The organism is Paracidobacterium acidisoli (genome assembly GCF_003428625.2).
Classification (GTDB): domain Bacteria; phylum Acidobacteriota; class Terriglobia; order Terriglobales; family Acidobacteriaceae; genus Paracidobacterium; species Paracidobacterium acidisoli.
In genome coordinates this window covers 345,026-573,831 of record NZ_QVQT02000002.1, presented here as the reverse complement: position 1 = coordinate 573,831, position 228,806 = coordinate 345,026, and the positions used below count along the sequence as shown (strand labels likewise).

211 protein-coding genes, 2 tRNA genes and 1 riboswitch (1 of these 214 cut by a window edge) are annotated in these 228,806 nt (G+C 59.2%); of the genes, 97 read left to right on the top strand and 116 right to left on the bottom strand.

The genetic code is table 11. From position 1 onward, the window contains the following. Both D0Y96_RS06255 and D0Y96_RS20690 read left to right on the top strand, forming a co-directional pair. Positions 1-1,064 carry the 3' portion of a hypothetical protein gene (locus tag D0Y96_RS06255; protein WP_147324942.1) on the top strand. 739 nt of this gene lie to the left of the window's left edge, so 1,064 of the gene's 1,803 nt are visible here — the last part of the coding sequence; the start codon falls outside the window, past its left edge; the stop codon is at positions 1,062-1,064. A gap of 208 nt (positions 1,065-1,272) precedes the next feature. Beyond that, positions 1,273-1,581: a helix-turn-helix domain-containing protein gene (locus D0Y96_RS20690; RefSeq protein ID WP_199480191.1), complete on the top strand. Its 309-nt coding sequence runs from the start codon at positions 1,273-1,275 to the stop codon at positions 1,579-1,581. Between the two features lie 335 nt (positions 1,582-1,916). On the opposite strand, the gene D0Y96_RS06245 is transcribed toward D0Y96_RS20690, so the two are convergent. The 6 genes from D0Y96_RS06245 to D0Y96_RS06220 all read right to left on the bottom strand — a co-directional run bounded on the left by D0Y96_RS06245 (position 1,917) and on the right by D0Y96_RS06220 (position 8,072). Continuing rightward, entirely contained in the window at positions 1,917-2,264 is a 348-nt protein-coding gene (locus D0Y96_RS06245; protein WP_117298469.1) for a VOC family protein, read from the bottom strand. Positions 2,265-2,355: 91 nt separating this feature from the next. Next, positions 2,356-3,705, bottom strand: coding sequence for a hypothetical protein (locus D0Y96_RS06240; RefSeq protein ID WP_117298468.1), 1,350 nt, complete (start codon positions 3,703-3,705; stop codon positions 2,356-2,358). Between the two features lie 207 nt (positions 3,706-3,912). Further along, on the bottom strand, positions 3,913-4,452 hold the full coding sequence (gene mug / locus D0Y96_RS06235; RefSeq protein ID WP_117298467.1) for a G/U mismatch-specific DNA glycosylase: 540 nt from the start codon (positions 4,450-4,452) through the stop codon (positions 3,913-3,915). After that, entirely contained in the window at positions 4,442-5,359 is a 918-nt protein-coding gene (locus D0Y96_RS06230) for an alpha/beta fold hydrolase (RefSeq protein ID WP_252263518.1), read from the bottom strand. The genes mug and D0Y96_RS06230 overlap by 11 nt, the downstream gene beginning before the upstream one ends. 328 nt (positions 5,360-5,687) lie before the next feature. After that, positions 5,688-7,358 carry a GH35 family beta-galactosidase gene (locus tag D0Y96_RS06225; RefSeq protein ID WP_199480190.1) on the bottom strand — a complete coding sequence of 557 codons (1,671 nt, stop codon included), beginning with the start codon at positions 7,356-7,358 and terminating at the stop codon, positions 5,688-5,690. 138 nt (positions 7,359-7,496) lie between these two features. After that, entirely contained in the window at positions 7,497-8,072 is a 576-nt protein-coding gene (locus D0Y96_RS06220; RefSeq protein ID WP_117298465.1) for a TetR/AcrR family transcriptional regulator, read from the bottom strand. A gap of 110 nt (positions 8,073-8,182) precedes the next feature. On the opposite strand from D0Y96_RS06220, the gene D0Y96_RS06215 reads away from it, so the two are divergent. After that, on the top strand, positions 8,183-8,713 hold the full coding sequence (locus D0Y96_RS06215; protein WP_491562713.1) for a DUF8737 domain-containing protein: 531 nt from the start codon (positions 8,183-8,185) through the stop codon (positions 8,711-8,713). Between the two features lie 117 nt (positions 8,714-8,830). Here D0Y96_RS06215 and rbsK read toward each other — a convergent pair whose 3' ends face one another. From rbsK to D0Y96_RS06200, 3 genes are all read right to left on the bottom strand, one after another. Then, positions 8,831-9,772 carry a ribokinase gene (gene rbsK, locus D0Y96_RS06210; RefSeq protein ID WP_117298464.1) on the bottom strand — a complete coding sequence of 314 codons (942 nt, stop codon included), beginning with the start codon at positions 9,770-9,772 and terminating at the stop codon, positions 8,831-8,833. Between the two features lie 30 nt (positions 9,773-9,802). Next, positions 9,803-10,798, bottom strand: coding sequence for a GRP family sugar transporter (locus D0Y96_RS06205; protein ID WP_117298463.1), 996 nt, complete (start codon positions 10,796-10,798; stop codon positions 9,803-9,805). A gap of 181 nt (positions 10,799-10,979) precedes the next feature. Then, positions 10,980-11,675, bottom strand: a complete 696-nt coding sequence (locus D0Y96_RS06200; protein ID WP_158562250.1) for an acyloxyacyl hydrolase — start codon at positions 11,673-11,675, stop codon at positions 10,980-10,982. 487 nt (positions 11,676-12,162) lie between these two features. Here D0Y96_RS06200 and D0Y96_RS06195 point away from each other — a divergent pair, with 487 nt between their 5' ends. Beyond that, positions 12,163-14,220, top strand: a complete 2,058-nt coding sequence (locus tag D0Y96_RS06195) for a glycoside hydrolase family 31 protein (RefSeq protein ID WP_252263516.1) — start codon at positions 12,163-12,165, stop codon at positions 14,218-14,220. Between the two features lie 70 nt (positions 14,221-14,290). Here the strand turns inward: D0Y96_RS06195 and D0Y96_RS06190 are convergent, their stop codons facing one another. Then, on the bottom strand, positions 14,291-15,412 hold the full coding sequence (locus D0Y96_RS06190) for a phosphatidylinositol-specific phospholipase C1-like protein (protein WP_117298460.1): 1,122 nt from the start codon (positions 15,410-15,412) through the stop codon (positions 14,291-14,293). A 223-nt stretch (positions 15,413-15,635) separates the two neighbouring features. Next, positions 15,636-16,358: a hypothetical protein gene (locus tag D0Y96_RS06185; protein WP_147324940.1), complete on the bottom strand. Its 723-nt coding sequence runs from the start codon at positions 16,356-16,358 to the stop codon at positions 15,636-15,638. Here D0Y96_RS06185 and D0Y96_RS06180 point away from each other — a divergent pair. The 4 genes from D0Y96_RS06180 to D0Y96_RS06165 all read left to right on the top strand — a co-directional run bounded on the left by D0Y96_RS06180 (position 16,332) and on the right by D0Y96_RS06165 (position 23,618). Then, the gene (locus D0Y96_RS06180; protein WP_147324938.1) at positions 16,332-16,688 is read left to right on the top strand and encodes a hypothetical protein; all 357 of its coding nucleotides are present in this window, start codon (positions 16,332-16,334) and stop codon (positions 16,686-16,688) included. The genes D0Y96_RS06185 and D0Y96_RS06180 overlap by 27 nt on opposite strands. Positions 16,689-16,790: 102 nt before the next feature. After that, positions 16,791-17,165, top strand: a complete 375-nt coding sequence (locus tag D0Y96_RS06175; protein ID WP_147324937.1) for a hypothetical protein — start codon at positions 16,791-16,793, stop codon at positions 17,163-17,165. A 545-nt stretch (positions 17,166-17,710) separates the two neighbouring features. Continuing rightward, positions 17,711-21,217, top strand: a complete 3,507-nt coding sequence (locus D0Y96_RS06170; RefSeq protein WP_350448983.1) for an outer membrane beta-barrel protein — start codon at positions 17,711-17,713, stop codon at positions 21,215-21,217. Between the two features lie 85 nt (positions 21,218-21,302). After that, complete coding sequence (locus D0Y96_RS06165; RefSeq protein WP_252263515.1) at positions 21,303-23,618, top strand: GH92 family glycosyl hydrolase; 2,316 nt, start codon at positions 21,303-21,305, stop codon at positions 23,616-23,618. Positions 23,619-23,657: 39 nt separating this feature from the next. On the opposite strand, the gene D0Y96_RS06160 is transcribed toward D0Y96_RS06165, so the two are convergent. After that, complete coding sequence (locus D0Y96_RS06160) at positions 23,658-24,353, bottom strand: response regulator transcription factor (RefSeq protein WP_117298457.1); 696 nt, start codon at positions 24,351-24,353, stop codon at positions 23,658-23,660. Then, positions 24,350-25,798: a sensor histidine kinase gene (locus D0Y96_RS06155; RefSeq protein WP_158562248.1), complete on the bottom strand. Its 1,449-nt coding sequence runs from the start codon at positions 25,796-25,798 to the stop codon at positions 24,350-24,352. Before D0Y96_RS06155 ends, D0Y96_RS06160 begins: the two co-directional genes overlap by 4 nt. A gap of 165 nt (positions 25,799-25,963) precedes the next feature. Here D0Y96_RS06155 and D0Y96_RS06150 point away from each other — a divergent pair, with 165 nt between their 5' ends. Beyond that, on the top strand, positions 25,964-29,536 hold the full coding sequence (locus D0Y96_RS06150; RefSeq protein ID WP_252263514.1) for a TonB-dependent receptor: 3,573 nt from the start codon (positions 25,964-25,966) through the stop codon (positions 29,534-29,536). A 112-nt stretch (positions 29,537-29,648) separates the two neighbouring features. Here D0Y96_RS06150 and D0Y96_RS06145 read toward each other — a convergent pair whose 3' ends face one another. The 4 genes from D0Y96_RS06145 to D0Y96_RS06130 all read right to left on the bottom strand — a co-directional run bounded on the left by D0Y96_RS06145 (position 29,649) and on the right by D0Y96_RS06130 (position 36,318). Next, positions 29,649-30,647 carry a hypothetical protein gene (locus D0Y96_RS06145; RefSeq protein WP_147324935.1) on the bottom strand — a complete coding sequence of 333 codons (999 nt, stop codon included), beginning with the start codon at positions 30,645-30,647 and terminating at the stop codon, positions 29,649-29,651. Positions 30,648-30,743: 96 nt separating this feature from the next. Continuing rightward, on the bottom strand, positions 30,744-33,707 hold the full coding sequence (locus D0Y96_RS06140; RefSeq protein ID WP_117298454.1) for a TonB-dependent receptor: 2,964 nt from the start codon (positions 33,705-33,707) through the stop codon (positions 30,744-30,746). Between the two features lie 503 nt (positions 33,708-34,210). Continuing rightward, positions 34,211-35,647 carry an ATP-binding protein gene (locus D0Y96_RS06135; protein WP_117298453.1) on the bottom strand — a complete coding sequence of 479 codons (1,437 nt, stop codon included), beginning with the start codon at positions 35,645-35,647 and terminating at the stop codon, positions 34,211-34,213. Beyond that, positions 35,644-36,318: a response regulator transcription factor gene (locus tag D0Y96_RS06130; protein ID WP_117298452.1), complete on the bottom strand. Its 675-nt coding sequence runs from the start codon at positions 36,316-36,318 to the stop codon at positions 35,644-35,646. The genes D0Y96_RS06135 and D0Y96_RS06130 overlap by 4 nt, the downstream gene beginning before the upstream one ends. 298 nt (positions 36,319-36,616) lie before the next feature. Here D0Y96_RS06130 and D0Y96_RS06125 point away from each other — a divergent pair, with 298 nt between their 5' ends. The 6 genes from D0Y96_RS06125 to D0Y96_RS06100 all read left to right on the top strand — a co-directional run bounded on the left by D0Y96_RS06125 (position 36,617) and on the right by D0Y96_RS06100 (position 43,623). Then, positions 36,617-37,087, top strand: coding sequence for a hypothetical protein (locus D0Y96_RS06125; RefSeq protein WP_252263513.1), 471 nt, complete (start codon positions 36,617-36,619; stop codon positions 37,085-37,087). Positions 37,088-37,123: 36 nt separating this feature from the next. Beyond that, a complete protein-coding gene (locus D0Y96_RS06120; RefSeq protein WP_117298450.1) occupies positions 37,124-40,111 on the top strand; it encodes a TonB-dependent receptor in 2,988 nt (995 codons plus the stop codon). Positions 40,112-40,220: 109 nt separating this feature from the next. Then, a complete protein-coding gene (locus D0Y96_RS06115) occupies positions 40,221-41,231 on the top strand; it encodes a YncE family protein (RefSeq protein ID WP_117298449.1) in 1,011 nt (336 codons plus the stop codon). Between the two features lie 57 nt (positions 41,232-41,288). Further along, positions 41,289-41,741, top strand: a complete 453-nt coding sequence (locus D0Y96_RS06110) for a hypothetical protein (RefSeq protein WP_117298448.1) — start codon at positions 41,289-41,291, stop codon at positions 41,739-41,741. 48 nt (positions 41,742-41,789) lie between these two features. Continuing rightward, the gene (locus D0Y96_RS06105; RefSeq protein ID WP_117298447.1) at positions 41,790-42,809 is read left to right on the top strand and encodes a metallophosphoesterase family protein; all 1,020 of its coding nucleotides are present in this window, start codon (positions 41,790-41,792) and stop codon (positions 42,807-42,809) included. A 133-nt stretch (positions 42,810-42,942) separates the two neighbouring features. Then, positions 42,943-43,623 (top strand): response regulator transcription factor, encoded by a 681-nt coding sequence (locus D0Y96_RS06100; RefSeq protein ID WP_117298446.1) that lies wholly within the window; start codon positions 42,943-42,945, stop codon positions 43,621-43,623. Between the two features lie 131 nt (positions 43,624-43,754). Here D0Y96_RS06100 and D0Y96_RS20585 read toward each other — a convergent pair whose 3' ends face one another. After that, positions 43,755-43,889, bottom strand: a complete 135-nt coding sequence (locus D0Y96_RS20585) for a hypothetical protein (RefSeq protein ID WP_286676390.1) — start codon at positions 43,887-43,889, stop codon at positions 43,755-43,757. Between the two features lie 3 nt (positions 43,890-43,892). On the opposite strand from D0Y96_RS20585, the gene D0Y96_RS06095 reads away from it, so the two are divergent. The 4 genes from D0Y96_RS06095 to D0Y96_RS06080 all read left to right on the top strand — a co-directional run bounded on the left by D0Y96_RS06095 (position 43,893) and on the right by D0Y96_RS06080 (position 52,476). Beyond that, entirely contained in the window at positions 43,893-45,038 is a 1,146-nt protein-coding gene (locus D0Y96_RS06095; protein ID WP_350448982.1) for a sensor histidine kinase, read from the top strand. 55 nt (positions 45,039-45,093) lie between these two features. Then, positions 45,094-47,667: a TonB-dependent receptor gene (locus D0Y96_RS06090; protein WP_117298444.1), complete on the top strand. Its 2,574-nt coding sequence runs from the start codon at positions 45,094-45,096 to the stop codon at positions 47,665-47,667. A 160-nt stretch (positions 47,668-47,827) separates the two neighbouring features. Continuing rightward, a complete protein-coding gene (locus D0Y96_RS06085) occupies positions 47,828-49,321 on the top strand; it encodes a YncE family protein (RefSeq protein WP_215601610.1) in 1,494 nt (497 codons plus the stop codon). A 107-nt stretch (positions 49,322-49,428) separates the two neighbouring features. Next, a complete protein-coding gene (locus tag D0Y96_RS06080; RefSeq protein WP_117298442.1) occupies positions 49,429-52,476 on the top strand; it encodes a TonB-dependent receptor in 3,048 nt (1,015 codons plus the stop codon). An 80-nt stretch (positions 52,477-52,556) separates the two neighbouring features. Here the strand turns inward: D0Y96_RS06080 and D0Y96_RS06075 are convergent, their stop codons facing one another. Further along, the gene (locus D0Y96_RS06075) at positions 52,557-53,990 is read right to left on the bottom strand and encodes a galactokinase (protein WP_117298441.1); all 1,434 of its coding nucleotides are present in this window, start codon (positions 53,988-53,990) and stop codon (positions 52,557-52,559) included. A 48-nt stretch (positions 53,991-54,038) separates the two neighbouring features. Continuing rightward, positions 54,039-54,800: a DeoR/GlpR family DNA-binding transcription regulator gene (locus tag D0Y96_RS06070; RefSeq protein WP_117298440.1), complete on the bottom strand. Its 762-nt coding sequence runs from the start codon at positions 54,798-54,800 to the stop codon at positions 54,039-54,041. A gap of 359 nt (positions 54,801-55,159) precedes the next feature. Here D0Y96_RS06070 and D0Y96_RS06065 point away from each other — a divergent pair, with 359 nt between their 5' ends. From D0Y96_RS06065 to D0Y96_RS06050, 4 genes are all read left to right on the top strand, one after another. Next, positions 55,160-58,405: a TonB-dependent receptor gene (locus D0Y96_RS06065; RefSeq protein ID WP_350448981.1), complete on the top strand. Its 3,246-nt coding sequence runs from the start codon at positions 55,160-55,162 to the stop codon at positions 58,403-58,405. A gap of 46 nt (positions 58,406-58,451) precedes the next feature. Beyond that, positions 58,452-59,270, top strand: a complete 819-nt coding sequence (locus D0Y96_RS06060; protein ID WP_117298438.1) for a glycerophosphodiester phosphodiesterase — start codon at positions 58,452-58,454, stop codon at positions 59,268-59,270. Between the two features lie 210 nt (positions 59,271-59,480). Further along, positions 59,481-60,845, top strand: a complete 1,365-nt coding sequence (locus D0Y96_RS06055) for a hemolysin family protein (RefSeq protein WP_117298437.1) — start codon at positions 59,481-59,483, stop codon at positions 60,843-60,845. Then, on the top strand, positions 60,845-61,771 hold the full coding sequence (locus D0Y96_RS06050; RefSeq protein WP_117298436.1) for an ABC transporter permease: 927 nt from the start codon (positions 60,845-60,847) through the stop codon (positions 61,769-61,771). Before D0Y96_RS06055 ends, D0Y96_RS06050 begins: the two co-directional genes overlap by 1 nt. 22 nt (positions 61,772-61,793) lie before the next feature. Here D0Y96_RS06050 and D0Y96_RS06045 read toward each other — a convergent pair whose 3' ends face one another. The 7 genes from D0Y96_RS06045 to D0Y96_RS06015 all read right to left on the bottom strand — a co-directional run bounded on the left by D0Y96_RS06045 (position 61,794) and on the right by D0Y96_RS06015 (position 70,108). Then, entirely contained in the window at positions 61,794-61,952 is a 159-nt protein-coding gene (locus tag D0Y96_RS06045) for a hypothetical protein (RefSeq protein ID WP_158562245.1), read from the bottom strand. 50 nt (positions 61,953-62,002) lie between these two features. Further along, the gene (locus D0Y96_RS06040; protein WP_117298435.1) at positions 62,003-64,723 is read right to left on the bottom strand and encodes a TonB-dependent receptor; all 2,721 of its coding nucleotides are present in this window, start codon (positions 64,721-64,723) and stop codon (positions 62,003-62,005) included. Positions 64,724-64,770: 47 nt separating this feature from the next. Further along, on the bottom strand, positions 64,771-65,094 hold the full coding sequence (locus D0Y96_RS06035; RefSeq protein ID WP_117298434.1) for a DUF2607 family protein: 324 nt from the start codon (positions 65,092-65,094) through the stop codon (positions 64,771-64,773). A 182-nt stretch (positions 65,095-65,276) separates the two neighbouring features. After that, entirely contained in the window at positions 65,277-66,284 is a 1,008-nt protein-coding gene (locus tag D0Y96_RS06030) for a LacI family DNA-binding transcriptional regulator (RefSeq protein WP_117298433.1), read from the bottom strand. A gap of 137 nt (positions 66,285-66,421) precedes the next feature. Next, positions 66,422-67,816, bottom strand: coding sequence for a family 4 glycosyl hydrolase (locus tag D0Y96_RS06025; RefSeq protein WP_117298432.1), 1,395 nt, complete (start codon positions 67,814-67,816; stop codon positions 66,422-66,424). Then, on the bottom strand, positions 67,809-68,723 hold the full coding sequence (locus D0Y96_RS06020; RefSeq protein WP_117298431.1) for a carbohydrate kinase family protein: 915 nt from the start codon (positions 68,721-68,723) through the stop codon (positions 67,809-67,811). Before D0Y96_RS06020 ends, D0Y96_RS06025 begins: the two co-directional genes overlap by 8 nt. Further along, positions 68,720-70,108 (bottom strand): APC family permease, encoded by a 1,389-nt coding sequence (locus tag D0Y96_RS06015; protein WP_350448980.1) that lies wholly within the window; start codon positions 70,106-70,108, stop codon positions 68,720-68,722. Before D0Y96_RS06015 ends, D0Y96_RS06020 begins: the two co-directional genes overlap by 4 nt. A 559-nt stretch (positions 70,109-70,667) precedes the next feature. On the opposite strand from D0Y96_RS06015, the gene D0Y96_RS06010 reads away from it, so the two are divergent. The 3 genes from D0Y96_RS06010 (at position 70,668) to D0Y96_RS06000 (ending at position 80,065) form a co-directional block, all read left to right on the top strand. Further along, a complete protein-coding gene (locus D0Y96_RS06010; RefSeq protein WP_158562243.1) occupies positions 70,668-74,000 on the top strand; it encodes a TonB-dependent receptor in 3,333 nt (1,110 codons plus the stop codon). A 75-nt stretch (positions 74,001-74,075) separates the two neighbouring features. Continuing rightward, positions 74,076-76,895: a PIG-L family deacetylase gene (locus tag D0Y96_RS06005; protein ID WP_158562241.1), complete on the top strand. Its 2,820-nt coding sequence runs from the start codon at positions 74,076-74,078 to the stop codon at positions 76,893-76,895. Positions 76,896-77,002: 107 nt separating this feature from the next. Further along, positions 77,003-80,065 (top strand): glycosyl hydrolase family 28-related protein, encoded by a 3,063-nt coding sequence (locus tag D0Y96_RS06000; protein WP_117298428.1) that lies wholly within the window; start codon positions 77,003-77,005, stop codon positions 80,063-80,065. Positions 80,066-80,192: 127 nt separating this feature from the next. Here D0Y96_RS06000 and D0Y96_RS05995 read toward each other — a convergent pair. Further along, positions 80,193-80,280 (bottom strand) — tRNA-Ser (locus D0Y96_RS05995). 105 nt (positions 80,281-80,385) lie between these two features. Between D0Y96_RS05995 and D0Y96_RS05990 the strand changes: the two genes are divergently transcribed. Further along, a complete protein-coding gene (locus D0Y96_RS05990; protein ID WP_117298427.1) occupies positions 80,386-81,768 on the top strand; it encodes an MATE family efflux transporter in 1,383 nt (460 codons plus the stop codon). 43 nt (positions 81,769-81,811) lie between these two features. On the opposite strand, the gene D0Y96_RS05985 is transcribed toward D0Y96_RS05990, so the two are convergent. Next, a complete protein-coding gene (locus D0Y96_RS05985; protein WP_117298426.1) occupies positions 81,812-82,222 on the bottom strand; it encodes an Rrf2 family transcriptional regulator in 411 nt (136 codons plus the stop codon). A gap of 129 nt (positions 82,223-82,351) precedes the next feature. Here D0Y96_RS05985 and D0Y96_RS05980 point away from each other — a divergent pair, with 129 nt between their 5' ends. From D0Y96_RS05980 to D0Y96_RS05970, 3 genes are read left to right on the top strand one after another with little or no spacing between them, the layout of a single operon-like run. Then, positions 82,352-83,149, top strand: a complete 798-nt coding sequence (locus D0Y96_RS05980; protein WP_117298425.1) for a TIGR00282 family metallophosphoesterase — start codon at positions 82,352-82,354, stop codon at positions 83,147-83,149. Between the two features lie 43 nt (positions 83,150-83,192). Beyond that, positions 83,193-83,507 (top strand): BrnT family toxin, encoded by a 315-nt coding sequence (locus tag D0Y96_RS20685; RefSeq protein WP_117298424.1) that lies wholly within the window; start codon positions 83,193-83,195, stop codon positions 83,505-83,507. Further along, positions 83,470-83,787, top strand: a complete 318-nt coding sequence (locus D0Y96_RS05970) for a BrnA antitoxin family protein (RefSeq protein WP_117298423.1) — start codon at positions 83,470-83,472, stop codon at positions 83,785-83,787. Before D0Y96_RS20685 ends, D0Y96_RS05970 begins: the two co-directional genes overlap by 38 nt. Positions 83,788-83,923: 136 nt before the next feature. Here D0Y96_RS05970 and lysS read toward each other — a convergent pair whose 3' ends face one another. Next, a complete protein-coding gene (gene lysS / locus D0Y96_RS05965) occupies positions 83,924-85,531 on the bottom strand; it encodes a lysine--tRNA ligase (protein ID WP_117298422.1) in 1,608 nt (535 codons plus the stop codon). 152 nt (positions 85,532-85,683) lie between these two features. On the opposite strand from lysS, the gene D0Y96_RS05960 reads away from it, so the two are divergent. The 4 genes from D0Y96_RS05960 to D0Y96_RS05945 all read left to right on the top strand — a co-directional run bounded on the left by D0Y96_RS05960 (position 85,684) and on the right by D0Y96_RS05945 (position 87,541). Then, positions 85,684-85,944, top strand: a complete 261-nt coding sequence (locus D0Y96_RS05960; protein ID WP_117298421.1) for an AtpZ/AtpI family protein — start codon at positions 85,684-85,686, stop codon at positions 85,942-85,944. Beyond that, a complete protein-coding gene (locus tag D0Y96_RS05955; protein ID WP_252263510.1) occupies positions 85,941-86,354 on the top strand; it encodes a hypothetical protein in 414 nt (137 codons plus the stop codon). The genes D0Y96_RS05960 and D0Y96_RS05955 overlap by 4 nt, the downstream gene beginning before the upstream one ends. Before the next feature lie 19 nt (positions 86,355-86,373). Then, positions 86,374-87,111, top strand: a complete 738-nt coding sequence (gene atpB / locus D0Y96_RS05950; RefSeq protein ID WP_252263509.1) for a F0F1 ATP synthase subunit A — start codon at positions 86,374-86,376, stop codon at positions 87,109-87,111. A gap of 124 nt (positions 87,112-87,235) precedes the next feature. Next, positions 87,236-87,541: an ATP synthase F0 subunit C gene (locus D0Y96_RS05945; protein WP_117298420.1), complete on the top strand. Its 306-nt coding sequence runs from the start codon at positions 87,236-87,238 to the stop codon at positions 87,539-87,541. 64 nt (positions 87,542-87,605) lie between these two features. Here D0Y96_RS05945 and D0Y96_RS05940 read toward each other — a convergent pair whose 3' ends face one another. The 19 genes from D0Y96_RS05940 to D0Y96_RS05850 all read right to left on the bottom strand — a co-directional run bounded on the left by D0Y96_RS05940 (position 87,606) and on the right by D0Y96_RS05850 (position 109,473). Beyond that, positions 87,606-89,093, bottom strand: a complete 1,488-nt coding sequence (locus tag D0Y96_RS05940; protein ID WP_350448979.1) for an NADH-quinone oxidoreductase subunit N — start codon at positions 89,091-89,093, stop codon at positions 87,606-87,608. Then, the gene (locus D0Y96_RS05935) at positions 89,090-90,619 is read right to left on the bottom strand and encodes a complex I subunit 4 family protein (RefSeq protein ID WP_117298419.1); all 1,530 of its coding nucleotides are present in this window, start codon (positions 90,617-90,619) and stop codon (positions 89,090-89,092) included. Before D0Y96_RS05935 ends, D0Y96_RS05940 begins: the two co-directional genes overlap by 4 nt. A gap of 34 nt (positions 90,620-90,653) precedes the next feature. Continuing rightward, entirely contained in the window at positions 90,654-92,699 is a 2,046-nt protein-coding gene (gene nuoL, locus D0Y96_RS05930; RefSeq protein WP_117298418.1) for an NADH-quinone oxidoreductase subunit L, read from the bottom strand. Beyond that, complete coding sequence (nuoK, locus tag D0Y96_RS05925; protein ID WP_117298417.1) at positions 92,696-92,998, bottom strand: NADH-quinone oxidoreductase subunit NuoK; 303 nt, start codon at positions 92,996-92,998, stop codon at positions 92,696-92,698. The genes nuoL and nuoK overlap by 4 nt, the downstream gene beginning before the upstream one ends. A 2-nt stretch (positions 92,999-93,000) precedes the next feature. Next, positions 93,001-93,495 carry an NADH-quinone oxidoreductase subunit J family protein gene (locus tag D0Y96_RS05920; protein WP_117298416.1) on the bottom strand — a complete coding sequence of 165 codons (495 nt, stop codon included), beginning with the start codon at positions 93,493-93,495 and terminating at the stop codon, positions 93,001-93,003. Between the two features lie 97 nt (positions 93,496-93,592). Further along, a complete protein-coding gene (gene nuoH / locus D0Y96_RS05915) occupies positions 93,593-94,648 on the bottom strand; it encodes an NADH-quinone oxidoreductase subunit NuoH (protein ID WP_117298415.1) in 1,056 nt (351 codons plus the stop codon). Between the two features lie 112 nt (positions 94,649-94,760). Further along, positions 94,761-97,109 (bottom strand): NADH-quinone oxidoreductase subunit NuoG, encoded by a 2,349-nt coding sequence (gene nuoG, locus D0Y96_RS05910; RefSeq protein ID WP_117298414.1) that lies wholly within the window; start codon positions 97,107-97,109, stop codon positions 94,761-94,763. Continuing rightward, positions 97,109-98,419, bottom strand: coding sequence for an NADH-quinone oxidoreductase subunit NuoF (nuoF, locus tag D0Y96_RS05905; protein WP_117298413.1), 1,311 nt, complete (start codon positions 98,417-98,419; stop codon positions 97,109-97,111). Before nuoF ends, nuoG begins: the two co-directional genes overlap by 1 nt. Next, positions 98,419-98,928: an NADH-quinone oxidoreductase subunit NuoE family protein gene (locus D0Y96_RS05900; RefSeq protein WP_117298412.1), complete on the bottom strand. Its 510-nt coding sequence runs from the start codon at positions 98,926-98,928 to the stop codon at positions 98,419-98,421. The genes nuoF and D0Y96_RS05900 overlap by 1 nt, the downstream gene beginning before the upstream one ends. 7 nt (positions 98,929-98,935) lie before the next feature. Further along, positions 98,936-99,226: a hypothetical protein gene (locus D0Y96_RS05895; RefSeq protein ID WP_147324933.1), complete on the bottom strand. Its 291-nt coding sequence runs from the start codon at positions 99,224-99,226 to the stop codon at positions 98,936-98,938. 107 nt (positions 99,227-99,333) lie between these two features. Next, on the bottom strand, positions 99,334-100,566 hold the full coding sequence (gene nuoD / locus D0Y96_RS05890; protein WP_117298410.1) for an NADH dehydrogenase (quinone) subunit D: 1,233 nt from the start codon (positions 100,564-100,566) through the stop codon (positions 99,334-99,336). Then, positions 100,566-101,060, bottom strand: a complete 495-nt coding sequence (locus D0Y96_RS05885; protein ID WP_117298409.1) for an NADH-quinone oxidoreductase subunit C — start codon at positions 101,058-101,060, stop codon at positions 100,566-100,568. Before D0Y96_RS05885 ends, nuoD begins: the two co-directional genes overlap by 1 nt. A gap of 8 nt (positions 101,061-101,068) precedes the next feature. After that, complete coding sequence (locus D0Y96_RS05880) at positions 101,069-101,476, bottom strand: NADH-quinone oxidoreductase subunit A (protein ID WP_117298408.1); 408 nt, start codon at positions 101,474-101,476, stop codon at positions 101,069-101,071. A 320-nt stretch (positions 101,477-101,796) separates the two neighbouring features. After that, positions 101,797-102,864, bottom strand: a complete 1,068-nt coding sequence (locus tag D0Y96_RS05875) for a cobalamin-independent methionine synthase II family protein (protein WP_117298407.1) — start codon at positions 102,862-102,864, stop codon at positions 101,797-101,799. Between the two features lie 40 nt (positions 102,865-102,904). Continuing rightward, entirely contained in the window at positions 102,905-103,411 is a 507-nt protein-coding gene (locus D0Y96_RS05870) for a hypothetical protein (protein WP_117298406.1), read from the bottom strand. A gap of 54 nt (positions 103,412-103,465) precedes the next feature. Continuing rightward, the gene (gene htpX / locus D0Y96_RS05865; protein WP_117298405.1) at positions 103,466-104,341 is read right to left on the bottom strand and encodes a zinc metalloprotease HtpX; all 876 of its coding nucleotides are present in this window, start codon (positions 104,339-104,341) and stop codon (positions 103,466-103,468) included. Positions 104,342-104,443: 102 nt separating this feature from the next. Continuing rightward, positions 104,444-105,745, bottom strand: coding sequence for a 3-phosphoshikimate 1-carboxyvinyltransferase (gene aroA / locus D0Y96_RS05860; protein ID WP_117298404.1), 1,302 nt, complete (start codon positions 105,743-105,745; stop codon positions 104,444-104,446). 126 nt (positions 105,746-105,871) lie between these two features. Beyond that, entirely contained in the window at positions 105,872-107,668 is a 1,797-nt protein-coding gene (locus D0Y96_RS05855; RefSeq protein ID WP_117298403.1) for an amidase, read from the bottom strand. A gap of 278 nt (positions 107,669-107,946) precedes the next feature. Beyond that, complete coding sequence (locus D0Y96_RS05850) at positions 107,947-109,473, bottom strand: sensor domain-containing diguanylate cyclase (RefSeq protein ID WP_117298402.1); 1,527 nt, start codon at positions 109,471-109,473, stop codon at positions 107,947-107,949. Positions 109,474-109,861: 388 nt separating this feature from the next. Between D0Y96_RS05850 and D0Y96_RS05845 the strand changes: the two genes are divergently transcribed. Then, complete coding sequence (locus D0Y96_RS05845; RefSeq protein WP_117298401.1) at positions 109,862-110,086, top strand: DUF3311 domain-containing protein; 225 nt, start codon at positions 109,862-109,864, stop codon at positions 110,084-110,086. A gap of 91 nt (positions 110,087-110,177) precedes the next feature. Here the strand turns inward: D0Y96_RS05845 and D0Y96_RS05840 are convergent, their stop codons facing one another. Together D0Y96_RS05840 and D0Y96_RS05835 are read right to left on the bottom strand one after the other, a co-directional pair. After that, entirely contained in the window at positions 110,178-111,332 is a 1,155-nt protein-coding gene (locus tag D0Y96_RS05840) for a tetratricopeptide repeat protein (RefSeq protein WP_117298400.1), read from the bottom strand. A gap of 150 nt (positions 111,333-111,482) precedes the next feature. Beyond that, positions 111,483-112,505: a UDP-N-acetylmuramate dehydrogenase gene (locus D0Y96_RS05835; protein ID WP_117298399.1), complete on the bottom strand. Its 1,023-nt coding sequence runs from the start codon at positions 112,503-112,505 to the stop codon at positions 111,483-111,485. Between the two features lie 162 nt (positions 112,506-112,667). Between D0Y96_RS05835 and fdhF the strand changes: the two genes are divergently transcribed. From fdhF to D0Y96_RS05820, 3 genes are read left to right on the top strand one after another with little or no spacing between them, the layout of a single operon-like run. Next, positions 112,668-115,727, top strand: a complete 3,060-nt coding sequence (fdhF, locus tag D0Y96_RS05830) for a formate dehydrogenase subunit alpha (RefSeq protein ID WP_434090770.1) — start codon at positions 112,668-112,670, stop codon at positions 115,725-115,727. 9 nt (positions 115,728-115,736) lie between these two features. Then, the gene (locus D0Y96_RS05825; RefSeq protein ID WP_117298398.1) at positions 115,737-116,201 is read left to right on the top strand and encodes a helical membrane plugin domain-containing protein; all 465 of its coding nucleotides are present in this window, start codon (positions 115,737-115,739) and stop codon (positions 116,199-116,201) included. Further along, positions 116,198-116,350, top strand: coding sequence for a hypothetical protein (locus tag D0Y96_RS05820; RefSeq protein WP_158562238.1), 153 nt, complete (start codon positions 116,198-116,200; stop codon positions 116,348-116,350). Before D0Y96_RS05825 ends, D0Y96_RS05820 begins: the two co-directional genes overlap by 4 nt. A gap of 89 nt (positions 116,351-116,439) precedes the next feature. On the opposite strand, the gene D0Y96_RS05815 is transcribed toward D0Y96_RS05820, so the two are convergent. Next, positions 116,440-117,555 carry a LacI family DNA-binding transcriptional regulator gene (locus D0Y96_RS05815; protein WP_117298397.1) on the bottom strand — a complete coding sequence of 372 codons (1,116 nt, stop codon included), beginning with the start codon at positions 117,553-117,555 and terminating at the stop codon, positions 116,440-116,442. 199 nt (positions 117,556-117,754) lie between these two features. Then, positions 117,755-119,566, bottom strand: a complete 1,812-nt coding sequence (locus tag D0Y96_RS05810) for an acyl-CoA mutase large subunit family protein (protein WP_117298396.1) — start codon at positions 119,564-119,566, stop codon at positions 117,755-117,757. A gap of 263 nt (positions 119,567-119,829) precedes the next feature. On the opposite strand from D0Y96_RS05810, the gene D0Y96_RS05805 reads away from it, so the two are divergent. The 3 genes from D0Y96_RS05805 (at position 119,830) to D0Y96_RS05795 (ending at position 121,989) form a co-directional block, all read left to right on the top strand. Then, positions 119,830-120,378: a carboxymuconolactone decarboxylase family protein gene (locus tag D0Y96_RS05805; RefSeq protein ID WP_117298395.1), complete on the top strand. Its 549-nt coding sequence runs from the start codon at positions 119,830-119,832 to the stop codon at positions 120,376-120,378. Between the two features lie 78 nt (positions 120,379-120,456). Further along, positions 120,457-121,236, top strand: coding sequence for a helix-turn-helix domain-containing protein (locus D0Y96_RS05800; RefSeq protein WP_117298394.1), 780 nt, complete (start codon positions 120,457-120,459; stop codon positions 121,234-121,236). Positions 121,237-121,242: 6 nt separating this feature from the next. Then, positions 121,243-121,989, top strand: coding sequence for a DJ-1/PfpI family protein (locus D0Y96_RS05795; protein WP_117298393.1), 747 nt, complete (start codon positions 121,243-121,245; stop codon positions 121,987-121,989). A 40-nt stretch (positions 121,990-122,029) separates the two neighbouring features. Here the strand turns inward: D0Y96_RS05795 and D0Y96_RS05790 are convergent, their stop codons facing one another. Continuing rightward, on the bottom strand, positions 122,030-122,704 hold the full coding sequence (locus D0Y96_RS05790; protein WP_117298392.1) for a Rossmann-fold NAD(P)-binding domain-containing protein: 675 nt from the start codon (positions 122,702-122,704) through the stop codon (positions 122,030-122,032). A gap of 164 nt (positions 122,705-122,868) precedes the next feature. Between D0Y96_RS05790 and D0Y96_RS05785 the strand changes: the two genes are divergently transcribed. The 5 genes from D0Y96_RS05785 (at position 122,869) to D0Y96_RS05765 (ending at position 126,533) form a co-directional block, all read left to right on the top strand. Beyond that, complete coding sequence (locus tag D0Y96_RS05785) at positions 122,869-124,110, top strand: RNA polymerase sigma factor (protein WP_350448978.1); 1,242 nt, start codon at positions 122,869-122,871, stop codon at positions 124,108-124,110. Between the two features lie 155 nt (positions 124,111-124,265). After that, positions 124,266-124,814, top strand: a complete 549-nt coding sequence (locus D0Y96_RS05780; protein WP_117298390.1) for a hypothetical protein — start codon at positions 124,266-124,268, stop codon at positions 124,812-124,814. Positions 124,815-125,093: 279 nt separating this feature from the next. Further along, complete coding sequence (locus tag D0Y96_RS05775) at positions 125,094-125,453, top strand: YciI family protein (protein WP_117298389.1); 360 nt, start codon at positions 125,094-125,096, stop codon at positions 125,451-125,453. Positions 125,454-125,522: 69 nt separating this feature from the next. Next, a complete protein-coding gene (locus tag D0Y96_RS05770) occupies positions 125,523-126,077 on the top strand; it encodes a dihydrofolate reductase family protein (RefSeq protein WP_117298388.1) in 555 nt (184 codons plus the stop codon). Positions 126,078-126,134: 57 nt separating this feature from the next. Further along, complete coding sequence (locus tag D0Y96_RS05765) at positions 126,135-126,533, top strand: YciI family protein (RefSeq protein ID WP_117298387.1); 399 nt, start codon at positions 126,135-126,137, stop codon at positions 126,531-126,533. 93 nt (positions 126,534-126,626) lie between these two features. On the opposite strand, the gene D0Y96_RS05760 is transcribed toward D0Y96_RS05765, so the two are convergent. The 3 genes from D0Y96_RS05760 to cyaY all read right to left on the bottom strand — a co-directional run bounded on the left by D0Y96_RS05760 (position 126,627) and on the right by cyaY (position 128,530). Next, positions 126,627-127,199 carry a methyltransferase family protein gene (locus D0Y96_RS05760; protein ID WP_117298386.1) on the bottom strand — a complete coding sequence of 191 codons (573 nt, stop codon included), beginning with the start codon at positions 127,197-127,199 and terminating at the stop codon, positions 126,627-126,629. A 188-nt stretch (positions 127,200-127,387) separates the two neighbouring features. Continuing rightward, a complete protein-coding gene (locus D0Y96_RS05755) occupies positions 127,388-128,179 on the bottom strand; it encodes a glycosyltransferase family 2 protein (protein ID WP_117298385.1) in 792 nt (263 codons plus the stop codon). A 12-nt stretch (positions 128,180-128,191) separates the two neighbouring features. Next, entirely contained in the window at positions 128,192-128,530 is a 339-nt protein-coding gene (gene cyaY, locus D0Y96_RS05750) for an iron donor protein CyaY (protein WP_117298384.1), read from the bottom strand. A gap of 144 nt (positions 128,531-128,674) precedes the next feature. Here cyaY and D0Y96_RS05745 point away from each other — a divergent pair, with 144 nt between their 5' ends. Together D0Y96_RS05745 and D0Y96_RS05740 are read left to right on the top strand one after the other, a co-directional pair. Next, positions 128,675-129,541, top strand: coding sequence for a hypothetical protein (locus D0Y96_RS05745; RefSeq protein ID WP_147324931.1), 867 nt, complete (start codon positions 128,675-128,677; stop codon positions 129,539-129,541). A gap of 33 nt (positions 129,542-129,574) precedes the next feature. After that, entirely contained in the window at positions 129,575-130,498 is a 924-nt protein-coding gene (locus D0Y96_RS05740; protein WP_147324929.1) for a hypothetical protein, read from the top strand. A 36-nt stretch (positions 130,499-130,534) separates the two neighbouring features. On the opposite strand, the gene D0Y96_RS05735 is transcribed toward D0Y96_RS05740, so the two are convergent. The 3 genes from D0Y96_RS05735 to D0Y96_RS05725 form a co-directional block, all read right to left on the bottom strand. Then, positions 130,535-132,766 (bottom strand): alpha-galactosidase, encoded by a 2,232-nt coding sequence (locus tag D0Y96_RS05735; RefSeq protein ID WP_252263508.1) that lies wholly within the window; start codon positions 132,764-132,766, stop codon positions 130,535-130,537. 142 nt (positions 132,767-132,908) lie between these two features. Further along, positions 132,909-133,085 carry a hypothetical protein gene (locus D0Y96_RS05730; protein ID WP_158562236.1) on the bottom strand — a complete coding sequence of 59 codons (177 nt, stop codon included), beginning with the start codon at positions 133,083-133,085 and terminating at the stop codon, positions 132,909-132,911. Positions 133,086-133,166: 81 nt separating this feature from the next. Continuing rightward, complete coding sequence (locus D0Y96_RS05725; protein WP_117298380.1) at positions 133,167-133,637, bottom strand: single-stranded DNA-binding protein; 471 nt, start codon at positions 133,635-133,637, stop codon at positions 133,167-133,169. Between the two features lie 274 nt (positions 133,638-133,911). On the opposite strand from D0Y96_RS05725, the gene D0Y96_RS05720 reads away from it, so the two are divergent. Next, positions 133,912-134,262, top strand: coding sequence for a PadR family transcriptional regulator (locus tag D0Y96_RS05720; RefSeq protein WP_117298379.1), 351 nt, complete (start codon positions 133,912-133,914; stop codon positions 134,260-134,262). After that, on the top strand, positions 134,255-135,718 hold the full coding sequence (locus D0Y96_RS05715) for a S41 family peptidase (RefSeq protein ID WP_117298378.1): 1,464 nt from the start codon (positions 134,255-134,257) through the stop codon (positions 135,716-135,718). The genes D0Y96_RS05720 and D0Y96_RS05715 overlap by 8 nt, the downstream gene beginning before the upstream one ends. A gap of 120 nt (positions 135,719-135,838) precedes the next feature. Here D0Y96_RS05715 and D0Y96_RS05710 read toward each other — a convergent pair whose 3' ends face one another. From D0Y96_RS05710 to cyoE, 3 genes are read right to left on the bottom strand one after another with little or no spacing between them, the layout of a single operon-like run. Beyond that, a complete protein-coding gene (locus D0Y96_RS05710) occupies positions 135,839-136,168 on the bottom strand; it encodes a hypothetical protein (RefSeq protein ID WP_252263507.1) in 330 nt (109 codons plus the stop codon). Between the two features lie 11 nt (positions 136,169-136,179). After that, on the bottom strand, positions 136,180-136,743 hold the full coding sequence (locus D0Y96_RS05705; RefSeq protein WP_117298377.1) for a DUF420 domain-containing protein: 564 nt from the start codon (positions 136,741-136,743) through the stop codon (positions 136,180-136,182). An 11-nt stretch (positions 136,744-136,754) separates the two neighbouring features. Continuing rightward, positions 136,755-137,765, bottom strand: a complete 1,011-nt coding sequence (gene cyoE / locus D0Y96_RS05700) for a heme o synthase (protein ID WP_434090769.1) — start codon at positions 137,763-137,765, stop codon at positions 136,755-136,757. A 177-nt stretch (positions 137,766-137,942) separates the two neighbouring features. On the opposite strand from cyoE, the gene D0Y96_RS05695 reads away from it, so the two are divergent. Further along, positions 137,943-138,269 (top strand): hypothetical protein, encoded by a 327-nt coding sequence (locus D0Y96_RS05695; protein WP_147324927.1) that lies wholly within the window; start codon positions 137,943-137,945, stop codon positions 138,267-138,269. A gap of 3 nt (positions 138,270-138,272) precedes the next feature. Beyond that, positions 138,273-138,773 carry a hypothetical protein gene (locus tag D0Y96_RS05690; protein WP_147324925.1) on the top strand — a complete coding sequence of 167 codons (501 nt, stop codon included), beginning with the start codon at positions 138,273-138,275 and terminating at the stop codon, positions 138,771-138,773. Between the two features lie 54 nt (positions 138,774-138,827). Here the strand turns inward: D0Y96_RS05690 and D0Y96_RS05685 are convergent, their stop codons facing one another. The 14 genes from D0Y96_RS05685 to D0Y96_RS05620 all read right to left on the bottom strand — a co-directional run bounded on the left by D0Y96_RS05685 (position 138,828) and on the right by D0Y96_RS05620 (position 150,484). Beyond that, the gene (locus tag D0Y96_RS05685) at positions 138,828-139,916 is read right to left on the bottom strand and encodes an AI-2E family transporter (RefSeq protein WP_117298373.1); all 1,089 of its coding nucleotides are present in this window, start codon (positions 139,914-139,916) and stop codon (positions 138,828-138,830) included. Next, positions 139,913-140,524 (bottom strand): shikimate kinase, encoded by a 612-nt coding sequence (locus D0Y96_RS05680; protein ID WP_117298372.1) that lies wholly within the window; start codon positions 140,522-140,524, stop codon positions 139,913-139,915. Before D0Y96_RS05680 ends, D0Y96_RS05685 begins: the two co-directional genes overlap by 4 nt. 90 nt (positions 140,525-140,614) lie before the next feature. Further along, a complete protein-coding gene (locus tag D0Y96_RS05675; RefSeq protein WP_252263506.1) occupies positions 140,615-140,893 on the bottom strand; it encodes a hypothetical protein in 279 nt (92 codons plus the stop codon). Beyond that, a complete protein-coding gene (locus D0Y96_RS05670; protein WP_117298371.1) occupies positions 140,890-141,480 on the bottom strand; it encodes an RNA polymerase sigma factor in 591 nt (196 codons plus the stop codon). Before D0Y96_RS05670 ends, D0Y96_RS05675 begins: the two co-directional genes overlap by 4 nt. 353 nt (positions 141,481-141,833) lie before the next feature. Next, a complete protein-coding gene (locus D0Y96_RS05665; RefSeq protein ID WP_117298370.1) occupies positions 141,834-142,094 on the bottom strand; it encodes a 4Fe-4S dicluster domain-containing protein in 261 nt (86 codons plus the stop codon). A 127-nt stretch (positions 142,095-142,221) separates the two neighbouring features. Further along, a complete protein-coding gene (locus tag D0Y96_RS05660) occupies positions 142,222-143,118 on the bottom strand; it encodes an inositol monophosphatase family protein (RefSeq protein ID WP_252263505.1) in 897 nt (298 codons plus the stop codon). Further along, on the bottom strand, positions 143,115-143,432 hold the full coding sequence (locus D0Y96_RS20380; RefSeq protein WP_117298369.1) for an RNA chaperone Hfq: 318 nt from the start codon (positions 143,430-143,432) through the stop codon (positions 143,115-143,117). Before D0Y96_RS20380 ends, D0Y96_RS05660 begins: the two co-directional genes overlap by 4 nt. 27 nt (positions 143,433-143,459) lie before the next feature. Next, positions 143,460-144,380 (bottom strand): VWA domain-containing protein, encoded by a 921-nt coding sequence (locus D0Y96_RS05650; RefSeq protein ID WP_158562234.1) that lies wholly within the window; start codon positions 144,378-144,380, stop codon positions 143,460-143,462. After that, the gene (locus D0Y96_RS05645) at positions 144,377-145,126 is read right to left on the bottom strand and encodes a molybdenum cofactor biosynthesis protein (RefSeq protein ID WP_117298709.1); all 750 of its coding nucleotides are present in this window, start codon (positions 145,124-145,126) and stop codon (positions 144,377-144,379) included. The genes D0Y96_RS05650 and D0Y96_RS05645 overlap by 4 nt, the downstream gene beginning before the upstream one ends. A 109-nt stretch (positions 145,127-145,235) precedes the next feature. After that, positions 145,236-145,781, bottom strand: coding sequence for a DUF488 domain-containing protein (locus tag D0Y96_RS05640; protein WP_117298367.1), 546 nt, complete (start codon positions 145,779-145,781; stop codon positions 145,236-145,238). Positions 145,782-145,832: 51 nt separating this feature from the next. Beyond that, positions 145,833-147,161 carry a sugar porter family MFS transporter gene (locus D0Y96_RS05635; protein ID WP_117298366.1) on the bottom strand — a complete coding sequence of 443 codons (1,329 nt, stop codon included), beginning with the start codon at positions 147,159-147,161 and terminating at the stop codon, positions 145,833-145,835. Further along, complete coding sequence (locus tag D0Y96_RS05630) at positions 147,152-148,201, bottom strand: ROK family protein (protein WP_117298365.1); 1,050 nt, start codon at positions 148,199-148,201, stop codon at positions 147,152-147,154. Before D0Y96_RS05630 ends, D0Y96_RS05635 begins: the two co-directional genes overlap by 10 nt. Positions 148,202-148,373: 172 nt before the next feature. Then, positions 148,374-149,435, bottom strand: a complete 1,062-nt coding sequence (locus D0Y96_RS05625) for a LacI family DNA-binding transcriptional regulator (RefSeq protein WP_158562233.1) — start codon at positions 149,433-149,435, stop codon at positions 148,374-148,376. A gap of 92 nt (positions 149,436-149,527) precedes the next feature. Next, entirely contained in the window at positions 149,528-150,484 is a 957-nt protein-coding gene (locus tag D0Y96_RS05620) for an MBL fold metallo-hydrolase (RefSeq protein ID WP_117298363.1), read from the bottom strand. Positions 150,485-150,847: 363 nt separating this feature from the next. On the opposite strand from D0Y96_RS05620, the gene D0Y96_RS05615 reads away from it, so the two are divergent. The 4 genes from D0Y96_RS05615 (at position 150,848) to D0Y96_RS05600 (ending at position 154,262) form a co-directional block, all read left to right on the top strand. After that, entirely contained in the window at positions 150,848-151,207 is a 360-nt protein-coding gene (locus D0Y96_RS05615; RefSeq protein WP_252263504.1) for a helix-turn-helix domain-containing protein, read from the top strand. A gap of 139 nt (positions 151,208-151,346) precedes the next feature. Next, positions 151,347-151,955 (top strand): LbetaH domain-containing protein, encoded by a 609-nt coding sequence (locus D0Y96_RS05610; protein ID WP_252263503.1) that lies wholly within the window; start codon positions 151,347-151,349, stop codon positions 151,953-151,955. Between the two features lie 60 nt (positions 151,956-152,015). Next, positions 152,016-153,302: an alkaline phosphatase family protein gene (locus D0Y96_RS05605; RefSeq protein ID WP_117298362.1), complete on the top strand. Its 1,287-nt coding sequence runs from the start codon at positions 152,016-152,018 to the stop codon at positions 153,300-153,302. 24 nt (positions 153,303-153,326) lie between these two features. Continuing rightward, positions 153,327-154,262 (top strand): N-acetylglucosamine kinase, encoded by a 936-nt coding sequence (locus D0Y96_RS05600; protein WP_117298361.1) that lies wholly within the window; start codon positions 153,327-153,329, stop codon positions 154,260-154,262. Position 154,263: 1 nt separating this feature from the next. Here the strand turns inward: D0Y96_RS05600 and nagA are convergent, their stop codons facing one another. The 4 genes from nagA to D0Y96_RS05580 form a co-directional block, all read right to left on the bottom strand. Continuing rightward, positions 154,264-155,436, bottom strand: a complete 1,173-nt coding sequence (gene nagA / locus D0Y96_RS05595) for an N-acetylglucosamine-6-phosphate deacetylase (protein ID WP_117298360.1) — start codon at positions 155,434-155,436, stop codon at positions 154,264-154,266. 120 nt (positions 155,437-155,556) lie between these two features. Continuing rightward, positions 155,557-156,297, bottom strand: coding sequence for a sulfite exporter TauE/SafE family protein (locus D0Y96_RS05590; protein WP_117298359.1), 741 nt, complete (start codon positions 156,295-156,297; stop codon positions 155,557-155,559). A 300-nt stretch (positions 156,298-156,597) separates the two neighbouring features. Beyond that, complete coding sequence (locus tag D0Y96_RS05585; protein ID WP_117298358.1) at positions 156,598-156,816, bottom strand: hypothetical protein; 219 nt, start codon at positions 156,814-156,816, stop codon at positions 156,598-156,600. Further along, positions 156,816-157,247, bottom strand: a complete 432-nt coding sequence (locus tag D0Y96_RS05580) for a hypothetical protein (protein ID WP_117298357.1) — start codon at positions 157,245-157,247, stop codon at positions 156,816-156,818. The genes D0Y96_RS05585 and D0Y96_RS05580 overlap by 1 nt, the downstream gene beginning before the upstream one ends. Positions 157,248-157,472: 225 nt before the next feature. Between D0Y96_RS05580 and D0Y96_RS05575 the strand changes: the two genes are divergently transcribed. The 12 genes from D0Y96_RS05575 (at position 157,473) to D0Y96_RS05520 (ending at position 170,389) form a co-directional block, all read left to right on the top strand. Beyond that, complete coding sequence (locus D0Y96_RS05575) at positions 157,473-158,384, top strand: deoxyribonuclease IV (protein WP_117298356.1); 912 nt, start codon at positions 157,473-157,475, stop codon at positions 158,382-158,384. 70 nt (positions 158,385-158,454) lie between these two features. Next, a complete protein-coding gene (locus tag D0Y96_RS05570; protein WP_117298355.1) occupies positions 158,455-159,204 on the top strand; it encodes a hypothetical protein in 750 nt (249 codons plus the stop codon). Between the two features lie 80 nt (positions 159,205-159,284). Beyond that, on the top strand, positions 159,285-161,954 hold the full coding sequence (gene leuS / locus D0Y96_RS05565; protein ID WP_117298354.1) for a leucine--tRNA ligase: 2,670 nt from the start codon (positions 159,285-159,287) through the stop codon (positions 161,952-161,954). A 7-nt stretch (positions 161,955-161,961) separates the two neighbouring features. Then, the gene (locus tag D0Y96_RS05560; RefSeq protein ID WP_117298353.1) at positions 161,962-162,900 is read left to right on the top strand and encodes a hypothetical protein; all 939 of its coding nucleotides are present in this window, start codon (positions 161,962-161,964) and stop codon (positions 162,898-162,900) included. Positions 162,901-162,913: 13 nt separating this feature from the next. Continuing rightward, a complete protein-coding gene (gene guaA / locus D0Y96_RS05555) occupies positions 162,914-164,464 on the top strand; it encodes a glutamine-hydrolyzing GMP synthase (protein WP_117298352.1) in 1,551 nt (516 codons plus the stop codon). A gap of 196 nt (positions 164,465-164,660) precedes the next feature. Next, the gene (locus tag D0Y96_RS05550; protein WP_252263502.1) at positions 164,661-167,213 is read left to right on the top strand and encodes an alpha-glucuronidase family glycosyl hydrolase; all 2,553 of its coding nucleotides are present in this window, start codon (positions 164,661-164,663) and stop codon (positions 167,211-167,213) included. A gap of 155 nt (positions 167,214-167,368) precedes the next feature. Continuing rightward, entirely contained in the window at positions 167,369-167,641 is a 273-nt protein-coding gene (locus D0Y96_RS05545) for a hypothetical protein (RefSeq protein ID WP_117298350.1), read from the top strand. Beyond that, positions 167,632-167,835 carry a PIN domain-containing protein gene (locus D0Y96_RS05540; RefSeq protein ID WP_117298349.1) on the top strand — a complete coding sequence of 68 codons (204 nt, stop codon included), beginning with the start codon at positions 167,632-167,634 and terminating at the stop codon, positions 167,833-167,835. Before D0Y96_RS05545 ends, D0Y96_RS05540 begins: the two co-directional genes overlap by 10 nt. 19 nt (positions 167,836-167,854) lie before the next feature. Continuing rightward, positions 167,855-168,046 carry a type II toxin-antitoxin system VapC family toxin gene (locus D0Y96_RS05535; RefSeq protein ID WP_117298348.1) on the top strand — a complete coding sequence of 64 codons (192 nt, stop codon included), beginning with the start codon at positions 167,855-167,857 and terminating at the stop codon, positions 168,044-168,046. Between the two features lie 81 nt (positions 168,047-168,127). After that, positions 168,128-168,241: riboswitch (SAM riboswitch) on the top strand. Between the two features lie 147 nt (positions 168,242-168,388). Next, positions 168,389-169,660: a threonine synthase gene (thrC, locus tag D0Y96_RS05530; protein ID WP_117298347.1), complete on the top strand. Its 1,272-nt coding sequence runs from the start codon at positions 168,389-168,391 to the stop codon at positions 169,658-169,660. Continuing rightward, positions 169,650-169,991: a MoaD/ThiS family protein gene (locus D0Y96_RS05525; RefSeq protein WP_117298346.1), complete on the top strand. Its 342-nt coding sequence runs from the start codon at positions 169,650-169,652 to the stop codon at positions 169,989-169,991. Before thrC ends, D0Y96_RS05525 begins: the two co-directional genes overlap by 11 nt. A 137-nt stretch (positions 169,992-170,128) precedes the next feature. Continuing rightward, complete coding sequence (locus D0Y96_RS05520) at positions 170,129-170,389, top strand: GlsB/YeaQ/YmgE family stress response membrane protein (protein ID WP_117298345.1); 261 nt, start codon at positions 170,129-170,131, stop codon at positions 170,387-170,389. A 65-nt stretch (positions 170,390-170,454) separates the two neighbouring features. Here D0Y96_RS05520 and D0Y96_RS05515 read toward each other — a convergent pair whose 3' ends face one another. The 6 genes from D0Y96_RS05515 to D0Y96_RS05490 form a co-directional block, all read right to left on the bottom strand. After that, positions 170,455-171,270 carry a DUF1223 domain-containing protein gene (locus tag D0Y96_RS05515; protein WP_117298344.1) on the bottom strand — a complete coding sequence of 272 codons (816 nt, stop codon included), beginning with the start codon at positions 171,268-171,270 and terminating at the stop codon, positions 170,455-170,457. A 72-nt stretch (positions 171,271-171,342) separates the two neighbouring features. Then, positions 171,343-172,044, bottom strand: coding sequence for a TonB family protein (locus D0Y96_RS05510; RefSeq protein ID WP_117298343.1), 702 nt, complete (start codon positions 172,042-172,044; stop codon positions 171,343-171,345). A 62-nt stretch (positions 172,045-172,106) separates the two neighbouring features. Continuing rightward, positions 172,107-173,279, bottom strand: coding sequence for a pyridoxal phosphate-dependent aminotransferase (locus tag D0Y96_RS05505; protein WP_117298342.1), 1,173 nt, complete (start codon positions 173,277-173,279; stop codon positions 172,107-172,109). 144 nt (positions 173,280-173,423) lie between these two features. Further along, entirely contained in the window at positions 173,424-175,079 is a 1,656-nt protein-coding gene (locus tag D0Y96_RS05500; protein ID WP_117298706.1) for an alpha-N-arabinofuranosidase, read from the bottom strand. 152 nt (positions 175,080-175,231) lie between these two features. Further along, complete coding sequence (locus tag D0Y96_RS05495) at positions 175,232-175,942, bottom strand: lysophospholipid acyltransferase family protein (protein ID WP_158562231.1); 711 nt, start codon at positions 175,940-175,942, stop codon at positions 175,232-175,234. Between the two features lie 26 nt (positions 175,943-175,968). Continuing rightward, on the bottom strand, positions 175,969-176,865 hold the full coding sequence (locus tag D0Y96_RS05490; protein WP_350448977.1) for a GNAT family N-acetyltransferase: 897 nt from the start codon (positions 176,863-176,865) through the stop codon (positions 175,969-175,971). A 232-nt stretch (positions 176,866-177,097) separates the two neighbouring features. On the opposite strand from D0Y96_RS05490, the gene D0Y96_RS05485 reads away from it, so the two are divergent. Next, positions 177,098-177,319 carry a hypothetical protein gene (locus tag D0Y96_RS05485; RefSeq protein WP_117298340.1) on the top strand — a complete coding sequence of 74 codons (222 nt, stop codon included), beginning with the start codon at positions 177,098-177,100 and terminating at the stop codon, positions 177,317-177,319. 16 nt (positions 177,320-177,335) lie between these two features. Continuing rightward, positions 177,336-177,830 carry a dUTP diphosphatase gene (locus tag D0Y96_RS05480; RefSeq protein WP_117298339.1) on the top strand — a complete coding sequence of 165 codons (495 nt, stop codon included), beginning with the start codon at positions 177,336-177,338 and terminating at the stop codon, positions 177,828-177,830. Between the two features lie 127 nt (positions 177,831-177,957). On the opposite strand, the gene D0Y96_RS05475 is transcribed toward D0Y96_RS05480, so the two are convergent. After that, complete coding sequence (locus tag D0Y96_RS05475; protein ID WP_350448976.1) at positions 177,958-178,332, bottom strand: cupin domain-containing protein; 375 nt, start codon at positions 178,330-178,332, stop codon at positions 177,958-177,960. Between the two features lie 316 nt (positions 178,333-178,648). On the opposite strand from D0Y96_RS05475, the gene D0Y96_RS05470 reads away from it, so the two are divergent. Then, positions 178,649-179,011, top strand: coding sequence for a VOC family protein (locus tag D0Y96_RS05470; protein ID WP_117298338.1), 363 nt, complete (start codon positions 178,649-178,651; stop codon positions 179,009-179,011). 86 nt (positions 179,012-179,097) lie between these two features. Here the strand turns inward: D0Y96_RS05470 and D0Y96_RS05465 are convergent, their stop codons facing one another. Genes D0Y96_RS05465 through D0Y96_RS05455 form a run of 3 tightly spaced genes read right to left on the bottom strand, consistent with a single transcriptional unit; the run spans position 179,098 to position 184,396 of the window. After that, on the bottom strand, positions 179,098-181,176 hold the full coding sequence (locus D0Y96_RS05465) for a M1 family aminopeptidase (protein ID WP_117298337.1): 2,079 nt from the start codon (positions 181,174-181,176) through the stop codon (positions 179,098-179,100). Beyond that, positions 181,173-182,381, bottom strand: coding sequence for a lipid-A-disaccharide synthase (lpxB, locus tag D0Y96_RS05460; protein ID WP_117298336.1), 1,209 nt, complete (start codon positions 182,379-182,381; stop codon positions 181,173-181,175). The genes D0Y96_RS05465 and lpxB overlap by 4 nt, the downstream gene beginning before the upstream one ends. Next, entirely contained in the window at positions 182,381-184,396 is a 2,016-nt protein-coding gene (locus D0Y96_RS05455; RefSeq protein WP_117298335.1) for an ABC transporter ATP-binding protein, read from the bottom strand. Before D0Y96_RS05455 ends, lpxB begins: the two co-directional genes overlap by 1 nt. 234 nt (positions 184,397-184,630) lie before the next feature. On the opposite strand from D0Y96_RS05455, the gene D0Y96_RS05450 reads away from it, so the two are divergent. After that, positions 184,631-184,816 (top strand): hypothetical protein, encoded by a 186-nt coding sequence (locus D0Y96_RS05450; protein WP_117298334.1) that lies wholly within the window; start codon positions 184,631-184,633, stop codon positions 184,814-184,816. 174 nt (positions 184,817-184,990) lie between these two features. Further along, a complete protein-coding gene (thiS, locus tag D0Y96_RS05445; protein WP_117298333.1) occupies positions 184,991-185,209 on the top strand; it encodes a sulfur carrier protein ThiS in 219 nt (72 codons plus the stop codon). On the opposite strand, the gene D0Y96_RS05440 is transcribed toward thiS, so the two are convergent. Then, positions 185,179-185,457, bottom strand: a complete 279-nt coding sequence (locus D0Y96_RS05440) for a hypothetical protein (protein ID WP_117298332.1) — start codon at positions 185,455-185,457, stop codon at positions 185,179-185,181. The genes thiS and D0Y96_RS05440 overlap by 31 nt on opposite strands. A 144-nt stretch (positions 185,458-185,601) precedes the next feature. Between D0Y96_RS05440 and D0Y96_RS05435 the strand changes: the two genes are divergently transcribed. Beyond that, complete coding sequence (locus D0Y96_RS05435) at positions 185,602-186,279, top strand: hypothetical protein (protein ID WP_117298331.1); 678 nt, start codon at positions 185,602-185,604, stop codon at positions 186,277-186,279. Positions 186,280-186,293: 14 nt separating this feature from the next. Here D0Y96_RS05435 and D0Y96_RS05430 read toward each other — a convergent pair whose 3' ends face one another. From D0Y96_RS05430 to pdxS, 7 genes are all read right to left on the bottom strand, one after another. Beyond that, on the bottom strand, positions 186,294-187,055 hold the full coding sequence (locus D0Y96_RS05430) for a cytochrome c oxidase subunit 3 (RefSeq protein ID WP_117298330.1): 762 nt from the start codon (positions 187,053-187,055) through the stop codon (positions 186,294-186,296). A 24-nt stretch (positions 187,056-187,079) separates the two neighbouring features. Then, on the bottom strand, positions 187,080-188,783 hold the full coding sequence (locus D0Y96_RS05425; protein WP_117298329.1) for a cytochrome c oxidase subunit I: 1,704 nt from the start codon (positions 188,781-188,783) through the stop codon (positions 187,080-187,082). After that, the gene (locus tag D0Y96_RS05420) at positions 188,780-189,541 is read right to left on the bottom strand and encodes a cupredoxin domain-containing protein (protein ID WP_350448975.1); all 762 of its coding nucleotides are present in this window, start codon (positions 189,539-189,541) and stop codon (positions 188,780-188,782) included. Before D0Y96_RS05420 ends, D0Y96_RS05425 begins: the two co-directional genes overlap by 4 nt. A gap of 70 nt (positions 189,542-189,611) precedes the next feature. Further along, positions 189,612-190,214, bottom strand: a complete 603-nt coding sequence (gene pdxT, locus D0Y96_RS05415; protein WP_117298328.1) for a pyridoxal 5'-phosphate synthase glutaminase subunit PdxT — start codon at positions 190,212-190,214, stop codon at positions 189,612-189,614. A gap of 13 nt (positions 190,215-190,227) precedes the next feature. After that, positions 190,228-190,725 (bottom strand): PIN domain-containing protein, encoded by a 498-nt coding sequence (locus D0Y96_RS05410; RefSeq protein WP_117298327.1) that lies wholly within the window; start codon positions 190,723-190,725, stop codon positions 190,228-190,230. Next, positions 190,722-191,075, bottom strand: a complete 354-nt coding sequence (locus D0Y96_RS05405) for a UPF0175 family protein (RefSeq protein ID WP_350448974.1) — start codon at positions 191,073-191,075, stop codon at positions 190,722-190,724. Before D0Y96_RS05405 ends, D0Y96_RS05410 begins: the two co-directional genes overlap by 4 nt. After that, positions 191,072-192,058, bottom strand: coding sequence for a pyridoxal 5'-phosphate synthase lyase subunit PdxS (gene pdxS, locus D0Y96_RS05400; protein WP_117298325.1), 987 nt, complete (start codon positions 192,056-192,058; stop codon positions 191,072-191,074). The genes D0Y96_RS05405 and pdxS overlap by 4 nt, the downstream gene beginning before the upstream one ends. 163 nt (positions 192,059-192,221) lie before the next feature. Between pdxS and D0Y96_RS05395 the strand changes: the two genes are divergently transcribed. Beyond that, positions 192,222-192,569: a hypothetical protein gene (locus D0Y96_RS05395; RefSeq protein WP_117298324.1), complete on the top strand. Its 348-nt coding sequence runs from the start codon at positions 192,222-192,224 to the stop codon at positions 192,567-192,569. 23 nt (positions 192,570-192,592) lie between these two features. Here the strand turns inward: D0Y96_RS05395 and D0Y96_RS05390 are convergent, their stop codons facing one another. The 4 genes from D0Y96_RS05390 to D0Y96_RS05375 are packed head-to-tail and all read right to left on the bottom strand — an operon-like array spanning position 192,593 to position 195,449. After that, a complete protein-coding gene (locus D0Y96_RS05390; protein WP_117298323.1) occupies positions 192,593-193,045 on the bottom strand; it encodes a PaaI family thioesterase in 453 nt (150 codons plus the stop codon). Continuing rightward, a complete protein-coding gene (locus D0Y96_RS05385; protein WP_117298322.1) occupies positions 193,042-194,052 on the bottom strand; it encodes a threonine dehydratase in 1,011 nt (336 codons plus the stop codon). The genes D0Y96_RS05390 and D0Y96_RS05385 overlap by 4 nt, the downstream gene beginning before the upstream one ends. A gap of 33 nt (positions 194,053-194,085) precedes the next feature. Further along, complete coding sequence (locus D0Y96_RS05380) at positions 194,086-194,658, bottom strand: class I SAM-dependent methyltransferase (protein ID WP_158562229.1); 573 nt, start codon at positions 194,656-194,658, stop codon at positions 194,086-194,088. Positions 194,659-194,666: 8 nt separating this feature from the next. After that, a complete protein-coding gene (locus tag D0Y96_RS05375) occupies positions 194,667-195,449 on the bottom strand; it encodes a hypothetical protein (protein WP_117298320.1) in 783 nt (260 codons plus the stop codon). 186 nt (positions 195,450-195,635) lie between these two features. Here D0Y96_RS05375 and D0Y96_RS05370 point away from each other — a divergent pair, with 186 nt between their 5' ends. From D0Y96_RS05370 to D0Y96_RS05355, 4 genes are all read left to right on the top strand, one after another. Continuing rightward, positions 195,636-196,832, top strand: a complete 1,197-nt coding sequence (locus tag D0Y96_RS05370) for a GGDEF domain-containing protein (RefSeq protein WP_158562227.1) — start codon at positions 195,636-195,638, stop codon at positions 196,830-196,832. A 51-nt stretch (positions 196,833-196,883) separates the two neighbouring features. Beyond that, a complete protein-coding gene (miaB, locus tag D0Y96_RS05365; protein ID WP_117298318.1) occupies positions 196,884-198,230 on the top strand; it encodes a tRNA (N6-isopentenyl adenosine(37)-C2)-methylthiotransferase MiaB in 1,347 nt (448 codons plus the stop codon). A gap of 19 nt (positions 198,231-198,249) precedes the next feature. Beyond that, a complete protein-coding gene (locus D0Y96_RS05360) occupies positions 198,250-198,738 on the top strand; it encodes a bifunctional nuclease family protein (RefSeq protein WP_117298317.1) in 489 nt (162 codons plus the stop codon). Positions 198,739-198,888: 150 nt separating this feature from the next. Further along, on the top strand, positions 198,889-199,737 hold the full coding sequence (locus D0Y96_RS05355) for a glycoside hydrolase family 16 protein (protein ID WP_117298316.1): 849 nt from the start codon (positions 198,889-198,891) through the stop codon (positions 199,735-199,737). Between the two features lie 11 nt (positions 199,738-199,748). On the opposite strand, the gene D0Y96_RS05350 is transcribed toward D0Y96_RS05355, so the two are convergent. Beyond that, positions 199,749-201,026, bottom strand: a complete 1,278-nt coding sequence (locus D0Y96_RS05350) for an acyltransferase family protein (protein ID WP_117298315.1) — start codon at positions 201,024-201,026, stop codon at positions 199,749-199,751. Between the two features lie 304 nt (positions 201,027-201,330). On the opposite strand from D0Y96_RS05350, the gene D0Y96_RS05345 reads away from it, so the two are divergent. Together D0Y96_RS05345 and D0Y96_RS05340 are read left to right on the top strand one after the other, a co-directional pair. Continuing rightward, on the top strand, positions 201,331-202,893 hold the full coding sequence (locus tag D0Y96_RS05345; RefSeq protein ID WP_117298314.1) for a lipopolysaccharide biosynthesis protein: 1,563 nt from the start codon (positions 201,331-201,333) through the stop codon (positions 202,891-202,893). A gap of 15 nt (positions 202,894-202,908) precedes the next feature. Next, a complete protein-coding gene (locus tag D0Y96_RS05340; RefSeq protein ID WP_117298313.1) occupies positions 202,909-203,721 on the top strand; it encodes a glycosyltransferase family 2 protein in 813 nt (270 codons plus the stop codon). A 64-nt stretch (positions 203,722-203,785) separates the two neighbouring features. Here D0Y96_RS05340 and D0Y96_RS05335 read toward each other — a convergent pair whose 3' ends face one another. Continuing rightward, positions 203,786-204,952 carry a glycosyltransferase gene (locus tag D0Y96_RS05335; RefSeq protein ID WP_117298312.1) on the bottom strand — a complete coding sequence of 389 codons (1,167 nt, stop codon included), beginning with the start codon at positions 204,950-204,952 and terminating at the stop codon, positions 203,786-203,788. 536 nt (positions 204,953-205,488) lie between these two features. Here D0Y96_RS05335 and D0Y96_RS05330 point away from each other — a divergent pair. Then, positions 205,489-206,592, top strand: a complete 1,104-nt coding sequence (locus D0Y96_RS05330; RefSeq protein ID WP_117298311.1) for an acyltransferase family protein — start codon at positions 205,489-205,491, stop codon at positions 206,590-206,592. Between the two features lie 65 nt (positions 206,593-206,657). On the opposite strand, the gene D0Y96_RS05325 is transcribed toward D0Y96_RS05330, so the two are convergent. Further along, positions 206,658-206,885, bottom strand: a complete 228-nt coding sequence (locus D0Y96_RS05325) for a hypothetical protein (RefSeq protein WP_117298310.1) — start codon at positions 206,883-206,885, stop codon at positions 206,658-206,660. Positions 206,886-207,192: 307 nt separating this feature from the next. Here D0Y96_RS05325 and D0Y96_RS05320 point away from each other — a divergent pair, with 307 nt between their 5' ends. Beyond that, positions 207,193-207,633: a DoxX family protein gene (locus D0Y96_RS05320; protein WP_147324921.1), complete on the top strand. Its 441-nt coding sequence runs from the start codon at positions 207,193-207,195 to the stop codon at positions 207,631-207,633. Positions 207,634-207,716: 83 nt separating this feature from the next. On the opposite strand, the gene D0Y96_RS05315 is transcribed toward D0Y96_RS05320, so the two are convergent. Beyond that, positions 207,717-208,775, bottom strand: coding sequence for a hypothetical protein (locus D0Y96_RS05315; protein ID WP_117298308.1), 1,059 nt, complete (start codon positions 208,773-208,775; stop codon positions 207,717-207,719). 280 nt (positions 208,776-209,055) lie between these two features. Here D0Y96_RS05315 and D0Y96_RS05310 point away from each other — a divergent pair, with 280 nt between their 5' ends. Beyond that, positions 209,056-209,769 carry an HAD family hydrolase gene (locus D0Y96_RS05310; RefSeq protein WP_117298307.1) on the top strand — a complete coding sequence of 238 codons (714 nt, stop codon included), beginning with the start codon at positions 209,056-209,058 and terminating at the stop codon, positions 209,767-209,769. Between the two features lie 36 nt (positions 209,770-209,805). Here D0Y96_RS05310 and D0Y96_RS05305 read toward each other — a convergent pair whose 3' ends face one another. The 3 genes from D0Y96_RS05305 to D0Y96_RS05295 all read right to left on the bottom strand — a co-directional run bounded on the left by D0Y96_RS05305 (position 209,806) and on the right by D0Y96_RS05295 (position 213,281). Then, complete coding sequence (locus tag D0Y96_RS05305; protein WP_117298306.1) at positions 209,806-210,255, bottom strand: hypothetical protein; 450 nt, start codon at positions 210,253-210,255, stop codon at positions 209,806-209,808. A gap of 69 nt (positions 210,256-210,324) precedes the next feature. Further along, positions 210,325-212,724, bottom strand: a complete 2,400-nt coding sequence (locus D0Y96_RS05300) for a glycoside hydrolase family 31 protein (RefSeq protein WP_117298702.1) — start codon at positions 212,722-212,724, stop codon at positions 210,325-210,327. Between the two features lie 227 nt (positions 212,725-212,951). Continuing rightward, positions 212,952-213,281: a hypothetical protein gene (locus tag D0Y96_RS05295; protein ID WP_147324919.1), complete on the bottom strand. Its 330-nt coding sequence runs from the start codon at positions 213,279-213,281 to the stop codon at positions 212,952-212,954. A 118-nt stretch (positions 213,282-213,399) separates the two neighbouring features. Between D0Y96_RS05295 and D0Y96_RS05290 the strand changes: the two genes are divergently transcribed. Together D0Y96_RS05290 and secG are read left to right on the top strand one after the other, a co-directional pair. Beyond that, a tRNA-Leu gene (locus D0Y96_RS05290) sits at positions 213,400-213,483 on the top strand. Between the two features lie 76 nt (positions 213,484-213,559). Continuing rightward, entirely contained in the window at positions 213,560-213,856 is a 297-nt protein-coding gene (gene secG, locus D0Y96_RS05285; protein ID WP_117298304.1) for a preprotein translocase subunit SecG, read from the top strand. A 156-nt stretch (positions 213,857-214,012) separates the two neighbouring features. Here the strand turns inward: secG and D0Y96_RS05280 are convergent, their stop codons facing one another. Further along, a complete protein-coding gene (locus tag D0Y96_RS05280; protein ID WP_117298303.1) occupies positions 214,013-214,270 on the bottom strand; it encodes a hypothetical protein in 258 nt (85 codons plus the stop codon). 280 nt (positions 214,271-214,550) lie between these two features. Between D0Y96_RS05280 and D0Y96_RS05275 the strand changes: the two genes are divergently transcribed. From D0Y96_RS05275 to D0Y96_RS05265, 3 genes are all read left to right on the top strand, one after another. Then, positions 214,551-214,829, top strand: coding sequence for a ribbon-helix-helix domain-containing protein (locus D0Y96_RS05275; RefSeq protein WP_117298302.1), 279 nt, complete (start codon positions 214,551-214,553; stop codon positions 214,827-214,829). Beyond that, entirely contained in the window at positions 214,829-215,236 is a 408-nt protein-coding gene (locus tag D0Y96_RS05270; protein WP_117298301.1) for a type II toxin-antitoxin system VapC family toxin, read from the top strand. Before D0Y96_RS05275 ends, D0Y96_RS05270 begins: the two co-directional genes overlap by 1 nt. Before the next feature lie 66 nt (positions 215,237-215,302). After that, entirely contained in the window at positions 215,303-215,947 is a 645-nt protein-coding gene (locus D0Y96_RS05265) for an MBL fold metallo-hydrolase (protein ID WP_117298300.1), read from the top strand. 61 nt (positions 215,948-216,008) lie between these two features. Here the strand turns inward: D0Y96_RS05265 and D0Y96_RS05260 are convergent, their stop codons facing one another. Next, positions 216,009-216,512, bottom strand: coding sequence for a DUF6982 domain-containing protein (locus D0Y96_RS05260; protein ID WP_117298299.1), 504 nt, complete (start codon positions 216,510-216,512; stop codon positions 216,009-216,011). A gap of 318 nt (positions 216,513-216,830) precedes the next feature. Here D0Y96_RS05260 and D0Y96_RS05255 point away from each other — a divergent pair, with 318 nt between their 5' ends. From D0Y96_RS05255 to D0Y96_RS05240, 4 genes are all read left to right on the top strand, one after another. Then, the gene (locus D0Y96_RS05255) at positions 216,831-218,591 is read left to right on the top strand and encodes a tRNA nucleotidyltransferase/poly(A) polymerase family protein (protein ID WP_252263501.1); all 1,761 of its coding nucleotides are present in this window, start codon (positions 216,831-216,833) and stop codon (positions 218,589-218,591) included. A gap of 310 nt (positions 218,592-218,901) precedes the next feature. Next, positions 218,902-219,303: a response regulator gene (locus tag D0Y96_RS05250; RefSeq protein ID WP_117298297.1), complete on the top strand. Its 402-nt coding sequence runs from the start codon at positions 218,902-218,904 to the stop codon at positions 219,301-219,303. A gap of 125 nt (positions 219,304-219,428) precedes the next feature. Beyond that, complete coding sequence (locus D0Y96_RS05245; protein ID WP_117298296.1) at positions 219,429-220,868, top strand: C45 family autoproteolytic acyltransferase/hydrolase; 1,440 nt, start codon at positions 219,429-219,431, stop codon at positions 220,866-220,868. 165 nt (positions 220,869-221,033) lie between these two features. After that, a complete protein-coding gene (locus D0Y96_RS05240) occupies positions 221,034-221,237 on the top strand; it encodes a cold-shock protein (protein WP_117298295.1) in 204 nt (67 codons plus the stop codon). A gap of 93 nt (positions 221,238-221,330) precedes the next feature. Here D0Y96_RS05240 and D0Y96_RS05235 read toward each other — a convergent pair whose 3' ends face one another. Further along, positions 221,331-222,974 carry a DHA2 family efflux MFS transporter permease subunit gene (locus tag D0Y96_RS05235; RefSeq protein ID WP_252263500.1) on the bottom strand — a complete coding sequence of 548 codons (1,644 nt, stop codon included), beginning with the start codon at positions 222,972-222,974 and terminating at the stop codon, positions 221,331-221,333. Between the two features lie 66 nt (positions 222,975-223,040). Here D0Y96_RS05235 and D0Y96_RS05230 point away from each other — a divergent pair, with 66 nt between their 5' ends. Beyond that, entirely contained in the window at positions 223,041-223,697 is a 657-nt protein-coding gene (locus tag D0Y96_RS05230) for a TetR/AcrR family transcriptional regulator (protein WP_117298294.1), read from the top strand. A 41-nt stretch (positions 223,698-223,738) separates the two neighbouring features. Beyond that, on the top strand, positions 223,739-224,932 hold the full coding sequence (ribB, locus tag D0Y96_RS05225; RefSeq protein WP_117298700.1) for a 3,4-dihydroxy-2-butanone-4-phosphate synthase: 1,194 nt from the start codon (positions 223,739-223,741) through the stop codon (positions 224,930-224,932). A 207-nt stretch (positions 224,933-225,139) separates the two neighbouring features. On the opposite strand, the gene D0Y96_RS05220 is transcribed toward ribB, so the two are convergent. Both D0Y96_RS05220 and D0Y96_RS05215 read right to left on the bottom strand, forming a co-directional pair. After that, positions 225,140-225,739: a hypothetical protein gene (locus D0Y96_RS05220; protein ID WP_147324918.1), complete on the bottom strand. Its 600-nt coding sequence runs from the start codon at positions 225,737-225,739 to the stop codon at positions 225,140-225,142. A 130-nt stretch (positions 225,740-225,869) separates the two neighbouring features. After that, on the bottom strand, positions 225,870-226,529 hold the full coding sequence (locus D0Y96_RS05215) for an HAD family hydrolase (RefSeq protein ID WP_117298699.1): 660 nt from the start codon (positions 226,527-226,529) through the stop codon (positions 225,870-225,872). Between the two features lie 209 nt (positions 226,530-226,738). On the opposite strand from D0Y96_RS05215, the gene D0Y96_RS05210 reads away from it, so the two are divergent. Both D0Y96_RS05210 and D0Y96_RS05205 read left to right on the top strand, forming a co-directional pair. Beyond that, complete coding sequence (locus D0Y96_RS05210; RefSeq protein WP_199480187.1) at positions 226,739-227,911, top strand: pyridoxal phosphate-dependent aminotransferase; 1,173 nt, start codon at positions 226,739-226,741, stop codon at positions 227,909-227,911. Positions 227,912-228,106: 195 nt separating this feature from the next. Next, positions 228,107-228,748, top strand: coding sequence for a hypothetical protein (locus D0Y96_RS05205; protein WP_117298291.1), 642 nt, complete (start codon positions 228,107-228,109; stop codon positions 228,746-228,748). Positions 228,749-228,753: 5 nt separating this feature from the next. On the opposite strand, the gene D0Y96_RS20680 is transcribed toward D0Y96_RS05205, so the two are convergent. Further along, positions 228,754-228,806, bottom strand: a 53-nt coding sequence (locus D0Y96_RS20680) for a hypothetical protein (RefSeq protein WP_215601613.1), incomplete at its 5' end; no start/stop codon positions are given.

The window sequence follows — 228,806 nt, the reverse complement described above, 5'->3', positions numbered from 1 at the left end:
TCAACAATGGATGGGGCGTCGCAGGCGGGCAGATGTGGTCGCTCGCCACGGAAGATGCCAAGGGGCTCTCGAACCTCTCCGGCGATATCCTGACTCCGCAGACGATCGACCCGAACTATAACCCCGGCTTCGTCTGGACCCGTCAGTACGGATTTCGCGTCACCAGGAACATCGGGGACAAGGTTGTCGTTGGCGTCGCTTTGGAGAACCCACAGGTGCTCGGTCCTGGCGGAACCCTCGGCAACGTCAACCCCGGCATCACGTATATCTATGCGAACCCCGGCTCCAGCTCCGGCCTGACCAACACCGGTGGCACCGACACCACCGGCTCTCTCGGCCAGGCGACGCAGTACGCCATCAGCAAGACGCCGGACTTCATCGTCAAGGCCGCCTTCGATCCGGGCGTCGGCCACTACGAAATCTTCGGTATCGGCCGCTCCTTCCGCGACCGCGTGTACAACAGCACTACGTCCTCGGCCTTCACCAGCACCGTCTGGGGCGGCGGCATCGGCGCGAGCGCCCGTGTTCCGGTCGCCAAGAAGAAGCTCAGCCTCGGCCTCAAGGGAATGTACGGCTCCGGTACTGGCCGCTATGGCGATTCCACCATCGCGGACGTGACGGTCAAGCCCGATGGCACCTTCGAGCCGCTGAAGAGTCTGTCGGCTCTTGCCTCGCTCGACTGGGCCGCTACACCGCGCCTCTCGGTGTATGCCTACTACGGCGGCGACTACATCGGCAGGATGACCTATCAAAATACGGCGGGCAAGTACCAGGGCTACGGCGTTCCCGGAAGCGAAACCAACTCGGGATGCGGCTCAGAGAACCTGACACCGGGCGGGCCGACCTTCCCGTCGAGCGGCGCGAGCTGCACCGGCACCACCCGCGACGTACAGGAAGGCACCCTCGGTTACTGGTTCGACTTTTACCGCGGACCCAAGGGCCGTCTGCGTCAGGGCTTCCAGTACAGCTACACCACGCGCGGCATCTGGGCCACACTCCCCGGCTACGCTCCGAAGGCAATCGAGCAGGGCATCTGGACCTCGTTTCGGTACTACCTGCCGTAATCAACGCAACGTCAACGGGTGAAATCTCTTCATCCAGAAAGGAGGCAGCCTGTGTTTCTTCAGGGGTTCTTATTCGCGCTGGGCTTTGGAGCAGGCTGCCTCGTCTTTTCCCTATACTCTCTCGACACAGCCGCCTCCTGGAAGGAACTGAATGCCACCCATGCCGACCCTTATCAGGGATTAGGTCAGGCGTCACCACTCTTGAAGAGTGAAGAAAGAGAAGAAGCCGGAGACCCGCATATTGCGGAAGGGAAGAACGACGCCTCATCAGGCTCTCTACGATGGTTTCCTGAAAAGGCCCATCTCTGCCCACGAGGAAGCGGGGCTAACGCAGCGCGAGGTCTCCGCGATCATGGGCAGGTCGCATTCCTTCCTCTCAAAATGCGAGATGGGTGAGCGAAGCATCGAAGTCTTTGAACTCCTGCAAATTGCGCAGCTCTATGGAAAGCCAGCGCAATACTTCCTTAACCTTGACCGGCCACAACCACGGAAGGCTAGTGCGGCTGGCGGGAGCTAAGTGAACTCTGCAGACGCGCTACCCTATGTCGAACTGGTCTCAGAAAGTCCGATGAAGTGCGCGAAGAATCAGTGTGTGAATGTTAATTTTAGGCGAGGTACAGGTGGGGATGGTTGCGGTGAAAACTTGTATCTTATTTTTTCAACACTCGTGAATCCCTGGGGGCAACCAAACACGCGCGTCCTGCGCTGTCCGGCAAAAAGAGTGTGAGTCCATGGACCATGGAACGCTCTTCCTCGCGGCATCCGCAAAGTAGCCGGTTTTGCGAAAGCATTTCCTGGGAACGAATAGCTGCTCTTCAGATTTCGGTGTTTCTCAATTTGAAGGGTGTGTCACTACAGACCTGGTGCCTTAGGGTGCTTCGGCTGATAGAGACCTACGTTGCCTCCACTGGGAAGCGGAATTTTCGTAATCGAACCCCATCGCGCTTCATAAACCCCGGAACAATGGACTCCTCGTTGCGCGAGGGAATCTATCTCGGCCTCCAGATCGTCGCACATGAAGTAGAGCTCCTGTGTGACGTTGTCATCAGAGGGATGGATTGCGATCTCTGCTGGTGGCAGGGCAAAGATCAGCCAGCCGTGACCCGCATCCACGAATTTTAGTCCGAGGATGTCGCGGAGAAAGGCGCGGTCCGCCTCGGCATCCCTGCAGTAAATGACTACGTGGGCACCTGAAATCATGGTCGTCCTTCTTATTGCTCCGAATCCCGGAGTGGTCGAGTGATACCGTCGACGTTTAAGGAACCAGTTGCGATCAAATCCGGATACGCAGCTACTCAGCCGCTGTCTGAGTCATCGGATTATGCATCGGAACAAGGAAGTTGCTGGCGAGAACGTAATCGTAAAGATGGCTAAGCGGCGGCGCAGGACGAAGCTCGCTGGCAGAGACCCATTCGTCCGTATCGGTCCACCGCCAGCCTGTGGCGGAGATGCTTTGAATCGCCTGTTCGAGATCCGTCGAGCTCATCGGATAAGCGTATATGCGGACGTTTTGTGCGAGGAGGCGAGACAAAGCCTCCAGAAAGCCGCCGGGAAGAGCTTTGTACCGATACTCCCACACACGGATCAGAAGAGACAGGCCCACAACGAACCGCACTCGTTCCTTTGTGTAGCGGTTCACGAGGGCGGTCATGCTGTAAAGCTCCTGCTCACGAAACAGCAGCACGTCGCCACCTCGCGTTTGAAGAGCATTGATCCGTTTCAGCAAGTCAGAGATACCCGGCTGCGAATCACTTTCACGAAGCGGCATTGCAGAGAAGCAGAAAAACCCTGCCGGTGCAGGGGCATTTTGTCCTGACTCTTCGCGGAGCTGCCGGACCCCTGAGGCCAGTATCCTTTCATGGATTTCCGCATGGGCAAGATCTGAATGTTCGAACGATCCTGGCGCAAGTACGACGGCCTGCTTGTGCAAAACTTCGATGGGCGGAGCCGGCGGTCTGCCGGACAGGAAACATACAGCCTCAGCAAGTTCAGCGCGCACCAGTTGTATCAGGAGCTCGCGCTTGTCCCACCCTTCAAAAGCGGTCCCGCTTACTTCTATATAGTCAATCTCAATACGCTTTTCGATGTCCTCAGCAATGCTTCTGAGGAATGAGTCTATGGTGTGCAGTTGATAGAAAACTGCGTAGATAAGGTTTACACCCAGGATGCCGATTGCCTCCTGCTCAAGGGAGCTGGAAGGATCGCGCATGTTGATGTGGAGGACGACTTCGTTGGCCTGACCGCCGGGCTGCAGTTGAAAACGCAGGCTAACCCAGCCGTGAGGCTCATTTGTTCCGGCGTAATTGCGAGCAGAAATGGTATCGACAAAGGAAAAGAAGCAGGTGCTCGATCCACGGCTTTTATTCAACTGGTGGATAAGCTGAGTCCATTCGCTGTCCAGCATCGCTTCGAGCCGTTCTTTGGAAACGTAGCGGGCACCGGAACCGTACAGATCGTCACTCACTTCCTTGTCATACGCAGAGATCGATTTCGCAACTGTCCCGGAGGCTCCTCCGACAACCAGGAACCATCTTGCGACTTCCTGGCCCGCGCCAATTTCGGCGAAGGAGCCATAGCTGGTCGGGTCGAGATTGATTCTGAGCGCTTTTTGATGAGTATTGAATTTCTCCGTTGATGTCATTCCATCGCTCCTTCACGCCTGATTGTCCATTCCCTGTCACTTTGTCCAACCGTACATGCCGACGATGTGCTCATCAGCCGCATCAAGGCTGATGTGGTCATTAAATCAGAGGAGCAGAATGGCAACAATCGGGCAAAGCTATCGATCTGTACATGATTGACAGGTCATCATTATGCCGATCAGGAGCGCATCTGCAATGGTCTTCTCTTATTGATGGCCGAGGACCGCGGCCTCGAATAACTCTCTATAGGCGTTTGTCAGCATGCCGATGGTGAATGCGCGGTTCAGGCCGCTTGGATTGGGTAGTACCCAGGCCACAGATCCGCCGAGTGCAGCTCGCTGTAACCCCCACGAGAGGTCGCGCTGGTTTAAGAATACTGAACATGCCGGCTTGCCCAGGAACGCCAGGTATCTGGGTCTGTACTTCGCGATTTTGCGCTCAAAAAAAGGACGGGCGGCGATGTAGTCGGCTCGACAGAGATCGGTTGCGCTGACTGTCGGCCGATCCACTGCAGAGGTGATTCCACAACCGTAATCGAGCAGGAGCGGTGCTTCTTCCGGCTCCAGCTGTCTGGCGGTGAAGCCCGCGAGGTGAAGCACACGCCAAAAGCGATTGCTCCGATTCGCGAAGTGGAGTCCGACTGCGGCCGACCGCATTCCCGGATTGATCCCACAGAAGACCACGTTCAGGGATGTCGAAATGACGTCGGGCAGGCCTGTTGAATATAACTGCAGATCAGAAGACATTCCCTGAAAACACTATAACGCTGCGGCGCTGATGCCGAGACTTATTCAGCGTGCGCGGCCATAAATTTACGAGCCAGAGCTGCAATCTCATCTGCTTTCGTATCCAGTGCGAAGTGCCCGCATCCAGAACGTGCACCTCGGCATTTGGCACGTCTCTGCGATAGCGTTCCGGTTCGCCGGCATCGAACGAGAGATCATGTTTGCCCCAGATAACTAATAGTTCCGGTTGTGTCTTCTGCATCCAGGCCTGCCATTTGGGGTATGCTTCAACGTTTGTACGATAGTCGTAGAAGAGGTCGCTCTGGATCTGTGCCTGGCCTGGCGAGTTCAGAAAGGCAAATTCATCGCTCCACAAATCCGGATCGTACAATTCGACATCTGGATCGTCGCCGACATGCCGTGTCCTGGTAGCTGCAAGGGACAACAGATTATTGCGAAGCGCTTCTTCGTGTCCTGCCCTGTCAGCCCAGAAAGCCCGCCGTGTGGTCCAGTTCGCTCCCAGGCCTTCGTTGTGAGCGACTGCGTCCTGGACGATAAGTGCAACGACGCGCTCCGGGTGTGCGAGGGTCATGCGAAAGCCGACAGGGCCGCCGTAATCCTGCATGTAGAGCGTGTAACGAGACATCCCCAGGATCTCTGTGAAATTCTCAATCACCTGCGCGATGTGATCGAAGGTATAGGCAAAATCTTTCGGATCAGGCCAGTCGCTGTGTCCGAATCCTGGATAATCGGGCGCCACAAGGTGGTATTTGTCCGAGAGCCGCGCAAACAGAGACTCAAACATCCGTGACGATGAGGGCAGGCCATGCAGCAGCAGGAGGGTCGGAGCATTCTGCGGCCCGGCTTCTCGATAGAAGATGGAAACTCCATTGACCTTTACTGTGCGATAAAGCACCAAATGCTTCATGGCTTCCTGTCCCTTCCGGGCATACAGGCCCGCGGATGTGGCGAACATGACCATAAGCACTGTCAGAACGCGAACCATCCGTTGAGGCTGAGGCATAAACGCTTCGACCTGATCTGTGATTTCAAAGATGACTTCGAGTTCAACAGGCATGCCTGGTGGAAGACTCGCGACCCCAATTACACTTCGGACAGGTAATGTATCACTTCCGAAGATGTCGCGAAATAGATCCGAAGCCCATCCGCAGCCTTCGACTGGTCAAAGAAATCCTCGTGAGTGGCAATGAATACACTCAAGCGCACAACCGGAAAAGAGCGCATTCACTTCGGACTTAGCGGTACCGGTAAAGGCGCACCCTGTAGATTCGTCCCTGGGCTGCGTCGGTATCGTAGAGCCGTAATGCCTGCCCCTGAGAGCTTTCATCGCCATTCAGCCGCCTTCGGGGAACCCAGGTTCCGTTTTCGAAAAACTCTTCGTCGATGCTTTCAATTCCAACGAGAGGCGGACCTGGTTTATCCGTCGAAAAAATTATCTGGGCGTTGCCGCAGCATCCAACGACCAGGAATTCGTTCGGGCTGGTTTCAATGAACATAGCGCCGATTCGGCTTTGTGCGCCCGGCTCGCTTCCAGCCCTTGTGATCGTGGCGATGTAGTCGCCAACCGATACTCTTGCAGCGCGTTGCGCATCTCCTTCGATAAGCGCGGCCGTAAGCTCCCCGGTTTCCTGTTTCTTCAGGATCGTTGGAGCAAGCCGGGACAGGCTGGCATACACATGACTCAGAGCACTGCTGTCCACATGCACTGCCGGGTTTGTTATGCCGGCGAGATCGAGTGGAGCATTCCCCTGATCATCTATACCAAATGGAGAAAAGCCAATGGCGGACAGGCGGCCGAAAGCATAAAGCGCGTTCGCCGCGCCGGTCGGACCGGACTGCGTCTCAGGAATGAAGAGTGGATTATCAGGACGCGCATACCAGCCGGCCCACTGCCCAAATTCATTGAAGTAGATATCGGGAGAGAGAATATCCAGCGATGGCGCTGCAGCATGCCAGATATCGATCGAGTGTGGCAGAGGGCCGCCACTGTTGTATTGCCCGGGCTCATAATTCGGCCGTATCAATGCGGCGTTTACGAACATGGGAAGAGGGTATTCGGCCTTACCCGCCGCAGCTATGTGCCCGATGTAAGTGGCGTAATACCATGCCATAAAGAGGTCGTCGGTCAGAGAAGTGTTTCCGAAAACTTCCTGCCATGTTCCTTTTGCTTTTCCGCCGGCTGACTCCCAGGCAGCGCGCAGCTCCGGGTTCAGGACCGCTCGATGGCTTTGAAGAAAGCCGGTAAGTGCCGCAGGCACCTGGGCAGCGAAGGCAGAGTCAGCCACTGCAGAATGGTCCCGCGACTCCGGGATAACGCCCACTTCGTTTTCCACCTGCACCATCAGAACGGTGTGCTTCTCACCATCTGCCGTGCGCAGGTGCCGCATGAGCTGGGCGAAGGCGTGTGCATCGGCATCGCGAACGGTTGTGCTGAAAGGCGAAAGGCGTTCTGTATCACGGCCGTCGCTCGTCTGGACGCGAGGGAAGCGCTCTGTATTTGTTTTGACCCATGCCGGCACATAGCTGGAGTAGGTGTTCTTCCATGCGCCGAACCACAGAAAGATGATCCTGAGATTATTTGCGCGGGCCCCATCAAGGAGCCCATCCACAGAGGCGAAATCAAACTTTCCCTCTTCCGGCTCAATCGTCTCCCAGGCGACGGGCGTTAATACCGTATTGAGGTGCATTGCGGCGAGCCGCGGCCAGACGGCGTTCATGTACTCAACGCTGGAGGAGCTGGAATTATGCAGCTCTCCTCCAAGCACCAGGAATGGCTCGCCATCCACGATGAGCTGGCGCGCATTGCCACGCCTATCCAGGTGAGGAAGCTCCGCATGAGCATCGTGTGCCTGCCCGAATGCGGCGTTTTGTCCAAAAGCAAGGAAAGCAACCAGTACGAGCAACACCCTGTGTCTGTTCAATACCTGAACCCCCTCTCTGTCATATACCGTTTTGGTCCTGTCCATATAGAGGACAAATGGATCATTCGGCACTTTAGCGAAGCCTCAGAGTGAATTGATGCGGGGTTGGAAGCGCGGAGTAAATCAGAAGCTGCTCAGGAGAAAGTCTCTCGCGGCCGTCAGCACTTTTTCTCGCATGGCTGCTTCCGGCAGCAGGCGGGCGATTTCAATTGTTCCGATCATGGTTGAAAAGATTGCGAAGAAAGCGCGCTCTCTGTCAGCTATTCTTCGTCCGGGCATGAACGGGAGCATCTGTTCCCTGTATTTCGCCAACTCTATGAAGATCCGGCGCTTCATCGTCTTATCTGCCCGTGACAACTCAGGCGCAAGGGCCACCAAAGGGCACGCACACTCGATGTGGTCGCAGTGTTCCAGGCTGAGGTAGGTCTTTACGATTGCTTTCCACGCAGTTTCCGGGCGGGAGCTATTTCCGGCCTGGGTCAGGCGGTCCGCGATCTCCTGGAAGCCGTCACTCAGCGACTCTACGAGCAGCTCGTCCTTACTCCCGAAGTGTTTGTAAAAGCCTCCGTGTGTCAGTCCGGCATCGCGCATTACGGCCGATACGGAGGCTCCTGTTAAGCCTTCGGCGCGAACGCGCCGCGAGGCATCTTTCACAATCTTCTGGCGGACCTCGTCTTTATGTTCGGGCCGGTAGCGCATGGCACATTATAGGATGCTGGCGATCATCCTACGGACCAACCGGCCACCATGGCTCAAAAAAAACCTGAACCTATAGGATTATATGCATAATCCTATAGCCGGAGGTCTGTATGTCGATGTCGCCGGAAATACTCTTCCCAATGCAGCTTGTTCTGGGCTATGTCGTATGTCTGCTTTGCTTCTGTGCATACGTTTTGCCCAGGCTCAGATCGATGGACCGATTCGAAGCGCACCGCGCTATTGCCACTCTGCACAGCTTCCGATTCTTCGGACTCGTCTTTATCCTGCCGGGTGTCGTCGGTCCCAGTCTGCCTGCCGGCTTCGCCACGTTTGCCGCTTATGGGGATTTTGCAGCCGGAGTGCTGGCTATCCTGGCGCTTCTTACGGCAAGAATACGTCCGCTCTTCTGGACTTTCGTTGTTGCTTTTAATTTCGTGGGGGCAACAGACATCCTCGTCGATTACTACCACGCCATTCAGGCCGGCCTTCCGGCAGTGGCGGGGCAGCTCGGCGCTGCTTATGTAATTCCGGTCATTTATGTGCCTTTCCTGATGATCACGCACGTGGTCGCGCTCTACTGGCTGGTGCGTCCCCGGCCTGGGGCGGCTCAAGCCCTTACTGGCGATGTGGCGGCTGCTTAGAACGGGTCAATCACGCGACCCCTTTCATCGCCGGCGCGATTCCGCCGATTGTTTCGCCAGGAGCTCACGGCTTTCAGCCATTCCTGATGCGTGCTCTCGGCGCTGGTCAAAAGATTTCTATGAATCGCTGCTGCCGGTTGCACTGTGCAGCATCTGCTCTACCTCTGCGATCGACGGCATGGATGGCTGCGCTCCGGGCCTGGTAACGGAAACTGCAGCCGCGGCTGCTGCGAAACGCGCGCTCTCCACAGGAGTGAGATTCATCATCAGTCCGGTAGCGAATGCGCCGTTGAAGGCATCTCCGGCTGCGGTGGTGTCGACGGCCTTCACTGCAAATGGAGGTAGCTGCTCCGCTACGTGCGCACGCGTGGCGATATAGACGCCGCGCGATCCCAGCTTGAGCAGAACGCCTTTGATGCCCTTGCCCATCAGGAACTGCGCCATCGTGGATGAGCTTTCGGCATCGGCATTGCCGGTGAAGAAGGCGGCTTCTGTTTCGTTTGGGGTGAACCATTCGACGATTTCAAACAGCTCTGCAGGAAGCTCCTGCGCCGGCGCGGGATCGAGAATGAGCGGCACCTTTTCGCGTGCGCAGATGCGCGCCAGGTGCAGCACTGTAAGAATGGGGATCTCAAGCTGGGCGAGCACAACCCCTGCGGAGCGGATGAGCTCAAGGTTAGCGTCAATGTCCGTGGTGGAGACATGCGCATTCGCCCCGGGAGTGATGACAATGCTGTTCTCGCCATTGTCGGAAACCACGATCACGGCAACACCGGAGGTTCCAGGTGATACGGCTACGGCAGAAATATCCACGCCCGCACCTGCAAGATGCTCGCGGAGCTGCTCCCCGAACGCGTCGTCGCCGATGCGGCCGATCATGGCTACCGGATAGCCGAGGCGGCCCACGGCTACGGCCTGATTCGCGCCCTTTCCGCCAGGATGAATTTGAAAATCACGGCCCTGTACCGTCTCACCTTCCACCGGAATCCTTTCTGCACGGACGACGAGATCGATATTGATACTGCCAACCACCACGACTGGTTTTTTTCCAGCCTGCATAGCTTCTCCTTCAGATCTGAACGCGATCGCTTACCTGCCAACTATGGGAGCGAGAGCTACCGCTCCCAGACCACAAAGAAAGAAAACGAACATCCAGAATAAAAACTTTCGCGACCGCGCGGGAGCAGCCGCGAACTCGTGCCAGATAAAGACGCCCCAGGCCGCGGAGATCATCGTTGCTCCCTGACCAATCGAGTAGGAGACGGCTGGTCCCACGATATTGGCTCGTGACGCGACAAAGTTGAGTACCGCTCCCGTGCACCAGATCGCACCGCCCAGAATGCCCCACATGTGCCACGAGCCGCGTGCTCTCCGGAAGCCGCTCATCGCCACCTGGGCACTGCCATCGAGAGGGCGGCGCATCAACAGGTAATTGAACGGAAGGGCACAGAGAGCCACGCCGATGGAAAAAAACAGTGTGGCGGCGTAAGGCCCCGGAGCTCCTTCACCGGTCATGCCCTTTGAGACGATGGGATAGAAGGTTCCCATCAGAAGGCCGGCCACGAGGCTGATGACAACGCCGCGGGTGCTGAGCGTTCGCGGACCGGTCTCGCGCAGACGGTAAGCGATCGCATCAAAGATGATGGCGATGGTCACCAGCGCGATACCGCCGAAGAGCAACAGAGGATTGCCTGCAGGAGAGATGACATAGCTGCTGACCGCGCCGACGATCAGCGCGAGTCCGATGCCGACAGGGAAGGCCACTGCGAGTCCGGCAATGTCGATGGCTGCAACCAGCAGCAGATTGGCGATATTGAAATCAACGCCGCCGGCGACCGCGAAGAGAATGTGAGACGTGTCGGCATGAGCAATATCAGCAAAGAACGGCCTGCCGGATGCGCCCATACTGCCTAACGTGATTCCCCATGCGATGGAGCCAGCCAGCAGACCGATCACGTAATCCCAGTAGAAGAGCTGGAAGCGGTATCCCTGACATACCTTGATGGTGTTGGCCCATGATCCCCAGCAGAACATGGTAATTACCATGAAAGAGAACGCGATCGAATATGTCTGCGGTTGAAACAACTTCTGCTCCTTTGCCTTGCGCAGGCCTGAAAACTTACAAAGATATATAACAATCTGAACTGGCTAAGCATCGTTTGCAATGGCCATATATCGATGTTGTGCGCAGAAATGATACCGGTAATACAGCCTCGTGCTTATTCGGAAATGCGCCTGAAGCATGAAATGCCACTTCTGAGGGTGCTTATCTTGGTTTGCCGAGGCGCATGTTGATGCCAACGATGGGGCCGTAGACGTTGATCCCGAAATCTTCATACCGTGGTTCGGAGAGATAGAAATTTGAGACATGCATGTAAGTCATGCCGGCGGCGATGCTGTATTTCGGATTGAAGTTATAGCGTGCGCCGGAACCCATCATAAGGGTGAAGGTCAGATCCTGTCCCTGTGCGTAAAGAACGCCGTCAGGGCCTTTGGCATTGATGTTGCCTGCTCCGCCCCGTGCTTCAAAGTAAGGCACGATTCTCCACCGAGGCTGGACAAGATTTCGGCGTATGCCGAAGTCGAAGGCGAAGTAACGAGTCTCCGGACCACGTGGAATCGCAGTATAGGAGCCGCTGAAGGTGAGATCGGTGTTACCACGCAGTGGACCAGGGCCGTTGATGTTATCCACCTGCCAGCGAATGGAAGCGATATTCGGCACAAGGGTGTAGTGGAGTGGCCAGGTGGTATAGGGGCTATGAACGAGAAAATCGAAGACAAAGGGAATATTGTTCGGCAGCCATCCGTTTTCGAGCGAAAGCTCAATCTTGTTTCGATAGTAGATCTGCCGGTTGAAGTCAGGGTTTATGCTCTTCTGGAAGAGTGCGTCTGAGGGCGAGGCAGGAGACTGAGCAGGCACAGGAAGTGTATGGATCAGAAGAAGCACAGGGAGACAGAGCATCGGTCTCTTCATGGACACCTGAATCCAAAGAAAGTGCAGGGCCCGCTGGACTCCGCATCATACATGGCCTGGTAATAAACGAGTACACATTTTTGCAAAGAGGTACACGCCGGCAATTGGTGCGATAAAAGAGCTTCCTCCCGTTGCTTTATGCGCCTCCGGTATGGATCTCAGCGGCGCTGATTTGTCGTGATGATGCCGAGAGCGTGATAGCCTGCGGTTGCAGGGCATAATACAGACCTGCCAGCCGATCCTTCGTGCAAAACGGATACGTTTGTTTGTCGGTACCGGTAACTTTGTTTTGCAGTGAAAGTAAACGTTTGCTTCCGGGGAATGAAGAGCGATGAAAACGGAATTAACACGCAGATCCATGCTGGGCGGATTAGGCGCCGGTTTGGGTCATCTATTGTTCCAAAAGCAACTGAAGGCAGCCTCGCTGATTGCAGAAACAGGCAAACCGGGCAAACTGGATTTGAGCCTCACCGCGATGACCTCAGGAATACTCCGTATCAGCATTGCGCCTTCGGTTGCGACGCCTCCATCTCAGGAGCTGGGTGTGCTGGAAAGCCCTCATGAGGTCACGCTCCACACAGGAGATGCAGATGGCGCTGTGCGCTGGGGCAGGTACAGCATCCGCGTAGAAGAGGAACCGCTGCGAATCATCGTGATGGACGCGGAACAGAAGGTTCGCCAGGAGATTCAGTTCGACACGGATAGTACAGCGGTGCGATTCCGTCTGGGTGCCCGGCCGGTCTTCGGCCTGGGTGAAGGCCTGATCGGATATGACAGACGCGGGACGAAAGACGGGATGCATAATGGCCAGGATACGCCGGAACTGCGCACCGCCGGCTCGCGTGTGCCGATTCCATGGGTGATCAGCCCTGAAGGATGGGGTGTCTTTGTCGGAGAACCGATGGGAACATTCGATCTGACAGGTGAGACAGGTGTGGTGCGTTCGCCGGTCGCGACATCCACACGCAATGTGTATGTGGTTTTGGGCGAAACGCCGGCGGAGGTGTTACGCGGATATGCGGAGCTGACGGGATATCCTCACTTACCGCCGTTGTGGTCGCTGGGGTACATGCAGTCGCACCGCACCCTTGCGAGCCGTGACGAAGTGCTGGGGATTGCGAAGACATTCCGCGAAAAAAAGCTGCCATGCGATGCGCTGATCTATCTGGGAACAGGCTTTTGCCCTTCGGGATGGAATACAGGGCACGGCTCATTCACATTCAACGCCGATGTTTTCCCTGATCCGGCAGAGATGTTTCGGCAGTTCCATGAGGAGCACTTTAAAGTCGTGCTGCACGTGGTGCCGCCGTATGATCTGCACGGAAAGATCACGGATACGAACGCTGCAGCGCATGCTCCGGGCGATGCGGCTGCTTACTGGGCCGAACATATGCCGGTGGAAGAGGTTGGGGTCGATGGCTGGTGGCCTGACGAAGGCGACCTGCTTCCGCCAGATGCGCGACTGGAGCGTAACGAGATGTACTGGGAAGGGCAGATACAGGCACATCCCGAGCGCCGGCCATTTGCACTGCACCGAAACGGATATGCGGGATTGCAGCGATATGGATGGCTGTGGTCGGGCGACATCGATGCACGGTGGAAGACACTGGCTGCGCAGGTCACGGTCGGAATCAACATCGGGCTGTGCGGTATTCCATACTGGGGAACGGATACCGGAGGCTTTATACCAACGAAGGAGCTGACGCCGGAGTTATATCTTCGATGGTTTCAGTTCAGTGCGTTTTGTCCGCTCTTTCGCTCACATGGTGTTGCCTGGAAGATGCGTTTGCCGTGGGGTTGGGACATGGGCACTCCGGGACCGCTGGAGGGTGCCGGGGCGATAGGGAGCTGGCCTGCGCCTCAGGATCTGCATAATGCGCATGTAGAACAGATCTGCCGGAAATATCTGGAGCTACGCTATCAGCTGCTGCCTTATCTCTATTCGACTGCGGATCAGGCGCACGGAACAGGAATGCCGCTGATGAGAGCGCTGTGGCTCGCTTATCCGCAGGACCCAAAGGCTGAGACGATCGGTGACCAGTATCTTTGGGGAGATCATTTTCTTGTGGCTCCAGTAACTGAACAGAGCGCGACGCAGAGAACGGTATATCTTCCGGTGGGGACGTGGTGGGACTTCTGGAAGAATGAACGAACAGTGGGTGGCGCAATCGTGATGCGTGAGGTGGATATCGAGACGATCCCTCTGTATTTGCGAGCCGGATCCATTGTGCCGATGGGGCCGGTACGTCAATATGCCACGGACACAGATGAGGAACCGATTACGCTTAGGATTTATCCGGGCACGGATGGCCGGTTCAGTTTGTATGAGGATGATGGGATCAGCTTCCGTTATCTGCAGGGCGAGTTCATGCGGATTGAATGCATCTGGGAGGATGGCCCACGAAAGCTGACGCTCGAATGCGCCGAAGGAACCCGGCTATTCCCTGGAAAGAAGATGACCATCCGGGCGATGGACAAGGGGACGAACCAGGTTGTGACGCTGAATGACCGTGTCACTGTCATTCAGTTGTAGCGGAGGCGAATCGACATCGATAAAGGGCCAGTTCCTGGAACGGCAACTCGCCCTCGATCAATATCTATAGCTACTGTTTGCTCTCCAGTTGCCGATCAACGCAGCCTTGTGGTTTGAGAACAGTATTGCAGCGAGCCGCTTCGTTCCCGGGCAGAGTCACAACATAGCCGCTGGGAGCGGGCTCGGTGGAAGGGTAATCGGTACTCACCATCTGAGCGCCACTGGACAATGTCTCATCCCGGCGGGAGGTATCGTTGTCACGTGCCTGCCGTGTGTCAGCGTCTGCACGCGTGCGCACTAAATATCCCTGGCGCACAAGTGCGTCGATGGTCTCAACGCTGCCGTCATTTTCTTCTGTGAAGGCTGCATCCGGTGTGCCCGGTTCGGCGTTGGTGAACAGGACCCGTCCACGCAGCGCGACGTGACCCTCAGTATAAACACGGCTGACTTTTCTCTGATCCAGCAGAAAGACTACCTTGCCGCGCGATTTGCCCAGCGTTGGCCAGTTGCCGTGATGTACAGCTTCATCAAGCGTGTCATATTTGCCGCGTACCTGATCGGGGAGCACAATCTCCCGACGCGGAAATACGGAGAGAATCTCCTGATCGAGCGCGTCGAACACAGACGGAGTGAACGGCTCGGGCTGCACGGCATTGAATCCTGCTCTGCTGCCGAGCGGCGTTTCCTTGGTTTCCACGAGAATAAAGATCGGCACATGTCCTGGATGAGCCCGAGACCAGGCGCGAACCTCAGCGAGGCAGGCGGTGAAGGGCTGGCAGGTGCTGCGCTCGTCGATATCCTGGACGTGCATCACTTTGAAGCCAGGTTTGTCCATCAGGTGCTGCGGGTCGAAGTCGGGATCGGGAGGCAGACCGGCCTGCTTTACAAATGTGTCAATCGCAGGATGCGCATAGCGTCCACCGTGGCTGTCTGCGTAAACGTCCAGCTCTATCTGACGAACGCCACCGTTGAGCTGATCGGTCAGCGGCGCATGATGGTAATCGAGTGCGAGCATTGCCTGCGGATTCTTTTCCTGTAGCCATTTGTGCTCACTGGGCGCGAGTCCCGCATGATAGCTGTTATGCGTCCCAATCACCTGAATCTCGTTGATTCTGACTGCGTCATCGTTCTGGCTATGGGCGACAGCTGCGCTGCAAAGCAACAACAGCAAAGGTAAATACCTGGGTGACATTCGCGCTCCTGATATTTCTCACCGGCTATTTTGCGAAGAGATAAGCGAATCCGTATTCGTGCGCAGCGAGATCCTGGTTATTGTGCAGGAGCAGTGACCCGGGAAAAAAGTGGAAGCAGACGTGGCAATCAGTTTATACACCGTGTATCAGGCGCGAATGCTCGGCTTATTATCAGGTAGTTGCGAGGCTTGCCAGGAAAGCGGGTTCACCGAAAATTTACCTTCAGGATGGCCCGATGCGCTCACTTAATACATGCGGCTGGGAAGCATTCGCAGCAATATTGTCAGTCGAGAGCAGAATTTCAAATGGCCGAATGACCCCATTCGGGCTCATCGCATGCTCCAGAACAGGCTGCATCAGTGATGCGTTGAGAAGGAATTCACCGGCAGCCTGCGTTCCAGCCATATTGACCCCTTCGATGAGAAGGACATGTCCGGCGCCATCGAGATTAGGGAGCCAGGCAATCACACCGTATGTTCGGAGCAGGGGATCATTCGGCTCGCTTGCATAGGTGAGGTGCTCTCCAGGAAGAGGGTGCCTGTTGGTGATGGTGCCTGAGCCGCCGAAATCCGCCCCGTGAGAGAAGTGGAAATTGAGCCGCTGCTGAAAGAGATCGACCCAGGGATTGGCTTCAATCGATCCAATGAGGATCGCGTTGCCGGCGCGGAGGTCATCGATTCTCAGGTCGCGTGCATACCGGATCATAAGCCGCTGAGGAATGACCTCCGGCATACGCGCCAGATGCGCAGTCAGCTCCAGATCGGCGATGCTTGTGTACCGGCGATTGCCGATCGCCTGCACTTTATTGGTGAGGCGCAGCATGTCGTCGGCCTTTGCAGGCTGAACCAGTCCAACTATGCCCTGCGCGATTCGCGATTCTGTGCGGTAGCTTCCATTTGCATAATCCTCCAGTGAGACATGCTGGCGAATAAAGCTCTGCAGCATCACCAGGCCGCCGTCGGCCGGGACAAGGAAGGTATCGCGATCTTTATCGAATATCTGCTCCCAGAATGCTCTGTTGACCCGGTCGGCGGCTGGCTCGCGGTGAAGCCACCTGTACGGCAGATGGTACAAACCACCGAAGTATCCAGCGCAGGTACAGAGAGCTGCGATACACACCACCATCAGAATATTAAAGGCATATCGCGGCTTTCGGATTGGCTCCGGATGGGTGTTCCGCATGAGCAGCGGGGAAGCAGGCGGAGTCCTTTCTTCGGTCGCTTTCTGGTCGAGAAGCCGGTCGGAAGCGTCGCTCGTTTCTTTGAAGAAGTCTGAATTCAGAACCGCTGCTGAGGGAATCGAAGCAGCAACTGCGTTGCTGGCTGCTGTGGCGTCGGAAGAGGCAGGCAGTACCGCTTCGGGCTCTGCAGTGACAATGTGCGAGACGCCATCGTCGTTCTTTCTGGAAAGAAAAACTGGTACATAGCCTCCGCGCGGAATATGCAGCAGAAATTCTTCCTTCTGTCCTTCTCCGGCGAAGTATTCTTCCAGACGTTTACGCAATGTGCGGGCATAGCTGCGGACAATATTGTCGCCACTTGCGTTATAGCCCTCTGTGCGGCCGAAGACCTGGAGACCGATCTGCTTTTCATTGATTTCCGCGGTTCTGCCGCTGAGTTCTCGATCACAAACGAAGAGCAGAAAGTTGCTCAACAGCGCAGAACGCCGGAAGTTGTTACTGGCCACGATGCGCTGTACCAGCATCCATCGCGGATTATCTGCATGTGTCGAAAGAATGAATGGCGGCTTTGATCGCCGGCCTTCAGGCAGCGGCCACTTTGTGGCAGAATCTGTGACGCGCCTGGATGAAGGCTCAAACGTTTTCATTTCATAGAGACAGGAAGCCGCTTGCCGCACCTTTCCGGCTGGCATGCAAAGTTGTCATTCGACTTGTTCAGGGTAAGCGTATGCGGTTAAGGGAAAGTAAATGGTGCTTTCCCCCGGGGTAACTGCCACCGTGTGCAGAGGGAATTTGCAGGAAAAAAATAGACTGATATTGAAGAAGATGCGGGCGATAACAGCAGTGATCTGCCGTCTTTACCCCGGGAAAACACCTTCCGCGGCTTTCAGTGATCCCTGGATACTGGCCATACAGTAACGACGATCGGGAGATAAACGCGAGAAGTCGTCACCCCCATGAGCGGCTTCGCGATCCACGTCTGTATGGAGGTTTTATGTTTCGCCTGAGTACTTCAGACCTGTGCCGGATTCACAGCGGCAATATGCTGCGCGGAAGCGTGAGGCACCATGCGGCCGCACATCACAGGGCTTCCTCGCTGTCATACGTGCGGAGAACGGTGCTCCATGTTGTTTCCTTTTTTATCCTGATATGCGCTCCGGCTCTTCTGTGGGCTCAGTCGGATCTTTCCTCCATCTCCGGGACGATCACAGATGCTTCCGGTGCGGTGGTCGAGCATGCGGCGGTGACGCTGACAAGCGAGGCCACCGGTGCACAGCATGAGACGAAGACGAATCATTCGGGTTTCTACACGATTCCGGGCCTTGCTCCGGGCAGGTATACGATTACTGTCGGCGCCGTCGGATTTGAGAAGCTCGTCAGGACGGGCAATAACCTCGACCCCTCTTTGCCTACTACCGCGAATCTGCAGCTCGTTGTCGGACATGCCACGCAGTCTGTTGAGGTGAAGGCGCAGGAGACGACGCTGGATGCTGACAGCGCGACGCTGGGCCGCGTGATTACCAGCAATCAGGTGGAGAATCTTCCTCTGAACGGCCGCAACCCTATTTATGTTGCGCTCACCAAGGCCGGCATCACCAGCGGTCCAACAAGCCCAACCGGAGCCAACGGCACCGCAACGGGCAGCAACCTTTCGAGCTTCAACTTCAGCACCGGACAGGGGGCCATTCAGATCAATGGTAGTCGCGATCGCGATAATCTCATCACCTATGATGGCGCTGTCGCGGTGCGTGTACGCGCGAGTGGAGATTCTGTCGGAACTCCCGATCTTGATGCCGTACAGGAAGTTCAGGTGCTCGCGACGAATTATCCTGCTGAGTACGGGCATTCCATCGGCGGCCAGATTCGCATCACCACGAAGGGAGGAAGCAGCCGCTTCCATGGCAGCCTGTATGAGTATCTGCAGAATCCGGTGCTCAATGCCAACAGCTGGGTCCGCAACGACAACGGCAATAATGGCAATCCGAATTATCCGCAGGCGCTGAAAACCAACTTCGTCGCGCCCTTCACATTCAACCAGTTCGGGTTTGTCTTCGACGGCCCGCTTTACGTACCGAAGGTTCTGCCAAAGGGTAAGGTCTTCTTTCTTTACTCTGAGGCATTTGTTCACTACCCGCAGACAGTCGATAATCCCGTCACGGTGCCGAATCCAGCCTTTCGAAGTGGAGACTTCAGCTCGCTCATAACCGGGAACCCGAAGACGAACCACTATATTAAGGACCCGAAGTCAGCGCTGGCATGCAGTGCTTCGACGGGTGGCCCCGGCTGTTTCCCCGGCAACATGATTCCGAAGGACCGGCTCAGCTCTACCGGTACAGGCCTGCTCTCCATCTTTCCGACACCGACACCAAATTTCCTCGTCGGCACGGAAAACCTGCTGCAGGTCGCGAAGTATCCGGCAAACGAAGAGATCGACAGCGGCAACCTGGATATCGTGCCGAATGACAAGGACTACATCCGTTTTCGTCTGACACATTTCTTCTATCACGAAGACAATCCGTTTTCTGCGGCATACGACGTGGTGCCACGCCTCTACGACCGCCCCAACCAGACGGGATCGCTGGACTGGGTGCACACCTTCAGCTCCAGCATGATGAATGAAGTACTGCTGACAGCAAGCCATGATGCGGCGCGGCTGAGCATCGACACTTCTTCGGGCCTGTACGATCGCACCCGTTATGGCGTGAATTATCCCTTCCTCTTTCCTGGGACAAAGGATCTGCCGAACAAAATTCCCACGGTAAAGTTTGATTCGACGACCAGTATTACAGCGATGGATGGAAGCACGTATCCTTCGCATTCGCAGGGAGAGATCTTCGATTTCGGAGATACCTTCACCCGCATCATCGGCGATCACACCATCCGAGTGGGCGGCGTGTATGAGCGCTCGGGCGAAAATGACCGCGACCAGATTGCATTTTCAACTTCGACAGCCGGAGAGACCAACAACCAGAACGGCCAGTTCGATTTCAACAACAGCAATCCGAACGGAACCGGACTGGACGTTGCCGACGCGGCACTCGGCCTCTATTACACGTATTCCGAAGTGGGAGCGCGCTCCGAGACTCCGTACCGCGCGAATATGTTCGATTTCTTTGCGCAGGACTCCTGGAAGGCTACCCCAAAGCTTCACCTGGAATACGGCCTCCGCTATACCAGCATTCGTCCCTATTACAGTCTCTGGAACAATGCAGGCAGCTTCGATCCGGCTTTCTACAGTTCAGCCACTGCGATGCAGGTGAACTCGAGCACGGGGAACCCGATTGCCGGAACGGGTGATCCGCTCGATGGCACAGTTCTGTGGGGCAATGGGTTCACTTCAAGTGCAAAAGCTCATGTGCCGATCGCTGCCACCGGGCAATATAACAATCTCTTTCATAACCTGCCACGCGGTTATATTCATGTGCAGAAATTTCTCTTTCAGCCGCGTCTTGGCATAGCGTACTCGCTGAATGACAAGACGGTGTTGCGTGCAGGCTTTGGCCGCTATGTGAATCGTCAGGGTGTCTCGGACTTTGTCTTCGCCGGAGGTATACCACCGCTGCAGCAGGTGGCTTCAGTCAGCAGCGGAACGGCGGATGATCCGGGAGCAGGCACCAATGGATCGTATCCGACGCTCTCGGGCGATATCGACCGCGCCTCACCGCAACCGGAGGCTTATATCTGGAATGTTTCAGCGGAGCGGTCGATTGGGTTCGGTACGGTAGCGGAGATCTCCTACGTTGGGCGTCGCGCGCTGCACCAGCAGTATGCGGCCAATATCAATCAGCTTCAGCCTGGGACGCTGACCGATCCAGCGAACAAAGGCATCTCGGCCAATGCATTGCGGCCTTATAAGGGATACTCGGCGATCAACCTGGTCATGCAGGGTGATGGCGCGGCTTATGAAGGACTTCAGATCGATGTAAACCGCCGCTTCTCGCATGGTCTTGGTTTGGGTGTGGCCTATACCTATGCGTCTTCGCAGGACTGCGATTCGTTCCAGAAGACGGTGATTCCGAATACCTACGATCCTAAAGCCATCTGTGGGCCATCCGATTATGATGTCCGTCAGGTGCTGGCATTCAATTCGGTTTACAGCATTCCTTTCCCGGAAACTAACCGCATGCTTCATGAAGTTCTGGGAGGCTGGCAGCTTACGCAGTCCTATCAGTTCCAGACTGGCGCACCGCTCTCCGTCGCTACGGGTACGGATGTGGCAGGCGTGGGACCAGGCAGTGGCAATCAGCTGCTGCAGGTTACGCCGGGAGCCAATCTGAAAGGCAACGGAAAGTTCTCGCATGGAACCGATGAAAATTCGTGGTTCAACACCACGAACGGGGATGGGTCGCCCATCTTTACTCTGCCCACTTCCGGTACATTCACGGCGGAGCATGTTCGGAATATTCTTCGCGCTCCGGGGCAGGAGTATTTCAACGCAGCGATTCTGAAGAAGTTCAATACCTTTGAAGGTCAGTCACTCTCTTTCCGATTCGATGCCTTCGACTTCCCCAACCATCCTAACTGGAACGCTCCCGACACAAATTACGCAGACGGCACCTTCGGTAAGGTGACACAGAAGAATGGCCAGCGATCCATGCAGGCCAGCCTTCGTTATTCCTTCTGACAGGGTGGTATTTCGTCCTGCTAAACAGGGAATGCGCGGAGGGGCGATAGGCCTCTGCGCATTCGCATTTCACAGTTCATAAAAAATGAAGAGGGTATCGACGGTGCGATCTGGTGCTGGTCTGGATTTAAGAGCTGTTGTTTTCATTTTTCTCTGCCTTTGTATGACTGGCATCGAATACAGTCATGCAGCACCTGCTCAGAACAAGGCATCGGTGCCGGACCATGTGCATGATGTCTATCCCTTTCTTGGCGTGGACTGGGGCGGCAACACTTTTATCGGTGCTGCTGTGCCCTTTGGCATGGTCAAGCTGGGTCCGGATATGGAGAGTTTTGACGGTCGCCCTTCCGGCTTTGGATATATGAGCGGAGGCCGCATTATAGGCTTCAGCCATCTGCACCTCAGCGGAGCCTCCGGTAAATATGGCAATGTTCTTGTCGCTCCCGTGACCGGTGCACTCGATATCGCCGATATCCGATCGCCGCGCACCGGCGAGGTCAATCATCCCGGTTATTACGCAGCCACATTAACGCGCTATGGCGTGCAGGCCGAGCTGACGTCGACGCGGCGTGTGGGTTTCCACCGCTATACGTTTCCAGCTTCTGCTCAATCGCATCTTACGGTGCGCATCGATCATTGCCTCGACAAGGGACCTGGTTCAGAGTCGCAGCGTTTTTTAGGCGGAGAGGTTCATTTAATTTCCGGTCACGAAGCGGAAGGTATGGGCCGCTATGCAGGCGGCTGGAACAAGGGTGGCGAGTATCGGGTCTACTTCTATATGGTTCTCGATACACCAGCGGCCGGTGCAAGAACGTGGGCTGGTGGTGCGATGACCACTGAAAAAGATGCTGTAATCAATAGCGATCAGCCTCTCGGCCTCACATTCGATTTTCACACCCGCGCTCATCAGACCATTCAGGCAAAGGTCGGCATTTCCTTCATCAGTACGGAGCAGGCTCGCCGGAATGTGCAAATGGAAGCGCCTGGATGGAGCTTCGATACCATCCGCGATGCTTCGGTCCATCTATGGAATCAGGCTCTGTCGAAGATCGATCTGCATGGAGAGACAGATTCAAAGCGCATCCAGTTCTACACCGCGATGTATCACACCATGCTTATGCCCTCCGATCGCACCGGAGAAAATCCTCTCTGGAAATCGAACGAGCCATATTACGACGACTACTATGCGATCTGGGATACATTCCGCAGCTCGGGGCCGCTGCTAACGCTGATCGCTCCGGACAGGCAGCGCGATCTGATCCGTTCGCTCATCGATATCTATCGCCATACCGGTTATATGCCGGATGCCCGCAGCGGTAATGACAATGGCAGGACGCAGGGCGGCAGTAACGCCAATGTCGTTGTTGCTGACGCGTGGGTAAAGGGGCTGAAGGGAATCGATTACCCAACGGCTTTCCAGGCGATGCTGAAGGATGCCTCGGTGCCGCCGGCTAATCCGCAAAAGGAAGGCCGCGGAGGCATCGTTGATTACAACGCGAAAGGTTACATCACGCTGGCTGACGAGCGTTCAGGTTCGCGCACGGTTGAGTATTCCTACGATGATTTTGCCATTGCTGAAGTCGCCTGCGGCTTGAATCATCCCGACGAGGGCAGGCTCTTCGCTGGTCGCGCTCACAATTGGGAACACCTGTGGGACAAGAACCTAACCGTGCAGGGATTCAGTGGTTTTCTTCGCCCACGTAACCCTGATGGAAGCTGGGCAGCGCCTGATATGCAGGTTCGCGGCACCTGGCCGGATTTCTTTTACGAAGGCGACCTGTGGACTTATTCTCTGTATGTTCCTCAGGACGTGCGAAAACTGATCGAATTGTCCGGCGGAGACCAGACTTTCGTGAAGCGGCTGGACAACGTCTTTTATCGAAAGCATTTCGATGTGACCAATGAGCCTGGTTTTCTCATTCCGGTCCTTTATAACTGGGCCGGACGTCCTGACAAGACTGCCGATGTGGTGAATGCGCTTCTCGAAAAGGCGTTCACCGATCAGCGAAGCGGTATTCCGGGCAATGATGATTCAGGCGCCATGTCCAGCTGGTTTATATTTCAGTCGCTTGGTTTTTATCCTGATGCCGGCCAGGACTTCTATCTGATCGGAACGCCCAGCTTCCCCGAGGCGAATATTCATCTTGCTTCCGGAAAGACGCTTCGCATTATTGCTCGCAACCTGGACAGCGAGCACATAAACCATTACATACAGTCTGCAACGCTGAACGGCAAACCGCTTGATACCTCATGGTTCCGGCACAATCAGATTGTCGATGGCGGAACGTTGATCTTCAATATGGGGTCAGCACCTGACAGCTGGGGCACAACCAATCCTCCGCCATCGATGTCAGACGCTGTGTCGCCGCCGTGTGCTGCCGCAAAGTCTCAACAGGAGTAAGTAAGCCGGCTCAGGCGTTGGCCCGAAATATGGCATGTCCTATGGTTCGCGAAAGCGATAACCGATATAGTTATCCGTCAGCAGATATGCAGGATGGGCCGGGTCGTCTTCCAGTTTGCGCCGCAGTTGACTGACGTAGGTGCGCAGATATTCTCTCTCGTTACCGTAATCCGGACCCCATACGAGAGTGAGCAGCCGCTGGTGCGATAGAGGGCGCCCGGCGTGTTGCATAAGCGTATGAAGCAGATCGAACTCCTTCGGCGTCATACGTATCTCTCGATCTTGCCGCATGACACGACGAGTGGCTGGATCAAGGGTGACGTCGTCGACGACGATGGGGCCGTCCAGCGTATCTGCTTTGATCCGGTAGCGGCGGATTGCAGCACGGAGGCGTGCGCTTAACTCCGGAAACTGAAACGGTTTGGTGATGTAGTCATCGCTCCCGGCATCAAGGGCATCGATCTTATCTTTTTCCTGGTCGCGGACGGTGAGCACAAGAATCGGAAGGAATGGATACGCTCGGCGTATTCGGCGACAGGTTTCCATCCCTCCAATGCCGGGCATATTGATGTCAAGAAGTACGGTCTCGATTGTATTGTGGCGCAGTGAGAGCAGAGCGTCCTCGCCTGAAGATGCTTCATGACAACTAAATCCAGCTACATCGAGCGTGCTGTGCAGGCTTTGACGCAAAGCCGGATCGTCTTCCACGATTAATACAGAGCCTGATGCCGTCATGCTGATCTCTCCGTGTCTCCGGGGATTGAAATCACAAATGTCGTGCCGGTTTCTTTGTCGCTCTCGATGGAAATTCTTCCGCCATGTGCCTCCACGGCTCTTTGAGCTACCGAAAGACCGAGGCCTGTGCCGGGAGCGCGATGCTCCACGGATGGGCTGCGATAGAACCGCGTAAAAATCCTGCCTTGCTCTTCGGGTGATATATATGAGCCTTCATTATGGATGCGCAGCGTAATCTGAGATTCTTTAAGCTTCGCCGTAATACTTACAGGCGAACTTTGTGAAGCGTATTTTGCCGCGTTGTCGAGGATCTGAACAATCGCGAGCGACAGTAATCGTGGATCGCATTGGATATTACCGATATTTGAAGCCACGTCGAGAGAGGTATGCCTGGTAGCAAGCCCGGGTTCGCACTCGTCCATCGCGCCCTGAATCAATGTGCGGAGATCAGTTTGCCGTTCACAAAAAACGAAGCGTGATGATGCCGGTTCGGAGGCATGCAGCAGACTGGTGGTCAGCTGACCAAGCCGTGTAGCTTCGCGATTGATAAGGTCAATAAGGCTGATCTGACGATCATTCAAACCACCCGCCGCAAGGAGTCCGGAGCTTGCAACCGTGATGGTGGTAAGAGGCGTTTTGAATGCATGTGCCAGCCCGTCAAGCAACGCAGAGCGCAGCTGCCCGGACTGGTGCTCTGCTTCCAGATTCAGCTCGACAGCGAGCGATCTGGTACGTTCAATTGCCATGGCTGCGATGGAGGCGACAGCGTTGACACTCAATGAGTCCATCGAATGCCCGTATAACATCAGTGCGCCTACCGCGCGGGTTCCGAAGTAAAGGACGCGAAATGACGCATTGCGCGTGGGATCGTCATAGGTTCGCTCATTGAAGTAGACAGCTTTAACGGTGTTCTCCTCGTCCGGAGCCTCTCCGTGACGCGACATCGTATCTTCATATGCATTCCATAAAGCGACGCCCCGCAGCGGAAAGCTTCTTGTAATCAACGCACATAGCTGTCGCTCCGGTGCCTGCTTCCAGTCGAGAAGGAGTGTATCGCGGCAAAGCTCATAGAGTGCTCTCTGCTCTGTGCTTTGCTTTTCCAGCATAGCCTGATGACGATGTGCCCGATGAGAGAGGCGGCTCACGATCAGCGACACGCCTTCAAACGTGGCAAGTGCCACCCAGTTTTCAGAGCGGTCTACGCGAAAGCTGAAAAGTGGCGGGGCAAAGTAGTACTCAAGGCACAGAGTTGCAACAACAGAAACAATGCTTGCCTGTATGAAGCCAGCCTGATCCGCTACCGCCAGAGTGACGAACAGATATACCGAGATGGTGGATGCCAGATTCAGATAACGGTTTGAAACCATGCCGAAAAGAATGAGAAAAGCAGAAGCAAGCAAAACTAAAGCGATGGAACGGATACGCGCATGAGCGGCGACATGCATTTCTTCCATGCAGTATAAGAGCGAAACTCATAAGAAAGTCATATGGAGTTGGCAACGGAGTTGTAAAGGGAACAGGCTGCTCTCTTTTTATGCCTTCCTTGTGGCTCGCGTTTTCTCCTGTAAATGGCGGGTATGAACCGTATGAATACCCGTCAGGAGAACTACATGAATACGCATAAAAACTCAGCGGAGGAATTTCACGGTCTGGCAATTGTTTGTCTGAGAGCACAGCAGACGCAGCAGTCGCTTCATGACGCTGAGAAAAGCCGCGAGCTGCGTTCCGGAGCACATGATCGTAACGCATCGGTGCACAGGCTCCGAGTTACGGGAATCGCGATCGCGATCCTTGCAATGCTTTTCTATTCTGGCCGGTGTTTTGCGCAGTCAACATTTGGAAGTGTGGTAGGAACCGTACAGGATGCCACACAGGCGGTAGTGCCCGGTGCAACTGTGGTACTGCATTCTCTGGATGACAATAGCGACCGATCAACTATATCGAGCGCTACCGGCGACTTTCAGTTCGTGAACCTTAAGCCCGGCCATTATTCCATTGTGTCAAGAGCCGCTGGCTTTGCAGATGCACAGGTTTCGGCCTTCGACCTTACGCCCAGGCAAACGGCGCGTATCAATGTGGTGATGAATGTGCAAAGTGCGCAGCAGACGGTAGAGGTATCCGCTACCGCAACGATGATCAGCACGGACAAGGCCACGCTGGACTCCGCAAAGGATAATTCGGCGATGGTGCAGTTGCCGCTTAACTCACGCGCCTCTTCCTCAAGCCCTCTGGCGACTCTTTCTCTACTGCCAAACGTGCAGCAGGATAATCAGGGAAATATTGCACTCGCCGGCGCCACTGCAAACATGGTGAACTACTCGGTCGATGGCATTTCGACCGCAGACGTGTTTCACAATGGCGCTCTGAAGAATGCATATCCGTCAATGGAAGGCGTGGCGGAAGTAAAGGCCACCGACTTCAACAACAGTGCAGAGTTTGCCCAGGTTGGAGATGTAACGTTCACGACCAAAGGCGGCTCCAACGTGTTTCACGGAAGCCTGTTCGAATATCTGCAGAACGATGCACTGGACGCGGATGTCTATGGATTCGGTACCAAAGCTCCAAAGCGTTATAACGATTTTGGAGGAAGTCTGGGCGGCCCGGTTATCATCCCTCATCTTTATCAGGGCACAGACAAAACATTTTTCTTTATTGATTTTGAAGGGAACCGCAGAAGTACTTCGAACCCGGAATATCTTCTTGTTCCGACGGTTGCGCAGCGCCAGGGTAATCTGAATGGTCTTCCCATCGGATCCGGCGGAAACGGAACTCTGAGTAATCCTTTGCCTGCGGGATATAACTGCTCGGGAGTACCGTTCACGAACAATACAATTCCTTCGCAGTGTATTAACCCAACAGCGCTGGCGCTGCTGAATCATTATTATCCGCTGCCAACACCTGGTCTGGATGGTGCCACTCTTGGTTACAACTATCAGACGCTGGTTCCCATTCCAGGCAGCAGCAATGGGTTCGACGCGCGCATCGATCAGAATATAAACAGCAAACAGCAGATTTATGCACGCATCAGCTGGAAGAATCTGGTGACGAATGTCTTCAACCAACTACTTCCGGATGATGCAGATGAGGAGCATGATCGCAGCTTTCTGGTTTCGCATAATTATGCAATTACTCCGCGGCTGGTCAATGAATTTCGTTTCGGTTTTACCCATTCTTTGATTAACCCGGATTTCCCAATAGAAGGAACGCAGGCGCTGAATGGTCTGGGCTTTGCGACTGGCTCCGCTCCGGGAGAGATCAACACAACCAACCATCCAACACAGGGAGGATTTCCGGCCATTAACTTTTCAGATGGAACGGGATTTTCCACCATCGGGCGGGATATCACAGGCGTACTGCAATCAAATACGAAGCAGCTCACGGACAATATCACGTTAACGAAGGGGCGCCACACTATACGTGCGGGAATCGATTATCGCATCGTCAATTACATAACACCGTCTCTGGAAACGGCCTCCGATGATTTCGGCTTATTTACGTTTAACCAGAATGTCTTTACGGGAAGCTCATTCGGAGATTTGCTGCTTGGGCTGCCCAATACTACATATTTTGCGGTGACCGGACCGCGCGACGACGGAAGCGCCAATCAATTTGGCTTCTATGGGCAGGATCAATGGGAAATCAATAATCACCTTACCGCGAATGCAGGTGTGCGCTACGAATATCTGCCGGGGTTCCAGGATCAGATCGGTAATATGGCTAACTTTCTTTCTGCCACGAATACTGTTGTGATTCCGGACAGGCTGCAGCACGGAATAGGAGCGGTTCCGGCATTTTTGCAGTCGTTCAATTCCTGTTCGCTTCCGGGACGCAATATGAGTATTCCGTGCTCTAACTTTGAGACAGCAAGCCAGGCTCATGTGCCGCAGAGTCTTCGTCAAAACTATAAATACAATTTTGACCCGCGTATCGGTATCGCTTACCGCCCGTTCTCCAACAGCAGAACTGTGATACGTGCCGGCTTTGGTGTGTTTACTGTCACAAATCTTGGACCACTGGCGTTTAATATGTCCAGCAATCCCACGGCTTCAGTTCACACCTATCAAAATAATGTCAATGGCGCGCCTCAATTCCAGTTTCCCATGGTGCTTACCCAGAGCCAGTCTGTGCAGTATGGAGGCGGCGAGCTGGAGCAGGGTGATGCGCCGAATTATCGCGATCCGGAGATTATTCAGTGGAATCTGACTGTAGAGCATGAGATCACCTCTTCCACGGCTGCCCGCGTCAGCTATGTCGGCATGGAAGGACACAGGCAGAATGTGACTATCGATCTGAATCAGGTTCCGGAGAATACTGAAGGCTATAACGTTCCTGCGGGTGGGTGGGTTGATCCGCGCGCACCATTTCAAAACTGGTCAGAGATCTTCCAGTCCGCGAATCTCGGTTCGACTGCTTATCACTCCCTGCAGACAGAGATCTCGCATCGCCTGTCTCACGGTCTGACTTTCCAGGCGGATTACAGCTGGACAAAAAGCCTCAGCGACGTACAGGGCGATGCGCCCAACGGGTTTGCTATTGAGAGTTACTACGGCTATGCGGTTTCTGATCGATTCCATATTCCTGCGGATCGCGGCAACGTAGAGGGAACGCCTCGCCATCGCCTGCTGCTTACGGGGACCTATGAGCTCCCATTCGGTACCGGGCGCGCATGGCGCAGCGGAAACCGGTTCGTGAATGCCGTGGTCGGCGGGTGGAACGTTAACTCGATTACGCTGCTGCAAACGGGACTGTGGCTGACGCCAACGATGAGCCCTGCGCTTGACACTTCGGGCGTTGGCATTGCGCAGCGAGGAACAATTGCACGGCCGGACAGAGTGGCTGGTGTCTCAGCTACTCCGGCTCATCGAAGTGCAGCGCAGTATTTTAATATCAACGCATTCACTACGGACACCGCTCCTGGGCAAACCGGCAATGCATCAGTAGGTTCTGTGGAAGGACCGGGAACGGCAGCCGTTGCTGCAGGTCTGGCGAAGGAGTTTACCCTGCGCGAAAACATGAAGATGCGCTTTGAATCGACATTTACAAATGTGATTAATCGTGCAAACTTTGCCATCCCGGCTACGGATGTCAGTAATCCCTCTACATTTGGTGTGCTGACGTCGGTACAAACGGCGAATAATGCCGGGAACCGCACGGGTCAGGTCGCGTTGAGAATTGATTTCTAGCAATGCGCTTTAATTCATCGAGTCCGATAACCGGAGCAGTCCGTTCAGGTCTGCCGGCTATCGGACTCGGGGTTTTGCGCATGAAAGCGATGCGTCGATTCTTTATCCCGGTTTATTGCCCCTGCTGAATCTCATGAGAGAGATGTTCGTAATCATCCGAGGAAATGAAGTCTGCCTTTGCGTGAATAGCTGCCTTCCACCTCGGCATTACTGCATCAGGAGATCCGAAATTATATTCGGCTTCCCATCCCTGATTATTATCCTGAGTAAAACCGTCGAGGCAGTAAAAGCTCATCAGGTAACCAAGCTTGTGCCCGTAACGCACAAACTGCTTTAGCCGCGCATCCTTTTCTGCGCTCCAGGCGTTGCTGTGCTCTTCTCCGCCTTTCTCCACATAGGACCAGTCGAGACCCCACCACCGGTGATAATTGTCCGCGTGCCCGGTGACGATTTGCTCAGGAGGCACAGATGCAAGGCTATCTATGTACTCCTGTTTCGGAAGGTGATTCGGATTTTCCGCCGGCTTGGTTACTGATCCGAAGACTCGAATTGCTCCCCCGACAGGCAGGTCGTCATAGAAGAACTTCTGCTTGATGTCATTCTGCTTGTCTTCGACCAGCACCATCATTGGGCGCAGCCTGAGCGGAGACTGTTTTGAGAGATCATCGGTTTTAACTGCTGTAGTCAGCCAGTCCTGATAGCGATCCAGAATGGCATTGATTGCCTGCAGATGCTCAGGCGGGTCGTTCTTGATATCCAGATAGAGAGTGACGACAGGCCAGTTTCCCTTATTTCTCTCCTGCAGTGCCTTTTCGATCAGGGGCTTTATCTTCGGGAAGAAATAGCTCTCCAGCGTGGGGTCTTCGCCTGAAGCATTTTTTGCGCCGTGGATCAGCAGCGATTTTCCATCGATCCACGCGAGATCTTCCTCGACAACAAACGGTACGCCGGTTGCAATGGCGCGATCGAGCCGGTCTTCGTACTTACCGTGATCCGGATAAGCATTATGCGCCAGAAGTATGGTTCGCGCTCCCGGCGTCACTGGCCTTTGCGCCTGTACTGTTACTCCGGAAAAGACGGACAATGCTATACACAAAGCTGCAGCTTTCATGACGTCTCCCTGTTATAGAGGTGTTTTTGAAAAGCGATGGCGTGTAATGTGACGAGCTGCGGATGATGTATCCGCAGCCCGTATGGCCCGTTATGATCAAAATTCCAGCTTCAGGCCAAACTGTAATTCACGCGGCGTTCCTGTTCCTGTGGGGCTTGTGTTGTAGGAACTGGAGATGAGGCCGTAGCCATTTGGATTGTCCGCACCGGGCGCCCAGTTCGTGTTCGGCTGCCCATACTGCGCACCATTGAAAACATTGAAGGCCTCTGCGCGAAACGTAAGACCTATCTGATCCGCGAGTGGAAAGTGCTTCGAAAGGGAAGGATCGATCTGCCAGACACCTGGTGCGCGGACTGCATTGCGTCCAAGATTACCCCACGTACCCGTTTGCGGAAGAGCGAAGGCTGCCGGATTCAGCCAGAGATCGGTGGTTTTGTGTCTGGGATAGAGAGGCACTCCCGGAACACGATCGGGACGCTGATTCTGATTCAGCTGATCAGGAAGATCGCTGGTATCGCGATTTACGGTGACATTGAGAGGCAGACCGCTGCGTGCAGACAGGATCGTGCTTAGCTGCCATCCTCCGATGAACGTGTTTGTGAAGCGGGATACGCCCCCCAGAAATGCATGCCCTCTCCCAATGGGGAGCTGCCATACGGAACTCGCCGTGAAGTAGTGACGCATGTCCTGATCACTCGATGCGCGCTCACAACGCAGACAGTTGATGTTTTGCGGTGTGTCCGATTCGCCACCGCCGATGCCGCCATTGTTGATCGAGTGAGAGAACTCGTAATTGAGCGAGAGCAGCAGGCCCGTTGAAAAGTTGCGCTGAAGACTCGCCTGAAACGCATTTGTACTGGCGTGGTTTGTAAATTCCTTGTATTCGAAACCGGGAGCAAAGCCGGGGTAGGGAAGCAGTCCGGTAACGGGATTTACGCCATTGATCGCTGTGTCATTGAAGACGTGTTCGACTGCGGTCCCGAAATAAGCTGCCTGAAAGATAGTCTGACGCGCAACCTGCTGCTGAATCGACAGCGTCCACTCGTTTGACGCGGTGTCTTTACGGTGGATGTCTGCACCTGTAGGACTGTTGCTGGACTGTCCGACGCCTGAATCGGGATATACAGGGTAGCTGACGTTATAAAGCGTGTAATCAGTGCTGATGTTGCCGATGGGGTCACCAAGGCTGCCAAACTGGCCGTTGCCGTAGTAGATGCCGAAGCCGGCTCGTATCGCTGTCTTGCCGTGCAGAGCTTCAGGAGCCCATGCCACGCTGATGCGCGGAGAAAAATCCAGAAGATTGGGATAATACCAGGGAACTGACTTAGGGCAGATCACATCGGGACAATGCAGCGGATCAACACTGACACCTCGTCCCTGAACCTCGTGATCCTGACCGAAATATTCATAGCGGAGCCCCACATTCATATTCAGGGTCTGGCTTGCCTTGAACTGATCGAGGACGTAGAGGTATGTCTCCTTCATGCGAGCGCCGGTTAACGGGTTGGCGCCGCGGTAGTAATCGGAGTCAATGGCATTATTCAGAAAATCCTGAGTACTGTTATAGGTCAGTTCCCAGTCCGGGCTGTTCGGCGATGCCTTGTTCTCCTGCATGGCGAGAAATGTTATGCCCGCCTTGATGGTGTGCCGTCCGTGCTGAAAGGTGGCGTCGTCGATAAAGGAAAAGGTATTGTCGTTGCGCGTAGTTCCGCTGGAGGTGTCGAGCGTAACGAAAGGAGAGATGGATAATAAAAACGGGAGTGGGGTAGTCTGCCCTTCCAGCGATACCGTCCGATTGAAACCGTATCTGAAGTCATTCAGAAAAGTGGGGGAGAAAGTATTTTGCAGACCGATGACGGCACTAGGCTCGCTTTCATTATGAAAGCCTGTGAGAGGGTTGATGTGATCGGGTTTTGACTGAGTGAATGCATCCGTATTGAAGCGTGCGAAGGCACTCATTTTATCGTTGATGTGCCAGTCTGCGCGCGCCAGTCCTGAGTTCTCCTGCGTCACCTGAGGCCCGCTTCCGAACCATCTTGTGACTTCGGCACTGTAAGGTACCTGGCCAAGGGGAAAAGCATCGATGAGAGGCGCCAGTATGGGCTGATCTGCCGCTACCTCTGCGCGAAAGCTTGTGCTGGGTACAAATCCGCTGAGAACCTGATTAATGTCCTGACGCAATCCTTCGTAGTTAACAAAGAAGAATAGTTTTTTCTTCAATATTGGCCCGCCAAGATTCGCTCCGAAATCGTTGTACTTCAAAGCGGGGAGCTGGCCAGCCGAGTCCCAGGGAGAAGCATCGAAGATACTGTTGCGAATGAACTCCCAGGCAGCGCCGGTGAATTTATCGCCTCCCGTTTTAGAGGAGACTTCAATCTGCCCGCCAGGAGCGCCGCCCTGGTCTGCGCTGTAGGCAACGCTGTTTGCTCGAAATTCCGCAATAGCCTCAGTGGAAACGAGCAGGCGCATATTGACGTCGACGAATGAGTTGTTGATACCGGAATTGTCGACTCCATCCAGATGCCAGACATTGTCTTCATCGGACAGTCCTGCAAAGCGAACATCCTGCATCTGTCCCGTGCCCGAATCAATCGCTCCCGGAATCAAAGAAATCAATCCAGTGAAGCTGCGCCCATTGATGGGCAGATCAGTCGCCTGCTGGCCATGGACGACGCCACCGATTTCTCCCGAGGATCTGGACAGACCGGAGTCGGGCTGCACATTGATCTCTGTAACGCCGCCCGCTACAGAGAGCCTTGCGTCGAGCGTCCGGATCTGTCCCACGTCGAGGGCGACGTTGTTAAACCGAAGCGTTGTAAAACCCTGTGCTTCGATGCTTACCTGATACGTTCCTGTTTCGAGAGACGGCGCGCTGTAAACACCGGACTTATTTGTGCTGACAAATGTTTCCAGACCGGTTCGAAACGATGTGATTGCAAGTTCCGCTCCTGCGATTCTTCTGCCGGAGGGGTCGGTAATGGTGCCCGTTAAAGTACCGCGGTCGGTCTGCGCCATCACTGGCAATGATGCGAGCAGGAGAAATAACAACAGCTTCTTCATCACAGTCCTTCTTTCCTTCGTTGTGGTTCGTACGCAGAGCTGCGGTAACGCAGCATAATGTCAGGCCCGATCCGGTGTTACTGTGTGCGCCGCCACGCTCTGAGCGCCTCTGCAAGTGCGGCCCTGGCCGCAGGCAAACAGTCGTGCGGTGTGGACGTAGAGAATCGGAATGAGCGGCTGAAGTTCCGTGCCGTACAAAAGAGCTACTGCGGCTTCAGCTCGACCACAAGCAATCCCGGCCAGGGAGTCTGTGTGAGGCACCAGCACGCTCTCGGCTGATGACTCACGATGTGGAGTCATTCAAGCCGACGAACCTTAGCTCAGCCTTAGAAAAGCGGAATTGTCATGCAGGATTTATGGCGCAGCAGCGAACTTTTTATATTCACTGGCGTTTATTACGCGGTGTCCATCTCATTGCAAGATGCGGCGTTGGTGCCATTCATCACGCGGAGAGCGTATGAAGCCGGATTATGTCGAGCGGTGAGGATGGCGTGAGGAGAGTTTCAAATGGTGACGGCTTTTAACTTGGGCAATTCAGAAGAAAATACGTGCGACTGTTCAGGTATGGAGACGGTAAAGGTTGTGCCAACTCCAACAGAAGAAGTCACACGGATCGTCGCATTGTGAGCTTCCACAATCCATTTGGCGATTGCTAATCCAAGCCCGCTGCTTCCGTCATCCTGATTGCGAGACTCGTCCACTCTGTAAAAGCGGTCGAAAATTCGCGACAGTGCATCCGGTGGAATTCCAATTCCGGTGTCGCCTACACTGAGCTCAAATCGATCGCCTGCCTTTTCCAGGTCAACAAAGATTGTGCCTGCCTCAGGGGTATATTTGATGGCGTTGTCGAGCAGGATATTGAGCAAACGGCGAAGCATCGAGATATCGCCTCGCGTCCAGGCATTTCTGCAGAGATGGGAACGGAGCGTCTGATGCTTTGTCTCAGCATTTGCACGCAGGTGCTCACAGACCTCCAGGCTGATCTCAGACAGATCGACAGGCTCCCATTCTATATTTCGCTGGATGATATCGGCGCGGGCAGCGGCGAGCAGATCATCAAGAAGCCGTGACGTGGTATGGCATTCCATGGCGATGGTGCTCAGAGCTTCCCGATAATCGTCTTCGGTGCGATTTCTTCTGAGAGCAAACTCTGCCGTTGTCCTCATCACGGTGACAGTGGTGCGCAGGTCGTGCGAGATATCGCTCGTGAATTGTGTCAGCCGTCTGACAGCCGCTTCCAGACGCGCCAGGAGATCGTTCCATGTTTCTGCCAGAACCTGAAGTTCATCACCGGTCTTTGGAACTGGAAGACGATGCTTCAGATCCTGAATTCCGATTGTGCGCGCCTCGCTGGTGATGCGATGAACGGGCTTCAAAGCACGATGGCTGAGGAGAAATCCGCCGGCCACGGACGCGAAAAGTAACAGAGGGCAGGAGATCAGATAGGAATTTCGTATCAGGCGTACGACATCGGAGTGTTCATCGGTGGTTCCCGCTATGGAAAGCCGTACCTGCTGACCATCAAGTGTCACAACGTGATTCAACGTACGAATGGTATGACCGGCCTTCTGAACAACAGCAGCGCATGGATGAACGCACGTACCTCCGGGCCAGTCTACTTTGTAGATATCGGGGCCAGGAGAGGAGTAGAGAAGGTTTCCATGGAGATCGTACACCTGAATCGTATCTGATTCTGCAATAGCGACGCTGAGCTGATGGAGCTTCTCTGCGAGAGTCGGAGAGGTATCATGTTTCGGCCATGTGTTGACGAAAGCGATGAGTCTCTCCTCACGCTTTACCATCGTTTGCTCTCTGGAACTGGCAAGCACGCTGCTGAAGTACCAGTAGGTGAAGATGCCGAGACAGATCATCGACGTCAGCATGAAGACGGCATATAGAAGCGCCAGACGGATACGCAATGAGCGAACAGAAAATGTCATTCAGAATGTTCCAGCAAATATCCAAGAGACCGTATTGTGCGGATCGAGCTTGGTTGCTCCTTCCGGTTAATCTTCTGCCTCAGACTGTGCATATAGAAGTCGACTGTGTTGTCTCTTACATCTGCGTCGTATCCCCAGCCGGCCTGAATGATCTGATCACGCGTTACCACCTGATTTACGCGTCGCATAAGTAATTCCAGAATTACATATTCCTTCCTGGTGAGCTCGATCTGCTCTTCACCTCGCGACGCTGTCCTGTTGTTCCTGTCCAGGATCAGATTTCCAACAGAAAGCTGAACTTGTTGCGGGATATGACCACGCCGCCCCACTGCGCGAACGCGGGCAAGGAAAACCTCAAGCTGAAAAGGCTTGGTGAGGTAATCGTCTGCGCCCAGATCCAGGCCGTGAACGATATCCATCATGGAGTCTTTGGCCGTCAGCATCAGAATTGGAACGGCGCGCCTTGCGGTGCGGGCATGCTTCAGAATGCTGAATCCATCGACACCGGGCAGCATAACGTCGAGAACAACGACGTCAAAGTGCTCACTCGTTACGAGGTCGCGCCCCTCATCGCCTCGATAAGACAATTCCACCTGATGGCCATCTTCAAGCAGGCCTTTCCTGAGAATGTTAGCGATACGCGCATCGTCTTCAATGACAAGAACATTCATAGAGCGTAATCAGAACCGGTGAATATGAAAATTTCACTGAAGCAGTGTGAATCTTGGATGACAGCTCGACTTTTCTAATGTTGGTCTAAGGTTCCCCGGCTTGAATAGCCCTACTGCAACCGCTCTCAACATCGTTCCGATGCAGGTCTTTCGATGATGTCTGAAATCGACAGAGATCTCAAAAGACGCTGCTCTGCAGGGCAAACACTCGACGCCGCCAGTTCAAACGTTGACTTAAATCAGGAAGGGAACCGAAGTGTCTCAATTCATCGTAAGAAGTGCTCTCGCATGCATGCTGATGTTTAACCTTGTCCCGGCCACGCTGCACGCACAAAAGACTCCGCCGCAGGATCCATCCACCTACATGCACGTGCACGCCCCCTTCGCACAGACCCTGGTCGACAGCGTGAAGGCGCATCACGACGACATCGTGAAGCTCGGTATCCACGCAGTGCCCCCAGGCGAAACCGACAACGTCATTATCGCGAACATCACACGCTCTAAAAATGGCAAGAAATCATCCGCAGGCGATCTGAAAAAACTGGCTACCGGTGAGCCGACTGCCGTTCGTGTGGAGAAGGATCAGATCTTCGATTTGTTGATCCCGATGACCGATGCGAGCGGAGGAGACCTTGGAGGCGGATTTGTTGTGATGGAAGTTCCTTTCTCCAAAGCGAACAACGAGCAGGAAGCACTGAAGATCGGTGTTGCGATTCGCGATGAAATTCAGGCCCGGATTCCAAACAAGGCCGCCCTGTATCAGCCCTGATAACGGGTCACAAACAAAAAGGAAAGAGGGACTTTTATGAAGAGGCTGCTCCTGTTTCTCCTGCTTGCGTCATTGCCTGTGATGGCCCAGACCGATCGCGGAACCATCACGGGCACTGTGACCGACCCGTCCGGAAGAAGGGTTGTCAATGCGGATGTTCTGATTCGATCGAACGCGACCGGTGTGGAGACCCCGGTTAAAACCAATAATGCCGGCGTGTATACGGCAACATCGCTGTCTACGGGAGACTACGACGTCTCTGTCGAAGCAGATGGATTTGCATCGCTGCGTTTTGAGCACGTGGGCCTTGATGTGGGCCAGGTTCGCACGCTGGATGCAAAGCTGTCTGTTACGGGCGGGTCGGTGCAGGTGAACGTCCGCGCTGATTCCGGTCTGTCCAAATCGTCGATTGAAATCGGCGGCGTGATCAACGGAAGACAGGCGCAGGACCTTCCTTTGAATGGCCGCAGTTACGTAGGCCTGGTTTCGCTTGCACCGGGCATGATTGACTCCGGTACAGGCACACAGCAGGACGTGCGTGCTGCAGGCCTTTCGGACGAAGACAATACATGGCACCTCGACGGTGTCGATAATTCAGGCATTAACCATCAGTATCAGAAGGTAGACCTGCACCTGCAGGTGTCGACGGAGGCTATCGCAGAGTTTCGCGCAAATGGCGTTGCCTATAGTGCCGATCAGGGCGGCTCGGTTGGAGGCCAGATTGAAATCGTCTCTAAAAGTGGTGGAGATGTCTATCATGGCGCCGCGTGGGAATTTATTCGCAATAACGTCTTTGACGCCAGCCCATGGAATGCTCAGGGTACGCTTCCCGCGCTGCGTCTGAATAATTTTGGCGCGAACATCGGCGGCCCGATCGTGAAGAAGAAGCTCTTCTTCTTTGCCAATTATGAAGCTCTCAGACAGAACCTGAATCAGACACTGAGCGGCACCGTTCCGAGCACGGCGTATCGGGCACAGGTTGCGGCTGAACAGCCGGTGCTGGCCCCTCTGATCAATGCGTTTCCCATCGGCCTGGTTCCGGTTGCCGGCTCCGTCGACCAGATGACGTGGTACGGCAGCGGACCCGAGGTGACACATGAGGATTCGGGACTGGTCCGTGCGGACTATCACATCAATGACCGGATGAACGCCTTTGTGCGTTTCAACACGGATCATTACACGGAAACAGCACCGGATACCTTTACTCCGTCGACTGCGTTCAACGATCTGAATACACCGAACGCCACGATCGGCATACAGAATACATTCACGCCGACTTTCCTGAATGATGCAAGATACGGATTTGACCGTGCCGAATTTGCTCAGGGGCAAGATACACCATTTCTGTTTGCACTGCAGATCGCGCCTTTCACTGGAATAGATACTCCCAGCGGGTCTGTGCGCAACGATAACTCCTTTACCGGCATCGATGACGCCACGCTGCTGCGCGGCAGGCACACGATCAAGATGGGCATCACCGTACGCCGGGTACAGGAAAACAAGGCGTCTCCGAATACTCCCGATGAGACGATTTCCTATCAGGGCCCGGAGCAGAAGGGTACTCCGGACGATTTCCTCAAAAATCTGATCGATTCCGACAGCTATGCCGGCGCTGTTCCGGTAACCGGGCAGCGGCTCACGGAATATTTCGGATACGTTCTGGATCAGTTCAAGCTGGGCTCGACGCTGAACCTGAACGTTGGACTGCGCTATGAGAATTTTGGAGTGGATCACGAAGTTCTGGGGCGTGGCCTTAACGTTGATCCAATCAACTGCCCGAATGTGGTCTGCCCTTCCAACATACCCTGGTACTACCAGAGCAACCTCGAATTTTCGCCGCGTGTCGGCGTGATCTGGTCGCCGGCAATCTTCAACGGGAAAACTGTCTTTCGCAGCGGCTTTGGTATTTATGACGGCTTCGGTCAGTTTGGAGGCTTGGGACAGCCGATCGGCAACCTGGCTACAAAATATACTTTGACGCAGGCGCAGGCGCCGGGCTTCGGCTATCCGGTTCCATCGGGGCTGGGCGTTGCGACGCACAGCAACAGCCCGGCAGGCGCATCCATTCATCGCAAGATCACATCGGTGAATGAATGGACACTCTCGGTTCAGCAGGAAGTAGCTCGTCAGACCATCGCCCAGGTGGCTTATTTCGGCACCAGAGCGACACACGTTTTTTCGAGCATTACTCTGAACGGGATCATCAATCAGGCGACCAATGCGCGCACTTACGCAGGCTACTCGACCATCCCTTATCAAAACAGTTCCGCTGACGCGTATACACATGCATTGCAGGCCAGTATTCAGCGTAACTTCTCAACCGGCTGGATGCTCTCTGCAAATTATGAGTGGTCGCATTCCATCGATGATGGCGGTATCGGCGGCGGCGAGGCGGACACACCGCAGAACAACAACTGTCTCGCCTGTGAGCGTTCTTCGAGCGACCAGGATGTTCGCTCATATTTCAGGATGAGCACCATCTATCAGCTTCCTTTTGGCAGAGGGCGCGCTTTTCTGAACAACTCTTCCCGAATTACAGATCTCTTCCTTGGCGGCTGGCAGTTGAGCGGCATCGCTTCCGCCCGCAGCGGTCTTCCTGTGAATATCACAATGAGCCGTTCGGCGACTGCATTGCCGGATGAGATCAACAAAGGGCAACGCCCAAATCGCGTTCCAGGCGTGCCCCTTTATCCCTCGCATAAGACGACCCAGGAGTGGCTGAATGCGAATGCATTGACGACTCCTGCATCCGGCACGTGGGGAAACCTTGGGCGCAATGCGGTCCGTGCCCCTGGTATCTGGCAGATCGATCCGGCGCTCACAAAGCGCTTTGCTCTCACAGAGCGGGTCGGCCTGAACTTCCGTGCGGAGGCCTTTAACGTCCTGAACCGTGCGCAGTATGGCACGCCGGCTTCTACCTTCGGATCGGGAACCTACGGTCTTATCACGAAAGCCTACAGCACAAACGCCACCGGAACAGGAACTCCCCGCGAGCTGCAGTTCAGCCTGAAGGCGGAATTCTGATTTAGAAACCTCTGGAGGGGCTGCGCAGCTTTTCTGCGGAGCCCCATTCATTCAGCCCTGGGAACGAATCTCGCTTTTCAAGGGCTCGATCAGATGGAAAGGCAGGATCATGAAGCAATCTGCAGTTCTTGTGGCACTCATTCTGAGCTGCTGTTTCAGCGCTCAGGCGGCGGACTACAAAGTACAGACGCGGTATCCCGTTCCGGGCAATGAGGGATGGGATTACATCTCAATTGACAGCACAGCACGCCGTCTTTATGTCTCACACAGTGTGCGTGTCAATGTTCTCGATGCGGATACGGGGACAGTAGTCGGCACAATCGAAGACACACCGGGCATCCACGGAATTGCGATTGCTTCGAAGCTGAAGCACGGCTTCACCAGCAATGGTAAGGAAGATAAAGTCACCATGTTCGATACGGGGACGCTGTCGGTCATAAAGAAGATCGATGTCGGCAAGGGACCTGACGGTATCTATTTTGATCCCGGATCGCAGCGCGTATTTACGAACAATCACCACTCTCACGACATTACCGCTATCGATGCAGCAACCGGCAATGTGACTGGAACAGTGGACGTCGGCGGCAATGGAGAGGGAGCTGCCGTAGGTAAGGATGGCCTCATTTATGTCGCTCTCGAAGATAAAAATGAGGTTGCAGTCTTCGATCCGAAGACTCTTGAAGTGAAACAGCACTTTCCGCTTGAAGATGTGAAAGCGCCCACGGGCCTCGCGGTCGATGCGAAAAGCGATCGGGTCTTCGTCGGCGGCCACAACAAAACCATGGAGGTGCTGGATGGGACAAGCGGCAAGAAAATCGCCAGCCTTCCTACCGGGTCCGGTACCGACGCCGCCGGCTTTGATGCAAAAAAGCGTCTCATCTTTTTCTCGAACGGTGAGGGTAATCTGACCGTTATTCGGGAGAAGTCTGCGAATGACTATGCCGCGGAAGACTCGGTGACAACCCAGCCCAGTGCAAAAACAATGGCATTCGATTCGAAGACGGGAAAGATATTTCTTTCTGCGGCGACTGTCGTATCGACTCCATCCGCCGATCCGGCGCAAAAGCCAAAGAAGACGATCACCGATGGCACCTTCTGCGTTCTGGTCGTCGGCAAATAGCGCCATCATCGCATAACAGCACCGTTCTCGGGAAAATTGTTATCAGGATGAATCTCGATGCAGCGTAGTTCAGTCATAAAAGCGATAAGAGTAACCCATCGATATCTTGGGTTGTTATTTGCCCCGGCAATTGTTTTTTTTGCCTTCAGCGGCGCAATGCAGGTTATGGGCTGGCATCAGACGACTCGCGGAAGCAGCTATGTTCCCCCGAGATGGATTGTAGAGATGGCGCAGATTCATAAGAAGCAGACGCTTGCGCTCCCCGCTCCAAAAGCACAAAAGCCGGCAGACGATGCCGGAGATACTCGAAATGCACCAATGCCCAGGAAGCCGAAAGAGTCAGGGTCGAAATTTGTAATGCAGTGTTTTGTATTTGTTATGTCGATAGCCCTGGCTGCGACGACCCTCCTAGGTATTGTTATGGCTTTTCTATACGGCGGAGACCGCAGGATTACGTGTTTGGCCGTACTGGCCGGAATGTTATTTCCACTTGCCATACTGTTTCTGTAGCTACAGGCATCGATCCATCCGCTATCAAGTTAACCGGAGCATACATTTATGTTGAATCGCAAAAGTATTCTTTTATGTGCGGCCCTGTTTGTGGGCTCAACGCTCTCTCTGACAGCACAGGAGACAAAGGCGACGAAGGTCAGGCCGGAAGATCTTCCGACTTCAAATCTGATCAGTACCAGCGGTCCCAGCTTTCGCGTATCCAAAGTAAGCAAAACGACGACGGTGATCGTCTATGGTGATCAGCGCTTTACCGATCCTGAAAATACCAAGGTGACCAGCCCGAAGGCACGGCGCTGGCTGGTTCAGAAGATCGCGGAAGAGAAACCCGATGCGGTTCTGCTGAATGGCGATGTTCCTTACAGTGGCGATCACGTGAACGATTATGAGGTATACAAAACCGAGTCGAAGCCCTGGCGTGATGCACATATCCATGTCTATCCGGCATTAGGAAACCATGAGTTTCATGGGGACCCGCAGCAGGCTTTGGATCACTGGTGGGCGGCATTTCCGGAATTGAAGGACCGCCGGTGGTATTCGGTGGAACTGAGCAAAGCAATCTATACGATCGCTCTCGACAGCAATACATCGCTGCTCCCTGAAAGTGATCAGCGGAAGTGGCTTGATGCACAGCTGAAGGGATTGTCCAAAAGCACAAAGTTTGTCTTTATCAGCCTGCACCATCCTCCTGTTGCTGACTTTCAGACAAGATACAACGTCAGTCATAACCCCAGGCCCAATGAAATTGCGCTGCGCGACTACCTGGAGAGTGTAGCTCCACAGCTGAGCGCGAAAATAATTGTGAGTGCAGGGCACATTCACAATTACGAACGCTTTTTAAGAGGGGATGTCACCTATCTGGTCTCTGGAGGAGGCGGAGCTTCTCCCGTTCGCGTTGATCGTGCCCCGGATGATCTTTATCAGAGCAATGATTTTCCGAATTATCACTACGTCAAGTTCGTTCTGGACGGAGATACACTGCACGCCACAATGTACAGACTGGCAGACGTAAACGCCGACACCCCAACCTGGCAGGATCGGGACGAGTTTACGATTCACGCGAAGTAAATCTCAAAGCCTGCGTATGCGCTCTGGTGAATGCCGGAGCGCATATGGTCCACGGCCTGTTCTGCCGGTATAGCTATGGCATTCAGGGAAAATTCAGGCTGGATGGGTAGCATTTTATCGCGGCCTTATCGTTATGAGAGTCCTGATTGTTGAAGACGATCCGAAGATGGCTTCTGTCCTGCGCGATGCGCTCGAGAAGTGTTCTCACAGGATTGTGATCGCCCCGACAGGTTCCGATGGGCTCGACATTGCACTTCACCACCAGTTTGAAGCCATTGTTCTGGATGCGATGCTGCCGGGGATGGACGGATTCTCTGTCGCTCGATCATTGCGCCACGCGAGAGTGTCGACTCCGATTCTTATGCTCACAGCGAGGGATGCGACCAGCGATGTTGTTCGCGGGCTGGACAGTGGAGTTGACGACTATCTGACGAAGCCATTCGCCTTTGAAGAGCTTTTTGCCCGTCTGCGCGCTCTTAGCCGCAGAACAACGACCGCAGCATCTCTCCTTTATCGTCTCGCAGATCTGGAGCTTGATCCAACGACTCATGCTGCCTCCCGCTCCGGATCGCCGATCAGCCTTACCCGCACAGAGTTTCTTCTCCTTGAATTTATGATGCGGAACCCTCACGTCGTTCTGCGGCGCGATTCGATCATCAATGCGGTCTGGGGGTATGAGCGAACGGTAGAAAACAATACCCTGGATGCCTTTATGAAGCAATTGCGATCAAAGATCGATGGAGGATATGAGGAGAAGCTTATTCACACAGTCAGAGGATTCGGATACAAGCTCACAACGGACAGTGAGCGATGACCCTGACCATTCGTACGCGACTTACGATCTGGTATGCGGCACTGGTCGCCGTTATTCTCGCATTTCTCGGCGTCAGTGTTCTTTTTGCGGCCTCGTGGGGACTTAGAAAGGCGGCCGATCAGGAACTGAGCTCAGGCATCGACGGCGTAGCTGCATTTCTTCACCATAAGCTGGCCATCCATCAGATGAATGATCTGAATGATGAGCTGCGGGAGCACTCGGCTCTGCTGCCTCGCGGGAAGATGTTCAGGGTAAGCGATCTTCATGGAGTGATTATTTATCAGCCGGACGCGATGGCAGGCGTCACGTCGATTACTCCTCCGCCTGGTAAGTCACGCAGGGAGAGTCTTGTTATCCAGGGGAGATCGTGGCGGACCATCAGCCGATTTGCCGACGTTGGACCTTACACATTTCTGATACAGGTTGCTGTCGATCAGACCGAGTATCGAGAGCTTATTACAGGCCTGGCATGGATACTGATTTTGAGCATTCCGCTTGCCGGATTGCTTGCCGCCGCTGCCGGTTACTGGATGAGCGGGCGGGCGCTCTATCCGATCCATCAGATTACAGAAGCGACGAATTCCATCGATGGGCCGAGCCTTTCGCGCCGTCTTCCATTGCTGGGCACAAATGACGAACTGGATCGTCTTTCAGCGACAATCAACCGTATGCTCAGCCGCATTGCAACCTCTTACGAGCGCATTGCGCAGTTTACTGCGGATGCATCGCATGAGCTGCGCACCCCCGTGGCGCTTATTCGCTCGAACGCGGAATTGCTGTTGATGGAGCCCGGCAGCAGCCCTGGAATGTTAAGAGGGCTGGCGGATATTCTGAGCGAAAGCACATACATGACGCGGCTTATCGGCGATTTGCTGACTCTTGCCAGGAGCGGTAATGAGGATGCATCGATTCCGATGGAGCTGCTGGAGCTGAATGAGTCGGTTCGCGGTATTCTCGACCGGGCTCGGGCGCAGGCGATGCTGCGTAATATTAAGCTCGAGTACCTTCCACAGGATCAGGTTGTTCCGCTGCTTGGTAATCAGGCTATGGTGGAGCGAATTCTGATGATTCTGATCGATAACGCTGTGCGATACACGTCTCCCGGCGGAAGGATCTGGATTGAAACATGGGTCACTGCAGAACATTGTGGGTTTGCTGTGCATGACACAGGCATTGGCATCGCACAGAGCCACCACGAGCATATCTTTGAGAGGTTCTTCCGCGTCGACTCTGCTCGAACGCCACGCGATGGCGGGTCGGGCCTTGGCCTTTCCATTGCAAAGAGCCTTGTAGAGATTCACAAAGGCACCATTCAGCTTGAAAGCGAAATTGGCGAGGGGGCCAGATTCGAAATCGCTTTCGCGCGTGCGGATATTGTGCATGGAGTTACCACAGAACATCAACTAACTCATTAAAGCTCTGCATCAAACCTTCAGAATAAATTCAGGCATCCCGGGTTACTTATAAGGAATGAAGTGCTTCTTCCGCCGTGGAGTGAGATGGTATCTGGCTGCCATTCTGCTGATGCATTGCAGCTTTGTACTTGCCCAGGTAAATATATCCGGTATAGTTCAGGACCCTGACGGTGCCGCAATACCAAATGCAGAGGTGCTTTTACGTCCGTCGAACAGCGGAGCGATGGATGCGAAGGCGTCTACTACTACCGACGCTGCAGGCCGTTTCCATTTCGCACAGGTTGCAGCAGGAGAATATAACCTGGAAATTCCTTCGAAATATGGGTTCGAACGGTATGATGCGTCTCTCCATGTGATCCACGGTCTGCACGAACTACAAGTACAGCTGACTCCTTCTGTCGTCACACAGAATGTGACTGTTGCTTCAGAAGTCGACCAGATCGCTCTGGACCCGTCGAGCAATCGAGATCAGATTTCGACCGACGCCCGGATGCTTGAGACAGTGCCCGTGTTCGATCAGGACTATATTGCGGCTCTTACGCCATTCCTCGACCAGACGGGTATTTCAACAAGCGGAGTAAGCATCATTGTCGATGGCGTGGAGATGAAGGGAACAGGAGTGTCTGCCTCAGCCATTGCCGAGGCACACATTAACAATGATCCGTACAGCGCAGAAACAAACAGGCCGGGGAAGGGAAGGATTGAGATCATTACGAAGCCTGGATCTTCAAAGCTTCACGGCACTCTGAACTTTACGTTTCGCGACTCTGCCTTCGACGCAAAAAATTATTTTGCAGCGACCAAACCATTTGAGCAGAAGCGGATTTACGAAGGGTCTGTTACAGGGCCGGTCCATATCGACAATAAGACTACCTTTCTTCTCTCCGGTAGCCGGCAGGAGGACAATCTCCAGTCGATCGTCCATGCGGGTACGCCGTCGGGTCTCGTTACTGCCAATGTTCCCACTCCTGTTCACGATACAGAGTTCGCAGCTCGTATCTCGCATGACGTCTCGACCGTACATCGCGTCTCGCTGCAATACAACGTCACAGATACAGTCTCTGAAAACCTGGGCGCAGGTGGTTTGGTACTCGCTCAGGGCGGTGTGAATGCTCAGGCACGTGAAGACGACGTCATCTTTAATGACAGGATTGTGATCTCTCCGACGCTGCTCAATCAATTACAGCTGTTCTTCGAAAAAGATCACAACCCAACGCGCAGTGTGGTGGCGGCGCAAAAGATCGTTGTCGATGGCGCCTTTACCAGTGGCGGCGCGCAGGGCGATTTGCTGAACACAGAAAACAATCTGAAGATCAACGATATCGTGAGCTGGAATCACAGTCATCATTATGTGAAGTTCGGCGTGAACATTCCTAATCTGAGTCGTCGCGCGTGGGAGGATGATTCAAATCGTCTTGGGACTTTCAGCTTTTCGAGCCTGGCCGACTACGAAGCAAACACGCCATACTCTTTTACACAACAGTCAGGGATTGGGCGAGCAGTGTTCTGGATGAATGAGATCGGTGCTTTTATTCAGGATCAGATTCAGATTCGGCCCAATCTGCAAGCCTCTGTGGGACTGCGTTATGACTGGCAGACATATTTCAAGTCGATCCACGACTTCGCTCCCCGGCTTTCGCTTTCGTATGCGATGCCGAATCGCAGAACAATCCTGCGTGCCGGAGCCGGAATCTTTTATGACCGTTCCGGCGCGCCGCCAATGGCGGACCTGAAGCGTTATAACGGCGTCATACTCCGCGCCTTCACGTTGCTCGATCCTGGTTACCCGGTCCCTTACTCAGCCGGCATCAATCCTGCGAGCCTGCCCACCAATCTTGTACGGCTGGCGAACGGTACCCGGCTTCCTTACGTGACAAATTACAGCGCCGGCATCGAGCGGCAACTGGCGAAGGGCACTACACTCGCCGTCACATACAGAGGCACTGTCGGCATTGCAATGTTCCGGTCGCGTGATGTCAATGCACCTCTGCCTCCTTATGATCAGGGGCGACCCAATCCGGAGCTGGGAGTGGTTCGGCAGATTGAATCTGAGGGGAGGCAGATGGGCAATGCAATGGATATCACTCTGAGCAGTAATGCGAATCGATGGTTTTCGGGACTTGCCCAATATACTTTCAGCCATACGAATAACAACACGGGAGGCATTACGTGGTTCCCCGCAAACCAATATTCTTTTGCAGGAGAATATGCGCGTGCAGATTTTGATCAGCGGCATCGCTTCAATCTGCTTGGCACTATCCATGAGGATCACTGGCTGAACCTTGGTATTGCAGCCAAACTTTACTCCGGCACTCCGTACACGGAGACATCCGGGAATGACACGTTCAACACCGGCATCCTTAATGCGCGCCCGGCAGGTATAGACAGAAATACTCTTGAGAGTGGTGGCAATGCAGAGTTCGATCTTCGGTGGAGTCATGAGCTTTGGTCATACCGTAAATCCTCTGACAAAACGCCTTCATTTTCTCTGGCCTTCGATGCTTTCAACATCACAAACCGAACGAATTACACATCGTATGTCGGCAACGTGCAGTCGTCATTCTTTGAACAGCCAACCGCCGCTATGCCAGGCAGAAGGCTGCAGTTTACCGGGAGAATCAAATTCTGACCGGGACCGATGGTTTGTTCGTGAGATCCCTGCGAGACTCGCAAAGCTGAATTTCTACTGAAGGGCAATTGTTCCGAAATTGACTGCATCGTTACCCTTTTCCATAAGGACACTCTTACGCTCTTGTTAGAAACCTATAGAGAGCGAGTGTTCACTTATTTTGAGATTCACGATTCAGTATCTGAAGCCTGTCCTGTTGTGCGCAATGTTTCTTCCGGCTGCTGCAGGCTATTGTCAAAGCGCCGATCAGTCATCGATGGCTGGCCATGAGCCGCTGAGTCTGGTGCAGACCTGGCAGCTGCCCAAAGAGATTACGGGACATTTCGACCACTTTGAAGTGGATCTGAAGAGAAACCGTCTCTTTTTTGCTGCGGAAGATTCAAAAGCGGTACTTGTTCTCGATGAGAGCACGGGCGAGATCGTCCACAAAATCGGCGATCTGGTTCGTCCGCATGCCATTTTGTACCGTGCCGATTCTGACCGGCTTTACATTACGGATGGCGGGGATGGTTCGGTCAAAGTGTATGACGGAGACAGCTATCGTCAGATTGCGCGTATTCCTCTGCTCAAAGACGCAGACTCGATCGGATACGACATTTCAAGGAAGTATCTTTACGTCGATAACGGTGGAGGAGATGTCGGTCAGAAGTATTCGATGCTGAGCGTCATCGATACAACGGCGAACTCCAAAAAAGCGGACATGCGGATTGACGGCGACACGCTGGAGGCGATGACTCTCGATAATTATCGTCCTCGCATATATGTAAACGACAAGGCTACAAATCAGGTCGTAGTCGTGGATCGTTTCAGAAATGCCATCGTGGCGAAGTGGCCTATAACAATGGGCAGGCAGAATGTAGCCATGGCTCTCGATGAACAGCATCAGCGACTGTTTATCGGTTGCAGAAGCGGTCAGATCGTTATATTCGATACCAACACGGGCAGGGAACTGCAGGCGCTTCCAATTGCAGTGGGGATCGATGATCTGATCTACGATCCTGGAACACGGCGGATTTATGCTGCCGCAGGTAATGTCGTGAATGTGTTCGAGCAGACGGATCTCGATCACTATACTTCGCTCGGCACCGTACCTTCCGGCACGAATGGCCGTACCGCAAAGCTGGTGCCGGCATGGAATCGGCTGTTCGTGGCGGTTCCGCAGGATGAGAAAAGCAATGCACGTATTCTTGTCTACGAACCCGTTCATTTGCCGGCGGTGAAGGCGCGGCCTGACGAAACCAAAGAGCCCGTCCACGCACCTGTTGCGGAGAAGATCGTCCTCGAGACGCTTTCGGCACATCCTATGCTTCGCAAGCTTGGTCTGCATGCCATTCCTCCGGGTGGCAGGACAATGGTTATCGTCGCGAATGGAAATGCGACCCGTATCGGCATTCCTACATCGGAGGGAGATTTTGCCGCGGTGAAGAGCGGAAAGATCTACGGCCCGAAGATTGAAGACGGCCAGTTCTACAACATGAAGATGTACCTGTCCGATGCAAAGGGCCGCAGGATCGGGATACTCGTTATGGAGATTCCCTGTACGTTCGCGACGAGCGAAGAAGATGCCGCTCAGAAGGCGGCGGCCATTCGAGACGAAGTTGAGAAGAAGATTCCCAGTCTGGAATCTCTCTTCGCCACGCCGACCGGCAACTGAGCCGACAAAGAGCTGAAGAGTTATCGCGGGCCTGGCTGCCATGCGGCCGGGCTCGGTACAGCCGGGGTGTGTCCGGGCTTCACCGTAATTCTTTCAGGGGGTCATGTATGAAATTGCTTGCGCGCTATGCAATTATTATCAGCCTTATATTGTTTCCGGTCTTTGTTCGAGCACAAATTGATCGCACCGAGCTGAATGGGACTATTACTGACCAGTCCGGTGCTACGGTCGGAAATGCCGTAGTAACCGTGACCCAGGAAGGGACCAACCAGCGCCGGGTAGTGATGACAGATGGGCATGGGCAGTTTGTCGTGTCCTCGCTTCCTATCGGGCGGTTTTATGTCGTCATCACACATGATGGATTCAAGGACCTGCGTATCGCCGATCTTGATCTGCACTCCGGCGACATTCGCACCGTCAATGCAAAGCTTGAGATTGGGGAGATAACTCAGACCATCGGCGTTGAAGCGGATACAGGCGGAGCCCAGCTCGATAAGAGCAATGCAGCTTTTGGAGGGACGATTCAGTCCGTACAGATCTCAAAGATTCCGCTGAATGGCCGTAACATCACAAACCTTGAGCTTCTGGCTCCGGGAGCGATCGATTCCGGGTCGGGAGCGCAGTCTTCGATTCGCTTTTCCGGTAACGGAACAGACGATAACAATTTTCGGCTTGATGGTGTGGACGCGAGCGGCGTGTTCCACGCTTCGCTCAAATCAGCGCTGCGTCTGCAGTTCTCTACCGAAGCAATCGCTGAATTCAAAGTGGACTCCGGTGCCTACACTGCTGATACGGGTGGATCGGCCGGCGGACAGGTAAGTCTCATTTCAAAGACCGGAACCAATGCATTTCATGGCAGCGTATTTGACTATCTTCGCAATAATTATTTCGATGCCCGCGGCCCGATTCAAAGCAAGAACAAGCGTCCGGTTTTCCAGCTGAACCAGTTTGGCGGAAGCCTTGGCGGCCCGGTCATTAAAGATCGTACTTTCTTCTTTGCAAATTATGAGGGGTTTCGTCAGCAGCTTGGTGGTGTTCCGCAAACCGGATTTGTTCCCAGCGCTGCTTTCCGGTCTGAACTGACGGCAGCTCAGCCGGCGCTGGCATTTATTGTGAATGCCTATCCGCAGGGAGAGGCGCCTACATCCGATCCGAATGTGGACTCATTTACCGGTGTGGTTCCCAGTCCGGACAGCGAAAATGCAGGAACGGCTCGTATCGATCACAGGTTTTCTCAGCAGGACTCGGCGTATGTCCGATACAACATCGATGACGGGGTTTCCACAAGCGCACTGAATGCGCTGGCACAGGGCATCACGGTTACATCGCGCGTGCAGAACCTGGTGCTCGAAGAGACGCATATCATCAATCCCCGCATGATCAATGAGGTACAGTTCGGTTTAAACCGCAATACCTATATTCAGTCACAACAGACGGGATTGCCTTTCAACTTTTCGATCACAGGTTTCACCTCGCTATCCGAAAATTACACCAAGGAGCAGGTGGGGCAGTCGGAGTCAGCAAACGACACCGTCACCTGGACGAAGGGCTATCACACACTGAAGTTTGGGGCAGAAGTTAAGTTTCCCTGGTTTAACGAACAAAATTCCGTCGATGGCACAGCCGCTTATCTGAATGAGGCGGCCCTTCTCGCCAATCAGCTCAGTACCTTTCAGACGACCGCGGCTCTTCCGGATAAGGGGATGCGCAAGATCCATGTCGCCGGTTATGCTCAGGATGAATGGAAGGCGACGGAGAATCTGACGCTGAATTATGGTCTTCGGTATAACTACTTCTCTCCATTTCACGAAGTACACAACAACGAAGATCCATTCGACATTGCCGACTGCGGCGGTTACTGCGGGGTCGGTACCTCTTTTTATCACCCGAATTACCTGAGCTTCGACCCGCGGCTTTCGATCGCCTTTGCGCCGGCCTCACTGAAAGGCAAAACCGTCTTTCGGGCCGGATACGGCAGTTATCATGGAGAGGTTCAGCTCGGTGACGAAGACAGCCCGGTAGTAAATACTGAGCCATCTACACTGCTCACCAGTGGTGTGCAGTCAGACGGAAGCATCGTTCAGTATTCCTATCCTGTGCCACCCGCTCTGACTCCCTCTACCGGTCTGGCATTGACGCCGCGCTCGATGGCGCGTCATCATCCGGACTCCTATGTAGAGCAGTGGACGGCCTCTGTACAACAGGCGCTTCCTGGGCAGACGGTCTTTACGCTGACCTATCTGGGCGCTCATGGCGTGCATCTCTTCCGGCGTGGATATACAAACCTCATCAACCCAGCTACGAATACTCGCCCTCTCCCGCAGTATCCCAGCGAGATCGATACGAAATACAACGAGGGAGGCTCGAACTTCAACGCGCTGGTGGTCAGCCTTAACCGGCGCTTTCACAATGGCTTCTTTGTAGCGGGCAACTATATGTACTCCCATGCGCTGAACGATGGATCGGTGGGAGCAGGTGATGCGGATGCTGCCCAGAATATTGCCTGCTTCAGCTGCGATTATGCCACCAGCGATTTTGATGCAAGGCACAGCGGCACATTCAGCGCTGTGTACGATCTGCCCTTCGGTCATGGACAGCGCTATCTGGCGAGCGGAACTGCGGCAGATCTGATTGCGGGCGGATGGTCTGTAAATACTCTGCTGAGCGCGCGAGCGGGGCTGCCGGTGAATGTGACGCTCAGCCGCAGCAGCACTGAGCTGCCGGATGGCAATAACGTCGATCAGAGGCCGGATCGGGTTTCCGGAATTTCTCTTTATCCTTCCGGAGGGCGCGGCATCTCGCACTGGGTCAATCCAGCTGCATTTACTTTGCCTGCGGTTGGAAGCTGGGGAAATGCGGGACGCAATCTGATGAACGGGCCGCCCTTGTGGCAGGACGACTCGGCAGTCGAAAAGAATTTCCGCATCACGGAACGAAATAATGTCATCTTCCGTGCAGAGGCATTCAATATCTTCAACCGCTCGCAATATGGCCAGCCGTCGTCCTCGCTGAGCGTTACAACAACAAAGTCGGGTGATCGAACACTGACCGTGCCCGCCAGTTTTGGCAAGATCACCTCTACTGTGAACTCCGCAGGCCTTGTGGGAACGGGGACACCACGTGTACTGGAGTTTTCACTGCGCGTCACGTACTAGCGGTACGCGGTGATGGGACGAAGAGAGCAGCTCTCGATTCCTTCAGCGGGAGCTGTTCTTCTGAATGGTGAAAGCAGAATCTAACTTTGGAGCGAAGGCAGGTGCATGGTGCAGACTCCGGACAGGTCGGTACCGTCAGAGCTGCCTTCGAAGATATAAGGCACTGACTGTCGCCGGCTGGCATATTCCAGCGCGATGGAATGAAGCAGCGGCCTGTCCTCGCACCGGCCAAGCACAGCCACTACACCGCCTGCTCCTCCCCCTGTCATTTTTGCTCCAGGAAAGCCTGCGTGCAGCGCAAGGGAGACCAGCTCATCGCAGGCATCGGAGCCAAGTCCGCATTCGGCGTATGCAATGTGGGACTGGCGGAAGATCTCTCCGACGAGATGGATCACATCCTCGAAATTATCGCGGCTGATCGTTCTGAGCAGAGCATATACGGTCTGCACACGAAAGTGCTCTTCCACGGCGTAACGAACGGCCGCACGAACCGGATATTCCGTGCCCGGAGAGATTCCTGTGAATGGATCGACGTGCGGTCCCGCGTGCTCCAGAAATTCGTCTCCACTGAGCCGCTCAGGAAGCCAGCGTTCATACTCAGCGCGAAATACAGATGGAGAAATATTGGAGAGATAGCCCTTCCACCGCCGGTCTGTATATCTGGGTATCTGCGAGTCCGCATCCGGAACCACGTCGAGGTTATCTTTCCGGCAGATCAGGCTGTATCCCATGAAGGCGGCTGCGCGTGCTGTTTCATAGGCGGCACCGGTTGTGGAGCGGGAGACCATGGAATCAATCCCCCAGATGCAGATACCCTCGGGCAGAGTCACAGGCGTAAACGGCTGGCAGGGCTGGCAGAGCAGAGGAAGAAGATGATTTTTCCGGCCCAGAACGATAGCAGCCTGGTCCATAATGCCGCATGCTGCGCCGACGGCTACGTTTTCCGTCCATTGGCCGGCTGTTGCGAGTGCAACGCCATCGAGAGTGATTCCGTATGCGGCTGAGGCTGCCCTGAGCACCGCTATCTCAAGCGCCGCCGACGAGCTCACGCCTTTATTCGGCGGCAGATCGGATGCGAGGAAGAGATCTGCGCCACCACTGTCGCCCCAGTTGTGATGCTCCTTCAGAAAATACAGCGCGCCGAGCACATAACAGCTCCAGCGCAGGGAATCGCTTTGTTCACTGAGCCGATGCAGATCCCGCGGACTGCTGAGGTCGTCTACGCAGAGCTCGAAGTATGGCTCCCATCCAAATCGCGAGGCGCCAGGATTGAGGATGCGGATGGTCTTGTCTGCCCGGCGTTGTACCGCGGCCCATGTCGATTCACGCAGGAGACTTTGCAGCACCAGCCCGCCGGTATAGTCGACATTGCCTCCCATGACGTCGAGACGGCCAGGCGCACGGGCTACATAAATCGGCTTTGCAGGCGCAAAGAAGCCATGCGCGGCAATGCCGTCAACGACCTGCTCGTCGAATAAGCCCGCTTCCGGCCGGCTCCTGACAGAATGAGACATCCTCTCTGCAGGCTATCTGAGCGTCATCCATACAGTATTAACAAAGATTTATTCCGCGACCTGCACCTGGGTCGTCTGCCTGAGCCGCGACAGGGTTTCGGGCGAAATGCCGTTGTCGGTCAGGATCAGATCGCAGTCCTCAATACCGCAGAGGCGGTAGGTGGCTTCGGTTCCGATCTTGCTGCTGTCCACTACAAGAACCTTTCGCTTGCCCGCATTCAGCATCTCGCACTGTGCATCGGGATCGTGAACCATGACTCCCCGGGTGAAGGAAACTGCGGCTGCGCCGAAGATCACGGTGTCGGCATAGATAGAGGACAGGCTTTTCGCGACGGCCTGCCCGATCAGATCATGGCTGCTTGGCCGGTAGACTCCTCCGGTAAGCTCCACGCGCACATGCTCGGCTGAAGTCAGTTCTTCCAGCACGGTCAGGGAAAAGGTAAAGACCACAACATTGCGCCTGGTGCGCAGCGCCCGGGCGACGTGCAGCGTGGTGGTGCCGGAATCGAGCACGACCGATTCGCCATCACGCACCAGCGCAGAGGCGGCGCTGCCGATACTGCTCTTGGCATGCGACATCTTCTCCAGCCGCTCAAAGAAGGTTCGCTCCGCACCGCGCCAGTACTCGATGCGCGCTCCACCGGGAATGCGGATCACCTGTCCCGCCTCCACAAGCTTCTGAAGGTCGCGCCGGATGGTCATCTGGGAGACACGGAAGGTCTCTGCAATCTCCGCGATAGAGGCAGTCGTGTTCACTTTTAACATTTCAACGATCGAGCTGAGCCGGGATCGTTCTGTCACATCGTTCATGAGTATCTTCCCTAAAACAGCAAATATATCAATGATTTATATGATTTGCGCAGATATTTACGTCTGGGGGAATGAGCGTCATATCCGATTTTGTAAGCTGCTTATGATCATTTTTATCATTTAATCGAGAATGTTTGTTATTTATTAACAACTTCTTGTTACGGTTCGATCATCGCTTGCTGGTTCCTGGATCAGACAGAAAACCAGCCCACAGCATGCTCCATTTGAAAACGGACCTTTAAACCTTTGGGGTTTCCATGATTGATGATCGCTTTCCTTTTTCTTTAGCAGCCAGTTGTCTGCAAGTCGGTACGGTGCGTCGGTTTCTGCGATGCGCCTGGATTCCTGTGTTATTGGTTGTGCTGATTTTTTCCGGCAGCCGCCTCAATGCCCAAACTTTTTACGGCTCGATCAGCGGGGTCATTAAGGACCCCAGTGGAGCCGTTCTTCCAGGCGTTTCTGTGACGGTACATGAAAACGGTACCGGAACAGAGTACAAAACGCAGACGGATAAAGGCGGCAGCTATCGTGTCTCTTTTTTGAAGCCAGGCGGATATACGGTGCGCTTCACAAAGGATGGCTTCGATCAGGCGGTCACCGATGAGCTGAAGATCGTGCTGAATCAGGAGATCGTTGTCGATCGGTCTCTGCATATCGGCACAACTTCGCAGATCGTCACCGTCAGTGCGGCGGCATCCTCGCTTAACACGACGAATCCGCAGGTCGGAGGAGAGCTCAGCGGCAGCGAGCTGATCGATCTTCCTGAGGTGACCGGCACGCACGGGGCGAATGAGTTTCTGATCACGAAAACCTTTGCCGGAGTTTCCAGCACCAGCCAGGATTATTCGAACGTCAATGACCTCACGCTGGGCGGAGGGCGGCCGGTCACCAATCCTCTGATTGTCGACGGTCTTCCCAGCAACATGGGCGTCGACGGCACCTACGGTCTTGTACCGACTCCTGATTCGACCGAAGAGCTGCAGGTGCTTACATCTCCGTTTTCAGCGCAGTACGGGCAGAGCGGCGGCGGCGCCGTGCTGACCACGACGAAGTCAGGCACCAGCAACTTTCATGGCACCGCATTTGAGTCGTACAGCTCGCAGGATCTGAATGCTCTGGGATACTTCACAGCCCATGGGGCGGTTGTGCCGGCCTCGGTATTCAATTATTTCGGTGGATCGGTTGGAGGCCCGGTTCTGCTTCCGAAGCTTTTTGACGGTCGCAGGCACAATCTCTTCTTCTTTACCGATTGGGAAGATACGCTCACGCATGCAGCGTCTCAGCTGAACACGGACGTGCCAACTGTGGCCGAACGCAACGGCGATTTTTCGGGTCCATCTCCTGAAGGAACGCCGACACCGGTGATCTACGATCCTATGTCGACGAAGATCGTGAACAGCAAACCGGTGCGTACTCCATTCGAAGGGAATATTATCCCGAAGGATCGTCTCGATCAGGTCGGCATGAACATTGCTGCGTTCTTTCCCATGCCGAACTGCAGCAATGGAACCTTCAACTATTGCGTCAATCCGCCGTCGCTCAGCAGCTATCTCTACAATGCCGATCGCATTGATTACAACGCCTCTGATTATGACCATCTCTGGGCGAAGTTCTCGCGCGATGGTCCGACGAACCAGCCGGTTAACAACATTCCCAATGCAGCCAATACGTCGGCGCTGAATGGATGGGTCGATGACCACTATGAGGTCTCGTGGAGCCATATCTTCTCGCCGCGTATCTCGAATGAGGCTCGTTTCGGATATGTCTCCGAAGAAAACTTCAGCACTCCCAACACGACAGCCGTGGATTCGATTGGGCTGAAGGGCGTTGCGCTGACCCAGTTTCCGAGTGTTACTACCAATGAATATGCCAATTTTGGCGCCGGTTCTTTTGCCCGGACAAGAGACGGGCACTACATCCTGAACGATGCTCTGATTCTGCAGATCAGAAACCACACACTTTCCATGGGCGGCGAATTTATGCGCTATGCCTACAGCTATTACGAGCCCGGCGTGCTTTCCGGAAAATATACATTTTCGGGAACATTCACCTCAGCCGGTGGCCAGTCAGGCATCGGGCTTGCTGATCTGGAGCTTGGGCTGCCGGAATCGACGACTATCAATACGACCAATACGGTCTTCCACGAAAACCTGAACTACTTTGCCGGTTACATTCAGGACGACTATCGAATCACTCCGAACCTTACGCTGAACGCCGGACTGCGCTGGGAGTTCGATGGACCCTTCTCCGAAGAGCACAACAACATGTATACGTTCGACCCGGATATCATCGATCCGACGACGCAGGTGCGGGGTGGAATTCGCTTTGCCGGCTATAACGGTGCTCCGCACAGCCTGATCGCGAATGTGTATACCGGCATTCTGCCGCGCATCGGCTTCAATTATCATCCTTTCCGGAATACTGTCGTACGCGGCGGCTACGGTGTTTACGAGCTGCCGAGCATTGGTTTCGGCTCTAATGGACTCACATCCCCTTCAACCGTAAATGCCACCTTTCAGAGCTCTGACGGAGTAACACCTCCCTATGAGCTGTCGCAGGGCGTTCCGCCTTATTCACCGAATGTGGGGCCTGATGGCTTGCCGTTGATTCCCACAAGCCTCACTCACCCTACGTCGAGTGTGGCCGAGCTGCAGCAGCATCCGGTGCTCCCGTATCTTCAGGAGTGGCAACTCAGCGTTGAGCAGAGTCTTGGTCACGGGTGGGTCGCCGAGGTGGATTATGAGGGCAATCACGGCGTGCACCAGCCGGTTTCGCTGCCCATCAATCAGATTCAGCCTTCCACCGGCTGCTGTTTTGGCGTGAAGAACGCTCAATCTCTTCGGCCATATCCGCAGTTTCTTACCATCACAAATTACACGAACGGCGGAGCGTCTCTGTATGCAGCGCTTCTTGCACAGCTTAGTCACCGCTGGAACAACGGTATCTCCATGCGCGCCGCTTATACCTGGGCCAAAGCAATGGACGACGTCGATGCTCCGGCACGCGCAGATGCCGTCCCCATTCAGAACGTGTATAACCTGCACGCGCAATGGGGAACAGCGATGACGAATGTTCCGCAGAGGCTTTCGCTCTCGGCGGTCTATGAGCTGCCCTTTGGAGCAGGCGGCAGGTGGATGTCTCAGACGCCTGTTGTCTCCCAGGTGATCGGACACTGGAAGGTCAGCACCGTTGCGCAGTTCCAGAAGGGATATCCATACTTCGTCACGCAGCAGAACACCCTCGGCCTCTTTTCCGGAGGACAATACGCGACCAAAGTTGGAGATCCCGATATTTCGCGATCGTCCCGCACGAGAGAGAAGTGGTTTAACACCGCAGCCTTTCAGGTCACGCCGCAGGATATGCTCGGCAATGCACCGCGTGCAGCGCTCTACGGGCCGGGACAGAATGTGTGGGACATCAGCCTGATGCGCGATGTGCCACTGAGAGAGCGTGCAACGTTCACCTTCCGGGTGGATGCGCACAATGCCTTTAACCATCCGCAGTTCTCCGGTCTGGATATGACCATCACCGACACCACGTTTGGCACAGTCACGGGCGCTCAGGACCCGCGGTCGGTGCTTCTGATTGGACGTCTCCGGTTCTGACGTTCCGGTAAAACTTTCAAACATACAAAAGAGGGCATTCAAAGAGATGAATAAAGCTATTCTGACGCTGTTGATCGGCACGACTTTTGCGAGCCTGTGCGGATTCGCGCAGGCAGGGCCTGCAACAGGAAGCAGTCCCAGGAAAATTATGGTGATCGCTCACCGGGGCGAGCACCTGAAGCATCCGGAGAACACTCTGCCTGCGTTTCAGGCTGCGGTCGATGCCGGTGCGGACTATTTCGAGCTCGATGTGCGCACCACCTCCGACGGCAAGCTGGTTCTGATGCATGACAGCACGGTCGATCGAACCACCAATGGAACCGGTGCGGTGCATGATATGACTTTCGACCAGATTCGGGCACTGGATGCAGGCAGTAAGTTCTCTCCTGCATTTGCCGGAACCAAAGTGCCGACACTCGATGAGGCATTCGATCTTGCCCATGGAAAGATCAATGTCTATGTCGATACGAAGCATGCGGACGCGCAGCAGCTTATAGACACCATCGAGCGTCACGACATGCAGGATCATGTGGTGATCTACGGAAATCCCTTCTTCCTGTATGACGTGCACAAGATCAATCCCGCCCTGAAGATCATGCCCGAGGCGGGCAGTCCGGAAACCTGCAAATTCTTTGTCCGCGCCCTGCAGCTGAAGGTGCTGGCCTTCGATGCGGGCGATTTCAAAGACGGAGCTATCGACTGCGCGAAACAAGCCGGCGCGCAGATCTTTGTCGACCGGCTGGGTGATGCCGACAACCCGGAGACGTGGCAGAAGGCCATTGATGAGGGGGCAAACGGAATTCAGACCAACCTGCCTGCCGAATTAGTGACATACCTGCGTGCACATAACATGGCGACGCACTAAACCTGTTCAAGGAGCGAAACTCCCTGGTTCTCCGGCACAGAGAGCCAGGGAGCAGCTTTCCCGTAGTACATTCCTCCCGGCTTTTCTACAGCCGCACTGCCATTCCGCACAGATATGGTCTTCTGAGCAACGTTTCCCCTGCTTTTCTGAACGCATATATGGAATAACCCGATGCGCCAGAGTCAGGAAATGCTCTAGACTTTGAAGCACATGTCGGAATTTCTTCTCTTTCATGGCGTTGCCATCGTGGTGCTCATTCTGGCCAATGGCTTCTTCGTGGCGGCCGAGTTCGCGCTGGTCAGCGTGCGGGAGACCCGGATCGAGCAGCTGATTGCGCAGCGCCATCCTGGGGCGCGCGCCGTGCGCCGGCTCCAGGAGAATCTTGGCGACTTTCTTCCCGCGGTTCAGCTTGGGGTAACGCTGTGCAGCCTTGCTCTTGGCTGGATCGGCGAGCCGGTGGTTGCGGAGATCTTTGAGCCCTGGCTGCGCGTGCTGCCGCACTCGCGTGTCTACGCGCATCTGGCGGCGGTTGTGGTTGCGTTTGCGTTCATCACATACTTTCACGTTCTGCTTGGCGAGCTGGTGCCGAAATCCCTGGCGCTGCGCCGTGCAGAGCAGATGGCAGTGGGCATCTCGGGCCCGATGGATGCGTTCATTCGTCTTACCCGGCCCATCGTTCGCTTAATGAATCGCTCAGCGGAGCTGGTATTGCGCATTTTTCGTGCTCCTATGGCTTACGAAAATGCCGTGCACTCCCCGGAAGAGCTGAAACTGATGGCCACCGCCGCGCGCCGCATGGGTATTCTTCCCGAATTTCAGGAAGCGCTCATTCATCGAGCCGTCGAGATCAATCACGTAGTGGTGCGCGAGATTATGACGCCGCGCCGGCGTATCTTCTCGCTGCCGATTGATATGCTGGTCGAAGAAGCCAGCGCCCGCATTGTCGAGGAGCTTCACTCCCGCATTCCTGTTTATGATCCGGCTCGTGGTCCTGAGTACATTATCGGCGTGGTCTATTCCAAGGATGTCAGCCGTCTGATGCACTTCCGGGCCTCCGCCAAAACCCGCTTCGCCAGCGCGCCCTTCAGCGACATACGCCTGAATCAGGTGATGCGCGAAATCCTCGTGGTTCCTGAAACGAAGCCGGTGCCGGACCTGCTGCATGAATTTCAGCAGCGCCGCCGTCATCTTGCAATCGTCGTCGATGAGTTTGGTTCGACGGTTGGCCTGGTCACCGTAGAGGACGCCATCGAGCAGCTGATTGGCGAGGTAGAGGATGAGTTCGATATTGCTGCGCGCACCGTTCTTACGACAGCCGGCGGCGGCATGGTGCTGGATGGCAGCGTGAACCTGCGCGATCTGGAGACGCAGATGCGCTGGCATCTTCCGCGAGAAAGCGGCGTCGAAACGCTGGCGGGATTTCTGCTGACCTGTCTCGGACGCATTCCTGAAGGCGGCGAGAGCATTGAGTACGATGGCCGGCGGCTCACTGTGCTCGAAATGAGCGGCCATCGTATCAGCAAAGTACGCATCGAAAACCTGGCGACGCAGTCGGTGACGGAGAAAGCCGGCTGATGCCAAAGCTTCTTAAAGCGCTGCTGCAGCGCCTTGCCTGGACCCTGCCTGTGCTCTGGCTTGTGGTGTCCGTCGTGTTTCTGCTGATTCATCTTGTCCCTGGTGATCCGGTCGAGCAGATGCTGGGCGAAGGTGCGCGCACCACGGACATTGCCGCGCTGCGTCATGCATACGGGCTGGATCAGCCTTTGGGCCACCAGTACGTGCATTACTGGATGCGGGTTCTTCACGGCGATTTCGGCCGCTCGATCCGGCTCAACGACTCTGTCGCTCACCTCGTGCTGACGCGCTATCCTTATACGGCGGAGCTGACGGCAGCTTCTGTGCTGCTGGGGATGCTGCTTTCCATTCCTGCCGGAGTCGCTGCGGCGCTGCGCCGTAATCGATGGCAGGACCAGAGCATCGGAGTGGTGAGCCTGCTTGGGCTGTCCATACCAGGCTTTGCATCGGGACCGATCCTTATTCTGCTCATCTCCATCAAACTGGGATGGCTGCCGGTCAGCGGAGCAGGCGATCTGTCGCATCTGATTTTGCCCACAATTACGATGGGGACTGCGCTTGCGGCCATTCTGACTCGCATGGTGCGCACTGCAATGCTGGAAGAACTGGGGCAGGACTACATTCGCACGGCGCGCGCCAAGGGATTACCGGAGCGCACGGTCGTGTATAAGCACGCTCTGCATAACGCGCTGATTCCGATCGTTACGCTGGTCGGCCTTCAGTTCGGCGCTCTGCTGGCGGGAGCTATTGTTACGGAGACTATCTTCAGCTGGCCGGGCATCGGACGCCTTACGGTATCGGCCATCTCCAATCGGGATTACCCGCTTCTTCAGGGATGTATCCTTGCTGTCGGACTGACCTATGTGCTGGTCAACCTCTTCACGGATGTCCTCTATATGGTCGTGAATCCACGCATTCGGGACTGATCCCAGTCAGCGCGATGGTTTCTTAGTCGAAGTGCAGCTTCTGTACCCACCACACCAGCCAGGTGCAGAAGGCGGCCAGCACAAGTGCCAGCAGAAGAGCATGGATGATCTCAGGACGTTTCCAGCGAATCTGCCGCAGCCGTTTTCGACTGCCCAGGTGCAGCATCTTTACTTTGGCCATACAGTTTGCATGAAAGAGCCGGAGACGGCGAGCGCCGCTCCGGCTCCAGCTCAGAATGAGAAAGTAATTTGCCCGGTAATGGCGCGCGGTGTTACATAATGCGTGCCGCTGAACGTGGAAAGGAAGTTATAGAGCGCGTATTTATTGGTTACGTTGATGGCCGTCACACGCGCGCCCCATTTGTAGCGGTCCCCGTGGAAGAGATTGTCTTCGCCGAGAGCCATGTCAAACAGATCTCGCGGCTGAATACGCGGAGGATTTTTATCGTCGTCCTCCGTATTCGGCGCGGGAACCTTGACCAGATTCGAGGTCAGCTCAGACGCAGGGCAGGGAGTTGGCAAAGCCTGCGTAGGCGTGGCGCGGATACCGTTACACATCAGGCCTGCTTCGAACTCCTGATCCGCAGTCAGTCCGCTCAGATCAATCGCCGGCGCTCCATTGAGCGTCGTTGACGTGCCTGCGCAGCTGGTGTTGGAATCGGTGACGTTGTAGCAGGGAACGGACCCGGCAACCAGGCCGCTGTCGAATCGCCAGTTGAAGCTGTACCAGGGGCTGTATCTTCCAGGCAGCTGATACTGCATGTGAGTCGTTTCGTTGTAGCGCTCGTCGTGATCGATACGGAACGGCAGGCCGCTGGCGCCCACAGTAGAGCCCGCGCCGCCGATCTGTGGCGGGAAAAAGCGTGCCGCCACGGACGACATCACCACATAAGCGCTGAAATTATGTACCTGCGTCAGATCAGCCCGCAGTGCAAATCCGGGAATCTTCGAGTTATGCCATTCGATTGGAAAGGTAATGGGTGTATTGCCAAGCACGCTGAAATCGTAGGCGTTGTGTGTGTACTTCCAGATGTAATCGCCACTGAAGACGAAGTGTCTTCCGAGCGCCTGCTGCAACCCGGCATGGAACTCATTGCGATAGCCAGGGTTCAGCGTATTATTCTGACCGGCGCAGGCGAGCAGCGGGGCGAGTACGTCGCTGTTGCAGCCGTTATTCGAAAGCACAAGGTTTTCGTTGAACGGTGTTTCGAGCGTACGCGCGTATGAAGTGCGCAGAACGGTGTTAGTGCGCTTGATGCTGTAAGCGAGGCCAAGCCGCGGCTCGGCCTGACGAGCAACGGTGAGACCGTTATACAGATCGCCGCGAATGCCCAGGTTGAAGAGCCAGTTTCCTTCGGTGATCTGGTCCTCGATGTAGAGAGCCAGCTCCTTCACATCTGTGCGTCCACTGAAGTCGAACAATCCTCCGCCACGGGTGAGGTCATACGGCAGCAGATTGGGATTGAAGCTGCCGTTCGCTGCATATCCCGCCCCGGCGCATTGCGAGGGGGAGCTGTAACCCTGTACCGGAGCGCCGCTCTGATCGAGACAGGGAGCATTCAGCGTGTAATCCACAATGCCGAGCTGGTCGTTCTCACGCAGGGGCGTCTGCGAATACATGACGCCGGCCTTCGCATTGTGAATACCCTTTGCGAAGGAGATATCTCCGTGAACACCATAGTTCAGCAGCGAGCGATTCTGTCCGATTGTTTCCCGCTGAAGGTTAGGCGGGCCAAGGTCCGCAAACGGATTGCCACTGGGGTAGTAGTTGTACAGATCTTTTCTGACGAAAACGCCCAGATTGAGTACCGAGTACTGATTGAGCAGCTTCGTATAACTTGGCGCTATATCGAAAGTGCCAATCTTCGACCGCTGATCGGTCGCGCCGACAGACTGTGTCGGATCGATTGGACTGGTTACGCCAATGTTCAGATTGTCATAAGTATTGGGTGTCTGAAACCACGATCGCGAATAGTTCAGGTTCAGGTGAAACGAATCGCCGGGGCGGACCTGATAGTCCACGCGGTCGAAGACGTTTTCCTCGTTGCCCTTGTCATGAAAAACAGTGAACTCCGGCGGATCGAGAAACCGGCTGGACTTCTGGGTATCGAGAGCAATGAAATTGCCCCAGTTCTGCTTGCCGTAGCTAAGATCGAAGCCGGCCGTGGCCGCTCCAAAGGAACCGTAGGAGCTGTAGATAGATCCGGTTGGCCTGGTGACTCCCTGCCCGGAGCGAGTCGTTACCTGGATGACCAGGCTCGTCTTGTCTCCATACTCAGCAGGTGGAGCACCGTCGATGACCTGAATGGACTGAATGGAAGAAGAGGGAATCTGATTGGAGAAGACTTTGCTCTGCTGATCGGTGATCGGCTGGCCATCGACAGAGAACGAGTTCTCCGCATGATCTCCCAGCCCGTGAAACATGCCATTCGAGTCGGCCGCCACGCCGGGCGATGCGAGCGTGACCAGAGAGCTTACCGAGGAGGACTGGCTTTCCAGAGGAAGCTTATCCATCAGCTTTCGATCCACGTCGGTATGCATGGTGGAATCGTTCTCCACCAGATCGCTGCCGCCTTCGACCACCACCGTGCTCGATCCGCCGGAAATCGCGAGGTGAATGGGGACGGTCACCGGCACGCCGGAGCGCACATCGACGTCCTGCACGGCTGCGCCGAAGCCCTTCGCGACTACCGTAAGGTGATAGGGATTGAAGGGGACGTTCGTAAACTGAAAATATCCTGCGCTGTCGGTTGTGGCGCTTTTCTGATACTGGCTGACCGGATTCTGAATGGTAACGGCCGCACCGGGAACCAAAGCTCCACTGGGATCAGTTACCGTACCGCTGATCGAGCCTGAATTGCTGATGGACTGAGCAGAAAGCGTGAGCGCATACCCCACGCAGAAGAGGCAAAAGAAGCGAAAGAAAGCAGCGCCACGTACGAACGTGCGCATATACGACCTCCGATATCCGTTGTATTGGGCCTAACTTGAACTTCTGTCTATGCGGAAACAGAAATTACAGGCGGAGGACGATTGGCGAGCTTGAGAATCAGCCGCTGACGAGGGATCGGCTGGGATGCTTCCGAGACGAGAGGAGCGACAGGCTGTGAGGTGACAGCCAGAGTGATCAGCGTGACTGCCTGTACCACGTTGTGCGCTGTAACGCACAGCGAGCAATCGTGATCGACCTGACCGGAGGTGCCGGAAGCATGGTAATGCGTGACCTGAATCACACCCGTCATCAGCACGAGCAGGATGCAGAAGATCCCGAGCCATCCTGCCCAGGAATACTGTGACCGCCGTACTGTGGAAAGTGCACGCATTCACTATGAATATAGCCTGAACAAGGGGTACGGGCAAAACTGCCGGCTCAAACGCATCGAAGTAAGGCCCGGATTGCCGTTGGCGCAACCGCTGAAAGCGGTATTGCGTGGAGAGCCTGCAGATAGAGGGATGCCACGGAAGCAGGGCGAAGGAAAGATCCCGGCTTTTGTTATTTACAGGATCAAAGTGCCGATGAGCTGCGCACGATCAGTTTTGGCTCGAGCAACACTGTCTGCGGGGCCTGCTCGCTATCCTGATCAAGAGACAGAGCCAGTTCGCCGGCGATCCTGCCCAGTTCCGGGATCGACTGATCGATTGAGGTAAGTGGATGGCGGAGATGGGTGGAATAGCTGACGTTGCCGCAGCCCACAAAGGCGATATCTTCGGGGATTCTGACGCCGGCTTCATCGGCTGCCTGCATGGCTCCAATGGCGGCGAGGTCGTTGTAACAAAAGACCGCGTCCGGCTTCTTCTTCAGGCGCAGAAGATCCTGCATGCTCCGATAGCCCACCGCGTCGCCTTTCTCCTCGAGATGATCGTGCATGATCACATAACTTTCAGGCGGAGCCAGGTTGCAGTTTGTAAGGGCCTGCCGATAACCACGCAGACGCTCGAGAGAAGGATGAATGCGTGTGCCGGCGATGTGGGCGATGCGTCTGCGGCCGGACTGGAGCAGATGATCGGTGGCAATTTCACCTGCGCGAAAGTCGTCGATGCCCACGAAGTTCGCGGCTAGCTGCGGGAAGTTGCGGTCCAGCAATATATAGGGAACGTGCTGATCGCCGAGCCTGTAGAAGTTTTTGAGGTTCCTCTGGCAGGAAGCAATCAGTAAAACATCGACTCCGCGTGAGAGGAGAGTTCGGATCTCACTATGCTCGATCTGCGGGTCATCCTCAGAGCTGGTCAAAATGAGCGCGCGGCCTGCAGTACGAAGAACGCCGCTGATGGCCTTTGCAAGCTCCGCGAAATAGGGTTGTACAAGGTCAGGAACAACCAGGCCCGCCGTATAGGTACGGCCGCTGGCGAGTCCGCGAGCCATAAGATTCGGCCGATAGTCCAGCTCCCGCATGCGCTTCAATACGCGGTTGCGGGTCTTTTCTCCGATGTCGCTGCTGCCACGCAGAACCTTTGAGACGGTAACGACGGAAACCCCAAGGTCTCTGGCGATATCTTTCAGGCGAACAGGCATGGAGAATGCTCCCTCAGCAACAAATAACTCCTGAACGAAAGTCTGCGGTTAAGAACGGGAGTTTGCTCGTGTAATTATCCGGAGAATAGCACAGCAACTAATCCGGGCATCCTGTGCGTATCAAAGTCTCCTTCGGCTCAGGGATGACCAAAATTCTGTCTGGTGGAGCTGTCTTTAAGAATGTCCTCCAACAATGTCTCAGACGGCTCCCATTCTCCAATGGGCGGATAAAGCAGCATGGCCTTCCGTGCGGTCAATGCGGAGCCTGACAGCGCCGCCTGAATCACGGCGCGCTCGTAGGCCTTGACGGAGAGAACCAGACCACGCGCTGCTTCGGGCAGAGCTCCGCATGCCTCGGGCTGAATGCTGTTATCGGAGATCGTACAGGGTACTTCCACGATGTCCTCATCTCCGATATCTGTAATGGCGCCGCGGTTGGGGACATTGACCACGATTCGCCGCGGTGTTGCACCGATTAAGGCATTCATAACATCGAGCGCGATGCGATGGTAGCCGGTAGCCGTACGGAAAGGATCCTGCTCCGGATCAACTTTTTCGTCAAAGGCCGAACCTGCGCTCGCTTCCAGCTTCATATAAGAGCCTGATCGCTGATTGAGATAGGCAGTATAGGCAGCGATGGCTTCTTTTATCTGTCCGGACTGCAGATATCCCGCCAGCTCAGCCAGAAGCCGTTCATTCAGACGCGCCACTTCTTCGCCCCGTGTGGTGCCAGCCGCGCGCTGATTCGCCAAAGCCCGGCGGCGGCAGTAATAGAAATAGAGGTATTCGGTGGGAAGCATCTGAAGGCTTCTCAATAAATCAGGATCAAAGAGGTTGCCGGGATAGAGCTCTCCCAGTGCGCGGTTGTCTCCAAGCAGATCCTGCAATACATCTTTCCCATCGAGCCGGATTCGATGCACCCAGCCCAGATGATTGAGCCCCATGTAATCGCAGCGGACGCGCTCCGGCGGCGCCTGAAGTGCCGTTGCGATTCGATGAAACAACTCAATCGGAGTGTCGCAGATGCCGACAACCTTCACCCCGGTGTGATGGGAGATTGCCTGCGTGATCATACCGGCGGGATTGGTGAAGTTGATCAGCCAGCCGTCGGGGCTGTGCTTTTCCATCAGACGCGCATAACCGATCGATGCATTCACCGTACGAAGGCCCATGGCAAAGCCGCCGGGGCCGGTAGTTTCCTGACCAGGATAGCCATGCGCAAGAGCGATACGTTCGTCCTGCGCGCGAGAGGCAATGCCGCCTACGCGAAGGCTGCTGAGAACAAATCCGGCGCCGGCGATGGCGTCCTCAGCGGACGCAGCAATGCGAATACGCAGACTTCCGCCTTCGCGAGCTACGATGCCTCGGCCAAGATCGGCCATAATGCGGACGCGCTCGGCATCAGGGTCAAACAGGACCAGCTCGTCGGCGTGCAGGGCCTGAGCCGATTCCTGAATACCGAAGATGACGAGTGGAGTACGTACTCCTCCTCCGCCGATCAGCGCGATTTTATTGCTGGCTGCTTTACTCATGAAATCTGTTCAGCTCCTCTCGCCCGGGAAGGGCAGCAAGCGCGCCTGTACGGCGTGTGGAAAGGGAACCGCAAATGCAGGCGCGGCGGATCATTTCCGATGGAGCCGCGCCATCAAGAAATGCATCGATGAATCCGGCGTCGAAGGCATCACCCGCGCCTGTGGTATCCACTGCTTCAACCGCCGGAGCCGAAGCATGGCAGACGAGGCCGTCTGTCATCATGGCAGCTCCGGCGCGTCCCAGCTTGATCACGCTTCCACGGATGCCGGAACCAGTCAGCACGGCGAGCATCTTTTCTGCGCTCTGTTCGCCGGTCATAATTCTGCCCTCCAGTTCATTGGGCAGAAAAAAATCACACTCACTGCATGTCTGCCAGTTGTCCCGATTTCTCAGCCATTCGGGATGATGCCCCGGATCGATGGAAATCGTGCATCCGGCGCTGCGGAGAGGCGGCAACAGCTCCAGCGCGAGCGGGCGGCTGAGTGTCATTGCGAAGTGGACGTGCCTGGCGCGTTCCAGAAGTACTTTGGTCTGCGGGCTGCGCAGATACTCACGAAGATCTTTATTCGCACCTGGCCAGGTGAAGAAAGAGCGGTCTTCCCGGGTGGAGATACTTACCGTAACTGCGGTGCCACCTTCCGTACTGCGCAGACCATCGGAAGCTACGCCAAAATCGGCAAAGCGATGTTGAATCCAGCCGTCTTCCTTCCCAATAACGCCGAAGACCGCTGCACTGCGTCCCAGACGTGCCAGCGCACAGGCTGTAATCGCAGCGCCTCCACCGACCTCACGCGCATAGCTGTCAGTAAAAAGCTCTTCGCCCGGCTGCGGCCACTTTTCAAAGCCGGCGAAGATATGATCGGCGAATATTTCACCGGCGACGGCAACGTCCCATTGTTTTGTCATGCTGTCCTGAAGGGCCATTCGCGCGCCTTGAACGATCGTAAAAGGTAAGCAGCAATTCCCAGCGCCATCAGCAGAAGACCGATGCTGATATATCGAAGACCGCTGGTGATAACGATATATCCCCAGCCGCACAAAGCAATGATGGCCGGCAGTGGAAACAGGGGCATGTGGAAGCACGACGGATCGTCTTTGAAGCGCTTCCGCAAGAGGATGACGGCAATGCACTGCGCAGCGAACTGCAGCATCGTCTGCACCACGATCAGGGTGCTGATGAGATCGCTCAGGCTGAAGATGCATGCCAGAGCGGAGAGAGTGCCCATGGTGATCACGGCGATCGCAGGGTATTTCCCCTTTGGATGCAGCTTGCTGAACACCGAGAAGAAGTGTCCATCGGCCGCGGCAGCGTAGGGAACACGCGAGAACCCAAGCAGAATGGCGAAGACCGAGCCGAAGGTTGCAACAAGAATAAGAACCGAGACGATGCGTGCTCCGATCAGGCCATAGATGTGGTCCATAAAGAGCGCGACAATGGCTTCCGAATGCATTGCCTCACGCCAGGGAATCACGCCAAGTATTGAGATATTCATGGCGAGATACAGAACGGCGACAAGGCAGATGGAGATAAGGATCGAGCGCGGAATGGTCTTCCGCGGTGATCGTACTTCTTCTCCAATCATGCAGACGTTGTAATAGCCGCCGTAATCGTAGACGGCTATCAGGGTCGCGGCTCCGAGGCCTGTCCAGAAGCTGTGTGAAAGATGAAAAGCCCCGGCTGGAAAATCAAACGCCAGCGCCGCGTGAAAGTGCAGCACACCGCTGAGAAGAATCCAGCCGCCGGTGGCAAAGACAACGACTGCGATCAGAATGGAAAGGCCGTTGATGGATTCGATTCTGCGCAGAAGCAGAACTGTATTCAGCAGGCAGACCAGGGCGGCGAGTGCGGGCAACTGCCAGCCGTGCAGACCGGGAGCGATATATTTCGTGTACTGGGAAAAGCCGACGGCTCCCGAGGCGATGGAAATGGGGCCGATCAGCATCGATTGCCAGAGAAACAGGAAGCTGACAAGGCGTCCCAGACTGTTTGGGCCGAAGGCTTCAAGAAGGTAATAGTAAGGGCCTCCGGATCGGGGCATGGCCGAACCAAGCTCAGCCCAGACCAGTCCATCGCAAAGGGAGATCAGTGCTCCGAGAATCCACCCGAACATAGCCTGAGGGCCGCCCATGGCTGTCAGTGCGAGAGGAATGGTAAGAAAAGGACCAACCCCGATCATGTTCAGCACGTTGGCTGAAATGGCGCCTTTAAGATCGATACCCTGCTTCATCGCAGAGCGATAGCCATGCCGCGATGACAGATCGATTTCCGATGGAGGGCGAGGTCCGCTCACCCGAGACTCACAGAGTTCTGCATGGCTGCCCCAGAAACCGCCAGCATATCACTTCATCGCTTACGTCATGAACAGGCAGCCCGCGGCTTATTTCGCCTGGCACGGCATAATTCAAGGCATGACGGTGCGCCTCAACCCATTCAGATAAGGGAAGAATCTATCACGCTCAGAAAATCGCGGCAAATGTTGAACTTTCGTTAAAATTTTCTCTTGCCAACGTCGTAAGCGCTAACGTATTTTCGTTGCTGCTTTCAATTTGCCGGTCGTGCAGAGGTCATCATGACGCGGAAAGCAGCGTATACAGCAGGGAATCTTCGATATCGATTTCTGCATACCGGCACGCCTTTCAGCGATCGCCCCTCTGCATGCTTTGACGTATCTGAGCCGCGAGGAAAGCCGCAGCGCGGGGCCCACTTTCTGATTTTCAATATTAATCCCTGTAGTATCCCTTGTTGTGTTTTTCGATCAGCAGTTCAGGAAACTGCTGTTTCTGAAAATGATTCACCTTGTTTTCTGGCGGAGGCCGTAGATGCAGATTCCCGGACTGTTTACAGGCGGAATGCGAAAAACGGGCCGCATTCTGAGCGGGCTGTCTATTCTTTTGTTTCTGATGTCGATACAGGTATCGGCGCAGATTGATACAGGCTCTGTCACAGGAACCGTGCGTGACGCAACCGGAGGCGCGATTCCCGGGGCAAAGGTTGAGGTAGTCAATACATCGACCAATGTCGTCACACCGGTTGTTACAAACTCCGATGGAACGTATGTCGTACTTGCTCTCATTCCTGATACATACGACGTCAGGGTAACAGCCGCCGGATTTTCGCCTGCTGTGGAGCATGGAATTCGGGTCAACGTGCAGACCAGAGCGCAGGCTGACTTTAGTCTCAGCGTCGGCCAGGTTCAGCAGGAGATACAGGTAAGCTCCGCCAGCCAGGTCCTGCAGACACAAACAGCGGATGTGGGCGGCGTGATTGAAAGCAGACAGATCAACGATCTTCCGTTGAATGGACGCAATTACGATCAGCTTGCCCTGCTGGAGCCTGGGGTTTATCACAATCCGGACTCCGAGGTTGCAAATCCCGCGGAAGGCCGCTTCAGCGCGAATGGCAATCTTGAGCTGCAGAACTACTTCTCGCTGGACGGTATCGACAACAATACCGGATCCGAAAATCTGCAGGAACAGTCGACGCAGGCTGTGGTGCCGCCTCCGGATGCGCTCCAGGAGTTTCGCATTCAGACACGAACCTACTCGACGGAGTTTGGAACTTCAGCAGGCGCGGTTGTGAACGCCTCAACCAGGTCGGGCACGAATCAGTTTCATGGCGATGTCTGGGATTATCTGCGTAACAGCGCACTCGATGCGAATACCTGGTTCAATAACAACAGCGGAGTAGCGAAGGGGCATTTCAGTCAGAACCAGTTTGGTGGAACGATCGGCGGTCCCATCATAAAAGACAGGACATTCTTTTTCGGTGCCTATCAGGGGCTGCGCAGCAGCACAGCACAGACGGTGACATCCATTGTGCCTACGGCGGCGATGAAGAGCGGCGATTTCAGCGCACTGAGCGGTACCTATAACCTGAATGCCGTGGCGAATGGCCAGTCAGGCTGCATTGTTGATGATGTGATCCAGCCAGGATGCATCGATCAGGTAGGAGCGAAGCTCATGGCGCTCTATCCTGACCCGAATTACGGACCGAATTTTGCGACAGATTTTACGGGCAATCCAAACTACCAGTACGTAACGTCAGTTCCGAATAACACCGAAATTGTGACGGGCAGAGTCGACCACACATTCAACAGGCACCATCAGATATTTGGACGCTACAGCTACGATCTGTCCGATTATCAGTCTCCGTTATGGACAGCCAATCCGCTTGCAGGAAACGGCGACTTCTCGACGCAGTACATTCTGCATGACCAGTCCCTTGCGCTCGGCTGGGTTTATACACCGTCGTCTTCGCTGGTGAATTCGGCGCACTTCGGGTTTCTCCGCGACTACTCGCACAGCGATCCCGTGGGACTGACCCTCGGACAATCGGCTGCACCCCAGTTTGGGCTGACCGGCATTCCTGTCAATCCGGAGACGGCCGGCTTACCTCCAATGTATGACTTCGGCCTGACGACACTGGGTTCTTCTATTTACAGACCGCAGTTTCAGGTGGCCCAGGTATGGCAGTTTGCCGATGACATTTATAAGCTGATCGGGAATCACAGCCTGCAGTTCGGCTATGAGTATCACGAGAATTCGTTGAACTTCTTCGATCTCGAAGCGCCGCAGGGCGTGATTCTTGCGGAGGGCGTTTACACGCAAACGCCTGGATTTGGCGTGGCCGACTTTCTGCTCGGTGATATTACAGAGGCCATCTATGAAACGGATCTTGAGGTCAACAACTATATGCGCGGCAACTCTGTCTACGCGCAGGATACGTGGCGCGTTTCGCCCACACTGACGATCAACTACGGAGTCCGCTACGAGCTGTATCCGCCTTTCTGGCTGGATCGGAAGAACCAGCTATCGAATTTCAGTTCCGCCAACGGCGGAGAGATCGCATCCGCAACCTCGAATGGCGGATGGTATGGACGAACACTCATTCATCCCGACAGGACAAACTTTGCGCCACGGTTTGGGTTCGCGTGGCATGCTGCTGCGCCGCTGGTATTTCGAGGAGGCTTTGGAGTCTTCCATCAGTTCGTGAACCGTATCGGATCGGAAGCGATGCTGGAACTGAATCCACCATTTTTGCGTGACGATGCCGTATCCCAGCAACTGGGCAGCACAACTCCGGTATTTCAGCTGAAGAATGGATTTCCCTCTGAGCAGCTTGCTTCCCTCGGCATCGACCTTCCGCAGCTGCAAATCAGAGCGCAGGACCCGAACGAGCGTACGAGCTACGTGGAGCAGGCCAGCTTTGGACCGCAGCTCCAACTCAGCCAGAACACTGTGCTGAATCTTACCTGGGTAGGCAACTGGGGCCGTAAAATGAACCGTCTGAGAAACGCGAATCAGGGCGTAATCACCGGATTCAGCGGCGCAGAACCGATCATTACGTTTCCTTATACCAATCTCAACACGATCTCCCAGTCTGTAAAGGGGCAGGGGCAGCATGCGTTTCTTGAGCTGGGCACCAATGATGGAAATACCGACTATGAGGCCCTGGAAATCAGCCTCAAACGCCAGTTCACACACCGGCTTGCTTATCAGATCAGCTATACGTGGTCGCACAATCTCGCCAATTACGTCGACAATCTCACAGGAAATGCGTTTCCGCAGAATGCCTATGACTACAGCCAGGAGATGAGCAACTCACCGCAGGATGTACGTCATCGCTTTGTGGGAAATGCTGTCTGGGAGTTACCCGTGGGGCAGGGCGGCTGGGTACTGAATCACGATTCTATGGCCGCGCGTCTGCTTGGACACTGGCAATACAACGTGATTGCCAGCTTCCAGACCGGAATCCCGTTCGACGTTACGGCGCCGGATGAGAGCTTTACCGGCTCGAACCATCAGTCCTATCCGAACTGTGTGGGTGATCCCTATGCCGGAACAACGACTGACCCGAAAAATTATGCCGGCAGCGGAGCAACGGGGGCATTTCTCAACTACGCGGCATTTGCGGTGCCGGCAGAGGGCGACTTCGGCAACTGCCGTCCGCGTATGTTTCATGGGCCTGGAATTCAGGACGTGGACATGAGTCTGTTCAAAAGCTTTTCTCTGGGAGAGGCGCGCCGGATCGAGATTCGCGGCGAATTCTTTAACTCGTTCAACCATCCAAGCTTTGCCAATCCTGCGGCGAGCCTGTCTTCACCGCCTGCGGCATTTGGCAAAAGCAGTGCAACGGTGACCGATCCTCGCGAAATCCAGCTCGCGGGAAAATTCTACTTCTGATATTCCGAATTCGGCCGGCCGTGCCGTGGCCGGCTGCTTTTCTGAGGGGATGAGATGTTCGTTTCACGCAGGCTTATGTCCCTGGCAGCGGCCGGCATCCTTGTGCCGGCGCTGTTCAGTTTTTTCGCGCAACCGTCCCTGGCGGAAGCACCGTGTGAAGCGGCGGTAGACGCGCGGCAGGATGCAGTTGCCATTCCCGAAGACCGCGGCGCAGCCGCTCTTTGGCAGGTACTGCAGAAGCTGCATACCCGTGCCAGCATGATGATGATTACGGCTCACCCCGATGATGAGGATGGCGGTGTGCTTGCCTATGAGTCACGAACCGAGGGCGCGCGGGTTGCGCTGATGACGCTGAATCGCGGCGAAGGCGGCGCAAACGTCATGTCGTCCGATCTGTGGGACCCGCTGGGTCTGGTGCGCACCGAAGAGCTGCTGCAGGCCGATCGCTATTACTGTGTTCAACAGTTCTTTTCAGTGGCGGCCGATTATGGTTTCTCCAAAACGCTCGACGAGGCTCTTCAGAAGTGGGGACATGACCGCATCTTTTACGACGTAGTCCGCGCGGTTCGTATCACCCGGCCTCTTGTGATTACTTCCGTCTTTGTCGGTGGGCCATCCGACGGGCATGGAAACCATGCTGCTGCCGGACGCTTTGCGCAGGAGGTCTTCAGGGCCGCGGGCGATCCGAATGTTTTCCCCGATCAGATCAAAGAGGGGCTGCAGCCGTGGAACCCTCTGAAGGAGTATGCGCGCGTTCCGTTTTCTCTTGAGCAGGGTAATGTCTCTCCCAAAGGGCTGTATGACTATGCAACGCATCACTGGGCGCCGGCCGGCGTGCAGAATTACATCACCGGCAGATTTGAGCCCGGAGCAGTAAGCGCTACGGTCAACGTACCGGAAGGAACCTATAACAGTCTCATCGGTCTGGATGATCGGCAGATTGCGCGCACGGGCCTGGGCTTCCAGAAATCGCAGAACGGCGGCCCTGAGGTTCCGCTGGATGGTCCGGAAGAGTCCGCGTATCACCGCTTTGCTTCACGTATCCCCGCAGGAGACAAGGAGAAATCGTTCTTCGACGGCATCGATATCTCGCTCTCCGGCATTGCCGATCTCGCCGCAGGAGAGAACCACACTTTTCTGACGCAAGGGCTTGAGCGGTTAAACGGTATTGTCGAGGGCGCGATCACAAACTATTCCGCGAGCGAGCCCGGCCGCATAGCCGGTGCTCTGGCTGACGGGCTGAAAGCGACGACCGGGCTTATTGCGGAAGTCAGCGGCAGCTCGCTCTCTGAGCGCGCAAAGTACGATGTTGTGCACGAGCTGAAGGTGAAGCAGGCACAGTTCAACGATGCGCTGGTCCTGTCACTGGGCATCACTGTTGCCGCCAACATCGCTCCGGCGCATGAGCCATCCGGCCCGTTCGCCCGTTTCATGGGCATTCAGCCCAGCTTTCAGATGGCGATTCCGGGACAGGACTTTCGCGTGAAGGTCCATGTGGCAGAAACAGGCGCAACGCCGGTAAGGATCGATGAGGTTGCAGTGCATGCGGTGGGGAAGAGCGCATGGAGTATCCAGCCCGGCGGAAGCACCTCTGCTCAGCTTCATGGAGGCGACACCTTCGACGCATCCTTCGGCGTTCACGTTCCGGATGACGCGGCGTATACAAGGCCCTACTTTGAGCGTCCGGATATGGAGCAGCCTTACTACGACCTGCGCGATGCACAGTATCGCGGAATGCCCCTTGCTCCCTATCCACTCGAGGCATGGGTGACAGCGAGCTATCAGGGAGTTCAGATACGGCTGGCGGAGACCGTGCAGACCGTTCAGAGACAGGTTGGACCAGGGCTGGTATTTCAGCCGATGCCGATCGGTCCCGCGATCTCTGTTTCATTGCTGCAGAGTGCGGGTGTCGTCCCGCCTGAGAAGACCTCATTCCCGGTGAGTGTGCGCATCCACAGCAATGTGAAGGGGTCTGCGCAGGGAAGCCTTCATCTGGAGATGCCTCCCGCCTGGAGATCAGAGCCCGCCACGTATAACTTTTCACTCGCGCAGGACGGGGAAGAGCAGGTCGTAACCTTCCAGGTCTTTCCGGAGCATATTGCGGACCAGGCATATCAGCTGACCGCGGTCGCGGAGTATCAGAACCACCAGTACAAAGAAGGCTATACAGAGACTGGATATCAGGGGCTAAGGCCGTATTTTTACTATCAGGCCTCCACATACAGGGCAGTTGGAGCGGATGTAAAAATTGCTCCTGGCCTTTCCGTGGGATACATCGAGGGAAGCGGAGACGACGTGCCGCAGTCGCTTGAAGATCTGGATGTGCATGTTCACTTTCTCACGCAGCAGGATCTGGCCGGCTCCGATCTGAGCAAATATAACGTCATTCTGGTCGGTGTTCGCGCCTATGCGGTTCGCGACGACCTGCGCACCTACAATGGGCGCCTGCTCGATTATGTGAAAAACGGAGGAGTGGTGATCGTGCAGTATCAGACTCCGGAATTCGATCACAATTTCGGACCCTATCCGTACACGATGACCTCGGACCCTGAAGAAGTCACCGATGAAAATTCTCCTGTCGCGATTCTCGATCCGTCCAGCCCGGTTCTTTCGTGGCCGAACAGAATCACGGAAAAGGATTTTCAGGGATGGATCGAAGAGCGCGGATCGAAATTTATGCAGTCGTGGGATTCGCACTATCAGCCGCTGATTGAAACCCACGATCCCGGGCAGGACCCGCAGAAGGGGGGATTCCTGGTGGCTCACTACGGCAGGGGCATGTATGTCTACACGGCCTACGCGTTTTATCGTGAGCTGCCCCTTGGCGTACCGGGCGCATTCCGCATCTTTGCGAACCTGGTCAGCCTTCCGGACAATCCGGAAAGGAAGCAGTGAATGGCATATCGACAGTGAAGTGTTCAGCGGTCCGGACTGTATTTGTCTCAGATTGTGGCGGCTGGTTTCTTAAATAGCGACCTTGTGATGTACAACAGAAACCGGCAATGAACACAATGATGAAAAAGATTTTGCTGCTCGCCACGCTGTTCGCAGGTCTCTCTTCCGCCGCTCTGGCCGCATCCGTCATCACGACCCGGCTCGACGATCCTGGCGCGGTCTATCTCACAGCGCAGGCCTTTGGCGCGCGGGGCGATGGACAGGCAGACGACAGCGCGGCCATCCAGGCCGCCATCGACAAGGCTGAGGGACCCGATCACGCCGGAATTGTGTTCATCCCTTCAGGACGCTACCGGCTCACGCGCACGATTTACGTCTGGCCGGGTGTGCGCGTTCTCGGCTATGGCGCAACGCGTCCGGTTTTTGTGCTGGCGGACAACACGCCGGGCTTTCAGCAGGGTATTGGTGACATGGTGATCTTTGCCGGCGCACGCCCAGGTACGCCCCATGCACAGAGCCGCCGCATTCCGTTTCCTCCTCCTGGCAGCGTGCCGCCCAACGATGCGATTGCCGACGCCAATCCCGGCACATTCTATTCAGCGATGAGCAACGTCGATTTCGAAATCGGCGATGGCAATCCGGCAGCCGTGGCGATCCGGTTCCATGTCGCGCAGCACTCCCTGCTTAGCCATATCGACTTTCATATCGGCTCGGGCCTGGCGGGACTGACCGAAGTCGGTAATGAGGCCGAGGATCTGCACTTCTATGGCGGACGCTATGGAATTCTCACAGATAAGCCATCGCCGGCCTGGCAGTTCACGCTGATCGATTCTTCGTTTGAAGGGCAGCGCGAAGCAGCGATTCGCGAACACGAAGCCGGGCTGACTCTCATTCGCGACACATTCCGCAATGTGCCGACGGCTATTGATATCGATCCGCACTATTCCGATGAGCTGTGGGTGAAGGATTGCCGCTTCGAGAATATATCCGGCTCCGCGGTCATCATCAGCAATGAAAAGAGTCCGCTCACGGAGATCGGATTTGAGAATGCAGTTCTGAAGAATGTACCGACCTTTGCCCAGTTCCGCGAAAGCGGGAAAAAGGTGCCCGGCAAAGGCATGATGTACCGGATCAGAAATTTCAACTACGGGCTTATTGTGCCGGGGGAGGGAAGCACCGGCAGCATCGGCATGCTCTATGACGCTGCAGCTCTCAGCACCATGCCCGCATCGCTGCCACCTGCGATTCCGGCTCTGCCGCCTGTCGCAGAGTGGGTGAATGTACATACGCTGGGCATCATCGGAGATGGCACGACCGATGACACCGCTGCGATCCAGAAGGCGATTGATACGCATCGCGTGCTCTATTTTCCGAGCGGCCATTATGTCGTCAGCGACACACTCAGGCTGAAACCGGAGACGGTCCTGATCGGGTTGCATCCTTACCTGGCTCAGTTCGATCTTCCTGACAGCGCGGCGGGTTACCAGGGCACAGGCGCGCCCAAAGCCGTAATCTATGCGCCGGAGCATGGCTCGAACATCGTTCAGGGGCTCGGAGTCTTCACCGGAGGTATCAACCCGCGTGCGGTGGGCGTGCTGTGGTGTGCCGGAGCCGATTCGCTTGCCGACGATGTGCGCCTGCTGGGCGGCCACGGCAGCGGGATGAATCCTTATAACAACACCCACACGGCCGATCCCGATCTGCATAAGAGGTGGGACGGACAGTATCCCAGCCTATGGGTGACACATGGCGGCGGAGGAACCTTCGCCAATATCTGGACGCCGGACACCTTTGCTCAGGCGGGATTCTACGTCTCCGATACAACCACGCCCGGCCATGTGTATGAGCTATCCAACGAGCACCACGTTCGCAACGAAATTAAGTTCGATCATGTGGAGAACTGGGATATCGACGCTCCGCAGACCGAGGAAGAAGCGGGCGAAAGCATCGAAGCTCTGTCTCTCGAATTCGACTGGTCGAAGAACATCACCGTCGCCAACTACCATGGCTATCGCGTTACGCGCTCTCGGGCGCCATTTCCTGCAGCCGTTCGTCTTTATCATTCCTCAGAGATCCACTTCCGCAATGTTCTCGTGAATGCCGAGAGCGGATTTGCTACCTGCGATGAAAACGGCTGCGGCACATTTCTGCGGGTAAGCAAGTTTCCGTATGAGAATGCGATTGAGGATATGACGCACCATCTGGAGGTGCGCGAACGGCGGTTCGCTGTGCTCGACGTTCCGGCCTCTCCTGCTGTGCCGCCTGCGCCCGATGCCTCTGCTGTGCTCGCGCCGGATTCCCGGGTCAGGAAGCTGGAGGATGGCTTTTATTCCATCTCCGGCGCGGCCGTGGATGCAGCCGGCAAACTGTATTTTGTCGATCACCATCAGCAGCGCATCTATGGCTGGTCGGCAGACGAAGGGCTAACGATCGAGCGCGACAATCCGCTCGATCCGGTGAATCTGGCCTTCGATAAGGCGGGCGATATGCTGGTGCTCTCTTCCGCGGGCGCGGAGGGAACGGTGTATGCTTTCCGTCCCGGATCACCGGAGGATCAGATTACGGTGCTTGCGCCGCAGGAAATGAGGCCGCATCCCGATGCGATGGCCCTGCTGCCCGTCAATTACTGGAACAATGGAGAATTTGCGAATCAGCTCAACTTCAGCACCTTCACCTATACGACGCTCGCCGAAATGTTCGCACAGGATGTATCGACGCCGAAAGCAAAGGAATATGTTTCTCCCGATGGCAGCCTTTTCCTGCCTGCGGCGCGCGTCTTTCAGCAGGGGCCACCGGACTATACCGGCACGCGCTTCTCTGACAATCTGGACAGCTATGGCTTTCTTCGTGCCTTGCCGGGGCATCGGGTCTACGTCAGCAGTGAATCGGAAGACCGCACTTATAGTGCGCTGGTTGGCGCAGATGGCACACTAAGCGATCTGCGGCCCTTTGCCGAACGAGGCGGCGAAAGTGTCGCCGTCGATGGCGCCGGCAATGTGTACATCGCCAACGGGCAAATCTTTGTTTACAACCCTGCCGGCCGGCAGATTGGCCGCATCGACGTGCCTGAGCGTCCGATTGATATTATTTTTGGCGGCAGCGATCATCGCACGCTGTTCATTCTTGCGCATCATGCCTTGTTTGCGGTCAATGTGCGTGGCTCGAAATAATGCGGGAATCCAAAAGATGATCGGCGTGCAGGAATGAAAATCGCCGGAGGAAGCAAATATAAAGGCGTAGCCGGGATTTCAGAAAGGTACAAATAAAAGGATCGGTTTGGGCAACCGATGCTGTTTATGGCGGAGAGACAGGGATTCGAACCCTGGATACCTTGCGGTATACACGCTTTCCAAGCGTGCGCCTTCAGCCACTCGGCCATCTCTCCGGCGCTATCCATTATCGAATTTACCACAGTCTGCTCCTGCTCCTCTTCCGCAGCCATCGCCCGATACAATCGTGCAGATCCCCGATACGATCATCGTGCAGACCTATGGACCAGGCATCCGAGATTCAGGTTTTCGAGCAGACCTCGCAACAGTACAGTCTTCGCGCCGAGCTGCGTGCGCTTCTGGCGCTGGCCATCCCTGTTGTACTGTCCGAAATCGGCTGGATGACCATGACCATCGTCGACCTCATCATGGTCGGCAAGCTAGGTCCTGATGCCATTGGAGCGGTTGGTCTCGGCAATGCCGTTTATTATGCGCCCTCTCTGTTCGGCATTGGCCTTTTGCTGGGGCTGGATACGCTTGTTTCGCAGTCGTGGGGAGCGGGTGATTACGACGGCTGCCATCGCTCGCTGGCACAGGGAATCTACATCGCTCTTGCCGTCACGCCGCTGCTGATGCTGGTCGTCTTTGGGGCGGAGATTGTTTTTACCGGGCACGGCGTCGATCCGGTTGTTGGCAGCCTCACCCGCGCCTATACCGGAGTGCTCAACTGGAGCACTCTGCCGCTGCTGCTCTATGGTGGGTTTCGCCGCTACCTGCAGGGAGTCGGCCGGGTGGGTCCGGTTACCTTTGCGCTGATCACCGCCAACCTCGTCAATGTGGCCGGCAACTGGATCTTCATCTACGGCAAATTCGGTATGCCTGCCCTGGGCGTGCGTGGCTCCGCCATCTCCACCTGTGTTGCGCGCCTGTATATGGCAGCGGTGCTTATCTTTGCAGCCTGGGCGCACGAGAGGAAGCGCGGCCATGCGCTCTTTGCGCACTGGCCTGGGCCGGACTGGAAGAGTATTCGCTCACTTCTGAGGCTGGGATTGCCCGCCGCCTCGCAGGTGGTGCTTGAAGTTGCAGCCTTTGGCGCGGCGACGGTTCTTTCCGCACATCTCACGCCTATTGCACTGGCCACGCATGAGATTGTGCTGAGCTGCGCCGCTTATACCTACATGGTCCCGCTGGGTGTTTCCGCTGCGGCTGCCGTGGCCGTGGGCCATGCCGTCGGAGCGGGGAACCGCGCGAAGGCGCGAAGAGCCGGCTGGCTGGCCATCGGACTCGGCGCGGGCTTTATGGCCTGCACGGCGGTTCTTTTCCTGGCTGTGCCGCAGCCGATTCTGAAAATCTGGACACATGACCGGCAGGTGCTCACCCTTGGCACGCACATTCTGGCGATCGTGGCGGGCTTCCAGATCTTCGACGGCATACAGACCGTCTCCACCGGTGCGCTGCGCGGCCTCGGTGAGACGCGCTTTCCCATGCTGATGAATCTGACCGGCTACTGGATTCTTGGTCTGCCTCTTGGAGCGCTGCTTTGTTTCCGCCTGCGCTGGGGGCTCTCCGGCCTGTGGAGCGGGCTCACATTTGCGCTGATTACCATCGCGCTGCTGCTCTGCGCGCGCTGGCGAACAGATGCACGAAGCGCCGCCGCCGCGTAAGCGCCGGCAGGAGCCGCCAGAGAGAGTCGACTGACTGCTGTCGTTACTTCTTCTTAATGGATTTCTTCACTAACTGATTCAGCGAAGTCTTCGATAACTCTTCCCGCAGCGCCTTTTCTGCGCTCCGGAATACACCCGCGAGTACAGGATTGACCTTTCCCGTCATCGGCCCGGAAAGATCGGCCGCATGGAAGAGCGCGCCGCCGTCCAGCGCCCGATAGATATCTTCAAGCGATATTTCCTTTGCAGGCTTCGCCAGTTTTGAGCCGCCATTCGGTCCCTTCTGGCTTTCCACCAGATCTGCCTGGTGAAGCAGCGAAAAGATACGTCGAATGACTACGGGGTTCGTGTTCAGTTTACGTGCCACGTCCTCTGAGGTCTGCAGTACATCCGGTTCGACAGCAAGCAGAGCCAGGGCATGAACGCCGGTTGCGAATCGGGTATTGACGGCCATGTTGTCACGCTACCACAGGTCGGCAGGAATCAATACGCGGAGATTGTAACAATCGCGTTTTCCTGCTCGCATCCCGTGTTAGCATCGAACTTCTTTATCCTCTCGATCAGGCTTTGTGCAGGAGTGAGTGTGCGTATTTTGTTCGTCGGAGACGTCTTCGGCAGTGCCGGCCGCCGCATTGTGCGTGAGCATCTTGGCCATATCATTACCGGGCGTCAGATCGATCTGGTGATCGTGAATGGAGAAAACTCCGCGGGCGGCTTCGGTATTACGCCGGCGATTGCGGAGGAGATATTCGACCTTGGCGCTCATGTGATTACTACGGGTAACCACGTTTGGGACAAACGCGAAATTATCGAATACATGCAGTCGGTGCCGACGGAGAGCCATGAGCGCCCTCGCCGCGTTGTGCGCCCTGCAAATTATGTCGCCGGCACTCCCGGTCACGGCTTTTATCAGGGATCGCTGCCGACTGGGCAGGCCTATGCCGTGATCAATCTGCAGGGGCGAGTCTTCATGGGTTCAAGCGATGACCCCTTTCGCGTTGCCGACGATCTTCTGAAGCAGATCACCGCAAAGGTGATCCTCGTCGATATCCATGCTGAGGCGACCTCGGAGAAGGTTGCGCTGGGCTGGTATCTTGATGGACGCGTTACCGCCGTTCTCGGCACGCACACGCACATTCCCACCGCCGATGACCGCGTCCTGCCAGGCGGTACGGCCTATCAGACCGATGTCGGCATGAGCGGCCCCTGGGACAGCGTCATCGGCGTGGAAAAAGAGCTGGTGCTGCAGCGGTTTCTTACCGGAATGCCGGGAAAATTCGAGCCGGCAAAGGGCGATCCGCGCCTGTGCGCCACGCTGATTGAATGCGACGGCGCAACCGGGCGGGCTGTATCTACGCAGAGATTGCTGCTCGGCGAATAGATTTGTGTAGCTATAAATTTGTAGTTACAATCTTTCTGTACGCATGATCCTCTTCGAGTGGGATGAGGCAAAGGCCGAAAGCAACCGCCGCAAGCACGGCGTCACCTTCGAGGAAGCCATGATTGTCTTCGATGACCCGAATGCCGTCTTCGTAGAAGACCGGATGGTTGACGGGGAGCTTCGATGGCACGTCATCGGATTTGCCGCAGGCACAACGCTTCTGCTCGTGGCGCATACCCTGCATGCAGCGCCGAATGAATCGAAGGAAATCGTGCGACTGATCTCTGCAAGACCGGCAACCAGGAGAGAAAGGATTCTTTATGGGAAAAATTGTGCGAAAGACGCTGACGGATATTAAGGTAACTCCGGCGATGAAGCGCCATCTCAAAGAGCTGGCTTCCCGCCCCGACGGCGAGATCGACCTTTCCGATATTCCTGAGCTGACAGAAGATTCCTTCAGGAACGCCATCCGGAATCCCTGGTACCGCCCCGTCAAAAAGCAGCTAACCGTCCGTCTGGATGCCGATATCATCGCCTGGCTGAAAAAGAAGGGAAGCGGCTATCAGACCAGAATGAACGCCCTGCTGCGTGCCGCCATGTTGGTGGAGACCGAACAAAAGCGCCGCCGCGCCAGTTAAAACATCGCGTCTGAGGTGCATCTAAAAAGTGTTAAGGCGTCTTACATCTGCCTGTAGTTGGGATCATATGCTCTCACAGATTGTCAATCCCCGCCGGAGAGTCGAAGGCGCGCAGCGGAAGGACCTGCTTTCCCCTTTATTCGTCCGCATTCTGCGGTGGCCGCATCAGCGGGAAGAGAATCACATCCCGAATGGACTTTGATCCGGTCAGGATCATCGTGAGGCGATCGATGCCGATGCCCTCGCCGCCTGTCGGCGGCAGCCCATAGCCCAGCGCGCGGACGTAGTCCTCGTCCATCTGGTGCGCTTCGTCATCGCCGCGCTCGCGCTCCTTTAGCTGATCTTCAAAGCGCCTGCGCTGCTCCTCCGGATCGTTCAGCTCGCTGAAGGCATTGCCGACTTCGAAGCCGCCGATGTAGAACTCGAAGCGCTCGACCCAATCCGGCTCGTCGGGCTTCTGCTTCGACAGCGGGGAAACTGCGAGAGGGAACTCGTAGATGATGGTGGGCTGAATCAGATGTTCTTCCGCAACTGTTTCGAAGAGAGTGGCGATAGTCTTGCCGAGTGGCTCACCAGGCTTGTATTCCACGTGAATCTTAGCAGCGCGTAGCCGCTCGACAACCGTGATCACGCAGTCGCTTGCGTTGAAATCGGAGATCGAAGGCTTTGCACCCGCCGCCTCCGGCCAGAATTCAATAATCGCTTCGCGCATCGTAAACCGCCGCCACTTGCCCAGATCGATCTCCACATCATTGAAGACCGTCTTCGTCGTACCGTTCACTTCGAGCGCGACAAACCGGATCAGCTCTTCGGTCAGGTTCATCAGGTCGTGATAGTTGGCGTAGGCCTGATAGAACTCGAGCATGGTGAACTCGGGATTGTGCTGCGTCGAGATGCCCTCGTTGCGGAAGTTCCGGTTGATCTCGTAGACGCGATCCAGCCCGCCGACCACCAGCCGTTTCAGATACAGCTCCGGTGCGATGCGCAGAAACAGATCGAGATCGAGCGCATTATGGTGCGTGGTGAATGGCTTTGCCGCCGCGCCGCCCGCGATGGGCTGCATCATCGGCGTCTCGACTTCCACATACCCGCGCTCATCGAAAAACTTCCGGATCGCCCGCAGCACCTGAGCGCGCTTGACGAAGACCTCGCGCACCTCGGGGTTCATAAAGAGATCGACATACCGCTGGCGGTAGCGCAGCTCCAGATCGGCCAGGCCATGATATTTCTCCGGCAGAGCCAGCATGGCCTTCGCCAGGAAGGTCAGGCTCTCGACGTGAATCGATAATTCGCCCGTCCGCGTGCGGAACAGATAGCCGGTCACGCCGATGTGGTCGCCCAGATCGAGCAGTTTATAGAGATCAAAACCGGCGTCGCCGACGGCGTCTTTGCGAACGTAGATCTGCAGACGGTAATTCGGAGTTTTATTCTCACCTTCGGCCGCAGGCTCGGCATTCTTCTGCGCATACAGCGCATCCTGCTGCTGCAGATGCGCGAAGCCCGCCTTGCCCTGGCCGCGAATCGCCATCAGCCGGCCGGCGACAGCAACATGCACGCGCTCTGACTCGAGCTGTTCGCCCGTCGCCTTGCCGTACTTCTCCCAAATATGAGGAATGGTCAGCTCCGTATACCCCCCCGGCGCTTTGAACGTGTTGGGGTACGCGGCCTGTCCCAGCGCCTCAATCTGCTTCAGCTTTTCCTGCCGGAGCGCAAAGAGGTTGCGCTCGAAATCCGATTCAAACACGTATAGTTCCTCAATCTGCCTGCAAAGGTTCCTTTGAAGTATAACTTTGCGGCGGAATGAATCTGCCGTGATCGGTCGCAATGCGCCCGGATGCTGTTCGTTTCGCGGGGCCGTGCGCATGGAAGGCAGATTTGTGTATAAAGACGAAGAACATGGCGGTCGATCCAAAATCCGCAGGGAACGGGAACAACGCCCTGCACAGTCTGGTCCAGGCCGAGCGGCTGGTACAGATTGCGATTGTTCTGCCTGCGGCGGTCTTCATCGGCTGGGCCGGCGGCACGCTGCTCGATCACTGGCTGCATCAGCACTGGATTTACATTCCGGGACTGCTCTTTGGTGTGATCGCGGGGCTGGTGGAAGCCGTGCGCCAGGCTCTCCGCGCCGGTGAAAGCCAGCCCGATGGAAAGAAATGACGACTGAAGCTAATTCTTTTCTGCAGTTTACGGATGCGGATCTGCAGGCTGCCTTTCGGCGCGCCCTGCGCACCATCGTGATCCTCGCCCTGATTGGCGGAAGCCTCTTCGCGCTGATTGCCGGGTGGCAGAGCGGCGTTTATGTGCTTGTCGGTGCAGCGGTTTCCGGAGTGGGGCTCTATGAGTGGCAGCAGCTGGTTGCGCTGATCAATGCGCGGCTCGACAACCAGAAGACTCCCCGGTCGACCGGGTTTCTGCTGGTGATGTTTTTCCTGCGTCTGGGTATTGCGGCAGTTGTTCTGTATGCTACCCTAAAGTGTTTGCATGGATCGCTTTACGCGCTGATTGCGGGTCTGGCACTGGCGGTGGCAGCCCTGACCATTGAGGCCGTACGGCTCGTGCGCTCCTGAAAAGAATCGAATCACTTTTATGCTGAGCCTGATTGAAGCCCTGACACGACTCCTGAACCACCTGTTTGCCGTGCCGATTACAGCCACCATGCTGAAGCTCGGCATCCACCCGGTACACCCTGCCGCGCCCATCAATCAGGCGCTCGCGCTCGAGAGCTTCATCGCGTTCCTCATGCTGCTCTTTTTTGTCCTGGTGCGCTCCGTGCTGAGCGTGGAGCGTCCTGGCAGCGCGCAGCATCTGGTGGAGATCGTGCATGAGTTTGTCTGCAGCCAGGGAGAAGCGATCATCGGCCACGGCTACGAGCCGCACGTCGCCATTGCGACCATCGTTCTGGTCTTCCTGCTCTGCTGCAACTTCACGGGCCTGCTGCCGGGCATCGATTCGGTCACATCGGACCCGGTGGTTCCGCTGGGCGTCGCGCTCGTAGTCTTCCTCTACTACCACTGGAACGGCGTTCGCGCGCAGGGGCCCATTGGCTACCTGAAGCACTTTGCCGGGCCGGTATGGTGGATCGCGCCTCTGCTTTTCCCCATCGAGATCATCTCGCACTTCGCCCGCATCATGTCGCTGACGATTCGTCTTTACGCCAACATGTTCGCCAGCGATCTGCTGACCCTGGTCTTCTTCTCGATGATCCCGATCGGCATTCCGATCATCTTCCTCGGTCTTCACTTTGCCGTTTCCGTGATCCAGGCGTACGTGTTTATGCTGCTGACGCTGATCTATCTGTCGCAGGCGGTCGCGCACGAGCACTGAGGAATAAGAATCTCTCCGGGAGTCTCGCTTCCACTCCCGGCAGAAAGCCGTTCAGCGTGAGGGGGCCAGCACGGTGAGCCTCAACCACCCACTGGCGGCAATTTTCGGAAGCAGGAGTAACACCATGCGCAAGCTGCAATACTTCCTGATGACGCTGGCCGCCCTGATCATGGCGACCCCGGCGTTTGCTCAAACCGGAGAAGGTGGCGGAGCCGCCAGCCTCGTTCCCATCGGCGCCGGAATCGGCATGGCCATCGCTGCCGGCCTCTGCGGCCTCGGACAGGGCAAGGCCACCGCATCGGCCACCGAGGCGCTCGCCCGCAACCCCGGAGCACGTGCCGGCATTCAGCTTCTGCTGGTTCTTGGGCTCGCGTTTATCGAGTCGCTGACGCTGTTTACCCTGGTCATCATCTTCCTCAAGGTGAAGTAAGCGAATTACAGGAATAAAAAAGCCCGGCTTCGGCCGGGCTTTTCTGTTTGCGGATGCTGCGACTTCAGCGGCTTGCCACCGTCGTTCCGTTTCCGTTTACCGAAGCATAGGTCTGTGCTCCGGCTTTGGCGGCGGCCAGAACCCTTCCCGGCACAATGCCGAGGATGAGTGTCGTCACCACAGTGAGGAAGAGCGTCAGCATCAGCGGAACCGATGCCGGAGGCACTTCATTCACCGGAGACGTAGCTGCCGGTTTGGAATAAACCGCCGTGATTACCCGCAGGTAGTAGAACGCCGCGATGCCGCTGTTGACCAGGCCGATAATCGCCAGCCAGACCATGCCTGAGTGAAGCGCCGCTGAGAAGACATAGAACTTGCCGAAGAAGCCGCCGGTGAAGGGAATTCCGATCAGGGAGATCAGGAAAAACGCCATTACCCCGCCGAGAAGCGGAGACCGGTAAGCGAGACCACGGTAATCCTGAATCGAGGTCAGGCGGTCTTCAAATCCGCCCGCCTGGCTCAGTACGGCAAAGATGCCGACGTTCATCGCCGCGTACGAGACAGCGTAGAAGCTTGCTGCGGCAATTCCATCCACAGACAGCGCCGTGAACGCCACCAGCAGATATCCGGCATGTGCGATCGACGAATAGGCCAGCATGCGCTTTACGTTCAGCTGGCGCAGCGCGCCAAGGTTACCCACCGTCATGGAGATGACCGCCAGCCACCACAGCAGCGGAATCCAGTGGGCGTGCAGCAGGGGAAGCGCTCCATAGGCAATGCGCAGCAGCACCGCAAACGCCGCGGCCTTGGGAGCGGTCGACATCAGCCCGACGATGGGAGACGGCGCACCTTCATACACATCCGGCGTCCATACATGGAACGGCGCAGCAGAGACTTTGAAGCTGATGCCGACCAGAATCATCGCCAGGCCGATGTAAACCAGTCCGGAGACCTGCCCCGTGCTCAGCGCGGCGGCAATGTCGCCGATTCGCGTCGTGCCGGTGGCGCCGAAGAGCAGAGCGATGCCGTACAGAAAGAAGGCTGTTGCAAAGGAGCCCAGCAGAAAATACTTGATGGCGGATTCAGGTCCTTTGGCGCTTTTCTTCCGGAAGCCCGCCATGATGTAGGTCGAGATGGATGAGATCTCGAGGCCGATGAAGACCAGCAGCAGCTCGACGGCGCTGGTCATGAGCAGCATGCCGATCGCGCCGAAGACAATCAGCGCAAACAGCTCTCCCAGATTCTCCGTCGTGTCAGGCACGGAACCGAGCACGGCAAGCAGAGAGGCCAGTACGATCCCGCAGAGCAGCACATGGAAGAAGACGCTGAAGGCATCCGTCTGCACCACGCCGAAGTATGCCGTGCCCGGAGGCAGCTGATACTGCCACAGGCTTGCCGCCAGCGCAGCCAGCGTACCCAGCACCGCCAGCCAGCCCAGCGGTTTGCGGCTGGACTTCTGAGCGAGCAGCGGCTCGATCAGCATGATAAGCACGCCGGTAATGGTCAGAATGACCTCAGGCAGAATGCGAAGCACCTGTGCCGGACCGTTCACTGCTTCACCTCCGCCACCGGAATCGCCGCATTTGTCACGGTGTGTGTTACAGAATTTACCTGGCTGTTTGCAAGACTGCTCACCGCTCCGTCGATTGCACGAATCCAGTAAGGCGAGGCCACACCCATGATGAGCATCAGTATCGCCATCGGCCACAGCGTAACCAGCTCACGGAAATTCAGATCGCCGGCCGCCTTGCCGGCCACCAGAGCCGACTGCGGTCCATAGAAGATGCGCTGGACCATCCACAACATGTAGGCCGCGCTCAGAATGACGCCGATCGTTGCCGCGGCGACCCATCCTGGGCTGACCGGGAAGCTGCCGCTCAGCACCAGAAACTCGCCGACAAAACCATTCAGAATCGGCAGACCCACCAGCGACAGCGTGGTGACGACAAACAGTGTTGCCATCCAGGGCAGCTTTGCCGCAGCTCCGCCGAACTGGGTAAGGTCCGTTGTTCCGTAGCGCTCATACAGAATGCCGACGAGGATCAGCAGCGCGCTGCCGGTGAGTCCTTCGTTCAGTGTCTGGAAGACAGCGCCGTTCAGCCCCGAAACCGAGAAGCAGAAGATGCCCAGCGTGCAGAAGCTGAGACTGCTGAGCATGGCATACGCTACCAGGCGCTTCATGTCAGTCTGCGCGAGCGCGACCGCAGCGCCGTAAAGCAGTCCGATCACCGCCAGAGCGATCATCCAGGGCGCAAACTCACGCGACTGAGCAGGGAAGAGGCCGAGATTGAAGCGCAGGATCGAATAGAGTCCCAGCTTGCCTGCGACCACCATCGCCATGGCCGTAGGTGCTTCGCTGATGACATCGGCCAGCCAGCCGTGCAGCGGAAAGACCGGGACCTTGACCGCAAACGCGACCAGGAAGGCCAGCGAAACCCAGCACAGGGCCTTCGGAGCCAGAGCCAGGCTGCCGTCGCCGAGTCTGCTCTGCAGCTCCACGAAGTCGAAGGTGCCGGCCTTCGAGTAGAGCCACAGAATCGCAACCAGGAACAGCGCCGAGGTGAGGAAGGTGTACAGGAAAAACTTGATGGCCGCCTGCGGTCCGCGATTTCTGCCGAACATCGCAATCAGAATCGCCATCGGCACCAGAGACAGCTCCCAGAAACCGTAATACAGGAACATGTCGAGCGAGACGAAGACGCCGATCATCGCTGTCTGCTGCAGCAGAAAGAAGAAATAGAACTCTTTGGTTCGCGACTCAATCGCTTTCCACGAAGCCAGCACGCCCAGAGGGCCGAGGAAGGTGGTCAGCAGGATCAGCCACATCGAAAGGCCGTCCACGCCCAGGTGGTAGCGAATGGCCGGGCTCGCGATCCACGCGTAATTTTCCTCAAACTGGAAGCCGTGCCGCGTGTAATCGAAGTGAAACGGCAGATGCAGCGAAAGTATAAAAGTGGCCAGCGCGACTGCCAGCGTCCACCACTGGATCACACGTCCCCGCCGCGGCAGCAAAGCGACGACCAGCGCGCCCGCAGTGGGCACAAACGTCGTCAGCGTCAGTATCGAATCGCTCAGCACGAAGCCTTTCCTTAAATAAGTCTTCCGTTCCGGCTTACCGGAGCAGGAAGTGGGCCGTAAATCCGAAATACGTCACAAGCAGCAGCACTGCGGCAAACAGTGCCAGCCAGCCTGCATACGAACGAATATTACCCGACTGAATGCGCGCCACCAGCGCGCCGAGCCCCTGCACGGAGTATCCGGCCGCGTACGTGCCGCCGTCGATCACACCGCGATCGATCAGGCCTTTCAGAAGGTATCGCGAGACCAGAAGGACCGGCGTCACGACGACCGCGCCGTACAGCTCATCCACCCAGTACTTTCCAGCCAGCAGGGAGTAAAGCGCCCGCAGCTTTCCGGCAAACTGAGCGGGCAGATATGGTTTGGCAAAGTACAGAATGTGAGCTGTCAGCCAGCCGAGAACGGCCACCAGCACGGAAGCACCTGCCAGTGCGAGCTCCAGACCGCGGCTGCCTTCAGGCGACGGCTGATTATGGAACATCACTGTCACCTGAGTACCAGGATGTAGTCCAGGTAAATACTGGAACGATTGGAGTACCGGCTCCAGAAAATGTCCGAACCAGTTGCTGCCACCCAGCGCCTCCGGCCATCCGAGAAGCCCACCGAACACCGAGAGCACCGCCAGAATCACCAGCGGCCCAAGCATGATCCACGGACTTTCGTGGACGCCGTGTGCGTGGCCGTGATCCGCGGCATGCGCATGATCGTGCGCATGGTGTGCTTTTCCCGTCCGGGACTCTCCGAAGAAGGTCAGGTACCACAGCCGGAACATATAGAACGAAGTCAGTCCCGCTGTGACCAGTCCGACGAACCACAACACCCGGCCCAGACCGCCGGAGACGAATGCCTGATAGAGGATCTCGTCCTTGCTGACGAATCCGGAAAGGGGCGGAAAGCCGGAGATGGCGAAGACCGCTGCCGTCATGGTCCAGAAGGTGACGGGAATCTTCTTTCGCAGCCCGCCCATTACGCGCATGTCCTGCTCGCCGCTCAGTGCATGAATCACCGAACCTGCAGCGAGGAAGAGCAGCGCCTTGAAGAAGGCATGCGTGACCAGATGGAAGACGCCTGAAGCGTATGCCGCCACGCCGCAGCCCAGGAACATGTATCCCAGCTGCGAGACCGTCGAATAGGCCAGCACACGCTTGATATCGGTCTGCACGATACCGATGGTCGCTGCAAAGAAGGCCGTTGCAGTGCCGATGATTGCAATGGTTGCGAGTGCAAACGGCGAGCGATCGAAGATCACATGCGTGCGAGCCACCATGTAGACGCCGGCTGTGACCATGGTGGCAGCGTGAATCAGCGCCGAGACCGGCGTGGGGCCTTCCATCGCGTCAGGCAGCCAGATATACAGAGGGATCTGCGCCGATTTGCCGGTGGCTCCGAGAATCAGGAAGAGGGCGATGGCCGTCAGGAAGCCGCCCTGCCACTCCGGGTGCGCCGCAACGGTGCTGAAGATGGTTCCGAAGTTCAGCGTGCCGAAGTGCGCGATCATCAGAAACATGGCCAGCAGAAAGCCGAAGTCGCCGATGCGGTTGACGACGAAAGCCTTTTTGCCCGCCTTTGCGGCCGAGTCCTTCTGAAAGTAGAAGCCGATCAGCAGGTACGATGCGAGGCCCACGCCCTCCCAGCCGACGAACATCAGCAGGTAATTGGCAGAGAGCACCAGCACCAGCATGAAGAACATGAAGAGGTTCAGGTAGGCAAAGAACCGCCAGTATCCCTCTTCCTCTGCCATGTAGCCGGCCGAATAGACGTGAATCAGAAAGCCGACGCCGGTCACGACGCACAGCATCACCAGCGTGAGCTGGTCGACCTGAAAGGCAAAGTCCGCGTGGAACCAGCCTGCCTGAATCCACGTGCCGATTGTTTCCACGTGCGGCAGCGTCAGCGATCTGAAGTTCAGAACGATGGCGCTTACCTGGAACAGCGGAATCAGCGTCGCAATCAGAGCCACTGCGGAAACGACCGCCTTCGGGAACCGGCGGCCAAGCAGGCCGTTCACCAGAAATCCGATGAAGGGAACGATCGGGATCAGCCACAGGGGCCAGAGATGTGTGCCTGATGCGCTGGTCATAGTTTCATCAAATCCACTTGATCGACATTGAGGGTGTTGCGCGTGCGGAAGATGGCGATGATGATCGCAAGCCCCACCGCCGCCTCGGCCGCAGCAACGACCATGACGAAGAACACGAAGATCTGCCCGCTCACCTGATGCCACTGGTGAGCGAAGGCGACAAAGGTCAGGTTCACGGCATTCAGCATCAGCTCAATCGACATGAAGATGCTGATGATGTTGCGCTTGACCAGAAAAGCGGCTACGCCGATCGAAAACAGGATGGCCGCGAGCACAAGGTAGTAAGAAACCGGAACCATGATCAGTGCTCCTTCCTGGCCAGCGCCACTGCGCCGAGAATCGCAATCAGAATCAGCACCGAGGTGACTTCAAAGGGCAGCAGCAGATCGCGGAACAGCACTTTGCTCAGATCCGCGGTTGTTACCAGGTATTCGCCAAGCTGCGCCTGTCCGAAGCTGCTGCTGCGCGACAGAAAGACAAAGGCCAGAAGCCCAAGCAGCGCGGCCACGCCGGGAAAGCCGAAGAGATACGCCATTTTGCTGCCGTGGGTTCGCTCTTCCGATCCCGCATTCAGCAGCATGATGACAAAGGTGAACAGCACCATAATGGCGCCGGAGTAGACGATCACCTGCGCCGCAGCCAGAAACTCAGCCCCCAGCAGCAGGTACAACACTGCCAGCGACGTCATCACAACAATCAGCGACAGGGCGCTGTTGATGGGATGGCGCTGCAGCAGCAGGTTCAGCGCTCCCGCCACACACAACGCGCCGAAGATGAAGAACAGGACCAGATGCATGCTTTCAGTCGCTCGCAGAACAACAGGGTTCAGCCGGATAACAGCAGAGATCAGAAGAAGAATTTCCGGGGTCCGAAACTGTGATTGTAAATCACAGCTACCGGGCCCGCAGAGCCATCCAGAAGCTGGTGACAACGATATTTGCAATAGCTACCGGCACCAGGAATTTCCAGCCTAATCCCATCAGCTGGTCGTAGCGGAAACGCGGCAGCGTGCCGCGTACCCAGATGTAAAGAAAGAGGAAGAAAAAGACCTTCAGAACAAACCAGAACACCGGCAGCAGTGCCTGCACGACCACACCGCCGACGGCAGGAATGAGATTGCCGAAGGGGCTCGACCATCCCCCGAAGAACAGCAGGGTAGCCACGCAGCTTACCGTAATCATGTTCGCGTACTCGGCCATGAAGAACATCGCGAACTTCATCGAGCTGTATTCGGTGTGATAGCCGGCCGTCAGCTCGCTCTCCGCCTCAGGCAGATCGAAGGGAGCGCGATTCGTTTCCGCATACGCGGCGATCAGGTAAATAAAGAACGCAACGAACTGGAAGCCGCCGAAGAAATTCCAGGACAACAGGCCATGCGTCGCCTGCACGCTGACAATGTCTTTCAGGCTCAGAGAGCCGGTGCGCATCACAACACCCACAACGGCGAGGCCCAGCGCAAGCTCGTAGCTGATGACCTGCGCGCTCGCGCGCAGCGCGCCCAGCAGCGAGTACTTGTTGTTCGAGGACCATCCGGAGAGGGCAATGCCGTAGACGCCGACAGACGTGATGCCCAGGATCACCAGCAGACCGATGTTCACATCGGTGATCTGGAAGAGGTTCACGCCGTGCCACATGACCGGCGCGCCAAAGGGCACCACCGCAATCGACATGAGCGCGCAGCTCAGCGCAATGATCGGCGCCAGAATGTAGAGCGGCCGGTAGACCGACTCCGGGATCAGATCTTCCTTCAGAAAGAGCTTCGCGCCATCGGCCAGCGGCTGCAGCAGCCCGAAGGGGCCGACACGGCTGGGTCCCCAGCGGTTCTGAATGCGGCCGACCACTTTGCGTTCAAGCAATACCGTGTAGGCCACCGCAGTCAGCAGAATCACCACCACCACGAGGATCTTGATGATGCTGATGAGAAGAAATAACCAGAACCCGGTCTCCATCCAAACCCTTTCAAACTGTTCCTGCGGCTCCGCAGGCCCTGAAAGGTACGGTTTTCAGGCCGTACAAACCATCGTTAAAACCCGCGCGGCTTCGGCCGCTGCGAGCGGTGCGCTAATCGGCTGCGGTCTCCGCAGTCTTGCGCGTGTGCGACTCCATAACGGAATGAAGCATCGCGCTGTATTTACCCAGCGTGCCCGATGTAAACAGCGTGTCCTTCGACGGCAGCACCAGATCGCGCCGGCTGCCTGTGTTTTCGATCTGCACCAGCTCGGTCTTAATGTGCTGATCGTTTCCGGTGAGAAGATCCATGCGCGGAATGTCGTATGCCGGAACCAGCCGCTGCACTTCATCGAAGATGGCAAACGGATCGAACGGGCTCGCTTTCAGCTCGATGTGGTGCGCCGTCAGCCACACCTGATGGCGGTCCGCCTCGCCTGACTGCGCTCCGCGGGTCTGGCCAAAGTCGGCACGTACGCCGCCCCTGCCGAAGGGAACGAGCTTCTTCACATCCGCGCCCATCCGGTCCGCAAGACGGACGATCAGCTCGAAGTCGGAGCGGACACCGGCGCGGTCGGCAGCCTTCTTCACAAGCTGAATATCACCGAAGGTGTTGGTGACCGTTCCGGCCTTCTCGTACAGATTGGCAGCAGGGAAGACCACATCGGCCAGCTTTGCCGTCTCCGTCAGGAACATGTCCTGCACGACGAGGAAGACATTCTTCAGCGCGCTGGCATCCACGCCATAACGCGAGACGGGGTTCGACCCGACTACATAAAGCGCCGCCAGATCGCCTGCGCCCGCCGCGTCGAACATCTCGACCAGATCGAGTCCGGGAGCAGCCGGAAGCGCTTCGCCGTACTCTTCGGCAAACGTGCCCGCCGCTGTTACAGGAACATAGCCTGGCAGCAGATCAGGAAAGAGCCCCATATCCGCGGCGCCGCGTGAGTTCGCGTAATCGCCCAGGATGGCAAACTTTGCCTTCGGAAAGCCCATGCCGAACTTCACCAGCGCCTCAATATCTTTTCCGCGATACTCGGGACCGAAGACGATCAGCACCGATTCTTCCTTCAGCAGGTCTTCACGGAAGGATGCGGCCTTTTCATTGCTCGACAGTGCGCCGCCGTTGCCGCTGAGGAAGGAGACCAGATCCGCATAACCGTCCTGCGAAATCTCCAGGAAGGCCTTCGCCTGCCGCCGCAGCTTGATCAGCTCATGGTTCACGACATACAGCCGCGCCTGGTTCAGCCGCACATCGCTGCGCAGCTGCCATGCCAGGCCGGGATGCTCTTCGGTCGGATCGCCGCCGAGCAGCAGAATCGCCGGAGCCGCCGCAAAGTCGCGAAGCGAAGCCTCGCGATCGGCATTGCCCTTCAGCGCAGCGGCAAAGGTCGCATAATCCGCCGTGCGGTGGTGGTCGATATTGTTCGTCCCCAGCACCGAGCGCGCAAACTTCTGCAGCAGGTATGCCTCTTCGTTCGTCGTGCGGTTCGAGCCGATCACGCCGATGGCGCGTCCACCCTTCGCATCGCGAATCTCGCGCAGCTTCTTTCCCGCAAACTCCAGAGCCTCTTCCCAGCTCACCGGAGCCAGCTCGCCATTTGCCTGCCGCACCAGCGGCTTCGTCAGACGGTCTTCGCGGTTCGAGTAATCGAATGCGTAACGGCCCTTGATACAAAGGAAGTCGCCGTTGATGCCGCTCTTGTCGCGGTTGTCGCCGCGCACAATTTCCATGCCGTCATCGGCCCGCTTCAGCCCGAGCGTGGTCTTGCAGCCGTCACCGCAGTGCGCGCAGACGGTGCTCACGTGGTTCATCTCCCACGGCCGGGTCTTATAGCGGTACGTGCCGGAGGTCAGCGCGCCCACCGGGCATACGTCGATGCACTGGCCGCACTCTTCACACTCCAGATGATCCTGCTTGTTCGGCGCAATGACCGCGCCCGCGCCGCGGTTCTGAATGCCGAGCGCCCAGACGTCCATGCCCTCGCCGCACATGCGCACGCAGCGGTAGCAGAGAATGCAGCGCGGCCGGTCGAAGAAGACCACCGGCGACCACTGCTGCTCCTCGCGGTGCTGCTTGATCTCGACGTACTTCGATTCGTGCGCGCCGTAGCGGAAGGTCATATCCTGCAGCTCGCACTCGCCGCCCGCGTCGCACACCGGACAGTCCAGCGGATGGTTTCCCAGCAGCAGCTCAATGGTGGCTTTGCGCGCCTGCGCAATCTCCGGGCTCTCGGTGGTGAAGACCAGGCCCTCAGCCACGGGAGTCGTGCAGGCCGTCTGCAGTTTAGGCACCTTCTCCTGACGCACCACGCACATACGGCACGCCGCCTGCAGCGACAGTCCCGGATAGTAGCAGAACGCCGGAATCTCAATCCCATGCGCCCTGCACGCATCGATCAGCAGCGTCCCCGCCGGCGCAGTGAGCTTTTTCCCATCGACTGTGAAACTTACGTCCGCCATCAGTGCGCCCCCGAAATCTGCAGCAGCGGAGTCTCGCTCCGAGCTTTCCCGTTCACGTAATCCTCAAACTCCTGCCGGAACTTCTTCACGAACCCCAGCGTCGGCATCGCCGCCGCATCGCCAAGCGGGCAAAAGGTTCTGCCCATCATGTTCTCCGCCAGATAACGGATGTTATCGATGTCTTTTTCCATGCCGCCGCCGGCATAGATGCGCCCGATCGATTTCTTCAGCCAGTCCGTACCCTCACGGCAGGGGATGCACCATCCGCAGCTCTCATGCTGATAAAAGCTGATCGTGCGCAGTGCGAATTCAACGATGCTCACCGTCTCATCGAGCACCACGATTCCGCCTGAGCCCAGCATCGATCCGGCCTTGCCCAGCTGATCGAAGTCGAGGCCGATGTCGATCTCTTCCGGCAGAAGTACCGGCGTCGAAGAGCCGCCCGGAACCACAGCTTTCAGCTTCTTTCCGCCACGAATGCCCCCGCCAACCTCATATATGGCCCTCTTCAGGTTGTAGCCCATCGGCAGCTCATACACGCCTGGCCGCTCCACATGGCCGGAGATACCAAAGAGCCGTGTGCCGCCGTTACGCTCCGAGCCGACCTTTGCGTAAGCCTCGCCGCCCATCAGCAGAATATGCGGCGCAGTCGCAATCGTCTCCGCATTGTTGATGACTGTCGGACCGCCATAGAGTCCCACCACGGCAGGGAAGGGCGGCTTGATGCGCGGCACGCCGCGCTTGCCTTCGAGCGACTCCATCAGCGCCGACTCTTCGCCGACTTCGTATGCGCCCGCACCCGTCTGCGTCACGATGTCGAAGTCCACACCTGTGCCGAAGATGTTCTTACCGAGAAAGCCTTTGGCATACGCATCCGCGACGGCCTTCTCGACGATCTTCAGCAGATAGCGGTATTCGCCGCGCAGATAGATGAAGCCGAGCTTGGAGCCGATCGCCAGACCGGCGATCATGGTGCCTTCGATGACCGCATGCGGATCATGCAGAAAGATCAGGTGGTCTTTGCAGGTTCCCGGCTCGCTCTCATCGCCGTTGACCAGCACGTACTTGGGCTTTGCCGACTGCTTGGGAACGAAGGACCACTTCATGCCGGTAGGGAAGCCCGCGCCGCCGCGTCCGCGCAGCCCCGATGCCTTCATCTCGGCGATGATCCAGTCCGGACCCTTTTCGATCGCTGCCTGGACGGCCTTATAGCCATCCATCTCCAGATACTTTTCGATATCCGCCGCGCCCTGTCCAAAGCGCCGCGAGAGAATCTTCACTTCATCAGGATGGGAGACCAGACTGGGCATTACTTCGTCTCCTTTCCGCGTCCTTCGCGGTAATCGTCCAGAACCTTGTCCAGCTTCTCCGGCGTCAGCTGGTCGTAGAAGTCGTAATTCACCTGCACCACCGGGGCCCAGCAGCATACGCCCAGGCACTCCACTTCCTCGAGCGAGAAGAGACCGTCCGCCGTGGTCTCCTTGTGTCCGATGCCGAGCTTCTTTTTGCACTGATCCAGAGTGGCGTATCCATCACGCAGCATGCAGCTGATGTTCGTGCACACCTGCACGTGATATTTGCCCACCGGCTTCGTCCGCAGCATCGAGTAGTAGCTCAGCACGTTGCGCACATCGAGCTCCGTAATCCCGATCCGCTCCGCAATCTCGGCCACGACTGCGTCCGAGATGTAGCCGATGTCGTCCTGCGCATACAGCAGCATCGGAACCAGCGCCGAGCGCTTCACCGGGTAAATCGTCACCAGCTTGTCGAAGCGCGCCGCCGTCTCCGGCGAAAAGATCGTTGTTTTTTCTGCTGCCATCCGCCGCTTACTCCTCGTCAAAAATCCTGGCGGTAAAAGCCTCTGCCGCCACTTCAAGCTCCAGCGTCCCGCGCCGGTCGCTCAGCGCCACCAGGCTGTCCGCGCCGATGCGATACTCGCCGCGCTCCAGAACCCGCTCGGGGCCGGGATCATCCTCATATAGTGTCCACGTTCCGGCGCCGTTCTCCGTGGAAAACTCAAGCACCAGAATTTTTTGCCCGTTGCGCAGCGTCAGACGCCCCGCTCCATCTTTCAGAGCGTCTTCATCCACCAGCGTCCTGCCTGTGGGACGCGCCATATCATGCGCTGCCACATACGATCGAACAACAGAAACAAAGGAAATCCAAAGTTCCCGCAACACCAAAGCATCTCCGCCGAAGGCGGGTCCGCCCGTGCGGCCAGTGCTCATCGGTCGATCTCACCCAGGACGATATCGATCGACCCGATCACCGCGACCACGTCCGCGATCAGCTTGCCTTTGCACATCGTCTCCAGCGCCTGCAGCGTGGCAAACGAAGGGTTGCGCATGTGCACGCGGTACGGCTTGGCCGTGCCATCGCTGACTACGTAGTAGCCCATCTCGCCGCGCGGCGATTCGACGCCCTGATAGACCTCGCCCGCCGGCACCTGAAACCCTTCGGTCACGATCTTGAAGTGATAGATCAGCGATTCCATCTGGGTCTTCATCTTTTCGCGGTCCGGCAGCACCACCTTCGGCGCATTCGCCTTGATGTCGCCCTCCGGCATGCCGTCCAGCGCCTGCTGGCAGATCTTCACCGACTCGCGCATCTCCTGGATGCGGACGATATATCGCGCCCACACATCGCAGTCATTCGAGACCGGCACATTGAATTTGAACTTGTCGTAGCCCGAGTAGGGCATGTCGCGGCGAAGATCCCAGTCCACGCCCGAGGCGCGCAGCGGCGGTCCGGTCACGCCCAGCGCAATCGCATCCTCGGCGCTCAGGTGTCCCACGCCCTTGAGGCGGTTGAAGAAGATCGGATTGCCGGTCAGCAGGTTTTCGTATTCGTCGATCTTCTCAGGCAGGATTTTGACCAGCGCCTGCACGCGGTCAAAGAAATCCAGCGTCGACTCCAGCGCCAGTCCGCCCACGCGGAAATAAGACGTCATCATGCGCTGACCGGAGATGTTTTCGAAGATGCGCAGAATCTCTTCGCGCTCGCGGAAGGTATAGAGAAAAACCGTCAGCGCGCCGATATCCATCGCGTGCGTGCCCAGCCATACCAGGTGCGAATTCAGCCGCGTCAGCTCATTCAGCAGCACGCGCATCCACTGCGCCCGGTCGGGAATTTCCAGCTGCAGCAGCTTCTCGACGGCCAGACAGTACGCCAGGTTATTGGTCATCGGACACAGATAGTCGATCCGGTCCGTCATCGGAACCACCTGCTGATAGAACTTCGCCTCGCAGGTCTTCTCGATGCCTGTATGCAGATAACCGATATCAGGAACGACCCGGATGACCGTCTCGCCATCGATCTCGATGACCAGACGCAGCACGCCGTGGGTGGACGGGTGCTGCGGCCCCATGTTCAGGACCATCGTGCGGTCCTTTGAGCCTTCCTCCGGACGCGGCGTAATCAGCGTCGACGTGGCGACAAACTCAGGCAGATTTCCCATCAGCGGTAGCCCTCCACCGGATAATCCTTGCGCAGCGGGTGGCCTTCCCATTCTTCCGGCATCATGATACGCCGCAGCCACGGATGGCCGTGAAAACGCACTCCGAAGAGATCCCACACTTCGCGCTCGTAGTAATTGGCCGAAGGCCAGATGCTGGTAATGCTGTCCACCGAAGGATCGTCGCTGCCGACGCGCACATGCAGCCGCACCCGCTCCTTCAGGCGATGCGAAAGAATATGATAGGTCACCTGAAAACGAGGCTCGAGAGGATACCAGTCCACGCAGGTCACATCTTCGAGAAAGTTGTATCCGGCCAGCTGCAGGGTGCGGCAAACGGTGCGGATCAGGCCGCTGTCCACGATCAGCGTCAGCTCATCGCGATCGAATTTTGCGTCGGTAACCGCTTCGGGATGGGCTGCGCGCAGTGCGGCGATGGCCGTGTTCTGCGCGTGTGCTTCAAAAACTGCGTCTTTACCATGCAGCGCGTCTGCCATATTTGCCCTTAGATATCCGCCTTGTCTGTGGCCCAGTCGAGAATGCCCTTCTTCCATACGTAGAAGACGCCGACCACGACGAAGCCCAGGTACACCAGCATCTCCCAGAAACCGAAAAGAGGTGAGCCCGTGATGTGCGGCAGCTGGCGATAGATCACCGCCCAGGGAATCATGAAGACCGCTTCGACGTCGAAGAGAATGAACAGCATCGCCACCATGTAGAAGCGGACCGAAAATCGTCCGCGCGCATCACCCTCGGCGGGGATGCCGCACTCATACGCTTCCAGCTTGGCTTTGGTATTGCGATGGCGCCCGATGAACCAGGAAAAGGTCGTCATCGAGCACGCCATGCCCACTGCGACCAGAATCTGTATCAGCAGGGGAATGTAATTCCATGTATAAGGATGGGTCTGCATGGTGCTCAGGCACTCTCCGGAGGCAACCGCACATAACCTCCATTTCGACTCTAAGTCTGTGACTGTCAAGAGTCAAGTTACTGCGCAGTAACACGGGATTTCAGCATTCGTAAAGCACATGCTGCGCCTGGTTTTCCGCCGTGATTTTCATTTATGGTGCGCGGACTCATCGCTGTCGTGACGGATTACGGCGCCTGGTTTGCTGTGACCACGCCGCCGGTAAATGCAAAAAGCGAATGGTCTTCTTCAGGCTTTGTATATCAGTTCTCAGCGAAGGTTTCTTTGGAGCGTCAAGGCCTGGGACTCAGCAATCTCGCCGCTTACACGCCCAGTTGTTCCGCCGCCAGCGCAGTGCCTTTGACCCGGGCCGCGATTTTGGCGAAGGCGATTTCACGCGCAGTGGAGACGTCATCGGCGAAGGGCGAAAAGCCGCAGTCGTCGGTCGTGCCCAGCTGCCATTCCGGAGGCAGAAAGAAGGCTGCCTCGATCACGCGATCACGCACCTGCTGCGGCTTTTCCACGATGGGAGAGATCGGATCGATGACGCCGATGAAGATCTTGTGCTGTCTGCCGGCCAGCTGGCTGATCAGCCGCAGAAGCGGTCTGCGGTCGGGCTCGCTCGCCATCTGGAGGTAAAACCTTCCGACTTTCATCTCGAAGAGATCGGGCAGAAGTGCCGTGTAGTCCACATCGGCGGAGTGCGTGGCATCGCGGTCGCTGCCCTGGCAGACATGCACGCCGATTTTCCTGCGCTCTTCGGGGGTAAAGTGCTCCAGCACGCGGTTATTCAGCGCGACGAACTGGCGCAGCAGGCCGCCGGAGGGGTCAAGCTTCAGCGAGAGCCGCCCTTCGGTGAAGTCGATCTGAACGATATCGGCTCCGGCATCGAAGGCGGAGCGAATGTCCGCTTCGGCCTCGCGTACCAGGTCTTCGAGGAAAGATTCGCGCGGATAGCCGGAAAGACCCTTTTCCGGATAAAGCAGACTGAGCGCCGAGGCCGATATGACGGCCTGTTTCAGCGGCAGAGAAGTAAACTGCCTGGCGCGCCGAACGAATTCACCGGATTTGTGGCCGTAATGAAACGGTCCCTGTGTCAGCCGTGGAAGCTGGCGCGTGTGTCCGTCGCTGAAGGGAATGATCACGCCATCGGGCGCCAGATGATCGATGCCGTCGAGCGGGTAGGTGGCGAAGCTCGATTTGCACTGCTCGCCATCGGTAACGACGGGCGAGCCGGTCTCTTCGAACCGCTGCAATGTGTCGCGCACGACGTCGTCGCAGGCGGAATCCAGTGCTTCCCGGGTGGTCATGCCGGCCGCGAACGACTGCATGGTCTGCAGCAGAGCGGCGGGACGAGGAATACTGCCGATCGGTTCGGTGTGGATGGCCATGGGCCGGAGTGTAGCCGGATGCGCGCCGGACCGCAAACGGTCAGAGCGCAGCCGACGGCCGCTGGCGCGGATCGCAGACGGGCAGAGCGAGCGTGGCCACGGCCAGCACGCCGGCCAGCATCACGCCCTCTTCCACCAGCACCGAGGTGTGGTGCAGCCGGTTGAAGGCCACGCGGTCGGGGTTGTTTTCCGGAACCGCGTCGACCGAGCCGCCGGCGGCGATGCGGTAACCCTCCATGCGCGGAATGATGGAAAACTGCGAAAACGCTGTGAAGCCAAGCATGATCAGAACGAGAACGATGGGGGCTGCGACCAGCTTCGAATAAGCGCGGGCACGCCATCCGGCGAGCAGCAGAACAATGATCAGCGTTCCGGCGCAGAGTCCTTCATAGTGAAGAACGCGCAGGCATTTGGCCACCACTGTTCCGGCGATGTGTGTGTCCGCAACGGTGCTGAAGGCAGCCCAGGCGGTGACGGGGAAGAACATGACTCCGCCCAGCCACAACACCAGCAGCAGCCAGACCAGCGCGCGAATCGCAGTTCTCATAGTGCTGCCAGTATAGCGGCGGCGTGATGGCCGCCGCCCAGGCTTGCTGCCGCCTTACCGGTTGACCGAGCCGTAAAGGCTGGGGCGTCCGATCAGCCGCTCGATCCGTTTGGCGATGGGCGGATGAGTGGAGAAGAGGCTGGCGAAGTCGCCGCGGCTGAGCAGCGGCTGCACGATGAACAGATGCGCGGTCGAGGGCGATGCAGCCATCGGCAGGCGCTTCGAGTAGGCGTCGATCTTTTCGAGCGCGCTGGCAAGAGCGTACGGATTGCCGGTGATGTGCGCGCCTGTGGCGTCGGCTTCGTATTCGCGGGAGCGCGAAACGGCGAGCTGGATCAGCATGGCTGCGACGGGCGCGAGGAAGAGCATGAGCAGCGCGCCGATGCCGCCACCTCCGCGCTCGCGGTCACGGCCGCCTCCACCGAAGCCGCCGAAGAGCGAGGCCCAGTAGCCCATGCGGGCGAGCAGAGTAATGGCTCCGGCGAGGGTAGCGGCGATGGAGCTGGTGAGGATGTCGCGGTTGCGGACGTGGCCCAGCTCATGCGCGAGGACGCCTTCGAGCTCTTCGTCGGTCAGCAGATTGAGAATGCCGTGCGTGACCGCGACCGAGGCGTGCTGCGGATTGCGGCCGGTGGCGAAGGCATTGGGCGAGTCGGTGGGAATGACGTACATCTTCGGCATGGGGATGCCCATGCGCTGTGTCATGCGCTCGACGACCTGATACGCGCGGGGCAGCTGCTCGCGCGTGACCGGCTGCGCGCGATACATGCTGAGCGCCAGCTTGTCGGAGTAGAAGTAGCTGAAGAAGTTCATCCCCGCCGCAAAGATGAAGGCGAGGATCATGCCGTTCTCACCGCCGAAGTGGCCGCCGATGAAGATCAGCAGCAGGGTGAGGGCAGTCAGGAGAAACGCAGTCTTGAGAGTATTCATGTCAGCCCGCCTCCCTGAAGCAGGCCTTCATGAATATTCTCGCATAAAATGTGAGTGCATCGTTATAAGAATCGGGGCGATGCGCGTAACTCGCTTGTTTCCCTAGCGTTCTGCGATCTTGTCCAGCAGATCGTAGAACTCGGGGAAGGAGACGGAGGCGGATTCGGCGCCGTGGATGACGGTCTCTCCCTCGGCGCGCAGAGCGGCGATGGAGAAGGCCATGGCGATGCGGTGATCGTCGCCGGAGTCGATCTCGGCTCCGTGCAGCTTCTGGCCGCCGGGCACGTCGAGGCCGTCCTCGAACTCTTCGACTTCGGCACCCATGGCGCGAAGGTTCTGCGCGACGAGAGCGATGCGGTCAGACTCCTTGATACGGAGCTCTTTGGCGTCGCGGATGCGGATGCCGTGCTGCGTGTACGGAGCGATGGCGGCGAGAACGGGAAGCTCGTCGATGAGCTGCGCGGCGAGGGCTCCGGAGATGGTGGTGCCGGTCATGCCGTTTAACGGTCCGTTGACCTGGACGGTGCCGATGAGCTCGCTGGCCTTGTCTTCCAGATCGAGCACGCCGATGTGGGCTCCGAGCGCGGTGAGCACGTCGAGCAGCGTGGCGCGGGTGGGGTTGAGGCCGAGGCCGTCGAAGATGAGATTGGAGCCGGGGAAGAGGGCGGCGGCGCAGAGAAAGAAGGCGGCGGAGGAGATGTCGCCGGGAACCGCGGCCTCGATGGCCTGAAGCTGCTGGCCGCCGGCGATGGAGACGGAGTCGGCGGTGCGGTCGACGGTGGCGCCGAAGGCGCGGAGCGCCAGCTCGCCGTGATCGCGGGTGCGGAGGGCTTCGCGGACGGTGGTGGTGCCGGGCGCCTGCAGACCGGCGAAGAGCACGGCGGTCTTGACCTGGGCGCTGGGCACAGGGGTGGTGTAGTCGATGGCGGTGAGCGGCGCGCCCTGAATGGTGAGGGGCGCATGACCCTCGGTGAGCGTGATCCCGGCGCCCATCTGCGAGAGCGGTTTGCGGATGCGCTCCATGGGACGGCGGCTGAGCGATGCGTCGCCGATAAGGGTGAAGATGCCGGTCTGCGCGGCGAGCAGGCCGGAGAGCATGCGGATAGTCGAGCCGGAGTTGCCGCAGTCGAGGTGACCGGAGGGCTGCGCAAATGCGCCGCCGGTGCCGGTGATTTCGACGGCTCTGCCCTCTCCGCGGGTGACCGTTGCGCCGAGGGCCGCGGCGCAGCCGAGGCTGTTAGCGCAGTCGGCGCCGGTGGAGTAGTTGGTCAGCTTTGTAGTGCCGTGAGCGAAGGCGCCAAGCAGGGCGTAGCGATGGGAGATGCTTTTGTCTCCGGGGAGGCGAAGGCTTCCGCCGATGCCGCGGGCGGGCGTAATGAGGCGTTCGGTCGTAGTTCCGTGCAAGGCGACTCCGATGGATTCTGTTTGAGTTCTATCGTATCGCCTTTCGCGGCGGTTCTGCCCGGTCTCGGTTTATCCCCTGACTTCGGCCGGGATGACAAATCTAAAAACTGTGCTGCATGAAAGCTTCTAGAAGCCGGGAGGGTTTTCGTCTGCGACGTTGAAGGCGTGCTCGAGGGCGAGGCCGGCCTGGGCTAAGGTGCCTTCGTCGAAGAGTCGGCCGATGAGGGTGATGCCGTGCGGGACGCGGCGGGGTGGGGAGAATTTCGGCAGCGGGTGCGCGGGGTCGGGCGCCCAGTCGCTGCGGGCCTGGGTGATTTCGATAAAGCCGGCGCGGAGAGTGAGCGAGGGATGACCGGTGTTGTTGGTGATGACGAGCATCTCGTCGCGCAGGGAAGGCACGAGGAGCAGATCGACATCGGCGAAGACGGTCGCCATGTGCTGGGCGACTTTGCGGCGGAGGCGGTCGGCCTGGACGAAGTCGACGGCGGAGAGAAAACGCGCCTGACGGAAGGCGTTGGGCCAGGCGTCGGGCACCTGCATTTTGAGCTGATCGACCTGGTGGCTGAGGGTGAGATCTTCAAACGCGGCGGCGCCTTCGGCGAAGAGGAGGAGGTTCAGCGAGTCGTACGGCCAGTCGGGGAGGGTGAGCTCGACGGGCGTCATACCGATGCGCTGGATGGTTTCGAGGGCGGCGCGATCGACATCCGTGGCGGGGTCTTCGTGCATCCACGCAGGGAAGTATCCGACGCGCAGGCCGGTGACGGGTGCGGTTGCGTTGAAGGCCAGCGTGGAGGGGACGGAGGCGACGTCGCCGGGGTCGGGTCCGGAGATGGTGTTGAGGACGAGGATGGCGTCTTCGACGTGGCGCGTCATGGGGCCGAGTTTGTCGAGGGACCAGCAGAGGGTCATGGCTCCGGTGCGCGCGACGCGGCCGTAGGTGGGGCGCAGGCCGGTGATGCCGCAGCGCATGGAGGGGCCGATGATGCTGCCTCCGGTTTCACTGCCGATGGCGAAGGCGACGAGGCCCGCGGCGGTTGCCGCTCCGGGACCGGCGCTGGAGCCGGAGGAGCCTTCTTCGAGAAGCCAGGGGTTCATGGTCTGGCCGCCGAACCAGATGTCGTTGAGCGCGAGGGCTCCGAGGCTGAGCTTGGCGACGAGCACGGCTCCGGCGTCGTTGAGGCGGCGGACGACGGTGCTGTCGGCTGTGGGGACGCGGTTGCGGAAGGGCTCGGCTCCCCAGGTGGTGGGGATGCCGGCGGTGTCGAGCAGGTCTTTTACGCCGTACGGGATGCCGTGGAGCGGTCCGCGGTAATGGCCTGCGGCGATTTCGGCGTCGGCGTTGCGAGCCCGCTGGAGCGCATGGTCGCGGGTGAGGGTGATGACACAGCGCAGCATGGGATTGAAGCGGTTGAGGCGGTCGAGGTAGATGGTGGTAAGGCGCTCGCAGGTGAGCCTGCGGGTTTCGATCCAGCGCGAGAGCTGGGCGACGGAAGAGAAGGCGATGGCCTCGTCGGTGGAGGGGAGCGGGGTGTTGGGATCGGCGCTGCGGGTGAAGGTGTTGCTGCCTCGATGAACAGTGATGCCGGGGAGGGCGGCGTTCCAGACGGTGGCGGGCGCGAGACCGGGTTCGAGAGCGATTTTGCGCGGGCCGCTGCGGCGCTCGAGGAGCGGAGCCATCTGCATGCGCCAGTTGAGGGCGGCTTCGGCGCGGTCGTGCGGGGTCATCTCGACCTGCACGAGCTTTTCGGCTTCGGCGAAGGTGGTCGCGGAGACTTCCGGGCCGACGGGGGGAGCGGTTCCGAAGGCGGGCGGAGTGCCGGGCACGGGCTGCTGCGACTGTGTGGGCGTCTGAGCGGCGGCGATGGCGGTGCCGAGAAGACCGAGGGCGCTGGTGGCGAGGAAATCTCTGCGCGAGGCTGGCATGGTGGTCCTTTTTTGCGTAACAGCGAAACCGCAGGATGACAAATTAAAACATGTGGCCACGGAGTTGTGGTTTTTCGCTCTTTGCTTCGCAAAAAAAGTTCCGCAAAATTTCTCTCTGAAATTACAGGCTCTTTTTCCTTTAGGGGTGTCCAGAGGGATATTTCTTTGGGGGAGGGAAAAGCGGTGAGATTGTGAGACCAGAGCGGCTGTTGACGTCAACCGAATGCTCTACCGGAAATACCCTCGTTTGTTAACCAACAACGCGCTGATGCGAAAATCTACCTGGTTTTATTAAAGGTTTCCATGAACGAGTTCCGCTGACCTGAAAGATCTGAAGCGATGCAAACGCAATTTCTTCCAGATGTTTTTGCTTCGTAAAGCATGGTATCGGCACATTGAATGAGTTCCTCGATCGTGCCGTCGATGGACGGGTAAGCTGTCGCTGCTCCGATGCTCACAGAGACAGGTCGCTTAGTTTCCGGGAGTCTAAGCGTTTCTACCGCCGCTCTGATTCTCTCGCCGACATGCGCCGCTCCCTGAGAAGGAGTATAGGGCAGAAGAACTATGAACTCTTCGCCGCCATATCGTCCTGCAAAATCTCGCGGACGTTCCAGTGATTGTTGTAAAAGAGCAGCGACAAGAGCGATAAGTGCATCCCCTGCCGGATGTCCAAATTCATCGTTGTAGGACTTGAAATGGTCGAGATCGATCATCAGCAGCGATAGTGGATCTCTCTGTCGAAAAGCAATCGACCACTCCTGTCGCAAACGTCCCTCAACCGTTCTGCGATTCGGCAGTTGACTGAGGAAATCTGTTTCCGCCAGCTTCTCCATTTCGCGATAAGAATCCTGTAGAAACTGTTGGAGTTTCTCTCGTTCTCTCAGGGTGGCGCCCACGGCATATATGGTCACGACTAAAACAATAAGAAAAAGCTGTAGCAGGAGAACGCCGTGGACCACGTGCCCAGAATGAAACAGCGAAAAGGGGCCATGTTCATAGGAGGTAAGATACGCTGCGGGAATCGCCAGGAGTACAACTGCGATCGCAGCCACCGATGTTCCCAGACGAAAGAGCATAAGGAGAAGAACAGGAAATATCAGGAACGTGATGGGTGCCTCGTTCTGCATAAAGATATACAGTGAAAGCGCCACAAAGCCTCCCAATAAGGCAAAGCTTTCGATCCATCGCCGTCTCACAAAGAAACGCTTTAACTCCGCAGGCTCTATAAGCAACACCAGAGGGGTCATAATGGCGATGCCGAGAACATCGCCGATATAGAGATCCCGCATATAGATGAGCGTGTCCGAGAAAAGCGAATGAATGAAAATTAAATGGACAACTCCGATGACCAACGGACGAGATATGGGTGCTATTACTGCTGCGCCGATGAAAAACCAGAGGAAGTTCCTGACCTGCATCAGGTCAATATTTTTGGATTTATGCGCTTGCAGAAAAAGTATCGCTAAGGTCATTTCAATGATGGTTCCGAGCACCCATCCCGTGTCGACTGCCAGGGGAAAGTGAAAAAAGATGTCCATCAGATAGTTGAGAATCGAGACCTCCAGCAGGTAAAGTCCCCACATTCTCTTTGGTGCACGCAACATCATCCCAAGCAGAATGCCATTCGCGGGCCAGATGACATCAGCATTGGCTCTGGAATGGCCCAGGATCATCGCTTCCACGACTGCCGCTACATAAAACACACCTAATAGAAGGAGTTGCAGTATTTCGGATCTTGTGAACCCTGGTTTCTGCATTTTCTCGGTTATTTGTGTATGCAATGTGCCTGCATGATCGGGAGCCATCAACCCTCCTCACCCCAACTATGGCTACTCCAGGCTTCGTTCTCAATCCAATCCAGAATGAACGATCATCACACTAACACAGAGGTGAGGCAATGGGCCGCTGTGGCGCAGCTTCAGGGCACGTTGATCCGTGGAAACAGCTTTGTCCCCTCATACCTCAGACCGCTTCGGAATATCCCGTATGTGGCGTGGAACAATTTCCTCGCGACGGCAATGAGTGCGTGCTTCGCTCAGGATGACAAAGTTTAAGTGTGGGTGATCCCATGTGTCCGAAGATCCGGACCTTTCGGCTGCGCTCAGGGCAGGCTATGGGGCACCCGGGCATTCGGGCTGTGGCGGGTAGAAGTTTACAGGCTTCTGCCTGTACGGGTGTTTTACAATCGCGCTGATGGCCGATCCTGATCCGAAAACGCCGCCTGCGCGCAAAACCCGCTCCGGATGGAACTGGCTGCTCTTCGTTCCGCTGCTGGCGCTGATGTTTCCCGGCGTGTATGCGCGGCAGACGCCGGAGCTCTTCGGCTTTCCGTTTTTCTACTGGTACCAGATGGGTTGGATTCTGGTGACGGGGCTGATCACCGCGGTGGTGTATCTGGTAGTGAAAGAGGACGTGTAAGGCGGCTCTGCCCCCGCGGGCAGGCGTTTCATGATGAGCCGGTGTTGCTTTTCTGCGATTCCGCTCGAATTCCACTCTTATTGACCTGAAATTACTGGCTGACCTGCGAGAGGCGGCGGATGGCCTCGTCGACGCGCGAGATCAATGCCGACTGGCTGCCCCTGAGCTGGCGCTGCAGGCTGCGGTATTTCTCGATGGCGTCGGCATTTTTCTCCGAGATCTCGAGGATTTCCGCCTGAATGAACTCTCCTTCCGGTCCTGAGGGAGGATTGGCACCCTGAGACTGCGCGAGCCATTGCCAGGTGGCCCATGCGTCCTCGGCGGAGACGGCGGAGAGCGTTTCTTCGAGCTCGGTCTGCTGATTCATGGCTGGGTTGCAGGCAAAGGTGAGGATGCGATGCGCCTGGTCGTGATCGATGGGCTCGCCGTGCTTTCTCATGTCGTCGGCGGCGCGGAAGAGCTCGGCGCGCGCGCCGGGGGTCTCGTTATAGATAAGACCGCCGAGCTGCATGCGGCGCACGAGGGGCCGGGCCTTTCCTGTATTGACGGCGGTGCTGAAGTGTTCGATGGCCTCGTGAAAGCTGCCGCCGGTCTGCAGCATGACGTTGGCCAGCATGGCGTTGGCGTAGACATTGGATTCGTCGATGGCCAGCGCCGACTGCAGGTTCTGCTGCGCGACAGAGCCGTACTCCCGCTGCGCGATGTGCCAGTTGAGCCAGTGGGCCCACCCGATGTGGGCGAGCACGTCGGCGGAGCGGTCGGCATGGTTGCGGGCGAGTCCGGCATCGAGGATGGGGAGGATCTCGTCGAGCTTTGCGGCGGCGAGAGCAGAGGTCTGGTGGGTATCGTCGCCGAGGACCTGAAAGTTTTCGACCCAGAGCATGGCGGCGTTGAGCTGATCGTCGAGAGCCCGGTTGTTCTGCGGATCGGCCTTGAGAATCTCCTGCGCGGAGTGAATGGACTCCTCGTATTCGCCGCGCTGGAGCTGGCTTTCGGCGATGGCGAACTGTGTTTTGAACTCCTGCCGACGGTTGTGGCGATCGTTCAGCCAGCGAACCCCGCCGAGGATGCTGGCGCCGAGCGCGATGACGGCGCTGGCTGCGCCCACCCACGTCATGATGCGTTTGAGGCGGTCCGGCTTTTCGCGGACCTGAGACTGATGGCAGTGCGAACAGACTGTCGCGTCGGCAGGAATCAGCTCCCGGCAGGCAATGCAGGGCTTCTTCGCTTCAGATACGGTTGCCACAGATGTCGTCCCTTCAGAATCTGGTTTATGCCGGAGGGAGCAGCATATACAGACAGAAACGCCGGGGGTGCCGGCGTTTTCGCCATCCGAGAAAAGCTTAAGGCATTTTCCGGATATCTGTAATGTTTTTTGAAGAACGGAGGGGCGCCGTCAGTAGATCCAGACCGGCTCGGGCACAAGCCGGATGCCGTACTGATGCTCGACGGCCGATGCGATGCGGTCGCGGAGGACGATGATCTCGCGGGCGGTGGCACCGCCGCGATTGATAAGAGCGAGGGTGTGGCGGCTGGAGATGCCGGCTTTGCCCAGCACATAGCCCTTGCTGAAGCCGGCATGCTCGACCAGCCAGGCGGCCGGAAGCTTGACCTTGCCGGGGCCTGCCGGGTAACGCGGCACGGGGATGGGAAACTGAGCGGCGAGGCGGGCGTAGTGATTCTCGGTGATGACGGGATTGCGGAAGAAGCTGCCCACGCTGTGGCTGTCGGGCTCGCCGGGAACGATGAGCATGCCCTTGGCGCGGCGTATCTCGCGCACGGCGGCGCTGACTTCGGCGAGCGAGGGCTGGCCGGGGTGCTTCTCAAAGCGGTTCTTCAGGTCAGCATAAGAGAGTGTCGGCGCGCCTCCGGGGCGAAGGCGGTAGTCGACGCGGGTGACGATGTAGCGGCCGCTCTCAGTGGAGTTGAAGATGCTTCTGCGATAGGAGAAGGAACAGGCAGAGGCCGGCAGATCGATGAAGGCGGCGGTAGTGAGGTCGAGCACACGCACGGCGGCGATGGTTTCGGAGACCTCCTGGCCATAGGCGCCGACGTTCTGTATGGGCGTGCCGCCGACGGTGCCGGGGATTCCGGCGAGACATTCGATACCGGCGAAGCCGCGCTCGACGGCAAACGAAACGAAGTTGTCCCAGATATCTCCGGCGGCGACCTGGAAGAGATCGTCCTGCTGCGTGATGCCCTGAAGGGTCATGTGGAGGACGAGGCCGGGAAATCCGTCGTCGGAGATAAGGACGTTGCTGCCTCCCCCCAGAACGAAGAGCGGAAGCTGGCGGTCGTGGGCGAAGCGAAGGGCCTGGATGATGGAGTCTTCGCTGTCGGCTTCGGCAAACCAGCGGGCGGTACCACCGATGCCGATGGTAGTCAGGGGAGCGAGGGGCACATTATTTCGCGGCTGCATCTGGATAGAAGGTAAACCAGGATGGGCGCTGCATGATGGATTGCGCATCGGATTAGAATCACTCTCTGGTTACTCCTGTGACCAGGAGGGTGCCGGAGCGGAAAGCGAAGCATCCAACCAGGAGAGCCGGGAGATTTCTGTTTGCGCATCGAAGGGGACATTATGAATCACGGAACGGACGCAATGCATACCATGCCGGAGCCGGCCGACACCCTGCCGGCCGATCTGTCGACACTGTGTGAGATTCACGTCAACGGATCGACGGTGCGGGCCGTGGAGGGCGAGCGGCTGATCGATGCGCTGAACCGCGTGGTGGGCGAACCGCGCGTGCCGCAGGTGTGTTACCACCCGCGGCTGGGGCCGATCCAGACCTGCGACACCTGCATGGTGGAGACAAACGGAAAGCTGGCGCGGGCGTGCGGCGCGAGCGTGGTCGCGGGGATGACGGTGGTGACGGAGTCGGCGAGGGCGCAGAATGCGCAGAAGGAGGCGTTCGACCGGATTCTGCGCAACCACATGCTGTACTGCACGGTCTGTGACAACAACAACGGCAACTGCACGGTGCACAACACGACGGCGCTGCTGGACGTTGAGCACCAGAAGTATCCATATAAGCCGAAGCCGTATGAGCAGGATCTTTCGAATCCTTTTTATCGCTACGATCCGGACCAGTGCATTTTGTGCGGGCGGTGCGTGGAGGCGTGCCAGAACGTGCAGGTGAACGAGACGCTCTCGATTCGCTGGGAGGATGAGCATCCGCGGGTGCTGTGGGATGGAGGGACGGAGATTGGCGGGTCGAGCTGCGTGTCGTGCGGGCACTGCGTGACGGTGTGTCCGTGCAATGCGCTGATGGAGAAGTCGATGATCGGCCACGCGGGCTACTTTACGGCGCTGCCGAAGAGTGCGCTGGACGGCATGATCGATGTGGTGAAGGCGGTTGAGCCGGAGATTGGCTACGGGCCGATTCTGCAGGTCTCGGAGACGGAAGCGGCGATGCGCGAGGAGCGCGTGAAGCGGACGAAGACGGTGTGCACGTACTGCGGCGTGGGCTGCAGCTTCGACGTGTGGACGGGCGGCAAGGGCGGCGACCGGCACATTCTGAAGGTGGAACCGGGCGAGGGCGCGGCGAATAATATTTCGACCTGCGTGAAGGGCAAGTTTGGATGGGATTACGTGAACAGCGAGGACAGGCTGAGGAAGCCGCTGATTCGCGAGCGCAGCGCGGAGGGCGATCGCTTTCGCGAGGCGAGCTGGGACGAGGCGCTGACGCTGATGGCGCAGCGGCTGACGCAGATCAAAGCGGAGCACGGGCCGGACGCGATCGGGCTGATCTCTTCGTCGAAGTGCACGAATGAAGAGAGCTACCTGATGCAGAAGCTGGCGCGAGCGGTGGTGGGCACGAACAACATCGACAACTGCTCGCGGTACTGCCAGTCGCCGGCGACGCAGGGGCTGTTTCGCACGGTGGGCTACGGCGGCGATTCGGGATCGATCAGCGATATTGCGCAGTCGGGGCTGGTGATGATTGTGGGCAGCAATACGGCGGAGGCGCATCCGGTGCTGGCGACGCGGGTGAAGCGGGCGCACAAGCTGCATGGGCAGAAGCTGATTGTGGCGGATTTGCGCGAGCATGAGATGGCGAGGCGCGCGGATATCTTCTTCCGGCCGTCTCCGGGGACGGACATTGTGTGGCTGTCGGCGCTGTCGCGGTGGATGTTCGACAACGGGCACGCGAAGACGGAGTTTTTATCGCAGTGGGTGAACGGCGTGGAGGAGTACAGGAAATCGCTGGAGCCGTTCACGATGGAGTACGCCGCGAAGATCTGCAAGGTGCCGCTGGAGACGCTCGAGAAGATTGCGCATGAGGTGGCCGCGACGGAGAGCATGTGCATTCTGTGGGCGATGGGCGTGACGCAGCACTGCGGCGGGTCGGACACGTCGACGGCGATCTCAAACCTGCTGCTGGTGACGGGCAACTATATGCGGCCGGGGACGGGCGCGTATCCTCTGCGCGGACACAACAATGTACAGGGAGCGAGCGACTTCGGCTCGATGCCGGCGTATTTTCCGGGATACGACAAGATCGCCGATGACGAGGCCAGAGAGCGCTACGAGCAGGGCTGGGGCGTGAAGATTCCGACGGCAAAGGGTCTCGACAACCACGAGATGGTGGACGCGATCTACGAAGGCAGGCTGAAGGCGATGTATCTGATCGGCGAAGACATGCTGAATGCGGATGCGAACGCGAATTATGTCGGCGGCGGATTCGAGCGGCTGGAGTTTTTTGTGGTGCAGGATATTTTCTTCAGCGAGACGTGCCGTTATGCGGACATTGTGCTGCCGGCGAGTCCGAGCCTGGAGAAAGAGGGAACCTTCACCAGCACGGAGCGGCGGTTTCAGCGGCTGTACGAGGTGATGGAGCCGCTGGGAGAGAGCAGGCCGGACTGGAGGATCATTCAGGAGGTTGCGAACCGGCTGGGCGCGAAGTGGAACTACTCGCATCCGGCGGATGTGATGCACGAGTCGGCGGGTCTGGCTCCGATGTTTGCGGGCGTGACGTATGACAGGCTGGCGGGATACAAGACGCTGCAGTGGCCGGTGGCGGTGGATGGAACCGACAGCCCGCTGCTGTACACGAAGGAATTCCACATGCAGGACGGCAGGGCGAAGCTGTATCCGATGGAGTGGATTGCGCCGTGCGAGACGGAGGGCGATGAGTACGATCTGCACCTGAACAATGGCCGGCTGCTGGAGCACTTTCACGAAGGCAACATGACGTATCGCGTGCCGGGCATTCATGCGGAGACGCCGGAGTGCTTTGTGGAGGTGTCTCCGGAATTGGCGAAGGAGCAGAGCCTGGTGACCGGTCAGTGGGTGGATCTGGGATCGCGGTACGGGCAGTTGAGGATGCAGGTTCTGGTGACGGACCGGGTGAGCGGGAAGCAGCTTTATCTGCCGCTGAACTCGAAGGAGCATCCGGTGAATCTGCTGACGGGCAGCTACACGGATCGGGCGACGCATACTCCCGCATATAAGGAGACGCCGGTGAAGATGACGGTGCTGCCGCTGAAGGGAAAGAGTCCGCTGCCGCGACTGAATTTTCGCAACGGCACGCCGACTCCGCAGCGCGGTGTGGAAGTAGAGCGGAAGTGGAAGCGCAGCGATTACACGATGCCGGGCGAGGGAGCGGGGAGCGGTCTGGTACAGATTCAGACGAAGTGAAAGGGACGTATGGCGAAGCCGATTGAGATTCGTCCGGTGGTGGCGGACGCGCGGGAAGAGCTGAAGCGCAGACTGGACAATGCTCCGCTGGAGCATGCGGATGCGCTGCTGTCGTGCTATGAGCTGGTGCAGCAGCTGCACGACACGGGCGTGATCGACGTGCTGCGCGGCGTGCTGGACGCGGGTGATCGCGTGGTGGAGCATGCGGTGAGCGTGGTGTCGCAGCCGGAGACAGTGCGGGCGCTGCGCAACCTGATGGTGATGGGAAAGATTCTGGGCAGCATCGATCCGGAGCTGCTGCACAGCGTGGCGGCTCTGCTGCCTGCGGAGGGTGAGAGCAGAGCGCCGGAGAAGCCTCCGTCGCTGTTCGCACTGCTGAAGCAGATGAACTCGGAGGACAGCCGGAGAGCGCTGGCGGTGACGGCGGCGCTGCTCGAAGGCGCTGGACGAGGCCTGAAGAATGGAGCCCGATGATGATCCGCATTCATAGAGAGAATGTGCTGCGCCGCTATTTTGCCCGGCAGGCGCGCCTGAAGCTGCATGCCCGCGACCTTGAGCGTATCAATGCCGCTGCTGCGCGGCTGAATGCGGAATCTGAAGATGTTCTGGAATATCAGGTGTAAGCCTGACGAGCTATGCTGGATCGCTTTCCCCGTCAAAGATGGCAGATGTGAATCGCGCTCTGAGAATGGCCCTTGATCTATAGGCTCTTTCAGACCCGGGCAACAGATCGTCTGCGCCCAGGCTGACTCCACGATTTGAGATTCTCCGGTGCCGGGCCGGTGGATTCGCGCACGATCAGCTCCGGCTGCATGATAATTTCGCCGGGATATTCCTTGTCGGGGTGCTGGATGAGGTCGAGGACGACCTGCGCGCCGGTGGTGCCCATCTCGCGCAGCGGCTGCTTCACTGTGGTGATGCTGGGCTTGTAGTAGGCGGCGCTGATGATGTCGTCGAAGCCGATGATGGAGATGTCCTCGGGCACGCGCAGGCCGGCATCGCTGATGGCGCGGATGGCGCCGATGGCCGAGACATCGTTGAAGCAGAAGATGGCGGTGAAGTCGGTGCGCTGCGCGAGCAGATCGCGGACCGGGTCGTAGCCCATCTCCGGCGACTGGTTCATCTCAAGCAGTTGCAGAGAAAGCTCAGGGGCGACGCAGATGCCCAGCGACGCGGCGGCTTTCTCGATGCCGCTCCAGCGATAGATGGCGTCGGTGATGCCGACGGGGCCCTTCATGAAGGCGATGCGGCGGTGTCCAAGATCATAAAGATGCTGCAGGGCAAGCTCGGCGGCTTTGTCGTGATCGAGGATGATGTTCACCACGCCGGGCGCGGGGTTATGCGCGGAGATAGCGACGGTGGGCAGAGAGGTCTGGATCTCCTCGGGCGTATCGACCATGAGGAAGCCGTCGACGGCGCGCTCGAGCAGCAGACGCGAATACTCCCGCGTGAGATCGGCTTTGCGATAGTGGCTGGCGGTGAAATAAAAGTAGTGCGACCTGATCAGGTACTCTTCGACGGCGTGCATCAGGACGGTGAAGTAACCGTCGCTGACGTCGGGCACGATGAGGCCGATGGACATGCTGCAGTTGCGGCGCAGGGAGCGGGCAAAGTAGTTCGGCCGGTACTGGAACTTCCGTGCCGCCTCGAAGACGCGCTCACGGGTATGCTGCGGAATCGATTTCGCAGCGGGGGAATCGTTAAGAACGAGAGAGATGGTGGTCTGCGAGAGGTGCAGCATCTCCGAGAGCTGGCGCAGATTGAGCGGCCCGTTCTCCGTGGTCTCTTTCGAGGCGCTCTGCCTGCCCCTGGGGCGGTTCTCCTTCATATCAATCCTTTCTGAGGTTCCGCAGGGGGAAGCCGCTTCTTCGGAAGTCCCGGCTTCTGCGCTCTGCCTTCGGTACATGCCTGAAGAAGAACCGTAAAGACTACGAAAACGTTTTAGCATGTTTCGTGCGACCGGCCATAGTACCTTACAGGGCACGATACCATCCGGAGCGGTCTTCGGTCTCATACACGTGCGGGAACTACGAAATGCCGGGCTCCTGATACGCGCCGAAGACGGTAGTGAGCGCGGCGCAGATTTCTCCCACCGTGGCGCGGGCGCGCACACAGTCGAGGAGAAACGGCATGGTGTTGGCGGCGGAGAGTGCGCCGTTCTGAGCGGGCTCGGGCTGCTGCTCCGCCGCGCGGCAGAGGGCGCTGAGTGTGCGCTCCACCGCTTCGTTCGAGCGGCCGGCGCGCAGCGCTTTCAGGCGGAGGGTCTGCGCCTCGCGCACGGATTCGCCGATGTAGAGCGTCTGCGGAGGCGGCTCGTCGATCACGTAATCATTGATGCCGACGATGATCTTTTCGCGGGTCTCGACAGCGCGCTGATATGCGTAGCTGGCTTCTGCGATCTCTTTTTGCGGCCAGCCTTTTTCAATGGCGCGGACCATGCCGCCCATGGCGTCGAGCTTATCGAAGCAGTTCCAGGCGTCGCGTTCCATGTCGAGGGTGAGCTTTTCGACGAAGTAAGAGCCGGCGAAGGGATCGGCGACATCGGCGACGCCGGATTCATGCGCGAGGATCTGCTGGGTGCGCAGCGCAATGCGCGCGGCATCTTCGGTGGGCAGAGCGAGGGCCTCGTCGAAGGCGTCGGTGTGCAGGGACTGGGTGCCTCCCAGCACGGCGGCGAGCGCCTGCAGCGCGACGCGGGCGATGTTGTTCTTCGGCTGCTGCGCGGTGAGCGAGACACCGGCGGTCTGGGTGTGGAAGCGCATCCACGCGGAGCGCGGATTGCTTGCGCCGAAGCGCTCGGTCATGAGGCGATACCAGAGCCTGCGCGCGGCGCGGTATTTGGCGATCTCCTCGAAGAAATCGTTGTGCGCGTTGAAGAAGAAACTGAGGCGCGGAGCGAAGTCGTCGATGGAGAGGCCGCGGCGCAGCGCCCACTCGACGTATTCGACACCGTCGTAGAGCGTGAAGGCGAGCTCCTGCAGCGCGGTCGAGCCGGCCTCGCGGATGTGATAGCCGGAGATGGAGACGGGATTGAAGCGCGGCACGCGGCGGGCAGCGAACTCGAAGGTGTCGACGACGAGGCGCATGGAGGGCTCGGGCGGATAGAGATATTCCTTCTGCGCGATGTACTCCTTGAGGATGTCGTTCTGCAGCGTGCCGGAGAGCGCGGTCCAGTCGGCGCCCTGGCGCTCGGCGGCGACCAGATACATGGCCCAGAGGACGCCGGCGGGCGAGTTGATGGTCATGGAGACGGTGGTGGAGGCGAGATCGATGCCGGAGAAGAGCGTCTCCATATCGTCGACGGAGTCGATGGCGACGCCGCACTTGCCGACCTCGCCTTCGCTGAGCGGGTCGTCGGAGTCGCGGCCCATGAGCGTGGGCAGATCGAAGGCGACGGAGAGGCCACCGGCGCCGCCGGCGAGAAGGCTCTTGTAACGGCGGTTGGTCTCCTCCGGCGAGGCAAAGCCGGAGAACTGGCGCATGGTCCAGAGGCGGCCGCGATAGCCCTCGGGATAGAGACCGCGCGTGTAGGGCGGCTGACCGGGCAGGCCGAGATATTTGTCCTGGCGGGCGCGCCAGTCTTCAGGCAGATCGGCCTGCGTGTAGAGGCGCTCGACGGGCGTGCCGGAGATGGTGGTGAAGGCCGTCCCCGCGGCGATGCGTCCGGCAGCGTTTTGCGCGCTGCCGATGGGGCGCTCGGGAGATTTTGCGAGCGCAGGGGCGAGGGTCGAGGTCTGCCAGCGAAGCTCTTCGGCGGAGGGATGGCGGTCCGCGGCCTGCTCACCGGAGTGCGGCGCGGGTGAAGCGGATGCGGGTTCCGATGGATGTGGCTGAGGCATAAGAAAACTCTTCAGCATAGTGAAGCGCGCGAGGGTTGAGCAAGGGAAGCGGGAGTTCTCCGGCTTTCAGGGTTTTTCTTCAGGGCGTGAGAGTGGGTATTTTCCGCTTTGTGAGTGCATTGACGATGATGCGCTCGCTGAGGGGATTCTGATGCGCCAGGCGATTACCTGCGAGGTAATTGCTGCGCTTCCCGATCCATTCGATAGTGGAGCTGTAGATGCTCAGGATCGCCTGCCACCTACCTGTATCACAGGAGAATTACATGCCGATCTATCCGATTCAAACCATCGCCTCCGCGCCGGAGAAGTCGAAGCCGGTGCTCGAGCAGTTGCAGCAGGCTTTTGGCTTTCTTCCAAACCTTCTCGCCGCCATTTCAAACTCGCCGAAGCTCCTGACCGGCCTCGCTGGCCTGTTTCAGCAGGTACATAGCCCCGGCCTCACCGAGGCGGAGAACCAGATCGTTCTGCTGACGGATGCGGTCACGAACTCCAGCGCCTATGCGGTTGCATTTCATACTGCGCTGGCACATGAACAGGGCATAAGCTCTGAAGAGACCAGCGCGATTCGTGAGCGGCGAGCGCCCGGAGACCAGCGATTTGCCGCGCTTTCGACGCTGGCGAAGACGCTCATCGAGAAGCGGGGACACCTCAGTGAACAGGAGCTCGATGCATTCCTCGGTGCCGGGTTCACAAAAGAACAGATCCTGGAGGTGATCGCGATTGTCGCGGCCTCGGCGATCACCAACTATGCTGGAACCATCACGAATCCGCCGCTGGAAGAGCGGTTCCGGCAATTTACCTGGCAGGGATAAAGATGACCGGGGTTTTGGCAAGGCGACGGTCCGGCCTGCCGTCGGCCCGCATCCGGAGCTGATGAAGGGGAGAGCAAAATGGCAACGCAGTCTGCTTCGGCCGTTCCTCAACTCGGAGAGCTGCTGCGCTACTGGAGACAGGAGCGCGGCAAGAGCCAGCTCGGCCTCTCACTGGATACCGGCATCTCGCAGCGTCATCTGAGCTTTGTGGAGAGCGGGCGCAGCGCTCCCAGCCGGGACTTTCTTTCCACCGTGTCCGATGCTTTGAACATTCCTCTCCGTGAGAGGAATGTTCTGCTGCTTGCGTCGGGATACGCTCCGCTGTATGGCGAGCAGAGTATGGACGCCGGGCAGATGGCGATCGTGACTCGGGCGATCGACCGGATGCTGGAGCAGCATGAGCCGCATCCTGCGCTGGTGCTGGACCGATACTGGAATGTGGTTCGAAGCAATCGGGCTGCGCCGCGGTTCTTTGCCTCATTCATCGATCTGGATGCGAGGCCGAAGCCGCGCAACCTTCTCGATCTGATGTTCGACCCGGCGGGGATGCGGCCTTTCGTCGAAGAGTGGGAGAAGGTCGCGGCCGGCCTGCTGCAAAGAGTTCGGCGGGAGGCTGTGGGACAGGTCGTGGATGCAGGACTGGCAAAGCTGCTGGAGCGACTGCGGAAATATCCCGGTGTCGCCGCATTGAAGCCGCCACCGGCGCCCCAGAGTCCTGTGCTGCCCATTACCTTTTGCCGAGGCGAGGAGCGCCTTTCTTACTTCTCGCTGATCACCACGGTCGGCACGCCACAATGCATCACGGCACAGGAACTGCGCGTGGAGTGCATGTTCCCGCTTCACGTCCAGGAGGAATGAACCTGTATGAGCGCTCCTTTGTTTGTTACCGGGAGACCGGGGCCGCAGATAACGACGCGGCCGCTTTCTGTGGGCTGCCTGATCTTCCCGCAGATGGATCAGATCGATTTCACCGGTCCATTTGAAGTGCTCTCGCGCATGCCGGATACCACGATCCAGGTCATAGCGAAAGAACCTGCGCCGATTCGCGACGTGCAGGGGCTTCAGCTTGCTCCGGATATGCGCATCGCAGAAGCGGGAGACTTTGACGTGCTGGTTGTGCCGGGAGGATATGGGCAGCAGGCACTGATGCACGATGAAGAAGTGCTTGCATTGATCCGCAAACAAGTCCACGCGGAAAGGCTGCTGTTTTCCGTCTGCACCGGAGCGCTGCTGTGCGGCGCGGCTGGTGTCCTTGCTGGAAGGCAGGTGACCACGCACTGGGCCGCGAAGCCACTTATGCCTTACTACGATGCGATCGTTGCCGATGCCAGGGTGGCTGTGGATGGAAACATCATCAGCGCCGCAGGCGTAACGGCCGGGCTGGATGCGGCTCTGGTGCTCGTCTCTCTTCTGCGGGGAGAGGCGGCCGCTCAGGAGATTCAGCTCGCAATCGAGTATGCGCCGAACCCTGTATTCCACAGTGGCACACCAGAGAGCGCACCGGCTGAAGTTCTGCAGAGCTTTCAGAGAAAGTACGAGCAGATCGGGACGGCAAGGAAGGCGGAAGCGCTTCGTCACGCTGCAAACAAGACAGGCTCACGCTTCCGGTAATTGTTTGCCTCGAGCTCCGGCACCGGATTTCAGCGTCAGGTTACTGGAACTGCGCGGCGAGTCTTTTCATTGCCGCATTTTCCCGGATCACCTCACCGCGCTCTCGACTGTACAGAGCTATCTCTGCGGCGATGGAGCGGCCGAGAATTTGCTGATCAATGTTACCGAACGGCCCGGGCACGAGTCTTCCCAGCCAGCCGACCCAGACCGGGGTATGAGCGTTGCCGACAATGATGCCGGGGCGAAAGATGGCGAGGCGGGTAAAGCCGATGCTGCGCACGGTGTCTTCCTTCATGCCCATGACGCGGACATAGCGAAACCGGCTGCGGGCCGTGCTTCCTGCCGCAGAGAGCAGGCAAAACTGGGCGATTCCGGCGTCGTGGCAGCCGCGCGCAAAAGCACCGACGACGCCGAGCTCAAGCCGTTTCAATTCTTCTTCGCTCCAGCGCATCGATCCGGAGCCGACGCCCACACAGCTCACCGCGCTGACGGGACCCTGGCTCAAGACTTCGCGGGCAAGGGCAGCCGTGCGCTCGGCGAAGTCAGCAGCGCCGGTATCCAGAACGACATTGCGCACGCGCGATTGCGCCGCAACGGGCTTTCTGGTGACCATCACCACTTCCCGGCATTCCGGAATTGCCAGCATCTGCGCGACGGCTGCACCACCGACCTGTCCGGTGCCGCCGAGGATGATTGCGGAGAAATTCTGCTTCATGAAACAGGCCTCCTGCTTAGATAAGAATGCCGCAGCCCGATCACCGCAACAGGGAAGCATACGCGAGATTCAATGCTCCGCCTTTCTGTGCTTGTGTGTGGATCGACGCTGGAAGTTGTGCCGAGCCGCTCCGTTTTGCTAGTTTGGCGTCGATGCCGATACCTGTGCCCGAACCGATCAGCCGGACCATTGAGACTCTTTACCGGACGGAATCGGGCCGGGTTCTGGCGACGCTGGTGCGCCTGCTCGGAGATCTGGATCTCGCCGAAGAGGCGATGCATGAGGCATTCGCCGTCGCGCTGGAGTCCTGGCCCCGGACGGGTGTTCCGGAGAAGCCGCGCCCGTGGCTGATTTCCACGGCACGCTTCAGGGCCATCGACGGAATGAGACGGCGCGCGCGCCTCGATGGCGCAGAGACAGACCTGATTGCCCACATCGAAGCGCGCAACAGCGATGCACCCACCGGTGAAGATGACGAGATCGAAGACGATCGGCTTCGCCTGATCTTTACCTGCTGTCATCCCGCTCTGGCTCCGGAGGGACAGGTTGCGCTCACCCTGCGCGAAATCTGCGGCCTGACGACGGAGGAGATTGCAAGGGCATTTCTCGTGACGCCGGCCACGCTGGCGCAGCGCATTGTGCGCGCAAAGGCTGTCATTCGCGATAAGGCTATTCCGTATCAGGTGCCGGGCTTCCAGGAATTGCCGGCGCGGCTGGGGGCGGTCCTTCTGGTCGTGTATCTGATCTTCAACGAAGGGTACTCGGCGGAAACGACAGGCGCCGGGCTCAGCCGCGAAGCGATCCGTCTGGGCAGGCTGCTGCTCGATCTGCTTCCGGAACCCGAGGTGATGGGCCTGCTGGGGCTGATGCTGCTGCAGGAGTCGCGCCGCGCGGCCCGCACCTCGCCCGGCGGCGACCTGATTCTGCTGGAGCAGCAGGACCGGTCGTTGTGGAACCGGGAGCAGATCGCCGAAGGCATCTCGCTCACCGAAAGCGCTCTTCGGTCGCGCCGCTTTGGCGCCTACACGCTGCAGGCGGCCATTGCGGCCGTGCATGCCGAGAGCTCCTCCGCAGATTCCACGGACTGGCGCCAGATTAAGCTGCTCTACGACCGGCTGCTTCGGATTCATCCATCTCCGGTGGTGGAGCTGAACCGCGCGGTGGCCGTTGCGATGTGCGAGGGTCCGGAGCAGGGTCTGCGTCTTATCGATGACCTGCTGGAGCGGGGGCACCTTGCCCACTATCACCTCGCGCACGCTGCGCGTGCGGATCTGTGCCGCAGATTACAGCGGCTTCCGGAGGCCCGTGCTTCGTATGAGAAGGCGCTTGCGTTGCTTGTGCCAGACAACGATCGGCAGGAAGCGGAGCGCCGTTTTCTGACGAGGCGGATTGAGGAGTTGAAATAAAACGACAACTCATCTCACAAATGTTTCTGGCAGGCGAAGCCCTGGCAGAAGTACTTTCGGATTGGCGACAAAACGGAGATGACGCCCAATCTGGTTGATCCAGTTCTGAAACAGCAAACGGCGAAAAAAGCTATTCGCGCAGAAGAAGATGACCCATGAAGCTTCTGAAGATGTTCAAGAACTTTATCGAGAAAGCTCCACATTCCGGGACCAGAGAGGTGCGGTCCATCGTCATCATGCAGCGTGAGGTGCATCGGTTTAACGAGGAGGAGCTACGAGCTGCGGGAGGACGTGGGTGGGGCAAGAATTTTGATGGAAAAGAAGATCCGATGTACTTCGTCTCGGCTGACCATCCGGCCCTTACTGTCCTGAAGGCTGGTCCTCATATCATCCGAGTGACTTCTACCCCTAAACGATATGCCGACGATGATGAATATGCTCTTTCTCAACTACCTCAGCCAGAACAGAAGAACGCCTGGACTGAACATCGTGCCTGCGCTTTCCTCGATTTGTTTAATGATCTTTCGAGCGCATCGAGGAGTATCCCCGATGCGGATGCTTATGCTTCGTTAGCGAAGTTAGCTTTACAACTCGGTGATTCGAACTGTACTGCGATCTTTGTGCCGATTAAAAACATCATGATGCCGAATGATGGCACAGCGGAGCAAGGCCTGCGGCTGCTGATAAATAAAGAGCCACCGTAAAGCACTGAAATATGGATATATACGAAGCCCCAAATTACAGCGTTCTAAATCTGCAATGAGCTGCCAACTTCTTGCTCAGGACGCATTCCCGGCAACACGGAAGCTATCTGCGAATCACGTGCAGACCGGTTTGAGTGCATGGATGAGATAGGCGACAAACTAAAATTAAAAAATAATTCGTCTCGGCTGTCGATTTTCTCCGTGCGTGACGACTATAGGATGAACGGGCCAGCGCGCGAGGCTGTGCTGCCGGCTCGAAACCATTCACAGGAGAAATACATGCCACAGTATCTGGCTTGTAATTACATGCCGGACGACTTCGACCCGTCCACCGTAACCGAAGCGATGATGGAAGAGATCCACGCGCTCAACCGCGAAATGATTGCCGCCGGCGTGAGGAAGTTCGCCTGCGGGATCTCCCCGGCCGCCAGCGCGAAGACGCTGCGGAAGCAGTCCGACGGCACGGTGCTTGTGACCGACGGGCCATACGCCGAGACCAGGGAGCACATGGGCGGTTTCTGGATACTGGAAGCCGCCAATATGGACGAAGCGCTCGCGTGGGCGCGCAGGGGCGCCATCTCCTGCGACGTGCCCGGCGAGGTGCGCGAGCTTCTTTTCTTCCCCGCTCCGGAAAAATGACCGGGCAGAAGCAGGCAGACAGTTCGGGGCCGCCGCGCCTTCGGAACGCGCGCCGATAAGGAGACTCAGATGAGACATCTAATCTTCGCCATCAACATCACCCTCGATGGCTGCGTCGACCACACCAAACAGGCCGTCGATGAAGAAAAGCTTGAGTATTTTACGCAGCTTATGCGAGAGGTTGACGTGCAGATCTTTGGGCGGAAGACCTATGAACTGATGGTTCCTTATTGGCCTGACGTTCTGAAAAACCCGTCTGAGACCAAGGCAGATACCGACTTTGCCCGGGCATTTGACTCCACCAAAAAGGTTGTCTTTTCACGATCATTAGAGAGTGCCGAAGACAGAAATACGCGAATCGTTCGCGGGGGCCTTCGCGACGAAATCCTGAAATTGAAGCTGGAACAAGGCAAAAACATTCTGGCCGGTGGGGTGGATGTTTCTTCGCAACTGATCGAGCTCGGTCTGGTGGATGAATACCGCTTTGTCGTTGGGCCGGTCATCGCAGGAGAAGGGAGACGGCTGCTGGAAGGGGTCAGCCTGCCGGAGAGACTACAACTGAAGCTGGTTGAGTCAAAGGTTTTTCAATCGGGAAGCGTCGCGCTTCGTTATCTGAAGCAGTGACAGAAAGATCTGCGGCCGCTGTGCCGGAGGCTTCCACGCAGAAAAGGGAGAAGAACGATGAAGTACATCTGCTTCGGATACTACGACAAAGATAAATTCGATGGCATGACGGAGGACGAGCGAAACGCGATGTTCGACACATGCTTTACATACGACGACCATCTTCGCGCCAACGGGCACTGGGCCGGCGGAGAAGCACTTCAGTCCGCGGAAACAGCTCTGACCCTGCACTGGAAGGACGGCAAAGCCATAACTACAGATGGTCCCTATGTGGAGACCAGGGAACAGCTCGGCGGCATTCTTGTCCTCGATGCGCGGGACATGAATCATGCGGTACAGCTCATAGCGCAGCATCCGGCCCTGAGGTACGGTAATACTTTCGAGGTTCGGCCCGTCGGGGATATGAGCGAGATCATGAAGGCAAGCGAGGAGCGGCGGCGGCACACGGTGCGCTGAAGACGGCCTGGCTGAAAACGGCTCTGATTTGAGCGGCGGACGGCCGATCTTCGACCGTCCGGAGGCGTGCAGAGCGATCAGAACGCAGAGCGATCAGAAGAGGTACGGCACCAGGGCTGCGGTCTGGCGCGCATAGGCGGCATACGCCTCCCCGAAGCGGGAGCGCATCCACTCCTCCTCCATGCGGAACTTGGCCCAGAAGCCGAGGAATACCAGGGCGAGAGCGATGACCCCGCGCACCTGGGAGAGCGCAATGACGGTGCCCAGAAATCCGGCCAGAATGCCGGTGTAGATGGGGTGGCGGACCAGCGCATAGGGGCCGCTGGTAATCAGCTCGTGATCCTGCTTGATGGTTACGGCGTGGCTCCAGTTGCGGCCGAGGTGCTGGCGCGCCCAGACGGCGAAGAGAAGGCCGGCGACGGCAACCGCAGCTCCAATCCAGAAAGGCCAGAGGCCGGACGGCCAGAGCTGGCGATAGAGCCAGGGCAGCGGGATGCGGTTTATGGAGAGAAGGACGATTGCGGTCAGAATGGCGATGGCCCGCAGGATGCGCGAGGCGGCGGGTTCGAGGCGCTGGTTGATTTTGGTGCCGGCGGCCTTGATATTCCAGTAGACGAGAAAAGCGATCCAGACCACGGGAAAGAACGATTCATAGAACCAGAGCATACAGGACCTCCGCGCGGATGTAGCTGTTTTGAAGCTCTTCGTACCTGCTTACGTGGGCGGGCAAGGGGGAGTTCCACCGCGAGTGACGTTTCCCGCGAGCCGGGGGCTGCGCCGGGCGAGGCGCCGGACGGAGCCAATCAGAACACGCTCCGGGATGATACGCAACACCCCCCGGTCTCATCCCGCTCTTAAACGCCGCTCTGTTTTGAGGCTTTGCGCGCCGATTCCCAGGCTTTGGCATACTTCCAGCTCACGTAGCCGGAGTGGTACAGGTGCAGCAGCAGGCCCTCGCGTCCGTCGAGGAAGCCGAGCCGGAAAAAGTAGTTGTAGGTGAAGGTCGCGACGGGGTTCAGCACGACGTTCCAGAGAAATGCGAAGAGGGAGCGGCTGGTTTTGCCCTTTGCCGCGGCGAGACGGCCCATCTCCGTGCTGTAGCGGTTCATGTGCTCGAGGTAGAGCGGCAGCGTGGGATAGGCATAGTGCAGCATGTCGCCTTTGAGGATGCCGGGCGTGCCGGCGAACTGCGGCGTGCTGTGCGGACCGACACCCTCGCTGAGGCGCGCCGATCCGCGGCGGAAGAGGCGGAGCTTGCGGTCGGGATAGAAGCCGCCATGGCGTATCCAGCGGCCGAAGATGAGGTTGAGGCGGGGAATCCAGTACGCGTCGTGTTTTGCGGGACCGGCGAGCACCTGCCGGATCTCTTTTGCGAGCTCGGGGGTGATGACTTCGTCGGCGTCGAGGAGAAGAATCCAGTCGGAGGTGCAGTGGTCGATGGCGACGTTTTTTTGTTCGCCGTGGCCGGGAAAGGGCTTGTTGACGTAGACCTTTGCGCCGTATGACTCGGCGATGGCGACGGTGTTGTCGGTCGAGCCGGAGTCGAGGATGATGAGCTCGTCGGCCCACTTCACGCTTTCAAGGGTGCGGGCGATGTTGGCGGATTCGTTGAAGGCGATGGTGGCGACAGAGAGGGTTTCGGGCATCGGTCTGTGACGTTAGACGAGGGTGACCGTCTCTTCGCCGAGATGCTGGTTGATGAGCTTTGCGACGAGTGGTTTGAGGGCGAGGGAGTCTTTGGCGGAGACGAAGTCCTGGGCGGAGTCGGACCAGTCGAGCTTGAAGCTGGTGGAGAGGGCGGAGATCCAGATCTGGCGGGCGGGCGTGTTGGGCGTGATGACGAACTTTGCCGGTGGCTCCTCGAAAAGGATGTTGAGGACACCGTTCTGCTCTTCCGCCTCGAAGTCGCCGTTTGATTCTTCGGCAAGGATGAGGCTTTTCTTGAGCGATTCGATGGCCGCATCGGCATGGCGGCGGAAGGTGAGTTCGTCGAGCATGCCACAAGTGTACCAAGGCGGGAACGCGACGATTTCTCATCAAACCTTCAGCGGGTTTTCACGGAACTGCACACTTTCCAGGGCAGGATAATCTCGTAAACCGTCCGCAGGGCGGTTTCGGAATTCCACCTGAGGAGGTCACGGATGCGTCCCCACGCCATGCTCTGTCTCGTAACTCTCGCTGGAACTCTTACCTTCGCCGCCCACGCTCAACCCACCCCCACCCCGCAAACCGCGCACGATCTGGTGCGCGATGTGATCTTCAACGAGCTTCACGACCGCGAACGCGACAGCCACTGGGAGTATCGCAGCAATGCGGTCACCCCCTCGCAGAACCTGGTCCGGGAGCAGGTGGAGACCAGCCAGGGTCCGATCTTCCGCGTGCTGGAGCGCGGCGGACGGACGCTCGATGCCGACCAGGCGCGCCAGGAAGAGGCGCGGCTGAATGAATACGTGAAAAGTCCCGGACAGATCGAGCACGTGCAGCACGAGCACGAGGTAGACGAGGAGCGGCTGGCCGGCATTATGAAGATGCTGCCGAAGGCCTTTCTCTTCGAATACGAAGGCTCGGCGACGGGCGACGTGGTGCGGATCGCCTTCCGGCCCGATCCGGCGTTTGTGCCCGATGGCTACGAGGCCCGCGTCGTGCATGTTCTGGCAGGCACGCTGACGGTGGATCAGAGACTGAAGCGCATGATCGACATGGATGGACATCTGATCGAGCGTGTGGACTTCGGCTTCGGCATTCTGGGGCACGTGGAAAAAGGCGGAACCTTCGAGATTCACCGCGTGCAGGTGAGCGCGGAGCGCTGGAAGACGAGCCTGGTGGCGGTGCATATTCAGGGCAAGGTGCTGTTGTTCAAAAATGTCAGCAAGGATCAGCAGGAGACGCGCTCCGATTTTCGCCCGGTGCCGCATGACATCAGCCTCCAACAGGCCAAAGAGATGCTGGATCACCAGGCGGATGCGTCACTCCCCGTTGAGGCGAGGCTGGCTGCCGGAGGCCGCTGAGGCAGGGCGCCGGAGGACTCTCATCCGGCACGCATGACAGAAACTTCAGACGGAGGTCATGCCGCGCATGGGCCGTGGATGTGCCATCATCATCCAAACAGGCTCATGCGCGTGTATTTTCTGGTAAGTCTTCTCGGGCTCTCTCTTCTTATGCCGGTACTGTCTGCACAGACTCTTCCGGCGCAGTCCGCACAGGATCTGGTGCGCGACGTGATTTACAACGGACTGCATGACACGGAACGGGATCTGGCGTGGGAGTTCTACAGCCACCGCATCACGCCGGGCAAAGATACGCTGCGGGACGAGATCGAGACGCCGCGCGGGCCGCTCTACCGGGCTCTGGAGCAGGACGGCAAGCCGCTCGATGCGGATCAGCAGAAGAAGGAAGACGCGCGGCTGAGCGAGCTGGCGGAAAGCCCCTCGGAGCTGGCGCGGCTGCGGCGCGATCACGACGCGGATGACGACCGGCTGCGCTCGCTGATGAAGATGATGCCGGACGCCTTTCTCTACAGCTACGACGGCGTGCCGGAGGGCGACCGGGTGCGGCTGGCGTTTCGTCCGAATCCCGCGTATTCACCAAACACATACGAGGCGCGAGTGGCGCATGAGCTGACGGGGACGATGGTCGTCAATCTGAAGCAGAAGCGGATGATCTCCATGCGCGGCGCACTGATGGCGCAGGTGGATTTCGGCTTCGGGCTGCTGGGGCACGTGGACAAGGGCGGCACCTTCGCCGTGGAGCGGGTGCAGGTGAGCCCGGCGCACTGGAAGACGAGCCTGATCGAGGTGCACGTGCGCGGGAAGATTCTGCTGTTCAGCTCGATGAGCCGCGATCAGAAGGAGTCGCGCTGGGGCTTTCACGAGCTTCCGGCGGACGTGAGCTTTCCGCAGGTGAAGGAGATTCTGGACCGGGCCACCATTCCGGCAGATGCGGAGACGGTGGCCGATGGTCATTGACGCTCACTCCGGCCGGTGATTGGGGGGCGACCGGGGTTATTCGTCTGCTGCAACGCGATCGAGACGGAAGGCGGCGGCCTGAAAGTCTCCGCGCAGATTCACATCGACACCGTGAGACATGAACCAGGCGCCGCTGGCGTGGTCGGGCATGGGCGTCAGCTCGGAGTGCGGGCCTGGCTTCTCCGGCTCGGAGCTGATCCAGTGCACGCGGTATTCGGCCTTCGGATCGAGGCCGCGCAGATAGATGCGCGGATACGGGTAGCCGAACTGGCTGGTGTGCAGGAAGGCAAAGACGGCGGCCTGGCTGCGATCGAGCGAGACGGATTCGGTGACGGAGTCTTCGCTGCCGCGCGGTGAGACGAGGCGGTAGAGCGAGCCGTGCTGCACGGTTTCGCGAATCTGTTTGTACTCGGCGATGAGGCGTTTGGCGGTGGCGAAATCTTCGGGCGTCCAGTGATTGAGATTGGCGCCGACGCCGAGACCGCCCTGCATGGAGGACAGGAAGCGGTACTCGACGGAGGTGATGCCGGGATGCCTCCAGGCGGGTGAGTCGGTGACCCAGGCCATCATGACACCGGGCGTGAAGGCGTAGGTGAAGCCGTCCTGAATGCTGAGGCGGTCGAAGGGGTCGGTGTTATCGGAGGTCCAGACCTCGTCGGTGTAGCGAAGGATGCCGAGATCGACGCGGCCACCACCGCCGGAGCAGGACTCGATCTCAAGCCCCGGATGCTTCGCGCGCAGCTCGCGCAGGATGGAGTAGAGGTTGTCGATGTATTGGACGTAGACCTGCTTCTGCTCCTCGGGGCTGACGGCGGGCCAGCCGGGCTCGGACCAGTTGCGGTTGTAATCCCACTTGAGGAAAGCGATGTCGTTCTCGGTGACGAGCTTGTCGAGGAAGCCGTAGACGTAGTCGCGCACGTCCTGCCGGGCGAGGTTGAGGACGAGCTGATTGCGGCCTTCGGTGCGCGGTCGGCCGGTGAAGTTGAGCACCCAGTCGGGATGTTTGCGGTAGAGGTCGCTGTCGGGGTTGACCATCTCCGGCTCGACCCAGAGGCCGAAGTCCATGCCGAGCGAGTGGACCTTGTCGATGAGGGGTTTGAGGCCGTGGGGGAACTTCTGCGGGTTGACGTACCAGTCGCCGAGGCCGGCGTGGTCGTCTTTGCGCTGGCCGAACCAGCCGTCGTCCATCACGAAGCGCTCGACGCCGATGGAGGCGGCCTTTTCGGCGAGAGCTTCCTGACCGGCTTCGTCCACGTTGAACTCCGTCGCCTCCCAGGAGTTGTAGAGCACGGGGCGTGCTTTGGGCGTGGGCTTCTGCGGCAGGATCGAAGCGATCTCGAAGCGGTGCAGCAGGCGCGAGGCGCCGCCGATGCCGTCGTGCGTATAGCCGCCGTAGAAAACGGGCGTGTCGAGCGATTGGCCGGGTGCGAGGCGGTAGCCGAAGTCGAAGGGATTGTAACCGCCGGTGATACGAATTGCGCGAAGCTGATCCTGCTCGACGGTGATGCGCCAGGAGCCGCTCCAGGCAAGGGTGCCGAACCAGACGTCGCCGGTGTCCTGATCGGTCGCGTGGTCGCGCTCGACGGCGAACCACGGGCTGTTCTGGTGGCCGGTCGAGCCGCGGCGGCTTTCGAGGACGCGCTGTCCGGGGCGGATCGCCTCCTGCTGGAGCTGGTCTTCGCCGGCCCAGCGGCCGGTGAGGTAGTCGAGGGTGTAGTCGGTGCCGCGGGGCAGGGTCCAGGTGGCGGATTCGGCCTGCTCGATGAGCAGCGGATCGCTGGTGCGGTTCTCGATGACGGCGGAGCGGCCCAGGATGCCGGTCTGCGGATCGGTGGTGTAGCGCAGGCTCACGAAGACCTCGCGCTCGATGTCTTTGAGACGGATGGTGAGCGTGTTGCCGTCAATGGTATGCGAGACGTAGTGCAGCACCAGATCGCGGTTGCCGTCGGGGAAGGTGATTTTGAGCGCGGGCTCGACGTAGAGACCGGCGCCCCAGCCGGCATACTCCTGCGGCGTGGTGCTGGTGGCCGGATCGAAGGACGCATTGCCGTCATTGCTGCGCGCGGCGGGGAAGTTGTCGGAGGCGGCAAGCGCTTTGCCCCAGTAAAGCTGCTGCAGCTCCTGCATATCGTTCACGCCAAAGGCATAAGTGGTTCCGGCGGAGTCGATGCGGAAGACATGGGTTTGCGGGTTGTAGTGGATCTGAGCGGAGGCAGCAGGCGCGGCGCAGGCAAGCGCGGCGGTGAAGAGAGCGGTCCGGAGATGCATGCAAGTCATCACCGGACACTGTAACCGATTACCTTACCCTGCTGGCAAGCGAAGACGCGAAGTATGCCTGGTTTTCAGAACCGGGTTCAACGCGTCCGGTTGCGGGCATGGCGCAGATGTGTGGATGCTTCGCCGCGGGCGATCAGTTCAGACCGGTGGCGCGATGCTCCTCATGCTCCTGTACGTTTACGCTGCTGGCGCTGTTGTGGCGGTTGCGCTCCCGAACGGAGACACCCTGGCCGAGGCGGCCGGTACCGCGAAAGAGGAAGAACAACCCAACCAGAACAAGAAACGCGACAATCCCGATAATCGCCATCATAAGCGCCTCCTCTATGGTGGGACGGCGGATGGCGGGCAGGGGTTTTCCCGCAGAAAGCAGTTTCCGCGGGATTTGACGGCCTTAAAAGGGGATATCGTCGTCGGTGATCTCTGTGGACTGCACGAGATCGTCTGCCGATGCGGGCGAGCGCTGGTCGTAGGAGGTCGAACCGCTGCGTGAGCCATAGCTGCTGCCGCCGCCGCCTTCGCCTTCGCCGCGGCCGGAGAGCAGGACCAGATCGCCGACGATGATCTCGGTGCGGTACTTCTTTTCGCCGCTGTTTTTGTCGTCCCAGGAGCGGGTCTGGATGCGGCCCTCGATGTAGAGCTTCGAGCCCTTTTTGACGTAGTCGCGGATGATCTCGGCGGTGCGCTGGAAGGCGACGAGGTTGTGCCATTCGGTGCGGTCGGTCCAGTTGCCGGTCTGGTCTTTGGTGCGGTCGGTCGTGGCGAGCGAAAAGGTGGCTATGGCGTTCCCATTGGCCGCGAATTTGATCTCCGGGTCTTTGCCGACGTTGCCCACAAGGGTGACTTTATTGACGCTCTTTGCCATGACGGAAATGCTCCCATTGAACGGATATATCCCATGAAGGATAGCAGGAGTGCGCGCCGGACGGGACGTTACGGCGGGGAAATGCGCGGCGGGCAGGCCGGAAACGAGACTGTACGAACTATATGCGCCCTCCCCCTCTGCTGGCGCAGCTTTTCGCAGCGCGCGACCGGCTTCCGGTTTCTTCGCGATCCAAAGCCCGCCTGCAGGGATGATTTGACAGAAAAGGTCAGCGCGCCATAGAGTCGATGATCGATATATCGATCATCGAGCATATATGCCTAAACGAAAACTTGATCCTTTACCTTCCGCTGCATTTCAGATTCTGCTTTCGCTTGCGGACGCCGATCTTCATGGCTATGCCATCATGCGCCAGGTCGAGGAGCAGACCGGTGGGCGACTGCGTCTTGGGCCGGGTACGTTGTATAGCTCGATCCAGGCGCTGCTGGAGGAGAAGTTCATTGAGGAAGTGGTGCAGACCGGGGAGGCGGGAGCTTCCCCGGAGCGCCGCCGCTTCTATCGATTGACAGGCAATGGGCGAAGGCTGGCCCGGGCAGAGGCCGAGAAACTTGCCGATACACTGCGCGTCGCACGAGCGAGAAAGATTCTGAGGGGGGATTATGTCTGAGAATATCTATATCCTGCTGCTGCATCTGTATCCCTCGCAGTTCCGCCGGGCCTATGGGGATGAAGCCATCCAGTTGTTCCGCGACCGCTTTCGCGATGAACAGGGGTTTGCTGCAAAGGTGCGGCTGTGGTCGGATCTGCTGGCCGATCTGGCTGTTTCGCTCCCGCGCGAGCATGGGTATGCACACCCGTCGCCGACGGGTGCGCATACGCAGCAGCGTTTGGCGGGTGTGCCCTGTTTCGATGTGCTCGAAAGCAGTATCCCTCGCCCGGAGGCACTGCTCTTTGGAGCCGTACTCTCTGTTGTTGCAGTCGCAGCCCTTTCCATTTCAATGAGCTGGTCAGCAGGCAACGGAAGTATGCGCGGCACGGCGCTGCGGGATACTGCTCCGGCAGCGATGAAGGCTTCTGCATTTGAGAGCCTGGATGCGTGGTCCGCAAAAAAATGGGTGGGTGCATCGAGCGCGTTTCCAGGCGGCGCTTCGAGCAGCGGCCAGCCGACGGGGCAGAATGCCGGCGGGCAGACAGCGGTACCCGCAAACAGCAATACAACCCTGGACGCAGGAGAACGCCAGCGTGTGATCGATCGCGCAGGCGCCGATCTGAAGAAGTACTACTTCGATCATGGCGTTGCAGAGAAGACGGCAGAGGCATTGCTGACGCACGAGAAGAATGGCGACGATGATGCGGCGACCCACGGCGCGTCCTTTGCCGCATTACTAACCGCCCAGATGAGGGATGCGAGCGCCGACATGCATCTGGTGGTGGAGTACAGTCAGAACCCGCTGCCATCCGGACCACCCGTGCAGACGGCTGAAGGAATGGCGCGCTTTCGATCTGCGATGTTGCAGCAACACTGCATGATTCGAAAGACGGAAATTCTGCCGCACGATATAGGGTATCTGAAGCTCGATTTCTTTCCGGATGATTCAGTGTGCGGGAATGAAGTACGGGAAGCGATGGCGTCGCTGAACCACGCAGACGCGATCATCTTTGATCTGCGGGACAATTCGGGGGGCTTTCCGGATACGGTGTCGCTGGTTGCCAGCTACCTGTTTGATCATCCGGTATACATGTATGGACCACGGGGAGCACCCACGGTGGAGTCGTGGACACATTCGCCGGTTGCCGGAAATAATCTGGCAAACAAGCCGGTGTATGTGCTGACGTCAGGCACAACGTGGTCCGGGGCGGAGCAGTTCAGCTACGACCTGAAGATGCTGAAGCGCGCGACGCTTGTTGGAGAGACGACGCGCGGCGGCACTCATGCCGGCGTCTTTCACCGGATCGATGATCACTTTGGGATGGGTATTCCGGAGGAGCGGCCGATTAACCCCTATGGAAAGACCGACTGGGAAGGGGTTGGCGTGACGTCGGATGTGAAGGTGAAGGCTGCGGACGCCCTGGAGACAGCGGTCAGGCTGGCGGTCGCTAAGCTGCAGTTGAAGCAGCGTTGAGCATCTCTGAAGCGCTGCCGCAGAATCCGGACCTTTTCCCTCTGCCATCTCCCGAATGGTGAGTTTCCTGACGGTCCGGAAACGGGAGCGCAGTGGTGCAGGCGCAATCGGCCTGCCGGATCAGCGGGAAGAAGCAGCGCTTCCAGTCAGCCTGCGGTTGCGGAGCCATTTGGCTGCGCCGAGGGCAAAGACCATGACGCCGAAGGGCAGGCAGGTCATGGCGGCCATCAGGGCCAGCCATCCGCTGTTGGTATGGGGGCCGTGGCGGGAGATGCCGCCGAAGACGGTCGCGGTGAGCAGAGCGGCGACGACGCCGGCCACGAGTATCCAGAACCCGGCGCGAAGAAGCTGGAGGGTGCCGTCCTCGCGGTTCAGCTGCTGCAGCGTGGGCGCGGCTCCGGCTTCTTTGCGGGGAGTCTGCTCTGTTCCGTGCTCGGTCATATAAGCCATGCCGTGTCCTGCTACCGCCATGCCGCGAGCATGATGTAGACCACCACGCCGGTTACGGAGACATAAAGCCAGATGGGGAGGGTGAAGCGCGCGATCTTCTTATGCTGCGGAAAGCGGCCGGTGAGCGAGAAGAAAAACGTGGTCAGGATCAGGGGCAGCGCCACGACCGAGAGCAGGATGTGGCTGATGAGCAGCGCGAAGTAGGCGGGGCGGATGGCGCCGTGTCCCGCAAAGCGCATATCGCCGTGCAGCGCATGGTTGACGATGTAGCAGACCAGGAAGGCCGCCGAAAAGACAAACGCCGTGATCATGGAGGCGCGATGGGCGGCGATCTTTCTCTGGCGGATAAAGCTGAACCCGACAATCAGGGCCACGGCGCTGAGGCCGTTGAGCACCGCGTTCAGCGCGGGCAGAAAGAGCAGGCGCGTGCGAAAGCCCTGCGGCGGCGGATGCACGTAGATGAGCCAGAGCAGAAAGAGCGTAGCCAGTCCGCTGATGACGAGGATGGCGGCGATGACTTTGCCGCTGGATTCGGACTGCTTCGCTTCCGTCACGATCTCACCGCCCGATGCCATCGTCTGCGGCCTCACTTTCCTGTCGCGTTCAGCATGAGCGCGGTGAGCAGCAGGGGAAGGTAGATCACGCTCACCTTGAGCAGGTCGCGCGCGTACATCTTCGACTCCGAGATGGTGCGGGCGCGGATGATCCTGCCGAAGCGGATGGTGTAGCCGAGATAGATCAGGCCGAGCACGAGGGCGACGCCGCCGTAGATGCGTCCGGCAACGTGCAGCCACACGGGCAGAAGGCTGACGGGGATCATGAGGATGGCATAGGTGAGCGCTTCGAGCACGGTCGACCAGCCATCGGGCTGCACGACGGGCAGCATGCGGATGCCGGCGCGTCCATAGTCCTCGCGATAGAGCCAGGCGATAGACATGAAGTGCGGAAACTGCCAGACGAAGAGGATGGCGAAGAGCGCGACGGCGGGCCACTCGATCTGCCCGCGGGCCGCGACCCAGCCGAGGAGCGGCGGCAGCGCTCCGGGAAAGGCGCCGATGAAGGTCGCGAGGCTGGTGACGCGCTTGAGCGGCGTATAGACGGCGACGTAGAGGAAGGCTGTAAGCAGCGTGAGCGTCCCGGTGAGCAGATTAGTCTCGCGGGTAAGCCAGACGGTTCCCACGGCGACGGCCAGCATGCCGAGCAGAATGCCGTGGGGCAGGCTGATGCGTCCGGAGGCCAGCGGGCGGTTGGCGGTACGAATCATCTTCGCGTCGAGGCGGCGCTCGATACACTCGTTGAGCGCGGCTGATCCGGCGGAGACCATGCCGATGCCGAAGAGGGCTTCAAGCAGACCGGGCTGCATGCTGCTGATGCCGGAGCGCATGGAGCCGAGGTAGAAGCCGGCCCAGGCGGTGAGCATGACCATGAGCGTGACACGCAGCTTGAAGAGCTCACGGTAATCGGCGAGCAGGGAAGCGGTCTCTCCGGCGCGCGGGCCGTGCAGGTGATGCGAAGCGGAAACGATCTTTTCCTCCGAATGAGGGGTCTGCACCGCTTTTATTTCGGAAACGGAGACGCCGGAAACAGCCGGGCTCACAGGCGTGCGGTCCTTTCTCTTCCGAATGCTGCATCCGATGAAAGCAGAAGCATGATGGCATGATTCCGAATGGGGCACAACGCCGCATTGCATGCAGAATCCACCCTTCATGATACCAAGTACCGGGCTCACGACTGCGTTGCCGAGTATAATCTGCACAGATATTTGGAGATTTCGATGGCTGAAACAATCGATAAAAACAGGATGGCACAGGATCTTGCCAAAGCTCATCGAATGATTGAGCCGAATATTACGCGTGTTATTCAGATCATCACTTCGCGCGAGTCGGAAACAGACGAGCCCGTGAAGCTTCTTGAGGTGAATCCTGACACTTTTCCGTCCGGGATTTTACCGATTGCCTTCGGAGCTAGTCCTCCTCGGATTCCATTTCCTTCTGTCATTGTCGAAGTGACGGAGGAAGAGTTCGGAAAAATCCGCGATGGAAATCTCTCTCTTCCGGAAGGATGGCTGCTTGGAGATACTCTTTATTCCGCTGCGGACTAATGCATGAGAACGTGGAGCGAAGCGTTTCTTTTGCAGGCCGCCTCCGATTTAGAGGTATTTGAATTCCTCGAAAAGAGCAGACTGCCTTCCTGTCATCGTCTGCACTATCTGCAGATGTGGCTTGAGAAGCTATGCAAGGCATATTTGTGGATGCCAAGCGGGGATTCCGGTGAATTGCGTCTGAGCCACAATGTCATTCGTAAAATTCTTCCCAGACTGATCGAGGAAGAATGGCGTCGAATCGAATTAAAGAGACGTCCGGATCTGAGATCCCTCAGCCTGCTGTGCCGGGAGATTGATCTGCTTCATCCGCAGATCGATGATGAGGCCCGGCGTCCGGATAATGTTGAGTATCCCTGGTCCGATTCTGCCGGTCCGGTGGAAGTTCCTTCAGGGTGGAAATTCCCTGTTACCGATAAGCTGTACACAACGACCGGACGACTGCTTTTGAAAGCGGCAACGCAGCTTACCCGGAATCCTTTTCCGACGTATCCGAGAAAATAAGACAGATCTCTTGTTCCGATGGGCCGCCTGTTACACCCTGACGCAGGCTCAGGCTTATTTGTTCACTGAGGAGATGTCGGCGGGGGTGACGACCAGATCATCCTGCGCCGCGTATTCATTGAGCAGCACGGCGACGAGGACGGCAGTGGGCACGGCGACCATGGCGCCGACGACTCCGGCGAGCGAGGAGCCGAGCAGCAGGGCGATCAGCACGGCCAGACCAGCGAGGTTGACCTGCGTCTGCATGATGCGCGGCGTGAGCCAGGAGGTTTCGACCTGGGCGTAGATGGCATAAAAGATGATCACGCCGAGGACGCGTCCCCAGGAATCGATGGCGGCGACCAGCAGAACAAGCGAGACGGAGACGATGGCTCCCACGATGGGCACGATGTTGAAGAGGCCCATGACGACGCCGAGCGCGTAGGCGTAACGAATGTGCAGCAGCGCGAAGACGATGGTGCTGGAGATGCCGAGAATCAGCATCAGAGAGCCCTGGCCGAGCAGCCAGCGGCCCATGCGGACCTCGGCGCGCCCGAGGGTCAGATTGAGGCGCTGACGGCGCTCCGTGGGCACGAAGGAGAGCAGCCAGGAGTAAGCGTTCTCGCCTTCGAGGATGAAATAGATGGTCAGCACGGCGCCGGTGATGATGCGAAAGACGGCGCTGGCCCATCCGCTTGCGGAATGAATGAGCCAGCTTGCGAAGTTGGTGGCGAAGTCCTGCAGTTTTTCGTTGAGCGAGTCGAAGTCGACGTGCTGCAGCAGGGGCAGGCTTTCGAGGCGCTGCAGCAGCTCGGGACCGCGCTTCGGCAGCTCTTTGCCGAACTCGCGCAGATCGCGCACCACAGGCGGGATGGCGAAGAAGGCAAAGAGCATGATGGCGATGAGCACGCTGAGCAGCAGAAGCAGCACCGCCATGGCGCGGCCGGGCTGCCAGCGGCCGATGCGCAGACGGGTAATGCAGCGCACCACCGGCAGAAGCACCACGGCAAACAGAGCGCTGACGTAGATAAGCACGAGCACATCGCGCAGCAGCCAGGCGAAATAGATCGCCAGCGCCACGGCGAAGGCAAAGAGAACGACGCCGCGCGGATCGCGCGATTTCATGGCGGGGGGATTCACTCCCGCTGCGAAGCCAAAGCTCATGGGGTTGTGCCCTCGTTCACTGCGCTCTTTGCCTCCGGCGTGAGAGCGATGCGGCCGCGCAGTTCTTCCAGAATGCTCTCCGCCAGGGCATCGGGTTCGAGCTCAAGGGTAGGCACGATCAGATGGGCCTCGCGGTAGAGGGGCAGACGCCCGGTAAAACGCTGCTCCAGCTGCTCACGCTCGGCCAGAACAGGACGCTCCGCGGCTCCGGGCTGTTCGAGACAGCGCGCGATCAGCACGTCGAGCGGCGCATCGAGAAATACGATGCAGGTATCGGAGAGCCGGTTGAGCGCCTCCCGTGTCAAAGGAGATTCCAGAGCGCCGCCGCCGGTGGCCAGCACAAGGGGCGAGCGCTCGAGCAGCGCGGCGATGGACTCCACTTCAAGCCGGCGGAAGGCGGCTTCGCCATCGCGGCGGAAGAGGGCTCCGATGGAGCAGCCGGCGCGGGCTTCAATAAAGCGGTCGGCGTCCTCAAACGGCCAGCCGAGGCGCGCCGCGAGGTGCGCCCCTACGGTGGACTTGCCTGCGCCCATGAATCCGATGAGGACAATTCTGCGGATCTGTGCGGGCAGAGACGATACCTGCGGTCTGCTCTCGTGCTCCTTCATGCGTTCTCTGCATTATAAGGAGCCGTCGAGGAAGACGGCGGTTCCGGCTGTACGACGATCGGGCTCCTGTCAGCGATCGAAACCCGCGGCCTACCTGCTGCCACCTGCCGGTGTGGGCGTCTGCCCGCCGGGGGTCTCTTCGCGCCGAATGGCCGACTGGATGTTGTTCCACACCCCGGGACTGGGGTCGTGAATGGGCAACAGCAGTTTGGCCTGCGAGGCAATGTACTCCAGATCGCGCACCAGAGCGGCACAGTTCTCGCATGATTTGAGATGCTCGTGCGTGGTGAGATCGGTATGGGTCTCGAACAGCTCGGGCAGACTTTCCTGAAATTCAGCACATGTCATGGTCTTTCCGTTATGGCTCATTGGGCGGCCTCCTTCCGCTGTCCGGTGCGGAGCAGGTCGCGCAGTTTCATTCGCGCCTTGTGCAGCTGCGATTTGCTGTTGCCGATCGAGCAGTCCAGCATGGTGGCGATCTCGTTGTGCTCATAGCCTTCCACGTCGTGCAGCACAAAGACCAGCCGGTAGCCGGGTGGCAGATTTTCGACGGCGCGCTCGAGGGTGACGCGATCGATCGATCCGGAGAGCATCAGATCGCGGGCGCCGATATCCTTGCGTGGACCGTCATCCTGCGACGGCTCCAGCGTCTCTTCGAGCGACACCTGGGGCAGGCCCTTTCTGCGCAGGTGCATCAGCACCACATTCACGGCCAGGCGGTGCAGCCAGGTGGAGAATGCGGAGTCGCCGCGAAAGGTGCCGATCTTGCGGTAAAGCTGCATGAAGGCTTCCTGCGTCAGGTCCTCGGCTTCAGCGACATTACCGAGCATGCGCAGGCAAAGAGAGTAGACACGCCGCTTGTGCAGCGAGTAGAGGGTTTCAAAGGCCCGTCCGTCGCCGGCCTGTGCCTGTGCGATCGCCTCAGCCTCTCCGGCGATGGGAGGATTACGGCGCATGTGATGATGTACTGGTTTTGGCTGTACTGGTCCCGCGCTCATCCAGTTATCCCTGTCATTAACATAGTGGCTGCAGAAGATTTCCCGTCTGCAGTGCTCCAGTCCGCCTGCGAAACCAAACCGCCGATCCGCAGGGTAAGTCAGTTCCGGAACGAATAAAGATTAATTAACGGTGGGATGGCAGAGTCTGCGTGAACGTTGCCTGCAGTGGAGCGCTCTGTTTTCTGACCGGCAGCCGAAGGGGAAGGGAGCAGCAGCCATAATCGGGTCAGATGTTGCCGCGGGAAGGCCGGATTCCGACGGGCGCGCCGCATGAGGGCCGCGCGCGCCGCCGGGAAAAAGAAGACTGCCGATCAGCGGCCGAAGAATACGGCGTTTTTCTCGGTATAGCTCTGCCATTTTTCCGGCAGATCGTCGGCGGCAAAGATTGCAGAAACCGGGCAGACCGGAACGCACGCGCCGCAGTCGATGCACTCGACCGGGTCGATGAAGAGCTGATCCGATTCGCCGTGCTTCGCTTCGTCTTTTTTGGGATGGATGCAATCCACCGGGCAGGCATCCACGCAGGCTGTGTCCTTCGTCCCGATACAGGGTTCCGCAATCACGTAAGCCATGAAAATCCTCTTCCAGAGTAATGGTGAGTCAACAGGCACATTGTACGGCATTTTGTTGCCCGATGATGAATCGGAACCGATGCGCGCACTTTGAAGCTGAGAAAAAAGCTCAGGACGATCATGCGGCTCAGGGCTGCGTCTGCTGCGCCCGCGCCGCGGCGTACTCCGCGGGAGTGGGGATGGGCAGCAGGTTGCGCCCTGCGAACATATCGCTGAAGAGCCCGACTATCTCATCGCGCAAGGCGCCGTTGGTGGCGAGGATCTCTTCGCTGTCGAGCAGAAACGGACTGCCGTCGAAGCGCGTGACGGTTCCACCGGCTTCGGTCACCAGCAGCACGCCGGCGGCGGTGTCCCAGGGATTCAGATTGAACTCCCAGAAGCCTTCGAGGCGGCCGCAGGCGGTGTAGGCGAGATCGAGAGCGGCCGAGCCGGCGCGGCGCACCCCGTGCGAGCGCAGCGTGCACTCCTGGTAGAAGTGAATATTCGGGCTGCTGTGGCGCTTGCGGCTGGGAAAGCCGGTAGCCAGCAGCGCCTCGGAAAGCGTCTTTACCGGCGAGACGTGGATGGGCTGGCCGTTGCGCCATGCGCCGCGTCCTTTTTCCGCGGTGAACAGCTCGTCGCGCATGGGGTCGTAGATGACGCCGGCGACCAGCTCGCCATCCTGATCGGCGGCGAGGCCGGCGGGACGATGCTCAAGGCCCATCGAGACGCAGAAGACGGGAAAGCTGTGCGCGAAGTTGGTGGTGCCGTCGAGCGGATCGATGTACCAGCGGTATTCGCGGTCGAGGCCCTCGCGCGTGCCTTCTTCGCCGTAGATGCCGTGCGTGGGGAAGGCGGCGTGCAGGCGCTCGACGATCTGCTTTTCGGAGGCGCGATCGGCTTCGGTCACCAGATCGACATCGCCTTTGTACTCGGTGGCGACGCCGCGGCGGAAGTATTCGCGCAGCAGCGCTCCGGCTTCGAGAGCGATTTCAGAGGCGGGTGCTGCGAAGGGCAGCTCCTGGGGAATATTCGACCGGCTCAATGGATCTCCTCTTCACTCCGCGCTGCCTCTTCCACACGGCGGGCCCGGCGGCGCGGGTCATCGCGGCGGGAGCTCTCGGTGATGCTGCGGATCTGGTGTTTGTAAATGAATAAATTGGGCTGGCCCTCGCGGGTCAGACGAATCATGCGGTCGTCGAAGTACTCGATCCAGCCGGAGACGGTTTCACCGTCGCGCAGCTTCACCTTTACGCCCACCTGCTTTTCGCTGAGAAAGCGCAGATAGAGAGCCTCCTGCCCGGTTTCTCCCGGAGGCGGCGATTTTTGCCGGCGGCGCGATGCATTGTAAGGCGGCACGCCCCTATTGTAACCAGGCCGCTGCGGTCAGCGCGGCGGCTCGGGAACGGAGGCCGGCGCGGAGTAGTAGCCGGTGCGGTAGCGCAGCGTATACGGCGGCTGCGGAGGGTCCTTCAGCGTGACCGAGATGCGATGGAAATCGGAGAAAGAAGAGTGGCGCACCGGGTAATAACCGATCAGGTATTGCGTGCGCAGGTCTTCGGAGATCTTCTGAAAGGCTTTTTCGAGATTGCCGGCTTCGGCATAGTAATATTTGCCGCCCGTCTCCTGCGAGAGCGCGATCAGCGCGTGCTCGCCGCCGGTATCGCGGCCGGCGTCGGCGACGATGGGCAGGTCGATGAGGCTGTAGACCATCACCTCGCCCCGCACCGCCTCTTCAAGCGCCTGCTGGTAGTCGACGCCGGAGACGGTGTTGCTGCCGTCGGAGATGACGACCAGCACCCTGCGCCCGGAGAGCGGCGTGAGGCGCTGCGAGGCCAGCCAGATGGCGTTATAGAGCGCCGTGGCCGGGCCGGTGGTGAGGTTTTCAATGCCCGCGTCGATGCGCCGCAGATTGCTGGTGAAGCCGACGACCTCGCGCACGTCGGAGTTGACGTCCATGAGGTCGAGCCGGTCGACCGGGCGCAGCAGCGCGTGGACGAAGTTGTGCGCCGCATATTTTTCGAGCGGGAGATCCTTCTGCACGCTGCCGCTGGTATCGATGGCGAGCACGAGCGAGAGCGGCATCTCGGACTGGCGCTCGAAGTACGAGATGGTCTGCGGGTGGCCGTCCTGGGTGAGCAGGAAATCATCTTTTGCCAGGCCGCCGACGGGCGCGCCGGCCGGGTCCGTGACGTTGACGAAGACATTCACGAGGCGCACGTCGACGTGAATCGGCGGTGGCTGCTGCGCGCCTGCATAAAGCGAGGCGCAGAGCAGAAGGCCGGTGATTCCGGCGCAGAGCTTCAACGGAGCGGCTCCGGACTCGGTTTCGGGTGGACCTGCGGCGTGAGCTCGGCCGGGAAGGGCTCGCCGTCGGACCACACGGCTCCATCCTCGAAGTGCTCTTTCTTCCAGATGGGCACGGTCTTTTTGAGGGTGTCGATGAGCCAGCGGCAGGCATCGAAGGCCGCGGCCCGGTGCGCGGAGGCTACGGCGATGAAGACGCTGGTCTCGCCGATCTCGAGATGGCCGAGCCGGTGGACGATGGCCACGTCGCGGATGGGATATTTGGCGCGAGCTTCGGCGGCGAGGCGCTGCATGCGGGGCAGGGCCATCTCTTCGTATGCCTCGTAGACCAGCCAGAGCGTCCTGCGGCGGCGGGTATTGTTGCGCACGATGCCGTCGAAGGTGACGATGGCGCCGTCCTCGCCCTGCTTGAGCGCGGCAACGACGGCAGTGGTGTCGATGGGTTCGCGGATGAGCGCGACGTGCGGGTTCTCCGTTCCGCCGCTGACCGGAGGCAGCAGCGCAACCTCATCGCCTTCGTTGAGACGGTGCGTGGCGGGGGCATACTCGCGATTGACGGCGACGGCGATGGAGGACCAGAGATTTCCCTGAGCGGCAGGGCCGGTCTGGGTGAAGTATTGGGCGAAGCGCGCCTGCATCGTCTGCAGAAGATCGTCGACGGTGGAACCGGCTTCGAGGCAGATCGAATCCGGTTGATCCGGCAGTAAGTCTTTCAGTACGCCAAAGAGGAGGATTCGCACCTGCATATCCTTCACGATACTCATATCGGACGTGAAGCAGGCTGGTCCGATGCTGAGTGACCCTGGGGTCTGTTCGCCCTGGCCATTGGACGCAGCAGACGCGGGATTGTTTCCGTCAGGGATAGCCGGGGAAGAGCTCGCCTTCGGCGGGGTACCAGAGATGCTGTCCGTCGGTCCGGGCAAAGGAAGTGAGCGCATGCGGCTCGGTATGGCTGTGGCCTTTGGCGTCGCAGAAGATGTTGGTGACCGGAACGCCGCGGAGGGTAAGCGCGTCGGCGACCAGGGAGCGGTGGCAGCGCCAGGGAACAGCTTCGGCGCACATGATGGCGGTATGGTCCAGGTCTTCGGCGGCGAGCAGCTCGTCGAGGGCGGCGGCGAAGGCAGGCGTCTGCATGTAATCGGCGTATCCGCGAAAGCTGCTGTTGCGCCAGCCGGTGTTGATCGAGTCTTTGCGCGCGTGGCGCAGGCCGCCGAGCGAGCGCTGCCAGCGGCAGGCGATGCCGGCATCGCGCAGAGATGCGAAGAGATTGTCCTGCGCGAACTGCGGGTTATGGCGCGACTTCGGAATGCTGCGGATATCGACGAGGGTGCGGACCTGGTATGCACGCAGCGCTCCGAGGAAGACATCGATGGGCAGCGTGGAGTGGCCGATGGTGAACACCGGCTTTCATGGTAAACGCGCGAGAAGGCCGGCCCGCGCCGGGCACCGGTGTTACTCGATGCCCAGGCGGTGCTGCAGCTGCTCGAGGGAGACGCCTTTGGTCTCCGGGTAGAAGAAGAGAACGACGAAGAACTGCAGGACCATCATGGCGGCGAAGAAGGCGAAGGGCGCTCCGGCCGAAAGCACGGCGATGGAGGGAAACGCCTTGCTGATGATCGCGTTCATGATCCAGTGCGAAGAGCTGCCGAGGCTCTGGCCGCGCGAGCGCACCTTGGTCGGGAAGACTTCGCTGATGTAGACCCAGATGACGGCGCCCTGCGAGACGGAGAAGAAGAAGATAAACCCGACCAGCAGCCAGAGCAGATCGCCCTGGTGGCTTTTCGTGAGAAAGACGGCGGCGACGCCGGCCAGACAGGCCGCAGTTCCGACGGAGCCGAAGAGCAGCAGCGTCTTGCGGCCCAGCCGGTCGATGACGGTCATGGCCAGCAGCGTCGCGCCCAGGTTCATGGCGCCGATGATGACGGCCTCGCGGTCGGCGGAGAGGCCGCGGAAACCTCCGGCGGTGAAGATGTCATTCACGTAATAGAGAATGGCGTTGATGCCGGAGAGCTGATTGAACATGCCGATGGTGACGGCAAGAAAGATGGGCAGGCGGTACTTGCGCTGGAAGAGCGGCTCGGCCTTTGCGGAGCGCTCGAGGTGGATTGATTCGACGATCTCCTTCAGCTCGGCCTCGGAGTCCGGCGTGCCCATCAGCTCCAGAACGCGGCGGGCCTCATCGATGCGGTTCTGCGTGACCAGCCAGCGCGAGCTCCGCGGGATGCCGTAGAGCATGACGAGGAAGAGCGCGGCGGGAATGCCGGCGACGCCCAGCTGCCAGCGCCACTGCAGCAGTCCCAGATTGAAGCCGGCGATGAAGAAGTTCGAGGCGTAGGCCAGCAGAATGCCGCCCACCACATTGATCTGGAAGAGTCCGACGAGACGGCCGCGCAGCTTCGCCGGAGCGAGCTCGGCGAGATAGACGGGGCCGAGGACCGACGAGCCGCCGATGCCGAGTCCGCCAAGGAGGCGGAAGAAGAGCAGCGAATACCAGTCCCACGAGAGGGCGCAGCCCACGGCAGAGACGACATAGAGCGCCGCCATGACGCGCAGCGCTTCGCGGCCGCCCATCTTCTGCCCGAGCGGACCGGCGCCGATGGCGCCGATGACAGTGCCGAGCAGCGCGATGGAGACGGTGGTTCCGAGGGCGCTGGGCGTGAGGTGAAAGACTTGGGTGAGCTGCTGCGTGGTGCCGGAGATGACGGCGGTATCGAAGCCGAAGAGCAGACCGCCCAGTGCGCCGACAATCGAGCTGCGGATAAGAGTCGCGCTTAGTCGCATGGGGCTCCGTTTGCTGACGGCGAGGAGCTCGCCGGGAAGGGAAGTATACAGGCCCCGAGCAGGCCTGCGTCAGAGCCAAGCTCGGCGGCCAGCACCTGCGTCCCGCCGCCGGGAATGCTGGCGGAGGCCACGGCGCCGGGCTCGGTGAGGCGATAAACGTACGAGCGATGGCGCAGCTCGCGGAAGAGCTCGGGCGCGAAGAGATCCCAGGAGGCGACCAGACCTCCGCCGATCACGTAGAGCGGCAGATTCAGCGTGTTCACCAGTCCCGCCAGGCCGATGCCGATGGCGCGGCCGGCCTCTTCAAAGATGGCGCGGGCATCGGGATCGCCGCTGCGCGCCGCTTCGCCGAGGTCGCGGGCCGTCCACCAGGCGTGGCCGGTTTTGCGGCCGGCCAGCCCCGGAGCTTTGCCGGCGGCGACCCTCTGATTCGCGGTGCGCACGATGGCGGTGGCCGAGGCGTACATCTCCATGCAGCCCTTGCCGCCGCAGCCGCAGTCGGGGCCGTCGGGGTAGATGGTCATGTGTCCGGCCTCGCCGCCCATGCCGGTCACGCCGTGCCAGATCTTTCCGTCGAGAATGATGCCGTTGCCGATGCCGGTGCCGAGGGTGAGCATGCAGAGCGAATCGACGCCGAGCGAGCGGCCGAGGCCCAGCACGCACTCGGCGAGAGCTGCCGCGTTGGCATCGCTCTCGAGCACGACCGGCATGCCCAGGCGGCGCTCCACCTCGTCCTTCAGGTCGAAGCGGTCCCATCCGGGCAGATTGGGCGGATTGTGCAGGCGCCCGGCGGGCAGCTCGATGGGGCCGGGCGTGCCGATGCCGATGCCGGCGAGCGCATGCTGCGGGCTGTACTTCTCATAAAGGCGACGAACCGCGCCGCAGAGATCGTCTACCACCGCGAGCCGTCCGGCATCGAGGCGGGTAGGCAGATGAATCGTCTCCAGCAGGCCGTCGCGAACCGTCCAGGCCGCGATACGCAGATTGGTGCCGCCGAGATCGACGCCGATACTGAAACCGGAAGAAGAATCCTTAAGCATAATTTTTCACTTCATTCTGTGCGGCATTGGGGAACAGACAGCGCAGCAAATTGATTGCCGGAAAAGCCACGTCTTTCGCGGGGCCTGTCCGGCAACCACCAGCACTATAGCAGGAAAAAGGGAGAAAGTGGAAACGTTCCCACTTTTCAGCAGGGAACTCGAGGAAGGGCGATCACAGAGCCGCGCGGGCGCATCCGCAGGATTCGCGCAGAACCAGCAGCGGCTCGAGGCGGACCGGTCCTGTTTTGCGGGCCGGCGCGGGACGCTTTGCCCGCGATGAGCCCTGGGGCTGCTCGGCGGGAAGCTGCGTGAAGAGCAGCTCGGCGGCGGTGCGGCCGATGTCCTCGATCGGCTGCTGGACGACGCTGATGGATGGGCGCAGCGTGGCGGCCAGCTCGAAGTCGTCGAAGCCGAGCAGGGCAACGGTCTTCGGAATGTCGACGCGCATCTTCTGCAGCGTCTCGAAGGCGTAGATGGTGGTGCTGTTTTTTACGGTGAAGATGGCGTCGGGCGGAGCGGTCGCGGCGAGGTGGCTTTCGATGGCGTGCTCGGCGGATTTGTAATCCTTCACACTCATGTCTTCCATCGGCTCGAGTCCTGCGGCCGTCATGGCCTGACGGTATCCGCGCAGACGCTCGCGAATGGTGTAGAGCGTGGTCTCGCCGCCCAGGCAGAGGATGCGCCGGTAGCCGTGGCCGACAAGATGCTCGACGGCGATGCGCGCGCCCTTGAAGTTGTCGATGCCGACCGACGCTACGCCGGAGTGTGTCACGGGACGGTCGATGCAGACAACGGGGATGGGCGTGCGCTCAAGAAAGGCGGCCAGCGCTTCGTTCTGCGAATTGGCCGGGGCGAGCAGAAGGCCGTCGGCGCGGTGGCGCATGAGAGCGTTGATGTTTTCCATCTCGACGTGCGGATCGTTGCCGGTGACGGCGACGACGAGCATGGAGTCGTGGGCGCGCGTGATGCGCTGCGCGGCCTCGGCACAACTGGCGAAGAAGGAGTCGGCGATGCTGGGGATGACCAGTCCAATGGTGCGGGTGCGCTCGCCCTTGAGGATGCGGGCAGCCTGATTGGGCGTATAGCCGATCTGGTCGATGATGGCGCGAATTCTGGCCAGGGTTTTAGGGCTGACGCGCTTTCCGCCGTTGATGACCCGGGAGACGGTAGTTGTACCAACGCCGGCTCGCTGCGCGACATCACTGAGTGTGGGGTGCGAACTTTTTCTCTTCATTTGAGCGGGCTGCGCAGCCAGTGTACGCCATGCGGCCCCGAGGCTGTTCATTTGCCGGGAGGCTGTTCAGTCGCTCAGGGGCTGTTTGTCCGCTATGGCTGAGTGAGCGGCACAGTGCCGGGAGCGCGGCGTGGTTTCATGCTGCTCGACGTGGTGCCGGCCGGAGAGATCCATGTCTGCCCTTCTTCGAGGGGCAGCATCGCCTCGCTGAGACCGGCCCTTCGCGCGGCCACGAAGAGCTCAGGCAGCGGCTCGTCGGGGCCCTCGAACGAAAGCTGAAAGGTGCCGAAGTGCATGGGGATCATACGCGACGCGCCGAGATCGATGAAGCCCCGCAGGGCATCGGAGGGGCTGGTGTGGACGCGGCGGAAGCTGTCCGGCTTATAAGCCCCGATGGGCAGCAGAGCCACCTCGGGCTTCAGACGCTCGCCGATCTCACGGAAGCCGGGAAAGTAGCCGGTGTCGCCGGAGTGATAGACGGAGTGCCCGCCGGCCCGCAGCATGTATCCGCCGAAGCCACGATGCGTATCGCGGAAGAGGCGCGCGCCCCAGTGCTGCGCTGGGGTCAGAGTCAGCTCGAGCGGACCGGCGTCGCCGCCGTCGAGCGAGACGGACTGCCACCACTGCAAAGAGATCACGCGGGAGAAGCCGAGGCGGCGGACCAGGTCTTCGACGCCCCAGGGCACGACCACGGCCGGCGCTTTGCCCGACTTTCGGAGTGTGTGCCGGATGATTTTTCTGAGGGAGGGGAAGTTGAGGTGGTCCATGTGCGCGTGCGTGAGCAGAACGGCGTCGATGGGCGGCAGGTCTTTGAGCTTCACGCCGGGACGGCGGATGCGGCGCAGCAGAACCAGCCAGTCGGCGAAGACCGGATCGACGATGAGATTCAGGCCCGCGATCTGAATCAGAAAGGTCGAATGGCCGATGAAGGTGATTCCGAGATCGCGCTCTCCCGCAAGGATGGGCTTATGGGACCTGCCCTGCATGGGACGGAGGGCCGAGCGGCCGACAAGGTTGAGGGCAAATTTCAGACGGCCGAAATTCGGCATGTATGCTGCGACTCCTCATCTTTCAGATGCCGCCGGAGGCGGGAGGATGCGATTTTGGAGGCGAGGGATGGGCAAAAGAGACCGGAAGCACACTGAAAGGACTGCCGGAAGAGGGATTGCGAAGGGAGAACCAAAGTAACAACTTTCCGGGCTGCGGCGGCCGTAAATTGTGGCAACGGATGGCTGATTCCACCATCTGTAGTAGGCAGGACAGCCGGAGAAATGCCAGGAAAAACCGGTGATCCCCCGGAAGACGAGGAAAATCCTTGAACCGGGAGGCGGGACGGGATATAAGCATGGAGCCGGGATCAGGTTTGCGCCTTCCCGGATCGCAAAAACCCCGCGCCACCGGAAGGAGCAGCGATGAAGGCAGCGATCAATGCCTCAGGGCCCCGCAGCAGCGAGATTCGGGAAGTGATGGATATTCGGCAGGCTTCTGACTACCTTGGAATCAGCCCGGACAGCCTTTACAGGTATGCCTCGGAGGGTTTTATTCCCGCCTTTAAGCTGGGAAACCGCTGGCGCTTTCGCCGCTCGCGGCTGGAAGAGTGGATGGACCGGCAGTCGGGTCTCGACGCCGTTCCTGAGCCCGGCCTGGAACCGGAGCCGAAGCTGGTAAAGCCCCGGCAGAAGAAGCCGGTTCGCGGCACGACGGATACGGTGGCCACGGAAGCGGCCGGAACGGCGCGAGCACGGTCAAAGCGGAGTGGTACCCGCGGCTGATCGCGGTGCAACTTCTTTGTTGTCTGGCTTCTGCTTCGGATATTTCATGTTCCCGATGAGCTTTTGAGCTGTTATGCGCTCTGCAGCTCGTGCGTTTCTGTCGCGGCAACGGTAGGCTATTGCGAGGAGACCCTTGCGCTTGAACGCCAGCCGACAGGATATCGGGCCGTCCGAGGCCAGCTCGCAGATCGATCCCACCCTGCTGCCATCGTTTTCGCTGAAGAACCGTCTGGCGAGAGCGCTCTGGAACCTTTGCTATGCGCTGCTGTACCGGACCTCGCCCCGGCCCTTGCACGCGTGGAGGTCGATGCTGCTGCGGGCCTTCGGCGCAAAGATGGGCGCGGCCTGCCATTTTTATCCGAAGTCGAAGGTCTGGGCGCCCTGGAATCTGATCTGCGAGGACCGGGTGAGTCTGGCGGACGACGCCGAGCTTTATAACCCCTCGTCGATGTATCTGGGGTCGCACGCCATCGTCTCGCAGGGCGCGTACGTCTGCGGGGCAACGCACCTGTACAACGAGGTCTCGTTCCGACTGGTGTCGTTCCCGATGCGGCTGGGCGCGTATTCGTGGGTCTGCGCGCGAGCGGCGGTGAATCCTGGGGTGAATGTGGGTGACGGCGCGATTCTAGGGTTGGCCTCGGTGGCGACGAAGGATCTCGAGCCCTTCGGCATCTACGCAGGCATTCCGGCGCGGAAGGTGAAAGAGCGGCTGCGCTCGGCGGTGCCGGGCGGGCCGGAGACGCACTGACGCGGGTACTGTGAATCGGATTCTGCTTTAAGCTTGGTCAGAACGGTCTCCGGAGCCTGCATGGTTTCTTTCACTCGCCGAACCTTTGTTGTTCTGCTGCTTCTGCTGGGCGCGTATTTTCCTGCGTTATGGCCGCAGACGACGCCGGTCATCGCGGTCGATCATGGGCCGAATGCGCCACAGCAGGCGGCGAAGCATTACGTGGTGATGGTCTCGCTCGACGGCTTTCGCTACGACTATGCGAAGAAGTATGGCGCGACGCATCTGCTGGCTCTGGCCGCCGAGGGCGCGAGCGCGCCGCAGGGCATGATTCCGTCGTATCCGTCGATCACCTTCCCCAACCACTACACGCTGGTCACGGGGCTTTATCCGGAGCACCACGGCATTGTGGCGATGACCTTCTACGATCCGGCGCGGAAGCAGACGTATTCGTACCGCGATCCGAAGACGAACAGCGACGGAAGCTGGTACGGCGGCGTGCCGCTGTGGTCGCTGGCCGAGAAGCAGGGTATGCGCAGCGCCTGCTTTTTCTGGCCGGGCTCGGAGGCGGAGATTGCCGGTGAGCGCCCGAGCTATTATCTGCATTTCGACGATGCGTATCCCGATGAGAAGCGCATCGATCAGGTGATCGCATGGCTGAAGCTGCCGCCGGAGCAGCGGCCGCACTTCATCACGCTCTACTACTCGAATGTGGATCACGCGGGGCATGAGTATGGCCCGGATGCGGCGCAGACACGGGCCGCGGTAAAGCATGTGGATGTGCTGATCGGAAAGCTGAAGGCCGATCTAGACCGGCTGCATCTGCCGGTGGATCTGATCGTCGTCTCCGATCACGGCATGGAAAAGACCTCGGGCGGATGGATCGATCTGGATAAGTATGTTCCGCTCGACGGCTTCACGACGGAGGGATCGCTGCTGTATGCCCCCTCGGAGACGGCGGCGAATCACGTGTACCAGAAGCTGAAGGCGGCGGATGCCTCGTTCATGGTCTACCGGCGCGAGCATGTTCCGGCGGAGCTGCACTATGACGAGAATCCCAGAGAAGGCGATCCGGTGATCGTGCCGCGCGGCCCTAACGCTATTCGCGCAAAGGCGCCCGCCGCAGGAAACGAGGATCGTCCGCCGAACGCTGGTTCGCACGGCTACGACCCGTATATGATGCCGACGATGAAGGCGATCTTTTATGCTGCGGGGCCGGATATCCGGCGCGGCGTGACGGTGAAGCCCTTCGAGAATGTGAATGTGTATCCGCTGGTGGTACAGATTCTGGGGCTGGAGAGCCCGAAGGTGGATGGAAGCCTCGGAGTGCTCTCCGGAGTCCTGGCCGATCCGCCGGCGGATCACTAACTGCAAAGGCTTTTGAGAGAACGGATGGCCCTTTTTCTTGGATTTGACGCAGGCGGCACGAAGACCGACTGCGCGCTGGCCGAAGATGACAGGATTCTTGCCCGGGCCCAGGGGGCAAGCATCAAACCGCTGCGGGTCACGATGGAAGAGGCGCAGCGGAACATCGCCGCGCTGCTGGAGGAGATTACGCGGCAGAGCGGCCGCAGCGGGCAGATCGTGGACCTGCGCACGGTCACCGCTTCGTGCATCGGCACGGCGGGGCTTCGCTTTCCGCAGACCGATGGCTGGATGCGGCGGATTTACTCGGCGTGCGCGGGCGGCGCGGTCGAGGTCTGCGGCGATGAAGAGATCGCGCTCGACGCAGCCTTTCCGGGAGCGGCGGGTGTTCTGGTGATGGCGGGAACGGGCTCGAATATTCTGGGCCGAACCGGATCGGGCGAGCGGCTGAACGTGGGCGGATGGGGCCAGGCGCTGGGCGACGAGGGATCGGGCTACTGGATCGGGCATCAGGCGCTGCGGACCGCCTTTCGCGCGCTCGATTTCGGAAGGCGCAGCCCGCTGCTGGACCGGGTGGTCGCATTCTGGCAGGCGGGCACGCTGGAAGAGGCGGTGAGCATCGGCAATGCCACACCAGGGCCGGACTTTTCAAAGCTTTCGCGGCTGGTGACGGAGTGCGCAGAAGAGGGCGACACGCTGTGCCTCGGCATTCTCGATCTGGGAGGAAAGCTGCTGGGCGAAAGCGCGGTCGAAGCCTTTCGCCGGGTGTGCCTGCTCGATCCGGATGTGCCGCCGCCGGGCATCGCGTTTACCGGCAGCATTCTGAAATATGTGGCGCGGGTGCGGGAGGCGATGTTCGCGGCGATTCGCGAGGCGCTGCCCACGGCGCACGTGGAAGCGGAAGCCGCCGATCCGGTGCTGGGAGCGCTGTGGCGCGCCCGGCATCTGGTGCGGGCGCAGTAGATCAGGCTTTGGAGCAGCGCTCGCCGAGCACGAGGGTTTCGACGACCTCGTTCTTCGCCGAGAGCACGGTGATATCGGCGCGGCGGCCAGGAGCCAGCGTGCCGATTTCGCCTTCGAGACCGGTCATGCGCGCCGGGTTGCGGCCGGTGACAGGCAGCATCTCTTCGAGCGAGGCACCGGTAAAAGCGGTGAAGTTGCGTACGGCGCGGTCAAGCGTGAGCGTGCTGCCGGCGAGCGTGTTTTCGCCGATCAGGCAGACGCCGTTCTTCACGCGGACATCGAGCTCGCCGAGCTTGTAGTTGCCGTCGGGTTTGCCGGTGGCCGACATGGCGTCGGTAATGAGCATGGCGCGGTCGCGGCCCTTCGATTTCCAGAAGATTTCGACCGCGGCGGGGTCGACGTGCAGGCCGTCGCAGATGAGCTCGGCAAAGAGAGCATCGTTCGAGAGCACTTCGCCGATCAGGCCGGGCTCGCGGTGATCGAAGGCGCGCATGGCGTTGAAGGTGTGCGTGGCGGTGATGGCTCCCGCGCCTACGCCCTGGCGCGCTTCTTCCAGCCGGGCGTCGCTGTGGCCGAGGCTGACGCGGACGCCGAGACCGGCGGCGCGGGCGATCACTTCAAGAGCTCCGGGCAGCTCCGGCGCAATGGTCATCAGGCGAATCTGCCCTTCGGCGGCCTGCCACATGCGGTCGAATAATGCGACGGTGGGCGGCTGCAGCAGGTGCGCCGGGTGCGCTCCCTTTTTATGCGGCGAAAGAAACGGGCCTTCGATGTGAATACCGACGGCGCGCGCTCCGCCGGTCTCCTGGCGCATCCGCTTTGCCAGGCCGCTGAGCGATTTCAGCGTGGAATCGACTGGGGCGGTGACGGTGGTGGCGAAGTACGAGCCGACGCCGTGCCGCGCGAGAAATCTTCCGATGCCTCCGAGCGAGGCATCGGTCGCGTTCATCACGTCGAATCCATCGCTGCCGTGGATGTGCACATCGAAAAAGGCCGGAATCAGGGTGCAGCCTTCAAAGTGAAGGTGCTCGCCGGCGGGAAGGCTGGAGCTCGACTGCGAAGCCGTGCTGAGGATGTGGCCGTCTTCGATGATGACGACGGGGCGCTCGACGCGTTCTTCTTTGCCGTTCGCTGCTGGGGAAAGAAACCGATCTGCTGTGACGACCGTTCGCATACTTCTGGAATCCAGCCTCCATGCTGTATGTACATTTCGTCAAGTGAGCGATCGGATACGCAAGGGACGATTCGTTCGGCAGGGAACCATCGCGGCGTGGCGGGTGCGGCTGAAGGGCTTTTATTGTTTGCCGATGGACTGGTAGAGCAGCAGGATGCCGATGGCGACGAGACCGGCGTGAACGTATTTGAGGAAGGAGTCGCCGCGCAGGCGGTGGTTGATGAAGCGGCCGAGAAAGATGGCCGGAATGGCGACCGGCAGCGAGACCAGATAGTAGCGGGTGACGGCCGGAACCCAGAGTCCGGCGAGCCAGTATCCGGCCATGGCGGCGATGCTGGCGGGCAGGAAATAACCCTGCAGGGTGGCGCGGAAGTGCGCGGGCGACCAGCGCCGCATGGCTCCATAGATGACCAGCGGCGGCCCGTTCATGCCGTAGGCACCGCCGAGCACGCCGGCGAGAAAGCCGCAGCCCAGAAGCCAGGCGCGGTTGTCGCTGTGAAGCTGGGGCGGGCGGCTGCCGAGCAGGAAGTAGCCGGAGAAGAGGATCAGAATGGCGGCCAGCACGCCTTTGACGATGTGCTGATGGCTGCCGGCCAGCAGCAGCGTGCCGGCGGGGACGCCGAAGAGGGTCGGCGCAAGCAGCCAGCCCGCGCTGCGGATGTGGATCTTCTGCCAGTCCTGCAGAATGACGATGGCGGCGATGGTGATCGACAGCAGAACGGCGACGGGTGCGGCGATTCCGACGGGAAGAAAGAGGGCGAGCAGGGGGACGGCGACGAGCGCTTCGCCGAAGCCGAAGGTCGATCGGATGAGCGTAGCGAAAAAGACCACCAGCAGAACAAACAGAGTCGCCTTGTCCATGCTCTCCTCACTGCGTGCGATCAGGACAAAGCGCCTGCCGGTCTGGTTGCTGCTGCTTCCATTTTAATAGGGCTGCGGTGCTTACCGGGCAGTGATCTGTTTGAAAGAACCGGTCTCCCAGGGGCTGAAGCCCGGCTGATTAGCGCCTATTCATACCGGAGCCGCAGTTGAGAGGGGAGATGCCGGAATTTGATCCGGACACGAATGGATTTAGCCGGTCCGCGCTTCGCGAGGCAAACCTTGACGGCGATGTGGAGCAAGCCGCACGGGAGTACAGAATGCCGGTTACTCTGTAGTGGCTTAACGAGAGCCGATAAAGACTGTCCAGGCGAAATACCCAAATACAAATACCGGGATGTACAGCCAGCGCTCAGCCGTTATGAAGGCGGCACTTATGCAAATAAAGGTAGCAAGTATTAGAGCAAAAACGACGCGCCTCAGAAAAATATCGACTCCTGATTCCGCGCGATCTGCACTTGATTGAGAGTCTTCGGGATGAAATTCATCGGTACTCTCCATTATTCTTTGATCCGGCGCTTAACCAGCTTCATTTTGAACTCGCGGCCGGAATCATCAACAACAGTGAGTGTGTCTTTCTTCAGGCTGAAGCGAACCATAGCATTCTCCGTGAAATGCGGATCGCGCTGCCATCGAAAGCTGAGGGTCCGCTCGGCGAAGTACAGCATCTTTCCATCATCGAGAACTACATGATAAGTATTATGTCCCCATGTGCTTTCTGTAGTGGTTGAAGAATAATTTCCGTTGCCATCCACGTGTCCATTGGTCTGACTTCCGCCATTACTTATCCAGTGTTCCATTCCGAAGGACAAGAGCTTCGCAGACTGCCAGTCAGCATCAGATGTTTTATTCCAAGCGTGCGCGGCGAACGGCGAAACTGAGAGCGAGAGAGCGAAGGCAAAGAGAAGTGCAATGCGCAGGGGCAATTTCATAGCTGTCTAATTTACGCCCGGAGCAGTGCGGCGTACAGATTACATCCGTCAGTATGGCGCAGGCGCATGAGCTGACTGGGCTTCAGATGGCGGTTTTCGATCCAGAACGACATAACACGGCTGAAGCCGCGCCCTGATACAAAACGAAACGATTCAAACGGGAGCGCGACCGCTTATGGCGGACAGGAGCGGCCATCCCCATCAGGCCTCGTACACTGGAGAGAGATGGGCCTTCCTCGTATCGGTATGCATCTTTCCACCTCGGGCGGCGTATGGCGGGCCGCCGAGCGCGCGCGGGAGCTGGGCGCAAATACCTTTCAGATCTTTTCCGCGAGCCCGCGCATGTGGCGCGCCTCCATGCCCGAAGCGGCGGACTGCAAAAAGCTGCAGGCCCTGCGAAGGGAGCTCGACTGCACGCCGATGGCGATTCACGTGAGCTACCTGGTGAATCTGTGCAGCCAGTCGGAGGAGGTGCGGAAGAAGTCGGTCGCGGCCTTTCGCGGCGAGGTGGAGCGCGCGCTGGCGCTTGGGGCGGAGTATCTGGTGCTGCATCCGGGATCGTGGCGCGGCCTGACGCGCGAAGAGGGTCTGCGGCTGGCGGCGGAGTCGATCGCCGAAGCGGTCGAGGGCCTGCAGCTTCGCGGCTCGGGAAAGGCAAAGCCGCGGCTGCGGGTGCTGATCGAGAACACGGCGGGGGCGGAGTTTTCGCTCGGAGGCAGCTTCGAGCAGGTAGCGGAGCTGATCGGACGGCTGAAGACGGTGCTGCCGGTGGGGGCATGCCTCGACACCTGCCACTGCCACGTGGCCGGGTACGATCTGGTGAGCGAGGCGGGCTACGAGGAGACGGTGGGGCAGATCGCGGCGACGATCGGCCTCGATACGGTGCGCGTGTGGCATGTGAACGATGCGAAGGCGGCGCGCGGCTCGAAGCTCGACCGGCATCAGCATATCGGCGAAGGCACGATCGGCCTTGAAGCCTTTGGACGGCTGCTGAATGATCCCCGGTTTGCGCACTGCGCCTTTATCGCCGAGACTCCGGTCGACGAGCCTGGGGACGACGTGAAAAACCTTCGCGCGCTGAAACGGTTACTTCGCACCAGTCAAAATCAGGTTACCGCCGTAAATTCACTTGCATAGCGGCGTTGTACCCTGGAAACTGGATACCTCCCCTGTTGTCTTTTCCTTTCTTTTCTTTAGAGGACTGTCTATGAATTTCCGCTCTCTGGCTGCTGTCACGGCGCTGGTTGTCTCTCCTGTATGTGTTCTGGCTGTGCCGGGTATCGCTTCGGCGGCTGCCGTTGTCTCTTCCGGCAACAATGGATTGTCGGCGTGGACGGCGAAGGATATCGCGCAGGTAACAGGAAGGCCCTTCTCGGCGACGCGCGTGACGACGCAGATCACGACCGGCGCGGACGGCTCGCCGGTGACGCGGGAGATTTCGTCGAAGATCGTGCGCGATTCGAGCGGACGCGTGCGCGTGGAGACGCCGGTAGTGCACCAGCCGGATGGCGCGGTCGATCCGTCGCATGTTGCCGTGCAGGTCTATGACCCGGTCGGCCATACGCTGCTGACCTGGACCACATCGGGAAGGGTGGCGACGCTGATCCATCTGCCGTCGCAGACTGCTCCCTCTGCTGCGTCTTCGCAGGAAGTGGAGAGCCTGGGCAGCCAGGCGGTCAACAACATGCAGAGCGAAGGCCAGCGGGTGATGCAGGTGGTGCCGGCGGGCACGAACGGATATAAGGAGTCGGCCACGGTGGTCGCCGAGACCTGGACCTCGCCGGAGCTGAAGGTTCCGCTGCGGCAGACGATCCGCGATCCGCGCCACGGCACGGTGACGACAGAGCTGAGCGGGATTCTGCAGCATGAGCCCGATCCGTCGCTCTTCGCTGCCCCCGCCGGTTATGCGGTGCACGACCTGACGCCGCCGGTGTCTGCGCAGGGCGCGGCGCAGTAACGAAATTCCTTCATACGTGACTTTTGCGTGGCTGCGCGGGCTCCTCCTGAGCTGCGCAGCCCGGTTACACTGAAGAGGACATGCCTTCAGGAACGAAACCGGAAGAGACACCCGCGGAAAAAGACGTTCGCTATTTCCCCGCCGATATTGAACCGCGCTGGCAGGAGCGCTGGACCACAGATCCTGAGCTCTACGCCGCCGAGCCGGCCACCAGCAGCAAGCCCAAATATTATGTGCTGGAGATGCTGCCGTATCCCTCCGGGCAGCTGCACATGGGGCACGTGCGCAACTACTCCATTGGCGACGCGCTGGCGCGCTACATGTGGATGCAGGGCTACAACGTGCTGCACCCGATGGGATGGGACGCCTTCGGCCTGCCCGCCGAAAATGCCGCGCTCAAAAACAACACGCCGCCGCGCGAGTGGACGCTTTCGAATATCGCCGCGATGAAGCGGCAGATGACCCGCCTGGGCCTGAGCTACGACTGGAGCAACGAGGTCACCACCTGCCTGCCCGATTACTACCGCTGGAACCAGTGGTTCTTTCTGCGCATGGCGGAGCGCGGACTGGCTTACCGCAAAAAGAGCAAGGTCAACTGGTGTCCGCAGTGCGCGACGGTGCTGGCCAATGAGCAGGTGATCAACGGCTACTGCTGGCGGCATGAGGATCAGCTGGTCGAGCAGCGCGACCTGGAGCAGTGGTTTCTGCGCATCACCAACTACGCCCAGGAGCTGCTGGACGATCTGAGCAAACTGGATGGCTGGCCGGAGAAGGTGCGCACCATGCAGCGCAACTGGATCGGCCGCAGCGAAGGCGCCGAGGTGGAGTTTGAAGTGGCCGATCCGGACAGCGCGGAGGCCGCCGAGAAGCCGAAGGGCCCGGCGGAGCTGATTCTGCAGGCGCTCGATCCGGCGCGCAGGGGCACGCATATTCTGCCCGCGAGCGACGCGGTGAAGGGAACCGGGAAGAAGATCACCGTCTTCACCACGCGCATCGACACGATCTTCGGCGCGACGAGCCTGCAGCTGGCTCCGGAGCATCCGCTGGTGAAGGAGTTCGCGGCAGCCGACGAGAGGCTGTCGGCGGAGGTCGCGAACCTGCTCGAACAGCAGCGGAAGGCGCGCGAATCGGGCGACGTGGGCGAGATCGAGAAGCACGGCGTCTTCACCGGGTACCACGCGATCAATCCGTTCAACCACGAACGGCTGCCGATCTGGGTGGGGAACTACATCCTCTCCGACTACGGCACGGGCGCGATCATGAGCGTGCCGGCGCATGACGAGCGCGACTACGACTTTGCGAAGAAGTACGGCCTCGAAATCCGCGTGGTCGTGCTGCCGCGGCGCGTCGGCGAGGATGGCGGCGAGGCGCATCCGGAGCTGCCGTATACGGCCGAGGACAGCCTGCTGATCAACTCCGGCGAGTTCAGCGGCCTGGGATGCGAAGAAGCGCAGCAGAAAATGGCCGCGCGCGCCGCGGAGCATGGATTTGGCAAGGCCACGGTTACATTTCGGCTGAAGGATTGGGGCATCAGCCGCCAGCGCTACTGGGGCACGCCCATCCCGATGCTGTACTGCGAAAAGGACGGCATCGTGCCGGTGCCGGACGATCAGCTTCCGGTGCTGCTGCCGGATAACGTGAAGATCACGCAGCAGGGCGGCTCGCCGCTTGGCAATGTGCCGGAGTTCGTGAACGCGGTGTGCCCGAAGTGCGGCGGCGCGGCGCGGCGCGAGACCGACACGATGGACACCTTCGTCGATTCGTCCTGGTACTTCTACCGCTATACGGACGCTAAGAACGACAGGGCTCCATTTGACACTGCGACGGTTGCGTATTGGTTTCCGATCGATCAGTACATCGGCGGCGTCGAGCACGCCATCCTGCACCTGATCTACTCGCGCTTCTGGACGAAGGTGATGCGCGACCTGGGGCTGATCCGCAACGACGAGCCGGTGGCGCGGCTGTTCACCCAGGGCATGGTGATCCGGAACGGCGCGAAGATGTCGAAGTCGAAGGGCAATGTCGTTTCGCCCGATGAGATGATCGCCCGCTACGGAGCGGATGCGACGCGCATGTACTCGCTCTTTGCCGCGCCGCCGGATCGCGATCTGGACTGGCAGGAGGACGGCGTTGCAGGCGTGAGCCGTTTTCTGAGCAAGGTGTATCGCTTCGTCTCAAGGCACGCCCCGGCTGCCCGGACGGTTTCGCAGACAGCTTCGGGAACGCTGCCGGACGGCAAGTCCCCGCTGACGCAGTCGCTGCTGCGCAAGCTGCACCAGACGATTCGCAAAATCACCCAGGACTTTGCGGGGCGCTGGCACTTCAACACCTCGATCGCCGCCGTGATGGAGCTGGTAAACACCTTCACCGCGGCCGATGAAGAGATCGCCGCCGGCAAGGTGCCCGCGGTATATGTGGCCGAGCTGCTGCGCAGCCTGGTGCTGCTGATTGCGCCGTTTGCTCCTTATATGGCCTTCGATCTGTGGGAGCAGCTGGGGCAGACGGATAATCTGCTGCGCGCCCCGTGGCCGAAGTTCGACGAGGCGCTGGCGAAGGAAGACGAGATCGAGGTTCCGGTACAGGTGAACGGAAAGCTGCGCGCCGTGATTACCGCCGCCGCCGGAGCCGGCGAAGATGTGCTGCGCGATGCAGCGCTGGCGCAGGAAAAAGTGCAGGCAGCCATCAGCGGAAAACAGGTGGTGAAGATGATTATCGTGCCCGGCAAGCTGGTCAACCTGGTCGTGAAGTAGCGCGGCCATGGCTGACCTTCGCACCGCCGGAGCGCCGGTTCGCGGCACGCAGTCGTTCGTGGCCATTCTGGGCGAATGCCGCCGCAGGCCATCGCTGCTGGCGCTGGAGCTGCTGTGGCGCTGGCTCTTCGGCATTCCCATGCTGGCACTGCTGGCATGGGAGGCGTTGCGCATCCACGCTGCAGCCGCGCCGCAACTGGCCGGTACCGGCATCTATCAGTTCTCGCTTGAAGACCCGATGCGCGCCGCTGTGGTGATCGCGGATACCTGGGCGGTGCTGTGGCCGCCTGTGCTGCACGTGCTGCTGTGGCTGGTGCCGCTGGGCATTGCGGCCTGGGCGGTGATCTCCGGTGTGGGACGCAACCTGGTGCTGCGCCGCTATGACCGGACGATGCCGTGGCGGCCGGGGCAGATGATCGCGCTGCAGCTGATTCGCATGCTGGCCTTTGCGGGCAGCGTGATCGGGTGGTTCGCCGCGATCCACTGGTCGGCGCAGTCGACGCTGTCGGGGGCGGAGCCGAATCTGGTGAGTTACAGCGTGCTGGTCATCCTGTTTTCGCTGGGCATCTTTACGCTGTGGGCGCTGCTGAGCTGGGTCTTCTCGATTGCGCCGCTGCTGGCGCTGCTGGAAGACCGCGGCGTGGCGGCGAGCCTTGCGCGCAGCCTTCGCCTGGGCCCGCTGACCGGCAAGCTGGTGGAGATCAACCTGGTGATGGGCATCGTCAAACTGGGCCTGGTGGTGCTGGCGATGGTCTTTTCTGCCATCCCGCTGCCGTTTGAAACGGTGATGCATGGCACAGCGCTGTATCTCTGGTGGCTCGCGGGCTCGATTCTGTACCTGATCGCCTCGGACTTCTTCCAGGTGGCGCGGCTGGTGGCGTTTATCAGGCTGTGGGGACTGGCCGTCCAGGCGGACGCGCCTGCGGCGCAAAGCCGCCGCTCGTAAAGTAAACTGTCCTGTGGACACCTCCTCGATCGTCATCCTCGACTTCGGCTCCCAGTACACACAACTCATTGCTCGCCGCATTCGCGAGCAGAATGTCTTTTCCGTCGTTCTGCCCTGCACGGCAAAGATCGACGAGATCCAGGCGCAAAATCCGCTGGCCATCATCCTCTCCGGAGGACCATGCTCGGTCTATGACGCCGACGCGCCGCCGGCCGATCCGGAGGTGCTGAACCTTGGACTGCCGGTGCTGGGCATCTGCTATGGGCTGCAGTTCATCACGCATCATCTGGGCGGCAAGGTCAGCCCTGCACCCAGGCGCGAGTACGGCCACGCCGAAGTGGAGCTGATCGACAGGGCGAATCCGCTCTTCTCCGAGATTCCCGCCAACATTCACGTCTGGATGTCGCACGGCGACGAGGCGCTGGAGCTGCCGCCGGGCTTCCATCTGACCGCGAAGACGGCGAACGCCGTCGCCGGCATTGCCAATCCGGAGCGCCGCATCTGGGCGGTGCAGTTTCATCCTGAGGTCCATCACACGAAGCAGGGAAGCGCGCTGCTGCGCAACTTCCTCTTCAGCATCGTCGGCGCAAAGCCTGACTGGACGCCGGGGCACTTCATCCAGTCGACTGTCACGGCCATTCGCAAAAAAGTGGGCAGCGGCCACGCCATCTGCGCGCTCTCCGGCGGCGTCGATTCGTCGGTGGCGGCGGTGCTGGTGAATCAGGCGATCGGCGGCCAGCTGACCTGCGTCTTCGTCAACAACGGCGTGCTGCGCAGGGATGAGTTCCAGAAGGTGCAGCGCAACATGCGCGACAACCTCGGCCTGAATCTGGTGGCCGTCGATGCGAGCGAGCGCTTTCTGGCAAAGCTGGCCGGGGTGACCGATCCCGAGACCAAGCGCAAGATCATCGGCAACGAATTCATCGCCGTCTTCGACGACGAGGCGCACCGCATCGCGAAGCAGACAGGCGGCGTGGACTGGCTGGTGCAGGGAACGCTTTACCCCGACGTGATCGAGTCGTCCTCCGTCAAAGGCCCGTCGCAGACCATCAAGAGCCACCACAATGTCGGCGGCCTGCCGGAGACGATGAAGCTGAAACTGATCGAGCCGCTGCGCGATCTGTTCAAAGACGAGGTGCGGCGCATTGGACGCGATCTGCACATGCCGGACGACATTCTGCAGCGCCAGCCCTTTCCCGGGCCGGGGCTTGCGGTGCGCATTCTCGGCGAAGTGACGCCGGAGCGCGTGGCCCTGCTGCAGGAGGCCGATGACATCGTGGTTGCGGAGATCAAGGCCGCGGGCCTCTACCAGCAGATCTGGCAGTCCTTTGCCGTGCTGCTGCCGGTGAAGAGCGTGGGCGTGATGGGCGACCAGCGTACTTATGCATACACCTGCGCGATCCGCGCCGTTCACTCCGAAGACGGCATGACGGCGGACTGGGTGCCGCTGCCGTATGAGGTGCTGAAGACGATCTCCAGCCGCATTGTGAACGAGGTGCGGGGAATCAACCGCGTGGTCTACGACATTACCTCGAAGCCGCCGGGCACCATCGAGTGGGAATAGGCGCTGACCGCACGGGCGGACGCACCTGCGGTGCAAGAGCTCCATGGTGGCGCAAAGCCACATCGGGCTGCATCGGATGTGCTACCATTCGGCGGCTGAGAATTCTCAGCCGTGCTGATTTAATTTGATATCCGAATAAATTAAGGAAGACGAGGTTGCCGGTATGGCCTGGCTGCGCCGTTGTGGAGGGTTTTTCATGCTGTGCATTGCGGTCATGCTCGCGGTGCCGGTGACCGGCCATGCCGAGACGGGCGCGGCAGGGTGGCTGCGCTATGCGGCCATTCGCAATCCGGAGACGCTGCGCAGAGACCAGGCGCTGCCGGCGGGTGTGGTGCTGCTGGATCGCTCGCCGGTCCCGCTGAGCGCGGAGCAGGAGCTGGTGCGCGGGGTGCGCTCGATGCTCGACCGCACGCTTCGCATTGACGACACGCTGCCGGAGGAAGATGCCTTTGTGCTGGGCACGGCGAGCGAGATCGAAGGTGCGCTGCCGCAGGCGCGTGCGGGCACGCTGCAGCCGGAGAGCTTTTCGCTCAGTGTGGTGCATGCGCACGGACATGCCTACTGGGTGATTGAGGGCGGCGATGCGCGCGGCGTGCTCTACGGCACATTCCGCCTGCTGGCGAAGATGGGCACGGAGCAGGACCTGGCGATGCTGCACGACAGCGAATCGCCCTCGGCGCCGATCCGCTGGGTGAACCAGTGGGACAACATCGACGGCAGCATCGAGCGCGGCTATGCGGGGCGGTCGATCTTCTTCGATAACGGCGCGGTGCGCGAGGATGTGAGCCGCACCGGGGAGTATGCGCGGCTGCTGGCGTCGGTCGGCATCGACGGCTGCACCGTGAACAACGTGAACGCCAGCCCGAAGATGCTCTCGCCGGAGATGATCGGCGGCCTGGCGCGCATCGCCGATGAGTTCCGCCCATGGGGTGTGCGGCTGTCGATCTCCGTGGCGCTGAACAGCCCGCAGACGCTCGGCGGGCTTTCGACCTTCGACCCGCTCAATCCGCAGGTTATCGCATGGTGGCAGAGCAGAGTGGATGCTCTCTACGCGCAGATCCCCGACTTCGGCGGCTTCGTCGTCAAGGCCGATTCGGAGGGGCAGCCGGGGCCGTCGCAGTATGGACGCACGCCGGCCGATGCGGCCAACATGCTGGCGCGCATGCTGAAGCCGCACGGCGGCATCCTGCTCTATCGCGCCTTTGTCTATAACCATCATCTCGACTGGAACGACATGAAGGCCGACCGGGCGCGGGCTGCGTACGACATCTTTCATCCGCTCGACGGGAAGTTTGAAGACAACGTCGTGGTGCAGATCAAATACGGTCCGATTGATTTTCAGGTGCGCGAGCCTGTATCGCCGATCTTTGCCGGACTGAGAAAGACGAGCGAGGCCATCGAGCTGCAGGTCACGCAGGAGTACACCGGGCAGGCGCATCACGCGGTCTTTCTGATTCCGCTGTGGAAGGAGAGCCTCGACTTCGACCTGCATGCCGATAACCGCTCGACGACCGTTGCGAGCATTGTGGAAGGGAAGGCCTTTCATCACGCTCTGGGAGGCTTCGTCGGCGTGGCGAATGTCGGCCTCGATGCGAACTGGATGGGGCATCCGCTGTCGATGGCGAACCTCTACGGCTTCGGGCGGCTGGCGTGGAATCCGGAGCTGACCTCAGCGGCGATTGCCGAAGAGTGGACGCGGCTGACCTTCAGCAACAATCCGGAGGTGGCGTCGACAGTTGACGGCATTCTGCTGCATTCATGGCATGCGTACGAGGGCTACACGGGCTCGCTCGGCATCGGCACGCTGACCGACATTCTGCATGCGCATTACGGGCCGGGCATCGAGTCGGCGGAGCGCAACGGATGGGGGCAGTGGTTCCGCGCCGATCATCAGGGCGTTGGCATGGATCGCACGGTGGCGACGGGGACGGGCTATATCGGGCAGTATCCGCCGGAGGTGGCGAAGCGGTATGAGTCGCTGGCGACGATGCCGGATTCGCTGCTGCTCTTCTTTCATCATGTGCCGTGGAACTACAGACTGCACAACGGCCAGACGGTGATTCAGTACACCTACAACGCGCACTATGCGGGCGCGGAAGAGGCGGCGCAGTTTATGACCGACTGGAAGCGGCTCGACGGCCTGATCGATGACGAGCGCTATCAGAAGGTGCTCGATCTGCTGATCTATCAGTCCGGGCACGCGGTTGTATGGCGCGACGCGGTCTGCAACTGGGCGAAGAGCATGTCGGGGATTCCGGATGACAGGGGACGCGTGGGGCATTATCCGGATCGCATCGAGGCCGAGAATATGAAGCTCACCGGCTACACGGTCGTCGATGTCACGCCGCCGGAGACGGCCTCGGGCGCGAAGGGCGTGGTCTGCGAAGGGCAGGCAAGCTGCATGGCGGAGACGGTCTTTCACGGAGCATCCGGATGGTATGACTTAGGCGTGGAGTACTTCGACTATCGCAGCGGCGACTCGACCTTCCGCGTCTTTCTGAATCAGCAGCTCATCGGCGAGTGGACGGCAGACAACACGCTGCCCGCGGAGCGCATGAACGGCGATACGTCGTCGCGGAAGACGCTCGACGGGATTCCGCTGCGCACCGGCGATACGATTCGCATCGAGGGTACGCCGGACGGCAATGAGCCGGCACCGCTGGATTACATCGCGGTGGACCGGATTGTGTCCCGCACAGACAAGGCAGCGGGGAGTAACAGTCCGGACGCGGCGCAGACGAAGCACTGAGCCGAACGATCGAATTTCTCATACGCTGCGACCTGCCGTGGCAGGACAGATCCCGGCACGAAAATGCAATTGGGATGCGTGCATCAGGAGCCGAAGACCACGGAAACAGCGGCCTCCGATAGCAACCGTGAAGATGCAGAGGTATTATCGTGAGCATGGCAACCATTCACATCTCGGCGACCGAGGCAGCCCGCGACTTTGCAGGTCTGCTGGCCCGCGTACGGGCAGGCGCGGAGGTCGTGATTGAAGACGGTTCGCTGACCGTGGCCGTACTACATACGCCGTCGCCGCCTCGCCGCTCCATCGAGGAGTGCATTGCGCTGCTGCCGGAAGATTCTCCGGCAATGGTGGACGAAGACTTCGCTCGCGATGTTGCCGAGGCCGTTGAGATTCACCGCGAGCCTCTGAACCCACCAGCATGGGACTGATCCTCGACTCCAGCGTGCTCATCGCAGCGGAGCGCAAAGGCATGAATGCGCGGCAGACGCTGATGGAAATTGCCGGGCACGCAGCCGGTGAGGATGTCGCTGTTTCGGTGATTACGCTGATCGAGCTGGCGCACGGAGCAGCCCGCGCCGACACGCAGGAAAGAAAGGCCATGCGGGCAGCAGTTTCTGCATGAGCTGGCGGCGGCGCTGCCGGTGCATCCGGTAACTGTTCCCATAGCCCTGCGCGCTGGACAGATCGATGGCGAGAACACGGCGAAGGGCATCCGCGTTGCGCTCTCCGATCTGCTGATTGGAGTGACAGCGCTCGAGCTCGGCTATCGTATTGCCACAGCTAATATGCGCCACTTCCGGATGTTACCGGGACTTGAAGTCGAACCTTTCTAAGTACGGGAACGGCTTGCATCGTCACAGCGGCTGTGATATTTATTTGGTATTCAAGTTTGCTCCTAATAAGAGCGAGCCTGAATTTCATGCAGAGTGGCTGAGGGACGGGCCCTGTGACGCCACGACAACCGGCCTGAGCAATTCAGGACATCGGTGTCAACTCTCGCTCACCTTAAGTGGTGGGGAACATGAGATTCGGGGTGCATGCTGTATCGCACTTCGCGAAATCCATCGAAGAGTAGTGAAAACAGCGCTGCATTTGCTGTTTGAGTTGTCACATTTGCCCGTAAGGTCCACCTTGTTGTGGATCGCTGAAGGCCGCTCTCGGAAGACGAGGGCAGAATGGCTGCAGCTTACGAATTACGATGTCGCGAATGCGGGAAGCGTTTTGACAACGCACCGCTTTCGATCTGTGACGAGTGCTTTTCGCCGCTGGAAGTGATTTGCGACCTGGAGGCGGCTCGCGGGACGTTTACCCGCGAGGCCATCGCCGCCGGACCCTCCAGCATGTGGCGCTACAAATCTCTGCTGCCGGTGCCCGAAGATTACAAGCCGGTCACGCCAGCCGGATGGACGCCGCTGCTTCCGGCTCCGCACCTGGCGGAGCGGATCGGCGCGAAGAACCTCTACATCAAGAATGACGCCGTCTGCATGCCGACGCTGAGCTTCAAGGACCGCGTGGTCGCGGTAGCACTGGCGAACGCGCAGACCTTCGGGTTCGACACCGTCGGCTGCTCCTCGACCGGCAACCTGGCAAACGCCGTCGCCGCGGGAGCCGCGCGCCACGGCCTCAAAACCTACATCCTCGTCCCCTCTGACCTGGAGCCCGCCAAGATTCTGAACACCCAGGTTTACGGCGCGACGCTGGTGCGCATCGACGGCAACTACGATCACGTCAACCGCCTGTGCTCGCAGATCGCTGACCGGTACAGCTGGGGCTTCGTGAACGTCAACCTGCGGCCCTACTATGCGGAAGGCTCGAAGTCGGTCGGCTTCGAGATCGCCGAACAGCTCGGCTGGCGCCTGCCCGACAACGTGGTCTGCCCGATGGCCGGTGGCTCGCTGATTACCAAAATCCGCAAGGCCTTCAAGGAGCTGATCGCGCTCGGTCTGGTGGAGGAGAAGGAAGTGCGCTTCTTCGGCGCGCAGGCCACCGGATGCTCGCCAATCTCGACGGCGGTGAAGAACGGCGCGGATCACATCGAGCCGCAGCGTCCTTCGACGATTGCGCGGTCGCTGGCGATCGGGAACCCGGCGGACGGCGTCTACGCGGCGCGGGCCATTCGCCAGAGCGGCGGCTGGGCCGAGGATGTGTCGGATGTCGAGATCGTCTCCGCGATTCAGGAGCTGGCCGAGACCGAAGGCATCTTCACAGAGACGGCCGGCGGCGTGACGACGGCGGTGACGGCGCGGCTTTACGCGCATGGCCGCATTCACCCCGACGATCTGACCGTGACCTGCATCACCGGCAACGGCCTGAAGACCACCGACGCGCTCGCGGGCGTCTATGACCAGGAGGCGGCGATTCGTCCGCGCCTGACCGACTTTGAAGCTTACATCTCACAGAAGAACGATGAACCGGAACTGGTCGTGGAGGGTGCAAATGTCCGTTAGAGTCCTTTTACCGAATGCTTTTCAGAAACACACCAACGGCGCGCGCGAGCTGACCTCGAGCGCGGCCAATCTTCCCGGACTCATCACGGAGATCGAAACGACCTTTCCGGCGCTGCGCACGCATCTGCGCGATGAGAACGGCGAGGTCCGCCGCTTCATCAACTTCTACGTCAATGAGGAAGACATCCGCTTTCTCGGCAACGAAAAGTACAACTTCCAGGACGGCGACGAAGTGCTCGTCATCCCCTCCATTGCAGGAGGGTGCTGCACGAAGGGCGAGTGCCGCTGCTGCTCCTACTGCGGCGCGGAAGAGTGCCGCTGCGATCTGTAATCGCTGCGCTTCCGAATCATGATCGGGCCGGGCTCGCTTTTTGCGGGTCCGGCCTTTTTGCTGTGCGGCTCTTTTCAGCTTGACGAATCCGCAGACGGAGTGACACCCTCAGTGCCTCCCCCGAATGCGGAGGTTCTATGTTCATTGTCTGGTGGATTATCGTCGGCCTGATTGCAGGATGGATCACCGGCAAGCTGATGAGCGGCGGCGGATACGGCGCGCTCATGGATATCGTAATCGGCATCATCGGAGCCATCGTCGGCGGCTTCATCATGCGCACGCTGGGCTTCGCCGGCTCCGGCGGTTTGCTTTACACCATTCTGGTGGCGATTCTGGGAGCGGTGATTCTCACGCTGCTGCTGCGGCTGCTGACGCGAGGCCGCGTCCGCCAGATCTGAGATCGCTCACAATCTTGACGCCAGGCCCTGGCGGGACACGAAAACTGCCGTGTCCTGTCAGGGTTTTACTTTGCCGGCATCTGTGCCTGCGCTACGGCCGGAGCGGGCGGTGAAGACGGCTGTGCCGGTACTTCGGCTACGCCCAGAATGCGTCCTGTACGGCGGTCCTGCGCGAAGACGACCAGGCGCATTGGCTTCTGCTGCTTGTTGCCGGAGAAGGGGATCGCGATGGGGCGATTGAAGGGATGGTCGAGGGAGCCAACCTTCTTCATGACGCGAACGACGGCGACATGCTCCAACTGGTGCCCTGAGTTTTCGCCGCGCAGCACGTTCGACTGATCGTGGTCGTCTGCCAGGGTGGCGTAGAGGTCGGCTTTGGCGGTTTCCGTGGTGGTGATGGTGGCGGTGGCTTTGCCGTCGGACCAGTTCACGTCGGCAATCGTAATTGCGATGGAGGGGTGTTTCGCGGCTTCTTCGATGGCGGCCACGACTGCGGGCCGGTTGTTGGCCGTGATTCCCTGGGCGCCGTCGATGACCGCTTCCGGAGTGTAGTTGCTGTCCTGGCGGAACTGCGAAGTGTAGGCGGTCTGCCGCTCGGTCATTTCCTCGGAGGACCAGGGGTCGTGCCAGCCGTCATGGTCCCAGTAGTCGACGTGCTCACTGAGCACGATGACGCGGGCGCCGGGAATGTTTTCGGCGCGGTCGAGGGCCATGAGGAACTGGTCGGCTGGCGGGCAACTGGAGCAGCCTTCGGAGGTGAAGAGCTCCACCAGTACGGGCTGCCGGGTGGAAACTTGCGCGGAGGCTGGAAACGGCAGGGCAAAGCAGCCTGCGATGAGGAGAATCGCTGGGAAGAGGAAGCGATATTGGGGCCAAATCATTGCGTGCCCTCCAATCCGGCGGACATTTCTTTGACTGTCAGGGTCCAGTCTGGTTACTACGGGAGGGGTCTGTCAACCATTCGATCGCGGATAGGAGCGGTTGAAGGGGAAGACCAGCTCCGACGTGGAAGCGACGGCATTGCCGTTCACGGTTGCGGGATGGAAATGCCAGCCCTTTACCGTGTCGAGTACAAGCTGATCGAGGCCGTTGCCGAGGCCCTGTACCAGCTTCTCGTTCGTGACTTCTCCGGAGACGCTTACATCGACGTCAACGACTACGTTCTGATTCACGCCCGGCAAAAGGGTGCGATCGGCGACGTGCGGCGAGGGCGAAAAAATGGGATAGGCCGGCTCGGCGTCATCGGACCCGCTGCCGGTTCCGGCGGTCATCTGCGATGCGGGCTGTTGAGGCGCGGGGCTTCCGGCGGAGTGGGCGGAGGTGTTTCCGGCGGTGCTGGTCTGGACTTCCTGAACGACCGGCTCAGGAGGGGTGGGCAGCAGCGATTTCTGCTTTACGACTGTTTTTTTCGCCTGATGCGATCCGCTGCCCGGATGAGGGATGGGAGGCGCGTCGATGCCGACGCCGTTGGCCTGATAGAGCGCGACCATGCAGCAGCGCGCGGCGGGGCGAATGGGGTGAATTTTGACCGAGTGCAGCGTGAGGACGAAGACCAGCAGAACGATGACGGCATGGATGGCCGCCGAGGACGCGGAGATGGCGAAGCGGGAGAGCCGCCCGCGCCGGCTGGTAAGGTGATCGCGGTACAGGTCCATTCTGCCCTCCAGTCGTTTAGTCAGTGAGACGCAGATGCACGTCGTTTGGCTCAGCGCCGGCGCTAAATCTTTCCGCGCAGCAGGTCGCAGGCCTTCTTCAGATCTTCGTCGCGCTTGGCAAAGCAGAAGCGCAGCAGATTTTCGCCGCGGCCACCGGTGAAGAAGGCGGTTCCGGCCACGCCTGCGACTTTTTTATCGCGAAGCAGATTGCGAGCCTTTTCCTTCGCGGTCGCGCCGGGCAGCGAGCTCACGTCGGCCAGCACGTAATACGCTCCCGGAGGAACGGACGGGGTAAGACCCGCAGCGGTGAGCGCGGAGCACATCTGATCGCGTTTTGCCTGATACTCCGTCGCCATTGAGGTGTAGAACGAGTCGGGAAGCTCCATCAGCCCCGCGGCCGCGCCGTACTGAAAGGGCGAAGGGCTGCAGACGTAGGTCAGATCGTGGAAGTAGGCGATGGAGCCGAGCCATCGGCGGTCGGCGATGAGATAGCCGATGCGCCACCCGGTGATGCTGAAGGTCTTCGACAGGCCGGAGATGGTGATGGTGCGCTCGGCCATGCCCGGCAGCGTGGCCGGACTGATGTGCTTCGCTCCGTCGTAGACGAAGTACTCGTAGATCTCGTCGGTGAAGAGAAAGAGATCGTGCTCTTCGGCAAGCGCGGCAATGGCCTCGAGCTCGGCGAGAGTAAAGACCTTGCCGCAGGGATTGGAGGGCGAGTTGACGAGGATGGCTTTGGTGCGCGGCGTGATCGCGGCGCGCAACGCATCGAGGTCGATCTCCCATGTGTGCATGGCCATGGGCACGGCAACCGGAACGGCGCGCACGCTCATCAGCGTGTTCAGGTGGTAGCCGTAAAAGGGCTCGAAGAGAATGACCTCGTCGCCCGGATCGAGCAGCGCGAGGCAGGCGGCGTAGAGCGCGCCGGTCGCGCCGGAGGCGACGAGAACCTCTCCATCGGGATCGGCCTTCATGCCGTTGTGGCGCTCAAGCTTTTGTGAGATGGCCTGACGCAGCGGCGTAATGCCGTCGAGCCGCGTATAGATGTTGTTGCCGTCGTGAATGGCGCGAATCGCGGCTTCGACGACGGGCTCGGGGACTTCGGTATCGCAGACACCCTGTGCCAGGTTCACGCCACCCACACGGTCGCACTCGACGGTCATCGACCGGATCTCGGACTGCATGATTTTCGGGGAAATCTCGCTCAGGCTCAGCTTCTCGACGGTGGCACGCATGCTTTTATTGCATCACAGAAAGGCCGCCGAGGGTATGACGAAATCGTGGCAGGGGCTGCCGAACGAAAAGACGGGGCTTTGAGCAGGAAGCCCAAAGCCCCGGGAGACGCAATCGACGATCACATAGCCGTGTCCGGGCGATCTTCAGCTCAGAGTGACAGCCAGCCTTGTTACCGACGACGGCGGAAAGGTGAAGCGCACGCTCTGCCCGCTCACAGCAGCCGTGGCCGTTCTGGTCTGCACGGCTCGCGGCTGCTCGAAGGTGTTGTGCGCGTGAATGTCATCTGCGGCGAGCACGGTCGCCTCGGCCGAGACGGCGCTGCCGCCCTGCAGCCGAATCTCCGTCTCCCGCGCCTCGGTCAGGTGCGGATTTGTAACCGTGAGAGTGAGCTGTTTGTCCTTCACCGACGCGGAGCCGTTCAGCCCCCACAGCGGACCCTTCGTTACTCCGGGCGTGGTGCCTGCGCCGAACGGGCCCTGCTTGTTGTCCGTGTACGAAAAGTCGATGGCAGGCGCGGCGAACTCGGTGCGCACCGAGCGGCCGCCCTGATGCGAGGCATACATCCGGAAGACCTCGAAGTTCGGCGTCTCGATGAAGTGATCCTCATGCGCGAGGAAGAGGGAATTGATGCAGTTCACTAACTGCGCGCAGGCGGCCATGCTCACCTTCTCCGCATGGCGCACGAAGGTGTCGAGGGTGAGCGCGGTCATGACGGCGTCACGGATGGTGATCTGCTGCCCGAAGATGTGCGAGGGATCGAGCTCGGTGTCCATGCGGTACCACGGGCCGTATTCATCGACGACCAGCTTCACGCGATGCTCATGGTCGTAGACACCCATCGCCGTCCAGTGATCGAGGATGATCTTCTCCATCCGGTCGGCTTTGGCGTAGGCCGGGTAAACCTCTTCCGCGGTGAAGTCGAGCGCCTCGGGCAGGTCGGTGTAGTAATGCAGCGACCAGCCGAAGGGCGGATCGATTTTGCGCGACCCGAAGATGTTTCCGAAGAACTGTGTCGTCCAGTCCACATCGTCGCCGTTGGGGCCGGAGGCGACGTATTTGAGATCGAGCCCGTAGTGCGGCACCCACGCCTGAAAGCGGCGGTACTCCGACGCATAGGCCTCGGGCGTAAACTGGCCGCCGCAGCCCCAGCTCTCATTGCCGATGCCCCAGTACTGCACGTTGTAGGGCGCGCTGGTGCCGGCCTGCGCGCGCATGTCGGCATAGGCTGTGCTGCCGGCCGGAGAGTTGCAGTACTCGACCCACTGATCGAAGGCGTAGGGAGGCAGGCTGCGCAGATTGGCGGCGATATACGGCTGCGCGCCGGAGAGGCGGCAGAGACGCGCAAAGTCGTCGGTGCCGAACTGATTCGGCTCAAACTTTACGGGCGAGTCGTTGGGCAGCTTTGCGGCGTGCTCCTCGTCGACCCAGAAGTCGGTACGCTTCGGCCGTTTGCTGCGCGGTCCCACACCGTCGCGCCAGTCGTAGCTGTCGGCAAAGCAGCCGCCGGGCCAGCGGATGACCGGGGCATGAATCGCCTTCAGGCGGTCGATGAGCGCGGTGCGAATGCCGTCCGTATTGGCGATCTTCGAGTTTTCTCCCACCCACACGCCGTCGTAGATCACGCCGCCGAGGTGCTCGATGAAGTGGCCGAAGATCTCGGGCGCGACAGTGGCGACCGGCTCGTCGAGCAGCACTTCGATGTGCGCGCCGGCTCCGGCTGCGGCAAGGCTGTGACTGCGGAAGAGAAAGAAAGCCGAGCCGGCCAGCGTGCCGGTCTTCAGAAAATCGCGTCTGCGCATGAAGTTGTTCTCCGTAATCGTTCCCGGGGAAGAGAAAACCGCAATCGCATGAGAAAACATTTTCTCGTCCGCGTCAAGCAAAAGAATGAAATAGCCATTTCAGAGGCAGCCCTGCGGGGCATCTGCGAATCAGAGGAGAAGATGCTGGTCTGTCAGCGGTCCTTTATAAGGGCGCGCATAGCCGTGACTTCGCCGTGGAGCTCGCGCGCCGCGGTCTTGCGATCGGACGAGGCGTTTCTTTCGGTGCCGAACTGAATTCCGGCGCGAAGCTCACCCATACCGAGCACGCGCACCAGATGCGGGCCGAAGGTGATGTCTCCGTAGTAACAGAGATCGCGCTCGCGTCCTCCGTCGATGGAGTAGCCGATGGCCGCAGCGGTGATCGCGGCATGCGCCTGAAGCGCGGGCTCGAAGAGGGAAGAGTGAAAGGGAAGCACGGTTCCGCCGTCGGTGCTGGTGCCTTCGGGAAAGAGCAGGACGGGTATCTTCTCATGCAGCGCTTCGGTGATCTGCCTGGCAGCCTGGCCGACCGCGGAGGTACGCTCGCGGGTAATGAAGATGGTTCCCGCGCAGCGCGCGAAGAGACCGAAGAGCGGCCAGGAGCGTACGTCGCTCTTCGAAACAAAGACGCAGGGCGTGATCGTCGCGTAGAAGAGAATATCGAGATAGCTCAGATGGTTTGAGACGACCAGACCGCTTTCAGGCAGAGGCCCTTTGTATTCCACCCGCATGCCGAGCCTGCGCACGATCAGAGCGCAGGACTGCTGCAGCCACAGCGCGCGATGGCGCGGAGTCAGTCCGCCCGCGTGACGAAGACGAGTGAGGACGAAGCCGAGAAGAATCTCCGCCAGGCAGGTGAGCATTACCGTGGTGCGCCAGAGGTATCGAATTATGCCGGGCGCCTGCTGGTTTCGGGCATAAACCGGTTCTTCGCCGCCGGCGAGAGCTGCGTCAGATCGAGCAGTGTCAAAAAGTCGATGGTTCCGAAATCCCGATCCCATGCAGGTTCGCCACAGATTCTGGCTCCTACTGCAATATACGTCTTGAGTAGTCTGGGAATCTTTACTTCGGTCTCTGAAGCAACCATCGCCTGGGGCAGTTCATACTTAGGCGCCGGAGTGGTCCGGAACTCTTCCGAAGCAAGAAAACCGGATAGCTGAGAGTACATGCTCCATCCGGTTGAGGGGTCCAGAGAGTTCAGCGAGGAACATCCGATGAGGTAGCGCAGGGCATAGAATTTGGCGTACTGTATGATGCCGCGCCATAACAAAGTAAGTACTTCACTACTGCGATGCTCTCTGTCTATACAGGCTCGGCCAAGCTCCAGTACTTCGCCGCGAATTTTCTCGTAAGCAGTGAAGTGGAATTCCTGTTCACTGTAGTAACCTAGATTCTGCGCAGCAGTTATGCCAGACTGCATTCGGTAGGTACCGATAATCTCGCCGTGCAGACGATCTTCCACAATCAGGTGGTCGCAGAACAGGTCGAACTGATCTTTGTCGAGTCCGGTGGAGTAGGAAGAGTTTAGTCCTTCGCCGAGCTCAATGTTGAAGACCCGGAAGCGAAGACTGCACGCAGCATCCCGTTCGGCAAGAGATTCAGCAAGGCGAATCTGATACTTTCCGAGCTCGATGGAGATATGCGGAGAGGTGATACAGGGTGAATCTGTGATCGGTGGAACTATCCGTGATTGCAGCAACACATGGGCATCTGCCTCTGTCTGGCAACTTTCAGCTTTGGCAGGGGGTAACTTACGCAGTTGTTCCGGCCGAAGTAGTGTGATCACGCCATTATCATGTGTCAGTTTGAGTGGACAAACCTTAAAGTCCGAAGAAAACAGTGCAAATTCTCCATGAACAGGTTATGAAGGACAGGTGACTTCAAAGGCACCTCCGATCCGCGGTACGTCCCTGATTTGTTGCTCGGTACTATCGCCGAATCGTCCAAGTTATTATGATGATTGCAGTTTCGTTCCCCATTTTTGAATTCTGCAGTTGAAAGGGACCCTGGATAAAAACATGACACGCGAAGAAATTCTTGCAGCAATTGATGAAGAAATCAGCCGACTCGAAAAAGTTCGTGAGTTACTTCAAAGCGCAGGCGGAGCCAAATTTACCTCCTTTGGCAATCGCCCGCATAAGAAGCGGTATCTCAGTCCGGAAGCCCGGGCTCGTATTGCCGCTGCACAGAAACGACGCTGGGCCAAGCAAAAGGCCACAACGGCCACGACAAAAAAATAATTCCGGCGCCTCTCGCATGCTGAAAGTCCGGTTACTGCATCCCGATGCCCGGGTGCCCACGGTGAATTATGCCGGAAGCGACCTGGGCTTCGATCTTTATGCCGTGGAAGATGTCCTCCTTCTTCCCGGCGTACCTGTCAAAGTTCGCACCGGCATTGCCGTGGAAGGTCCGGCAGGCTGCGGGTTTGTCCTGGGCGACCGCTCTTCCATGGCCGCAAAAGGGGTCACGTATGCCGGCGGGCGCATCGACGCGGGCTATCGGGGAGAGATCCTTGTTTGTCTCGTCAACGTGAACCAGCCGGAATATTCGTTACGCACCACGCGGAATCCGGATGGAACCATCGCCGATGTGGCTCTTGAACAAAGCAATGTAGCTGTCTCCATTCACAAGGGAGATAAGATCGTGCAGATGTCGCCCTTTCAGGCGCGCACCGACCTGGAAGTAGTTACCGTCGAAGCTCTCACATCCTCTGACCGTGAGGCGAAGGGCTTTGGCTCGAGCGGTCGGTAAGTAAGAAGGGAAGCCACTCCTCTGTGGCTTTCCTGACTGCCGGGCAATCTACTTTGTGCAACTATCCTCCGGGAAAAGATGGAGACCTGCCGCCGTCTACTCCGGACTGCGCGCGCTCTGCGGTGAGTTATCCGCGGAGATAGGCGTCGGTACCGGCGATCCAGTCGGCGCGCGGCGGAGCGAAGACATCCAGATCGACGGTGTCTTCCAGTGCTTCGGCGCGATGCGGCATATTCGGCGGAATGACCAGCACCTCGCCGCTGCGCACGACGAGGACCTCTCCATTGCCCAGCATGAAGCGCAACGCACCCTCAAGAACGTGCGTGATCTGCTCGTTTTCGTGATGATGCTCGGGGACGATGGCGCCTTTGCGCAGGAAGAGCCGCGACAGCATGGTCTTTTCGCCATAGACGAACTGGCGGTCGATCATGGGACTGAGATGCTCGACCGGAATCTGCGCGAAGCTGACGTGCTGCGGTGCGGAAGAGATGTTGTCGGCCACGGTATCGTTTCTCCTGCGGAAAACGATATTCGATTCCCATACGGCGGGGGAACCGGCAGCCGGACGCCGCGAATGGAATGAGCTTTCAGAACTCCGTTCCCGCAGGTATCGTAGATGAACTCGCACTGAGTTTCGGGAGGAGGATGGAATGAGTTTTCAACGACGCCGGTTCCTTCAGATACTGCCCTGCGCTTTGGGGTCCGGCCTTCTTCTGACCCGGAATGAACCAGCGATGGCGGCACAGAACCCCGCACAGCCAGAGAGTCCTGCTGCGCCTGCGAAGGCAGCGGCGAAAGATCATTCAGGAGGAACGGAAATGGAAAAAGTAGCCGGCATCGGAGGGTTGTTCTTCCGGGCTCATGATCCCGCTGCGCTGGGGAACTGGTACCTGCAGCATCTGGGGATCTCGCTCACACCGACAGGCGAGGGCTCACCCGTCTGGCAGCAGGAGGCGGGGCCGACTGTCTTCAGTCCCTTTCCCGAAACGACCAAATATTTCGGGGATCTCCAGAAGATGTGGATGGTGAACTTTCGCGTGCACGATCTCGACAAAATTGCGGCCCAGCTGCGAGCGGCAGGCATTGAGGTGAAGGTCGACCCGCAATCGTATCCCCAGGGGCGCTTCGCTCATCTGCATGACCCGGAGGGAAATCCCATCGAATTGTGGCAGCCGTTGTAATTCGGTCCCGCCCCATCAGAGACTTTCGCAGGACCTCTGATGGATGACGAGCCGGGGCGGGGCCGATTTCTGTGCCGATTCACGGATCAGTCTTCCGCAGGACGGCGGTAGGCAACCTGCAGATAGTGGCGCGCCTCGTTCATGGCGCCCGCGGTATTGTCGTTGGTCTGCACGGCCTGGCGGTATTCGTTCACCGCCCGGTCGCGCTGGCCGGTCACGTCGAAGATTTTGCCGATCTGAATATGGCTCCAGACCTCGGTCCATTTCGGATCGTCGTCGCCGTTCAGCGCATCGCGATAGGCATTGACCGAAGCCTGGTAGTTGCGCATGTTGAAGAGCAGCTCGCCGATGCGGTAGCTGGCGAGAGAGCTTTGCGGATTGGCCTTGAGCGCATCCTGATACTGGGCGAGCGCGCCGGTCGTGTCTCCCTGCGCAGCCAGCTGCTGGCCCTTCAGAATGGCGACCTTCACCTGCATCTCAGGCGTGTTTTTGAGAATCCAGCTCTCGGGATCGATCTCGATGTGGCGCGGGCGGCCGAAGGTATCGACGACATACTGCGAGTCGGTGCCGACGACTTCGACGCGTTTGTTTTCGGTCTTGCCCTCGGTCTCGATGCGCAGATCGACCGGCATACGGAAGAGATCGAGGTCCTGCTGAATCTCGCCTATGGTGCGGAAGCCTTTGTTATTGCCCAGGCGGTAGACGGCGTATTTGTCGTTGAACTGCGGAGCGCCGGTGCCGTCGAGCCACTCAGAGAAGAAGGGCGTGAGCTGCTGCTGCGACTGCGCCTCGGCGATCTGCTGGAACTCGCTGGTTTTGATTCCCTTGTCGGTATGCTGCGACAGAACGGCGCGCAGAATTTTGATAAAGCTGTCGTCGCCGACCTCCCAGCGCAGCATGTGATAGACCATCGCGCCCTTTTCGAGGGTCATGGACTGAAACTGCGGCGACCAGGGAGCGAGCGTTCCGGCGCTCGACAGCGGAATGGTGTCGTAGGCCAGCGCGCCGGCCGAGACATCCAGCACAGCCTGCTGCAGCGCACTGCTGCCGGCTGCGTCTTCCAGATACATCAGCTCGCCGTAGCGGGCCATGCCGTTGGTGATCCACGTATCGCTCAGCGTCGCGGGGCTGGTCTCGCTGCCCCACCACTGATGGGCGATGGTATTGGCGAGCAGGCGGAAGTCCGTCTTGCCGCCGATGTGCGCTCCGCCGATGGCGGCGATCTCCGGCGCCCAGTAGGAGGGCACGGTGTCGTCGGGCAGCTCCACGACATTCAGGTGGATCGATTCCGGAATGCCGAAGGTGCTGGTGAAGAAGGCGAACTCCTTCAGAGCGGTGCCGGCGAAGTCGGCAGCCGCGGCCTTGTGGGCGTCGGTCACGTAGACCTTAATGTTGCTGGCGCCGGAGACCGAGACCGGCGCGTCGAATTTGCCCGCGATGATGGTTCCGGGAAAGCCGGGCTTGTCCCAGCGAAAGTCGTACTCTTCTTCGCCGCCCGCGGCTGTGGGGGTTCCGGCTTCAGCGCCTGCGGCCGTGCGCAGAACCGGTCTGCCGGACCTTGCGGCGGGAGCTGCAGACGGGCGTGGAGCCGTTCCGGGCGGGTGGGGCGCGCCGGTGCTGCCGCTGCCGATCACGCGATATCCGGCGGGAACCGTGACGTGAATCTCAGCCGTGAAGCGGTCGGTGGTGTAGCCGGTCATGGGGAACCAGCGGCCGGCGTAGAACAGGTACGAGATCGGATCGCCGACGTAGGCCAGCTTCAGTCCTTCGACCGCGCCTCCCGCATCGGTTTCGAGCGCGCCGGAATAGTGGAAGGTCCATGTATACGACTGGCCCTTCACGAGAGGCGTCGCGGGTGTGATCAGCAGCGCCGCAGCCGCTCCGCGCTCGCCGTTCAGAGGCGTGTTTTTATCGTCGGTGACTTTGTCGACGCGCAGCGCGCCGTGCATCTCGAAGGGAACGACCGGCAGATCGTCGAGCGCGGTAAAGGTCACGCGGGCGGTCGCGGTCAGCGTATGCGTGGACGGGGTGAGCTCGGCGTCGATGTTGTATGCGGTGATGTTGATGACCGGCCGATCGGCGGCAGCGGCGGACCGTGCGGTGAAGATCGTCACAGCCAGCAGTGCCAGGGTGACAGCGGTTCGGGCAATCCGGGATTGGGTCATGACACTGGGCTCAGTCTCTCATTCCGGTGCAGCATACGGCTGGTAATACGGGCGACGCGGTCGATGGCGCTTTCTTCTCCCTGAAGCATTTCTGCTGTCTGGGACAGATCAGCCTGCATGCGTACCCGCGCCTCCTCGTCATACAGCAGCGGTCTCAGGAGTGAGACGACGTTTGCTGCCGTAAAGTCACCCTGAATCAGCTCGGGAACGATTCGTTTTCCTGCAATCAGATTCACCATAGCGACATGGGGCACATCGACGACGCGTTTGGCCACCGCATAACTGAGCGGCGAAAGCCTGTAGACCACAATAAACGGATTGCCGATCAATCCCGCCTCGACCGTCGCCGTGCCGCTGGCCACGACGCTGGCCTGAGCATGCTGCAGCACCGCCCGGGCGTCGTCGACCAGCGTGATGCGGGGGGGCGCGGATTCGGCGGCGAGCAGCCCGGCCAGCACCGCGCGGATATGATCGCGCTGCGGTGAGGTCAGCGTGTGCGCCAGCGGCAGCAGGAACTCGCAGTTTTGCCTGGAGTTTTCGAGCGATTCCCGGTGCAGCATGGCCGCGGCGCGCACCATCTCCGGCAGATTCAGGCGCAGCTCCTTGCTGCGGCTGCCGGGGAGCAGGCCGACCCACAGCTTCGACGCATCCAGCCCCGCCTGGCGGGCGAAGGCTTCGCGGCTGATCACGGGCCTGGGCAGCTCGGCCAGCGGATGCCCGACGAACTCGGCCTCTACGCCGTGATCCTGATAGAAGCGCTCCTCGAAGGGGAAGATGACCAGCATGCGGTCGACGTACTTCTGCACCTTTTTGATGCGGTACTTCTTCCACGCCCAGAGCTGCGGGCTGACAAAATAAATGACCGGCACGCCGCGCTTTTTGAGTGTCCGCGCCAGCGAGAGATTGACGTCGGGAAAGTCGATCAGCACCGCCGCGTCGGGCTTTTCGGCGAGAATCGACGCCTTCAGCCGCTGATACTCCCGGTAAATATGCGGAATGTGCCGGACGATCTCGGTAATGCCCATGACGGCGACGTCTTCGGAACGCACGATGGGCCGGAAGCCGAGGGCTTCCATGCGCCGCCCGCCGAGGCCGAAGAACTCCGCCTGCGGATCGAGACGGCGCAGCGCGGGAATGAGAAGCGTGCCGTAGTGCTCGCCGCTGGCCTCGCCGGCAGAGAGGAATATCTTCGGGCCGGGCGGCATCAGTCCGTACCCGCGGCCAGAGCCGGTCCCATCTCGAGCGACGGAGAGAGCCCGGTGGCCGGTTCGCCCAGCTCCTGATCCCTGTACTGGAGCTGGTAGAGCTTCCAGTACAGGCCGTGCCGCGCCAGCAGCTCCTGGTGCGAGCCCATCTCGCGAAGCTGCCCGCGGTGCATCACCAGAATCACGTCGGCGCGCTGCACCGTCGAGAGGCGATGAGCGATGACGACCGAGGTGCGCCCCGCGACCATCTTTTCAAGCGCCGCCCGGACGCGCAGCTCGGTATCGGTATCGACCGAGGAGGTCGCCTCGTCGAGGATGAGGATCTTCGGATTGTGCGCCAGAGCGCGGGCAAAGTTGATGAGCTGCTTTTGTCCGGTCGAAAGGCTGTTGCCGCGCTCGCGCAGCGGCTCGGCGTAGCCGCCCGGCAGCGAGAGGATGAAGTCGTGCACGTTGACCTGCTCGGCGGCCATCTGCATCTGCTCGTCGGTAATGCGCTCGGTGCCGAGGCGGATGTTGTCGCCGATCGTGCCGCTGAAGAGGAACGGGTCCTGCAGCACCACGCCGAAGCGCTGCCGCAGCGCCTTCAGGTCGTGCTCGCGCACATCGACGCCGTCGACCAGAATCGCTCCGGACTGGATGTCGTAAAAGCGCATCATCAGGCTGATGATCGTCGTCTTGCCGGCGCCGGTGTGGCCCACGATGGCCGCCGTCTGTCCGGGATCGATGGTGAAGGAGACGCCGCGCAGCACCCACTCGATCTCTTCCATGCCGTCGAGCTCATCTGCCGTGGAGCGGGCGACGCGCGCCGCCGTGGCTTCATCGAGGTGCTGATAGGTGAACCACACGTCGCGGAACTCGATGCATCCCGAGCCGTCGCCGTGGCGGGGCGTCTCCGGCGAGACGATGGCGGGAGGGGTATCGACCAGGCGGAAGATGCGCTCGCTGGCGGCCATCGCCGCCTGCAGAATGTTGTACTTTTCGCTGAGATCCTGAATCGGCCGGAAGAAGCGCTGCGCGTACTGCATGAAGGCCACCAGCACGCCGAGCGTCACCGCGCCGCGGAGCACGCCGCGTCCGCCGATCCAGATGATCAGCGCGATGGCGATGGAGCTGAGCAACTCGACGACAGGATAGTAGAGCGCATAGGCCAGGATGGCGTCCTTGAAGGCGTCGAGGTGCGTCTGGTTGACGGCCTCGAAGTCGTTATAGGCGCGCTTCTGGCGGTTGAAGAGCTGCACCAGACTCATGCCGCTCACGTGCTCCTGCGTGTAGGAGTTGATGCGGGCGATGGCGGTGCGAATGCGCCGGTAGGAGTCGCGCACGTATTTGCGGAAGATGCGCGTGACCAGCAGGATCAGCGGGAGCACGGCAAAGGCCAGCAGGGCCAGCCACCACTTCATCCGCAGCATGACGAAGACGATGCCCGCCAGTACGAAGACATCTTCAAAGATGGCAAAGACGCCGGAGGTGAACATCTCGTTCAGCGCGTCCACGTCGCTGGTGAGCCGCGTGACGAGGCGGCCGACCGGGTTCCGGTCGTAGAAGCCGATGTGCATGTGCTGCAGGTGCCGGAAGATCTGGCGGCGCATGTCGAACATGATCTTCTGGCCGGTCCACTGCATCAGGTAGGTCTGCGTGGCTTCGAGCGCGAAGCTCAGCACCAGCGTGCCCAGGTAGATGAATGCGATCTCGGAGATGCCCTGCCAGGCATTGGGGCTGAGCCGTCGCGCCAGCCACGAGAGGTGCGCTGCCGGTCCGGAAGCCGCCCCGGCCGTCATATAGCGGTCGACGGCCACCTTGGTCAGATACGGGCCCAGCACGTCGGCCGCGGCCTTGAACAGGATGGCGGTGATCGAGATGAGGGCAGCCCATTTATAGGGATAGAGATAGCGCAGCAGCCGCCGCATCAGCCGGCCGTCGTATGCTTTGCCGAGAACTTCTTCTTCCTGCCCAGGCTGCGCAGGTTTGGCGGCATCGCCCTTTTTTCGCGAGTCTTTCCCGTCTGTTCCGGCCATGGATCGTCTCTTCTATCTTACGGGTTAACCAGGGGAAGCCGGACAGGGAAGCCGTCGATTTCCGGGCTGCCCGGTCCTTACCCTGATCTTTTGAGTGCGCCATGCCTCTCGAAGATTCAGTCCGGGCCAGCGATCGGCGGCTGTTCCGATTCGGGACACTCCTCCGGAAGAATTAAAAAGCTCTCAAGAAACACGGGAGGGCCGCCGATACAGAGGGCAATGGAGGAACCTTCCATGTCCGCGCGTGTATCCAGCGACCCGCGTCAGCTCTTCCTCATTCACAGCCGGGAAGAAGAGCCGCGCCAACCCAGTGGCGGCAGGGTCTTTCGCGGCCTCGCCTACGCCTTTTTCTTCAATTTTCTGCTTCTGCTCGGCGTTTTTGCCGCATGGCACACCCTCCTGCTCCTCCTGCCGCACTGAACCGGATTCCGCGCTGGACATACGCTGATCTGTCCGGTTCCGGTCTGCCGCCTCTGCCTCATTCCCCCGGAGGCGGGGCGCAGACGGGCATCCCGCAACCTGAAACGAAGCGGAGACGGCTTCCGCGGGCTGGAGATTCCGCGCCTCACGGCTCAGGCTGTTACATTCAGATTTATGCACCTTGTCATCAACGGCCAGCCTCGTGAGATGGCCGAAATTGCCTCCGCATCGACCGTCCATGATCTGATTCAGGCGCTGGGTCTGAAGGGCGACCGCGTGGCCATCGAACATAATGGCGAGATCGTCTCGCGTCCGGCCTGGGCGGAGACGCCGGTCGCCGACGGCGACCGCTTCGAGATCGTTCACTTTGTCGGGGGCGGCAGCGGCCGGTAAGATCGGCTCGCTTCCGGCTCGTCCTCCCGCGGCTGCGTGCCGCGCGCTACCAGCAGAATCGTCACAAAGACCACGCCCGCCGCGGCGCCGAGCACGATAATGCCGCGGCGAAGCCCCTGCCGCATCCGCGGAGCCGAGCCCGCCGTCGTGTCGCGGCACATGCTGCAGCCCTGGGCATAGAGCGGGGCTGCGAAGCCCGACAGCGCGAGGGCGAGGATCAGCGCGGCGATGAGCCGGCCGGGAAGCATCCTCCGCTGCGCCGATACTCCGGCTCTGCGCCGCCGCCTTCCGGCGTTCTGCGCACTTCGCTCTCTGAGGCCGGAAAGGCTCCTGCTACACTCGGGTTCTGATCCCCCGCAATCCTTACAAACGGCAGCAAGGAAAGAACCCGCATGGAACGATTCGAGCGGATGAACAATATCTACCGCCTGTTTGTGGCCACCGCAGTCTCCGCCATTGCAGCTCTGGTTCTGGATCGCCTGCAGCAGATCTTCCGGCAGCGCTCTGTGCTGTGGATCGTAGTGCTGGCGCTGGTGGCGGTTGTGCTCTTCTTCCTCAATCAGGTCTTCGAAGGGCTGCTCGAACACTCGCTGGCCTTTCGGCGTCTCGTGGCCGGGAACGAATTTATCGAAGGCTACTGGTTCGATATCTCGGTCGATAAAACACACAGAGCGGTCCATCACGGCAGCTTCATCACCATCTGGTGGGAGAGCGGCCGCTTCGTCATCAACGGCATCGAGTTCGACCCGAACGGAAACCGCATCTGCACCTTTCGCTCGACCAGCTCGGCGTATCTCGACCGGGTGCTGACCTTCAGCTACGAATCGCATACCGAGACCTACAATCTCGCGATCGAGACGGGCATCGATCAGCTGCAGTTCGACAACCCTCCGCAATCGTACTCCGGCTTCTACTTCGATTACACCAAAACGGTCGACTTCCGGGTCCAGGGATCGCGGATCGATCAGAGCGTGCTTGAAGAACAGAAGCACTTCCGCGATGTAGCCGCAAAGCAGACCTTCATCATGGCGAGAATCGCGGAGACGCAGCAGAGGCTGGACGCGATCTGACCGGACGATGCCGATTACTGGAAAAAGACAAGCAGCACGAAGAGAAAGAGCCAGAAGATGCCCATGGTATGCCAGTACCAGGCGGTGCAGTCGACGGCAATCTGACGCATCTCCATGCGGCGCAGCAGGAACATCGCGCCGAGCGCGAAGAGCAGCGCGAAGATGCCGAGGATGAGGTGAATACCGTGGGCTCCGGTGATGAGGTAGAAGAAGTGGCTGTTGGGATTGGTCGAGAAGAACAGTCCCTGCGCCGCCAGCTGCTGCCAGGCGATCCACTGCCCGGCGAGGAAGAGCACGCCGAGCACGCAGGTGGCGATCATCCAGGGCGCGGCGCGCTTCACGGCGGGCCGTCCCAGACCGAGCCACTCTTCCATTACGTCGATCTCGTGGAAGAGCTGCCGCCGCGCGATCTCCATGGTGAGGCCGGAGAGGAGCAGGATGGCGGTGTTGATCCAGAGGATGGGCGGGATCGAGAGCGGGTGCCAGTCGGAGATGTAGTTCTCGCGCGCGTCGAAGTGGCCTGCGCTCTGGCGCACAAAAAAGGCGCTGACCAGTGCGATGAAGAACATCAGATCGCCTGCCAGCGCGAAGAGGATGCCGAGCCGGTAGCGGCTGAGCAGCTCACGCGGGCCGCGCCGCCCGGACGGCCGGTTTTCCCAGTCGTCGTCACCGCCTCCGCCGCCGCCCGTAGGCCTGCGGTCTACCGGCGGTTTGCCGCCGATACCGGTATCTTTCCGTTCGGTCTCAACCTGATGACGAGTGAAGGTGGCGGGCATCACAGCTCCCCTCAGCTATAAAGCTTACTCCCATTCTGCTTCCGCCTCCCACTGAGAAATAAAGTCGGATTCGGAAGATCGAAAGCCATATTCGTATGGCCCGTGCGTGATCCGGGCGGCTCGTGCCGGAGCCCATTCGAGTGTGGTGGCCTTCCAGGGGTTTGCTCCCGCCGGTCTGCCGCGACGCGCGCTCTGCAACAGGTTCCAGAGAAATATAAGCTGCGCAGCCGCCAAAAGCAGCGCTGCACATGTGATGCCGCGCTCGAGCGGAAGGAGTGCTGCGAAAGAGTGCGCCGGTCCGGTCAGGCGCTCGTAGTGGCGCGGCTCGCCCGCCAGCCCGGCAAAGTGCATGGGGAAGAAGGTGCCGTAGGCGGCGATGAGCGAGATCCAGAAGTGAGCCTTGCCCAGGGTTTCGTTCATAAGGCGGCCGGTCATGAGCGGAAACCAGTAGTAGATCCCGGCAAAGATGGAAAAAACTCCGGCCATGGCCATGACCAGATGGAAATGCGCCACGACGAAGAAGGTGTTGTGCAGGTATCCGTCGAGGTCCGGCTGCGCGAGGATCGGCCCGCTGAGGCCGCCGGCGATGAAAAAGGAGAGGAAGCCGAGCATGAAGAGCATCGACGTGGTGCGCTGCATGCGTCCGCGAAAGAGCATGGCCAGCCAGGTGAGCACCTCGGCCGAGCTGGGCACGGCGATGGCCATGGTGGTGAGCGCGAAGGCGGCGCCGGCGTAGGGATTCATGCCGGAGACGAACATGTGATGTCCCCAGACCATAAGGCCGAGCAGCCCGATCAGCACCAGCGCCGAGGCCATCAGGCGGTAGCCGGGGACCGGACGGCGCGTGAAGTTGGCGATCAGCGATGAGGCCAGGCCCATTCCGGGCAGGATGGAGATGTAGACCTCGGGGTGGCCGAAGAACCAGAAGAGGTGCAGCCACAGCAACGGCGAGCCGTCGCCGTGACCGACCACGCGGCCATTGACGAAGTCGCCCATGGGGACGAAGAAGCTGGTGCCGAAGTGCCGGTCGCAGAGCAACAGCACCACGGCGGCGATGAGCACGCTGAAGGCCAGCAGGGTCAGGATCGAGGTCACCAGCCACGACCAGACGGTCAGCGGCAGCCGCGACCAGGTCATTCCGGCGCAGCGTTCGGTCAGGATCGTCACCAGAAAGTTCACCGCGGCGAGAATGGCGGCGATACAGAAGAGCCCGATGCTGACCAGCCACAGATCCATGCCGGTGGCCTGGCCGGGACCGGCGGCGGGCACCGCGCTCAGAGGGGGATAGTTCGCCCATCCGGAGATGGGAGCGCCGCCGGGCACGAAGAAAGCGGAGAGCAGCACCAGCAGGGAAGCGGCGGTGATCCAGAAGGCAGCCGCGTTCAGCCGGGGAAAGGCCATCTGCGATGCGCCGATCTGCCGCGTGAGCACCAGATTGGGGAAGGCGCTTTGCGGCACGACGGTCAGCACAAAGAAGATCATCAGCGTGCCGTGCATGGTGACCAGCGCGAGATAGTCCTCCGGCTTCACCAGGCCGAAGAAGGGAAGCGGCGTGTCCGGCCAGACGCGGTGCACGCGCATGAGCAGCGAGAGCAATGTGCCGACAGCGACGGCAGCCAGCGCCAGCAGAAAGTACTGCACGGCGATGGCATGGTGATCGGCGGTGAAGATCCAGCGGCGGAGAAAGCCGCGCTCTGTATCCGAAGCCGCCGTGCGCGCCTGCTTCATCGCGACACCGCATGCTCGCGGGTGCTCAGCCACCGGTCGAACTCGGCTGGAGGCACGACGCGCAGCGTGGCCTGCATGCGCGCATGGCCCATTCCACAGACCTGGCTGCAGAGAATGGCATAGCTGCCTGGCTGCTGCAGCGTGAAGTGCACATGCAGCACCATGCCCGGTACCGCGTTCTGCTTGAGCCGCATGCCGGGAATGAAGAGGCCGTGGATCACATCCTGCGAGCGCAGGCGCAGATCGACTTCACGGCCGGCAGGCAGCTCGAGCACGCTCGAGATCACATCGTCGTGCCCGCGCGGGTCGGCGGGGTCGATGCCGAGCGGGTTGCCTCCGGCTGCGTCGATCAGACGCGGACGCGTCGCGCCGAAGGCTGCGTCCTGCCCCGGATAGCGGAAGTACCACTGGAACTGCACGCCGGTGACCTCGACCTGCATCGACGCCGGAGCCGGTCCGGCGAAGCGGTCTGCGGCCCACAGACGCTCGGCGGTTACGGCCATCCAGACATAGAGAACACACAGCCCGGCAAGCGGCAGCCATTTCGTCAGCAGGCTCGGTATCTTCGCGGCGGACGAGGCGGACGCCGCGCCGCGCCGCAGCAGAGCGGCGATGAGAAGAAGATGGGCGAGCAGGAAGAGGGCCAGCAGAATGGCAAGGTTCCAGCCCATAAGGCGATCGAAGATCGCGCCGTGCAGCGCGCCGTTCCCCGGCATCCAGGGGACTGCGGCGAGGATCGCGCTGTGCGGAAGGCTCACAGAAGAGATTAGAGCATTTCTGTGAGGGCAGACGGGGAACATGGGCCAGCCGGAAAAGATATGCAGGGCTTCAGCGCAGGCTCTGTCGGACGAGATCGACAAAGCGCTGATGCACGCGGCGGTCGGCGGAGAGCTCCGGGTGAAAGGTCGCGGCCATGAGGTGCCCCTGCTCGACCAGAACCGGGAAGCCGTCGCGCTCGGCCAGCACGGTCACGCCTTTGCCGGTCTTCGTGATGCGCGGCGCGCGGATGTAGACCATCTCGAGCGGACCGCCGGGGAGCGCGGTCCGGGCAGTATAAATGGCGCTGTCGATCTGGCGTCCGTAGGCATTGCGCTCGACAGTGGCGTCGAGCACGCCGAGGCTCTGCTGCGCGGGGTGCAGCACTTCCTTTGCCAGCAGAATGCAGCCGGCGCAGGTGCCGAAGGTCGGCTTCTCCGCGACGAAGGCCTGGAGAGCGCCGAGAAATCCGTCGCGCTCCAGAAATTTCAGAAAGGTGGTCGACTCGCCGCCGGGGATCACGAGGCCATCGACGCCAGCCAGCTCTTCGGAACGGCGCACCAGCACGGCATCGGCGCCCGCTTCGCGCAGCGCGGTGGCGTGGGCGTCGAAGTCGCCCTGGATGGCGAGGACGCCAATCTTAGGATTGAGCTGCTTTTCAGATGAAATCAACATTCCTCGTCGAGTTCTAAAATCCGTTTGGCTCCTGCGCCTGTTTTCGGCCCTTGTTCAGGATTTCAGAAATAAGAGAGCCAGATGCGCGGAAGTTTGTTTGCCGCAGTTCTTTAATGGCCGCTTCAAGGTCTGTCAGGCCGGCTTTTGCAGCCTCTCCGAGAACTCCTAATGTGCCGGTAACGGAGATTCCCTGCCGTATCGCAGCTTTGCGGGCGGCTTTGTCATCAAGAAGGATTAATTCCGCACCCAGGGCATGGGCCAAAGCGATTCCGTCCTGTTCCCCTCTGCCCAGTAAACCGATCGACGCGTCCTGATTCGTCAGCTTTCGCGATTCGATCCAGGAAGGAAGGTTTTCTACCCAATGACGAACAGACGATGGCGCTCCCATGTCAGACAATTCGATCATCACTGATTCGGGGATGTAAATCCGGCCATATAGTTTCTGGAGAATATCGATCCTGGTGATGAGAACCAGATAGTGCAGGGTTGAGCTGTCTGCAACAACGATCATGCGGAGCGCTTCGTGCTCGCCGCCTCCTTGTTTCTCAGCCTTTCCAGTGTGGCGAGATCCTTCTCGTATTCTTCCATCGTGTAGTTCAGATAGACGTCGTGTTCCTTGAGGAAGGCGTCGACCTGCATCGGCGTGCTGAAGCCAAGCAGGCGCTGCACCTGGCCTCTGCCGAGTTTCCCGGAGCGGTAGCCTTCGAGCGCAATGGCATCAACAGCCGTGCGGGGGAGATCCGCCGACTGCAGTGCCTGAGCAATGTCATCCGGCAAGTCGAGCTCAATACGCATAATAATTTCCTCACAGCATTGCGCCGAAGGCGCATGTGCCCGTGCGGCCAGCACCGGCCAGTTCACCAGCCGCGGGTCTGCAGCAGATCCTTTTCTTCAAGAGCAGCGACGGCGAGGCCCTTCATCGATCCGGTGACCTGCTCGGCGGCTTCGGAGAGAATCTTCGGATCGTTGAAGTGCGTGGTGGCGATCACGATGGCTTTAGCGCGGGACTCGGCCTCGGCACGCTCGGCCGGGTTGTTCGGCTCGCCCTTCGCGTCCAGCTCCACATCGAGCGGCGTGGCGCGCTCCTTCATGAAGATGCCGGAGCCGACGAAGACAGACTCGGCGCCAAGCTGCATCATCAGCGCGGCGTCGGCCGGCGTGGCAATGCCGCCTGCGGAGAAGTTCGGCACAGGCAGCTTGCCGGTCTTTGCCACCATACGCACCAGCTCGTAAGGCGCGCGATGCTCCTTCGCCGCGACGTACAGCTCCTGCTCGCTGAGCACGGTCAGCGCCTTCATCTCCTGCACGATCTGGCGCATGTGCTTCACGGCATGCACGACGTCACCGGTACCGGCTTCGCCCTTGGTGCGGATCATCGCCGCGCCTTCGGCAATGCGCCGCAGCGCCTCGCCCAGATCGCGCGCGCCGCAGACGAAGGGGGTTTTGAAGGCGTGCTTGTCGATGTGGTGCGTTTCATCGGCAGGGGTGAGCACTTCGCTCTCGTCGATGAAGTCGACGCCCAGATGCTCGAGGATCTGCGCCTCGGCGAAGTGGCCGATGCGGGCCTTGGCCATGACCGGGATCGAGACCGCTCCGATGATCTCCTTAATCAGGCTGGGCTTTGCCATGCGGGCCACGCCGCCCTCGGCGCGGATCATGGCGGGAACACGCTCGAGCGCCATCACGGCAACCGCTCCGGCCTGCTCGGCGATCTTCGCCTGCTCGACGTTCATCACGTCCATGATGACGCCGCCCTTGAGCATCTCCGCCAGACCCACCTTCAGACGCAGCCCGGTTGTCGAATTCGCCGTGTAATTGCCGTTTGTATTGTTTTGTTCTGCCATTGCGCGACTCCCTTATCAATCCATCGCAGCGCGTACGGGCTGGGGCCCGTTTCCGGCGCTGCACGGAAATCTCTCTGAAGGGTCAGTTTATCAAGATTCAGGTTGATCCGAATGTAACGTTCCGGCACTTCGCGCACCATCCTCCAGAGGAACACGCTCCGGGATGAACGATCGGCCCAAATCCCTGTCTCTATCCGACCTGCATACTGCCGTCAGGGCAGCCCACCAGATCACCCGACATGTCTATCCCGCCGATACCGCACTCTCAGACCCCGCCAATGTCGTTATCTGGCGCTGGGTGTGTGGCCTTCCTGTCTCGTGGCCGGTCGAAAACCCGGAGCGCGTACTCAACTCTGCCACCACCTTCGCTCATGCCCTCAGCAAAGCCATTGCCGAGCAGACCAACGGCGCCATTGTTCCGGAGCCCGTCGTCTCCGGCCTGCCGGGAGAGCCGGCCATCGCCGGAGTAAGCCTGGCCTGCCTCGATATTGTCTCGAAGGACGAGCTCTAGACGAGCCGTGAACCCCGAACGGCTTACCGGCCGGCCGCCTGCGCCAGACGCGCCGGATCGACCGCGATAAACAGCGCCTTCGCCCTCGCCAGCACCGTGCCCTCCGCATCCGTGATCTGTGCCTCGCACTGATGCTTTCTGCCGTGCGCCTCGACGTGCCGCCCGGTCAGTGTGAGAGATGTACGCAGCCGTACCGGCCTAAGGTACTCGACCTCCATCTGACGCGTCATCGCCACTACGCCGCGGGCGCGGTTGGCCTTGCTCATCGCCTCGTCGAGCAGCGTGGCGATCACGCCTCCATGCACGCAGCCCGGAGGGCCTTCAAAGCGCTGCGCCACGCGAAGGCGGCAGACGATGTTTCCGCCGGCATCGGTGAAGAATTTCAGCCGCAGTCCGGTCGGGTTCTGCTGTCCGCAGCCGAAGCAGCGACTGAGCGCTCCATGCGCAATCGGCGTCAGCTCCGCATCGTTCTTCATGCCGCGTCTCCGGTCTGCTCCATCGCCGCAAGAAAGGTCTCTCGATCCACATTGCCCCCGGTCAGCACCGCGCCGACGCGCCTTCCGGCGACGGCCTCGCGCTCGCGCAGCAGCCCGGCCACTGCGGCCGCTCCGGCTCCTTCGGCGAGGTTATGCGTATCTTCAAAGAGGACGCGCATGGCGGCGGCGATCTCCCCCTCGGTGACTTCGACGATGTGATCCACGCCCTGCAGAATCGCCTCGAGCGCGTCGGCATTCGGAACCCGGCAGGCCAGTCCGTCGGCGATCCTGGTCTCCGCGGGATGCGTCACCACATGTCCTGCTTTGAAGGACAGCGCGTAAGAGGGCGAGGCTTTTGCCACCACGCCGACGATCTTTGTACTTAGCCGCGGCGCTGCTTTCAGCCCCGGCGCTGTTCTCAGCTCCAGTGCCGCCTTTGCCGCCATCACGCCGCAGATGGACGAGCCCAGGCCGATCGGCACATAGACCGCCTCCAGCTCCGGCGCATCCTCGAACATTTCAAGCGCATAGGTTCCCGTTCCATGCACCAGCAGCGGATGAAAGGAGGGAATCATGTGCAGGCCGCGCTCCTTTGCCAGCTCCGCGGCATATTCGAGCGAGCTCTGAAAGTCCTCGCCGTGCTCGATCAGCTCCGCGCCCAGCGCCTGCATGGCGCGGTTTTTCGCAGGGCTGTTGCCGTGCGGCACCACAATCGTGGCCGTCACTCCGTAGTGCGTCGACGCACGCGCCACTCCCTGGCCATAGTTGCCGCGGGTGGCCGCGGCAACTCCGGTTACGCGAGGATGCTCGCGCCGCAGCCAGTCAAGGTAGACCATCGCGCCGCGCAGCTTGAAGGCGCCGACGGGTGAATGGTTCTCATGCTTCAGCCAGACTTCTGCGCCGGCTCGCTCGCTGAGCAGCGGCCAGGTACAGGTGGGCGTAGGCGGCATGACCTGGCGGACGATTTTCGCTGCGCGAAGCAGATCATCATAGGCGGGCAGCTGCATGGCTTTCACTTTACCGGCTTTATGCCTCCGGCGTTATCGCGCCTGCGCCACCAGCTCGGCAACGCCGCCGACTTCGCGGTAAACATGCTCATCGAGCAAAGGGAAAGCCGTCCGCAGCTCTCCCGGCTGCAGCGCATACTCGGGAATCTCGCGCCCGCGGAATCGTTCGTGCTCCGCCGTGAACGTTTTGCAGACCAGGATGCCTCCCGGCGCGAGCAGCCGTGGAAGAGCAGGGAAGAGAGCGCGATCGAGAAACCAGAAGACCGCGATCAGATGGAAGCATCGTTTCTCTGTGAGCGCCCAGGCGATGGTCCCGGAGGCTGTTTCGCGGCGGCATTCCACGCTGCCGTCGAGCCGGCCCGTCTGCTGCGCCAGACGCTGCCGGGCGAGTGCCATTGCGTTGTCGGAGATGTCAGACAGGGTTACCTGCCAGCCCCGCTCCGCCAGCCAGAGCGCGTGCCGCCCGGTGCCGCCCGCCAGATCCAGAGCCAGGCCAGGCGCCATTCCGGCGACGGCCTGCCGCAGCAGGGGATCGGCCGACCGCTCGTCTTTTTCGCCGGCGGCGTACTTCGCATTCCAGCGCTCGCGCTCATCTGCAGGGCTCATCGAAAATCTCATCGGCGCGCCTTCCGCACCAGACGCGCGCCCGACCAGTCCGCATCGACGGCGCACATTTTGAAGCCGCTGAAGCCATGCGCCAGACCGGTAGCGAGAACATCGGTCTGCGTGAAGTCCGAGCGCAGCTTTCCACTCTGTTTGGGATGGATCACCCACAGCACGGCCTTTGCCGGAAGCTGCGCCTCCAGCATCCCGAAAACATCTTCCATCTCTCGCGCGGTGCGCACCACGGCCAGAGCGATCTCCGTCTGTGCATCGATCTGCTCTTCGTATGCAATGCCCAGCCGCCGTCCCAGCCCGATCACGTCGCCGAGAATCACTGTCCTTACTTCGCCGCCGAGGCCCATCTTGCGCGCCAGCACCGAACCGGCGACCGCTCCTGCGCCGCGCGTGCGGGGCTGCACAGGCCGCACGGGAGCATGATCGATGGCATGCTTCACCCCGGCTGCGATCTGCTCCCAGGAGCAGTACACGGCATCGGGAATCTCGACGCGAACCAGAGCGATCTTCTCTTCCACGCCGCCGGCAAAGACCAGCGGCACGGGCCGTGTGGTGGGGCTGCCGCGCAGCTGAATGCCGATCTCGCGGCCATAGGAGGGCTTCGAGCTCAGGTCGATCACAACGGCATCCACACCGGCCCGCGCCAGTTTGCCGATCAGGCCGGAGCTGCGGTGGATCGATAGTTCCAGAGTGAACCCAGCCCTTTCGAGCCGTTGTTTCTGCTCGCCGATGGCTTCGGTATTCCACGAAATCAGAGCAATGTTCTGCTTCTGCCGCATGCTGCGAAGATACCGCAGCGAGCTCCGGGACGTACCCGCCGGGAAGCAGGGTAACCGATGTGTGTCTCCCCGGAAGATTGATCGTGACGGATGCGCTTCAGCATGGCATGCTGGATGGGAATCCCCATTTGTTAACAGATTTGCCGGAAAGGACCCTGGGCAGAGCGGATGTCCATGCGCGCTTTAATGGCCGGATACGCAGTCATTCTGGCCATGTTCGTCATCGGCTGTTTTGCAATCGACCGCAGCATGCCGAACCTGAAAGGTATGCGCTGGCTGAAGTCGGCGTTCGCCCTGGCCTTTGCCGGGATCGTGCTGTTCTCCGCCCGTTCTTATACCCATCTGTTTTTCATCGTGAGTCTCACCAATCTCAGCCTGGTGATGACCTACGTTCTGTTGCATCAGGCCATCTGCGAAGTACTGGAGCGGCCCAACCACCAGATACGGATCAGCATGGCGGTGGTGGTCTTCAATATCCTTGCCTGCGTCGATTTCACCCTGGTTCATCCCAACTTCTCTTACTTCAGCTACGCATTTTCAACCACGGCGGCGGTGCAGATCGCGCTGTCCGCTTACGTTCTCTTCCGACACTATCCACCCCTGCTGCGCGGGCCGGCTATGTTTGCCGGCGGCATTATGGCCACTCTGGCCTCCATTCACGTGGTGCGCGCGATCGTGACGATATTTCTCGGGCCGCCGCACACCGACCTGACACACCCGTATCTCTTCCAGTCCTTCTTCACGCTGGTTCACTGCATGCTCGGCATCAGCGCGGGACTCAGCTTCGTGTGGCTCTCGGTCTGCGCCCAGCGGCTGAATCTGCAGACGCTCGCCCTGACCGACGGCCTGACCGGACTGCTGAACCGCCGCGCCTTCGAGGAGGCGCTGCAGCGCGAGCTGACCTACTCCAACCGTCACGGCAAGGCGCTCGGACTGGTTCTGGTCGATCTCGATTTCTTCAAGATCATCAACGATACCTATGGGCATCCCATCGGCGATGAGGTCATTCGCCGCGTCAGCGCCGTTCTGCAGTGCACCACGCGCGGCTCCGATGCGCTGGCCCGCTTCGGCGGCGAAGAGTTCACCATGCTGCTGCGTGATACCGACTCGATGCAGGCGGCGATGGTGGCGGAGCGCATTCGCCACTCCATCGAGATGATGGACAATCTGCCGGTCTCGCTCAACATTACGGCCAGCGTCGGCGTCGCCGTCAGCACCTTCGGCGATACCAGCGAGACGCTGCTGAAGCACTCCGACGAGGCGCTCTACCGCTCCAAGCGCGCCGGGCGCAACATGGTCAGCATCCACAGCGACAGCACGCTCGAGCGGGTCTATCTGCCCGCGCCGCAGAGCCGCCACGCCTTTCTTTCCCCGCACCGCTAGACGCGCTCTACGCAGGCTGCGCCGCGGCCCCGCGCTATACTTGAAGAGAGCATGACGACACAGAACAACCACGATTCGGCGAGCCCGTCGAAGACGTTTTATCTGGAGACATTCGGCTGCCAGATGAACGTTCATGACTCGGAAAAAGTCATCGGCACACTGGTACAGCAGGGCTATCGGCAGGTGGAAGACGAAGAAGCGGCCGACCTGATTCTCTATAACACCTGCTCGATTCGCGACAAGGCCGAACAGAAGGTCTTCAACCGGCTCAACGATTACAAAAAACTCTATCGCCAGGGCAAGCGCTTCGGCGTTCTGGGCTGCGTGGCGCAACAGGAAGGCGAGCGCATCTTCGAGCGCGCGCCGTTTGTCTCGCTGGTTTCCGGCTCCGCCTCGTATCGCAGGCTGCCCGAGATGCTGATCCAGATCGAGCAGGGAGCAACCCGGGTCACCGGTCTCGACGACCGCCAGACGGAAGAGACCTTTGAAACGGAGTTTACCGCCCGCACCAATCCGCATCGCGGCTACATCACGATCATCGAAGGCTGCGACAAGTTCTGCGCATACTGTGTGGTTCCTTATACCCGCGGCAAAGAGCGCAGCCGCACATCGACCTCGGTGCTGGCTGAAGCGCGCCGCATGGCCGATGCGGGTTATACCGAGATCCAGCTCCTCGGCCAGAATGTGAACTCGTATCGCGATTCGGAAGGGAAGCTGAGCTTCGCGGAGCTGCTCGCCGCCGTCGGCCAGATCACCGGCATTCGCCGCGTCCGCTTCACGACTTCGCATCCGCGGGATTTCACGCGGGATATCGTCGAGGCCATCGACGCGGTGCCGTCGCTCTGCGATCACGTGCACCTGCCGGTACAGAGCGGCTCATCGCATGTGCTGCAGATGATGCAGCGTGAATACACGCGCGAGCAGTATCTGGAGCGCATCGCGTGGATCAAGGCGGCCAGGCGGCCGATCAGCATGACCACGGACATCATCGTCGGCTTTCCGGGAGAGACGCCGGAGGATTTCGAGCAGACGATCGATCTGCTGGCCGAGGTGCAGTACGACGGCGTCTTCGCCTTCAAATATTCGCCGCGGCCCAATACTCCGGCCGTGACCATGCCGGATTCCATCGTGGATGAAGAGAAATCGGCCCGGCTGCAGATCCTGCTCGAGCGGCAGCGCGAGATTCAAAGGATCAATTACAACAACCATGTCGGGGAGATTTTTGAGGTAATGGTTGAGGGTCAGAATGCGGCGCGCGCGCAGGTCATCGGGCGCACCAGCCAGAATAAGACCTTGAACTTTACCACCAGTCAGCCCATTATGCCCGCAACCGGGAATTATCTTCCGGTCAGGGTGACGAAGAGCTTTCCCAACAGTCTTGTGGGTGAGGCAGTCTGAAGCGGAAGAGGGGGCGCCAATGGAAATCGAAATGAAAATCCGGGGACTGATGGTCGACCCTTCGACGAATATGCCGATCGTGCTGCTGCGCGATCCGGAGAGCGACGCCATTCTTCCCATCTGGGTGGGGCTTTATGAGGCCAACGCCATCGCGATGGAGGTCGAGAAAGCGACCGCCACGCGTCCGCTGACGCATGACCTGCTGAAAAATCTGGTGCAGGGCCTGAATGCCCAGGTGCAGCGCATTGTGGTGACCGAGCTGAAGGACGATACGTTCTATGCGGTGATCTGGATGGTCCAGAACGGGGAGATGGTGGCCGTCGATGCGCGCCCCTCCGACGCGCTGGCGCTGGCGCTGCGCTCGGACTGTCCGATTTATGTCGCCGAAGAGGTGCTGCTCGCCGCCAAAGTCCTGCCGAATCCCGCCGACTCGCAGGCTTCGGCCCAGGATATCCGGAACTGGCTGGAGAATCTCGGCGACGAGGATCTCGGCCGCTACAAGATGTAGCCCGATCCATCCCGCAAAAAATCTTTGCCTGCTGTCGCCGCGTCACAGTGCGCTTCTGTACAGCTGCATGCATTCAACCTGAATTGACAGTGGAGCTGCCGGTCCCGGTGTAGCCTGTCCCTGCGGTCATGGCGGGTCGAAGAGCTTCCGATGCAAAGAGCAGAAAACATCAGACGGACGATCCTTGCGGGCGGGGCTTTTTGTCTTCCCGCATTCCTTCTGCTGGTACCGCTGGCCTGGGCTGCGACCCTGGCCGGGCCGGTCACCTGGGGCTCGCCGGATCAGGCATGGGGCACGCGCCGGGCCGTCACGCCAGCCGACCGCGCCGCCATCGCGGCATGGCGTTCAGGCCACAGAACGCCCATTCTTTCGACCGATTTCACAAACCTTTCCGAGCTCGACAGCAACTGGAGCCCGGTGAGCGATGACAATGCGAGCCTGAAGTCCTGCCGCCGGCCGGACAGCGTCCAGGCAACGCCCTCGGGCCTGAAACTTGAGGTTCTTCCGTCGAAGGACTGCCGCACCGCGCACTGGTCCATCGGCTACATCGCCAGTAAGACCAAATACGGTTATGGCTTCTATGAGGCCAGTATCCGGATCGCCGATATTCGGGGGCTCGACAACGCCTTTTGGCTGACCACCGACGATCATTTCGAAATCGACATCACCGAGACGTTCTACCCCAGCTACATGCATCTCGGATTGCAGTACTGGCCTTCGAACAAGACGGAGAAACACACTGCCATGGGCTGGGGCGCCAACTTCGTCGAGAACCTTTCCGCGGGTTTTCACGACGTGGGTCTTTTGTGGACGCCGACCGATATGATCTACGAGGTCGATGGCGAGCCGATCGCGGCGGTCATCACCCACGGCGCGGTCAAAGGACCGGCCACGATCCGCCTCTCCACGGCGCTCGCCGACTGGGCAGGCGGCAAGGTCCCCGACCATCCCGAAGGCCACGGCATGGCCGTGCGGTCATTGCGAATCTTCGGAAGCTGACGCGGTCCGGCTCAGCCTATATTGACCATCGGCTTGGTTTCGGGAACATCACGCGGCGCAGGGGTAAGCATGCGTGCCAGCTTTTTCCCCAGAGCCATCGTCGGCCGTTCCACGAACCGGTAGAAGAGGATGGTCGCGACGATGGTTCCCACGATATAGGCCGGAACCAGCAGCGAGAACCAGCGTGTCTGATACAGGCCGAAGAGCAGCGCGAAGAGAACCGTGGCGTGCACCAGATAAAGGGTGTAGGAGGCGCGCCCGGTCCAGAGAACGAGCTTGTGATTGAGTACCGCTTTGGTCCTGCGGTCAACCAGAGCAAAACAGATCGCCGTGGCGGCGCACAGAGCCGCGATCCAGTCTCCGGCTGCCTCATTCATATATCCCAGCGCAGCGGAGCTGGCCCACGCCGCATGCGGGAACGCCCGCATGACGCGCACCAGAACATGATCGTTAAAATGCGCGCTCCAGAGTGTTTTGATTCCTGTGGTGTACATCAGGAAGGCAAACAGTGCGATGGCGGCGCGGCTCCATTTGCTGATGCTGCTCAGCCAGTTCGAGATCGGCTCCCGGTTCTTTGCCAGCACCGCTCCGAGCAGGAAAAAGCTGATGAAGTGTATGGTCTCGGGAAAGCTCTGCAGGCTGAGATCGGCCGCAGGGTGAAATATGGGAATCAATGCCGTTCCCGCTTCGAGCAGCAGAACAAGCAGCACCAGTCCGCGTGTGCTGAGTTTGAGCACAGCCAGCGCGAGCAGCGGGAAAACGATGGAGATGCGCATCTCCTGCACGAGAGACCACAGAACCGTGTTGTACTGCGCGGCGGGAAAGACCCCCAGCATGAGCACATGCTGTATCACGCGGTGCCAGGTGATGGGCTCATTCCATGTGTTATTGATCGCTCCCGAAAACCCCGGCAGGGTGCGCTGCCCCAGCCACGCATCGAAGATCAGAGCAAAGCCGATTGCCGCCACGTATGGCATCCAGATGCGGCAGATGCGCTTTACCAGAAACGGAAAGTATGGATTGTCCTTCTTCCTGAGGAAGGGAAGCATCAGAACGAAGCCGCTGAGCACGAAGAAGAAGCGCACGGCCGCTCCGCCGGACATGATCACGGTAAGCGGCGTGTAATTGACGAGCACGATCAGGTGCCGCCAGAAATTCCACTGCGGATTGAGTGGTCCTGATGGGCCGCAGAACACCATCATCGAAAGGTGTCCGAACACGACTGTTACGGCAGCAAGACCACGCAGTGAATCCAGCTCATCGTAACGCTGTCCTTCGCGAGCCGTCATAATGCGCTCCGGTCGGGGGTTACCATTGTGCAGTGCGAATTGCAGGTCATTGTGTGGATGCAGTGTCTCATGATTCAAGGGGTAATTCCATGAGAATCATGCAAAGACAGGGCTTACCTGATGCAGCCGGAGAAGTCTTTCCCGTGTAACATAGGGTTATCATCGAAATGGTATACATGGAGTATCTGTTCCTGACACCGGCTCAACAGAGCTGAATTTTTGCAGTGAACATGACCCACCCGATCCCGGGCGCAGGCATAGCAGATACCAAGTCATTTTCTTTTTTGAATGAGACCGCCAACGAATGAGTCGTAGTGGAAGAGCCGCCAAAGGTTTTCTTACCAGTCTGGTGCAGTATGCCTCGCAGATTCTCGTCCAGGCGCTGCTCGCGCCGGTGGTGCTTAAGCTCGCCGGACGCGAAGCGCTGGGCGCTTATGCCGCGATCATGCAGACGCTCAGCTTCCTTGCGCTGGTCGACATCGCGCACTCGTGGTCGCTCGAGCGCTTTCTGGCGCAGGCGATCGGCATGGACGACGGAGGCGTGCGCTTCCGGCACGTCTTCACCACTGCGCGCACGCTGCTGCTGATTACCAACACCGTCTTCGCAGGACTGGTGGTGATCTTCAGCATGTTCATCGCGCAGCTGTTCCATCTCTCGCCGGGCATTGCTCATCAGGCAAGGTATGCGCTTTACGTGATTGCCGCGTGGGCCATTCTTCGCACGCCGCTGGCCGCATATCTGAATGCATCGGTGGCCACACAGGATCTGGCCGCGACCAATCTCATCGGAACACTGCTGGGGGCATCGCGCACACTGGCGTCGCTGCTGTTCGTTCTCGCCGGCGGAGGTCTCTTCGGCCTGATGCTTGCGGGCACCGTGGTCGAGGCCTGCGGCAGCGTTCTGTACCGGGTCCGCTTCCGCCGCAAGAATCCGCAGCTCACGCCTGGCTGGGGCGTACCTGATAAAAGATTGCTGCGCGAGATGGTGGGATTCGGCGGTCATGCCATGTTTCTGAACGTCGGCAATATGCTCATGTTCAGCTCCGGCAACACCGTCGCGGGCATAACGAGCGGCGCGGCCAACGCCAGTACCTTCTATACATCGCAGATGCCCACGATGACGGCGTACAACATGATTCTGCGCCTGTCAGACAGCGCAACGCCGGCCATCAATGAGCTCTACGGCAAAAAAGAGATGGACCGCATGAAGCAGGCGCTGTTGCGTCTCTCACGCTTTCTGCTGCTCATGTCGCTGCCGCTCGCGGTGGGCGTCTTCCTCTTCAATCACGATCTTGTTGTCTCGTGGGTGGGCGAAGGCCAGTATGCCGGAGAGCTGCTCACGGTCTGCCTTGCAATCTTTTGCGTGACCATCTCCATGCAGCGCGTGGCCATCGTCTACTCGTTCGTCTTCGGATGGATGCGCCTGCTTACCGGCACAGCCTTCTTTCAGGGCGTAGCCAATTTCGCGCTGGCATTTTATCTGGGAAAGAAGATCGGACTCGGCGGCATTACTCTGGCCCTCGTCATCGTGCAGCTTCCGCAGAACGTGCTGCTGTGGCGCAAAATCTCGAAGACTTTCCATCTGAATGTCGTTCGCTTTTTCGGCGGATGCCTCCTGCGGCAATCGCTGCCGCTGGCTGCAGCAAGCGCTCTGAGCCTGCTCGTGCATCACTACGTCCACATCCAGCACAAGCATCTGGGCGGGCTGCTGGCGGAGGTATTTACGTTTATCATCGTGTACTTCACGGGAGCATACTTCACGATGGTTCGTCAGGATCGCAACGACATCAACCGATACCTGCGCGGTTTTGCCAACCGTGGCCGCAGCATGCAGCAGCGCGTGGCCCGCTCTCTGGGCGCGGCCTGAGGATAAAAGACACTGATGACCTCTGAGCTCCCCCTCGTTTCCGTTCTCTTTGTCACCTACAAGCGCTTCGACCTGCTGGCGCAGACCGTCGAAGCCTTTCGCAGAAACACAGACTATCCGTCGCTCGAGCTGGTAATTGCCGACGACGGCAGCGGGGAAGAGATTCAGGCGAAGATTCGCACGCTGCCGGCGGATCTCTTCGCGCTGGCGCCGCGCAATCAGGGACTCGGCGCGAATAACAACAACGGCATCCGCCACTGCACGGGCAAATACATTTTCATGGTTCAGGATGACTGGGTCTGCCAGGGTCCGCGCGATTATCTCCGCCAGGCAATTCAGGTGATGGAAGAGAACCCACAGGTGGGCCTCATCAACTTCGGGGGCGCGCCACATCCTGCGGATAAGAACATGCGGCTCTCCGGCAGCAGCGAGCCCTGCTATGCAACGCCGAAGCCATACGAAGACGGACGCATTGAGTACTTCCTCTACAGCGATCAGCCCCACATCCAGTCGCGCGCCGCTCTCGATCACGTCGGGCTCTACAAGGAAGACCGCGACATGGAAGAGTGCGAGATTGACTACAACCATCGCTGGAAGAACCAGACGGCCTTTCTGACCGCGGTCTTTCCCGCCTGGTATATGAAGGCCTTCAGCAACGAAGGCCAGCAGCAGAGCTTTCGCACCACGCGCTTCCGTTATAAGGTGCAGGGATTTCTGCAGCCCGCCAAGCCCATGCTGGAGAAGTTCGCACCCGGCCTGGTTCGTTCCGGCAAGCAGATGGTGCAGAGCACGCTGCGCTGGCTCGAGCGCCGCGGCGTCGTACGCTGACCGGGAAATCAGATCGGCAGAAAATTTCGGAAGCGAAATGCGGGGAAGATGCAGACCGGCGCGATTACGCCGGCTGCGAAGAGAGCTGATTGACCGCGAGGCGGTCACTGCCCAGTCTGGACATCAGGGAGTCGATGGCGCGGTCGTATCCGCGGCCGGCTTCGATCTTACGCACGGTCTCGACCGCTGCGGCTCCCATCTCGCGGCGCAGCTCTTCCGACTCATACAGACGGAGAATGCCTTCGGCGAGCTGATCTTCGCTGGCCGGCTCGACCACAATGCCGTCGCGGCCGCTGGTGATGAACTCCGATGCGCCGCAGTTGCTGCTGGCCACGCAGGCGACGTAATTCGACATGGCCTCGACCAGCGCCATCCCGAAGCCGTCATCGACGCTGGGAAGCACAAAGGCATCGCAGCGCTGATAGAACTCGGAGATGTTGGGCACATAGCCGACCAGCTCCACATTCGGAAGCTGCTTCATCAGCTCTTCCAGAGCCGGAAAGCCGGCAAAGCCGCCGCCGGAGCGGATGAGGAGCTTCGCATTGGGCAGCGCCAGCTTCTTCCACGCCTTCAGCAGATAAAGATAGCCCTTGCGCAGCGGAGCTCCGCCGACCACGCCAACGGTAAAGACGCTGTTCTTCTCGGTGCGGGGCTTCTCCGCGATCTTTGTGCGGCCCAGCAGAGGAGCCTTCACCAGCTTATGCTGCAGCTCGGCAGGGAAGGTGCGTCCGGTATACATCGAGGGCACCAGAATCGCCTCGGCCAGGTCGTACTCCTCAAGCTGCCGCTCACGGAACCACTCCGGCTGCGGCTGCCAGGCAATACCTACACGCTCGGCCTCCCGCTGGCCGAGAGCCTGCTGGAAGTCGCGATGCGGGCAGGCGCGGTCGAGCACAAAGGCGCCGCCACGGCTCTTTGCCGCGCGAGCCGTGTAGAGGCTCTGCGTCGCCAGCCCGAAACAGATATCCGGACGGCCCATGCGCGCGGCTACCAGCGCGTCGTAAAAGAGGGTGTCCAGATCCACCATGCTGTGAGGCACCCGAAACGGCAGCACTCGGGAGACGATATGAATGGGCGCCGGTGCCATACGCACCGGGATGGTCTCGTCGAGGCCTTTGAAAAACCGGCGCGGCGCCGAGCTGAAGATATCGATCTTCCTGGCGTGCGCACGCAGGGCATTCGCGAGCATCACGAAGTGAAAGGGCCTATGGGCGGAGAGGGTAACGCGCATCTGTGATTACCTTAGCATAAGGAAGTGCAGAAAAGGGAACACTTACATTCCGGATACCGATCAATATCATGATTTATTTCAATATCTTAGTACGCTATATATGATTATTTACATGAGATTCTGACGGCCAGCAACTGACTGGACCTTCGGTTTAAGAGCCTCGGCTGGCCTAATCAATACTTTCCGTGAGAGCAAGACAGGAACTGAATTGGAAAGCCCACGTCGGAGCATGTCCTGTCCTTTACGAATCCCTGGCGGGCGCGATGGCACCCGGGCAGGCAATGCAGGAAAGCGTCACCCGCCCTGTGAATCAGGTTCAAGGACAGCCACGGCGCAAGCTATTCATCTGCAGCACTCACTATACAGAATATCCGTTATCGGACATAAATGCTGTTGAGGATTCCTGCGGAATGGCTCTGATACTCTGTACTTTCGTAATAACCTTCTGAGCCTCAATTGTCTGCCGTGATCTGCTGAAAGATCCTGCCGTACTTCGGCCGAACCCCCAACCCCCGAGTGCCTGGAGGCCCGATTTCATGGAGGCGAATCTTTCGACGGTATCTGAATCCACTTCAAGCGTCGGATTACCGCCCGATGCCGGCCCGGCCGCCGCACGCACCGGAAAGGCTCCGCAGGTCAAGCTGCTCAATGTGCAGATTCTGCGGGCGTATGCCGCCTTCGCTGTCGTCTTCTTCCATACCGGCTTCCATCGCGGTCTGCCGCGTCCGCTGGGCCGATTCGGCGTCGATACTTTCTTCGTGATCAGCGGATTCATGATGGCGTATATCTGCGCCACCAACCCCCGCAATTTCTTTCTGCGCCGCGTGGCCCGCATCGTACCGCTTTACTGGCTCGCCACCTTCGCCGTCTTCTTTCTGGCGATTGCCGCTCCCAGGTTTCTGCAGGCGACGCAGGCTTCGTCCGTCCACCTGCTCAAGAGCCTGTTTTTCATCCCGTTCCTGAAATCCGACGGCCTGGTTCAGCCGATGTTGTTTGTCGGCTGGTCGATCAACTATGAGATGTATTTCTACGTCATCATTGCGCTGGCGCTGCTGCTTACGCGGCGCTATGCGGCAGTGCTGTCGGCGTTCCTTCTGACCGGAATCTTCGCCGTTCTTCATGTCCTGCCCATTACGTCGAAGGTGCTCCAGTTCTTCGGCGAGCCGCTGATCTTTGAGTTTCTGCTGGGCATGGTCTGCTTCTGGTTCTTCCACAGGCTTCCGCGGGCTGCAGTCACACAATACCGGTATCTGATTCTGCTTCTGGGCATTGCGGGTTTGATCGGCCAGCCTCTCTTTGCGATCTATAGCCCGCTTCACCCTGTGGCTTGCGCAATTGGGCTCCAGCTGGCCGCCATGTGCATGGTGCTGTCCGCGGTGCTGCTCGACCGCATCGGCTTCTCCCTGCGCGTGGCCGCACTGGTGCTGCTGGGCGACGCCAGCTATGCGACCTATCTCACCCATTTCTACTGCGTGGGCGCGATAGGGGCAGCCGCCGGAAAGATCGGCTCAGTCTTTTTGCAGCGCGACCATCTGGCAGGCATGCTGCTCTGCCTGATCTTTGCGCACCTTGTCGGGGTTGCCGTCTATCTGGCAGTCGATAAACCGGCGCATACCTGGTTCCGGCGCAGACTGGATTAACACCTTAACACCTGCAGACACAAACGCCGCCCGTGGGCGGCGTTTGATCAGCACGGTAAATCCGTTCAGAGCGTGGATTCGATCTCGAAGCCCCAGGCTTCCAGCAGTGCTTCCGGAATGTACTTCGAATTCCGATTACGGCGAGCCCACTCACGCAGCCGTGTGGAACGAACATACTGATCCGGAGTGAGCTTGTATTCCTTTACCACCTGCTCGAAGGAAGTAACGGTAGGAACCACCGGGCCGATCGGCTCCGGCTTGCCCCAGTTGGGATTGCCACGACGTTTTGCCATGTTTCCTGTTTATCCTCAGTCGTAAAGTGACGTGCACAAAAAAATCGGCGTCTGCCCTGAACGGTACAGTCAGTCGGGCTCACCGGGAAGTCACAAACTCTTCTATTCTAAGGATTTTTTATACGAAAATCAATAGAAAACAGCGGGGATTCTCATTTCGTCACCCGCGGTTTAACTCTATCTATATCAATTATCTGGAGATGATTTTCATCTGCTCGAAATAGCAGGGTAAGCGCTTTCGTAAACCCTGTGCAAACCGGCCCATACAGCTATGGAATGACAACGGCTCTATCAAATTGCGTGACTTTTGCCCAGTCTTACGTACAATCCGGAGATGTTCGCTTTTCTGGACCGCCTGCGGCCCTTTTCCGCACTCGTTGCGCGCCTTGCTCTGGGCGCGATCATGATTGCCCACGGCTTCCAAAAGATCTTCCCGAAGGGCTCTCTGTATCACTTTACGCAGATGGTCGGCCACATGGGCCTGCCGGTGTGGCTGGGTTATGTGGCTGCTTTTACTGAGTTTTTCGGCGGCGTCATCCTGGTGCTCGGCCTGCTGACTCCCATTGCCGCCGCAGGCGTCGTCATCGACATGACCGTCGCCATTCTCAAGGTGCATCTGCGCCACGGGCTGACCGGCCCCGGTGGCTTCGAGTTCCCTCTTGCTGTCTTCGCGCTGGCGCTGGTGGTACTGGCGATCGGGCCAGGCTACCTGGCGGTCGACGCGCTGCTCTTCCGACGAAGCCGGTAACGAAAAAGCCTACAGACACTCGCCGGGGAGCCAATCCCCGGCATTCTGCTTTCAGCAATCCATCCGGACATTCCCCCGGCTGGCTATTCCCTGCTGCCGGTGCGCATCACGCGTACGCCGCTTCCCTGCCCGTTGCTCTCCGTCGACGTATCCGGAGGCGCAGTCGCGGACGATTCGACCATGCCCTGTCCCGTTCCGGCTGAAGGATGGCTGGCGCCGGGTGCGGTCTCTCTGCTTTCTCCGGGATCGAGTCCGCTCTCCGGTTCGTAGACCACGGCCTTTGGATCGGTGTGAAAGCGCCCGTCGACGATATAGGCAGCGACCAGCGAGCCGGCGACAACGGGGTGCAGAAGAGCCAGCGGCAGTACGTACTTCTTCGACTTCACCAGCGACTCAATCACTCCATCGACCGATTTGCTGCGAGGAATGGAGCCCGGCACCTGGGGAATGACGAAGGTGCGCATATCCATCTCATCGTGGTGGCGGTCGTACTTCACCAGCGAGCGGGCGATCTGCTTCGGAGTCATGATGCCAACATCGACGATGAAGTTCCGATGCACCGCATGCGGATAGTAGAAGTTCATCACCGTCTCGGAGAAGTTGGCGCAGTTGCGAAAGAGAAGATTGAAGTGCGCCTTGTTTCCGCCCTGATTGAACTGCTCGATGAGCTGCCGGTCCTGCTCCGCTGTCGTTGCGACCTCGAAGCCCCAGATGCGCCGGTCGTACGAGGAGCCGACAAGCTGAATCCATTCGCCGCGCGGAATCTCGCGCTTTGGATCGTCGGGCGCGATCGACATGAGATATTTGCGGCGGTAGGCATCGCGCAGGTGCAGCTCAAGCCTGGGACTTGCCGTCTCGGGAATCTCATTCACATTCTCGACCGCATACAGATAAGGGATGAGCGGAATGGCGATCCAGTCATAGCCGCCGACGTGATGGTAGCGGCTGATGACGACGCCCGCTTCACCGGGATGGCAGGGGCGCAGCTCAGTGAGCGATGCGGCACATACATCGGTGAGATACACGGCTGCGTGTCCTGTGGGATTCATCGCGCCGAAGCCGCCGAAGGGCTCTTCCAGCAGCAGAGCGGCATCGGCATAGGCGCTGGCCACAATACCGGCCGTCAGGAAGCACAGCAGCAACAGGGCCCTCGAGATTTGTCGCATATTCATCGCGGCTATAACCGGGAGTCCGATCCATAAACGCTTCCGGCAAAAAAACACCGGCCAAAAACGTTCGGCAATCGTGAGCACGGCCCACAAAATTAAGATGCCGATTCTTTTGAAAATATGAACGCGCGTTCATGGAAAAAGACGCGGCGAAGCGCAGGAATCACGCGCCAAGAAAAGAAAATGAAACAGATACAACCGCGGGTCTGTCGATTTTATTCATCTGGCGGACTTTGATACGCTGCAAAAGACGATGAGCATTCACAAGGAAACGCTGACCGGCCAGACGCTGCTGATCGACGCAGACGACACGCTCTGGGAGAACAATATTTACTTTGAGCGCGCCATCGCTTCCTTCATCTCGTATCTGAACCATCGCGAATATTCGCCGCAGCAGGTGCGCGAAAAGCTGAACCAGGTGGAGCGCGAGACGGTGCTCTCGCATGGTTACGGATTGTCCAGCTTCCGGCGGTCGCTGATGGAATGCTTCGAGCGGCTCTCCGTCGAAGATCTGACTGAGGAGAAGCGCGAGCGCGTTCTGAGCTTCGCCCAGTCCATCGCCGATCAGGAGATCGAGCTGCTGCCCGGCGTGGCCCAGACGCTGCCGGTACTGGCCTCACGCCATCGGCTGATCCTGATGACCAAGGGCAATGAGGCCGAACAGGCGGACAAGCTGGTGCGCTCCGGCCTCGCGGAGCACTTTACCGCAGTCGAGATTCCGCGCGAGAAAAATCCCGACGCCTACCGCTCCGTCTGCGCGCGCTACGAGCTGGCTCCGCACACCACGTGGATGATCGGCAACAGCCCGAAGTCGGACATCAATCCGGCACTCGCCGCCGGCCTGCACGCGGTCTACATTCACCACCATCACACCTGGGTGCTGGAGCACGAGCACTTCGACGAAGCTCCGTCGGGGCAGAAATTTGTTGAGCTCGAAAGCTTCTCTCACCTGACGCAGTGGCTGTAGGACCGGCGATGCGGAGCGGGCGCGGGGAGTATTCGTTTACCGCCAGCGCTCGCCGCGGCTCGCACCATATTCCCGCCACACATAGCTCCACGGGATAAGCGGCACAAAGACCACCACCATCAGCACGGCGGTGATATCGGCTGCCACGGCGTCTGTAATCTGGTGCGCTCTCCACAGCGGCAGCGCGAAGGCGATCAGATAAATCGCCTTCCAGGTCAGCTCAAAGAGCAGCAGCGGAATCATCTTCACCGGATACCGCAGCCCCAGCAGCGCAGTTGCTCCCAGCCCCGCCAGCAGGCTGAAGCGTATGCCCAGCGATATCGCGAACGATGCCGTGTGATGGATCACGCTCGGCCAGATGTAGAGTCCCAGACCGCCGGCAAGGATCAGGTAGCAGACCCGCAGCGTATACAGCCGCCACAACGGCACTGCCGTGGAGGAGGCATTGCCGGCTATCCGGCGGTCTCTCGCGTCGTTCCGATCCATGCACGCCTCCGCACACTCCGGTGTTCCATTGTCACCGAAGTGTGCGCGGCTGCCTATCGTTCGTTTTGTCTATTTCCCCTCCACCACGACGGACTGATCGAGGCCGCTCCATCCGGCTCCTTCATGTTTCAGCCGGTGCGCCGCCTCATTCCAGATCAGCGTGGTGACTGAGCCTGCGCCCTTTTCGTAGCTGTAGGTCTTTCCGTCATCCTGGAAGACGGTAAAGCGGCCGTCCGCGCCGGGGTACACCTCGATGGACGCGATCGCCTGTGGCTGTCCCGCGCTCAGAACCTCCGCACCAAGCGGCACGATGCTGCCCGCCCGCACAAAGAGCGGCAGCGTATCGATCGGAGCATCGGCCACGATGGTCTGCCCGCCGTGCAGCCGCTCATGGGTCCAGTAGTTGTACCAGTCGCAGCCCGCCGGCAGATACACCTTGCGGTGCGTCGCGCCCTGCTCCGTCACCGGAGCCACCAGGAAGGCCGGTCCATACATATACTCGTCCGGAATATTTGCGGCCTTCGGATCGTTCGGGAAGTCCATGAAGAGCGCCCGCATATACGGAGCGCCCGTCTGATAGCTGCGGTATGCAGCCGAGTACGTGTACGGCAGAAGCTGGTAGCGTAGCCGCAGATACTTCGCCAGAATCGGCTCCGCCTGTTTGCCGTATGCCCACACTTCGTTGTGATTTCTTTCGCCGTGCGCGCGCATCACCGGCTGGAAGGCGCCCCATTCAAACCAGCGCACAAAGAGCTCGGGATAGTCTTCGTAGTTGCCGATCGTGCCGCGCACATCCGAGCCGTCGATCAGCGGCTTGTGAGCCGCATGGTAGTCGGCGGGAATCGCGGGCGAGAAGAATCCCGCAATGTCCGTGTCCCAGTAGGGCAGGCCCGTCGCGGTAAAGTTCAGCCCCGTCGGAATCGAGCGCTTCAGCATGTCCCAGGTGGAGAGAATGTCGCTCGACCAAAAGACCGTGCCGTTACGCTGCGCGCCCAGATACGCCGCGCGCGCCAGGATCATCACTCTGCGGCTGTCTCCAAAGTCACGCCGGAAGCCCTCATACACCGAGGCTGTGTGAAAGAGCGGATACACGTTGTAGAAGCGCGTGCCTGAGCCGATCGAGAACACGTCCTTCGCCGGATCGATGTCCGGCTCCGTCTCATCCAGCCAGATGTAATCGAAGCCGTATGGCTTCACGTAGCGGTCGCGAATCTTCTCCCAGAACCACTTCGCCGCCTCGGGGTTGGTGGTGTCGATATTCGGTCCGATGGCGTCTTTAAAATTGCCCGGGTCGGGCTTGCCGTCCGGCGTGTGAATCAGCCAGCCCTTGCTCTGCAGCATGTCGTAGAACTGCGTGCCGGGCGAGTAGTGCGGCCACACGCTCAGCAGCGTGCCGATGCCCATCGCATGCAGTTCGCGATTCATCGCCGCCGGATCGGGCCAGCGTGCGGGGTCGAGATCCATCTCGCCCTGCGCCGTCATGTTCAGAAAGTCCACCACCATCACATCGAGGGGCAGATTCTTCGCGCGATACTCCTTCGCCACATCGAGCACCTGCTGCTGCGTGGGGTAGATCGCCTTGCTCTGGATATATCCATAGACCGCTCTCGGCAGCAGATGGGTCACGCCGGTCAGCAGACGGTAGCCCTCATAAATTTCGTCGCTGGTTTTGCCCGCGATCACGAAGTATGAAACGCGGTCTCCCACCTCCGACGACCACACATTGCGCCCGTTGAAGCCGAGATCGACCGTCGTCTTCGACGGGTTGTCCCACACCAGCCCGTAGCCGCGGCTCGACACCATGAACGGCACGCAGACGTCCTCGCCGCCAATGGCCGAATACTCGTGCCAGCAGCGAATCTGGTGATCGCGCAGATCCATCCAGCCCTTCTGCTGCTGCCCGAGGCCGTAGTAGTGCTCGTCTGCCGGAGAGTCGAAGGTCGAGGAGACGCGGTACTCCTTCTCGCCCGTATCCGCCGCCACGTCCGGCCGCTCCGGCGCCATGGACCACGTGCGCATGTGCAGCAGCTCTTTGCCCTCCGCCGTCGTCACCAGCAGCGCATCGTTGTGCGGACCGTGTCCGCCGCCTCCGCCAAAGTAGTGCTCGCGCAGCTGCAGGTTCAGCGCATCGAGGGGCATCGGCTGCGGCAGCTTGTCTTTGGGAAGGCCTGCCGGAGCCACACGCACCACCAGGCGCGACGAACGATATACATCGCTGCCATCCGCCTCCCGCTCGTGCGTCCAGCCCTCTGCCGAAGGCTGCGCCACAAATCCATATCCCGGAGCCGACGTCGCCGCGGCCTTATCGGTGCTCATCGTCACGCGCAGAATGTTCGGAGCATAGGGCTCGAGCGAGATCACCCTGCCCTCGCGCTCCAGCACCAGGGGACTGTTCTGGGCCATCGCCACACTGCCCGGTAACAACGCCATGAGCATTGCGGCCAGCCCTGCCGCAAAGAGGTTCGGCATGAAACGGCGCGCGCCTCCGGCTCTGCGGCCGGCAGCGCCCCATATATCTTTCCTAAACGGAATCCGCATCTCTCTCCCACTCTCCGGTGTGTTCATCTCACCCGCTCTTCTCTCGCCCGGCAAACGTTTACCGCTCTCGGCACAGAATGAAATCGCATCGCAATTCTATGCGACTTCGGTCTCCGGCATCCAGGCAGGCAGATGGTGGATAGCCGGTCAGTTTGAAATCAGAGTTTCTGCCGCAGGAATTCCACGACGATGTGTCCTATGAAGGCCGCGGTCAGAGCAATGGCAAAATTTGCCGGAGTAACAATCTCATGAAGCGCACCTGAAAGTGTCTTATGGATGGATCGATCGAACTCGCCCATCAGCAGATTTGCATAGAAGAGAAAGATGATGAAGCCAACTTCCACAACCGCACGCAAAAGATAGGAGCGAGGGCCGCTGGATTTGGAGGGCATATTCAAAATCATAGCGAAGAGACTGCGCTGCGGCTCTCTTTCTGCTGCCTTCCGGGTGGTCGAACGGGCCATTCCGACGCGAACGGAGAATTTCAAACCGATGCACTGCCAATGGTGTGATCAGAATCGAAAAATGGCATCCTTCCCGGCCTCCGGAGATTCTCACAGCGCTTCAGCTTTGTTATAGTTACGTGAGGACAGGGTTTCACCGAGTGCGGAAGTGGTGAAATGGCAGACACACCATCTTGAGGGGGTGGCGCCGAGAGGCATGGGGGTTCAAGTCCCCCCTTCCGCACCAAACAGTCCGACATTTTTCAACGCGGAGCCGGTCAGTGTGAAGACCGCGGCTGCGGCCCGCAGGAAAGCATGTATCGATGATTTATCTGGTCAGCACGATCCACGTTATTATCTGTCTCGTTTTAATTCTGGTCATTCTGCTGCAGCAGGGCAAGAGCGCCGATCTGGCGGGCGCCTTCGGCGGCCAGGGATCGCAGACCGCATTCGGACCACGCTCGGCGGCCAACATGCTCACGAAGGCCACGGGCTGGCTGGCATTGGCCTTCGTCATCACCTCCATCGCGCTGACGCTGATGATGCAGCACCGTACGGCAGCATCTCACTCAGTGCTGTCAGGCTCGCAGACCACGCAGAGCGCTCCGGCAAAGAAGTAGAACAGCATTCGGCTTTACGCAGAAAAGGCAGGCTGTGCGCCTGCCTTTTGCTTTTGCGGGCACCGGATGGCGGCAGCCGATGCATGCACCGCAACCACTTCTGACAGCCGCTCCGCGGTCGTTCTGCAACCGGTCTAAAACAGCTCCGGAACCGATCTACAAACGTTCCGGGCACGCGCCGTACAACTGCAGCAGCGCTTCGACCTTTGCCGCGTCCTTCGATCGCCAGGTCTCCTCGGCCCACTTCTTCACCTCGGGCGGAGAGCCGCTCTCCAGCTCCTGATAGACGAAGCTCAGGGCGCGGTCGAGCGGCTCCTCGACCCAGGTGTTCCCTTCTCCGTGCACGCGCGTTGCGCCCTTCTCCCAGCCGCGGGGAGTCAGATGCCATTCGGTCCATTCTTTTCTCGGTGCCATAACGTCCCTATTGTGACGCAATTTTGCACTTCAGGGCAGCCTCGGGGACAATCGATCCGGAGTTACAGCGATATTTGGTGGCTGACTTTGGTGAACCCTGCAGACACGTGGCTTTATTTTGGCTGCTGCCCGCATGGAGAGAAGCGCGAAACCGTTGGATACGATGGAGGAAGACGGCTGAATTCCGGGCCTCATAGATCAGGTTCGTTTCTGTCACGACCGCGCGCGTCTTCTCAGAAAGCGTTGTGCGCCACGCAAACGCCTTTGATAAGCTACAGGCATGAAGGCTTCCCTCAGTCCCGATGTGGAGCGCCTGATCCAGGAAAAGGTCAGCAGCGGCCGTTATCGCTCGGCTGACGAAGTCGTCCGTCTCGGGCTCTCCCTGCTCCAAAAAAGTGAGGAACAGGCTCACACTGCCCCACCCGGCAGCGCCGGCGATTTGGCGGCCATGTTTGCAGAGATAGCCAGTGATGTGCCCGATACCGACTGGCAAAAGGTCCCGGCTGATCTTTCAGGGAATCTCGATCACTATCTGTATGGTGCGCAGAAGACCTCCTGATGGAGCGCGTATTTGCGGATACGGGCTACTGGATCGCCCTTCTGAATGCCCGTGACGAACTCCACCAGAAGGCTTCCGCTGTTTCGCGCGACATTGTTCCCGACCAGATCGTCACCAGCGAAATGATCCTGACCGAATTCCTGAATAGCTTCAGCGATTATGGAATTCACCTCCGTCAGGCAGCAGCGAAGGCAGTCGAATCACTTCGTCAATCGAAGGTCCGTATTTTCCCGCAGACACCACAGTTATTTGCAAATGCTCTTCATCAGTATCAGCTGATGGCAGACAAAAGCTGGAGCCTTACAGACTGCGCCAGTTTCCTTATTATGGAAGAAGAGCGGCTGACGGCAGCGTTAACGCATGACCGGCATTTCGCTCAGGCGGGATTTCAGGCTCTGTTGCGATAGTCCTGTTGCAGGTAATTTTTCGGTTTTGTTCCATGCTGGCTGAAATCTGAATGTCCGGTAAAAACTATGATCCGCGAAACCTTCCCCGTCGGGCCGCTGCAGTGCAACTGCACGGTACTGGGCGATGAGACCACGCGCGAGGCGATGGTCATCGACCCGGGCGACAACATCCCGCTCATTCTGTCGCGGCTGGCAAAACACGGGCTGACGCTGAAGCAGATCGTCGTCACCCACGCGCACATCGACCACGTCGGCGGAGCGCTGCAGCTAAAGCGGGCCACCGGCGCGCCGATTCTGCTGAATGAAAATGATCTTCCCCTGCTGGAGATGATGGATGCGCAGGCGGAATGGCTCGGCGTTCGTCCGCCGGAGGTGGCTCCGCCCGACCTCAGCGCCAGGGAAGGCGCCGCCGCCGGTATCTCCGGACATGCCGCGCAGATTCTCGAAACGCCCGGCCATACTCAGGGCAGCATCTGTCTTTACTTTGCGCCGCAGCGGCTGCTGCTGGCCGGCGATACGCTCTTCGCCGGCTCGATCGGCAGAACCGATCTGCCCGGCGGCGACGGCCGGCAGATTCTCCGCTCCATCCACGACCGCCTGCTCACCCTGCCCGAGGACACGCTCGTCGTTCCCGGCCACGGCCCCGAAACGACCATCGGCGAAGAGCGCCAGTCGAATCCCTTTCTGCAGCCCGGTGTCCGTCTGGCGTAACGGGTCCGGTGGGTGTAACGGGTCTCTGGCTGGTTTTCTGCGAAGCAGCGGCCGCTGCCATTCAGAAGAGCCGTTCCTGCGTCTCGTCCGCCTCTTCGGCGGGCTTCTTCTTCGCCGGCTTTGCCGCAGCTCCTCCGATGACGGCCACCACCTCGGCCGCTTCGACCGAGCTGCGCGGCACCCAGATACGCTGCGTGTTAGAGCGGATATCGGGCGGGGTAAGAAAGAGTCCTTCGCCGGTCACCAGGCTCACGTCATTGGCGGCGAGGCCCTCGACCTGGTCGCCGTCCTTCAGCGTGAGCCGCAGAAAGACGCCTTCTGTGCGCGGCCGTACTCCAAAGGCCTTGCGCACCAGGCGCTCAGGGTTATTCAGCTCGCCGGAGTTGAAGTCGCGGACAAAGCAGATCCACTTCAGCGTATCCGCCGGAAGAGAAAGCACCTTCCCCTCCAGCCCGAGCAGCTCGACATCGCCCGCGTGGACGAATCCGTCAGCGGGCAGATAACCGGCCACCCAGTCCCGGGTCAGCCTGCGTGCGATGGCTTTTTTTCGGCTGCTCGAAGGCATGCACTCCTCGAAAAATCAGAACGATCCGGCCACAAACTCAAAATTGTTGCACGCTGAAGACTCAACGCATCGAAAATTGTGCAAAGCGGTAGCCAGGAATGTTACCGTATGTTACATTGTACCTTTGAATGGCGTTTCCGCCTTCCTGTAAACATTTGGATCAGAAGACGTTAGACCAATTAAGGCAGCTGGGCGGCACAGAAATCCACAGCAGACACTGAAAGCATGCCCGATTACGTCTACCTCATAGAAAATCGCCTCTCCCTGGCACAACAAAGTGCTCTGAAACACGTTCGGGATGCGGCCCGTGACGCCGGAATGACAGTATTTCTCGCCGGCGGCGCAGTACGCGATCTCTCTACCGGCTTCCCTGTCCGCGACCTTGATTTTTCAGTTCAGGGAAATGCCCTTAAGCTGAAGAAAGCGCTGGAGAAAGCCGGAGGTAAGCTGTGGGGCGAGCACGAGCCGACACGGACCCTCTTTTTCTGGTTTCCGGGCAGCGTCCGCATCGAGATTTCGAGCACCCGCCGCGAGGATTATCCGAAGCTCGGCAAGCCGGTCTATCACTGGGCCACGATCGTCGAAGATCTGCGCCGCCGCGACTTTACCGCCAATGCGATGGCGATCTCGCTGAATGAGGGCTCCTACGGCCTGCTGCTCGACCCGATGAACGGAATCGCCGACATCGAAGCGCGGCACCTTCGCCTGGTCAGCAACTACGGCTTTCTGGAAGATCCGTCGCGCATGATTCGCGCCACCCGTCTCGCCGCCCGCACCGGGTGGGAGATGGAAGAGCGCACCAAAGTCCGCTACGAGAACGCAAAGGCCGAAGACGGGATTGATTCCCTGTCTCCCTACCTCAAGGGCTATGAGCTGGAAGAGATCGGCCACGAGGAAGACGCACTGAAGATTCTGCGTGCGCTCGAGGCCGAGGGCTGGATCAAACACCTCTTCCCTGCCTGGACCTCGGCGAAAGCCGACCTCGCAGGCCTTGAGAATCTGCACAGGATTCTGATCCAGCTGCTGATGCAGGGGGTGAATCCCGATCCATCGGCGGCGCAGATGCAGCTGCTGACGGCAAAGCTGCCGCCGAAGGATCTGAGCGCGCTGAAGAAGATGTTCCCGTGCCAGGGCTTTGTGGAGCAGTGGGACCAGCTGGACGAGGATGCGAAGGAGTTCGCGAAGGTTCTGACCGGCCGGGAAGCCCACACGCCCTCCGCCACCTGGAAGCTGGTAACCAGCTATCAGCCGGAGCCGGTTCTGTGGCTGGCTTACAGCAGCAAAAGCGCTCCGGTGCAGGCGAAGTTCAAAAACTTCTTCACCGTCTGGCCCGAGGCCCGTCAGAATGTGCCCGTCGCGCTGATGCAGGAGATGCGCATTACGCCGGAGCTGCCGGATTATGCGAAGCTGCTGCAGGAGATGTTCTATCAACTGATCGATGGCAAGCTGCAGACTCCCGAGGAGATGCGCGCTTTCCTCGAGCCCTGGTCGCCGCCCGCGCCGCCGCCTCCGGTCACCTTCCGCCGTACTCGCGGACGCCGCTCCGAGACCAAAAGGATGGATGAGGACGAAGACGAGAACGAGATGCCGGATGCGGGCTCACTCGAAGGCGACGAAGATCTCGACCACGATGAGGCCGACGAAGACGAGAGCGAAGACAAAGAGATTATTCCGCCAATGCCTCCGGCTCGAATCGCAACGAAGGCGGTGAAGAAGGCTGCGCCGGAAGCGCCGTCCGCGGCAGAAAAATCTGCCGCAAAACCGGCTCCGGAGGCCGGCAACAAGGCGAAGCATCCTGTTCCGCCGGCAAAACCGGAAAAAGCTGCCGGCAAGGCTCCGGAAAAACCGGCGGCAAAGAAGCCTGAGCCGAAGCCGGCTCCTGCAAAATCGGCGAAGGCTCCTGTAAAGAGCGCAGCGAAGACGGTTGCGAAGCCTGCCGCCAAAAAGCCGGCTCATAAACCTGTTCCGGCCAAAAAAGCGGCGAAGCCCGTCCATGCGCATACGCACGCCCAAAAAGCTGCAAAGCCGGCCCACAAACCTGCAAAGTCGGCCGCTGCCGCGAAGAAAAAGAAGCACTAAACGGCTGGCGGCGGCAGCTTTGCTCCTCTCTGAAGACCGAGAGCCCCTGGCCGCGATCTTTCAGCGGTGAACTTTTTTGCGAAATTCTCATCCTCCCATCAGACAAAGGCGTACAACCCCTGGCGGAAATGTATGCTTCCTACAGTGGAATCGTGCAGCCGGTCAGAACGACGCCGCTCTGAATGCAATGCCACGTTCCCGCACACCCCTTGCTCTGTGAACGCATGGCAGTAGAACCAGCACCCCCTCGAAAGCGGGCGATTTGAAAATCGAAACACCGATCAATTTTTATTCTGGTCAGGAACAACCTATGCCGGATGAAAATACCGTACCCACATCCAAAGTTCTGATTGTGGACGACGAAGCGATCATCGCCGATACCCTGCAGGCCATTTTCATGCAGGCCCACTATGAAGCGCGCACGGCCGGCAATGTGGAAGAGGCGATCGCGATTGCCGAGGCCTGGCAGCCGGATCTGGCCATTGTCGACGTCATCGTTCCGCGCATGAGCGGCGCCGACCTCGCTCTGCTGCTCAAGGGGCTGTGTCCGGATATCCATGTGCTGTTCTTCTCCGGCAAATCGGTCAGCTCCGATCTTCTCGATCAGGTACACCGGAAGAACGAAGAGTTCGAGCTGCTGGTCGAGCCGGCGCGGCCGCCGGAGCTGCTGCACTTTGCCTCGCGCCTTCTGCATCCCGGCTGCGAAGCATAAAGCCCGGCTGCAAAGCATAATGAATTCCGGACGCGAAGCATGACCGCGTCTTCCCGCAACCCGCTCCCTCTGCTGTGATATGGTCTCTCTCATTCCCGACTTCTTCGGGAATGGAGAGTGACCGGATGCTCTTCCGCTTGCGCCGCTGCGTTGTGCCTTATCTCGTATGGCTGTGCGCGGCTCTTTGTTTCATGACGGGCTTTACGGCGGCTCATGCCGCGACCGCGCCGCTGCCCAGTTCCTACACCTTTCAGCGCAACGGATGGACCTACGTACATCTGCAGGGCACCCCGCAGCAGATTGGCTACCAGCACGGTTACCTTTTGGCGAATCAGATTGAAGATGCGCTGCAGGTCTTCAGGCTCGAAGATGAGCACACGACGCACCGCAGCTGGAAGTTCTTTCACGATGCGGCGAAGAACATGCTGTGGCCGCACATCGGCGAAGAGTATCAGGAAGAGCTGATGGCCATGGCCGAGGGCGTACAGGCCAAAGGCGTGCACATCGATGTGTGGGACCTTGTCGCGCTCAACGGCACGATGGAGCTCGCGGAATATTACGTGCCGTGGCTCGACAAACAGCAGCACGACAGCCGCGCTCCCAGGATTCATGCGCCGGGCAACTGCAGCGCCTTTATCGCCACCGGCAGCTACACCAAAGACGGCAAGATCGTTCTCGCCCACAACAACTGGTCGTCGTATGCCGAAGGCGCGCGCTGGACAGTGGTCTTCGACATTCAGCCGGCGCATGGCCACCACATTCTGATGGAAGGCGTGCCGGGCATGATCACCAGCAACGACGACTTCGGGCTGAACAGCGCCGGCATCATGGTGGCCGAAACCACCATCACGCAGTTCGAGGGCTGGAACCCGGAGGGCACACCGGAGTTCGTGCGCTCGCGCAAAGCGCTGCAGTATGCCTCTTCCATCGACGAATATGTGGCCATCATGCGCGAAGGCAACAACGGCGGCTATGCCAACGACTGGCTGATCGGCGACCGCAAAACCGGCGAGATCGCCTACCTCGAGCTCGGCCTGAAGCATACGCCGCTTTGGCGCACCAACAACGGCTACTTCGTCAGCTCGAACTTTCCCCGCGATCCTGCTCTGATTCGCGACGAGACGGAGGGCTTCAACCCGCGCGATCTCTCCACCTCGCCCAATGCGCGCCGCGCTCGCTGGGAGCAGGAGATGAAGGAGCATCGCGGCGGCATCGATCTGGCGCTGGCGCAGCAGTTCCTCGCCGACCATGTGGACAGCTACACCCATCAGACACACGCCGATCAGCGCACACTCTGCGGCCATGTCGATGCGGCGAAGGGCGGCATTCCGCTGTGGGACTGGGGTCCGTACTATCCCGGCGGCGCCGTGCAGGGCAAGGCCACGACGAGCGATATGGCAGCCGCGATGAGCTTCTCCGGGCACGCCGGTCATCCGTGCGGCGAAGATTTTCTGGCAAAGCCCTTTCTCGCCGCGCATCCGGAGTACGCCTGGATGTCGCCCATTCTGCGCGATCTTAAATCCGGTCCGTGGACGACCTTTACCGCGGGCGAGCGGGCGAAGTAGCCTCTCTTCAGCGAATGGTTGCTCGCCGGGCCTTATCCATGTATGCTTGAGCTACGCTCTTCACCGAGAGTGGGTTTGTCCGCCGGTATTGCCCTCTAAGCACTGCTTGCCTCTACACCTTCCTCGATCAAATCAGCGCAATTTAACTTTTAAGGAACACCTTTTATGGAACAGGGTACTGTCAAGTGGTTTAACGATGCCAAGGGCTTCGGTTTCATCACCCGCGAGAGCAACAACGAAGACGTTTTCGTGCACTTCTCCGCGATCAACACCAATGGCTTTCGCAGCCTGCAGGAAGGCCAGCGCGTGCAGTTCAATGTCGTGCGCGGCCCCAAGGGCAACCAGGCCGAGAACGTTCAGGCCGTCTAAGCCGTTTTCGAAGACGGAAAGGCCGGGCAGCTTGCCCGGCCTTTTGCTTTGCGCCTGATAACAGCGCCTTCTGCTCATGAGGCGCATTTTCTCTTAGTGCGCTGCCGTCCCGCCGCCTGGCCGGAAGGGTCTGCTCCACAGCGCCAGCGGAATGCCGACCAGACACACCACGGCGAGCATCCGGAAGCAGTCCATAAAGCCGAGAAAGCTGGCGTGCTGCCCGAGCTGCTGATAGACAAATCCATACGCATGCGCGACTGCGCCATCGTGCGAAAACCCCCGATGCTCGAAGAAGGCGATCTGGTCGGCCAGCCTGCTCTGCAGCAGATTGTTCCCCGGCGCCAGATCGCGGGCCAGGTAGTTCTGCCGCAGATCCATGCGGCGCTCGTGCATGGTGGTGATAAAGGCCACGCCGAAGCTGCCGCCCCAGTTGCGCGCGAGATTTGTAAGGCTCGATGCCTTGTTGTTCTTGTTTGCGGGCAGAAACGAATACGCCATCACGCTGACCGGAACAAAGAGGAAGGCGTATCCAAAGCCCTGAATGGCGCGGGCCAGCGCGTAGTGGAAGTAATCGGTCTGCAGCGTAAAGTGGCCGTAATACACCATGGAGAACGCAACCACACAGAAGCTGAAGACGATCAGCATCTTTGGGCTGATCACGCCGCGCTGCGTAACCCGCGCCACCAGCGGAGCGAGAATCGTGATCACCGCCGCGCCTGGCCCCAGCACCAGGCCCGCATCGGTTGCCGTATAGCCGTAGAGCTGCTGCAGAATCTCAGGAATCATCGTCGTGCTGCCGAAGAGCACGAAGCCGAAGAGGAAATAGAACGCCGCAGATAAGGCAAAGTTCTTTTCGCGCAGCAGTGTCAGCTCGATGATCGGGTCGCTGTGCCGCCACTCCCATACAACGGCGATCACCAGCGCCACCGCTGCAATACCGAGCATGCTTGTGATGAGATGGCTGCCAAACCAGTCGTCGATCTGTCCGCGATCGAGCACCACTTCGAGACACGCAAAGCCGATTGCCACCAGAGCGATGCCGATGTAGTCAATGCGCAGCTTCCCTGCCCGCCGCACCTCGGCCACTTCGGCCTTGAACTGCTCCGAATCATGCACTAAGCGGCTGGTAAGCAGCAGCGACACAATGCCGATGGGCACGTTGATGAAGAAGACCCAGCGCCAGGAGAGATTGTCCGTGATCCAGCCGCCGAGCGGAGGCCCGATGGCGGGAGCGGTGACAATCGCCATGCTGTAAAGCGCAAAGGCTCCGGCACGTTTGTTCGCCGGAAAGGTATCGACAAGAATCGCCTGCTCTACGGGAGCCAGTCCGCCGCCGCCGATGCCCTGCAGCACGCGGAAGAGCACAAGACAGTTCAGGTTCGGCGCAATGCCGCACAGAAACGATGTGAAGGTGAACAGCCCCACGCTGATCATGTAATAGCGCTTGCGGCCAAAGACGCGGCTGAGCCATGCGCTCATGGGCAGAATGACCGCGTTTGCCACCAGGTAAGAAGTCAGAACCCAGGTCGACTCGTCGAAGCTGCGCCCCAGTCCGCCGGCGATGTGCGGCAGCGATACGTTGGCGATAGAGGTGTCGAGCAGCTCCATGAACGTTGCGATCGTTACCGTGATCGCAATCGCCCAGGGATTCACCGCGGCTCGCTTCGTCGCTGTCGCGGGCTGCACCAGTGTGGTTGTCGCCAGATCGTCCTCCGCACCAGGAAAGGGTATGAGCAATGGATGCGACTGAGACCGATCGGTCGCTGAACTTTTGCTTGCAGGTTGAGACCGAGCGGTCTCATAATGAAGTCCGTGAAAAAACGGCACACATTATCGGATCGCGGCGAGGCGACGCGGCAGAAGATCATCGAGCGGGCGGCTCCCGTTTTTAACCGGCACGGCTATGCCGGTACGGCGCTCTCTGAGCTGATGGAAGTCACCGGATTGCAGAAGGGCGGCATTTACCGGCACTTTTCCGGCAAGGAAGAGCTGGCCTGCGAGGCCTTTCTCTTTGCGTGGAAGAGGGCCACGGCTCCGCGTATGGAGGGGCTTTGCGAGACCGACGGCGCTGTGGATCGTCTGCGGCTGCTGGTAAGAAATTTTGTGCATCGCGTTCCGCCGCTTCCCGGCGGCTGCCCCCTGATGAACACCGCTGTCGACGCGGACGATACCAACCCTGCTCTGCTGCAGCTGGCGCGGAAGGCCTTCCGCGACTGGCGCGCGCTGCTGATGAAGATTGTCCGCGAGGGGCAGCGCCAGGGCGAGATGCGCCGCGACCTCTCCCCGGGCTCTGTGGCCGACCTTCTCATCGGGTCGCTCGAAGGCGCGCTGCTGATCGGCCGCATCGAGGGCAACCGCAACGCTCTCTGCTCGGCGCAAAAACACCTCGACGGCTGGATTCAGTCGCTCGCTTGTCGCGCCGGTGTCAGGAAGTTGTCACAAAAGCGAAAAGCCGCCTGATGCCGCTCGCGCCTGCGTTCAAAGTGGCGGAGAATAGAAGCATGCAAGCCAGGGCGCCGTTTACCGATGTTCCCGGAGCGATCGAAGAGATCAAAGCCGGCCGCATGATCGTCGTGGTCGACGATGAAGACCGCGAGAACGAGGGCGACCTCACGCTCGCCGCCGAGCACGTCACGCCGGAAGCCATCAACTTCATGGCGAAGCACGGCCGCGGCCTCATCTGTCTCGCACTCACCGAAGAGCGAGCCGACTATCTTCGTCTGCAGCCCATGACGCAGCAGAACTCGTCACGCTTCGGTACCGCTTTCACGGAGACCGTCGAAGCGCGCGAGGGCGTCACCACGGGCATCTCTGCATACGACCGCGCGCACACCATTAAGGTCGCCATCGATCCCGCCTCCACTGCGCACGATCTGGCTCGCCCCGGCCATACCTTTCCGCTGCGCGCCCGCAGAGGCGGCGTGCTGGTGCGCGCCGGACAGACCGAGGCCTCCGTCGATCTGGCGCGTCTCGCCGGACTGATCCCCGCCGGGGTGATCTGCGAAATCATGAAGGACGACGGCACCATGGCGCGCGTGCCCGACCTCACCGAGTTCTGCCGCGAGCACCACATGAAGATGCTCACCGTCGCCGAGCTGATCCGCTACCGCCTGCAGAACGAGCGGTACATCTACCGCGTCGCCGAGAGCGCGCTGCCCACGCCGTACGGCGAGTTCCGCATGATCGCTTACGAAAGCGAGGTCAACGGCGGAGAGAGCCATCTGGCGCTGGTGCGCGGCGACGTCAGCCAGGAGCCGGGCGATGAGCCTGTGCTGGTGCGCGTGCATTCGCACTGCCTGGCCGGCGATGTCTTCGGAGCGACCACCTGCGACTGCCGCCGCGTGCTGCAGCAGTCCCTGCGCGCTATTGCGGAGGCGGGCCGCGGAGCCCTCGTTTACCTGCACAACGCTTCACGCGGATTCGATATCGATCCCGCGCCCAATCCGCACGGCGCCGTCGATCCGCACCGCATCGTCTTTCATCATGAGGCGAGGGCGCGCGAGCGGCAGGAGGAGCGCCAGCAGCGCACCCTGCGCCAGGTCGGTCTGGGCGGGCAGATCCTTGCCGATCTCGGCATTCACCGCATCCGCCTGCTGTCGAACACGCCGACGCATGTGCCGGCGCTGCAGGGCTTCAATGTGGAGATCGTCGAGCGCGTGCCGCTTCCTGAAGAGCAGGCCGCTCTTCGGATATGACGCTGGGCTGGTTTGCAGAAAAGAGGCTGAAGCCCTTTGCTTTCACAGGACTGTATGCAGAGATTAAAGCCCGTACCCTTCAGACTGGCTGCTATGCCGGAGATTGACTTCTTGACTTCTTGACTTCCCCCCTCGAATCCGGCATTATAAGTTGTTGTAGTCCTACGGAGGCTCCGGATGACTGGTGGTCAGACAGATTTTGCGTAGTTACCAGGTCCACTGAATGCGGTACTCATTGCCCATTTTAGGACTTTTAGCTTCCAGAACATAAGCGCGCCTCCCGCGTGTAAAGTACCGTAGTTCTCCTGTTCCTGTTTTTACATCCCGCCATATCCCTGTGTCATTCACTTTTCTGTACACGGCTCTGGCCGTGACAGGCGGTTTTTCTATGGGAAAAATGACAAAAATGGTTGTATTATCCACAGTTGCGCGTATGCCCATGGACTGCGATTCCTCGCGCTCGGGGTATCCATTTTCGGAATGCGCCCGAAAGATGCAGCGCAGGGTTGTTCCTTTTCCATAACGCACTTCATCTCTTGCCGCAATCACTCTGGCGCTCCCGTCTTTCTCAACCTCTCTCCATTGCGTGTCCTGGTTGTCGATCAGAAGCTGATCGATCGTATCTCTGCCGGATGTGCCATAAGAGAAATGCGGCATGGAAGTATCGTCTTTCAAAATCTTCACCACTCTGTCCTGAACAAAGTGGGCTGTCTGCATGCCGTCCTGAATTTCAAACTCGAGCGTCGTCAGAGAAGAGACAAATTTATAGCCCGACGCGGAAAATCGGTCATAAACGGAGTTTCCCACCGCCCGCGAAATCTGCCATCCCAGGTCGAGGATTTTGTATCCGAGCGATACCTCCTCAATACCGGTCATCGTGCCTCCGGAGCAGCGAAATGAGATCAGGTTATGTATAACATCCGCTGCATACGACCAATCACCGTGAATTACGAACGGTTGGCTCCGGATCGGGCAGCGGCAATCCGTTGAGCAGCCCGGTCGATTCCAGCTCCACGCGGAGCTGATCGACATTGCGGAACTGGATGGCATAGAGGCCCACCGTCTTTGCCGCCTCCACGTTCTCCGCGCGGTCGTCGAGAAACAGCGCCTCCTGTGGCGGAACGCCGATCTTTTCGCATGTCCATGTATAGATCGCCGGATCGGGCTTGATGAGGCCCACTTCGCACGACCACGTGTGGTGGTCGAAGGCGGCCAGCCACGCAAACTCCTGGCGCATGTAGCGCAGCAGGTCCTCACCCATATTGGAGAGGATGGCCGTCGGCACTCCGGCCTTCTGCAGGGCCTCGACCCACGCCAGCATCTGCTCGTTGACCGTCGCCCACATCAGCACGTCGTTCTCGATCAGGCTTTCGATCTGCTCCGGCGTCAGAAGAATACCTGCATCCTGGCCGAGACGCGCCCAGTAGCTGCGCCCGTTCAGCGTGCCCTGATCGTAGTCCAGGCGGTACCGCCAGTAGTGCGGCTCGAAGGTGTCGCGAGGCAGACCCGTAATCTCGAGGAGCTTTGTGTAAGCCGCCGGCTCCTGCGCGTTGCTCAGCACCATTCCGTAATCGAAAATCACAGCCCGAACCGCCAAATTGTCCTCCGCGACGTAAAAAGAAATGTCTGTTTCCATTATCGGGGATCGCAACGCCGCGCTGTTGTCCACTGGATAAATATCCGGGCGCGCCGATGCGGGGCGGCACGTCGCTGCAGAGCACATCGCGGCAGGTTCGCCGGCTTCTGCAGAAGCGCGCGCCACTGCGACCGCTGGCCGAGGCGCCGCCTGTGAAAAGATAGTTGCCGATGCGCTTCTCTTCCCGCACGCACTGGGACCTGCAGCCGACCGAGCTGACGCAGGCTCTCCACGCTCGCCAGGCGGCGGGCCTGCCGCTGCTCGATCTCACCGCGTCCAATCCGACGCACTGCGGCTTTCGCTACGACGCTCCCGGCATTCTGGCAGCGCTCGGCGACGCCGCTTCCCTGCTCTACGATCCGGACCCGCGCGGTATTCTGCGCGCCCGTGAAGCTGTCGCCGCGTACTATGCCGAAGCGGGCGCGGCCGTCTCGCCGCAGCACGTCTTTCTGACCACCAGCACCAGCGAGGCCTACAGCTATCTCTTCCGCCTGCTCTGCGATCCGGGCGAAGAGGTGCTGATCGCTCAGCCCAGCTATCCTCTCTTCGACTTTCTCGCACAGCTCGATGACGTGCGCCTCGTGCCCTATCCGCTCTTTCACGATCACGGCTGGCATCTCGATCTCGAAGCGCTGCGGCAGCGCATCACGCCGCGCACCCGGGCCATTGCTCTGGTGCATCCCAACAATCCCACCGGTCACTTCACCAAAGCGGGCGAGCGTCTGGAGCTCGAAAGCCTCTGCGCCGAGCATGGCCTGGCTCTGATTGTGGATGAGGTCTTTCTCGATTACGCCTTCTCCGGCGACAGCCCCGGCAGCTTTGCCGCCGGAGCCCATCCGGTGCTGACCTTCGTTCTGAGCGGCCTCAGCAAAATTGCGGCGCTGCCGCAGATGAAGGCGGCCTGGATCGCGGCCTGCGGCCCGAAGCCGTCACTGACGCAGGCGCTGGATCGCCTTGAAGTAATCGCCGACACCTTCCTCTCCATGAATGCGCCCATTCAGCATGCCCTGCCGGAGTGGCTGAACCATCGGAGTGAGATGCAGCGGCAGATCCGCGAACGAACCGCCGCGAATCTGGCGGCGCTGGACGAGACTCTGGCGCAGCAGACGATGGTCTCGCGCCTCGGCGTCGAGGCTGGCTGGTATGCCGTGCTGCGCGTGCCGGCTCTCGAACCCGACGAACACCTCGCCGTTCGGCTCATCCGCGACCATGGCGTTTCGGTTCATCCGGGCTATTTCTTTGGATTTTCCGGCGATGGCTGGCTGATTCTGAGCCTGTTGACACCGACAGAGGCATTTCTTACCGGCATACGCATCATCTGCTCTGCTTTCAGTCGTTTATAGCCGGAATCAAGATAATGGTTATCTTTTTTGATTCTCGTCATGTGATACATGATGTTTATTAATCTATAGCGCTGATTAATAAAGGCTAACTCTAATTTTTAATCTCTGCCTGAGCGACCTGTTCGGCGCCAGTCCGTAAAACCGCTTGTTCTCCTGCGGGGGGAATGATAAATTCGCCCGGAACAGGCGGTTTCCATGAGCGAAGATTCTTCGGGCAATGCGGTGGGTAAATGGGTCGCCGGGGTTCTGGCAACCGTGGTCGCGGCTGTCCTGGTCTGGGCTATCACGACTTTCCTGCCGGGCTGGCTGAACTCGCGGAACGCCGGCTCATCGAGCACGCAGGCCTCCGCCCAGACCTCGACGGGTTCCAATTCCACGTCCGGCACGTCCTCGGCCCCCTCGGGCGATCCGGCAAAGGATATCGAGGTGGACGGCATCGTGATCGACGGCATTACGAACAAGGTGCTTGGCGGAGCCAGCGTCACTCTGACCGTCGGCGGCGGCTCCCAGCAGAACGTGACGACCAGCTTCGGCAGCTACAGCTTCCTGGTAAAGGGCGCCGATCCGTCAGCGCTGGCCCAGCTGGCTGTTGCCGTAAGCGGCTATCGCAACGTGACCGATCAGGCGGTGGTGGGACAGTGGGGCATTCGGGAGAGTGTCATGATTCCCCTCCAAGTCGCCGAAGCTCCTGCGGCCGGACCCGCGCCGCCTGGCAATCTCACGGGAGCGGTCGTGGCACAGGGAGCGCACCATGAGCCGCTGCGCATTGCGAAGGACCGCTTCGTCCGGCCTGCGGAGACACGCGTGCTCACCACGAGGCCGGATAACAGGCACTGACCGGCTTAGGTACCGGTGCCGCGCACGACCACTTCCGCCGTGCGTACCAGAATCTTCA

What these genes read in the sequence shown, in the direction of transcription:
- D0Y96_RS06245 (WP_117298469.1), bottom strand. Translation starts at nt 2,264, where the DNA reads ATGATTTCAGGTGCCCACGTAGTCATTTACTGCAGGGATGCCGAGGCG.
- D0Y96_RS06240 (WP_117298468.1), bottom strand. Translation starts at nt 3,705, where the DNA reads ATGACATCAACGGAGAAATTCAATACTCATCAAAAAGCGCTCAGAATC.
- mug (WP_117298467.1), bottom strand. Translation starts at nt 4,452, where the DNA reads ATGTCTTCTGATCTGCAGTTATATTCAACAGGCCTGCCCGACGTCATT.
- D0Y96_RS06230 (WP_252263518.1), bottom strand. Translation starts at nt 5,359, where the DNA reads ATGAAGCATTTGGTGCTTTATCGCACAGTAAAGGTCAATGGAGTTTCC.
- D0Y96_RS06220 (WP_117298465.1), bottom strand. Translation starts at nt 8,072, where the DNA reads ATGCGCTACCGGCCCGAACATAAAGACGAGGTCCGCCAGAAGATTGTG.
- D0Y96_RS06215 (WP_491562713.1), top strand. Translation starts at nt 8,183, where the DNA reads ATGTCGATGTCGCCGGAAATACTCTTCCCAATGCAGCTTGTTCTGGGC.
- rbsK (WP_117298464.1), bottom strand. Translation starts at nt 9,772, where the DNA reads ATGCAGGCTGGAAAAAAACCAGTCGTGGTGGTTGGCAGTATCAATATC.
- D0Y96_RS06200 (WP_158562250.1), bottom strand. Translation starts at nt 11,675, where the DNA reads ATGCTCTGTCTCCCTGTGCTTCTTCTGATCCATACACTTCCTGTGCCT.
- D0Y96_RS06195 (WP_252263516.1), top strand. Translation starts at nt 12,163, where the DNA reads ATGACCTCAGGAATACTCCGTATCAGCATTGCGCCTTCGGTTGCGACG.
- D0Y96_RS06190 (WP_117298460.1), bottom strand. Translation starts at nt 15,412, where the DNA reads ATGTCACCCAGGTATTTACCTTTGCTGTTGTTGCTTTGCAGCGCAGCT.
- D0Y96_RS06180 (WP_147324938.1), top strand. Translation starts at nt 16,332, where the DNA reads ATGCTGGCGAATAAAGCTCTGCAGCATCACCAGGCCGCCGTCGGCCGG.
- D0Y96_RS06185 (WP_147324940.1), bottom strand. Translation starts at nt 16,358, where the DNA reads ATGCTGCAGAGCTTTATTCGCCAGCATGTCTCACTGGAGGATTATGCA.
- D0Y96_RS06165 (WP_252263515.1), top strand. Translation starts at nt 21,303, where the DNA reads ATGAAGAGGGTATCGACGGTGCGATCTGGTGCTGGTCTGGATTTAAGA.
- D0Y96_RS06160 (WP_117298457.1), bottom strand. Translation starts at nt 24,353, where the DNA reads ATGACGGCATCAGGCTCTGTATTAATCGTGGAAGACGATCCGGCTTTG.
- D0Y96_RS06155 (WP_158562248.1), bottom strand. Translation starts at nt 25,798, where the DNA reads ATGCATGTCGCCGCTCATGCGCGTATCCGTTCCATCGCTTTAGTTTTG.
- D0Y96_RS06150 (WP_252263514.1), top strand. Translation starts at nt 25,964, where the DNA reads ATGAATACGCATAAAAACTCAGCGGAGGAATTTCACGGTCTGGCAATT.
- D0Y96_RS06145 (WP_147324935.1), bottom strand. Translation starts at nt 30,647, where the DNA reads ATGAAAGCTGCAGCTTTGTGTATAGCATTGTCCGTCTTTTCCGGAGTA.
- D0Y96_RS06140 (WP_117298454.1), bottom strand. Translation starts at nt 33,707, where the DNA reads ATGAAGAAGCTGTTGTTATTTCTCCTGCTCGCATCATTGCCAGTGATG.
- D0Y96_RS06135 (WP_117298453.1), bottom strand. Translation starts at nt 35,647, where the DNA reads ATGACATTTTCTGTTCGCTCATTGCGTATCCGTCTGGCGCTTCTATAT.
- D0Y96_RS06130 (WP_117298452.1), bottom strand. Translation starts at nt 36,318, where the DNA reads ATGAATGTTCTTGTCATTGAAGACGATGCGCGTATCGCTAACATTCTC.
- D0Y96_RS06125 (WP_252263513.1), top strand. Translation starts at nt 36,617, where the DNA reads ATGTTTAACCTTGTCCCGGCCACGCTGCACGCACAAAAGACTCCGCCG.
- D0Y96_RS06120 (WP_117298450.1), top strand. Translation starts at nt 37,124, where the DNA reads ATGAAGAGGCTGCTCCTGTTTCTCCTGCTTGCGTCATTGCCTGTGATG.
- D0Y96_RS06115 (WP_117298449.1), top strand. Translation starts at nt 40,221, where the DNA reads ATGAAGCAATCTGCAGTTCTTGTGGCACTCATTCTGAGCTGCTGTTTC.
- D0Y96_RS06110 (WP_117298448.1), top strand. Translation starts at nt 41,289, where the DNA reads ATGCAGCGTAGTTCAGTCATAAAAGCGATAAGAGTAACCCATCGATAT.
- D0Y96_RS06105 (WP_117298447.1), top strand. Translation starts at nt 41,790, where the DNA reads ATGTTGAATCGCAAAAGTATTCTTTTATGTGCGGCCCTGTTTGTGGGC.
- D0Y96_RS06100 (WP_117298446.1), top strand. Translation starts at nt 42,943, where the DNA reads ATGAGAGTCCTGATTGTTGAAGACGATCCGAAGATGGCTTCTGTCCTG.
- D0Y96_RS20585 (WP_286676390.1), bottom strand. Translation starts at nt 43,889, where the DNA reads ATGAAGATCGCTTACCCTGAACATCTTCCCGCGAGGCAGCAGAGCCGA.
- D0Y96_RS06090 (WP_117298444.1), top strand. Translation starts at nt 45,094, where the DNA reads ATGAAGTGCTTCTTCCGCCGTGGAGTGAGATGGTATCTGGCTGCCATT.
- D0Y96_RS06080 (WP_117298442.1), top strand. Translation starts at nt 49,429, where the DNA reads ATGAAATTGCTTGCGCGCTATGCAATTATTATCAGCCTTATATTGTTT.
- D0Y96_RS06075 (WP_117298441.1), bottom strand. Translation starts at nt 53,990, where the DNA reads ATGTCTCATTCTGTCAGGAGCCGGCCGGAAGCGGGCTTATTCGACGAG.
- D0Y96_RS06070 (WP_117298440.1), bottom strand. Translation starts at nt 54,800, where the DNA reads ATGAACGATGTGACAGAACGATCCCGGCTCAGCTCGATCGTTGAAATG.
- D0Y96_RS06060 (WP_117298438.1), top strand. Translation starts at nt 58,452, where the DNA reads ATGAATAAAGCTATTCTGACGCTGTTGATCGGCACGACTTTTGCGAGC.
- D0Y96_RS06055 (WP_117298437.1), top strand. Translation starts at nt 59,481, where the DNA reads ATGTCGGAATTTCTTCTCTTTCATGGCGTTGCCATCGTGGTGCTCATT.
- D0Y96_RS06050 (WP_117298436.1), top strand. Translation starts at nt 60,845, where the DNA reads ATGCCAAAGCTTCTTAAAGCGCTGCTGCAGCGCCTTGCCTGGACCCTG.
- D0Y96_RS06045 (WP_158562245.1), bottom strand. Translation starts at nt 61,952, where the DNA reads ATGGCCAAAGTAAAGATGCTGCACCTGGGCAGTCGAAAACGGCTGCGG.
- D0Y96_RS06040 (WP_117298435.1), bottom strand. Translation starts at nt 64,723, where the DNA reads ATGCGCACGTTCGTACGTGGCGCTGCTTTCTTTCGCTTCTTTTGCCTC.
- D0Y96_RS06035 (WP_117298434.1), bottom strand. Translation starts at nt 65,094, where the DNA reads ATGCGTGCACTTTCCACAGTACGGCGGTCACAGTATTCCTGGGCAGGA.
- D0Y96_RS06030 (WP_117298433.1), bottom strand. Translation starts at nt 66,284, where the DNA reads ATGCCTGTTCGCCTGAAAGATATCGCCAGAGACCTTGGGGTTTCCGTC.
- D0Y96_RS06025 (WP_117298432.1), bottom strand. Translation starts at nt 67,816, where the DNA reads ATGAGTAAAGCAGCCAGCAATAAAATCGCGCTGATCGGCGGAGGAGGA.
- D0Y96_RS06020 (WP_117298431.1), bottom strand. Translation starts at nt 68,723, where the DNA reads ATGACAAAACAATGGGACGTTGCCGTCGCCGGTGAAATATTCGCCGAT.
- D0Y96_RS06010 (WP_158562243.1), top strand. Translation starts at nt 70,668, where the DNA reads ATGCGAAAAACGGGCCGCATTCTGAGCGGGCTGTCTATTCTTTTGTTT.
- D0Y96_RS06005 (WP_158562241.1), top strand. Translation starts at nt 74,076, where the DNA reads ATGTCCCTGGCAGCGGCCGGCATCCTTGTGCCGGCGCTGTTCAGTTTT.
- D0Y96_RS06000 (WP_117298428.1), top strand. Translation starts at nt 77,003, where the DNA reads ATGAACACAATGATGAAAAAGATTTTGCTGCTCGCCACGCTGTTCGCA.
- D0Y96_RS05990 (WP_117298427.1), top strand. Translation starts at nt 80,386, where the DNA reads ATGGACCAGGCATCCGAGATTCAGGTTTTCGAGCAGACCTCGCAACAG.
- D0Y96_RS05985 (WP_117298426.1), bottom strand. Translation starts at nt 82,222, where the DNA reads ATGGCCGTCAATACCCGATTCGCAACCGGCGTTCATGCCCTGGCTCTG.
- D0Y96_RS20685 (WP_117298424.1), top strand. Translation starts at nt 83,193, where the DNA reads ATGATCCTCTTCGAGTGGGATGAGGCAAAGGCCGAAAGCAACCGCCGC.
- D0Y96_RS05970 (WP_117298423.1), top strand. Translation starts at nt 83,470, where the DNA reads ATGGGAAAAATTGTGCGAAAGACGCTGACGGATATTAAGGTAACTCCG.
- D0Y96_RS05960 (WP_117298421.1), top strand. Translation starts at nt 85,684, where the DNA reads ATGGCGGTCGATCCAAAATCCGCAGGGAACGGGAACAACGCCCTGCAC.
- D0Y96_RS05955 (WP_252263510.1), top strand. Translation starts at nt 85,941, where the DNA reads ATGACGACTGAAGCTAATTCTTTTCTGCAGTTTACGGATGCGGATCTG.
- atpB (WP_252263509.1), top strand. Translation starts at nt 86,374, where the DNA reads ATGCTGAGCCTGATTGAAGCCCTGACACGACTCCTGAACCACCTGTTT.
- D0Y96_RS05945 (WP_117298420.1), top strand. Translation starts at nt 87,236, where the DNA reads ATGCGCAAGCTGCAATACTTCCTGATGACGCTGGCCGCCCTGATCATG.
- nuoL (WP_117298418.1), bottom strand. Translation starts at nt 92,699, where the DNA reads ATGACCAGCGCATCAGGCACACATCTCTGGCCCCTGTGGCTGATCCCG.
- nuoK (WP_117298417.1), bottom strand. Translation starts at nt 92,998, where the DNA reads ATGGTTCCGGTTTCTTACTACCTTGTGCTCGCGGCCATCCTGTTTTCG.
- D0Y96_RS05920 (WP_117298416.1), bottom strand. Translation starts at nt 93,495, where the DNA reads ATGCATCTGGTCCTGTTCTTCATCTTCGGCGCGTTGTGTGTGGCGGGA.
- nuoH (WP_117298415.1), bottom strand. Translation starts at nt 94,648, where the DNA reads ATGGAGACCGGGTTCTGGTTATTTCTTCTCATCAGCATCATCAAGATC.
- nuoG (WP_117298414.1), bottom strand. Translation starts at nt 97,109, where the DNA reads ATGGCGGACGTAAGTTTCACAGTCGATGGGAAAAAGCTCACTGCGCCG.
- nuoF (WP_117298413.1), bottom strand. Translation starts at nt 98,419, where the DNA reads ATGCCCAGTCTGGTCTCCCATCCTGATGAAGTGAAGATTCTCTCGCGG.
- D0Y96_RS05900 (WP_117298412.1), bottom strand. Translation starts at nt 98,928, where the DNA reads ATGGCAGCAGAAAAAACAACGATCTTTTCGCCGGAGACGGCGGCGCGC.
- D0Y96_RS05895 (WP_147324933.1), bottom strand. Translation starts at nt 99,226, where the DNA reads ATGGCGCGTCCCACAGGCAGGACGCTGGTGGATGAAGACGCTCTGAAA.
- nuoD (WP_117298410.1), bottom strand. Translation starts at nt 100,566, where the DNA reads ATGGGAAATCTGCCTGAGTTTGTCGCCACGTCGACGCTGATTACGCCG.
- D0Y96_RS05885 (WP_117298409.1), bottom strand. Translation starts at nt 101,060, where the DNA reads ATGGCAGACGCGCTGCATGGTAAAGACGCAGTTTTTGAAGCACACGCG.
- D0Y96_RS05880 (WP_117298408.1), bottom strand. Translation starts at nt 101,476, where the DNA reads ATGCAGACCCATCCTTATACATGGAATTACATTCCCCTGCTGATACAG.
- D0Y96_RS05875 (WP_117298407.1), bottom strand. Translation starts at nt 102,864, where the DNA reads ATGGCCATCCACACCGAACCGATCGGCAGTATTCCTCGTCCCGCCGCT.
- D0Y96_RS05870 (WP_117298406.1), bottom strand. Translation starts at nt 103,411, where the DNA reads ATGAGAACTGCGATTCGCGCGCTGGTCTGGCTGCTGCTGGTGTTGTGG.
- htpX (WP_117298405.1), bottom strand. Translation starts at nt 104,341, where the DNA reads ATGAATACTCTCAAGACTGCGTTTCTCCTGACTGCCCTCACCCTGCTG.
- D0Y96_RS05855 (WP_117298403.1), bottom strand. Translation starts at nt 107,668, where the DNA reads ATGCCAGCCTCGCGCAGAGATTTCCTCGCCACCAGCGCCCTCGGTCTT.
- D0Y96_RS05850 (WP_117298402.1), bottom strand. Translation starts at nt 109,473, where the DNA reads ATGGCTCCCGATCATGCAGGCACATTGCATACACAAATAACCGAGAAA.
- D0Y96_RS05845 (WP_117298401.1), top strand. Translation starts at nt 109,862, where the DNA reads ATGGCCGATCCTGATCCGAAAACGCCGCCTGCGCGCAAAACCCGCTCC.
- D0Y96_RS05835 (WP_117298399.1), bottom strand. Translation starts at nt 112,505, where the DNA reads ATGCAGCCGCGAAATAATGTGCCCCTCGCTCCCCTGACTACCATCGGC.
- fdhF (WP_434090770.1), top strand. Translation starts at nt 112,668, where the DNA reads ATGAATCACGGAACGGACGCAATGCATACCATGCCGGAGCCGGCCGAC.
- D0Y96_RS05825 (WP_117298398.1), top strand. Translation starts at nt 115,737, where the DNA reads ATGGCGAAGCCGATTGAGATTCGTCCGGTGGTGGCGGACGCGCGGGAA.
- D0Y96_RS05820 (WP_158562238.1), top strand. Translation starts at nt 116,198, where the DNA reads ATGATGATCCGCATTCATAGAGAGAATGTGCTGCGCCGCTATTTTGCC.
- D0Y96_RS05815 (WP_117298397.1), bottom strand. Translation starts at nt 117,555, where the DNA reads ATGAAGGAGAACCGCCCCAGGGGCAGGCAGAGCGCCTCGAAAGAGACC.
- D0Y96_RS05810 (WP_117298396.1), bottom strand. Translation starts at nt 119,566, where the DNA reads ATGCCTCAGCCACATCCATCGGAACCCGCATCCGCTTCACCCGCGCCG.
- D0Y96_RS05805 (WP_117298395.1), top strand. Translation starts at nt 119,830, where the DNA reads ATGCCGATCTATCCGATTCAAACCATCGCCTCCGCGCCGGAGAAGTCG.
- D0Y96_RS05800 (WP_117298394.1), top strand. Translation starts at nt 120,457, where the DNA reads ATGGCAACGCAGTCTGCTTCGGCCGTTCCTCAACTCGGAGAGCTGCTG.
- D0Y96_RS05795 (WP_117298393.1), top strand. Translation starts at nt 121,243, where the DNA reads ATGAGCGCTCCTTTGTTTGTTACCGGGAGACCGGGGCCGCAGATAACG.
- D0Y96_RS05790 (WP_117298392.1), bottom strand. Translation starts at nt 122,704, where the DNA reads ATGAAGCAGAATTTCTCCGCAATCATCCTCGGCGGCACCGGACAGGTC.
- D0Y96_RS05780 (WP_117298390.1), top strand. Translation starts at nt 124,266, where the DNA reads ATGAAGCTTCTGAAGATGTTCAAGAACTTTATCGAGAAAGCTCCACAT.
- D0Y96_RS05775 (WP_117298389.1), top strand. Translation starts at nt 125,094, where the DNA reads ATGCCACAGTATCTGGCTTGTAATTACATGCCGGACGACTTCGACCCG.
- D0Y96_RS05770 (WP_117298388.1), top strand. Translation starts at nt 125,523, where the DNA reads ATGAGACATCTAATCTTCGCCATCAACATCACCCTCGATGGCTGCGTC.
- D0Y96_RS05765 (WP_117298387.1), top strand. Translation starts at nt 126,135, where the DNA reads ATGAAGTACATCTGCTTCGGATACTACGACAAAGATAAATTCGATGGC.
- D0Y96_RS05760 (WP_117298386.1), bottom strand. Translation starts at nt 127,199, where the DNA reads ATGCTCTGGTTCTATGAATCGTTCTTTCCCGTGGTCTGGATCGCTTTT.
- D0Y96_RS05755 (WP_117298385.1), bottom strand. Translation starts at nt 128,179, where the DNA reads ATGCCCGAAACCCTCTCTGTCGCCACCATCGCCTTCAACGAATCCGCC.
- cyaY (WP_117298384.1), bottom strand. Translation starts at nt 128,530, where the DNA reads ATGCTCGACGAACTCACCTTCCGCCGCCATGCCGATGCGGCCATCGAA.
- D0Y96_RS05745 (WP_147324931.1), top strand. Translation starts at nt 128,675, where the DNA reads ATGCGTCCCCACGCCATGCTCTGTCTCGTAACTCTCGCTGGAACTCTT.
- D0Y96_RS05740 (WP_147324929.1), top strand. Translation starts at nt 129,575, where the DNA reads ATGACAGAAACTTCAGACGGAGGTCATGCCGCGCATGGGCCGTGGATG.
- D0Y96_RS05735 (WP_252263508.1), bottom strand. Translation starts at nt 132,766, where the DNA reads ATGCATCTCCGGACCGCTCTCTTCACCGCCGCGCTTGCCTGCGCCGCG.
- D0Y96_RS05730 (WP_158562236.1), bottom strand. Translation starts at nt 133,085, where the DNA reads ATGATGGCGATTATCGGGATTGTCGCGTTTCTTGTTCTGGTTGGGTTG.
- D0Y96_RS05725 (WP_117298380.1), bottom strand. Translation starts at nt 133,637, where the DNA reads ATGGCAAAGAGCGTCAATAAAGTCACCCTTGTGGGCAACGTCGGCAAA.
- D0Y96_RS05720 (WP_117298379.1), top strand. Translation starts at nt 133,912, where the DNA reads ATGCCTAAACGAAAACTTGATCCTTTACCTTCCGCTGCATTTCAGATT.
- D0Y96_RS05715 (WP_117298378.1), top strand. Translation starts at nt 134,255, where the DNA reads ATGTCTGAGAATATCTATATCCTGCTGCTGCATCTGTATCCCTCGCAG.
- D0Y96_RS05710 (WP_252263507.1), bottom strand. Translation starts at nt 136,168, where the DNA reads ATGGCTTATATGACCGAGCACGGAACAGAGCAGACTCCCCGCAAAGAA.
- D0Y96_RS05705 (WP_117298377.1), bottom strand. Translation starts at nt 136,743, where the DNA reads ATGGCATCGGGCGGTGAGATCGTGACGGAAGCGAAGCAGTCCGAATCC.
- D0Y96_RS05695 (WP_147324927.1), top strand. Translation starts at nt 137,943, where the DNA reads ATGGCTGAAACAATCGATAAAAACAGGATGGCACAGGATCTTGCCAAA.
- D0Y96_RS05690 (WP_147324925.1), top strand. Translation starts at nt 138,273, where the DNA reads ATGAGAACGTGGAGCGAAGCGTTTCTTTTGCAGGCCGCCTCCGATTTA.
- D0Y96_RS05685 (WP_117298373.1), bottom strand. Translation starts at nt 139,916, where the DNA reads ATGAGCTTTGGCTTCGCAGCGGGAGTGAATCCCCCCGCCATGAAATCG.
- D0Y96_RS05680 (WP_117298372.1), bottom strand. Translation starts at nt 140,524, where the DNA reads ATGAAGGAGCACGAGAGCAGACCGCAGGTATCGTCTCTGCCCGCACAG.
- D0Y96_RS05675 (WP_252263506.1), bottom strand. Translation starts at nt 140,893, where the DNA reads ATGAGCCATAACGGAAAGACCATGACATGTGCTGAATTTCAGGAAAGT.
- D0Y96_RS05670 (WP_117298371.1), bottom strand. Translation starts at nt 141,480, where the DNA reads ATGCGCCGTAATCCTCCCATCGCCGGAGAGGCTGAGGCGATCGCACAG.
- D0Y96_RS05665 (WP_117298370.1), bottom strand. Translation starts at nt 142,094, where the DNA reads ATGGCTTACGTGATTGCGGAACCCTGTATCGGGACGAAGGACACAGCC.
- D0Y96_RS05645 (WP_117298709.1), bottom strand. Translation starts at nt 145,126, where the DNA reads ATGCAGGTGCGAATCCTCCTCTTTGGCGTACTGAAAGACTTACTGCCG.
- D0Y96_RS05635 (WP_117298366.1), bottom strand. Translation starts at nt 147,161, where the DNA reads ATGCGACTAAGCGCGACTCTTATCCGCAGCTCGATTGTCGGCGCACTG.
- D0Y96_RS05630 (WP_117298365.1), bottom strand. Translation starts at nt 148,201, where the DNA reads ATGCTTAAGGATTCTTCTTCCGGTTTCAGTATCGGCGTCGATCTCGGC.
- D0Y96_RS05625 (WP_158562233.1), bottom strand. Translation starts at nt 149,435, where the DNA reads ATGAAGAGAAAAAGTTCGCACCCCACACTCAGTGATGTCGCGCAGCGA.
- D0Y96_RS05620 (WP_117298363.1), bottom strand. Translation starts at nt 150,484, where the DNA reads ATGCCGAATTTCGGCCGTCTGAAATTTGCCCTCAACCTTGTCGGCCGC.
- D0Y96_RS05615 (WP_252263504.1), top strand. Translation starts at nt 150,848, where the DNA reads ATGAAGGCAGCGATCAATGCCTCAGGGCCCCGCAGCAGCGAGATTCGG.
- D0Y96_RS05605 (WP_117298362.1), top strand. Translation starts at nt 152,016, where the DNA reads ATGGTTTCTTTCACTCGCCGAACCTTTGTTGTTCTGCTGCTTCTGCTG.
- D0Y96_RS05600 (WP_117298361.1), top strand. Translation starts at nt 153,327, where the DNA reads ATGGCCCTTTTTCTTGGATTTGACGCAGGCGGCACGAAGACCGACTGC.
- nagA (WP_117298360.1), bottom strand. Translation starts at nt 155,436, where the DNA reads ATGCGAACGGTCGTCACAGCAGATCGGTTTCTTTCCCCAGCAGCGAAC.
- D0Y96_RS05590 (WP_117298359.1), bottom strand. Translation starts at nt 156,297, where the DNA reads ATGGACAAGGCGACTCTGTTTGTTCTGCTGGTGGTCTTTTTCGCTACG.
- D0Y96_RS05585 (WP_117298358.1), bottom strand. Translation starts at nt 156,816, where the DNA reads ATGGAGAGTACCGATGAATTTCATCCCGAAGACTCTCAATCAAGTGCA.
- D0Y96_RS05580 (WP_117298357.1), bottom strand. Translation starts at nt 157,247, where the DNA reads ATGAAATTGCCCCTGCGCATTGCACTTCTCTTTGCCTTCGCTCTCTCG.
- D0Y96_RS05575 (WP_117298356.1), top strand. Translation starts at nt 157,473, where the DNA reads ATGGGCCTTCCTCGTATCGGTATGCATCTTTCCACCTCGGGCGGCGTA.
- D0Y96_RS05570 (WP_117298355.1), top strand. Translation starts at nt 158,455, where the DNA reads ATGAATTTCCGCTCTCTGGCTGCTGTCACGGCGCTGGTTGTCTCTCCT.
- leuS (WP_117298354.1), top strand. Translation starts at nt 159,285, where the DNA reads ATGCCTTCAGGAACGAAACCGGAAGAGACACCCGCGGAAAAAGACGTT.
- D0Y96_RS05560 (WP_117298353.1), top strand. Translation starts at nt 161,962, where the DNA reads ATGGCTGACCTTCGCACCGCCGGAGCGCCGGTTCGCGGCACGCAGTCG.
- D0Y96_RS05550 (WP_252263502.1), top strand. Translation starts at nt 164,661, where the DNA reads ATGCTGTGCATTGCGGTCATGCTCGCGGTGCCGGTGACCGGCCATGCC.
- D0Y96_RS05545 (WP_117298350.1), top strand. Translation starts at nt 167,369, where the DNA reads ATGGCAACCATTCACATCTCGGCGACCGAGGCAGCCCGCGACTTTGCA.
- D0Y96_RS05540 (WP_117298349.1), top strand. Translation starts at nt 167,632, where the DNA reads ATGGGACTGATCCTCGACTCCAGCGTGCTCATCGCAGCGGAGCGCAAA.
- thrC (WP_117298347.1), top strand. Translation starts at nt 168,389, where the DNA reads ATGGCTGCAGCTTACGAATTACGATGTCGCGAATGCGGGAAGCGTTTT.
- D0Y96_RS05525 (WP_117298346.1), top strand. Translation starts at nt 169,650, where the DNA reads ATGTCCGTTAGAGTCCTTTTACCGAATGCTTTTCAGAAACACACCAAC.
- D0Y96_RS05520 (WP_117298345.1), top strand. Translation starts at nt 170,129, where the DNA reads ATGTTCATTGTCTGGTGGATTATCGTCGGCCTGATTGCAGGATGGATC.
- D0Y96_RS05515 (WP_117298344.1), bottom strand. Translation starts at nt 171,270, where the DNA reads ATGATTTGGCCCCAATATCGCTTCCTCTTCCCAGCGATTCTCCTCATC.
- D0Y96_RS05510 (WP_117298343.1), bottom strand. Translation starts at nt 172,044, where the DNA reads ATGGACCTGTACCGCGATCACCTTACCAGCCGGCGCGGGCGGCTCTCC.
- D0Y96_RS05505 (WP_117298342.1), bottom strand. Translation starts at nt 173,279, where the DNA reads ATGCGTGCCACCGTCGAGAAGCTGAGCCTGAGCGAGATTTCCCCGAAA.
- D0Y96_RS05500 (WP_117298706.1), bottom strand. Translation starts at nt 175,079, where the DNA reads ATGCGCAGACGCGATTTTCTGAAGACCGGCACGCTGGCCGGCTCGGCT.
- D0Y96_RS05495 (WP_158562231.1), bottom strand. Translation starts at nt 175,942, where the DNA reads ATGCTCACCTGCCTGGCGGAGATTCTTCTCGGCTTCGTCCTCACTCGT.
- D0Y96_RS05485 (WP_117298340.1), top strand. Translation starts at nt 177,098, where the DNA reads ATGACACGCGAAGAAATTCTTGCAGCAATTGATGAAGAAATCAGCCGA.
- D0Y96_RS05480 (WP_117298339.1), top strand. Translation starts at nt 177,336, where the DNA reads ATGCTGAAAGTCCGGTTACTGCATCCCGATGCCCGGGTGCCCACGGTG.
- D0Y96_RS05470 (WP_117298338.1), top strand. Translation starts at nt 178,649, where the DNA reads ATGGAAAAAGTAGCCGGCATCGGAGGGTTGTTCTTCCGGGCTCATGAT.
- D0Y96_RS05465 (WP_117298337.1), bottom strand. Translation starts at nt 181,176, where the DNA reads ATGACCCAATCCCGGATTGCCCGAACCGCTGTCACCCTGGCACTGCTG.
- lpxB (WP_117298336.1), bottom strand. Translation starts at nt 182,381, where the DNA reads ATGCCGCCCGGCCCGAAGATATTCCTCTCTGCCGGCGAGGCCAGCGGC.
- D0Y96_RS05455 (WP_117298335.1), bottom strand. Translation starts at nt 184,396, where the DNA reads ATGGCCGGAACAGACGGGAAAGACTCGCGAAAAAAGGGCGATGCCGCC.
- D0Y96_RS05450 (WP_117298334.1), top strand. Translation starts at nt 184,631, where the DNA reads ATGTCCGCGCGTGTATCCAGCGACCCGCGTCAGCTCTTCCTCATTCAC.
- thiS (WP_117298333.1), top strand. Translation starts at nt 184,991, where the DNA reads ATGCACCTTGTCATCAACGGCCAGCCTCGTGAGATGGCCGAAATTGCC.
- D0Y96_RS05440 (WP_117298332.1), bottom strand. Translation starts at nt 185,457, where the DNA reads ATGCTTCCCGGCCGGCTCATCGCCGCGCTGATCCTCGCCCTCGCGCTG.
- D0Y96_RS05435 (WP_117298331.1), top strand. Translation starts at nt 185,602, where the DNA reads ATGGAACGATTCGAGCGGATGAACAATATCTACCGCCTGTTTGTGGCC.
- D0Y96_RS05430 (WP_117298330.1), bottom strand. Translation starts at nt 187,055, where the DNA reads ATGCCCGCCACCTTCACTCGTCATCAGGTTGAGACCGAACGGAAAGAT.
- D0Y96_RS05425 (WP_117298329.1), bottom strand. Translation starts at nt 188,783, where the DNA reads ATGAAGCAGGCGCGCACGGCGGCTTCGGATACAGAGCGCGGCTTTCTC.
- pdxT (WP_117298328.1), bottom strand. Translation starts at nt 190,214, where the DNA reads ATGTTGATTTCATCTGAAAAGCAGCTCAATCCTAAGATTGGCGTCCTC.
- D0Y96_RS05410 (WP_117298327.1), bottom strand. Translation starts at nt 190,725, where the DNA reads ATGATCGTTGTTGCAGACAGCTCAACCCTGCACTATCTGGTTCTCATC.
- pdxS (WP_117298325.1), bottom strand. Translation starts at nt 192,058, where the DNA reads ATGGCAGAACAAAACAATACAAACGGCAATTACACGGCGAATTCGACA.
- D0Y96_RS05395 (WP_117298324.1), top strand. Translation starts at nt 192,222, where the DNA reads ATGAACGATCGGCCCAAATCCCTGTCTCTATCCGACCTGCATACTGCC.
- D0Y96_RS05390 (WP_117298323.1), bottom strand. Translation starts at nt 193,045, where the DNA reads ATGAAGAACGATGCGGAGCTGACGCCGATTGCGCATGGAGCGCTCAGT.
- D0Y96_RS05385 (WP_117298322.1), bottom strand. Translation starts at nt 194,052, where the DNA reads ATGCAGCTGCCCGCCTATGATGATCTGCTTCGCGCAGCGAAAATCGTC.
- D0Y96_RS05380 (WP_158562229.1), bottom strand. Translation starts at nt 194,658, where the DNA reads ATGAGCCCTGCAGATGAGCGCGAGCGCTGGAATGCGAAGTACGCCGCC.
- D0Y96_RS05375 (WP_117298320.1), bottom strand. Translation starts at nt 195,449, where the DNA reads ATGCGGCAGAAGCAGAACATTGCTCTGATTTCGTGGAATACCGAAGCC.
- D0Y96_RS05370 (WP_158562227.1), top strand. Translation starts at nt 195,636, where the DNA reads ATGGCCGGATACGCAGTCATTCTGGCCATGTTCGTCATCGGCTGTTTT.
- miaB (WP_117298318.1), top strand. Translation starts at nt 196,884, where the DNA reads ATGACGACACAGAACAACCACGATTCGGCGAGCCCGTCGAAGACGTTT.
- D0Y96_RS05360 (WP_117298317.1), top strand. Translation starts at nt 198,250, where the DNA reads ATGGAAATCGAAATGAAAATCCGGGGACTGATGGTCGACCCTTCGACG.
- D0Y96_RS05355 (WP_117298316.1), top strand. Translation starts at nt 198,889, where the DNA reads ATGCAAAGAGCAGAAAACATCAGACGGACGATCCTTGCGGGCGGGGCT.
- D0Y96_RS05350 (WP_117298315.1), bottom strand. Translation starts at nt 201,026, where the DNA reads ATGACGGCTCGCGAAGGACAGCGTTACGATGAGCTGGATTCACTGCGT.
- D0Y96_RS05345 (WP_117298314.1), top strand. Translation starts at nt 201,331, where the DNA reads ATGAGTCGTAGTGGAAGAGCCGCCAAAGGTTTTCTTACCAGTCTGGTG.
- D0Y96_RS05340 (WP_117298313.1), top strand. Translation starts at nt 202,909, where the DNA reads ATGACCTCTGAGCTCCCCCTCGTTTCCGTTCTCTTTGTCACCTACAAG.
- D0Y96_RS05335 (WP_117298312.1), bottom strand. Translation starts at nt 204,952, where the DNA reads ATGCGCGTTACCCTCTCCGCCCATAGGCCCTTTCACTTCGTGATGCTC.
- D0Y96_RS05330 (WP_117298311.1), top strand. Translation starts at nt 205,489, where the DNA reads ATGGAGGCGAATCTTTCGACGGTATCTGAATCCACTTCAAGCGTCGGA.
- D0Y96_RS05325 (WP_117298310.1), bottom strand. Translation starts at nt 206,885, where the DNA reads ATGGCAAAACGTCGTGGCAATCCCAACTGGGGCAAGCCGGAGCCGATC.
- D0Y96_RS05310 (WP_117298307.1), top strand. Translation starts at nt 209,056, where the DNA reads ATGAGCATTCACAAGGAAACGCTGACCGGCCAGACGCTGCTGATCGAC.
- D0Y96_RS05305 (WP_117298306.1), bottom strand. Translation starts at nt 210,255, where the DNA reads ATGGATCGGAACGACGCGAGAGACCGCCGGATAGCCGGCAATGCCTCC.
- D0Y96_RS05300 (WP_117298702.1), bottom strand. Translation starts at nt 212,724, where the DNA reads ATGCCGAACCTCTTTGCGGCAGGGCTGGCCGCAATGCTCATGGCGTTG.
- secG (WP_117298304.1), top strand. Translation starts at nt 213,560, where the DNA reads ATGATTTATCTGGTCAGCACGATCCACGTTATTATCTGTCTCGTTTTA.
- D0Y96_RS05280 (WP_117298303.1), bottom strand. Translation starts at nt 214,270, where the DNA reads ATGGCACCGAGAAAAGAATGGACCGAATGGCATCTGACTCCCCGCGGC.
- D0Y96_RS05275 (WP_117298302.1), top strand. Translation starts at nt 214,551, where the DNA reads ATGAAGGCTTCCCTCAGTCCCGATGTGGAGCGCCTGATCCAGGAAAAG.
- D0Y96_RS05270 (WP_117298301.1), top strand. Translation starts at nt 214,829, where the DNA reads ATGGAGCGCGTATTTGCGGATACGGGCTACTGGATCGCCCTTCTGAAT.
- D0Y96_RS05265 (WP_117298300.1), top strand. Translation starts at nt 215,303, where the DNA reads ATGATCCGCGAAACCTTCCCCGTCGGGCCGCTGCAGTGCAACTGCACG.
- D0Y96_RS05260 (WP_117298299.1), bottom strand. Translation starts at nt 216,512, where the DNA reads ATGCCTTCGAGCAGCCGAAAAAAAGCCATCGCACGCAGGCTGACCCGG.
- D0Y96_RS05255 (WP_252263501.1), top strand. Translation starts at nt 216,831, where the DNA reads ATGACAGTATTTCTCGCCGGCGGCGCAGTACGCGATCTCTCTACCGGC.
- D0Y96_RS05250 (WP_117298297.1), top strand. Translation starts at nt 218,902, where the DNA reads ATGCCGGATGAAAATACCGTACCCACATCCAAAGTTCTGATTGTGGAC.
- D0Y96_RS05245 (WP_117298296.1), top strand. Translation starts at nt 219,429, where the DNA reads ATGCTCTTCCGCTTGCGCCGCTGCGTTGTGCCTTATCTCGTATGGCTG.
- D0Y96_RS05240 (WP_117298295.1), top strand. Translation starts at nt 221,034, where the DNA reads ATGGAACAGGGTACTGTCAAGTGGTTTAACGATGCCAAGGGCTTCGGT.
- D0Y96_RS05230 (WP_117298294.1), top strand. Translation starts at nt 223,041, where the DNA reads ATGAAGTCCGTGAAAAAACGGCACACATTATCGGATCGCGGCGAGGCG.
- ribB (WP_117298700.1), top strand. Translation starts at nt 223,739, where the DNA reads ATGCAAGCCAGGGCGCCGTTTACCGATGTTCCCGGAGCGATCGAAGAG.
- D0Y96_RS05210 (WP_199480187.1), top strand. Translation starts at nt 226,739, where the DNA reads ATGCGCTTCTCTTCCCGCACGCACTGGGACCTGCAGCCGACCGAGCTG.
- D0Y96_RS05205 (WP_117298291.1), top strand. Translation starts at nt 228,107, where the DNA reads ATGAGCGAAGATTCTTCGGGCAATGCGGTGGGTAAATGGGTCGCCGGG.